A 228080-nucleotide genomic window follows, 5' to 3' on the forward strand; every position below is an offset into this window, starting at 1 on the left:
TGCCTGGCCTTGTCGATCGCCATATATTCGAGCTGGCCGCCGCCGATGGTACCGAAAATCGCCTCCCGTGAGACGAGCATGAAGGCGCCCTTCTCACGCGGCGTCGAGCCTTTGGTGCCGGCGACTTCGACCAGGGCAACCCGGCCGGCGCTGGCAAGAAGGGCTTTCAGGCCTTGCACTTTCGAGTTCATATCTCGTATTCCCTATTGGGAAATATAGGCTTTTTCGGCCTGGATTGCACGTTTTGCGCGTTTCAGGCGCCCTTGACCTCTTTCTTCAGCCGCTCGATCGCCATCAGCACGCGTTCCGGCGTTGCCGGCGCATCGAGACGCGGGCAGATCTTGCGGTCGGCGACGCTGGCCACAGCATCAGACAGCGCATGCAGTACCGACATGCCGTGCGGTAGCGGCGGCTCGCCAACCGCCTTGGAACGATGAATGGTCGGCTCATAGGCCTGCGACCAGTCAGTCAGCGCCACGTTGAAGATTTTTGGGCGGTCTGACGCCAGCGGGATCTTGTAGGTCGACGGCGCATGCGTGCGCAGCCTGCCCTTGTCGTCCCACCACAGTTCCTCCGTCGTCAGCCAGCCCATGCCCTGGATGAAGCCGCCCTCGACCTGGCCGATGTCGATCGCCCGGTTCAGCGAACGGCCGCAATCATGCAGGATGTCGGCGCGCTCGACGACATATTCGCCGGTCAATGTGTCGACGGACACTTCCGAACAGGCCGCGCCATAGGCGTAGTAGTAGAAGGCGTGGCCTTGGCCCTTGCTGCGGTCCCAATGGATTTTCGGCGTCTTGTAGAAGCCGGCGGCCGAGAGCTGGACGCGCGCGATGTAGGCCTGCTTGACCAGATCGTTGAAGCTGACCTCCTGGTTGCCGACGCGGACGCGATTGGGCAGGAACACCACCTGATCGACCGGAACCTGATACTTTTCGGCGGCGAAATCGGTCAGCCGCTTGCGGATCTGGCGCGCGGCGTTCTGCGCCGCCATGCCGTTGAGGTCAGCGCCGGAGGATGCCGCCGTCGGTGCCGTGTTCGGCACCTTGGCGGTGGTGGTGGCGGTGATCTTCACCCGCTCGAGGTCGATCTGGAATTCTTCCGCCACGACCTGCGCCACCTTGAGATGCAGGCCCTGGCCCATTTCAGTGCCGCCATGGTTCATGTGCACCGAACCGTCGGCATAGACATGCACCAGCGCGCCGGCCTGGTTGGACTCGGTCTTGGTAAAGGAGATGCCGAACTTGACCGGCGTCAGCGCCAGGCCGCGCTTGATGAAACGGCTGTTGGCGTTGAAGGCCGATATTTCCCGCCGCCGCCGCGCATAATTGGCGCTTTCCTCGAGCTCGGCGACGATGCGCTGGATGATGTTGTCCTCGACCTTCTGGTGGTAGGGCGTGACGCAGCGCGAGCCGATCGCCTCCATCGGGTCATAAAAATTCAGCTTGCGGATTGCGAGCGGATCCTTGCCGACAGCGAAGGCGACCTCGTCGATGACGCGCTCGGCGCCGATCATGCCTTGCGGGCCGCCGAAGCCGCGGAAGGCGGTGTTGGAGACGGTGTTGGTGTAGAGCGGCGCCGACTTGGCGTGGACATTCGGATAGAAATAGGCGTTGTCGCAATGGAACAGCGCGCGGTCGCCGACCGGACCTGACAGGTCGGCGGAGAAGCCGGCATTCAGTGCGAACATGAAGTCGACGCCGAGGATGTTGCCATCATCGTCGAAGCCGACCTCATAGTCGATGGCGAAGTCGTGCCGCTTGCCGGTGGCGGTCATATCCTCGTCGCGGTCGAGCCTGACCTTCACGGCCCGTTTGTGCTTCTTCGCCGCGATCGCTGCGATTGCCGCGCACTGGTTGGCCTGTGTTTCCTTGCCGCCGAAGCCGCCGCCCATGCGGCGGACTTCAACGGTCACCGCATGGCTGGGCACGCCAAGCACATGGGAGACAAGGTGCTGGGTCTCGCTCGGTCCCTGGGTCGAGCAATAGACCGTGACCTCGTCGTCTTCGCCCGGCACCGCCAACGACACCTGTCCTTCGAGGTAGAAGTGGTCCTGTCCACCAAGCTTCATGCGCCCCTTCACCCGACGGGGCGCCGCGGCGATAGCGGCAGCCGCGTCGCCACGGCGCAAGGTCAACGGGGTGGTAACCAGCCTGTCCTTGATCGGGTCCAGCGGCCAGATGCCGAGGATGGCGGGAATTTCGTCATACTCGATCTTGGCCAGGCGCGCGGCACGGCGCGCCGCGTCCCTTGTTTCGGCGACGACCGCGAAGATCGGCTGGCCGAAGAACTGCACCTTGCCTTCGGCGAACACCGGGTCGTCATGCATATTGCTGGGCGAGACATCGTTTTCGCCCGGCACGTCGGCATAGGTCAGCACATCGACCACGCCGGGTGCTGTCCGCACCGCCGAGAGATCGACGCTCTTCAGCGTACCATGTGCGACTTTGGATAGGCCTAGGCCGACATGCAGCGTGCCGGTCGGTTCCGGCATGTCGTCGATATAGATGGCGGTGCCGCTGACGTGCTTGTGGGCGGAATCATGCCGCTGATCCGTGGCGACACCGCCGGCGATCTTCTCGGCCTTGAGATTTGATGTGGCGTGCTTGTTCATCATGCCGCCTCGTTGCGGGACACCTGGAAGGGTGCCCTGGTGCCGGTGGTTTCGACAAAGAAGCGCAACAACAGGTTTTTCGCCGACAGAGCCCGGTATTCTGCCGACGCCCGCATGTCGGTGAGCGGGGTGAAATCCCTGGCGTATTCGGCCATCGCCGTCTCGACCGTCTCCTCGGTCCAGGGTTTGCCGAGCAGGGCCTTTTCGACAAGAGACGCCCGCTTCGGCGTCGCCGCCATGCCGCCATAGGCGATGCGCACATCGGCGACCGTGCCGTCCTTCGCCAGCGTCAGGAAGAAGGCACCGAGGGCGGCGGTGATGTCCTCGTCGCGGCGCTTGGTGATCTTGTATACCGCAAATTTTTCTCCCTTGGCCGGCATGGGCACATGTACGGCCTCGACGAATTCGCCCGGCTGCAGGTCCTGCTTGCCATAGGCGATGAAGAAGGTTTCCAGCGGGATCGTGCGCCGCTTCTTGCCCCTGCGCAGCGTCAGCCGCGCGCCGAGCGCGATCAGGGGCGGCGGCGTGTCGCCGATCGGCGAGCCGTTGGCGATGTTGCCGCCGATGGTGCCCATGTTGCGCACCTGTTCGCCGCCGATACGGTCGAACAACGGTCCAAGCGCCGGGATGCGTTTCGACAGCGTCGAGAAGGCTTCGGTGTAGGTGACGCCGGCGCCGATCGAGATGACGCCTTTGTCTTCGGCGACGGTGCACAGCCCGCCGAGACTACCGATGAAGATCGCCGGCGTGATGTCGCGCATATGCTTGGTCACCCACAGGCCGACATCGGTCGAGCCGGCAACGATGGTGGCGCCGGGCTCCTTGTCCAGTATGGCGGCGAAATCGTCGACATTGGCCGGCACGATGAGCCGCGCCTTGCCAGCGCCGATCTCGACCCGCGCGCCGTCCCGCATGGCCTCCAGCCTCGCCGTGATCGCCTTGCGCTCCACGGCCAGCGGGTCCTTCGCCGCCTTGCCGTAGCTGGAGATAGCGTGCGCGGCGCGCATGATCGCCTCGTAACCGGTGCAGCGGCAGAGATTGCCTTGCAAGGCCTTTTCGATCGCCGCGTTCGATGGGTCCGGCGACTTCATCCACAGGCCATAGAGCGACATGACGAAGCCCGGCGTGCAGAAGCCGCATTGCGAGCCATGGAAATCGACCATCGCCTGCTGGACGGGATGCAACTGGCCGGGCTGGCCACGCAAATGTTCTACGGTCACGACATGCGTGCCGTCGAGCGAGCCGAGGAAGCGGATGCAGGCATTGACACTGTCATAGACCAGGCCGCCGGCAGAGAGCTTGCCGACCAGCACGGTGCAGGCGCCGCAATCGCCCTCGGCGCAGCCTTCCTTGGTGCCGCGCAGCGAACGGTCGAGCCGCAGCCAGTCGAGCAGGGTCGCGTCTGGGGCCACCGAGGACAGCGCGACATCCCTGCCATTCAGGATGAAGCGGATCTCGTTGCGGATCGTGACCTTTGCCATGCCTCAGCTCCCCCTGTAGGTCGAATAGCCATAGGGCGAGATCAGCAATGGTACATGATAGTGCACCGCCTCGGCCATACCGAAACGGATCGGCACGCTGTCAAGGAAAGCCGGCTCGGGCAGTTTTGTGCCCTGGCCGCGCAGATAGTCGCCGGCCGAGAACACCAGCTCATATTCGCCGGTACGGAATTCGCTACCTGCCAGCAGTGGTGCGTCGCAGCGGCCGTCGGCATTGGTTGCGACCGTCTTCAGAAGCGTGCGTGCGGCGCCGTCGAGATGATAAAGCGCGATCGACAAACCGGCCGCCGGCTTGCCGGTCGCCGTGTCCAGCACGTGGGTCGTCAGGCGCCCGCCATCGGCTTTCGACGTTTCTGCCATTGGCCGCCTCCCATCCAGGTACATCAGAACAATAGTGATGAATTGTGCGCCAATTAAAGGCGATGCATAAGTCCCGGTCGAGCGGAGTGCGACAAAAACACTTTCAAAAATTTTCGGGGAATGCGAGAAGCACCCTTTCGATATCCTGATCATGGTTCGGGCGACGCCCGGCGGGAGAGACGATGCGTTACATCAGAGACATGCGCGGCTATGGAGCCAATCCGCCTGATCCGAAATGGCCTGGCGGTGCGCATGTCGCCGTGCAGTTCGTCGTCAATTACGAAGAGGGCGGCGAGAATTGCGTGCTCCACGGCGACAAGGCTTCTGAAGCCTTCCTGTCGGAGATCGTCGGCGCGGCACCCTGGGTGGGGCAGCGCCACTGGAACATGGAATCGATCTACGAATATGGCGCGCGGGCCGGCTTCTGGCGCTTGCTTCGCCTGTTCAGCGAGTCGCATGTGCCGGTGACCTGCTACGGCGTCGCCACAGCACTCGCCCGTTCACCCGACCAGGTCACGGCCATGCAGGACGCCGGCTGGGAGATCGCCTCGCACGGGTTGCGGTGGATCGACTATCGCGACCACAGCGCCGAGGATGAGCGCAGTGACCTCGAAGCGGCGATCAAACTGCATTACGAGGTGACCGGCCAGCGCCCGACCGGCTGGTATACGGGCCGCACCTCGGTCAACACGGTGCGGCTGGTGGCTGAAGAAGGCGGCTTCGACTACGTCTCCGACACCTATGACGACGAACTGCCCTACTGGTTCGAGCATGCCGGCGGCACGCAGCTCATCATCCCCTATACGCTCGACGCCAACGACATGCGCTTCGCCACGCCGCAGGGCTTCAATTCGGGCGACCAGTTCTTCGCCTATCTGAAAGACAGTTTCGACACGCTCTATGCCGAGGGTCAGGCCGGGCGGCCGCGCATGATGAATATCGGCCTGCATTGCCGCCTCGTCGGGCGGCCAGGCCGGGTGGCGGCGCTGAAGCGCTTCGTCGACTATGTCAAATCGCGCGACAAGGTCTGGCTGGCGCGGCGCATCGACATCGCCAAACACTGGCATGAGAACCATCCCTACAAGCCCGCGGCGCTGCGCCCCTCGAAGATGGAATTCGAAACCTTCGTCCACACGTTCGGCGGCGTGTTCGAGCATTCGCCTTGGATTGCAGAGCGCGCCTACGAACTGGAGCTCGGACCGGCGCACGACACGGCCGGCGGCCTGCACAATGCGCTCTGCCGCATCTTCCGTTCCGCCAGCGAGACCGAGCGGCTCGGCGTGCTCAACGCTCATCCCGACCTTGCCGGCAAGCTGGCCAAGGCCAAGCGGCTGACGGCGGAGTCTACGCGGGAACAAGCCTCGGCCGGCCTCGACGCGCTGACCGACAAGGAGCGCGAACTGTTCTCCAAGCTCAACGCCGCCTACGTCACCGCTTTCGGCTTCCCCTTCATCATCGCGGTGAAGGGCAAGACCAAGGAGGAAATCCTGGCGGAATTCGAGGCGCGCATTGGCAACAGCCGCGGCGTCGAATTCGAAACCGCCTGCAAACAGGTCGAGCGCATCGCGCTGCTCCGCCTCAGAGATATGCTACCGCAATAGGTTTGAACCCATGGATACGATCAGGATGCCAGAGCGCACCTACTACGCACCGCATGGCGGCCATCCCGGCCAATCTGAATTGCTGACAGGCCGTGCCGTCTTCACCGAGGCCTACGCCGTCATCCCCAAAGGCGTGATGCAGGACATCGTCACCAGCGCCTTGCCGTTCTGGGACAAGACCCGCGTCTGGATCCTGTCGCGGCCGCTGTCCGGCTTCGCCGAGACGTTTTCGCAATACATTGTCGAGGTCGCGCCCGGCGGCGGCAGCGACCGGCCGGAACCCGATGCCGGCGCCGAGGGCGCCCTGTTCGTGGTCGAAGGCGAACTGACGATTCTGCTCGCCGGCAAGAAGCATGTTTTGCGGCCGGGAGGCTTTGCCTTCCTGCCGCCGGCCAGCGGCTGGACGGTTCGCAACGAAAGCAAGGCGGCAGTCCGCTTCCATTGGATTCGCAAGGCCTACGAGGTGGTCGACGGTCTCGACACGCCGGAGGCCTTTTTCACCAATGAACAGGATATCGCGCCGACGCCGATGCCCGGCACAGAGGGTCGCTGGGCGACGACACGCTTCGTCGATCCCGCCGATTTGCGCCACGACATGCACATGACCATCGTCACGCTCGAGCCCGGCGCTGTCATTCCCTTCGCCGAGACGCATGTCATGGAACACGGGCTCTACGTGCTGGAAGGCAAGGCGGTGTACCGCCTCAACCAGGACTGGGTCGAGGTCGAAGCCGGGGACTATATGTGGCTGCGCGCCTTCTGCCCGCAGGCCTGCTATGCCGGCGGCCCCGGCAAATTCCGCTACCTGCTCTACAAGGACGTCAACCGGCACGCCAAGCTCGGCGGGGCGGGCATTGGCAGTCGCGCGCGGTGACCCGCATCGTTGCGCGGCCGCTGACCCGCGAGGCCTTTGCCCCCTTCGGCGATGTCATCGACATGGGCGGCGACAACCACTACCCGATCAATGGCGGCAAGGCCGAACGCTACCACGATCTCGCCACCGCCGAGGCGGCGGGACTGAACGCCCGCGTGCTGATCTCGATGGTGCGCGGCACGCCTTATGAGATGCCGTTGAAGCTGATCATGGTCGAGCGTCACCCCCTCGGCAGCCAGGCTTTCATCCCGTTGTCGCCGCGCCCGTTCCTGGTCGTCGTGTGCCATGACGGCAAGGAGGGGCCGGGCGAGCCGCACGCCTTCATCACCGCGCCCGGACAAGGCATCAACTATTCGCGCAATCTCTGGCATGGCGTGCTGACGCCGCTCGGCGAGCCCCAGGATTTCCTGATCGTCGACCGCGGCGGCGACGGCTCGAACCTCGAAGAGTTCCATTTCTCGCACGCCTACGAGATCCACCTTCCCTGAAGGGTTCCCTTTTCCAATGACCGACATTTCGCTGATCGACCGCCTGCTCGACGTCATCGAGCACGACATCGTGCCGAAGACGGCTGACGGCGTTGCCCACGGCAACAAGCTGTTCGGCGCAGCGATCCTGCGCAAGGACGACCGCTCGCTGGTTCTGGCCGAAACCAACAACGAGATCGAAAACCCGCTCTGGCATGGCGAGGTGCATTGCCTGAAGCGGTTTTACGAGATGCCGAAAGCCGAGCGCGTCGACACCAAGGACGCGCTGTTCATAGCCACGCACGAGCCCTGCTCGCTCTGCCTTTCGGCGATCACCTGGACCGGCTTCGACAATTTCTACTACCTCTTCAGCCACGAGGATTCGCGCGACAGTTTTGCCATCCCGCACGACCTGAAAATCCTGAAAGAGGTCTTCACCCTCGACCCCGGCGGCTACAATGCCGAGAACGCCTATTGGAAGAGCTTTTCCATCCGCAGGCTGGTGCGGGCGCTGCCCGAGGCCGAGCGCGAACGGCTGGAGACGCGCATCGGCAAGATCTCGGCACGCTACGATGAACTGTCCGGCGCCTACCAGGCGAGCAAAAGCGAAAACGACATCCCGCTAGACTAGCCTTCAGCCCCTAGGATCAGCCGTCTTGAATTGCCACCTTTATGGTGGCATATTGCAGTCTGGAGAAACGCAGGCCCACCTACGATCTTGACGCGATCAAGACGGCGTTGGGGTCCGTGGACACGCTGGCAATCACAACATCCGCGCTGCGAGACGCTCTCGGTCTTGGTTTCGATCGCGCCGGCATTGTCGAGGTGATCGGCGACATGACACGCAAGATGTTCGTGAAGTCGATGACGACTTTCGCGGATCATCGGGTTTGGCAGGACGTCTACCATGTGCCGGCGCGTGACCTGCTCCTCTATGTGAAATTCCAGGCGGATGTCGTGACCGAGTTCACGGTCATGTCGTTCAAGGAGAAATGACCATGGCGACAAGGGATGAAAGTAGGACGATGATTTCCCCCGAAACCGGAGAAACCCTGACGCGTCAGGTGCGTCCATTCACTGTGACCTATAAGGGCGAGAGCATAATTGTCGACCTTCCGGGTTATTATCCGGCCACCGGGAACGAGGGGGTGCATGTTGGGGACGACATGATTGCTGTCGAAGCGGCTCTTCGCGCCCTCAAGGAAAAGATCGACGGCGTTCCCGCTCCGGCAACCATCCGCCGTATGCGCACAAAGCTCAAACTGTCACAGCGCGAGGCAGGATCCCTGTTCAAAGTCGGCGAAAATGCTTTCGACAAATATGAACGAGGCCTGATCGAGCCAAGCGGCCCGACCATCCAACTGATGACGTTGCTGGAAAAACATCCCGAACTGCTGGACGAATTGCGGTAGCGGCACAGGTCGCATAATTCGCTACGCCAGTCGCGAATGGCGATTGAAAGTTGCGGCGACGCGGGGCGTTATGCGCACCCATGAAAACCATCACTGAATTTCCCCGCAAGGTCGTCGAATTCCCCGATATGGGCATCGTCATGCCGGATGGCTGCCGGCTGTCGGCGCGGGTGTGGATGCCGGAGGATGCCGGCGACGATCCGGTGCCTGTGATCCTCGAGCACTTGCCCTACCGCAAGCGCGACGGCACCATTTTTCGCGATCAGCTGACGCATCCCTATTTTGCCGGGCACGGTTATGCCTCGATCCGCGTCGACATGCGCGGCAATGGCGATTCCGAAGGGCTAATGGACGACGAATATTCCGAGCAGGAATTGCAGGACGCCTGCGACGTCATCGCCTGGGCGGCCAGCCAACCCTGGTGCAATGGCAATGTTGGCATGATGGGCATTTCCTGGGGCGGCTTCAACTGCCTGCAGGTCGCGGCCAAGCAGCCGCCGGCGCTGAAGGCCGTGATCAGCCTGTGCTCGACCGTCGACCGCTACGCCGACGACATCCACTACAAGGGCGGCTGCCTGCTGATCGAGAATTTCGGCTGGGCATCGACGATGCTGTCCTACTCGTCGCGGCCGCCGGACCCGCTGATTGCCGGCGACAACCGCTGGCGCGATCTGTGGCTGACGCGGCTGGAGAACCAGGCTTTCCTGGCGCCGCTGTGGCTGAAGCACCAGCATCGCGACGCCTATTGGAAGCGTGGCTCGATCTGCGAGGATTTTTCCGCCGTCAAGGCGGCCGTGCTGTCGATCGGCGGCTGGCATGACGGCTATCGCAACACGATCTCGCACCTCGTCACCAACATCGAGGCGCCGGTCAAGGGCATCGTCGGCCCCTGGATCCACAAATATCCGCATTATGCCGGACCCCAGCCGGCCATTGGCTTCCTGCAGGAAGCTCTGCGCTGGTGGGACCGCTGGCTGAAGGATGCCAAGACCGGCGTCGAGAACGATCCCGCTTACCGCGCCTATGTGATGGACAGCGTGCGCCCGGCCCGCTGGCATCCGGAGCGACCCGGTCGCTGGGTGGCGGAGCAACAATGGCCGTCGCCCGCCATCAAGACGCAAACGGTCGAACTGATCTCCGCAGGCAGCAGGCCGGCCATTGTCGCCTCGCCCCAGAATTGTGGCCTCGCCGGTGGCGAATATTTCCCGTTCACCTTCGGCCCGGAACTGCCGGGCGACCAGCGTCCCGACGATGCGCTGTCGGTGTGTTTCGACCAGCCGGAACTCGCCGAGGCCATCGACATTGTCGGTGCGCCGGAAGTTCAGGTCACGCTCTCGTCCGATCGCCCGCAGGCCAACATCGCGGTGCGGCTCTGCGACGTGCATCCCGACGGCGCTTCGGAACTGATCTCCTACGGCGTGCTCAACCTGACGCACCGCGACTCGCATGAATTCCCGCAGGCGCTGGTGCCGGGCGAGACCGTGTCGGCGCGCGTCGTGCTCGATCAATGCGCCTACCGCGTGCCGGCCGGCCACCGCCTGCGCGTCGCCGTGTCGAACGCCTATTGGCCAATGATCTGGCCCTCGCCGGAGCCGGTGCGGCTGACCTTGTCGGCTGCGACACTGGCCTTGCCGCTACGGCCGCTTGCAAAAGGCAACGAAGCGACGTTCGCCGAGCCGGAAGGGGCTGCGCCCTGGGCCACCGAGACGGTTCGGCCCGCCAATTCCGAACGCCATGTCGATCGCGATGAAAAGACTGGAATCGTCACGCTTTCCATAGCGGATGATTTTGGCGCGGTGCGCGATCTCGACCACGGCCTGGTCAATGGCAGCATCGCCCGCGAGACCTGGACGATCCACCCTGACAATCCATTGTCAGCCACGGGAAAAACCCATTGGACACAGACACTGTCGCGAAATGGATGGTCGGTGCGTACCGAGACATGGGCCGAGATGCGATCGGACGAACAAAACTTCATCGTCAGCGCCAGAATCGAGGCTTATGAGGGCGAAAAAATTGCCTTCGAACGCAATTTCGAGGAAAAGATTCCGCGCGCGCTTGTTTGAGCCCTGACGCCGTTGGTCCAAATGCGACGTACGATTTACGCCACGGCATGTCGCATTCGGTCTTGCTTACCGCTTTCCCTTACGGTCATTATTCCCCTCACAAGAAGCAAGAAAATCGACCGCAGAGTCGAACCAACAGAGTGAGGAACTCAAAATGTCAAACGAACTGGAATTCCTTAGCCGGCATGTTGCAGCCGGCAAGCTGAGCCGTCGTGATTTTCTCGGTCGGGCGGCAGCGCTCGGCATCGCCGCGCCCTTCGCCAACTCGCTGCTTTCAAGCGCGGCGCGGGCGGCAGGACCGGTCAAGGGCGGCACGCTGAAGGCCGGCCTGGTCGGCGGTGAATCCACCAACAGCCTCGATCCGGCGCTGATGATGACGCAGGTGCCGTTCGCCTTCGGCAAGTGCTGGGGCGAAATGATCGTCGAGCTGTCGCCGGACGGCAAGCTCGAGAACCGTATCGCCGAGGAGATCGGCTCCTCGGACGATGCGAAGACCTGGACCCTGAAAATCCGCGACGGGGTCGAATTCCACAACGGCAAGACCGTGACCGCCGAGGACGTGGCCGCCACGCTGGAGCGTCATTCGGACGAGAAGTCGAAATCCGGCGCGCTCGGCTACATGAAGGGCATCGCGACCATCAAGGCCAGCGGCAAGGAAGTGGTGCTGACGTTGAAGGAGGCCAATGCCGACCTTCCCTACCTGCTCAGCGACTATCACCTGATCGTCCAGCCGAATGGCGGCAAGGACAAGCCCGATGCCGGCATTTCGGCCGGCCCGTACGTGGTCAAGACCAACGAGCCCGGCGTACGCCATGGCGGCGAGCGTTTCGCCAACTACTGGCAGGGCGACAAGATGGGCCATGCCGACCAGATCGAAGTCATCGTCATCAACGACGCCACGGCGCGCACGGCGGCCCTGCAGGGCGGCCAGGTCAACATGATCAACCGCGTCGAGCCAAAGATCGTCGACCTGATCAAGCGCGTGCCGGGCGTCACCATCCGCAACCATGCGGGTCCGGGCCACTATGTCTTCATCATGCATTGCAACACAGCACCCTTCGACAACAACGACCTGCGCATGGCGCTGAAGCTCGCGATCGACCGCGAGGAGATGCTGACCAAGGTGCTGCGCGGCTATGGCTCGCTCGGCAACGACTTCCCGATCAACTCGTCCTATCCGCTGTTCACCGAGATCGAGCAGCGCAAGTACGATCCCGACAAGGCCAAGTTCCACTATAAGAAGTCCGGCCATGACGGCACCGTGCTGCTCAGGACCTCCGACGTCGCCTTCCCCGGCGCGGTCGATGCTTCACAGCTCTTCCAGCAGAGCGCGGCCAAGGCCGGCATCAAGATCGAGCTCAAGCGCGAGCCCGGCGACGGTTACTGGAACGAGGTCTGGAACAAGCAGCCCTTCTGCGCTTCCTATTGGGGCGGACGCTCGACCCAGGACCAGATGTACTCGACCGCCTATCTGTCGACCGCCGACTGGAACGACACGCGTTTCAAGCGCCCGGACTTCGACAAGATGGTGCTGGCGGCGCGCGCCGAACTCGACGAGGCCAAGCGCAAGCAGATGTACCACGACATGGCCGTCATGGTGCGCGACGAAGGCGGCCTGATCCTGCCGATGTTCAACCAGTTCATCGACGCCACCGGCGCCAAGGTCGATGGCTGGGTGGACGATCCGCATCAGGAACTGATGAACGGTTACGCCCTGGCGAAGTGCTGGCTGCAGGCCTGAGTCCGGCTTTGCAGAGATGTCTTCACCCATCTTGAAGCTAATTGCCCAGCGCATTGCGCTGGGCGTCCTCCTTTTGTTGGCCATTTCGGTCCTGATCTTCGCCGGTACGCAAATCCTGCCCGGCGACGTCGCGCAAGCCATTCTGGGACAATCGGCGACGCCGGAGTCGCTCGCCAATCTGCGCGAGCAGCTCGGGCTGAACGACCCGGCCTATGTCAGGTATTTCCACTGGCTCGGCGGCGTGCTGACCGGCAACCTTGGCACGGCCATGTCGAGCGGCCAGGATATCGCCACCTCGATCAAGGGCCGGCTGTGGAACACGCTGTTCCTCGCCTTCTGGGCGGCGATCGTGGCCGTGCCGCTGGCGATCATCCTCGGCCTGATCGCGGTGCGTTACCGCAATGGCTGGGTCGACAAGCTGATCTCTGGACTGGCGCTCGCGTCGACCTCCTTCCCGGAATTCTTCATCGGCTATGTGCTGGTCTACTTCTTCGCCGTGAAGTGGCAGATCTTTCCCGGCATCTCGACCGTCTATGACGGCATGCCGTTCGGTGAGCGGATGCAGGCGATCGCGCTGCCGGCGACGGCGCTGACGCTGGTGGTGCTCGCCCACATGATGCGCATGACGCGCGCGGCGATCCTCAATGTCATGCAGTCGGCCTATGTCGAGACGGCGGAACTGAAAGGCCTGTCGGCCTTCAACGTCATCCGCAAGCACGCCTTCCCGAACGCGATCGCGCCGATCATCAACGTCGTCATGCTCAACCTCGCCTATCTGATCGTCGGCGTCGTCGTGGTCGAGGTGATCTTCGTCTATCCCGGCATGGGACAATATCTCGTCGATCACGTCACCAAGCGTGACGTGCCGGTGGTGCAGGCCGTCGGCCTGATATTCGCCGCCGTCTACATCAGCCTCAACATCATTGCGGACATAGCGGCGATCATCGCCAATCCGCGTCTCCGACATCCGAAATAGGGGGCGGGCATGCTCGATATCAAACGCATCCCCATCCCCGCGCTGATCGGCATAATCCTGACGGCACTGTTCGTGCTGGCGGCGATCTTCGCACCCTGGATCTCACCGCATGACAACGCTGAGATCGTCGGCGATGTCTGGGAGCCTATGTCGGCGGCGCATTGGCTGGGCACCGACAATCTCGGCCGCGATCTGTTGTCGCGGATGATCTACGGCGCCCGCATCACCCTGTTCATCGCGGTGTTAGCCACCGCGCTGTCGTTCTCGCTCGGCGCCATACTGGGCTTCTCGGCGGCGGTGTTCGGCGGCTGGTTCGACACGATCCTGTCGCGCCTCGTCGACCTCCTGATGTCAATCCCGACGCTGATCATGGGCCTGGTCGTGTTGTCGGTGCTTCCGACCAACCTGGTGACGCTGATTATGGTGATGGGCATTCTCGATTCGACACGCGTCTATCGCCTGTCGCGAGCGGTGGCCGTCGACATCAATGTCATGGACTATGTCGAAGCCGCCAAGCTGCGTGGCGAAGGCAGCGCCTGGATCATCTTCCGCGAAATCCTGCCCAATGCGCTGTCGCCGCTGGTTTCGGAACTCGGCCTGCGCTTCATCTATGCGGTGCTGTTTCTGTCGACGCTGTCCTTCCTCGGTCTTGGCGTGCAGCCACCGGATGCCGACTGGGGCGGCATGGTCAAGGAAAACAAGGACGGCATCGTCTTCGGCATCGGGGCGGCACTGATCCCGGCGGCGGCGATCGCCATGCTGGCGATCTCGGTCAACCTCGTCGCCGACTGGGTGCTTAACCGTACGACCAGCCTGAAGGGAGGACGCGGGTGATGGCCGACAGCAAAGCGAAGCCTGGCCTGCTCCTCGACATCCGCAATTTGCGCATCGAGGCCACCGTCTACCCGCCCGGCGAGCCGCCGAAGAACATCGTGCTGGTGCATGACGTCTCGTTGACGCTGGAAAAGGGCAAGGTGCTGGGCCTGATCGGCGAATCCGGCGCCGGCAAGTCGACCATCGGCCTGTCGTCGATGGGCTATGGCCGCGGCGGCGTGCGCATCACCGGTGGTGAGGTGATCCTAAACGGCCGCGATATCCTCAAGGGTGGGAAGGAAGGTTTCCGCAAGCTGCGCGGCCGCGAGGTCTGCTATGTCGCGCAATCGGCGGCGGCGGCCTTCAACCCGGCGCACAAGCTGATGGATCAGGTGGTGGAAGCCACTCTGCTGCACGGCACGGCGACACGCGCCGAGGCCGAGAAGCGCGCCGTTGCGCTGTTCAAGAAGCTCAGCCTGCCAAACCCCGAAACCATCGGCGAGCGCTTTCCGCACCAGGTCTCGGGCGGCCAGCTGCAGCGCGTGATGACGGCAATGGCGCTGTGCTCGGAGCCGGACCTGATCGTCTTCGACGAGCCGACCACGGCGCTCGACGTGACGACGCAGATCGACGTACTGGCGGCGATCAAGGATGCCATCCGCGATACGCATGTGGCGGCGCTGTATATCACCCACGACCTTGCCGTTGTCGCCCAGGTCTCTGACGAGATCATGGTGCTGCGCCATGGCCGGCTGGTCGAATGGGGCGGCACCCGCCAGATCATCAAGGAACCGCGCCAGGAATACACCAATGCGCTGGTCTCGGTGCACGAGATCGAGCACGCCGAACAGAAACCCGGCACCACACCGTTCCTGTCGGTCAAGAATGTCACCGCTGCCTATGGCCGCAGCCACATCAAGGTGCTGAAGAACGTTTCGGTCGACATCTATCCCGGCCAGACGCTGGCCGTGGTGGGTGAGTCCGGCTCCGGAAAGTCGACGCTGGCGCGCGCCATCACTGGTTTGCTGCCGCCAGAGGAAGGCACCGTCACCTTTGACGGACGTCCGCTGGCCAACCGGCTGGCCGACCGGCCGAAAGAAGATCTGCGCCAGTTGCAGATGATCTATCAGATGGCCGACGTGGCGATGAACCCGCGCCAGACGGTCGGCACCATCATCGGCCGGCCGCTCGAATTCTATTTCGGCATACGCGGCAAGGAACGCGACCGGCGCGTCGCGGAGCTGCTCGACAAGATCGAGATGGGCAAAGGCTTTTCCGACCGCTACCCGGCCGAGCTTTCCGGCGGCCAGAAGCAGCGTGTCTGCATTGCCCGTTCGCTCGCCGCCAAGCCCAAGCTGATCATCTGCGACGAGGTGACGTCGGCGCTCGACCCGCTGGTCGCTCACGGCATCCTGGAGCTGCTGCTCGAGTTGCAGAAGGAGGAGAACGTCGCCTATCTGTTCATCACCCACGACCTTGCCACGGTGAAGTCGATCGCCGATTCGATCGCGGTGATGTATCGCGGCGAGGTGGTGCGCTATGGGCCGAAGAGCACGGTACTGACCCCGCCCTTCGATGCCTATACCGATCTTCTGCTTTCCTCGGTTCCCGAGATGGAGATCGGCTGGCTGGAAAAGGCGATCAAGGGGCGGCGCATGGCCAGCGCAGGGAACTGAAGCAATTCCAGGGGAAGTGCGAACCTTCCGGAATTGCGTCAGACAAAGGAATAACCCGAACCGCTGGCCGGGGCGACTGTCGTCATCGGTATGCAACACTAAAGCGCCACACGTCCTTGCGGACGGGCGCTGCTCGTGACGTTGTTTTCAACAAGGGGTAGGACATGAAGACTGAACTCGACCATCTCGCCGATCTCGCCGGCCAGGGCCGGATATCGCGCCGCGACTTCCTTGGCCGCACGGCGGCACTGGGTGTGTCGGCGGCGCTGGCAACGACGCTGGCCGGGAAAGCCTTCGCACAGACGCCGGTCAAGGGCGGCATCCTCAAGGCCGGCCTGCAGGGCGGCGAGTCGACCAACAGCCTCGACCCTGCGCTGAACCTCAGCCAGGTCACTTTCAGTTTCTGCAAGCAGTGGGGCGAATTCCTGGTTCGCCTCAAGCCGGATGGCGGCGTGGAGAACCTCATCGCCGAGGAGATCGGCGCTTCCGCCGACGCCAAGACCTGGACGATCAAGGTGCGCGACGGCATCGAGTTCCACAATGGCAAGACGGTGACCGCCGACGACGTCGCGGCCACGCTCGAAAGACACGCCGACGAGAAGTCGAAGTCGGGCGCGCTGGGCGTGCTGAAGAACATCAAAGGTATCAAGCCGAATGGCAAGGAAGTGGTCGTCACGCTGGGCGACGCCGATGCCGACTTCCCCTATCTGATGGCCGACTACCACCTCGTCATCCAGCCGAATGGCGGCAAGGACAATCCGAACGCCGGCATCAGCGCCGGTCCCTACAAGGTCACCGTCAACCAGCCCGGTGTGCGTCATGGCGGCGAGCGCTTCGCAAATTACTGGCGCGGCGACAAGGCGGGCCATGCCGACCAGATCGAGATCGTCGTCATCAATGACGCGACGGCGCGGCTGGCCGCGCTGCAGGGTGGCCAGGTGCAGATGATCAATCGTGTCGAGCCGAAGGTCGTCGACCTGGTCAAGCGTATTCCCGGTGTCACCATCGAGAACCTCTCGGGCCGTGGCTACTATCCGTTCAACATGTTCTGCGACACGGCACCGTTCGACAACAATGACCTCAGAATGGCGCTGAAGCTCGCCATGGACCGCGACGAGCTGTTGGAAAAGATCCTGCGCGGCTATGGTTCGGTCGGCAACGACTTCCCGATCAACGAAGCTTACCCGCTGTTTTCCACCGATATAGAGCAGCGCAAGTTCGATCCGGAAAAGGCGGCCGCGGCCTACAAGAAGTCGGGCCATAGCGGTTCGATCCTGCTGCGCACCTCCGACGTCGCTTTCCCCGGCGCCGTCGATGCCGCGCAGCTTTACCAGCAGAGCGCCGCCAAGGCCGGCATCAAGATCGAGATCAAGCGCGAGCCCGGCGACGGCTACTGGTCGGAAGTCTGGAACAAGCAGCCCTTCTCGCTCTCCTACTGGGGCGGTCGGCCGACGCAGGACCAGATGTATTCCACCGGCTATGTCTCGACCGCCGACTGGAACGACACCCGCTTCAAGCGGCCGGAATTCGACAAGATGCTGTTCACCGCCCGCGCCGAACTCGACCAGGCCAAGCGCAAGGCGATCTACCATGACATGGCGGTGCTGATGCGCGACGAAGGCGGCCTGATCGTGCCGTTCTTCAACCAGTTCATCGACGCCGCCGCCACCAACAAGATCAGCGGCTACGTCAAGAACCCGAATGGCGAAATGATGGATGGCTATGCGCTCGGCGAGTGCTGGCTCAACGCTTAGCCGAACCCTGCCTGTTTGATTCACGTGCCCGTCTGATTCACGTGTAAGAACGCCGTGTGCCCGAAACGGCATGCGGCGTTCCCGTTTTAACTGCTAGACATCATGGAGCAGCCCATGGCGCTCAAATCCAAGCTTCTGCTGATCATCCTCGATGGCGTGCCCTACCGGAACTGGCGCCGGCTGATGGGCAACCTCGAGGGCTGGGTACAATCGGGCGAAGCGCGGGTCTGGAAGATGCGCTCGGTGCTGCCGTCGACCTCGGCCTGCTGCTACGCCTCGATCCACACCGGCGTGTCGCCGCAGGTGCACGGCATCCTTTCCAACGAGAACCGCTTTCGCGTCGGGCAGCCCGACATCTTCTCGGAAGTCAGCAAGGCCGGCGGCAAGACCGGGGCGGTAACCCATTCCTACTGGTCGGAATTCTTCCGGTCCTACCCGTTCGATCTGGTCGAGGACATGGAATATGACGAGCCCGGCGGGCCGATCACGCATGGCCGGTTCCACACCATGACCGGCTACAACGCCCGCAACCAGATGACGCCGAGCGATGTCGACCTGTTCGCGACACTGACCATGCTGACGAAACGCCACGGCATCGACTACGGCATCCTGCACACCTGCACGCTGGACTCGATGGGCCATCGCTTCGGCCATGACTGCCACGAGATGGACCATGCCGTCTATGCGATGGACGGCATGCTGGCCGCCTTCCTGCCGGGCTGGATCGCGGCCGGCTACGAGGTGATGGTCACCGCCGATCATGGCCAGACCGACCGTGGCCACCACGGCGGCCATGATGACGAGATGCAGGATTTCGCGCTGTATTATTTCGGTCCTGCGAAAGGGCCCGAGGGCGAGGTGCTGCTCGACCAGTTGCAGTTGGCGCCGACGGTGTTGAGCCGGCTGGGTGTGCCGGTGCCGGCGACGATGAAGGCGAAGTCTTTCTTGAGTTGAGCGCGGCTCTTCCTTCTCCCCTTGTGGGAGAAGGTGGATCGGCGCGTAGCGCCGAGACGGTTGAGGGGTGGGTGACGGAGCGCGGCGTGAAAAGATGGAAGGATCTGAAGCGCTTACTTCTGTAAAGCAGAGATCCTTCGCGCACCCCTCATCCGACCTCGCTTCGCGAGGCCACCTTCTCCCACAAGGGGAGAAGGGAAGACCCACCACTGGCAACGTTTCCTTTCTTCGGTTAGCCTCCGCAAATTCCTTGGCGGAGGATGAACCTTTTTGGACCGATCAGCGACAGAGCAGACAGGAGCCAGGCGGCTCGACCGGCCATGACGGCAGCGACGGAGACCGATCGCGCGCTTGTTGACCGGGTCGCGAAGGGCGACCGTGCCGCCGTGCGGCTTCTGTTCATGCGTCACCACGCGCGGGTCTACCGCTTCGTGGCGCGCCAGACGGGATCGGAAATGATGGCTGACGATATCGCGAACGAGGTGTTCCTCGAACTGTGGCGCCAGGCGCCGGGCTTCGAAGGGCGCTCCGAAGTCTCGACATGGCTGCTCGGCATCGCCCGATTCAAGGCGCTGTCCCTGCTGCGCAAGAAGAAGGAAGACTGGATCGACGACGAGGCCGCCGCCGCGGTGCCCGATAGCGCCGATACGCCGGAAGTCGTCACCATGAAGGAGGACAAGGCCGCCGCCTTGCGCCGCTTTATCGACGCCTTGCCCGAAGAACACCGCACGGTGATCGATCTTGCCTATTATCACGGACAATCGGTGACCGAGATCGGCGAGGTGCTCGCCATCCCGGTCGCGACGGTCAAGACCCGGATGTTCTACGCCCGCAAGAAACTCGGCGAGGCCCTCAAGGCCGCCGGTTACGACAGGGGGTGGCCATGAGCGCCGCTGAAAAGATGTCGCGCCGCGACGAAATGGAAACGCTGCTGCCGTTCTACCTGAACGGCTCGCTGGAAGGCTCCGACCTCGAAGCTGTCGAGGAATGGCTGGCGACCGATCCGGCGGCGATGGCAGCCCTTGGCGAGGCCGAGGCCGAGTTCTCCGGCACGTCGGCCGCCAATGAAGCCATCCGCCCGCCGACCGATGCGCTCAGCCGCTTCGCCAAGGCGCTCGATGCCGAGGCCGGGCCTGCACGCAAGCCGGCAGGCCCGTCCTGGCTGGCGCAGGCCTGGGGCCGTTTCATGGCGGTGCCGGTCGGCGTCGCCTGGGCGGCTGCTGCGGTCCTGCTGGCGCTGATTGCGGTGCAGTCCCTGGTTCAGCCCGGCGGCAAGGGCAAGGATTTCGAGATTGCCGGGGCAGAAGACGACTTGGCGAAAATGCCGTTCGCCCTGGTCAAGTTCAAGCCGGATGCAAAGATGTCGGACATTTCGGCATTCCTCGGCAGCAACGGGCTGAAAATCATCGGCGGACCGACCGCCGACGGCGTCTTCCGGCTTGGCATCCCCGCCGCCAACGCAGCCGACTACGCCAGGCAGCTTAGCCTTATTGCTGCCCAGCCTTTCGCGGACACTGTGATCGAGGGAAGGAAACCGGCTGATGGCGGCTGAGGCGGCCCTTCGATTTGCGGCAATCCTTGAGCGGGTCGGCGTTTCACGGAAACACCGGCCCGCTCAATGTTCCTGTTTTGACGCAATTCCCAAGGGAAAGCGCTTTGCGCTTTTCCCGAGAAAACCGCTACGCACTTTTCTTGGAATTGCTTTGGCGGCGGCGATGACAATCGCCGCCGTGCCTGCGTCGGCACAGACCAATGCCGCCACAAGCGACCAGACGAAAATAGACTGCCGCAACGGCACCAATGCGGCCGGCGCCGACTGCGCAAAGGACGGCGGCGGCGCCAACGATAATGCCGGTGGTGCGGGTCCTGCCCAAGCCGGCGCCGTCTTCTTCCCGCTCTGATCGTCGACCTGTTTCCCAATCCGGTCGCGCCTCCGGCACCGGTGCCGGCGCCACGACCAGAACCGGCGCCGCCACCCGGCAACAATCAGGCCGGCCCGCCAGCCGGCGGCCCGATCATCTCACCGACCGATCTCATCGCCGTTCAGCCGCCGCGCGCGGTGGCCGGCGAGTTCGTGCCCGACGAGGTGCTGGTGACCGTCGATGGCGATGCCGGCGCCGTGCAGCAGATCGCCGCCTCCTTCGGCCTCCAAGTGCGCTCGCAGCGCCAGTCCCGCCTGCTCGGCACCACATTGGTGCGCTTCGGTATTCCCGACGGCCGTCCTGTCGGCGTCGTGCTGGCGCAGCTTGCCGCCGATGGCCGCACACAGCGGCGCGAGCCCAACCATATCTATACACTGCAGCAGGCCGCGGGCATTGTGAACTATGCCTTCGGCCGCATCGAACTCGATTCCAAGCAGGCGAGCGGCGAGAACGTCAGGGTTGCCGTCATCGATACCGGCATCGACGACGCCAATCCGGCGCTGGCCGGCGTCATCGCCGCGCAGTTCGACGCCATGCCTGACGTGCCGATCGAAAAGCGCGATCACGGCACTTCGGTCGACGGGCTGATCGCCGGCGTCGGCGCGCTGGAAGGCATGGCGCCCGGCGCCAGGATCTATCACGCCCGCGCCTTCGAAGGCGGCAAGTCGACCATGGACGTCATCCTGTCGGCGCTCGACTGGGCGGCGGAGCAGAATGTCAGCATCATCAATATGAGCTTCGTCGGGCCGAAGAACGATCTGCTCGGCACCGCCTGCCGCAATGCCCGCGCGCTCGGCATGGTGCTGGTCGCCGCCGCCGGCAATAACGGACCGAAGGCGCCCTATGGCTACCCGGCAGCCTTCGACGGCGTCATCGCGGTGACCGCGACAGACGCCAAGGACGGGCTGATGCCGCAAGCCAATCGCGGCGCCTATGTCTTCATCTCGGCCCCCGGCGTCGAAATGGTGGCCCCGAGCGGCGCCGGCTCCGATGTCGTCACCGGCACCTCGTTCGCCGCGGCGATCGTCAGCGGCGCCATCGCCAATCTCCTCCATGCTTCGCCCGACCGCTCGGCCAACGACATCGAGAAAGCGCTGGCGGCAACGGCGAAAGATCTCGGCCCGAAAGGGCGCGACAATGATTTCGGCTATGGGCTGCTGGACCTCAAGGCGGCGGAAGCGGCGAAGTAGTTGTCTGCCGCTATCAGCCTGCCTAGCTACGCTGGCGCGCCGGCGACCGAGCCTCGCACCACCAGGTCGACCGGCCAGACTTCGCCGCGGGCACCTTCTTCCAGTCCCGATATCCGCGCGGCCAGCCGCTCGGCAACGCGGGCGCCGGCGAGACGGATCGATGAGCGCGTCGTCGACAGCGGCACGGAAAAATTTTCCGGCTTCAGCCAGGGGAAGACGTCGTCATGGGCGATCAGCGAGACGTCGCCGGGAATCGTCAGCCCGAGGTCGCGCACCGCGCGCACGACGCCCAGCGCCATGATCAGGCTGGAGCAGGCGATCGCCGTCGGCGCGTCGCCCGCCTCGAGCAGACGCCTGGTGGCGCGATAGCCGTTCTCCTCGGTCATGACCACGGAGCAGACGTGACGTTCGCCCAAGGTCAGCCCGCTTGCGGCAAGCGCCCGGCGCACGCCGCGCTCGCGGTGGATGGCGAAGGTCTCACGGTCGTCGCCGTTGATCAGCGCCAGCCGCCGGTGGCCGAGCTGCACCAGCAGCCGCGCCGCCTCGTGGAAGGCGCCCTCATTGTCGATGTCGAGATAGGGATAGTCGAAATCGAAGCCCTCGCTGCGGCCATGGACGAGGAAGGGAATGCCGAGCGTGCTGACCAGCGCCACCCGACTGTCCTGCGGCCGCGGCGAAGAGATATAGACGGCATCGACCTGCCGGTTGGCGACGATGCGCCGGTAAGTCGTCTCCTGGTCGTCGGCATCGGCCGGCGACAGAACGAGGTCGAGCTCATGCGAGCGGGCATAGTCGCCGAGGCCGGACAGGAATTCAACGAAATGCGGATCGATGTCGACGGCCGCGCCCGTCGGCAGGACATAGCCGATCATGCCGGACTTGCCGGTCGCCAGCCGCCGCGCGCTCGGATCGGGGCGATAACCATGGCGCTTGGCCGCGTCCATGACACGCCTGCGCGTCTCCTCGTTGACCTCCGGGTAGCCGTTCAGTGCCCGGCTTACCGTGGTCTGGGAGAGCGCCAGCATTTGCGCGAGCTGCTTGAGGTTCACAACGGTCTCCATTCCCTCAAAGCGCTTTTAAATTGAATCGACCCAAGCGCCACTAGGGCGCGACGGCACCGGGACGACCATAGTCAGGGTTGGGACCGGTTTGAAACAAAAAATTGCTGTTGCGTTGCCAAAAAAGCATGCTGCGCTGCACTTTTCAGCGTCAGAATCCGCAGAATTAAATCGATTAGCTAAAGCGAGCCTCTTGACTTCCGCTCGATTCAATGGCGTGATCGGAAAAGCCAAAGCGCTTTGGAAGACTCTTCGAAAGGTTGCGGTTTCCTTGCGACTGAGTCACAGTCCTGCCGCGTCGGCGGGCGGAATGGAGGTTCCGTCCGGTGTATATGACCCACTGGGAGGGAATACCGATGAAGAAAATGCTTTTGCTGGGCGCTGCGTTTGCCACGTTCGCCCTGAGCGCGCCCGCGCATGCCGAACTGAAGTTCAAGCCGGGCGAGGACAAGCGCTTCAACTGGGCAAATTACGAAGAGCTCAAGAAAGTCGATCTCAAGGGCGAGACCCTGACCATCTTCGGACCCTGGCGCGGCGAGGACGAGGGTCTGATCCGCACGGTTCTTGAATATTTCCAGGAAGCGACAGGCGCCGAGATCAAATACTCCTCGTCGGAGAATTACGAACAGCAGATCGTCATCGACACCCAGGCCGGCAGCCCGCCCAACATCGCCGTGCTGCCACAGCCTGGCCTGATCCAGGACCTGGCGTCGAAGGGCCTGTTGACGCCGCTCGGCGACGATACCGCCAAATGGGTCAAGGATAATTACGGCGCCGGCCAGTCCTGGGTCGACCTCGGCACCTTCAAGGACAAGGACGGCAAGCCCGGCTTCTTCGCCTTCCCCTACAAGGCCGACGTGAAATCGCTGGTCTGGTACTCGCCGGATAATTTCAAGGAAGCCGGCTACACGGTTCCGAAGACGCAGGAAGAACTCGCCGACCTCGAGAAGAAGATCATCGCCGATGGCGGCACGCCATGGTGCATCGGGCTCGGTTCGGGCGGCGCCACCGGCTGGCCGGCGACCGACTGGGTCGAAGACCTGATGCTGCGCACGCAGCCGCCGGGAAGTCTACGACAAATGGGTGAAGAACGAGATTCCGTTCAACGATCCGGCGGTGGTCAACGCCATCGACATCTTCGGCAAGATCGCGACCAACGACAAGATGGTGGATGGCGGCGCCAAGGCGGTCGCGGCGACCGATTTCCGCGACAGCCCGAAGGGCCTCTTCTCGGTCCCGCCGAAATGCTATCTGCACAAGCAGGCGTCGTTCATCCCGACCTTCTTCCCCGAGGGCACCAAGGTTGGCCAGGACGCGGACTTCTTCTATTTCCCGCCCTATGCCTCCAAGCCCGAACTCGGCACGCCCGTGCTCGGCGCCGGTACGCTGGCCATGATCACCAAGGACTCAAAGGGTGCGCGCGCGTTCATCGAATTCCTGAAGATGCCGCTTGCCCATGAAATCTGGATGGCCCAGGGCGGTTTCGTGACGCCGTTCAAGTCGGTCAACAAGGATGCCTATGCCAGCGACGCGCTGCGCAAACAGGGCGAAATCCTGGCCAACGCCTCGACATTCCGCTTCGACGGCTCCGACTTGATGCCCGGCAAGATCGGCGCCGGTTCGTTCTGGACCGGCATGATCGACCTGGTCGGCGGCAAGTCCGCGCAGGATGTCGCCACTGACATCCAGAAGAGCTGGGACGCCATCAAGTAGGCGGCTGGCCGAATTCGGGAACGAGCACAGTTCTCGCAGTGGATCCGGGCCTTGCCGTCCGGATCCCACAGCGGCCCACGCCGCAGCTTTTCGTCATGAGCGCATCGACATGAAGCGCATTTCCGCACGTGAGTTTTTTGCGGCAGATTGCGCTCCGACAACTGAATCGGCGCCTGATCCCGAGGTTATCAAGCCTCACCGGGTCATGCGTAGGGGAGGAATGCATGGCGTCTCAGATTTTCTCGGCCATATTTGTCATCATCGTCGGCGTCGGCGGCTGCGTCGCCTATTTCTGGGGCGCCAACAAACTGGTCGACCTGATATTCCCGTCGCGCGGCGTTGCCGGCGCCGCGGCCATCGACAATCTGCGCCGGCAAGGACTCGTCCGGCCGTGGCTGTTCGTCGGACCGGCGATGATCATCCTGACCATCTATCTCATCTACCCCGTGGTCGAGACGCTGCGGCTGTCGTTCCTCGATCGCGGTGGCGTCAACTTCGTCGGCCTGGCCAACTATCAATGGGCCTTCGGCGACCGTGAGTTCCGCAACTCGATCCTCAACAACGTGCTGTGGCTGGCTGTCGTGCCCGCCGCCTGCACCTTCCTCGGCCTGATCATTGCCGTGCTCACCGACAAGATCTGGTGGGGCACGATCGCCAAGAGCCTGATCTTCCTGCCGCTGGCCATCTCCTTCGTCGGCGCCAGCGTGATCTGGAAATTCATCTACGAGTATCGCGGCGACGGCCAGACGCAGATCGGCATTCTGAATGCTGTCATCCAGCATTTCGGCGGTCAGCCGCAGGTCTGGATATCGCTGCCGTTCTGGAACAATTTCTTCCTGATGATCATCCTGATCTGGATCCAGACCGGCTTTGCCATGGTCATCCTGTCCTCGGCGCTGCGCGGCATTCCGGAAGAGACGCTGGAAGCCGCCGTCATCGACGGCGCCAATCCGTTCCAGATCTTCTGGAAGATCATGGTGCCGCAGATCTGGGGCACCATCGCCGTGGTCTGGACCACGATCACCATCCTGGTGCTGAAAGTGTTCGACATCGTGCTGACCATGACCAACGGCCAGTGGAACAGCCAGGTGCTGGCCAATCTGATGTTCGACTGGATGTTCCGCGGCGGCGGCGATTTCGGCCGCGGCGCGACAATCGCCATCATCATCATGATCGCGGTCATTCCGATCATGGTCTGGAACATCCGCCAGGCCAACAAAGAAACGGGAGGGCATTGAGATGGCCGTCGCGACCGGAAAGTCCTTCGCCAGCCGCTTCGGCGTCCACATAGCGGTGCTGGTCTTCGTTACGATCTGGACCATCCCAACGCTGGGCATCCTGGTCTCCTCGCTGCGCGTCAAGGACCAGATCATCGCCTCGGGCTGGTGGAACTCCTTCTCCAGTTCCACCCAGACCGAAGCCGGCCGCCTGCCCGCCGCCTCGACGCAAGTCCAGAAGGACGGCAAGTTCGTCCTCGAGGGCAACATCTTCGGCGACGGCGCCAAGCGCAACATCAGCGCCTTCGGCGTCAAGTCGGCTGCACCGACCCAGTATCCCGCCGGCACGTCGGCCGATCTCGGCGACGGCGTGACCTTGCAGCTCAACGCCGACGGCAGCTTCGTCATGGCTTCGCCCAAGGCGTTCGAAGGCGACCGCGGGCAGCGCGTTTACTATGCCTCGTCGGCGCCGCCGAAATTCACCCCCGACAACTACAAGACCGTGCTGTTTTCCGAAGGCATCGGCCGCTCGTTCATGAATTCGCTGACGGTCACCATTCCGGCGACCGTCATTCCGATCCTGATCGCCGCCTTTGCCGCCTACGCACTGGCCTGGATGCGTTTCCCCGGCAGGGCGCTGCTGATCGCGGTGATCATCGGCCTCCTGGTGGTGCCGTTGCAGATGTCGCTGATCCCGCTGTTGAAACTCTACAACGGCGTCGGCACGTTCTTCGGCGTACCGTCGAAAACCTATCTCGGCATCTGGCTGGCGCATACCGGTTTCGGCCTGCCCTTCGCCATCTATCTGCTCAGGAGCTACATCGCCGGCCTGCCGCGCGAAATCATGGAATCGGCGCGCATCGACGGCGCCAGCGATTTCGAGATCTTCGTCAAGATCGTGCTGCCGCTGTCCTTCCCGGTGCTGGCCTCCTTCGCCATCTTCCAGTTCCTGTGGGTATGGAACGATCTCTTGGTGGCGATGGTTTTCCTTGGTACGGAAGCAGACCAGATCGTGCTGACGGCCAAGCTCAACGCACTGCTTGGCTCACGCGGCGGCGATTGGGAGATCCTGACGACCTCGGCCTTCGTGACCATCATCGTGCCGCTGATCGTGTTCTTCTCGCTGCAGCGCTATTTCGTCCGCGGGCTGCTTGCCGGTTCGGTGAAAGGAGGCTGAGACAATGCAATCCGCTTTGAAAGCCAGTTCGAACCCTGACCTCGCCATCGACCGCGACTGGTGGCGAGGCGCGGTGATCTACCAGATCTATCCGCGCAGCTACCAGGATTCGAACGGCGACGGCATCGGCGACCTCAAGGGCATTATCGGCAGGCTGCCCTACATCGCCGCACTCGGCGCGGACGCCATCTGGATCTCGCCCTTCTTCAAGTCGCCTATGAAGGATTTCGGCTACGACGTCTCGGACTATTGCGACGTCGATCCGATGTTCGGCACGCTGGCGGATTTCGATGCGCTGACGGCGGAGGCGCACAGGCTCGGCCTCAAGGTGATGATCGACGAAGTGCTGTCGCATACCGCCGACAGCCATCCCTGGTTCAAGGAAAGCCGGTCAAGCCGCAGCAATCCCAAGGCGGACTGGTATGTCTGGGCAGACGCCAGGCCCGACGGCACGCCGCCCAACAACTGGCTGTCGATCTTCGGCGGCTCGGCCTGGCAGTGGGACACCAGCCGCCAGCAATATTATCTGCATAATTTCCTGGCCGAGCAGCCCGACCTCAACTTCCACAACCGCGAAGTCCAGGACGCGCTGCTCGATGTCACCCGCTTCTGGCTGGAACGCGGCGTCGACGGCTTCCGCCTCGACACGATCAATTTCTATTTCCACAGCCAGTGCCTGGAGAACAATCCGCCGCTGCCGCCGGAAGAGCGCAACGACCAGACCGCGCCGGCGGTCAATCCCTACAATTACCAGGACCATATCTACGACAAGAGCCGACCGGAAAACCTCGGTTTCCTCGAACGCTTCCGCGCCCTGCTTGACGAATATCCGGCGACCGCCGCTGTCGGCGAGGTCGGCGATCCACAGCGCGGGCTGGAAGTCGTGGCGGCCTACACCGCCGGAGGCAAGCGCGTGCATATGTGCTATTCCTTCGATTTCCTGGCGCCGGAAAAGATCAGCGCGGCCAAGGTCCGCTCGGTGCTGGAAGCCTTCGGCAAGGTCGCCAGCGACGGCTGGTCGTGCTGGGCGTTTTCCAACCACGACGTGATGCGCCCGGCCTCGCGCTGGGCGGCCGGCGAAGCCGACCTGATCGCCTATCTCAAGGTCATCTCGGCGCTGCTGATGTCCTTGCGCGGCTCGGTCTGCATCTATCAGGGCGAAGAGCTCGGGCTCGGCGAAGCCGAACTGCGTTTCGAGGATCTGCAGGATCCCTATGGCATCCGCTTCTGGCCGGAATTCAAGGGCCGCGACGGCTGCCGCACGCCGATGGTATGGGATGGCGACGCCAAGAATGGCGGCTTCTCCCAGGCAAAGCCCTGGCTTCCGGTGCCGGCCAAGCATCTGGCGCAGGCGGTCAATGTCCAGCAGGGTGACCAGGCTTCGCTGCTCGAGCACTATCGGCGCTTCCTGACCTTCCGCCGCGCCCATCCGGCTCTGGCCAAGGGCGACATCACCTTCATCGAAAGCGAGGGCGACACCGTCACCTTCACGCGCCGCGCCGGCAATGAGCAGGTCGTCTGTGTCTTCAACCTCGGTGCCAAGCCGGCCAAGGTTGACCTTGGCAACCGATCCCTGCAACCTTTGCCGGGACACGGGTTTTCCGGGCAGGCAAGCACCGGTTCGGTCGAGCTCGGCGGTTACGGCGCCTGGTTCGGACGGATCGACTGAGTTTTTGAGACATCACTGGGAGGAAACCAATGGCCGATGTCAATCTGAGACAAGTGAAGAAATCCTACGGCAACCTGCACATTCTCCACGGCATCGACCTCGATATCAAATCGGGCGAGTTCATCGTCTTCGTCGGCCCGTCGGGCTGCGGCAAGTCGACCTTACTGCGGTCGATCGCCGGGCTCGAGGAAATCACCTCCGGCGAACTCAAGATCGCCGGTGAGGTCGTCAACGACGTGCCGCCGTCCAAGCGCGGCATCGCCATGGTGTTCCAGTCCTATGCGCTCTATCCGCACATGACGGTCTACGACAACATGGCGTTCTCGATGAAGATCGGCAAGGAGAACAAGGCCGAGATCGACCGGCGTGTGCGCCAGGCGGCGGAAATCCTGCAATTGACCAAATATCTCGACCGGCTGCCCAAGGCGATGTCGGGCGGGCAGCGCCAGCGCGTCGCCATCGGCCGCGCCATCGTGCGCAATCCGAAAGTGTTCCTGTTCGACGAGCCGCTGTCGAACCTTGACGCCGCCCTGCGCGTCGCCACCCGCATCGAGATCGCCAAGCTGAAGGAATCGATGCCCGCCACGACCATGATCTACGTCACCCACGACCAGGTCGAGGCGATGACACTGGCCGATCGCATCGTGGTGCTTAAGGATGGCCATATCGAACAGGTCGGCACGCCGATGGACCTCTACAAGAAGCCCGGCAATCTGTTCGTTGCCCAGTTCATCGGCTCGCCGGCCATGAACATCCTGCCGGCGACCATCGACAAGACCGGAAACCCGACTGTCGTCAGCCATGTTGGCGGGCGCAAGGCGACCGTGCCGATCTCGACGCCAGCCTCGGCCAAGGGTGCGGCGGTAAGCTTCGGCGTGCGGCCGGAAGACCTCATGGTCGCCACCGGCGCGGACTATCTGTTCGAGGGAACGGTCGACTATGTCGAGCAGCTCGGCGAGGTCCAGCTGGTCTATGTCGACATCGGCCGTGCCGACCTGCCGCTGGTGACCAAGCTGCCGGGCAATGTCGAGGTCAAGCGCGGTTCGACGCTGCGGCTGAGCGCCAATGCCGAAGACCTGCATATCTTCGATGCGGACGGACATTCCTTCGCGCTGCTAAAGCCGGAAGCAAAAGCGGCCTGAGGCCGCCAGTTCTGCTGGGTCGAGAGTCCTGCTGGGTCGAGGCGACACAAAAAGAGCGGCGGGCCAGGCCCGCCGCTCTTTTTTGGAATGTTGGCTTCGGCTGTTAGAGCGGTTCGCGTTTTGTCTGAATCGGGATTCCCAAGACTGAGCAAATCAGATTCGATGTTCTGACCGTTGGAGGTCGGGACAGATGGCCAAGCCTTATTCGATGGATTTGCGGGAACGGGCGTTGGCTCGCCTTGAAGAAGGCGAGACGAGCCGAGAGGTGGCCGCGGCACTGAAGGTGGCAGTTTCGAGCGTGATCAAGTGGGCGGCGCGCAAGCGTCGGCTGGGCAGTGCGGCACCCGGCAAGATGGGCGGTCATCGACCCTATCTGATTGACGGGGAGCATCGTGCCTTCGTCCTGAGCGAGGTCGAGCGGGATGCCAACATAACGCTTCATGAATTGACGGCCGCACTGGCTGACCGGGGTCTCATCATCCACCCTGCCAGCGTCGGTGGCTTCCTGCATCGCGAGGGCAAGAGTTTTAAAAAAAACCGTTCTGCCGGCTGAGCAACTCAAGCCAAAGCTGATGCGTCGGCGGACGCAATGGATGCGCTATCAGACCCGCATTGACCCAACGCGCCTGGTCTTCCTGGATGAAACGTGGGTCAAGACCAACATGGCGCCGTTGCGCGGCTGGGGTGTGCGCGGCAAGCGGCTGATGGCTCACGCGCCATATGGTCATTGGAAGACGATGACCTTCATCGCCGCACTGCGGCATGATCGGGTAGAGGCGCCTTGGGTCATTGACGGACCCATCAATGCGCAGGCCTTCCGTGTCTATGTCGAAACCGAACTCATCAAGACCCTGAAGCCGGGTGACATCGTCATTCTCGACAATCTCGGATCTCACAAGGGCCAAGCCGTCCGCGACATCGTCAGGGCCGCCGGTGCGCGGCTCTTCTTCCTGCCGCCTTACAGTCCAGATCTCAATCCAATCGAGAAGCTCTTCGCCAAGCTCAAGCACTGCATGCGACGTGCCGCCAAGCGAAGCATCCAGGCCGTACACAGCGCCATCGCCAGCACCCTCGACGTCGTCACCTCAAATGAATGTAACAACTACATCGAAAGCGCCGGATACAAGTCAACCTAAATGCGAACCGCTCTAGTGGTTGCCGAAGAGGTTCCGGTCGCTGCCCTGAGGCGCGGACTTCTGCGCGTCGCCCGACGAATTGAGCAGCTTGTAGACGGGCGAGCCGTTGCCGCGGATCGAAGCCGTACGCGAGTTGTCAACCGAGGTCGCCGCAGGCTGGTTGGCGGCATTGGAGCCATAATTGTCACTGCCGGCGAAGGCACTGCCGGAGATGGCCAGAACGGCGGCGGCGGCAAGGATGATCTTCTTCATTTCAAGTCTCCTGAATTTCTGGATTTCGCCGGGACAGCGGGTGTGCCCGCCGTCCCGCTGCGAACCGGTTGTTAGTTGTTGCCGAAAAGGTTGCGGTCAGCGCCCTGCTGAGCAGTCGCCTGAGTGGCGGGAGCCGACTTCTTGATCGAAGCGGTGTACGGACTGTCGTTCGAAGCAGCGGCAGCCTGGTTGGCGCCGGTGGAGCCATAGTTGTCGCTGCCGGCGAAAGCGCTGCCGGAGATGGCCAGAACGGCGGCGGCAGCAATGATGAACTTGTTCATGTTAGGTCTCCTGAATTTCTTGAGGTCGGCCGGAGCGGCGGGCGAAAAACCCGCCATTGGCCGGGATCGGCTGTTAGTTGTTGCCGAAGAGGTTGCGGTCAGCACCCTGAACAGGCGCCTGAGCAGCCGGTTCCGACTTCTTGGTCGAAGCGGTGTGCTGGCTGTCGACAGCCGCGGCTGCAGCGGCATTCGAACCATAGTGGTCGCTACCAGCGAAGGCGCTGCCGGAAATGGCCAGAAGGGCAGCGGCAGTGAGAACAATCTTTTTCATTTTGGGCACTCCAGTATTTTTCTGTCCGTCTAGCGGCGTGTCTTGGGATTAAAATCGCGTCGTTCGGACAGCCCCGATGTGGGAAAACCAGCCAGCCGTTTCCAATCACGAAGTTGTTCCGTGTGGACCAAGAATCCACCACTTGAAATTGTGCCAAGGCCTTCCTGGCCATATATTTTTGTATTTGATATCAAACTGTTAGGCAAACCAGCGCTGCGATCACCAACTGTATCGGAGCCTCAGCGTTCACACCGTCCTGCACGCACCGTCAACAGAAACGAACCGTTCGGTTCGATTTTAGAATCTGCTAATAGTTACTTTTCGATACCGTTAACCTTTTTAGCGCCCGTTCCGGGTCGATTCTGACAGCAGGTACAGCCGTGACCGCGACGATTTTCGTGACTGCCGCCTTGACCCGATCGTTTCGCATGCGTGTCGCGCCACATGGATGCGATGTCGCTTTCATGCCGATGTCGCAAACGCTGTCGTGATTAGATCAGGCCATCTCAGGTGCCGCTTCGTGACGACGGGGCGGAGAATTGGGAAGCCGGTCAAAGTCCGGCGCTGCCCCCGCAACGGTGGTGGAGTTCAAGTCGCAACGGGAGACCACTGGGCGAAAGCCTGGGAAGGTGTCGCGACCGTCCGCAAGGACACTCCAGAGCCCGGAAACCAGCCCGAGATAGTTGAACTCGACTGATCGCGGTGGGCGGTCAAGAGGCGGATGCTGCATATCCGGCGCGAGCCGGCGTGCGGTCGATCCTTCCTCAATCACCACCATAGTCAGTCCTTGAACGAAGAGGACAGGACATGGATGCGCGCAACGATATGCTGAGGCTCTTGAACAGCCGCAGAGAGGGTTTCTCACTCGAGCAGCCCTTCTACACGGATCCCGATTTCTTCAAGCTCGACATGGAGCTGATCTGGTATCGCGACTGGCTGTTCATCGGCCATGATTGCGAACTGCCGAAGCCCGGCAGTTTCATCACCGTGCAGATCGGCGACTATCCGGTCGTGCTGGTGCGCGATCAGCAGGGCAAGATCAATGCCTTCCACAATTCCTGCCGCCATCGCGGCAGCCGCGTCTGCAACACCGACAAGGGCATGGCCGCCAAACTGGTCTGTCCCTATCACCAGTGGACCTATGAGCTGGACGGAAGGTTGCTGTTTGCCCGCCAGATGGCCGATGGTTTCGACAAGAGCCAGTTCGGCCTGAAGCCGGTCGCCTGCGAAAGCGTGGCCGGCCACATCTTCATCTGCCTGGCCAAGGAGCCGGCGGACTTCGCGCCGATGCGGGCGATGATCGAACCCTATCTCAAGCCGCACCGCTTGAGCGAAGCAAAGATCGCCTTCGAGAGCACGATCGTCGAGAAGGGCAACTGGAAGCTCGTCTGGGAAAACAACCGCGAGTGCTACCATTGCGCGGGCAATCACCCGGAGCTGTGCAAGACCTTCCCGGAGGCCCCGACGGTGACCGGCGTGCAAGGCGCCGACAGCGATCCGGAGATGCTGGCGCACTGGGCCAAATGCGAGGCGGCCGGCCTGCCGAGCAAGTTCCGCATCGACCCGGCCGGGCAATACCGCGCCACAAGGGCGCCGCTATTGCGCGAGGCGGTCAGCTACACGATGAACGGCAAGCGGGCGGTGAAGAAGAACCTCTCCGACAGCGTCTCGGCCGACCGCATCGGCACGTTGATGCACTATCACTACCCGACGACCTGGAACCATATCCTCATCGACCATGCCGTCACCTTCCGCGTGCTGCCGATCAGCGCGACGGAAACGGCGGTGACGACCAAATGGCTGGTGCACAAGGATGCGGTCGAAGGTGTCGACTACGATCTTGCCGAGCTCACCCATGTCTGGACCGAGACCAACGACCAGGATCGCCGCATCGTCGAGGAGAACGCCTTCGGCATCCTGTCGCCGGCCTATGAGCCCGGCCCCTATTCCGAGTTGCACGAGGGCGGCGTGATCCAGTTTGTCGACTGGTATGCGCGCTTCATCGGCCCGCGCCTTGCCGACGACGGCAGGCCGGCGCTGCGCAGCGTTGCTTGAGAGGTTGAGGGATGAATGCGATGACGGATCTTGGCCTCTATCGCCATCTCGACCAGATGGCGCCCTGGAACGACAGGCTGCAGGTGCTGGAAGTGATCGGCGTCAGCGACGAGGCGCCCGACGTCAAGACCTTCACCTTCCGCTCCGACAACCAGACCTGGTTCCGCTACAAGCCGGGCCAGTTCGTGACGCTGGAACTGCCGACGCCGGACGGGCCGCTGATGCGCACCTATACGCTGTCGTCGTCACCGTCGCGGCCGTTCTCGATCGCGGTGACGGTGAAGGCGCAGGCCGGCAGCATCGGCACGCGCTGGATGTTCGATCACCTGGTGCCCGGGTCGCACGTCAAGGCCTACGGGCCGGCGGGCGATTTTTCGCTGCACAGCCACCCGGCGGCCAAATATCTGTTCATCTCGGCCGGTTCCGGCGTGACGCCGATGATGTCGATGCTGCGTTGGCTGAACGACTGCGCGCCATGGACTGACGTCGGCTTCGTCAATTGCGCCCGGCGCGCCGAAGAGATCATCTTCCGCAAGGAGCTCGAGCTGCTCGGCGGCCATATGCCGGGCCTGTCGCTCGGCTTCATGATCGAGGAGCGGTCGAGCCGCGAGGGCTGGTACGGCCATATGGGCCGCATCGACGCCATCCGGCTGCCGCTGCTGGCACCCGATTTCCGCGAACGCGAGATCTTCTGCTGCGGTCCGGATCCCTTCATGCGCGCCGTGCGCGGCATGCTGGACGCCGCCGGCTTCGACATGACGAAATACCACCAGGAGAGCTTTGCCGCACCGATGGTGGAGGAAATCCCGGCGCCGTTCGCTGCGCCGGACAGTGTGGCTGTTCCCGTCGAAGCCGCAACACCGATCCGCTTCGCGCTTTCGGACGTCGACGCGGAATGCGTCGCCGGCCAGACCGTGCTGCAGACGGCGCGCGCCTCGGGCGTGCGGATCCCCGCAGCCTGCGAATTCGGCCTGTGCGGAACCTGCAAGGTGAAGAAAGTCTCCGGCGCTGTCGAGATGAGCCACAATGGCGGCATCCTCGATCACGAGATCGATGACGGCTTCATCCTCGCCTGTTGCTCGAAGCCGCTGTCGGCGCTCGAAATCGAGGCGTGATCGGCTCGCGCTCCCAGCCGGTCCCAGAATGGCCGGCGCCTTGCCGGCACCGCTTGCCTTGCCAACGAAGAACCGAGCGTTTACAGGCGTTGTCAGTGGACGCGATCCTGCGGGTGGGCGGGGATTGCGAAGCGGGGCAACAATGACACGTGATTGCGACGCCTATGCGGTTGCGAGCAGGGACATCGTCTTCGAATCCTTCGATGGCGAGGCCGTGGTGCTCAACCTTGCCAACGGCAAATATTTCGGCTTTTCCGATTCCGGCAGCGGGGTCTGGCAGGCGCTCTCGTCCGGGGTCGATGCACAGGCCCTGATCGGGCTGACCGCCGGCGGTTCGACACTCGGCGCGGCTGAACTCGAACACTTCATATCGCAATTGCTCGAACTGGGTTTGCTGGTGCCTTCGGAAACGGCGGCGCAACCGCTGCCGGGCGAGTTGCCTGCCGAGCTTGCCGCCACGAGCGAGCCGCTCCATGTGAGCATTCACGACGACCTCGCCGATTTGATCATCGTGGACCCCATCCACGAGGTCGAGGAACCCCTCGGCTGGCCGGCGGTCAAGCAGGCATCCTGACGAGCCGGGTGGGTCTGAGATAGAGGGCGCAGGATGCCGCGCGTCACGCTCGAAACCTTGCCGGACTACGCCCGGCATCTCATCACCGCCGCTGAAGATGCCGCTGCATATTATCCGGCCGCGCGGACGATCCGCCTGCCCCGGCTGGAGTTGATCGCGCATGTCGCTCCCGGTGTGCTCGCCGAGGCGCTCGGCCACGCCTTCGTGGAGGCAGAGGACGACCTGGCGGAGCCATCGACATGCCGCATCTTCACCGTTCATCCCGGCATTGGCGGCATCCCTGAGCCGGCGCGATGGGGCGACGCGCATTTCACCGAATACGGCTTTGCCGAACGGCTCGCCGGGGCCGAACTGCGTGGCCACTATTTTCACGATCTGGATTTCTGGCAGGTCTACGATCCGGAGCGCCGCATTGGCGTCCAACTGATGACCTCGCCCGATGCTTTTCCGCCCTGGGAGCCGACAGCACCGCTGCGTGCCTTCCTGCACTGGGAATATGCGGCGCGCGGCATGCGGCTGACCCATGCCGGCACGCTCGGCGCCAATGGCAAGGGCGTGCTGCTCGCCGGCGCGGGCGGCGCCGGCAAATCCGGCACCGTCGCCGCCGGCCTGCTCAACGGGCTCGACAGCGTCGGCGACGACTATGTGCTGATCGATCTCGCCGGCGGCGTGACCGCGCGGCCGCTGTTTTCAACACTAAAGCAGGACCCGCAAGGTTTCGCACGGCTGGGCCTGCAGCAGCGACTGATGATCGAGAGCCCCTTGAACTGGCAGGGCAAGCACACGTTTCACATTGCCGACATCGCGCCCCGGCCGGTGCCTGCAGCGCTGGACATCGTTGCGCTGGTGGTGCCACATATCGGCGGTGGCGAGACGAGTTCGATTGTGCCAGTGTCGCGTCGAGACGCCATGATTGCACTGGCACCGTCGGGCATCATGCAGATGCCGGGGGAGCGCGAAAGCGGCTTCCGTTTCTTCGGCGATCTTACCCGCCAGCTGCCAAGCTACCGTCTGTCCCTGGGAACGCATCCCGAGGAGATCGCCGGCACTCTTGCGGATTTTCTGACGCGAGTTGTTTCGTGAAATTGAGCGTGATCATGCCTGTCTACAACCGCGAACGCTATGTCGTTCCGGCCTTGCGCTCGTTGGTGCGCCAGCGCGATGCCGCCGATCTCGACATCATCGTCATCGACGACGGCTCGACCGACGGTTCGGCGGAGGCCGTGCGTTCGATGATGGTCGAGAACCCCTGCATCCGGCTGTTCCGGCAAGAGAATATGGGTGTCGCCAGGACTCGCAATGCCGGGCTGAGGCAATTGCCTGCGGACGCCGAGTTCGTTTCGTTCCTGGATTCCGACGACATCTCGCTGGCCGGGCGCTTCAAGACCGATCTTGCGCGTTTCGGCGAGAGCCCCGGCTTGGAGTTGACCTATTCGCTGATGACGCTGGCCGACCGGATTGACGACGAGAGGCTGGAGCCTGCGGTCGACAGCCGCACCATGACGATGCGGGGGATTTCGCTGAGCATTGCCCTGTTCCGCAGGAGCCTTGTCGAGCGAACGGGCCAATTCGACGAGGCGTTCGAACAGGCCGAGGACACCGACTATTTGCTGCGGATTTTCGAAACGGGTCCGAACTATGAGTTGCTGGACACCGTCGCGATCTACTACCGGCGCCACGACGGGAATGTCACCAAGGAACATGACAGCCGGGTCCGCAATCATCTGCGTGCAATCCACAAGTCGATGCGACGGCGCAAGGCCGACCCATCGCTGCGCGAGGTTCAGGGTATTTTCGAGCTGAAGAGCCCATCTGCTGATTGGTGGATGATGTGATGCCGTACGTCATCGGATCGAGGCCAGGCTTGGGGCTGATATGAGGCTGAGCGTGATCATGCCGGTCCATAACCGCGAGACCTTTGTGGGCCCGGCGCTACGCTCGCTGCTCAGGCAGCGTGACGCCGCCGATCTCGACATCATCGTCATCGATGACGGCTCGACCGATGGATCGGCCGAAGCCGTGCGCTCGCTGATGGGTGAGAACCCCTGCATCCGCCTGTTTCAACAACCCAATATGGGCGTGACCCGGACGCGCAACACCGGGCTGGGATTGCTCGGGCCGGAGACCGACCTTGTCTCCTTTCTCGATTCGGACGACATTTCGCCGGTCGGACGCTTTGCGGCCGATATCGAACTCTTCCGCAACGATCCGAATCTGGATCTCACCTATTCAAGGATGATGCTGGTCGACAAGATCGACGACGAGCGCCTGGAGCCTGCCGCCAACAGCCGCAGTATCACGGTTCGCGGCATCCATTTGTCGGCGGCGATCTTCACGCGCCGGCTTGTCGAGCGCATCGGTGTCTTCGACGAAGCCTTCCATCAGGCGGAGGACACCGACTATCTGCTGCGCACCTTCGAAAGCGGACCAAGATATGTCACGCCGGAGACCGTGGCCCTCTACTACAGACGCCATCCCGGCAACATGACCCGGCAGACCGATGTCCAGTCCCGTGAATTCATGCGTGCAATCTACAAGTCGATGACCCGCCGCAAGGCAGATCCGACCTTGCGGCGGATCGAAGGCATCTTCGAACTCAAGGATCTCGCTGACTGGCAGTTCATGTGATGAGCGGATACGGCGTCGTCATTCCAGCATTCAACGCACGCGGCACGATTGCCGAGACGCTTCGATCTGTCGCCAACCAGACGGTGCGGCCCGACCTGGTGGTGATCGTCGATGATGGTTCGACCGACGACCTGGCTTCAGCGATCGGCGGAACGGACCTGCCGGTGCAGATGCTGCGCCAGGCAAATGCCGGACCTGGCAGCGCCACGACCAGGGGTATCGCCGCGTTGTCGACGCCGCTCATCGCGACGCTCGATGCGGACGATCTGTGGCTGCCGGGCAAGATCGAGAGACAGCTGGCGCATCTCAAGAGATGTCCCGCGACAGCGGGCGTTTTCTGTCACTGGCGGAATTTCCGCAACGACCAGCCGGACGCGCCCGAGGCCACGGCCGTGCCTGGCTGGTCGCGGACCACCATGATGATCCGCCGCGAGGTCGCCAAGACGGTTGGACCGATCGTCGATCCGCCGGGCGGCCGTGGCGAAATGATCGACTGGATCGCCCGGGCGCGCGAGGCGGGCCTTGCCCTCGACATGCTGGACGAGGCGCTGGCGCTGCGCCGCATACGGCCGGGCAGCCTGTCCTATGGACGCGATGCGGCCCGCGGCCGCGGCTATCTCGAAGTGGCACGGCTCGCCATGCTGCGGCGGGCCCGCAACAAAGCCGGCCCGGGCTGATGGCTGATATCCGCTGTATCGAGCGTCGCTTCCCGGACTATGGCTGGTCATGGCCGACGGGCGGACTAGACCAGTTGCTCAAGGCCGCACTTCTTCCCGACGAGGATGCCGCAGCCGCTTGCGCCGGCCGCTGGCTGGACGAGAACGATATCGATCATGTCTCGTTTCGCGAGCACCGGCTGCTGGCCGCGATCTCCGATAGGTTCGGCAGGAAGCTCGCCGGCCATTCCGCTTATCCGCGCCTTGTCGGCCTGCAGAAGATGCTGTGGACCAAATCGCGTATGGCGATGCGCGAAGCAGAACCGGCGCTGAAGGCGATGACCGATGCGGGATGCAAGGTGATGCTCATCAAGGGCGCCAGCCGCATTGCCTTGAACGCCTCGGCACAGCGCGGCCGGGTGGCGCACGACATCGACATATTGGTGCGGCCGCAGGACATGCAAACGGCCTTCGACGTGCTGCGCGACGGCGACTGGCAGATCGCCACGGGTGTCAGCCCGCAATATCTGCGGACAAGGCTGGCGTCGCTGCGCTCGATGAACTTCTTCAAGGGCAATCTCGGCGACATCGACCTGCACCAGCTCGCCTATGACGGTTCGCAGCGAAGCGAGGAAGACGACCTGGCCATCTGGCAACGGGCCGATAGCGCCGAATTCAGCGGCGTCGGCGTGCTGGTGCCGTCGCCGGCCGACCGCATCGCGCTTGCCATCGCGCATGGCGGGCTCGATGCCCACACGCACAGCGACTGGCTGGTCGATTGCGCGGTGGCCATTCGCGGCGGCGATGTAGACTGGGATGTGTTCCTCGATGTTGTCGCCAGACGCGGCCTTGCCGTTGCCGCTGCTGTAGCGCTCTCCTATTTGGCGCTTGAAACAGGCGTGGGGGTGCCGGACAAGGTGCTGGGGCGCGTGCTTGACATGGCCGACCGCACCGGTCTCTCGCGCTGGTCGGCGGTGCTGCAGGCCAAGCCGCGGACCGATTTCGGCAGGCTGGTCTGGTTGTCGCGTGGCCTTGCCAAGCAGTTGCGGCTGCGACGCAAGAGCGGCCGGCTGCGGCAGGAGCCGCCAGCCAAGGCCTGGCGCGGCAGGCCAGCCCGCAACGAGCCGTCGCAAACGCTGCCGCCATCGGTATTCTCACAGGCCATACCTTGCCCGCCAACGGCAGGCGAGATGATGCTGGACATCACGGTCAGGATCCGTGTGCCACCAGTCCGCCGCCGCATCGAGATGGAGATCAACGTCGATGACGACCATATTGCGCGCCTGCGCGCCATGGCCATCAGCCGGTCCGGCGGGGAACGGGTGCTGCATTTTCGCGGCAAGGTGACGCTTGATGGAGAAAGGCGCGCCGTGACGCTGGAGGCGCGACCCTCCCGGCAATTCCGCCAATGGGACGATGATGCGACAGTCGCAGCCTATGGCGCACTGCCCTTCCATCTGATCTCGGCGATTTTTTCGCCGCTGCGCTAAGACGGAAGCACCCACCAAGCATCGATCGGCCTGTGCAACAGTCTTGCACGGACAACCAAGTTCTCGACGCGATGCCGACGAACATCGCAGACTGTAACGGCGCGATTAACTGCACTTTAGGCAATCCCGGCTAGCTTGCGACGTCAGGCAGGCGCAGCTGTGCACCCGCCCGTGATTTCGTCGTACTGCGTAAAAATGATCTTTGCTGGGGCGGTCCGATGAGCATGGGAAGTGTCCGAAACATCAGTACCGCGACCGGCTTTGCGTCTTCGATTGGAAGCTTGTCGCCGGTCTGGCTTGTCGCGGCCGTGGTGGTGTTCTCTTTTTTCATGCCGTGGACGGCCGGCGACAATACCGACGTCAGCTGGCTCATCGTCATCTGCGAAAAGGTCCTTGATGGCCAGAAGCTCTATGTCGACATTCTGGAAACCAACCCGCCTTTCTCCGTGGCCCTCTATATTGGGCCGGTGTGGCTGTCCCACAGGCTCGGCATCTCGCCGGAATCGGCAATCGAGTGCTTCATCTATCTGGTCTTCTTCGTTTCGATTGCGCTGTCGGCGATGGTCATCGAACGCGGCCGAATCTTTGTCGATCTGAAGACGCAATGGATCTATCCCGCGCTGGCGGGTTTGCTTCTCATCATGCCTGGGAATGTTTTCGGCCAGCGCGAACATATCGGTACGATGTTGTTCATGCCGATGCTGTTCCTGATGATGTGGCGGATTGAAAACCGTGCCCATGCGCCGGTTCCTCTCGGCCTTGCCGTAGCGGTTGGCCTGGCTGGAAGCGTGCTGCTTCTGGTCAAACCGCATTGGGCAACCGGCATCATATTTCCGTACCTCTTTATCGCTTGGCGCAGACGCTCGCTGATGGCGTGCCTGACGGCTGAAAACGTCGTCATCTTCACGGTTTGCGCTGCCTATCTCGTCAGTGTGTATCTATGGTTCCCCGAGTTTCTCGGCGCCTTCCTGCAAGTGCTGATGCGCTACTATGTCAGCCTGCGGGCCAACATAAATATCGTCGCCGCATTGCCGACTTTTGCGATCTTTGTCGTCTTCGCGGTTTTCCAGATGCGCAAATCTGTCTGGCGAGACGACGTCGCGCTGGCGATGGTGAGTGCCGGCGGCCTCTTTGTTTCCATGGTGTATCTTGGAAAATACTGGCCCAATCACCAGTATCCTTTCCAGACTACGCTGGTGTTTGCGATGCTGCTGGCCGTGGCATCACGATGGCAAATGGCGTTTGGCCTGGCAAATGCGGAGGCCGCCTCCGAGGTCGCCAGCGTCAAGCTCCATGCCGCAGCCGCGCTGGCCGTGGTCGCTGCGCTTTCGGTGACGCACCACCAGTTCTATCAACTGCCCGAGAAAAGCCTGGTCGATGCCATCAAGAGCCGTTACGCCTCGCCATCGATCGTTCAGGTCAGCTCCGATCTTTCCGTCGGCAATCCGCTGACAAGGATGAGCAATGGTCGCTGGCTGTCGGCCTATGCTCATGATTGGGTCGGCACCTATGCGCTTTGGGGTCTGATGCGGGGTACGTATCAAGGCGAAGACGAGCGCATCGCACGGCAGGACCTTGATAATTATACGCGCTACGTCAATTCCCTGATCCGCGACAACAAGCCCGATATCATCCTGATGGATCGGATGAACAAGAAAAAGTCAGCGTGGTCGCTCACGGCGGACTTTCCGCCAATCTGGATCGTGTGGATGCGTCAGAACGCGGATTTCCAAACCCTGATGGAAGGCTATGAGGAAATCGCGAGCGGGGACTACATTGAAGTCTACGCACGGCGTTCGGACGCCCATTAGAGCAGTTCACCATTTTACGGAAACGGCGATCTTCCCTAACTCTTTGTTTTGACACAATTCCTGTGGGGAAAGCGCTATGCGCTTTTTCCCGGGAAAGCCGTTTCACACTTTTCCTGGAATTTGTTCTAAAGCGCGTCGCGTTGAACCGGATTCATGCGACGCGCTTTAGATCTTTGTTTTTATGCATGTCGTTCTCCCAAAACCGAGGTCACTTTTGGGCGATATGCATTAGCTCGCTCACTCGGCTTTCGTCACCCGCCGCAGCGTCAGATTGATCCTGCCGCCGTTCTTGAGCAACGCCGAGGTCGATGGGTAAATGCGGTCGACGCCGTGGAAGCAGAGGCGGCCCTCGCCGCCGAGCACGACGACGTCGCCGCTCTTCAGCCTGAACGACTTGGTGGCGCCCTCGCGCGTCGCCTGACCGACCCTGAACAGGCAATCGTCGCCCAGTGAGACGGAGACGACGGGTGCCGAGAAATCGGCCTCGTCGCGATCCTGGTGCAGGCCCATCTTCGCGTCGGCCGTGTAGAAATTGATCAGGCAGGCCTGCGGCGGATTCGGATAGGCCGATACCTGCCGCCAGAGATCGAGCAGGCTCTCCGGGATCGGCGGCCAGGGCTCTCCGGTCAGCGGATGCATGGGCTGGTAGCGATAGCCTCGTTCCTTGTCGGTGACCCACCCGAGCGGACCGCAATTGGTCATGCGCACGCTCATCTCCTTGCCGGTGCGCGGCATGGCCGGCACGAACAGCGGAGCCTGCTGGACGATACCCCTCACCGCCTCGACCAGAGCCTCCTGCACGGTGCGGGAGAGATAGGCCGGCATGTGGCGGACGCCCTTGGGCAGAACAAGCATGGAATAGCGCACCTTGAGATGGTTCGAGCCCGCAAGATGCCACCATCGAAGGAAAACGGCGACCCGAAAGCCGTCGGCGGTCTGATGGCGGCTGTCGACGGAGAGGATGGGCGGTGAATTCGCTGCCCACTTTCGCGAAAGGCGGTTGACGGACAAATATGAATTCCATAGTCAAGTTTTTGAACTTGAGTATTTTAGACAACAATCTGGATGCCGGCGAGAGGGAGAGGTCGCCGACAGCGAATGGCAAAGAGCGAGGCATGTCGACGTGACGTTTCATGAGGGGTCTAACATGGTCAGAGGTGGCAGGATCTGGTGCCGGGGATTGCTCGCCACGCCGTGCCTGGCGGCGCTGCTTTGTGCTCATCAGGCGCTTGCGCAGCAGGCCGCCGCCCAGTCACAAGATGGCACGCTCGAGCCGATCACGGTCAGCGGCAAGGGCGGCCGGGTCAATTCCGGGGATGACGACAAGACGGTGGCCGCCAAGCGCAGCTCCGGCGCGACCAAGACGGATACGCCACTCATCGAAACGCCCCGCTCCGTCTCGGTGGTGACGCGCAAGGAGATCGAGGAGCGCGGCGCGCAGGACATCATCGAGGCGGTGCGCTATTCGGCGGGCGTCAGCACCGGCGCCTATGGCTTCGATCCGCGCTTCGACCAGATTTATATCAGAGGCTACGACGCCACGACGCTGGGCGACTACAAGGACGGGCTGCGCCAGCCCTACATCAATTACGGCACCTTTCGCACCGACCCCTATTCGCTCGAACGCGTCGAGGTGATCAAGGGACCGGTATCGGTGCTTTATGGCGCGGGAACGCCGGCCGGCATCGTCAACAAGGTGCCCAAGCTGCCGACCGAGGACAGGATACGCGAAGTCCAATTGCTCTATGGCACCAAGGACAGGGCACAGGCGGCCTTCGATTTCGGCGGGCCCGTCACCGAAGGCAGCGACGAGTTCCTCTACCGGATCGTCGGCCTGGCGCGAAACGGCGACACCAATTTCGACATTGCTGACGACCGCTATTTCCTGCAGCCGTCGCTGACCTGGAACCCCAACGCCGCGACGTCCTTCACCATCTACGGGCTGGTGCAGGCCGACGAGACCGATACCAATGTCGGCGCAATCACCGACCCGTCGGGAAAGGTTCACGCCCTGCGTGAGAGCGATCCGGACTACGACTATCAGAAGATCCGGCAGCAGCAGATCGGCTACAAGTTCGAGCACGATTTCGGCGATGGCATCACCGTGCGCCAAAATCTTCGATACTCACATCTGGATCTGAGGTCGCGTTACCTCTCCATCTCCAGTTGGACAGGCACTGTCGCGCATCGCTATGCGAGCTCGATTCGCGACGAAATGAACGTGTTCCAGGCCGACAACCAGATCGAAGCTAAGTTTGATACCGGGGCGCTCGCCCATACGGTGCTTCTCGGCCTCGACTACACCAACCTGACCTCGTCCTTCGGCTATGGGGCGGGTCCCGTCAATCCGGCCTACGATTTCGATATCGCCAATCCGAGCTACGGTGTTTCCGGGTCCACGCCGGACTACAATGTCACCACTTCCGATGCGGATCTGCGTCAGACCGGCATTTATGCGCTGGATCAGGTCGAGCTGGACAAATGGCGCTTCACGCTTGGCGGGCGCCAGACATGGGTTGAGCAGACACGTGAGTACGGTAACGGCGGTTCCGACCGCTTGAACAAGAATGCCTTCGGCATGCAGGCCGGCGCCCTCTATCTGTTCGACAATGGCGTTGCGCCTTTCGCGAGCTATGCGACCTCGTTCGAGCCGGTCACGAACCGATCCGAGTCAGGCGACATTCTCCAGCCGACGAAGGGCGAGCAATTCGAGCTGGGGGTCAAATATCAACCGCCGGGAACCGACATCCTGCTGTCGGCGGTCGCCTATCATCTCGTCGAGAAGAACAAGCCGGTCGTCGTCAACGCCAACACGGGCACCTACCGGGCGCTCGGCGAAGTCACCAGCAATGGCTTTGAACTCGAGGCCCGCGCGGCCATTACGGACGGGCTGGATGTGATCGCCGCCTATAATTACAATCACGCCGAGATCACGGACGGTGCCCCCGGCTCGACGGAGATCGGCAAGGTTCCGGCAGTCACGCCCGCGCATGTCGCGAGCCTCTGGGCCAACTACAGATTCGACGAGGGCAGTGCCGCCCCGGGCCTTTCGGTCGGTGCCGGTGTAAGGGTGCAGAGCGCCACCTATACCGACACGTCAAACACCGCCAAGAATGATGCCGCGGTCTATCTCGATGCCTCGGCGTCCTATGATTTCGGCGCCATCGACAAGAAATATGAAGGTGTCAGCGCCGCCTTCGCCGTCCGCAACATCGCTGATCAACGTCCCATCGTGTGCAACAGCGGCTACTGCTATCTGGGTCAGGGCCGCAACATCACGGCTTCGCTGAAGCGCAGCTGGTAGGGCCTGCTGTGTTTGCGCGTGTCCTGGGCGCGCAAATGCCCTCGTCAAACTCAGTCAAGCACGCGCCTGGCGTAGCGCTTAATCGTTCTCCACCCGGCCGCGCAGCTTCTTGATCGTGCCGCGTCCGGCCTTGCTCTTCAGCCGCCGCTCGACCGCGCCTTTCGAGGGGCGCGTCTTCTTGCGCGGCGGCGGTGGCGGTTCGGCGGCCTTGGCGACCAGCGCCGTGAGCCTTGCCCGGGCGTCGGCGCGGTTCTGCTCCTGGGTGCGAAAGCGTCCGGCCTCGATGACGATGACGCCGTCCTTGGTGGCACGCTGGCCGGCAAGCTTGATCGTGCGCGCGCGCACGCGTTCCGACAGGCCTGCCGCGTTGGCGGCGTCGAAGCGTAGTTGCACGGCGGTCGCCACCTTGTTGACGTTCTGGCCGCCGGGACCGGACGAACGGATGAAATCCTCGTGCAGGTCGCCCGGGTGGATCACGGCTTCGCCCGATATGATGATGTCGTCGTCGATCGGCATGCCGCAGTCATGGCGCGGCGGCGTCAAAAGAAAAGGCCCGATCGAAACCGGGCCTTCAATGGTGCTGAGCGGCGTGGCTATTACTCCGCCGCTTCCTGCATGCGCGGCGCCGCACCCATGACGGTTGCATCGACATGCGGCTCGAATTTCTCGAAGTTGACGGCGAACATGCCGACCAGTCTTGCCGCCTGGCGGTCATAGGCAGGCTTGTCGGCCCAGGTCGAGCGCGGATCGAGAATGGCGCCGTCGACGCCAGGCACGGCCACCGGCACCTTGAAGCCGAAATTGGCGTCGGTGCGGAACTCGCCGTTCTTCAGCGAGCCGTCGAGGGCGGCGGCAAGTAAAGCGCGCGTCGCCTTGATCGGCATGCGCTTGCCCGTGCCATAGGCGCCGCCGGTCCAGCCGGTGTTGACCAGCCAGCAATCGGCGCCGTGGCTGGCGATGAGCTCGCGCAGCAGATTGCCGTATTCCGACGGATGGCGCGGCATGAACGGCGCGCCGAAGCAGGTCGAGAACGTCGCCTCGGGCTCGGTCACACCCTTTTCGGTTCCAGCGACCTTGGCCGTGTAGCCGGAGAGGAAATGATACATCGCCTGCGCCGGGGTCAGCCGCGCGATCGGCGGCATCACGCCGAAGGCGTCGGCAGTCAGCATGATGATGTTGTTCGGATGACTGGCGCGCCCGGTCTTGGAGGCATTGGGAATGAAGTCGAGCGGGTAGGCGCAGCGTGTGTTTTCGGTGAGGCGGCCGTCGTTGAAGTCCGGCACGCCGTCGGCGTCGAGCACGACATTTTCCAGCACCGTGCCGAAGCGCTGCGTGGTAGCAAAAATCTCCGGCTCGGCTTCGGCCGACAGCTTAATTGTCTTGGCGTAGCAGCCGCCTTCGAAATTGAAGATGCCGTGCGGGCCCCAGCCATGCTCATCGTCGCCGATCAGCGTGCGCGACGGATCGGCCGACAGCGTCGTCTTGCCGGTTCCCGAAAGCCCGAAGAAGACGGCGGCGTCGCCGGCTGGCCCCTCATTGGCCGAGCAATGCATCGGCATGACGCCCTTTTGCGGCAGGAGATAGTTGAGCATGGTGAACACCGACTTCTTCATCTCGCCGGCATAGGAGGTGCCGCCGATGAGCACGATCTTGCGGGTGAGGTCGACGGCGATCACGGTCTCGGTGCGGCTGCCGTGGCGGGCGGGATCGGCGCGGAAGGACGGCAGGTCGATGATCGTCATCTCAGGCGCGAACTGTTCGAGTTCGGCTTTGTCCGGGCGGATGAGCAGATTGCGGATGAACAGCGAGTGCCAGGCAAATTCGGTGATGACGCGCGTCGGCAGTTTCAGCTCGGCATCGGCGCCGCCGACCAGATCCTGAACATAGAGATCCCTGTCTGCGGCGTGGGCAAGGAAATCGGCGAACAGCGTTTCGAACTGGGCCGGCGAGATTGCCTTGTTGTTGTCCCACCAGACATGTGGCTCGGTGGCGGCGTCGCGGACGACGAACTTATCCTTGGGCGAACGGCCTGTGTGCTGGCCGGTCTCGGCGACCAGGGCGCCATGCGCGGTCAACCGGGCCTCGCCGCGCCGGATCGCCTCCTCATAGAGGGCGGCCGCACCAAAATTGTAGCGCACCATGCCGGTGGTTTTCAGGCCGATACGATCGATCGGGCAAGCAGGATTGCGTTTGCCGACTTCCGACATTGGTGTCCCTTCTACGATTTTCCGCATCTTTGCCGGCGTCTTTCCGGCACGCCCACTACGCAGGCTGAGATGGTCAAAACCAGAAAAGCCAAATGATATCAAATCATTAATCGATTTAAATATTTTGAAAGTTGTTTAAATCGTTTATATATGCGAAAAGTTTCACGGTTGCCCAAAGGATTGGCGCTGTTCGTTCGTCCAATCCATGTCGAGGTAGGATTGTGGCCTGCGGCACCCCGCGCGTGACAGCGGACAAGGCCTATGCCACATTTTGTACCTAATTTGTCCTGCAAAAGCCCCTTCTCTACGAAAGAAGGGACAGCTCATGAGGGAGCCGCTTGAAATGGCAACAATCGCGCTTGTCGATGACGACCGCAACATTCTGACGTCGGTGTCGATCGCCCTCGAATCCGAGGGATATCGCGTCGAGACCTACACGGATGGTGCGTCCGCGCTGGAAGGCCTGGCGGCACGTCCGCCGAATCTTGCCATCCTCGACATCAAGATGCCGCGCATGGACGGCATGGAGCTTTTGCGCCGGATGCGCCAGAAGTCCGACCTGCCGGTCATCTTCCTGACCTCCAAGGACGACGAGATCGATGAATTGTTCGGCCTCAAGATGGGCGCCGACGATTTCATCCGCAAACCGTTCTCGCAGCGCCTGCTGGTCGAGCGGGTGCGCGCCGTGCTGCGCCGTGCCAGCGCCCGCGAGGCTGCGGCAAAGGCGCCCAGCCAGCAGGCCCGCTCGCTCGAGCGCGGCCAGCTCGTCATGGACCAGGAACGCCACACCTGCACCTGGAAGGGCGAACCGGTGACGCTCACCGTCACCGAATTCCTGATCCTGCATTCGCTGGCGCAGCGTCCCGGCGTCGTAAAAAGCCGTGATGCGCTGATGGATTCAGCCTATGATGAGCAGGTCTATGTCGACGACCGCACGATCGACAGCCACATCAAGCGGCTGCGCAAGAAGTTCAAGGCCGTCGACGACGACTTCGAAATGATCGAAACCCTTTACGGAGTCGGATACCGGTTCCGCGAAGCGTAATTTGATGTATGTCGAGCAAAGGCGGTCCCGGACCAGGGGCTGCGGCATGCATCGAACCGAAGACTAAGCAGGGACTGCTATTCGATGGCAGTGGAAGCACAGCGAACAAGACCGACGGGCGCCGCCAGGCGGCCGTCGCGCATCATGCCGTCCTTCGTGTCGAAGATCACAGTGCCGATGCGCCGCTTCCTCGGCCATCACATCTTTTCCAGCCTGACGCGCCGCATCCTGTTCCTCAACCTTGCCGGCCTCGCCGTCCTGGTCACCGGCATCCTCTACCTCAACACCTTCCGCGACGGGCTGATCGATGCCCGCGTCGAAAGCCTGATGACGCAGGGCGAGATCATCGCCGGCGCGATCGCGGCGTCGGCGACGGTCGAGACCGATTCGATCAGCATCGACCCGGAAAAGCTGCTTGAGCTGCAGGCCGGCGAGAGCCTGGGGCCGGGCTCGGACCAGCTCGACAACCTCGATTTCCCGATCAATCCGGAGCGTGTCGCGCCGGTGCTGCGACGGCTGATCTCGCCGACCCGAACGCGCGCCCGCATCTATGACCGCGACGCCAACCTGCTGCTCGATTCGCGCCACCTCTATTCGCGCGGCCAGATCCTGCGCTACGATCTGCCGCCGGTCGAGGAGGAAGAGCCTGATCTCGTCGAGCGCGTCCAGAAATTCATCTTCGACTTCTTCCGCAACACCGATCTGCCTGTCTATCACGAACAGCCCGGCGGCAATGGCGCGGCTTTTCCGGAAGTGGTCAAGGCGCTGACCGGCAGCCCGTCGACCATCGTGCGCGTCTCCGAACAGGGCGAGCAGATCGTTTCGGTGGCGGTGCCGATCCAGCGCTTCCGCGCCGTTCTCGGCGTCTTGATGCTGTCGACCGAAGGCGGCGACATCGACAAGATCGTCGCCGCCGAGCGCAAGGCGATCCTGCGCGTCTTCGGCATCGCGGCACTCGTCACCGCCATCCTGTCGATGCTTTTGGCCTCAACCATCGCCAACCCGCTGCGCCGGCTGTCGGCGGCGGCGGTGCGGGTCAGGCGCGGCGTCAAGAGCCGCGAGGAAATCCCTGATTTTTCCGACCGCCAGGACGAGATCGGCAATCTGTCGATCGCCGTGCGCGACATGACCAACGCGCTCTATGCACGCATCGAGGCGATCGAAAGCTTCGCCGCCGACGTGTCGCATGAGTTGAAGAACCCGCTGACATCGCTGCGCAGCGCGGTGGAAACCCTGCCGCTGGCCAAGAACGACAATTCGCGCAGCCGGCTGATGGATATCATCCAGCATGACGTCCGGCGGCTGGACCGGTTGATCACCGACATTTCCGACGCCTCCCGTCTCGATGCCGAGCTGGCGCGCGAAGATGCCGGCACAGTGGACCTGAAGAAATTCATCACCGACCTCGTCGCCGTGTCGCGCGAGACCACGCGCAACAAGAAAGCGGTCGAGATCGAACTCAAGGTCGCCAAGCTGCCGCAAGGCGTCAAAGGCTATTTTGTCGCCGGCCACGATCTGCGCATCGGCCAGGTCGTCACCAATCTGATCGAGAATGCGCGCTCCTTCGTTCCCGAGGACCATGGCCATATCAGCCTGTCCCTGGCGCGCGCCGGCAAGTTCAACATCCTGACCGTCGACGACAATGGTCCCGGCATCCGCGCCGACAATATCGACCGCATCTTCGAACGCTTCTACACCGACCGGCCTGCCGGCGAGGCGTTCGGCCAGAATTCGGGCCTTGGCCTGTCGATCTCCAGGCAGATCGTCGAGGCCCATGGCGGCACGCTGACCGCCGAGAACATTCCCGGCACCAAGCCGGGCGAGATCAAGGGCGCGCGCTTCGTCGTGACGCTGCCGGCCGAAGCATGATTCCAAATGTTTAGGTGCGGCCGTGCGGCCTGAAAACATTCACGCAACGGCGATCCTAATCGGCGAGCGCGGCCTGCTTTTCAGCGGAGCATCCGGTTCGGGCAAGACGACGCTGGCGCTGACGCTTATCGACCATTGCCGCCAGCGCGGATTGTTTGCGCGGCTGATTGGCGACGATCAGCTTTTCGTCGAGGCGCATGCCGGGCGGCTGGTGTGCCGTGCTCCCGCCACGATAGAAGGTCTCGCCGAAGTGCCGGGGCTCGGGCCACGGAAGCTGCCGTTCGAACCGGCCTGCGTCGTCGACCTGCATATACTCCTGTTGCCGGCCGGCGAAATCGCACGCTTCCTGGAGGACGCCAGCGACGAGATCATCGGCTGCACGGTGCCGCGGATCGAACTGGCCGAACGCAATGTCACGGCTGCCTTGCCCGCCGTGATGGCGCGGCTGTCGATCATGCCTTTTCTATGATCCGGTCAGAGTTTTTTGCTGCAATGCGTCAAAATGGCATGGGCCGGCGCAATTTTGGGCTTGTCAACGGGCCGCGCGTCGACAAGATAGCGCTCCCGCCGCCTGGATTGGCTGGCGAGCATAAAATGCGCCTGTGAAGCGGCGATGACGGGAGCCACCAAAGAATGATCGGACTCGTGCTTGTAACGCACGGTCAACTGGCCACCGAGTTCCGACATGCCGTCGAACATGTCGTCGGGCCACAAGACAATTTCGAAACCGTGGCGATCGGTGCCGACGACGATATGGAACAGCGTCGCCGCGACATCGTCGACGCCGTCGCCCGTGTCGATACCGGAGCGGGCGTCATCGTGCTGACCGACATGTTCGGCGGCACGCCGTCGAACCTCGCCATTTCGGTGATGGAGTCCGGCCGCACCGAGGTGATCGCCGGCATGAACCTGCCGATGCTGATCAAGCTGTCCTCGATCCGCAAGGGCGACAACATGGCGGCCGCGCTCGACGAGGCGCAGGCCGCCGGCCGCAAATACATCAATGTCGCCAGCCAGCTTCTGAGCAGCAAATGAACGCGCTATCCCCGGAAAAGGACCAGATCGCCAAAGATCCGATCACCAGGGAGTTTCCGATCGTCAACCAGCGCGGCCTGCATGCGCGCGCCTCGGCCAAGTTCGTCCAGCTCGCCAGCGGCTTCAACGCCGCGGTCCATGTCGAGAAGGACGGCGTCAAGGTCGGCGGCACCTCGATCATGGGCCTGATGATGCTGGCCGCCAGCCCGGGGTACTCGATCCGCGTCACCGCCAGCGGGCCGGAGGCGCTCGAGGTCATGGACGCGCTGGAGCAGCTTGTCGCCTCCCGTTTCGGCGAGGAATGCTGATCCCGAACGCCGACCAGGCATGTCCGAGAGACATGCAGGGATAAAGATTTCTTTATATCCCATTGTCGTCTCGACAGCGATCTGCTAGTCAGGCCGGCAATTCGCGCCCTTCGACGCGCCGACCGGCGCGGGCGCATCCGCAACCAATTCGCAAGCACATCAAATCGCACGGAGCACTGCCATGACGGGTAGCAAGGATTATGTGGTCGCCGACATCTCGCTTGCCGGCTGGGGCCGCAAGGAACTTGATATCGCCGAAACCGAAATGCCGGGCCTGATGGCCTGCCGCGAGGAATTCGGCGCCAAGAAGCCGCTGAAGGGCGCGCGCATCACCGGCTCGCTGCACATGACCATCCAGACCGCGGTGCTGATCGAGACGCTGAAGGCGCTCGGCGCCGACATCCGCTGGGCCTCCTGCAACATCTTCTCGACCCAGGACCACGCCGCAGCGGCGATCGCCGAGGCCGGCATTCCTGTCTTCGCCGTCAAGGGCGAGAGCCTCGAACAGTATTGGGACTACACCGACCGGATCTTCCAGTGGACCGATGGCGGCCTCTCCAACATGATCCTCGATGATGGCGGCGATGCCACCATGTACATCCTGATTGGCGCCCGCGCCGAGGCCGGCGAGGATGTGCTGTCCAACCCGCAGAGCGAGGAAGAGGAATATTTCTACGCCCAGGTGAAGAAGCGCCTGAAGGCTTCGCCAGGCTTCTTCACCAAGCAGAAGGCGGCGATCCGCGGCGTCACCGAAGAGACGACCACCGGCGTCAACCGGCTCTACCAGTTGCAGAAGAAGGGCCTGCTGCCCTTCCCCGCCATCAACGTCAACGATTCCGTCACCAAGTCGAAGTTCGACAACAAGTATGGCTGCAAGGAATCGCTGGTCGACGGCATCCGTCGCGGCACCGACACGATGATGGCCGGCAAGGTCGCGGTCGTCTGCGGCTATGGCGACGTCGGCAAGGGCTCGTCGGCCTCGCTCAAGGGCGCCGGCGCCCGCGTCAAGGTCACCGAGGTCGACCCGATCTGCGCGCTGCAGGCGGCTATGGACGGCTTTGAAGTCGTCACGCTGGAAGACGCGGCTCCGACCGCCGACATCGTCATCACCACCACCGGCAACAAGGATGTCGTCACCCTCGACCATATGCGGTCGATGAAGGACATGGTGATCGTCGGCAATATCGGCCACTTCGACAATGAGATCCAGGTGGCGTCGCTGCGCAATCTGAAGTGGACCAACGTCAAGCCGCAGGTCGACATGATCACCTTCCCGGACGGCAAGCGGATGATCCTGTTGTCGGAAGGCCGCCTGCTCAATCTCGGCAACGCCACCGGCCATCCGAGCTTCGTCATGTCGGCGTCTTTCACCAACCAGGTGCTGGCGCAGATCGAGCTGTTCAGCAAGGGCGAGCAGTACCAGAACCAGGTCTATGTCCTGCCCAAGCATCTCGACGAGAAGGTCGCGCGCCTGCACCTCGACAAGCTCGGTGCCCGCCTGACCGAATTGTCGGGTGAGCAGGCGGCCTATATCGGCGTCACGCCGCAGGGTCCGTTCAAGCCGGAACACTACCGCTATTAACCAAAGCCAAATTTACTACCAGATATTGAGGCCGGGCGATTGACTTTTCGCCCGGCTTTATTTTGCGCGCGATCAGCCTTCACGGCGATTCGGCGAGGGTTTATTGTCAGGTGATTCGCGACGCTTCCGGCCCGAGAGGGGATCAGAGAGGCGCGTTTCAGGGCGGTCTTGCATTCAGGCGGCGGAGAGGACCAAGACATGCCGGGGCAAAACCCGCACGGAGCGGGATCGGCCGTTTCCGGCGGCCACGACGATTCGGGGCCGATCGGCTCAGCCACCCAGGGCGGGCGCCTTTCATGGCGTGCCCGTGCGGCACTGTTCCTGGCCAGTTCAGCACTTGCCTATCCGCTGGCCAGCGCCGTGGCGCATGCCGAGAACGCCGCCGTGGCGACCGCCGGCCTGTCGATCAGCACAGTCGAGGTCATGCAGCTTGCGGTGTTCGTCGGCGTGACGGGCGCGGCGCTTCTGTCGGCCATCGTTCTCATCCGCGAACGGGCTCGTACCTCGGCGGAAAATGTCGAACTGAGAAGCCGCGTCGCCGACGTCAACGCGGCACTGCGCCGTTCGGAAGCGCTGCTCAATCTGCGCGACCAGCGTGTGGTCGTCTGGGCTTCGGAAAACAAGAAACCCGAACTCATCGGCACATTGCCGGTCGAAAGCGGAGCGCCCGAGGAGCGGGCGGCATTTCTGGCCTTCGGCCGCTGGCTGATGCCGCGCTCGGCGGCGGCGCTCGAGCATGCCATCGCGGGCTTGCGCGAAAAGGCCCGGCCCTTCGACCTGGTCATCGAATCGCAGGCCGGCGCTCCGCTCGAGGTGCATGGCCGCAAGAGCGCCGCGCATATACTGGTGCGGTTTGTCTCGCTTTCCGAGACCCAGCGCAGCCAGGCCAGGCTGAAGATCGACAACCAGCGGCTGGCCGCCGACCATGACATGATGATCGGCCTGCTCGAGGCGCTTAAGATGCCGGCATGGCTGCGCGACGAGCACGGGCGCCTGAAATGGGTCAACCGGGCCTATGCCGACGCGGTCGAAGCCGAAAGCGCGGAAGCCGCGGTCCGCGACGCCAAGGAATTCCTCGGCGGCCAGGCGCGTGAGGCAATCGACACCCAGCACAAATCGCATCCGGTCTTCGAGCAATCGCTCTCCACTGTGATCGAAGGCGACCGCCGCGTCTTCGCGGTGACCGACTTCGCCGGCCCGGACGGTTCGGCCGGGCTTGCCTGCGACACCAGCGCCATCGAGACCATTCGCGGCGAATATGAGCGGACGGTGCGCAGCCATGCCGACACGCTCGACCAGCTCAACACCGCCGTCGCCATCTTCGACACTGACGAGAAGCTGCGCTTCTTCAACCAGGCCTTCCAGAAACTGTGGGGCCTGGACTCTGGCTTCCTGCTCAGCGCGCCCGACAATGCGCTTTTGCTCGACCGGCTGCGCAGCGAAGGCAAGATCGCCGAGCAGCCCGAATGGCGCCGCTGGAAGGAAGGCCTGCTCGGTGCCTACCGCGCGGTGGAATCGCAGGAACATTGGTGGCATCTGCCTGATGGCAAGACCATCCGCGTCGTCGCCAACCCGCAGCCCAAGGGCGGCGTCACCTGGGTGTTCGAGAACCTGACCGAAAAGATGGACCTGGAAAGCCGCTATCGCACCGCGGTGCGGGTCCAGGGCGAGACGCTCGACAATCTCGCCGAAGGCGTGGCGGTGTTCGGCCCCGATGGGCGGCTCCGCCTGTCGAACCCGGCTTTTGCCACGCTGTGGGGCCTGAGCACGGAAGCCGCCAAGCCCAATGTGCACGTCTCGACGATCCGCGATCTCAGCGACAGGCAGGCGGTCGACAGCCCCTGGCCCGGCTTCGTCGCTGCCATTACCGGTTTCGACGACGAACGCCGCGAACGCCACGGCCAGACCGAGCTCAACAATGGCATCGTGCTGCGCTACGCCGTGATTCCGCTGCCCAACGGGCAAGTGATGATGACTTTCGTCGACGTCACAGACAGCGTGAATGTCGAACGCGCGCTGAAGGACAAGAACGAGGCGCTGGAAAAGTCCGACCAGCTCAAGAACGACTTCGTCCAGCACGTGTCCTACGAGCTGCGTTCGCCGCTGACCAACATCATCGGCTTCACCGAACTGCTTTCCGTGCCGACGACCGGACCACTGAATCAAAAGCAGCGCGAATATGTCGAGCATGTCAGCTCATCCTCCTCGGTGCTGCTGACCATCGTCAACGACATACTCGACCTCGCGACCGTCGATGCCGGCATCATGCAGCTCGACATTTCCGAGGTGCATGTCGACCGCACCATCGCGGCGGCAGCGGAACTCGTCGCCGACCGGCTGCAGGAACATTCGATCCGGCTCGAGGTCGATGCCGCCGCTGCGCCGAAGACGTTCCACGGCGACGAGACCCGCATCCGGCAGATCCTCTACAATCTGCTCAGCAACGCCGCCAATTACGCACCGGAAGCCAGCACCATCCGGCTCGCCTGCCGCCATCTGGCGGACGGGGTGGAGTTCTCGGTTCATGACGACGGTCCAGGCATGCCGCCGGATGTGCTCGATTCAGTGTTCCGCCGCTTCGAACCGCGCACCAATGGCGGCCGCCGGCGCGGCGCCGGGCTCGGCCTGTCGATCGTCAAGAGCTTCGTCGAACTGCATGGCGGCCACGTTCGCATCGAAACCGGCAAGGACAAGGGCACCACCGTCATCTGCACCTTCCCCGACATGCCGGGCATTCGCGCCGCGGCCGAGTAGCGCGCTCGATGACGGGACCCGTGCTGGAGCGTTTGCTCGCGGATGAGACACAGACCTCGCGGCTGGGCGAGGATCTGGCGCTGTCCCTGCGTGCCGGCGACGTGCTGGCGCTCAAGGGCGATCTCGGCGCCGGCAAATCGACATTGGCGCGGGCGCTGATCCGAGCGCTGGCGGACGATGCCGGCCTCGACGTGCCGAGCCCGACCTTCACCCTGGTGCAGAGCTACGACACGCGCATTCCGGTGCACCATTTCGACCTCTACCGCCTGGCCTCGGCAGCCGAGCTCGACGAACTCGGCTTCGACGAAGCGCTGACGCAAGGTGCCGCTCTGGTCGAATGGCCTGAGCGGGCCGAAAGCTATCTGCCGAAGACGACGCTTTCGATCGAACTCGTCCAGCATGGCGAGGGCCGGCTGGCCCGGCTGTCGGGACAAGGGCCAGCCTTCGACCGCGCGGCGCGGTCGCTGGCGATGCGCGGTTTCCTCGAGACTGCCGGCTGGGGCGAAGCGAGGCGGCGCCATTTCATCGGCGACGCCTCCGCCCGCTCCTATGAGATCGTGACGCTTGCCGGCCAGGAGCCGCGCGTGCTGATGAACTCGCCGCGGCTAGTGCTCGGCCAGCCCGTGCGCGGCGGCAAACCCTATGCGGTCATCGCCCACACTGCCCAGTCGGTCTCGGCTTTCATCGCGATCGACTGCGCCTTGAAGGCCGGCGGTGTCAGCGTTCCGGAAATCCATGCCGAGGACCAGGACCAAGGCTTCCTGCTCATCGAACATCTCGGCTCCGAAGGGTTTCTCGGCAAGGACGGCGAGCCGGTGGCCGAGCGCTATGCGGCGGCGGCCGAACTGCTAGCCATGATGCATGGTAAGACCTGGCGGCAGCACCTGGAAGCCGGCCCGGGCAGGTTCCACGACGTGCCGCCCTTCGACCGCGATGCGATGATGATCGAAGCCGATCTGCTGGTCGACTGGTATGTGCCGGCGATATCGGGCGGCCCGGCCAGCGACGATCTGCGCATTGGCTACGCCAGGGAATGGAACGCGCTTTTCGACCGGCTGCAAGGCAGCGAATACACGCTGATGCTACGCGACTTCCATTCGCCGAACATCATCTGGCGTGGCGAGCGCGCCGGCCATGACCGGCTGGGCATCGTCGACTTCCAGGACGCTCTGATCGGGCCCTCAGCCTATGACGTCGCTTCGCTCGCCATGGACGCCCGCGTCACCATAGCGCCTGAGATCGAAAAGCAGACGCTGGATGCCTATGTCGCGGCGCGTCATGCAGCCGGCGCTTTCGACGAAGCAAGCTTCGTGGAGGCCTATGCAATCATGGCCGCGCAGCGCAATTCCAAGATCCTCGGCATTTTCGTGCGCCTCGAAAAACGCGACGGTAAACCTTATTATTTGAAGCACCTGCCGCGCATCCGCGACTATCTGCGTCGGGCGCTGTCCCACCCGGCGCTTGCCAGCCTGCGGGATTTCTACAATACGCACGGCTTGCTTGAGGAACGAACGCTGTGACAGCAAGACCGGACACCGCCATCGTGCTCGCCGCCGGGTTCGGCAAGCGCATGCGGCCGATCACCGATACGATCCCCAAGCCGCTGGTCAGGATCGCCGGCAAGACCTTGCTCGACTGGGGCCTCGACAGCCTCGCCGCCGCCGGCGTCGCCAAGGCGGTGGTCAACGTCCATTATCTGCCCGATCAGATCGTCGCCCATGTCGCGGCGCGCCACGAGCCCCGCATCATCATTTCCGATGAGAGCGACCGGCTGCTCGATTCCGCCGGCGGCATCGTCAAGGCGCTGCCGGAATTGGGCCAAAAACCGTTCTACATCCTCAACGCCGACACGTTCTGGATCGACCATGGTCCGCTCAATCTCGGCCGCCTCGCCCTTGCATGGGACGCCGCGAAAATGGATATTCTGCTGATGCTGGCGGATCTCCATCAGGCGACAGGACACTGCGGGTCAACCGACTTCCTGGTTGCGCCGGATGGTGCCTTGCGGCGTTCAAAGGGCGATCCGGCTGGCCTGATCTATGCCGGAGCGGCGATCATCCATCCGCGCCTGTTCAAGGGCGCATCGGTCGAACCGCATTCGCTCAACGCCTATTTCGATAGAGCTATTGCCGCCGGCCGGCTGTTCGGCATGCCGATGCACGGCCACTGGATCACCGTCGGCACGCCCGATGCCATCCCGCAGGCGGAAGCAGCGGTTGCCGGCGCGCTAACCGAGTCGCAATGAGCGGCTCGAGCCGCGTTTTCTCTATCCCCCCCGGAGCGCCGTTTCTGCCGACGCTGGCCGAGGCGCTGCTGGCCGGCCACCTTGTCCCCGGGTTTCGTTTCGATGGCGATCCGCTCAGCTTAGCCGACGTCACCATCTATGTGCCGACGCGCCGCGCCGCGCGCGCCTTGCGCGGTGTCTTCGTCGACAGTTTGACGGCACGCGGCGGCGGCGGTTCGGCGATCCTGCCGGTCATCCGTCCGCTCGGCGAGTTCGACGAGGATGAGGCCGCGTTCGACGCCGAGCCGGCGGCGGCGATCGATCTCGCGCCACCGATTTCCGCAACCGAACGCCTGCTGCTGCTGACGCCACTGGTACGCGCGTGGAAACGCCGGCTGCCGGAGCATGTGGCGAAGCTCTTCGCCGAGGAAATCGTCATCCCCGCCTCCACCGCCGACGCGATCTGGCTGGCGCGCGATCTCGCCGGGCTGATGGATGAGATCGAGACGGAAGGCACCGACTGGGCGAAGCTTGAAGGCCTGGTGACCGGCAACCTGGCCGGCTGGTGGCAGGTGACGCTCGAATTCCTCGGCATCGTCACCGAGGCCTGGCCGAAATTCCTGAGCGAGAGCGACCGCTCCAATCCGGCCGCGCATCGCAGCGCGCTGATCCGCTCCGAGGCGGCACGGCTGCGGCACAATCCGCCGGCCGGACCGGTCATCGCCGCAGGGTCGACCGGCTCCATCCCGGCCACGGCGGAACTGCTTGCCGCCATCGCCCGCTTGCCCGGCGGCGCCATCGTACTGCCCGGGCTCGAGCGGACGCTAGACGAAGGGTCCTTCCAGGCGCTTGTCGCTCCCGGGGCGCGCCCTGCGGTGCTTGGCCACCCGCAATATGGCCTGGCCAAGCTGATCGGCAAGATCGGCGTGCTGCGCGGCGATGTCGAGGAACTCGGCCCGCCCGAGCCGCGGCTGGCGCGACGCGCCGCGCTTGTCGGCGAGGCGCTGAGGCCGGCTGAGACCACCGAATTGTGGGCCGAGACGCGCAGCGGGTTTTCGGCGTCCGATATTGCCAGCGCCTTCGCCGAGGTTACGCTGCTGGAAGCCGCCAGCGAGCGCGATGAAGCGGTTGCCATTGCCGTCGCGCTCAAGCAGGCTGTCGAACAGCCCGGCCAGAGGGCGGCTCTGGTCACCGGCGACCGTGCGCTGGCACGGCGTGTCTCAGTCGAACTCAAGCGCTTTGGCGTCGTCGCCGATGATTCCGGCGGCACGCCGCTCGCCAACAGCCCGGCGGCCAGCCTGCTCCGGCTGGCGCTGGAAGCGGTGTTCCGGCCGGGTGATCCTGTCGGCCTGCTATCGCTGCTCAAGCATCCCCTGCTCGGCCTCGGCCTCGAACGCGCCGCTGTGCGCCACGCTGCGGAACTGGTCGAACTGGTGGCGCTGCGCGGCGGCACCGGCCGTCCAGACATAGTTTCGCTGCCGGAATTGTTCGAGGCTCGACTAACGGGCCTGGGCGACGACAGCCGGCCGCCCTTCTGGTTTTCCCGTCTCACAGTGCGCTCCATCGAAGATGCGCGGAGTTTGCTCGCACGTCTCACCCAAGCGCTGGCGCCGCTTTCGGCGTTTCGCGTCCAGACGGATGCCGACCTTGCCGCGCTGGTCAAAGCCAGCGTCGTGGCCCTGGAAAATCTCGGTCGTTCCGCCGATAGCGGCCTGGGCGAGCTCTATGCCGGCGACGCCGGCGAAAAGCTCGCCGAATTGCTGCGCGGGCTGGTCGCCGCTTCGGCCCCGCTGTCGTTGGCGGCCAGCGAATGGCCCGACGTGATGGACGCGCTGATCGCACCCGAAACGGTCAAGCCGGCGCAAGGCACAGACCGGAACATCGCCATCTGGGGCGCGCTGGAGGCGCGGCTGCAGGATGTCGACACGCTGATCATTGGCGGGCTCAACGAAGGTGTGTGGCCGCGCAAGCCGGAGAGCGACCGCTTCATGTCGCGGCTAATGAAGACCGGCATCGATCTCGAACCGCCGGAGCGGCGCATCGGCCTTGCCGCGCACGATTTCCAGATGGCCATGGGCGCGAGACACGTCGTATTGGCCCGTTCGGCGCGATCCGGCGACGCACCTGCGGTGCCATCGCGCTGGCTTCAGCGCCTCTTGACCTTCATCGGCAGCGATCAGGCGGCAGCGCTGCGAAGGCGCGGCGACGAGCTGCTCGCCTGGGCACGCGCGCTCGACACCGGACCGAAGCAGGATTTCGCGCCGCGGCCGCAGCCGAAGCCGCCATTGGCGGTGCGCCCGACGCATTTCTCGGTCACCGAGATCGAGACGTTGCGCCGCGACCCCTATGCCGTCTATGCAAGGCGGATTCTGGGCCTGATGCCGCTCGATCCGCTGATCCGCGACCCCGGTGCCGCCGAGCGCGGCACGCTGTTCCACGCGATCCTGCACCTGTTCTCGTCGCGCGTTGCCGATCCGCGCGCGCCCGACGCACTGGCCGGCCTCATTGCCGCCGGCCGCGCTTGCTTTGCCGAAGCCGCCCTTCCGGCCGATGTCGAGGCGGTATGGTGGCCGCGCTTCGAAAAACTCGCCGCCAACATCATCGAATGGGAGCGCACGCGTGCCGATGCCGTGGTCCGGCGCCATGCCGAGGAAAGGGCGGGAAAGACGGTTGTCGGCCAGTCCGGCGTAACGCTGTCCGGTTATGCCGACCGCGTCGATCTGCTGGCCGGCGGCATGGCCGATATTTTGGACTACAAAACCGGTTCTTCGCCCTCCAAAGCGCAGGCGCACACGCTGCTGGCGCCACAGCTGGCGCTGGAAGGCGCGCTGCTGAGGCGCGGCGCCTTCAAGGATTTGGGCGCGCGCGAACCGTCGCAACTGGCGTTCGTGCGGCTGAAGCCAAATGGCGAGGTGTTCGAGGAGTCCATCCTTGAACACAACCGCCAACCAAGGACCGCCGCCGATCTTGCCGAAGAGGCCTGGGCGCGGCTGGAAAAGCTTTTGATCCACTATGCCGATCCGGCGACCGGCTATCTCTCTCGCGCGCTGCCGTTTCGCGAAGGCGAGACCGATGGCGACTACGACCATCTCGCCCGGGTGCTCGAATGGTCGGCCGGCGGCGATGCCGGCGACGAGGGAGGGGAGGCATGAAGAAGGCCTATCCCATCCCGAGCGACACCGCCAACAGCCAGGCCCGCGCCGCCGACCCCCAGAATTCGGCCTGGGTGTCGGCCAATGCCGGCTCCGGCAAGACCCATGTGCTGGCCCAGCGCGTCATCCGGCTGCTGCTCAACGGCACAGATCCCTCGAAGATCCTGTGCCTGACCTATACGCGCGCCGCCGCCGCCAACATGTCGAACCGGGTCTTTTCCACGCTGTCGGACTGGACGGTGCTCGGCGATGCCGATCTGGCGGCGAAGATCGAGGCGCTCGAAGGGCGGCGGCCTGACCGTGACACCATGCGCCGGGCGCGGCGCCTGTTCGCCGAGGCGCTGGAAACGCCGGGCGGGCTGAAGATCCAGACCATCCATGCCTTCTGCGAATCCGTGCTCCACCAGTTCCCGCTGGAGGCCAACATCCCGGCCCATTTCGAGATGCTCGACGGCCAGATGGAGGCATCGCTTTTCGCCGCCGCGCGCCGCGAGATGATTTCCGGCACGGCTGCTGGCAACCCAGATCTGGCCGACGGCTTCGCCACCGTGCTGGAGCGCGGCGGCGAAGCCGGCTCGATGCCCTGCTCGGCGAAATCGTGCGCAAGCGCGACGGGTTGCGTCATTTCCTGGACGCGGTCGGGCGCGACGGCTTCCAGCCTTTGTTCGATGAGTTCCATTTCCGCCCTGGCCAGACCGCCGAAGGGATAGCAGCATCGGTTTGGCCGCTGCCTGGCTTCCTGCCCGACTATTTTGCCGGCTTTGCCCAGGCCGCCGAATCCACCGACGCCAGATCGGTGCTGAACAACATCCTGCCTTATGCGCGTCAGGCCTTTGCCGAGAGCGATCCTGTTCGCCGCCTGCAACTGCTCGCCAGAGCCTTCCTCAAGACCGATGGCGATCCTTACGACCCGGCAAAGGCCTTCAAGAAGGCTCTGACCGACCGACTGCCCGATCTGGCCGAGCGCTATGTCTCGGCGGCTAAAGCCATCATTGAAACCGTCGACCGGCTGGCGCTGTTTCGCATGCTGGAAGGTACACGCGCGGCGCTGACCATCGCCGACTGGCTGATCGCCCGCTACGAAGTGCTGAAGCGCGGCCGCGGCTTTCTCGACTTCAACGATTTGATCACCCGCACCGTCAACCTGCTGGCGCGGCCCGATGCCGGCCCCTGGGTGCAATACAAGCTCGACCAGGGCATCGACCACATCCTGCTCGACGAGGCGCAGGACACCAGTCCGGATCAATGGGAAGTGGTGAAGCGGCTGGCGGAGGAATTTTTTGCCGGCTTCGGCGCACGCGACCGGGTCCACCGCACGGTCTTCGCCGTCGGCGACGAGAAGCAGTCGATCTATTCCTTCCAGGGAGCCGCGCCGGACTCCTTCGCCGACAGCCGGCTGCTGTTTGCCGGACGGGTCCGCGATGCCGAGGCGTCCTTCGCCGACCTCAAGCTGACCTGGTCGTTCCGCTCGACCGACGATGTGCTCGCCGCCGTCGACCGCGTCTTTGCCGACCCGATCGTGCGGCGCGGCATCAGCCATGACCCCGATCCACTGAACCATAAGGCGATCCGCACCGATGCGCCGGGCTATGTCGAGGTCTGGCCGTCGATCGGCGCCGATGTGGTCGACGAGCCCGACGACTGGACGCAGGCGATCGACCACGCCCATGCGCCGGCGGTGCGCGTTGCCGAAAATGTGGCGGCCACCATTGCCGGCTGGATCGGCAAGGGCGAAATCATCGAGGGCCGCGGCAAGCGGCTGCGGCCGGGCGACGTGCTGGTGCTGGTGCGCAAACGCGACAGTTTTGTCCACGCGCTGACGCGGGCGCTCAAGCGCCGCGACATTCCGGTCGCCGGCGCCGACCGGCTGAGCCTGCCAGGCCATATCGCCGTCAAGGACCTGATCGCGCTCGGTCATTTGCTGATCCAGCCGCAGGACGATCTGTCGCTCGCCGCCGTGCTGCGCAGCCCGATCTTCGACCTGCCGGAGGAGGCGCTGTTCACCCTCGCCGCGCAGAGGCCGCCCGGCCTGTCGCTGGCCGCGTCGCTGCGCCAGCAGGCCAGCGAAAGCGAAGCCCTCGCTAAGGTCGTCACCCAGCTTGATCTCTGGGCTGATGAGGCCGCTTTCAAGCCGGTGTTCGAGTTCTATGCCGGCCTCTTGGCGCGTGACGGCGTGCGGCGAAAAATGATCGCGCGACTCGGTCCGGAAGCCGGCGATATTCTTGATGAATTCCTGAGTTTCTGCCTGGCCGAGGAACGGACCGGCCTGCCCGGGCTGGAAGCCTTCCTGTCGACGCTGGAAAATGCCGGCCCCGAGATCAAGCGCGAGATGGACCAGACGCGCGACGAGGTCCGCGTCATGACCGTGCACGCCGCCAAGGGCCTGGAGGCGCCGGTGGTGTTCCTGGTCGATGGCGGCTCCGCCCCGTTCAGCGACCAGCATCTGCCGCGGCTGATGCCTTTCAACGGCTCGGGCCGAAACTTTGACGGCAAGGGCTATCTCTGGCGTTCGGCCAGCGATGTCGCCAACGGCTTTTCGAAGGCGGCGGCGGCGCGGGCACGGGAACTTGCCGACGACGAATACCGCCGTCTGCTCTATGTCGGCATGACCCGCGCCGAGGACCGGCTGATCGTCTGCGGCTATCACGGCAAGCGGGCGCCGAACACCGGCACCTGGCATTCGATCGTCAGCCGCGCATTGACCGGCGCGACGGAAAGCGAACAGCGTGCGCATCCCGCCGGCGGCGAGCCGGTGCACCGTTTCCATGTCACCAAACTGCCGCCGGTCGCGCCGAGCGCCGGCGAACAGGCGCGGCAGGCCGATGCTTTCGGTCCGTTGCCGGGAACCCTGTTCCGGCTCTTGCCGCCCTTCGAGGACCTGCCGCGGCCGCTGTCGCCTTCCGGCGCCTCGGCGCTGATCGACGAAGGCAAGGAAGCGGTCGTCGACAAGGCTTCGCCAGTGCTGGACGCCGATGCCGAGCCAGGCTTTGCCGTCTTGCGTGGGCTCGCCCTGCACAAATTGCTGCAGATGTTGCCCGGCATTGCCGAGGATGTTCGCCATGACGCGGCTGAGCGTTACCTGGCGCGGGTCGGTGCAGATTGGCCCGCGTCAGAGCGGGAAAAGGCCCTGGCGTCGGTCACGACCATCCTGGCCGACTCGCGCCTCGGCCAATTGTTCGCGCCGTCCTCGCGTGCCGAGGTGGCGATCATGGGCAGCCTGGAAGTCAGGGGCAAAATGCGCTCGATTTCCGGCAAGATCGACCGGCTGGCGGTGACGGCGGACACGGTTTCGATCGTCGACTACAAGACCAACCGGCCGGCGCCCGCCTCTCTGGCCGAGGTTCCGCCGGCCTATCTGCTGCAGCTGGCGCTCTATCGCGCCCTGCTCAAGCCGCTGTATCCCGGGCGGGATGTCAAGGCGGCCCTCTTGTTCACCGAAGCGCCACGGCTGATCGAACTGCCGGCCCGGGCCATGGATGACGCCCTTGCCCGACTCACAGGAGCGTGACACAAGACCTGCTTGAAGAAGGGCGCGACAGCCACCACATTTGGTGCGACAAAGAACTCTCGAAAGGAATTTTCCGCATGGGTGCTACCGTCAAGGTCGACAAGAACAATTTCCAGGCCGACGTGCTCAACGCCAAAGAGCCGGTCGTGGTGGATTTCTGGGCTGAATGGTGCGGCCCGTGCAAGATGATCGGCCCGTCGCTGGAAGAGATCGCCAACGAGCTCGGCGGCAAGGTTAAGATCGCCAAGCTCAACATCGACGAGAACCCTGAGCTTGCCGCGCAGTTCGGCGTGCGCTCAATCCCGACGCTGATGATCTTCAAGGGCGGCGAAGTGGCAGACATGAAGGTCGGCGCCGCGCCGAAGACCGCGTTGTCGCACTGGATCAATGGCAGCCTTTGATCCAACTGAACTTCCCGATATCAAAAGCCCGGCCATCGCGCCGGGCTTTTTGTTGGCGTCATCGCTAACCCACTCTGGCCCTCACATCGGGGCACGCCATGTCTTCTGCTGGCAGCAGAAACAGGGAGAGCGACATGACCGGATCCGCCAAGGCCACCGTCTTCATCGACAATGAGCGCGTCATCGTCACCGAGTACCGCTTCCAGCCGGGCGACAATACCGGCTGGCATCGCCACGGCCACGACTATGTCGTGGTGCCGCTGATGGACGGCAAGCTGAAGCTGGTTACCAAGGACGGCGAAACCTTTGCCGAGATGAAGAAAGGGGCGCCCTATTTCCGCAAGGAGGGCGTCGAACACGACGTCGTCAGCGCCAATGACGGCGAATACGCGTTCATCGAGATCGAGCTGAAGTAATGCGCCGTTGAACGCTGATGGTGTGCTGGAAACCCATCACGGGGATGGCGCGCCATCATCTGCCATCTTGATGGCAGACACGCATCGGTCTATATCTCTCCAAAAGGGAATTTGAAATGGCCGAACCACAGCTCTCAGTCCGCAGCGCGAAAGCACGTGAACTGGCTCATAGGCTTGCTCGTCGCGAGAACCGCTCGATCGCCGACGTGGTCGAACGCGCGCTTGAATCCTACGAGATCCGGGAAGCTGGCCGCGAACCCGCCTCAACCTTCTATGCCAGCCTGACCGCAAGCAGTGGCGTCGACATCGATCTGGAGAAAGTTATTCGCGGGGGTCGCGAGGTTCATCCAGGAATTGAGCTTTGATTTTCGTCGATACCAACGTGATTTCGGAGTCTCTTAAGAAGGCGCCGGATCCAGCCGTGCTGGCGTGGCTTGTGCGCAATGACGCCGAACTGGCCCTTCCCACAGTGACAATTGCTGAAATCGCCTTCGGTATTCAAAAGATTCGACCCGACGAGCGTGCGGATCGGCTGGAACAGGGACTTTCCCGATGGCGGCATCGATTTGCCGGCCGGATTTTTGGACTGACGGAAGAGGCTGCCTTGGCTTACGGCGAGATCATGGGCGCCGCGACGCGCCAAGGTCGCGGCATGTCGGCTCCCGATGGCATGATCGCGGCGATAGCGCGCGTGAATGGAGGCCGGCTGGCAACGCGCAATCTCAACGACTTCGCTCCGGCCAAGCTTGAGCTGATCTCGCCTTGGGATTTCTAGAGCGGTTCGCATTTAGGTTGACTTGTATCCGGCGCTTTCGATGTAGTTGTTACATTCATTTGAGGTGACGACGTCGAGGGTGCTGGCGATGGCGCTGTGTACGGCCTGGATGCTTCGCTTGGCGGCACGTCGCATGCAGTGCTTGAGCTTGGCGAAGAGCTTCTCGATTGGATTGAGATCTGGACTGTAAGGCGGCAGGAAGAAGAGCCGCGCACCGGCGGCCCTGACGATGTCGCGGACGGCTTGGCCCTTGTGAGATCCGAGATTGTCGAGAATGACGATGTCACCCGGCTTCAGGGTCTTGATGAGTTCGGTTTCGACATAGACACGGAAGGCCTGCGCATTGATGGGTCCGTCAATGACCCAAGGCGCCTCTACCCGATCATGCCGCAGTGCGGCGATGAAGGTCATCGTCTTCCAATGACCATATGGCGCGTGAGCCATCAGCCGCTTGCCGCGCACACCCCAGCCGCGCAACGGCGCCATGTTGGTCTTGACCCACGTTTCATCCAGGAAGACCAGGCGCGTTGGGTCAATGCGGGTCTGATAGCGCATCCATTGCGTCCGCCGACGCATCAGCTTTGGCTTGAGTTGCTCAGCCGGCAGAACGGTTTTTTTTAAAACTCTTGCCCTCGCGATGCAGGAAGCGACCGACGCTGGCAGGGTGGATGATGAGACCCCGGTCAGCCAGTGCGGCCGTCAATTCATGAAGCGTTATGTTGGCATCCCGCTCGACCTCGCTCAGGACGAAGGCACGATGCTCCCCGTCAATCAGATAGGGTCGATGACCGCCCATCTTGCCGGGTGCCGCACTGCCCAGCCGACGCTTGCGCGCCGCCCACTTGATCACGCTCGAAACTGCCACCTTCAGTGCCGCGGCCACCTCTCGGCTCGTCTCGCCTTCTTCAAGGCGAGCCAACGCCCGTTCCCGCAAATCCATCGAATAAGGCTTGGCCATCTGTCCCGACCTCCAACGGTCAGAACATCGAATCTGATTTGCTCAGTCTTGGGAATCCCGATTCAGACAAAACGCGAACCGCTCTAGAGCATGTCGATAGCGTTTCACCGTTTCATGGAAACGGCGAACCGCTCTAACTCTTTGTTTTGACGCAATTCCCAAAGGGAAAGCGCTACGCGCTCTTCCCGGGAAATGGAATGCGCCCTTCGGAGCGGACAGCTTGACTAAGCAGAATTGACTTGGAAGCCGGGCTTTCGAAAGATGGAAGCCATGACTGCACATCGCGCGCACAGCATCGAGTTCAAACGTCAGGTAGTGCAAGAGTTCCTCTCCGGCGAGACGCTTCATGGTCTGGCCAGGCGGCACGAACTAGCGCGTAACCTGATCCGTATCTGGGTCCAGAAATACGAGGCCGGCGCCTTCGACGAGGATGTAGCGGCGGCCGAGACGATGCAGACCTATGAGGCTCGGATCGCCGCGCTGGAGCGGCTGGTAGGCCGGCAAGCCTTGGAAATCGAGTTTCTAAAGGGGGCTCTGAAAAGCGCACCACGTCCCAGAAGCGGGCCTACATCCGTGATCACCGCCCCGCGGTGTCTCCATCGCTGAAGGATGCCGGCTGATGGGGATCGCGCGATCAACCTACTACGATCAGCCCGAAACCGCCGTGGATGACACAGCGCTCGTCGAGACGATGGGTGAGATCTCCGACAGCTTCGAAGCCTACGGCTATCGCCGCATGCAGGCGGCGCTGCGGCAGAGCGGCATTGTCGTGAACCACAAGAAGATCAGACGATTGATGCGCGAGCATGATCTGCAGCCCAGGATCAGGCGACGCTTCATCGCCACCACGGACAGCAATCATGAATTGCCGATCTTCCCGAACCTGGCGAAGGACGTGACACTCGATGGCCCGAACCGGCTTTGGGTAAGCGACATAACCTACGTGGCGATTGCGGCAGGCTTCGTCTACGTCGCGGTCATCTTGGATGCCTGGTCCCGCAAGGTCGTTGGTTACGCCATCGGCCGTTCGATCGACGCGCGCTTGACCGTTGCAGCATTGAAGGCGGCAATCGAACGGCGAAAGCCGCCGCCGGGCTGCGTCCATCACTCGGATCGAGGGGCGCAATATGCCGCGCTCCTCTATCGCAATCTTCTCGCCGAGCACGATCTTATTGGATCGATGGGTCGGCGCGGCAATCCCTACGATAATGCCAAAGCGGAAAGCTTCATGAAGACGATGAAGGTCGAAGCCATCTATCCGATGGCCTATGAAACCTTCACCGACGTCGCTGAGGACCTTCCCCGCTTCATTGATGAGGTCTACAACACCCGCCGATTGCATTCAGCGCTCGGCTATCTCAGCCCGCAACAGTTCGAAGACCAACACGCCCGGAAGATGGTCAAAACTGCCGCTTGATCCTGTCCGCTCCGAGGGGCGCACTCCAAAAACCGCTCACACTTTTCCTGGAATTGCTCTAGTCACCAGTCGGCGATCCGGTCACCGCCGATGAACTGCGCGCTTTTGTCGGTGTACTCGAACAGCTCGATCTTCACGCCGTTGGGCTCGCGGATCCAGGCCTGAAAGGTGTCGTCGCACGCGTGCTTCTTGGCGGTCACGTCGATGCCCTTTGACTTGATATGAGCGATCGCGGCGTCGATGCCTTCGACTTCCAGGCAGAAATGGTTGATCTGGTTGAGCTCGCTGTAGGTGGTGGCATCCTTCTGGAACACCTCGACATGGCTGCGGCCGCCGCAATCGAGGTAGAAGCCAAAAATCCTGCCGTCGCGCAGAAAATTGAACCGCGTGTCCAGCCCGAGCACATCGCGGTAGAAGCTTCGCGTCGCTTCCAGATCATGCGCGAAAATGCAGACATGGGCGAGCTGCTTTACCTTGATCATCACAGGCTCCCTGCGTTGGTCGTCAAGCGTTTAGAGCGTTTCACCGTTTCATGGAAACGGCGAACCGCTCTAACTCTTTGTTTTGACGCAATTCCGGACGGAAAACCGCTCACACTTTTCCTGGAATTGCTCTAGGTCGGCGGCGTGCCGTTCTCGGCCAGCACCGCCCCGGCCAGATAGAGCGACCCGCCGATCAGGATGCGCGGCGCCGGGCCATCCCAGGTGTCTCGCAGTAGCATCAGTGCGTTGGCGACGGAACTCACCGGCTCGGCAGTCAGCCCGGCGTCCGTGGCGCGGATCGCCAGTTCGTCGTTCGGCACGCCGGCATCGCTCAGGCTCACCGGCACGGTGTAGACATGCCGGACGAGGCCCTTGAAGGCGCGGAAATAGCCGCTCTGATCCTTGGTGTTGATCATGCCCGAGATGAGGAAGAGCGGGCGCGGGTTCTTTCCTCCTGCTCGGCCAGCGCTTCGGCGATGACCACGCCGGCGCCCGGATTGTGGCCGCCGTCGAGCCAGATGTCGGCGCCCTTCGGCGCCAGCTCCGCCAGCCGGCCCTGTGCCAGCTTCTGCATGCGGCCAGGCCAGGCGACACTAGTCATCGCCTTCTCGGCGGCGCGATGGCTGATCTCGAAGCCGGCCGCCTTGACCGCGGCGATCGCTGCCGCCGCATTGGCGAACTGATGGCGCCCAGGCAGGCGCGGCGGCGGCAGGTCCATCAGGCCGTCCTCGTCCTGGTAGACCATGCGGCCGTTTTCCTCGAAAGCGAGGAAATCCTGGCCGTAGACGAAGGTCGGGCATTCCAACCGCTCGGCGGTCTCGATCAGCACCTGCAGCGCCGTCTCGCTCTCCTGCGCGCCGATGACCACCGGGCAGCCGCGCTTCATGATGCCGGCTTTTTCGGCCGCGATCAGTTCGACGCGGTCGCCGAGATAGGCTTCGTGGTCCATCGATACCGGCATGATGACGGACACGGCGGGCCTGGCGACAACATTGGTGGCGTCGAAGCGGCCGCCGAGACCGACCTCGATGATGGCGGCTTCGGCCGGATGTTCGGAAAACAGGATGAAGGTGACGGCGGTGAGGATTTCGAAGACGGTGATCTTCTGGCCGTCATTGGCCTTGGCGACACGGGCAATAGCCTCGGCGAAGGTCTCATCGTCGACCAGTTTGCCGCCGCCTTCGGCGGCCAGCCGGTAGCGCTCGGCCCAGTTCACCAGATGCGGCGAGGTGTGGACATGGACAAGGTGGCCAGCGGCTTCAAGCAGCGCGCGGGAAAAGGCGGCGCAGGAGCCCTTGCCGTTGGTGCCGGCAATATGAATGACCGGCGGCAGCAAGTCCTGCGGATTGCCCAGCCGCTCCAAGAGCCGCGTGATGCGGTCGAGCGAAAGGTCAAAACCTTTCGGATGAAGCGCCATGAGGGCTTCGATTTCGCGGTCGGCAGCGAGCGTTGTCATGACAGAATCCTGGCGCACGGCCCGGGGACCAGAATCAATTCCGGAATGGCCATGGCAATCAAAAGGCTACAGCGCGCCATGGACATGACGCAATCACTGTTCGCGGCGGTCAAAGTCGTGTTTTGTGCATGTCGTTTTCCCAAAACCGAGGTCACTTTTGGGCGACATGCACAGTGTCGCGTCAGGCCTGCGGCCTGGCTTCAGCAGGGATCACCGACGGCGGCAGGATTTCCGGCTCCAGCGGTTTTTCCGCCTCCGGCATCTTGAGCAGCATCTTCAGCAGGCGCGCGATCGTGGCCCGCATCTCCAGCCTGGACACCACCATGTCGACCATGCCGTGCTCCATCAGATATTCGGAGCGCTGGAAGCCATCTGGCAGTTTTTCACGGATGGTCTGCTCGATGACGCGCGGGCCGGCAAAGCCGATCAGCGCGCCAGGCTCCGCAATGTGCACGTCGCCCAGCATGGCGTAGGAAGCGGTGACGCCACCGGTGGTCGGATTGGTCAGCACGACGATATAGGGAAGACCGGCTTCCTTCAGCCGGTCGACGCCGACCGTGGTGCGCGGCAGCTGCATGAGGGACAAATACCTTCCTGCATGCGGGCGCCGCCGGAGGCGGCGAACAGGATCAGCGGCCGCTTGCGCTGCAAGGCGACTTCGAAACCATGCACGATGGCGTCGCCCGCCGCCATGCCGAGCGAGCCGCCCATGAAGGCGAAGTCCTGCACTGTTACCACCACCGGCAGGCCCTCGACGGTGCCCAGTGCGTTGATGATCGCGTCTTCGAGGCCGGTCTTGGCCTTGGCATCCTTCAGCCGGTCGACATAGCGCTTCTCGTCACGGAATTTCAGCGGATCCTGCATGACCTTGGGATTGTCCAGGGTCTCGTACTTGCCGTCATCGAAAAAGAATTTCAGCCGCTCCTTGGCCGAGATCTTCATGTGGTGGCCGGACGACGGGATGACGAACTGGTTGGATTCCAAATCCTTGTGGAACACCATTTCGCCGGTCTCCGGATCCTTGATCCAGAGATTCTCGGGCATGTCGGTGCGCCGGCCGAGCATCGAATTGATCTTCGGGCGAACGTAATTGGTGATCCAGTTCATCGCTTCGGCTCCTGTCCTGACGAAGAGTTGGGTAAAGAGGTAGGAAAACTATTCGGCAGCAGCAAGGCGGGCCGAGCGCACGCCTTGCGCCAGGCCGCTGACAAGCGTGGCAACGGCCTCGGCCGGGTCGGCGGTCTTTTCGCCCTTCGGCCCCAGCACATTGGCGACCGCATTGACGATTGCCGTGCCGACGACGACGCCATCGGCATTGGCGCCGATGACACGCGCCTGCTCGGCGGTCTTGACGCCGAAACCGACGCAGACCGGCAGGTCGGTGTGGCCCTTGATACGGTTGACCGCCGCCGCCACCTTGCCGGTGTCGGCCAGCGCCGAGCCGGTGATGCCGGTCATCGACACGTAGTAGACGAAGCCCGACGTGTTCTGCAGCACTTTCGGCAGCCGCTTGTCGTCGGTGGTCGGCGTCGCCAGGCGGATGAAGTTGATGCCGGCTTTCAGAGCCGGAATGCAGAGTTCCTCGTCCATCTCCGGCGGCAGGTCGACGACGATCAGCCCATCGATGCCGCTGGCCAGAGCGTCTTTCAGGAAGCGGTCGACGCCGTAGATGTAGATCGGGTTGTAGTAGCCCATCAGCACGATCGGCGTTTCATTGTCACCGGCGCGGAACTCGGACGCCATCTTCAGCGTCTTGACCAGCGTCTGGCCGCCTTTCAGCGCCCGCAGGCCCGCCGCCTGGATCGCTGGGCCATCTGCCATCGGATCGGAAAACGGCATGCCGAGTTCGATGATGTCGGAGCCGGCGCCGGGAAGCGCCTTCATGATCGACAAAGACGTGTCGTAGTCGGGGTCGCCGCCCATGAAATAGGTGACGAGTGCCGGGCGGCCTTCGGTCTTCAGCTTCGCCATGCGGCGGTCGATGCGGGTCGTCATGTCTGGCCCTTTGGACAAATTTTGCTCATAATCAACTCCCAAGTCGAAACTGTCCAAAGGGCCTAGATCTCCATGCCCAGCATCGAGGCCACTGTGTGCACGTCCTTGTCGCCCCGGCCGGACAGGTTGACGATGACAATCTGGTCCTTGTCCATGGCGGGTACGATCTTCACCGCGTGCGCGATGGCGTGCGCCGATTCGAGCGCCGGAATGATGCCTTCGACGCGCGTCGTCAGCTTGAAGGCTTCCAGTGCCTCGTCGTCGAGGATCGGCACATATTCGACGCGGCCTGAGTCGCGCAGCCAGGAATGTTCCGGGCCGACGCCGGGATAGTCGAGGCCGGCCGAGATCGAATGGCCGTCCATGATCTGGCCGTCGGAGTTCTGCAGGAGATAGGTGCGGTTGCCGTGCAGCACGCCGGGCGAACCGGCATTCATCGAGGCGCAATGCTCGATGCCGTCGAGGCCACGCCCGCCGGCCTCGATGCCGATGATCTTGACCTCCTTGTCATCAAGGAAGGGATGGAACAGGCCGATGGCATTCGAGCCACCGCCGACAGCGGCGATGATGGTGTCGGGCAGCCGGCCTTCCTGTTCGAGGATCTGCGCGCGCGCCTCGGTGCCTATGACCGACTGGAAATCGCGCACCAGCTCCGGATAGGGGTGCGGGCCGGCGGCGGTGCCGATCAGGTAATAGGTGTCCTCGACATTGGTGACCCAGTCGCGCAACGCCTCGTTCATGGCGTCCTTCAGCGTGCCGTGGCCGGCAGTGACCGGCCGCACTTCGGCACCGAGCAGCTTCATGCGGAACACGTTGGGGCTTTGGCGGGCAACGTCGGTGGCGCCCATATAGACGACGCAGGGAAAGCCGAAGCGGGCAGCGACGGTGGCGGACGCCACACCATGCTGGCCGGCGCCGGTCTCGGCGATGATGCGCTTCTTGCCCATGCGCTTGGCCAGCAGGATCTGGCCGAGGCAGTTGTTGATCTTGTGCGAGCCGGTGTGGTTCAGATCCTCGCGCTTGAAATAGACCTTTGCGCCGCCCCCGAGGCCCTTCGCCGAGGAAACCTCACGAAGATGCTTGGTCAGGCCTTCGGCGAAATAGAGCTTGGACGGCCGCCCGGCATAGTGGGTCGAAAGATCGGTCAGCTCAGCCCGGAAATCCGGATCGTTCTTGACCTCGTTCCAGTGCCGCTCCAGGTCGAGGATCAGCGGCATCAGCGTTTCGGCTACGAAACGACCGCCGAAAATGCCGAACATGCCCTGTTCATCGGGTCCGGTGCGGAAGGAATTGGGCGTCGCCGGCTGGTCCATCGCCGATCTCCTAAATCTTATGTTTTGAGCATGTCCTTGTCGGAAAACCGTTCCCATTTTTCCGGGACATGCTGCCTATCTAGTTCTTGAGCATGTCCTTATCGGAAAACCGGATTCCACTTTTCCGGGACATGCTCTGGTTAAGCCCACTCAGGCGGCGCGGTCGTCACGTGCTGCCCGGACGGCCCGGAAAAACTGTTCGATCAGCGCCGGATCCTTGACGCCCGGCGCGCTTTCCACACCGGACGAAATGTCTATTCCGGGCGGGTTCGCAAGCCGAAGGGCATCGCCGATATTGGCGGCGTTGAGCCCACCGGAAAGCATGTAATCGACGCCGGCGTCAAGGCCGGCAAGGATGCGCCAGTCGAAGGCGACGCCATTGCCACCCGGTAACTGTGAGCCCTTCGGTGGCTTGGCATCGAACAGGAACCGGTCGGCAACGCCGATGAGCGGCTTGATCCGGTCGAGGTCGGCAGCCTCGCTGAGCGGCAATGCCTTCATCGCCGGCAAGCCGTAACGGTCCTTTAGTTCGGCCACCCGTTCGGGTGTTTCCGAACCGTGCAACTGCAACATATCGGGTTGCATGGCCGTGACGATCTCGTCCAGGAAGGCGTCGCTGGCGTCGACCGTGACAGCAACCGCCAAGGCCTTGCCCCGCGCCGCTTCACGCAGCCGTCCGGCTTCCGCCGGCTCGACATAACGCGGGCTTTTCGCGAAGAAAATAAAGCCGACATGGCTGGCGCCGCCGGCCAAGGCCGCGGCCATTGCCTGGTCGGTCTTCAAGCCGCAGATTTTGATGTCGAGCGCCATGGCGCGGGAATTGACATGAAATCGCGACAGAGTCGAGAAAAAGCATGCTGTTTGCCGGCAACGCCAAAGGCGCTACCTATTGATGGACGGGATTCGAATGACAGCATGCCGGGCGGGAGAACGATCATGGCCGACAGAACGGTTGCCGAACTCAAGCAGAAGGTCGCGCAGGCGCGCGAGGTCATCGCGCATCTGATGGACAAGGCCGCCTTCAACGGCGCCGAAGCACACCGGGCGCTGGATTATTTCGGCGGCGATGACTTCGACCGGAATTTCTTGCCCTGGCCGCATCATGGCGATGAAGGCTTGCGGCCGGAAGAGCTCAATGCGGCGAATGACGACTGACTACTCAAACACGATCGCCTGCAGCGCGCCGCCATTGCGCTTCAGCCAATCCTTGCAGCGGTCGGTGTCGGGGCAGAGTTTTTCGCACAGTTTCCAGAATTTCGGGCCGTGGTTCATCTCCTTGAGATGCGCCACTTCATGCGCGACGAGGTAGTTGATGACCGGCTGTGGCGCCATCATGATGCGCCAGGAAAAGGACAGATTGCCCTCGGAGGTGCACGAGCCCCAGCGGCTGGACGTGTCCTTGTAGCGGATCGCCTTGGCACGCTTGCCGAGCGCCTCGGTGTGTTTGATCACCAGCTTCTCGATCTCCTTCTTGGCCTCGCGCTTCAAGAAGTCGGCGATGCGGCGCGGCAGGTGTATCCGGTCGCCATGGACGATCAGCAGTGGCCCACGCTCGTCGCGCGACACGGTGACGGTGCCGCGCTTTGACGGCTCATGGACGATGCGGTGCGGCACGCCGCGGATCGGGATCTTGATGCCCGGCCGCACCTGCGGGCGCGTCGGCACCTTGGCCAGGCGCTGCTCCAGCCAGTCCTGATGGCGGTCGAGGAACCTGTCCACCTCGCCGCGGCGCAGGCCGGGTGGCACGGTGATGCGCAGGCCCTGGCCGCCGGAATCGATGCGCAGCGTCAGGCGCCGTGCCCTGGCGCTCTCGACGATCTTGAGCGGCAGGGTGCGGCCGGCGACGCAATATTCGCGCTCCACGACGGGCGTGGCCTTGGGCTTCGTCAGATTGCGAAAGAATCCGATGGTCATGGCGGGACGATACGCGATTCGAGAAAAACGACTAGAACAAAAAGAAACGGCGCCGCTCAAGCGACGCCGTTTTTTTCACGATCGGGCCTGTCGCTCGGCCTCAGTCGTCAAGCAGATTCGAGCCCTTGCCACGCTTGGTGGGGGTCGTGCCGGTGCTCGGATCGGTCTTCGCCGGCGCGGTCGACTTGTTGCGCTTCGCCATGAAGCGGTCGAACTCGTCCTGGTCCTTGGCGCGACGCAGTTCGCGGGCATAGTCGTCGAACTCGGTCAGCATGTCGTCGAGCTTGCGACGTTCCTCGGCGAGGCGCTCAAGCTCCTTTTCGCGCCAGTCGTCGAAAGCGACGTTGCCGGTGCGGGCGGAGCCATTGCCCCAGCGCGCAGCCTTGTCTGAACCGCGGCGGCAGCCGGCGAAGATGCCGTCGGTCGCGCGGTTGACGTCACGCTTGAAGCCGTCGAGCCGGTCGCCCCAGATGATGTAGGCAAGCATGGCGAAGCCGAGCGGCCAGAACACCATGAAGCCGATCACCATCAACGCGATGGTTGCCGGCGTCCAGGCCGGGCGGATCAATGCAGATGTGTTCATTTTCTCCCATTCCTTCGGTTGGAGACAGCCAAGACTGGCTGCGTGGAATCGAAATGGGAAGGCAAAAACGGCGATTCAAGACAAGGTCCGCCAAAACCGGACAAGGGTCTGAAATGATTATCGCTTTTTGAGCCTGTCGAGGAAAAGCATGACCAACCCGGCAATCAGCCCCCAGAATGCGGCACCGACGCCGAACAGGGTCAGCCCCGAAGCGGTGACGACGAAGGTGACGGTGGCGGCCATGCGGTCGGCCTCGTCCTTCAGCGCGATCGCCAGCGCATTGGCGAGCGACGCCATCAGCGCAAGCCCTGCCACCAGCACGATCAGGCTCTGCGGCAGGACGGCGAAGATCGCCACCAGCGAGGCGCCGAAAATCGCGAAGATGAGATAGGCGAGCGCATAGAACGGCCCGGTCTTCCAGCGCTCGGCGGGGTCGGGATGGACGTCCGGCCCGGTGCAGATCGCCGCCGAAATCGCCGCCAGGTTGGTGGTCGAGCCGCCGAACGGCGCCGACAGCAGGGAAAACAGGCCGGTGACGCCGATCAGCGGGCCGGGCTCCGGGTGGTAGCCGGCGGCGCGCAGCACCGCGAGGCCCGACAGGTTTTGCGAGGCCATGGTGACGAGATAGAGCGGCAGCGCCAGGCCGATCAATGCCTTGGCGGTGAAATCAGGCGCGATCAGCGTCAGCGTCGACAATTCCGGCGTCGGCAGGCCACCGACACGGCCGGTGAGAAACGCGGCCAGACCGCCGCCGATCAGCACCGACAGCACCGACAGCGCCGGGTGGAACAGGCGGATCAAGAAGAAGGCCGCGATCAGAGGCAGGATCAGCCAGGGATCGACGGGAATGGTCTTGACCGCATTGAGGGCGAAGGTGACGACAATGCCGGCCAGCATGCCTGAGGCGACCGAGGGCGGTATCCTGGAGATCAATTGCGTCAACGGCCGGAATAGGCCGGTGGCGATCAACAGGATGGCGGTGACGATGAAGGCGGCGACGGCCTCGCCGATCGAAAAGCCGGTCGAGGCTGCCATCAGCGCCAGACCCGGCGTCGACCAGGCGGTGATGACAGGCATTTTCGTGCGCCAGGACAGCCACAGGCTCTCGATCGCCATGGCCAGGCAAATGGTCGTCACCCAACTCGCCGTCTGAATTTGCGTCGCGCCGACCGCGTGGGCGGCGGCAATGACGATGGCCAGCGTACCGCCGAAGCCGACGATGGCCGCGACGAAGGCCGAGATCGGAATGGAAAGGCGCATCGTCACCTGCCCCGCCCGGCCATGTCGCCGACCGCCCGCACCAGCATGTCGAGATCCTGCGGCCGCGACAGGCGGTGATCGCCGTCGGGAATGAGCGACAGCGTGACATCGTCGGCCGGCAGCAGGCTGACCAGTTTCAGAGCGTGGCTCGACGGCACGTCCGGATCGGCCAGGCCCTGCACGATGTGGACCGGGCAATGGGTGTCGATCGGCCCGGTCATCACCCGGTTGGCTCGCCCGTCCTCGATCAGCGCGCGCGTGTAGATGTAAGGTTCCGCGGAATAGTCCGACGGCTCGGCGAAGAACCCCTTTTCGGCGAGGGCGCGCTTCTGCGCGGCGGTCAGCGCCGGTTCGACCAGCTCAGAGGTAAAATCCGGCGCCGGCGCCAGCAGCACCAGGCCGACGACATTGGTGTCGCCCGCCTTGCGCAATTCCTGCACCATGCGCAGCGCGATCCAGGCGCCCATTGAGGAGCCGACCAGGATCTGATGGCCCTTGGCAAACTTCCGGAACACGGCAAGGCTTTGCGAAAGCCATGTCGAAATCGTGCCGTCGGCAAAGGCGCCGCCGGATTCGCCATGGCCGGAATAGTCATGGCGCAGGAAGGCGCGGCCCTCTTTTGCCGCCCAGTCCGACAGCGTCTGCGCTTTCGTGCCCAGCATGTCCGACTTGTAGCCGCCGAGCCAGACAATGCCCGGCGTCAAACCGGCGCTATGGCGCAGCGCGATGCGCGATCCATCGACATTGAGAAAGGTTGGGGGGAGAAGGTCGGGGGCGTGGCGGTCATGGCTTTTTCCTCGGGCCCCTCTTCTGGCACGGCGTTCTTGTGGCACAGCCAGAGGCGTGGCGAAAAGTGCTCGCGCTGCTTCTTTGTTTGGTGCAGGCGGTGATCAGGGTGATTTTCTATCAATGCTGTGCTATTGACTCCGCCCGCGCGCTCACCACATTGGCGCGTCCACGCATCAAGACTGACAAATCCTGAACGAAACGGCCAAGGAGACCACGACCATTCGCAGACCTTTCAAAGCAGCGGCGCCGACCAAGGATGGGCCGCGCTCCAACCGTGACATCCGGGTTCCCCGGGTCCAGCTTATCGACGCCGAAGGCCAGAACCGCGGCGATGTTTCCATCAACGACGCATTGCTGCTCGCCGAAGAGGCGGGGCTCGATCTCGTTGAGATATCGCCCAATGCGGTGCCCCCCGTCGTAAAGATCCTCGATCTCGGCAAGTTGAAATACGCCAACCAGAAGAAGGCGGCCGAGGCGCGCAAGAATCAGAAGGTCATCGAGATCAAGGAGATCAAGATGCGCCCGAACATCGACAGCCATGACTACGAGACCAAGATGAAGGCCGTCAGGCGCTTCTTCGAGGAAGGCGACAAGGTCAAGCTGACGCTGCGCTTCCGTGGCCGCGAGATGGCGCATATGGAACTCGGCATGCAGCTTCTGAACAAGGTGCGCGAAGAAGTGGCGACCATCGCCAAAGTCGAAGCGGAGCCGAAGCTCGAAGGCCGCCAGATGATGATGGTGCTGGCGCCGCGCTAAGCAGACTCCGCTCGCTTCGCCGGGCGTCGTCTGCTCAGCTTCCCGATTGTCGCAGGTTCCCACGGCAGAACCGTGGGACACTTTTTCAGAGCCTGGATCACGTTAAGGTTAGGCGCCGCCGTCGCGCTCCAATTTCGCCTGAATTGTGCTACAGGGCGTCCCGACGATCGGCGGGACGCCTGTTTCTCGGCCACAGCTGCGATCGCCGGCTTTGTTTTTATGCACGTCGTCTTCCCAAAACCGGGGCCACTTTTGGGCGACATGCAATAGGCTCCTCGACGATCGGATTCCCCTTGGACAAAGAACTCAAATACGGGCTGGGCAATTACCAGCAGATGCGTCGGCTGGTGCTTGCCGTGCTCGTGGTGCTGCTGTTTCTGGCGCTGCTGTTCGGCCAATCGACCTTCCCACCCGAAACGCCGGTGCATGAGACGATCGAGATGTTCGGCGTGCTGCTGATCTTCCTCGGCATCGTCGGGCGGCTTTGGGCGACGCTCTATATAGGCGGGCGCAAATCCTCCGAGGTGGTGACGGGCGGACCCTATTCGATCACCCGCAACCCGCTCTATGTGTTCTCGACGGTGGCCGCGGCCGGCGTCGGCGCGCAGATCGGCTCGTTCTCGGGCATCATCCTGTTCGCGCTGCTGTGCGCGGGGGCCTTCCATATTGTCATCCTGCGCGAAGAGAAATTTCTCAAGGAAGCGCTCGGCGCGCCCTATCAGGCCTATTTGGACAAGGTGCCGCGCTTCTTCCCGAAGCTTTCCCTCTACCAGGAGGGCGATACAGGCAGCTTCAAGCCGCGCCTGTTATTGACCACGCTGCTCGACGGGCTGGTGTTCCTGGTCGCGCTGCCGGCCTTCGAACTCATCGACGGTGCGCAGCAGTCGGGCATGCTGCCGGTCTGGTTCACGCTGCCTTAGACGTTGATAGGCAGAACAACCGCAACCCACAGCTTCGACGGCTTAACGGTCTGGCCACAGTGCTAGTGTAGCAATAATCGCGGCGAGCAAGGCCGCGAGGAATGCATGACGTCGAGCAATTGGGTGGTTACTTCCGTATCTGCGGCCAGACCTTCGCTTGTCCTAGCCTTGGTCTCTGCACTGTTCCTCACCTCTTGCGGCCTCTTCGCCGACGTGTGGCAGTGGAACCAGAAGCTGACCGTCGAGGTTCTTGTCGACGGCAAGGTGGTTTCCGGCTCGGCCGTATCTCACATCTGGTGGCAGGAAGCCAATGCGTTTGACGTCTATCCGTCAGGCTACAAAGGAGAGGCGACGGTGGTTGACCTCGGACAAGAGGCAAGCTCTTCGCGCTGATCGGCGAAGAGACCACATACATTGCCCAATACACTCTCGATGACAAACTGGGATACAGCCGCGGCGACTACGAGGGGCTTTTACCCGCTATCATGCGCTTTCGGGGCGCAAAGGACGTGCCTCGCGATCGTTATCCGGTGCTCGTCACCTTCACAGATACCAGCAATCCGAAGACGATACGCAAGGTGGATCCGCACAATCTTTCGGCGACATTTGGTCCTGGCATTTCTCTGGTGCGTGTCGTGCTCGAAATTACCGATGAAAAAACGGCATTCGGGAAAGTTGAACCGATCCTGCCCTGGCTCAGTTGGCCGCGCGAGAGGTTCCTTGCGGCCGGGGGCGGTATAACTCCCTTGAAGATTCCCGGCGAGTCGATAGGCAGAACCAATTTTGTACGGAAAGGGTCATGAGCACCTCAGCGCTTCGCACGACCTTGAGGTGTGTCGGTAGCTAATCAAGTTGTCCGGTTTGGTAGCACATTATTTGTCCGCTTCTGTTTTGCGTCGAAGCGGTTCACGCGGCTTGCCTGATGCGGCAAGTTTCTTCGATTGCGGTGCCGTCCGGCGTGTATCGAGCAATGCGGCGCGGCCCATGGAAGACCGCAAGCGTCCCATCCGGATAGTGCCTGATCTTGACCGTGGCTTTGACGAAGTGATGTCGGATCGGGCTGTGCGGCAGCTGCAATCGCAGTCGCGCGAAGGCGACCGTGTTGTCGCGGGCAACGACGCGCTCCTCCTCGATGCACAGGATCTGGGACAGTTGCTGCGGGTCGACGGCAACAAAGGCGCTGTCTTCAACCGCGGCCGGCCTGGCGAAGCGGGCATTGTGAGCCGGCAGATAGGTCTGTGCGATGAAGCGGTTGGCGGCCTGGATATCCGCAATGCCGGCCAGGGCCAGTTCCTTGGGCAACCGATCCTGCAAGGTCGCGAACATCCGCTCGGAGCGCCCCCTGGCTTCGGGCGAATAGGCCGGGATATGCTCGATGCCCAGATGCCGCAGCGCCCGTCCGACTTGGGTCAGCCGGCTCTTGTCGACCGCCTCGCCGGCCTTGAGCGTGACGAAATAATGGCTGCCACGATCGGTGTAGAGGCTTGACGGCAATCCCTTGGCGACAAAGGTCTCCAGAAGTCCCTGAAAGCTCGACGCCGTGCCTTCCTCCCCAATCAGGAAGGCCGAATAGATCGTGCTCGTCGCGTCGTCCATCGTCACGATCAGGTCGAGCATAGGCTGGCTGTCCAACCAGGCATGCCGGCTGCCATCCTGATGCAGCATCATCCCCTCGCACGGCTTCCTTTCGCGCTTGCGCCGGTGAGCACCGCGCCGCTTGGCCCGTTCAACCAAGCCTGCCGCGTGAAGCTGCGTCTTGATGAAGGTATAGCCCCAGCTGAAGTTGTGATCGCGCAGCAGGTGCTCGTGGAAATGCTTCACATTCCAGCCAAGGTAGCGATGACGATAAAGCTCCAGCATCTCCTCGATCGCTTCCGCAGGCACCCGACGGGTCGAAAGCTTGCCTAACCGTCGATCGAGCAACCCAGCTTCCCCAGCCTCTTCATAGCGGTCGCGGTAACGCCGGAATTGCCGCTCCGACATCCCCAACAACTCACCAGCCTCCAGCATCGAAAGATCGCCGCCATTCCAACGGCTCAAAACGTCCCGAAACTTCTGCATTCTCCGGCCCTGTAGCCATGCCGTCCGTCTCATCCTCAGCCTCCAGCGGGCTGACGATAAAACCGGACAACTCATGTGCTACCTAATCCGGACAACTCATCTGCTTACGACACGCACGACCTTGAGGTGTTGCACAGTCGCCGTCTTTGACGTATAGGACCGCCGTTCAAGAAAACCGCCCGGCAGGGCATGCCGTGGCGGTTTCATTTGCTTTTCGGGCTTTGGTCGGCCCGGAGCGAACAAGAAGCGCGATAGTGCGCCAACTAGACGGAGTAGCAAAATGCCCAAGATGAAGACCAAATCGGCCGCCAAGAAGCGGTTCAAGATCACAGGTACGGGTAAAGTCCTGTCGGCTGCGGCCGGCAAGCGTCACGGCATGATCAAGCGTTCCAACAAGTTCATTCGAAATGCCCGCGGCACGATGGTTCTGGCTGAACCGGATGGCAAGAAGGTCATCAAGAATTTTCTGCCGAACGGCCTCTAAGGCATTCGGTCTGGACACGCAGTAGTTTTACGCAATTCCGAACGGAAAGCCGCAGGCACCTGGAATTGCTTTTAAGGAGATCATGACATGGCACGCGTAAAGAGAGGCGTCACCTCGCACGCCAAGCACAAGAAGGTCCTGAAAGCCGCCAAGGGCTTCTACGGCCGTCGCAAGAACACCATCCGCATCGCCAAGCAGGCGGTGGAAAAGTCGCTGCAGTACGCTTATCGCGACCGCAAGAACCGCAAGCGCTCGTTCCGCGCGCTGTGGATCCAGCGCATCAACGCCGCGACCCACGAGCACGGCCTGACCTATGGCCGCTTCATCGATGGTCTCAACAAGGCCGGCATCGAGATCGATCGCAAGATCCTGTCCGACATGGCCATCCATGAGCCGCAGGCTTTCGCCGCGCTCGTGGCCAAGGCCAAGGTCGCGCTCGAATATCTGAAGAACACCACGCCGAACGCTTTTGAAAGCGCTGTCGCCTAAGACCAGCGCTTCCCAAGCATTCGCAATTCTGATTATGGGGAACCCGCGCTGGCACGGCTGGCGCGGGTTTTTCTTATGCCTGACATCAACTTGAACGTGACTTTCACGTTAGCGCAGATTTCCAACGTAGCGAGTTTGACCGTGAACGACGCAACCACTGGCCTGGATACGCTTGAAAGCTCCCTTCTGGCCGACATCGCATCGGCCGCCGACGAGCCGGCCATCGAGGCCGTGCGCATCGCCGCATTCGGCAAGAAGGGCACCGTGTCCGAGATGCTGAAGACGCTTGGCGCCATGACCGCCGAGGAGCGCCAGCTCAAGGGCCCGGCCATCAACGGCCTCAAGAACCGTGTGACCGAGGCGCTGACGGCCCGTAAGGCCGAACTCAGGGATGTGGCGATCGCCGCGCGGCTGGCCGCGGAAAAAGTCGACGTGACGCTGCCGGTGCGGCAGTCGCCGGCCGAGCGCGGCCGCATCCATCCGATCAGCCAGGTCATTGACGAGATCGCGGCGATCTTCGGCGATCTCGGCTTCGCCATCGCCGAAGGTCCGGACATCGAGACCGACTATTACAATTTCACCGCGCTGAATTTCCCCGAAGGCCATCCGGCGCGCGAGATGCACGACACCTTCTTCTTCCAGCCGGACGAGAAGGGCGAGCGCAAGCTTTTGCGCACCCACACCTCACCGGTGCAGATCCGCACCATGGAGAAGCAGAAGCCGCCGATCCGCATCGTCATTCCGGGCAAGACTTATCGGCAGGATTCGGACGCCACCCACTCGCCGATGTTCCATCAGGTCGAGGGGCTGGTGATCGACAAGACAGCGAACGTCGCCAACATGAAGTGGGTGCTGGAGGAGTTCTGCAAGGCCTTCTTCGAGGTGCCCTCGGTCAAGATGCGCTTCCGTCCGTCCTTCTTCCCGTTCACCGAGCCAAGCCTCGAGGTCGACATCCAATGCGACCGCTCGCGGCCCGGCGAAGTGCGCTTCGGCGAAGGCTCCGACTGGATGGAGATCCTCGGCTGCGGCATGGTGCATCCCAACGTGCTGCGCGCCGGCGGCCTCGATCCCGACGAGTATCAGGGCTTTGCCTGGGGCATGGGCATCGACCGCATCGCCATGCTGAAATACGGCATGCCGGACCTGCGCGCCTTCTTCGACGCGGATGTGCGCTGGCTGTCGCATTACGGTTTCAGGCCACTCGACATGCCGACGTTGTTCGGCGGGTTGAGCGCATGACAGCGCCCCACATTGGCGGCTGCCGCTGCGGCGCCGTGCGGTTCGAAGCTTCGGCTGAGCCGCATCACGTCAGCTATTGCCATTGCGGCGATTGCCGGCGGGCGAGCGGCGCGCCGGTATCGGCCTTTGTCGGCTTTCTGGTCGACCAGGTGGCTTTCACCGGCAAGGCGCTGAAGATGTACGAGAACGGGCCGGTGACGCGCTCCTTCTGCGGCGTCTGCGGCTCGCCCATCGCCTATGTCGACGAGCGGCTGGAGGACGACATCTACTTCATGCTCGGCGCCATGGACATGCCGGCCGATTTCAGGCCGACGCACCATGCCTATGTCAGCGAGCAGCTGCCTTTCCTGCATATCTCCGACGACTTGCCGAGACATCTGAAATCAAGCGTCAAAAGACCAGACGGAACATTCCCATGAAATTCACTCTCTCCTGGCTCAAGGATCATCTCGAGACCGACGCCTCGCTCAACGAGATCGTCGAACGGCTGACGTCGATCGGTCTCGAAGTCGAGCATGTCGACGACAAGTCGAGCCTGAAACCCTTCGTCATCGCCAAGGTGCTGACGGCGGTGCAGCACCCGGATGCCGACCGGCTGCGCGTGCTCACCGTCGATACCGGCGACGGCAAGCCCCCCGTACAGGTCGTCTGCGGTGCGCCGAACGCCCGCGCCGGCCTGATCGGCGCCTTCGCCGCGCCCGGCACCTATGTGCCAGGCATCGACGTGACGCTGACGGTCGGCAAGATCCGTGGTGTCGAGAGCCATGGCATGATGTGTTCCGAGCGCGAACTGGAACTGTCCGACGAGCACAACGGCATCATCGACCTGCCGGCCGACGCGCCGGTCGGCACCAGCTTTGCGTCCTATGCGCATCTCGACGATCCGGTCATCGAGATCAATCTGACGCCGAACCGGCCCGATGCCACGAGCGTCTACGGCATTGCCAGGGATCTCGCCGCGAGCGGGCTCGGACGGCTGGTGGGTGGTGCGATCATGCCACATGTCGGCGAGGGGCTGTGCCCCTTGAAGGTCACGATCGAGGCGCCGGAACTCTGCCCCGGCTTCGCGCTGACGATGGTGAGGGGCGTCAAGAACGGCGCGTCACCAAAATGGTTGCAGCAGCGCTTGATCGCCATTGGTTTGCGCCCGATCAGCGCCCTGGTCGACATCACCAACTATGTCACTTTCGACCGCGGCCGGCCGCTGCATGTGTTCGACGCCGCGAAGGTGGCCGGCAACCTCGTGGTGCGCCGTGCCAGGGACGGCGAAAAAGTGCTGGCGCTGGACGGCCGTGAATACACGCTGACGCCGGAGATGTGCGTGATTGCCGACGACAATGGCGTCGAATCGATCGCCGGCATCATGGGCGGCGAACATTCGGGCTGCGATGAGAGCACCACCGACGTGCTGATCGAATCGGCGCTGTGGGACCCGATCGCAACCGCCCGCACCGGCCGTGCGCTTGGCATCATCACCGACGCCCGCTACCGCTTCGAGCGCGGCGTCGACCCCGAATTCATGGTGCCGGGCGTCGAACTCGCGACCAAATTGGTGCTCGATTTCTGCGGTGGAACGCCGACCGAAATGGAAGTGGCCGGCTATGCCGGGCACAAGCCGAAGATTGTGTCCTTCCCGCTGTCGGAAGTGAAGCGGCTGACGGGCATCGAGGTGCCGAAGGCGGAAAGCCTCGACATCCTCACCCGCCTCGGCTTCGAGCCGCAGGGCTCGGGCGACATCGTCAAGGTGAAGGTGCCTTCCTGGCGACCGGACGTCGACGGCAAGGCCGACCTCGTCGAGGAGGTGATGCGCATCCACGGCGTCGACAATATCGCCCCGCAGCCGCTCGGCGCGCATGACGCGGTCAATTCCAAGATCCTGACCACGCTGCAGGTCCGCACCCGCACGGCCAAGCGGGCGCTTGCCGTACGCGGCATGATGGAGGCCGTTACCTGGTCGTTCATCCCGGCCAAGCACGCCGAACTGTTCGGCGGCGGCCAGACGGCGCTGAAGCTTGCCAACCCGATCGCCGCCGACATGTCCGACATGCGGTCGTCGCTACTGCCGGGGCTGATCGCCGCCGCGCAGCGCAATGCCGACAAGGGCATTGGCGACGTGGCGCTGTTCGAGGTCTCGGGCACCTATGAAGGCGACGGCGCCGACCAGCAGCGGCGCGTCGCCGCCGGCGTGCGCCGCGGCACCGCCAAGCTCGACGGCTCAGGCCGCAACTGGGCCGGCAATTCGGGCCCGGTCGGCGTGTTCGACGCCAAGGCCGACGCGATTGCCGCCCTCGAAGCCTGCGGCGCGCCGGTCGACCGGCTGCAGATCGAGGCTGGCGGCCCGGCCTGGTACCATCCCGGCCGTTCCGGCACGATCAAGCTCGGGCCGAAGACCGTGCTCGGCACGTTCGGCGAATTCCATCCGAAGACGATGGAAGGGCTCGATGTTTCCGGTCCGCTGTGCGGTTTCGAAGTGTTCGTCGATGCCGTGCCCGAGCCGAAGGCCAAGCCGACGAAAACCAAGCCGAAGCTGGAGCTCTCCGCCTTCCAGGCGGTGAAGCGCGACTTCGCCTTCGTCGTCGACAGAGGCGTCGAGGCCGGCACGCTGGTCCGCGCGGCGTTGGCCGCCGACAAGAAGCTGATCACTGCGGTTTCGGTGTTCGACATCTTCGAGGGCACGTCGCTCGGCGCTGACAAGAAATCGATCGCCATCGAAGTGTCGATCCAGCCGGTCGAAAAGACGCTGACCGACGAGGATTTCGAGGCGCTGGCCAAGCGCATCGTCGAGCATGTCGGCAAGCAGACGGGTGGCGTGCTGCGCGGGTAGAACTTTCTGTTTTGACGTAATTCCGGACGGAAAACCGTCTTACACTTTTCCTGGAATTGCTCCGAAACTTGCGGGCAGATGGCGAATCGTCCTCCAAAGGGCGATGGAGCATCTGCGCTATTCCGGGCTGCCGTTCGAAGCACAACGCGCGGCGTTTCTCGACATCGTGTTGATGGACCCGCTGGTGCGCGACGCGCTGGCGCGTGCCCGCACGCTGGCTCTGCCGGACTGGCTGGTGGTTTCCGGCGCGCTTTACAACAGCGTCTGGAACCATCTGACCGGCAAGCCGTCAGGTTACGGCATCAAGGATGTCGACATGTTCTATTTTGACGACAGCGACCTGTCCTATGAGGCCGAGGACGCTGTCATTCGCCGGGCAGCACGGCATTTCGAGGGGCTGGCGCTGCCGGTCGAGGTGCGCAACCAGGCGCGGGTGCATCTGTGGTATCCGCAGAAATTCGGGCAGCCGTGCCCGCGCTATGCGAGTTCCAGCAAATCCGTCAGCCATTTCGCCTCGAAGACGCATGCGGTTGGGGTGCGATACGATGCTGACAGGCAATTGGAGCTGGTGGCGCCGTTCGGTCTCGACGATGTCTTCTCGTTCCGCATCACGCCGAACCGGGTGATGGACAACCAGCGGACCCATGAGGCGAAGGGGAAGCGGGCAAAGGAGAACTGGCCTGAGATTGAGGTGGTGCCGTGGTAGAGAAGTAGGCGCGAGGCGCCCCCCTCTGGCCTGCCGGCCATCTCCCCCACAAGGAGGGAGATTGGCAGCTTGGCCGTGCCGCCCTTCCTTCAAGCGCTGGTGATTGGCGAAAGCCGCGACGACATTCAATCTCCCCCCTTGTGGGGGAGATGTCCGGCAGGGACAGAGGGGGGCGCCTCGCGTTGGCGTCTCAACAAAATGGGGCGCCGAAGCGCCCCATTGCCTACCCATTCACCAGCGCCAGCAACTCCTCCGTATAGCGTTTGCCCATCACCTTATCCGGCGAAAGCGCGTCACCAATCGCCGCCACTTCGGCCGCATTCAGCTCGATCCCGGCCGCCGCCGTGTTCTGCTCGAGATGGCGAATTTTCCGCGCGCCGGGGATTGGCACGATGAAATCGCCTTGGTGCAGCACCCAGGCCAGCGCCAGCTGCGCCGAGGTCACGCCCTTTTCGGCCGCCATCCTTTCCAGCGTGGCGACAACCTTGGCATTGGCTTCCATGGCCTCGGCCTGGAAGCGCGGCAAGGTGCGGCGCCAGTCGCCATCGTCGAGCGTTTCGGGCCTGGCAATCGCCCCCGTCAAAAGGCCTCGGCCGAGCGGGCTGTAGGGCACGAAGCCGATGCCGAGTTCGCGGCAGACGGCGAGCACGTCGTCTTCCGGGTCGCGGCTCCACAGCGAGTATTCGCTCTGCACGGCCGCGATCGGGTGCACGGCATGCGCCCGGCGGATGGTCGCGGCGCTCGCCTCTGACAGGCCGAGCGCGCGCACCTTGCCCTCGCGCACCAACTCGGCCATGGCGCCGACCGTGTCCTCGATCGGCACGTTGGGATCGACCCGGTGCTGGTAGTAGAGGTCGATGACATCGGTGCCCAGCCGCTTCAGCGAGGCTTCGGCCACCGCCTTGACGTGCTCGGGGCGGCTGTCGACGCCAGCCATGCGGTCGAGGCCGGTGCCTTCCTCCAGAATCTTGAAGCCGAATTTGGTGGCGATCGTCACCTTATCACGCACCGACTTCAGTGCCTTGCCGAGCAAGATCTCGTTCTCGTAGGGGCCATAGACTTCCGCCGTGTCGAAGAAGTTGACGCCGATCTCAACGGCGCGGTGCAACGTGGAGATCGCCTCTGCCTCCGGCTGGCCGCCATAGGCGAAACTCATGCCCATGCAGCCGAGGCCGACGGGATAGACGTTCAGTTCAGTTCCTAGCTTGCGGTTTTGCATCACGCGTCTCCTTGTTGTGATGCCGCTGATGTAGTGCCTTGCATTATGCTCGATAATCGGCTCATCTTTGCACGGGTCGTTCTAAGAAATAGATCAATGAACCGAGCGCATCTCTCCCAACTGGCCGTGCTGGCAACCGTCGCCCAATGCGGCAGTTTTCGCGGCGCGGCCAGGGAATTGGCCATCGCGCCATCGGCGGTCAGCCATGCGGTGTCCAGCCTGGAAGCGCGGCTTGGCGTGCGGCTGCTGGCGCGCAGCACCCGCAGCGTCGCGCCGACGGAAGAAGGCGCGCAACTGCTCGAACGGCTACGGCCGGCGCTATCGGAGATCGATCTGGCGCTGGAGACGGCGGTCGAAGCGCGCGACCGGCCGGCCGGGAACCTGCGGCTCAGCGTGCCGCGCACGGCAGCGCATCTGGTGCTGACGCCGCGGCTTGGCGCCTTTGCATCGGCCTATCCCGACATCGTGCTGGAGATCGTCATCGAGGATCGCTTCACCGATGTGGTGGCAGGCGGTTTCGATGCCGGCGTGCGGCTTGGCGAGAGCCTGCAGCGCGACATGATCGCGGTGCGTATCGGGCCGGACATGCGCGGCGCGGTGGTCGGCGCGCCGTCCTATTTCGCGGCCATGCCGAGACCGCATCATCCGCGCGATCTTGCCGATCATCGCTGCATCCGCTTCCGCTTCTCCAGCGGGATCCTCTACCGTTGGGAATTCGAAAAGGATGGCGAGGAAATCGAAATCGCCGCCCAAGGCCCGCTGATCCTCGACGAGGACCATCTGATCGCGCAGGCGGCGGTCGACGGCGCTGGTCTTGCCTTCGTCTTCGAGCCCTATGTCCGCGCGCCGCTGGCCGATGGCAGGCTGATCCGCGTGCTGGAGGACTGGTGCCCGGCCTTCGAGGGCTTCTTCGTCTACTATCCCAGCCGCCGGCAGATGCGCCCGGCGCTGAGGGCGTTCGTGGACTTTTTCAAGGTGAGTGGTTGAAGCGCGACCACCCTCCCCCCTTGTGGGCCTTGGGGAGGGTGGAAGAAAGCGAGGCCCAGCAACGTTTGTCTCCCATGCAGTCAATCACCAACACGCCAACCCGCTACGGCTGGGCGACGATCCTCCTCCACTGGCTGATCGGGATCATCTTCATCGGCCAGTTCGCCCTCGGCTTCATCATGGTGCGGCTGACCAGCCAGCGCACCGCTTTCGAGCTGATCCAGCTGCACAAATCCCTGGGCTTTCTGCTGCTTGGCCTCATCATCCTGCGCATTGCCTGGCGGCTCGGCAATGCGGCGCCGCCCTTGCCGCCTTCGGTCGGCGTTCTGGAGCGGCGTACGGCGCCGCTCGCGCATCTGGCGCTCTATGCCTTCCAGATCGCCTTGCCCTTGTCGGGCTGGGCGCTGGTTTCGGTTTCGACGCTGGAAATCCCGACCATGCCGTTCAACCTGTTCGTGATGCCCAACCTGCCGCTCGCTGAATCCGATGCCGCCGAAAGCTTCTGGGCAGCGGCGCACTGGTATCTTGCCTATGCCGGCATCGCGCTCGTCGCGCTGCATGTGGCAGCCGCGCTGCGCCACCACTTCCTGCTGCGCGACAGCGTGCTCAGGCGTATAATCACACCTTCGTCAGGCGGGGAATAGAGCGGAGGCGCTGCGCGTTTGTGGGGGTGAGGACGCGAACAAGCGTTGCCTCCAGGAAAGGAACAATCCCATGCATGCGCGCATCCTTGGATTCGCGGCTTTTGCCGCATGCCTTGCCGTGCCCGCAGCCGCGGCCGTGGCGTTGAGCGACGCCGCCGGCAGCTACTCGGTCAGCCCGGCAGGCTCCAGCATCCGTTTCACCATAGGCAAGGCCGGCGGTGGCGGCTTCGATGGCGCCTTTGCCCGCTTCAAGGGCACGATCCGCATCGACAATGGTGATGTCGGGCGCTCGAAGGTCGACCTTACCATCTATCCGGAAAGCGTCGGCACCGGCCAGAGCCGCATCGACGCCTTCCTGCGCTCCGACGCGGTGTTCGATGCGGCCAACAGCCCGGAGATCCAGTTCCGCTCGACCAGCGTGACCCGCACCGGCGACACATCAGCTCTCGTCACCGGCAGGCTGACGGCGCGCGGCAAGACGTTTCCGGAAAAATTCACCGCCGAACTCGACGGGTTGAAGGGCGGCACGATCAAATTCCATGTCACCGGCAAGGTGCTGCGGTCACGCTACGGCATGGATGTCGGCACGCCGCTTTATTCCAACGTCGTCGACTTCGACATGACGCTGACGGGCAAGCGGGGCTAGTTGCTACGGCACTCCGCATTGGCTTTTCTATCGATTTCGGGCAAACCTCGTCGCCTGCAATCGTTGATGGAGATACGTAATGTTCCGATGGGGTGTGTTGTCGACGGCCAAGATCGGTCGCGAGCAGTTGTTGCCGGCAATCGTCGAGGCGGAGAACGGCGTGCTGTCGGCGATCGCCAGCCGCGACCTGTCGAAGGCCAAGGCCTTGGCCGACCGTTTCGGCGCCCGCCATGCCTTTGGCTCCTACGAGGAACTGCTCGCTTCCAAAGAAGTCGACGGCGTCTATATCCCGCTGCCGACCTCGCAGCATGTCGAGTGGACGGCGAAAGCCATTGAAGCGGGAAAACATGTGCTGGTCGAGAAGCCTCTCGCGCTCGACGCCAAGGATATTGCCCCCCTGATCAAGCTGCGCGACGCCAGAAAGGTGCTGGTCTGCGAAGCCTTCATGGTCATCTACCACCCGCAATGGATCAAGGTGCGCGACCTCATCGCCAGCGGCGCCATCGGCCGGCTGCGCCATGTGCAGGGCGCGTTCTCCTACTACAATGTCGACCCCAACAATATGCGCAACCAGCTCGACCTCGGCGGCGGCGCGCTGCCCGACATCGGCGTCTATCCGACGGTATCGACGCGATTTTCGACCGGCAAGGAGCCGCTGCGCGTGCAGGCGACGATCGAGCGCGACAAGACATTCGGCACCGACATCTACTCCTCGATCCGCGCCGATTTCGGCGATTTCGAACTGTCCTTCTATTTGTCGACGCAGATGGCGGCGCGCCAGGTGATGGTGTTCCACGGCGAGAAGGGCTTCATCGAGGTCTTTTCCCCGTTCAACGCCGGGCTCTACGATCATCACCGCGTCGAACTGCACAACCAGAACCACACCGAAGCGCAGGTGTTCCGCTTTCCCGGCACGCAGCAGTACCGGCTGGAGGTCGAAACCTTCGCGCGCGCGGCGCAGGGCGGCAAGGAGCGCGTCTTCACGCTGGAGGAATCCGTGCTCAACCAGAAGGTCATCGACGCCATCTTCCGCGCCGGCGGCAAGGACGGCTGGGAGGCCGTCTAAGTCTTTGCATTAATAGCCGGCTAATTCTGGGAGGAAAGATGGCTGACAATGCGGACGTGATCATTGTCGGCGCCGGCCTGGCAGGGCTGGTTGCCGCCGCCGAGCTTGCCGAGGCCGGCAAGAAAATCATCATCGTCGACCAGGAACCGGAACAGTCGCTGGGCGGCCAGGCGTTCTGGTCGTTCGGCGGGCTTTTCCTCGTCGATTCGCCCGAGCAGCGGCGCTTGTGCATCCGCGATTCGCATGATCTGGCGCTCGAGGACTGGATGGGCACCGCCGCTTTCGACCGGCCGGAGGATTTCTGGCCGCGCAAATGGGCTGAGGCCTATGTCGGCTTCGCCGCCGGCGAGAAACGTTCCTGGCTGATCGAGCGCGGCCTGAAATTCTTTCCTGTCGTCGGCTGGGCCGAGCGTGGCGGCGGCAACGCCATCGGCCACGGCAATTCGGTGCCCAGATTCCACATTACCTGGGGTACCGGACCCGGCGTGGTTGAACCTTTTGTCTTGCGCGTGCGCGAGGCGCAAAAGCGCGGACTGATCGACTTCAAGTTCCGCCACAGGGTCAATGAACTGACGCGGACGGGCGCTGTCATAGCCGGCGTGCGCGGCGACATCCTTGAGCCGAGCACGGTCGAACGCGGCCACAAGAGTTCGCGCGACATCTCAGGCGATTTCGAACTGCACGCGCAAGCGGTCATCGTCGCCTCCGGCGGCATTGGCGCCAACCACCAGCTGGTGCGGGAAAACTGGCCCAAGCGGCTGGGTGCCCCGCCGAAGCGCATGATCACCGGCGTGCCCGACCATGTCGACGGTCGCATGCTGGCGATCACCGAGGCCGCCGGTGGTTCGATCATCAACCGCGACCGCATGTGGCACTATGTCGAGGGCATCAAGAACTGGGCGCCGATCTGGACCGACCATGCGATCCGCATCCTGCCCGGCCCGTCCTCACTCTGGCTCGATGCCAGGGGAAAACGCCTGCCGGTGCCGCTCTATCCCGGCTTCGATACGCTGGGCACGCTCAGCCACATCATGAGCACCGGCTTCGACTATTCCTGGTTCATCCTGACCAGGAAAATCATCCAGAAGGAGTTCGCCCTGTCGGGCTCCGAACAGAATCCCGACCTGACGAACAAGAGCTGGTGGCAGGTGCTGGGCCGCGCGACATCAGGCATTCCCGGTCCGGTGAAAGCCTTCATGGAGAAGGGCGAGGATTTCATTGTCGAGGCCGATCTTTCGACCTTGGTGGCCCGCATGAATGCGCTCGCGGGCGGCGAGCCGCTGCTCGATGTCGCTGAGGTCGAGCGAGAAATCCGCGCCCGCGACAGGCAGCTCGACAATCCGTTCTCCAAGGACATGCAGATCACCGCGTTGCGCGGCGCGCGCGCCTATCTCGGTGACAGGCTGATACGCACGGCCAAGCCGCACAAGATGCTCGACCCGGCAAACGGCCCGCTGATCGCCGTGCGCCTCAACATCCTGACGCGCAAAACGCTGGGCGGCCTGGAGACCGATCTCGACAGCCGCGTGCTGGGCGCCTATGGCCAGCCGGTGCCGGGGCTCTATGCCGCCGGCGAAGCGGCCGGATTCGGTGGCGGCGGCGTGCATGGCTATGCGGCGCTGGAAGGCACGTTCCTCGGCGGTTGCATCTTTCAGGCCGCAGCGCGGGTCGAGCGGCGGCACGTTCGGTGGCGTGAAACGGCGTTACCGTGGCCCATAGTGAGACGCGAACCCGCTCACCACCGCCAGGTGCCCTTCCCCAGGGCTCCCACCGCGTCGACGATCCGCGTGAAACTTTCGCGGGCGCGTCCGACCGTGTGCCGGGCCCTGAGATAGCCGTGCACCAGACCCGGTTCCTCGAACCAGGTGGCGCGCCCGCCTGCCGCGATGATCCGGTCGCGATAGGTCTCGCCATCTGAAGACAGCGGGTCGCACTCGGCGGTGATCAGCACCGTCGGCGGCAAATTGGCGAAGTTGGTGTCGGCCAGTGGCGAGAGTGTTACGTCGCCGGTCCGGTCCGCGCCACCGGTGCGGATATGCTTGTAGAATTCGAGATCGCGCATGGTCAGCATCGGCGCTTCGGCATGTCGGACATAGGAGCCCTTTGAGCGGTCGCCGCCGAGGCCGGGATAGATCAGCACCTGGCCGACCGGCCGCTTCGCCTGGCCGCGCGTGGCGTGAGCAATTGCGGCGCAGAGATTGCCGCCGGCGCTGTCGCCGCAGAGCAGGATGGGGCGATCGCGGGTGGACGCAGCCCATGCGAAGGCACTCACCGCGTCGTCGAAGGCGGCGGGATGCAGATGCTCCGGCGCCAGCCGGTAGTCGACCGAGACAACCTCATAGCCGGTGCGGGCGCAGAGCTCGGCGCAGACATCGTCATGGCTGTCCAGCCCGCCAAGGATGAAGCCGCCGCCATGGATGTAGAGCACCGTCGCCGCCGGTTGCGGGGCGCTTCGGTAGATTCGGATCGGGATATCGTGCGTGGGCGTTGCAATGGTTGAGGTTTCGACCGTCACGCCCCCGGGATAGCCGGCAAAGAACTCCCGGCACATGCGGTCATAGATTTCGCGCTGCTGCGCGATCGTGTAGTCGATCGTATCGGGCGGATAGTAGGAATTGGTCCGCTCGATGAAGGCCCAGGTCTCGGCGTCGATGAGCTTTGTGTAGTCGGTCATGGAACTCCTTTACCTTCCCCTTAATGAGGGAGGTCGCCGCGGAGCGGCGGGTGGGGGTGCCGGCGCTTCACCCCACCCGGACCTGCGGTCCGACCCTCCCCATCGAGGGGAGGGTAAAGTGGCTCATTTCCCCTTCCACACCGGGTCGCGCTTTTCGGCGAAGGCGCGGAAACCTTCCATATTGTCTTCCGACCCATACAGCGCATCGACCGTAGCCAGCTGGCGGCGCGTCACCCGGTTCATCGCATCCTGGAAGGTCAGAGCTTCGGCCACCCGCGCGGTCTCCTTGATGGCGGCGAAGACCAGCGGCGGGCCGCTGGCGAGCAGGCGGGCGATCTCCCAGACGCGGTCGTCGAGCTTTTCCTTGGGCAGCACCTCGTTGACCAGGCCCCAGCGATGCGCTTCCGCGACATCCATCCAGCGGCCGGTGAGCAGGAGGTCCATCGCGACATGATAGGGAATGCGCTTCGGCAGCTTGATCGTCGCCGCGTCGGCCAGCGTGCCGGCGCGGATTTCGGGCAGCGCGAAGGAGGAATGATCGGAGGCGTAGATGAGGTCGCAGGACAGCGCCAGCTCGAAGCCGCCGCCGACCGCCATGCCGTTGACGCAGGCGATGACCGGCTTGTTCAAGTCGCGCAGTTCCTGCAAACCGGCAAAGCCGCCGACGCCATAGTCGCCGTCGACTGCGTCTCCGCCGGCCGCCGCCTTCAGGTCCCAGCCAGCGCAGAAGAACTTGTCGCCTGACGTCTTGACGATGGCGACGCGCAATTCCGGATCGTCGCGGAACGCCTTGAAGGTCTCGCCCATCAGCCGCGAGGTCTTGAGGTCAATGGCGTTGGCCTTGGGCCGGTCGAGCGTGACCTCGAGGATCGAGCCTTCGCGGCGGGTCGAAATGACGTCAGACATTCTTGTTCTCTCCCAGCACCAGCAGCGCATCGGCGATCCAGGCACCCTTGCCTTCGACGCAAACGATCAGCGGGTTGATGTCGAGTTCCTCGATCTCGCCGGCATTCTTCTGCACGAAGCCGGCAATGCCCGCGATGGCGTCGATGGCGGCCGCGACGTCGGCTTTCGGCCGGCCGCGATAACCTTCGAGCAGCGGGAACAGCTTCAAACCACGCAAAGCCGCCTCGATGTCGTCGCGGGTCGCCGGCAGCATCAAGGTGACGCTGTCGCGCAGCAATTCGACCAGCACGCCGCCGGTACCGAGCGTCATCACCGCGCCGAACATCGGATCGCGGGTGAAGCCGACGATCAGCTCGGCGACACCATCGCGCACCATGCGCTCGACATAGAGGCCGGTGCCGAGCGGCAGCAGGTCGTGCGCCGCCGTGCTGACGGATTCGGCGTCCTTGAGATTGAGCCTGACGGCGCCGACCTCGGATTTATGGGCGACACCCAGCGCCTTCAGCGCGACAGGAAAGCCGAGCGCCATCGACGAGATCACCGCCTCGACCGCATTGCCGGCACGCTCACCTTTCGGCACTGGCAGCCCGGCCTTGATCAGCCCCGCCTTGGCCTCGGCTTCGTCGGGCGTGATATGATCGCCGCCGGCGGCGCCGGCTGCAGAGGTGTCGACCGGCTGCGCCTGCGGCTCGCGCCAGGCCCAGCCGATGAAGGCTGCCGCGCCTGCGGCATCCATCGCCTCGGAAATGCCGAACAACGGCACCATGCCGCGCGCCATCAGCTCGGCGGTGTATTCCTCCGGCAGGTTTTCCGGCAGCGAGGAGACGATGGCGCCATGCGCCTTGTTGGTCTTCAGCGACGATTCGAAGGCGCGCAGCGTTGCCCACCAGTCGGTGACCGAGCAGCGGTCGGGGCGCGGAAAGTCGAGCACGAGCATATTGAGGTCGAACCCACCCGACACCATGGCGGTGAAGGTGGCGGTCATCGCCGGCTCGTTGTTCCAGATGAAGGTGTGGTAGTCGAGCGGGTTGGCGACCGCGACCAGCGGCCCGAGCGTCGATTTCACGTGTGCGCGATGGGCGTCCGTCAGAACCGGGAAGTTGACCCAACGGCCTTCGGCGCTGTCGGCCATGACGGACGCCTCGCCGCCCGAACAGCTCATCGACGACAGGCGATAACCGGGCAGCGGACCGGTGATATGCAGCAGCTTCAGCGCCTCGATGAAGGCCGGGATGGAATCGACGCGGGCAATGCCGAGCCGCCTGAGGAAGGCGCCAGAGGCCGCATCCGAACCGGCGAGCGAGGCGGTATGCGACACCGTCGCCTGCCGCGCCTGCTCGGAACGCCCTACCTTCATGGCGATGATCGGTTTTTTTAGCTCGCGCGCCCTGGCGGCCAATCGTTCGAAGCCGGCTACGGAGTCGAAAAGCCTCAATGTGCAGGCCGAGCGATGTGACACGATCGTCCTCGATCAGGCCGAGCGCCATTTCGGACAGGCCGGTCTGCGCCTGATTGCCGGCGGTCATCAGGAAGGCGATCGGCAGGCCGCGTTTCTGCATCGTCATGTTGATGGCGATGTTGGACGACTGGGTGATGATGGCGACACCCTTGCCACCTTCGTCAAGCCTGATGCCGCCATGCTGGTCCGGCCACAAAAGCGCGCCGTCGGCATAGTTGATCAAGCCATAGCAGTTCGGCCCGATGATCGGCATCTCGCCGGCAGCCGCGACCAGTTCGGCCTGCAGCCGTTCGCCATCGTCGTCATAAGCCTCGGTCTCGAGGAAGCCGGCGGCGAAGCAGACGGCGCCGCCGGCGCCGCGTTCGGCCAGCGCCTTGACCACCTCGATGGTCAGATGCCGGTTGACGCCGACAAAGGCAGCATCAGGCGCGCCGGGCAGATCGGCGACGGAGCGGTAGGCCTTGCGTCCGGCAACCTCGTCTTTGGTCGGATGTACCGGCCAGATTTCGCCGGCAAAACCCATCTTGATCGATTGCGCGACGACGGCGGCGGCCTGCACGCCACCGAAGACGGCGATCGATTTCGGGCGCAGGAGACGTTCAAGTTTATGCATGGTCATCTTTTCGTTTGAGCGCGATCTCAGGACAAACGATCTCGTTTGTCCGAGAAAACCGAATCCCGGCTTTGGCGCATCATGCTCTAAGCTCCGAACGGACGCAGCAGCGCCCGCGAAATAATATGTCGCTGAATCTCCGACGTGCCTTCCCAGATGCGCTCGACGCGGGCGTCGCGCCAGATGCGCTCCAGCGGCAAGTCGTCCATCAGCCCCATGCCGCCATGGATCTGGATCGCTTCGTCGGCAACGTAAGCCAGCATTTCGGTGGCCTTCAGCTTGGCCATGGCCATGTCCTGATCGGTGACGGTGCCCTGATCGTACTTCCAGCCGGCTTCGAACACCATCAGGTCGGCGGCCTTCAATTCCGTCGCCATGTCGGCGAGCTTGAACGACACGCCCTGGAACTTGCCAATCTGCTGGCCGAACTGCTGGCGCTGCGCGGCGTATTCGACGGCGTGGCCCAGCGCCCGCTCGGCGCGGCCGAGACAGGTGGCGCCGACCTGCAGGCGGGTGGCGCCAAGCCAGGAATTGGCGACGTCGAAGCCCTTATGCACTTCGCCCAGCACCTGGCTCGCCGGCAGCCGGCAATCGTCGAATTCGAGGATGGCATTGGTGTAGCCGCGATGCGAGACATTGCGGTAGCCGTCACGGACGGTAAAGCCTTTGGTGCCCTTGTCGACGAAGAAGGCGGTGATCTTCTTGCGCTTGCCGCGCGGCGAATCCTCTTCGCCCGACGCCATGAAGACGATGGCGAAATCGGCGAGATCGGCGTGGGAGATAAAGTGCTTGGTGCCGTTCAGCACCCAGTCGTCGCCGTCCTGCACGGCTGACGCCTTCATGCCGCGCAGGTCGGAACCTGCGCCCGGCTCGGTCATCGCCAGGCAGTCCCACTTCTCGCCACGGATGCAGGGAAACAGATATTTTTCACGCTGCTCCGGCGTGCCGGCGAGCAGGATGTTGGAGGGACGCGCGACGCAGGTCCAGTGCAGCGCGTAATTGGCGCGGCCGAGTTCTTTTCGTAGAGCAGCCAGGTCACTGTATCCAGGCCCGCACCGCCGACATCGGCCGGCATGTTGGCGGCATAGAGGCCGGCTTCGATCGCCTTGGCCTTGATCTCCTCGATTAGCTCGCGGCGCAGCACGCCGGTGCGCTCGACCTCGCGCTCATGCGGGTAGAGCTCATTCTCGACGAAGGCGCGCGTCGTCCCGACGATGAGTTTTTGTTCCTCCGAAAGACCGAAATCCATGGCTCAGCCTTTCTTGCTCTTCTTCGCTTTGCCGCCCTTTGCCGGCTTTTCCGCCTTCTTCACCGGCTTGGAGGCCTTGGCCTTCTCGGCAGCCTTGGAGGCCGTCGGCTTCTTTGCCGCCAGCTTGGCAAGCTGCTTGGTATAGTCTTTGTGCAGGGCGCCGGCACCCCAGCCCTTGCCCTTGTTCTGCTTCGACAGCGCATCCATGATCGCGACCAGATTGTCGTCGCGGATCTTTTCGAGTTCGCGGATCGACAGGCCATGCGCCTGGTCGTCCGACTGGGTGGCGATCAGGTCGACCAGCTCGTCGTTGAATTCCGGCACGTCCATCAGCTTGGTCCACGGCCATTTCAGGCACGGCCCGAACTGCGCCATGAAGTGGCGCATGCCGGCCTCGCCGCCGGCGACGCGATAGACCTGGAACATGCCCATCTGCGCCCAGCGCAGGCCGAAGCCGTAGCGCATGATGTCGTCGAGCTCCTCGACGGTGCAGATGCCGTCCTTGATCAGCCACAGCGCCTCGCGCCAGGCGGCTTCGAGCAGGCGGTCACCGACGAAGGCTTCGATCTCCTTGCGGATGACGACCGGCTTCATACCGATCGCGGCGTAGATCTCCTTGGCGACCTCGATCGCCTCGGGAAAGGTCTGATCGCCGCCGACGATTTCGACCAGCGGCAAGAGGTAGACCGGGTTGAACGGATGGCCGACGACCAGCCGCTCTGGATGCTTCTTCATCGCCACCTGCATATCCGTCGGCTTGATGCCGGAGGTCGACGAGCCGACAATGGCGTTGGCCGGCGCATGGGCGTCGATCTCGGCCAGCACCTTGTGCTTGAGGTCGAGCCGTTCCGGCACGCTTTCCTGGATGAAGTCCGCGTCCGCAACCGCCTCGGCAATGGTCTTGGCGAAGGTCAGCTTGCCCTCTTTCGGCAGGCCGCCGGGCACCATCTGCTTGTAAGTGCGGCGCGCGCCCTTCATCACTTCCGAGACCTTGCGCGAGGCTTCCGGATCGGGATCGAAGATCGACACGTCGATGCCGTTGAGCAGCAGCCGCGCCACCCAGCCGGCGCCGATGACACCGCCGCCAATGGCGGCCGCCTTGTTGATGATGCTCATGGGGAAGCTCCGGTTCTTGTCTTGGCTGTAGTGGGATCTAGGAGAGGCACGCGCTCGCCGGCGCGGATCACGGCTGGGTCGTAAGCCTTGCGGGCAAAGACCTCGATCACGAAGGGCCGGAAGAACTCGATCGGCAGCGTCTCGTAGTCGGGATCGAAGCTCGACTGGTCCCAGCGTTCGCAAAACTGGTCGCAATCGTCGAAAAAGGCATGGCCTGCGAAGCGGTCGCGGGCATGGCGGTTGCCGCCGAGATGGTGGGCGTAATAGAGGCGCTGGAAGTCACCATGCTTTTCCACCACCCAGGTGCATTGCTCGCGCACGAAGGGTTTCAGGATCGAAGCGGCGTATTCGTCGTGATTGTAGGGCGCGTAGATGTCGCCGATATCGTGCAGCAGCGCGCAGGCGATCCAGTCGGTGTCGGCGCCGTCGCGCCAGGCGCGTGTCGCCGCCTGCAGCGAATGGCCGAGCCGAGTGATCTTGTAGCCCGACAGGCCTTCATCGAGCTGCACCAGCGCGTCGAGCAGCCGCTCGCCGGTTTTGGCGGCATAGTCGATTTCATGGGCGGTCAGGAACTCGTAATCGTCCTTGTCGCCATCCTTCATCGCGGTGAATTTGACGGTAGCCATGGTGCGCTCCCGTTTTACGCCGCGGCTGCGATCGGCGCCCGCTTGGTCAAATTGAGCTTCTTCCGCACTTCCTCCGGCCCCAGGATCCTGGCGCCGAGATTGGTGACAATGCTGGCGGCGCGCTCGACCAGTTGCGCGTTGGTGGCCAGCACGCCCTTGTCGAGCCACAGATTGTCTTCCAACCCAACGCGGACATTGCCGCCGGCGAGCACCGCCGCCGCCGCATAGGCCATCTGGTTGCGGCCGATGGCGAAGGCAGACCAGTTCCAGGTCGACGGCACATTGTTGACCATGGCCATGAAGGTGTTGAGATCGTCAGGCGCGCCCCACGGCACGCCCATGCAGAGCTGCACCAGCGCATCGGGGTTGAGCACCTTCTCCTCGACCAATTGCTTGGCGAACCAGAGATGGCCGGTGTCGAAGGCCTCGATCTCCGGCTTGACGCCGAGCGCCGTCATCATGCCGCCCATGGCACGCAGCATGCCGGGCGTGTTGGTCATGACATAGTCGGCTTCGGCGAAGTTCATGGTGCCGCAATCGAGCGTGCAGATTTCCGGCAGGCACTGGCGCACATGTTCCATGCGGTTGGTGGCGCCGCCCATGTCGGTGCCCTTTTCGTTGAGCGGCAGCGGCGCTTCCGGCGAGCCGAACACCATGTCGCCGCCCATGCCAGCGGTGAGGTTCAGGATGACGTCGACGTTCGCGTCACGGATGCGCTCGGTGACTTCGCGGTAGAGATGCACGTCGCGGCGGGGCTTGCCGGTCTCGGGATCGCGGACATGGCAGTGAACGATCGCCGCACCGGCCTTGGCCGCGTCGATGGCCGAATCGGCGATCTGCTTGGGCGAGCGCGGTACATGCGGGCTGCGATCCTGCGAACCGCCGGATCCGGTCACAGCACAGGTAATGAAGACCTCACGGTTCATCGCAAGCGGCATGGAATTCTCCTCCCAATCGAAACAGAGGCACAACATTGCGCGACTTGCGAGGAACTGTTTTACGTTTTACGAAGGCGGTATGATTAAAAACGAAAAGATGACAATCTTTCGCTCTGAGCAGTCGCCGCTCAAGGTGACGCTCTTGGTGTTTTCCGGGGCATCCATTATGTGCGTGGCGTGCACCGTCGATCCGCTGCGTGCCGCCAACCGCATCGCCGGCGAAACGCTGTTCGACTTCAAACTGGTTTCGGTGACGGGGGAGGCGCCGGTCACGACATGCGGCCTGCCCATAGCGGTGAGCGGCCGGTTCGATGCGACGGAACCGACCGACGTCCTGGTCGTGGTCGCGGGTTTCGGGACGCAGAACTACGCCACGTCGGCCTTGCTCGCCGGCCTGCGCCGGGCGGCGCGGTCGGCCCGCGCCTGCGGCGGCGTCGAGGCGGGCACATGGCTGGTGGCGCGCGCCGGTTTGCTTGAAGGCCGCAGTGCCACCACCCATTGGGAAGACATGGAGGATTTTTCGTCGACCTTTCCCGGTGTCGACGTGCGCCCCGATCGCTACATCATCGATGGGCCGGTCTTCACCACGGGCGGAGCGTCGCCGACCCTGGACCTGATGCTCCACCTGATTCGCACCCGGCTCGGCATGGCCGTGGCGCTCGATGTGGCAAGCGCGTTCATCTACGATCAGGCGCGCGTGGCGACTGATGCGCAGCCGCTGGTCTCACTTGGCCGGCTCGACGGCTACGATCCACGCCTGGCGCAGGCCATCCGGCTGATGGAAGCGCATGTCGACCAACCGCTGACCATAGAAGCCATCGCCAAGCGTGCCGGCGTGACGGCGCGGACACTGGAAAGCATCTTTCGCAAGTCGATCGGCGAGACGCCGGGCGCCTATTATCTCAGGCTGCGGCTGGGGGCCGCGCGCCGCCTGGTGGTCGACACGCGCGTGGCCATGGCGGATATTGCCGGGCGGACAGGCTTCTCGTCCGCCGCGGCATTTTCCAGAGCGTTTTCAAGAGCGTTCGGCGAAGCCCCGGTCAGGCTTCGTCGGGGTTAGGTCGATCTTTTGTATTGTCGCAATTTCCAGACGGAAAACCGCTTCACACTTTTCCTGGAATTGCTTCAGCGCTCACGCCGCGTTCTGGCGATCGCTGCCAGCGTCGATCTGTGAGCGCATCTGTCTCACCAGCCGGACTTCAAAGCGGTTGCTGACGGCGCGATCCCATTCGTTTTTCACGTCGTCGGTCGGCCGCGGCAGCGCCATCAGCCGGTCGATGATCGATCCGGTCTCGCCAGATGAGAGTAGGGCGTCGATTTCGCGTTCGTGCTGCATATCGGTTCGCCTCCTTCCTTTTCACCCGCCACAGGTCTCTCTTATACGAGATACGTGACGGCAGTTTGAAGGCAAGAGCGAGGTGATTGAGGGGCGTGAAGGGGCAAAACCTTGTCGCCGGATGCGCCCCTTGGCGCAAGGCCGTTCCAAGGCGGCAGGAGTGTTATCCCGCCGCCCCTCGAGCAATACGAATCGGCTTCCGCCCTCAGACGTAACGGTTGACGATGTTTTCCAGCAATTCCTGGCGGCCGGAGCGCGGCTGCGGCTCGATCTTCTTCTTCACCACGCGCTCGGCGATGTCCTCCAGCGAGCGCTTGCCCGACAGCATCGCCTTGGCCTCAGTGCTGTTCCAGCCGGCATAGCGCTCAGCCAGCGGCGCCGACAGCGCCTTGTCCTCGACCATGCGGGCCGCGGCCTTGAGACCGCGTGCACAGGAATCCATGCCGCCGATATGGCCGATCAGCAGGTCCTGCGGGTCGAGCGACTGGCGACGCAGCTTGGCGTCGAAATTGGTGCCACCGGTCTTGAAGCCACCGGCCTGCAGGACCTGGTAGTAGGCCAGCGCCATTTCCGGCACGTTGTTGGGGAACTGGTCGGTGTCCCAGCCCGACTGGTAGTCGTTGCGGTTCATGTCGATCGAACCGAAGACGCCGAGCGCATTGGCCAGCGCCAGTTCGTGCTCGAAGGAATGGCCGGCCAGGATGGCATGGCCCTGCTCAATGTTGAGTTTTACTTCATTCTCCAGGCCGAAGCGCTTGAGGAAGCCATAAACCGTGGCGACGTCGTAATCGTACTGATGCTTTGTCGGCTCCTGCGGCTTCGGCTCGATCAGGATCGTGCCCTTGAAGCCGATCTTGTGCTTGTAGTCGACGACGAGGCTGAGGAAGCGGCCGGCCTGTTCCTGCTCGCGGGCAAGGTCGGTGTTGAGCAGCGTCTCATAGCCCTCGCGTCCGCCCCACAGCACATAATTCTCGCCCTTCAGCCGCTTGGTGACGTCGATACAGCTCTTCACTGTCGCCGCCGCATAGGCAAAGACATCCGGATCGGGATTGGTGGCGGCGCCTGACATGAAGCGGCGATTGGAGAACAGGTTCGCCGTACCCCACAACAGCTTGACGCCGGTCTGCTTCATCTTGCCGGCGAAGTAATCCGCGATCTCGTCGAGGCGGGCAGCACTTTCGGAAAAGTCCTTACCCTCGGGCCGCACATCGGCGTCGTGGAAGCAGAAATAGGGTGCGCCGAGCAGCGAGAACATCTCGAACGCAACGTCGGCCTTGAGCTTCGCCAGTTCCATCGTGTCGATGCCGCCGGCCTTGGGGAACCAGGGGCGGTCGAAGGTCTGGCCGCCGAAGGGGTCGCCACCCGGCCAGGCGAAGGAATGCCAGTAGGCGACGGCGAAGCGCAGATGGTCTTCCAGCCGCTTGCCGGCCACCACCTCATCCGGATTGTAGAAGCGGTAGGCCAGCGGATTGGTCGAATCCGGCCCCTCATATTTGATCTTCTGGATGTCGCCGAAAAATCCGCTGCTCATGATTTCTGTCCTCTCTCGAATAGTTCGCCCTGATTACCTCAGGCGTAATTGGTTTCGCTCTTGGGCTGGTCGAAAAGGCTGATGTCAACAAACAAAGGAGACAGACCATGACCGACCTCAACGCAATCGCCGAGGGCTACATCACCGCCTGGAACGAAAGCGACGCCAGCCGCCGCGCCGACTTGCTGAAGGCCACCTTCACCGAAGATGTCAGCTATCGCGATCCGCTGATGCAGGGCGACGGCCATGACGGCGTCGCGGCGCTGATCGACGGTGTGCAGCAACGCTTTGCCGGCTTCCGGTTCTCGCTGAAGGGCACGCCGGACGGGTTCGCCGACAAGATCCGCTTCTCCTGGAATCTCGGTCCGGAGGGCGTCCCTTCGGTCATCGAAGGCACCGATATCGGCATCATCGAGAACGGTCGCCTGAAGAACGTCACCGGGTTTCTCGACAAGGTGCCGGCGCAGTGAGTTGCCGTGCCGCGGCGTGGGCGAGAACCCGCTCACGCCGTGGCGCCCCGGATCGCCGGATACAGCGCCCGGTAGCGGTGATAGGCGTCCGCATAGGCGCCACCGAGCCCGGCATCCGGTTCAATCGTCGCATCCGTTCTCGGCGCCATGCACACGGCGAGCGGATCAGCACTCGTCGCCGCGATCAGGCCGAGCCTGGCCGCGCCGAAGGCGGCGCCGAAATCGCCATCGGCGGGAATATCCACAGGCACTTGAAGCGCGGTGGCGATCGATTTCAGCCAATAGCGCGAGCGCGAACCGCCGCCAATTGCCGTAACGCGGGTCAATGTGGTGCCGGCTGTCTTCAGGGCTTCGAGACTGTCGCGGAAGGCGAAGGCGACGCCTTCAAGCACAGCCTGCGTCAGCACCGCGCGGCTCGACTCATGCGCCAGCCCGGTGAAGGAACCGCGAATGGCGGAATCATTGTGCGGCGTGCGCTCGCCCGAGAGATAGGGCAAGAAGGACACGCCGGTCGGCGCCTTCAGCGTGTCGCCGAGTTCCGATGTCAGGTCGCCTGCGCCTTTGCCCGTGATCTCCGACAGCCAGTTGAGCGAATCGGTCGCCGACAGGATGACGCCCATCTGGTGCCACGTATTGGGCAGCGCATGACAGAAAGTGTGGACCGCACTTGCCGGGTTGGGCAGGTAGGACGCGTTGGCGGCAAACAGCACGCCCGAGGTGCCCAGCGAGACAAAGGCATGGCCGGCGCCGACCGTGCCCATGCCGCAGGCGGAAGCCGCATTGTCGCCGGCGCCACCGGCAACCGGTATGCCGGCCTCGACGCCCCATTTCGACGCCAGCTCGGCACGCAGCCCGCCGGCCTTCTCAGTGCCCTCGACCAGCGACGGCATTTGGCTCTCGTCGAGCGAGGTGGCGGCGAGCAGGTCCGGCGACCAGCGGCGCTTGCCGACATCGAGCCAGGAGGTGCCGGCCGAGTCGGACATTTCCGAAATGTGTTCGCCGGTCAGCCAAAGCCGCAGGAAATCCTTGGGCAGCAGGACTTTCGCCACCTTGGTGAAGACAGCGGGCTCGTTGTCTTCACCCAAGCGAGCTTTGGCGCGGTGAAGCCGGGAAAGACGATGTTGCCGGTCAGCGCGCGAAAGCGCGGATCGGCGTCGAGTGCGGCCGCCTCGACATGGCTGCGCGTGTCGTTCCACAGGATGCATGGGCGCAGCACCTTGTCAGCCGCATCGAGCAAGGTCGCGCCGTGCATCTGGCCCGACAGGCCGATGCCTTTCACCGCCGCGAACTGCGCGGGGTGGGAAGCCCTGAGTTCGGCGATCGCATCTTCGCAGGCGCGTATCCAGTGCGACGGATCCTGCTCGGACCAGCCGGGATGTGGCCGCGAAACATCAAGTGTGCCATGGCCGGAGCCGACTACAGTCTGTCCGGCATCGATCAGCAGCGCCTTGACGCCCGACGTGCCCAGGTCGAGGCCGAGATACATGTTTTCCTCCCACGTCCTTATTTTTTCGGATCCCGAAAAAATCTGGCCGAGCCAGTTTTTAAGGCAAGATCCGCTCCGGGTCAATTCTCTGACAAATCGGCCGCGCGTCGCGCAAAGAGCGCCGACAGCGGACTGTCCGGCCGCGCCATCGAACGCTCGGCCGTGAGCGCCCTGGCGAGCGCACCGTCACCGGCCCGCAAGGCAGTTTCCATCAGCGTCAGGTCGATGACATCGCGCTGTGCGTGGCTGCCACCGAAGCGGTGCGCGATCCCCCGGATCGGTCGGATCAGATGCACGGCCTCGGTGTAGTTGCCCTCGCCGAATGCCTTGATGGCGAGCGTTAAGGGATGGCCGACATCCCGGGTAAAGGCAGCGTTGTCGTCGTCGCCACGCATCGCCTCGCGCTGCGCCTCGAGCAAGGTGCGGGCCGGAGCGTCAAGGCCGGCGCCGACGAAGGCCATCATCGCGTGCGCATCGTTGAAGGCGTAGTCGCCGGCGCCGGCCTTGGGCCACTTGGCGGCGAGCGCGGTCCAGCGGTCACCGACATCGACGCCGCCGAGATGCAGCCGCCACAGGATTGCCGACGCATCGACCATGTTGAGCGCCATCGTCGATGGCGTGCCGTAGATCGGTCCGTCATAGAGCGCCAGCACCTGGTCGGTCTCGCCGAGATCGTAGTGGAACAGCGCCAGATGCCACCAATTATGCACCTGCAGGAAGCTTTCCTTCGTCCAGGCTTCGGGATTGGCGCGCATCCAGGCGATGCCATCCCTTTGCCGGCTTTGCATTTCCATGACATGCGCCACGGCATGCTGCGCCCAGCCGTCGCGCGGTTCGATCTCGACGGCCATGCGGCCAAGCTTTTCAGCCCTGTTATAGTCGCCCATTTCCTCCAGCCCGAAGGCCTGCATGCCGAGGATGGCGTGGTAGCCGGGCATCCCGTTCTGCCATGACGGCAAGGCGCGGGCGATGCGGTCGCGCAACATGCGGGCATTGCCGGTGAAGAAGTCGATCTGGTGTCCGACCTGCAGCGCCACCGCGTCGAGCGGGTTCTCGATCGCGATATCCTCAAGAATCCTAGCAGCGTCATGCCAGCGCCCGTTGGCGAGGTGGCCGAGGGCTAAGACATGCGCCGCTTCGCGCGTCGTCGCGGCAAGCGGCAATGCCGCCTCATGGCAGGCCCTGGCCAACGCCGTCGCCTCCCGCTCGGTGGCAAGGCCAAAGAGATAGCCCTTGAAGACATGCGCCATGACGAAACCGGGATTTTCCGCGATGGCACGGTCGACGGAGGCTACGGGATCGCCGATGAAGCACTGCAATTGGCGGACCGCCTCGCTGTAGGGCGTGAACCCCGCTTCCGTCGCACCCGAAAATGCCAGGCCGAATGTGTCCTTGATTGGCATGCAATGTCCCTTGACCAGCGCGTTGCGGGCACGATGCCCTCGGTCCAAGGCGATCTTAAAGCATGGGCCACAGACACGCCAACCATGCACTACGCGTGTCTATTTCAGTAGATTTCTCAGTTCATCAACCATGACGGACAGATTAGGCTTTGTAAAATCGAACGAATTGTGGCTTCATTGCGGCGCGGCGAAGGGCTTGTAATCGCGATCTGAGAGGGGACGCGATGCGGCATTTTGAAATACAGCGTCCGAACGGCTGTTCGGAATACGTTGGTGAGTCGATTTCTTTGTTGCGACGAAAACCGCGGCAAATCCATCCATGGTTTATTAGCTTACTTGCAACTACAGCGCTGGCGTTGCTGCCGAATTCCGCAGCCCTGGCGGCCTGCGTGCTGGTTCCGTCGGCGGGGAATACCACCTTCACCTGCGATGGCGGCGATTCGGGCGGCAGCCTTACCGACACCAGCGGCGACAACACGCTGACCTTTCCCGCCGGCGGCACCGGCCAGGTGAGCGGCAACGTCACCTTTGGCGTCGGCACGGACCGCATCAACATGCAGTCCGGCACCATCACCGGCACCGTCGACCAGGGTGGCGGCACGGATTTCTTCACCATCGGTGGCGGCACTGTCGCCGGCAATGTCCAGCAGGGCGCCGGCATCGACGACTTCAACATGAGCGGCGGCCAGGTCGGATCGCTCAACCAGGGCGACGGGCTGGACACGTTCACCATGACGGGCGGGCGCATCGTCGATTTCTTCGACGATGGCGATAACGCCGTGATGACCGGCGGTCGCATCGGCCGGGTCAACATGAAGCTCGACAAGAACTATTTCAACATGTCCGGCGGCACCATCGACCGCAACCTCGTCACCGGCTTCGACCAGGACACCATCATCCTGTCGGGCGGCACGATCGGCGGCAACATCAGCGTCAGCGGCGGCAATGACAGCGTGACGATATCAGGCGGCACGATCGGCGGCGATGTGCTGATGAGCTTTGGTTCCGACAGTTTCGTCTGGAATGGCGGCGGCATCATCTATGGCGCGGTCGATCTCGGCGCCGACAACGACACCGCCAAACTCAGCAACCTCACCAACGCCAATCTCGGCGGCACGGATGCCCTGAATGGCGGTCTCGGTGCCGATGCGCTGACCTTCGACAACGTCAAGCTGGACGGAATCAGCCGGGTGCAGAACTGGGAGACGATCGACGCCACCAACGATACAGAACTAATGCTCGACGGCATTCTCAAGCTCGGCGACAGCGGCACCGGCACGGGCTCGCTCAGCGTCGATGCATCCAGCACGCTCTTTGGTGGGGGCTTCAACGCCACGATCCAGGCCTTCACGGCAGGCCAACTGGCGCAGGTCACCAATGCCGGGCGGATCGACCTGACCAACGGCAGCACGGGCGCGACCGACAGGCTGACGATCTCGGGCAATTATGTCGGCGCCGGCGGCCTGCTGCTTGTCCAGACCGTGCTCGGTGACGATTCCTCCGCCTCGGACCGGCTGGTGCTGTCGGGCGGGACGGCGTCCGGCTCGACCGGCATTTCCGTGGTCAATGTCGGCGGCGCGGGTGCCTCGACCACGCAGGACGGCATCATGGTCGTCCAGGCGGTCAACGGCGCCACTTCAGGCGCCACCACCTTCGCACTCGACGCCCCGGTCGCCGCCGGCGCCTTCGAATATTATCTGTTCAAGGGCGGCGTCAGCGCCGGCAGCGACGAGAACTGGTACCTGCGCTCGACGCTGACCACACCGGCGACACCCGCACCAGCCCCGCCGGCGCTCGAACCCACGCCACCGCCGGAACCTGAGCCGCCGGCGGCCGAGCCGCCGCCACCGCCGCCCTCCGAACTGCCGCCGACACCGCCGCCGACCGAGGGCGACATCAACACCCCGCCGGTCGATCCGACACCACCGGTGCAGGCCAGCGACCCGGAACCCGAGCCGCCACCGCCACCACCACCGGCGCCACCCGCAGATCCGCCGCCACCTCCGCCGGTGGTGCCGACCGCAGCGCCGGTATTGCCGGTGCCGACGCTGCCGGGCCCGCCACCGGTCCAGCCGACGCCGCCGACGCCCGGAGCGACCGCGGTGCAGGCAGCCGTGATCCCGCTCTACCGCATCGAGGTGCCGGTCTATTCGGCCTTGCCGCCTGTGGCCGAGCATCTGGCGATGACGACGCTCGGCACCTTCCACGAACGGCGTGGCGAGCAGAGCCTGCTGTCCGACCCGGAACTGTCGCCGGTCTGGGGCCGCATTTATGGCCAGGACGCCAAAATGGGCTGGTCGGGAACGGTGTCGCCCTCCTTCGACGGCACGCTGTTCGGCCTCCAGGCGGGCTTCGACGTGTTCGGACGCGAGACCGCCTCAGGCGGAATCGATCGCGCCGGCCTGTTCATCGCCTATGCCAGCATGAAGGGCGATGTGCGCGGCCAGGCGCTGGGATGGAACGATCTGTCAGTCGGCAGCCTCGACGTCAGCGGCGCCAGCATCGGCGGTTACTGGACGCGGATCGGCCAGGGCGGCTGGTACCTTGACGGTGTGCTGATGGCCACCTTCTTCGGCGGCGACGCGACATCGTCGCGCGACATCGGCATCGATGTCGGTGGAACCGGCGTCACCGCATCGCTGGAAGGCGGCTATCCCCTAGCGCTGGCGCAGGGCTGGACGCTCGAACCGCAGGCGCAACTGGTCTGGCAGCATCTGTCGCTCAACGACACCAACGACCGCTTCTCGTCCGTTTCCTTCGGCACCGACGACAGCGTCAGCGGCCGGCTGGGTGCGCGGCTGCAAGGCGAGACCACTTTCAACGGCATCACGCTGCAGCCCTACCTGAAGGCCAACATCTGGCATGATTTCGGCGGCACCGACCGTGTCAGCTTCGACACCACCGACATCTCGACCGAGGGCCGATCGACCTCGTTCGAGTTTGGCGGTGGCCTCGTCGCTGAGGTGACCGACAAGGTCAGCATCTTCGCCACCGGCGACTACACCACCAATCTCGGCGGCGACAAACGCCGCATCCTGGAGGGCAATCTGGGTATCAGCGTGAAGTGGTGAACCACCATCCGAAACCGGAAACCGGTTTCTGATGGAAGACAGGCCGGCTAATTACCCGAACGCATCGCCACCGTCGCGATGCCGGCGCCGACCAGCAGCGTGCCGCCGGTGCGGTTGAAGATGCGGATCGCCTTGGGATTGCGCACGACATTGCGGGCGCGCGCCGCGATCAGCGCATAGCCGAAGGCATTGGCAAAGGCGAGCGCCAGGAAAGTTGTCTCGAAGATGAGCATCTGCGTCCAGAAATCGGCATGCCGGTCGAGGAACTGCGGCAGGAAGGCGACGAAGAAGGTGATGCTTTTGGGATTGAGCGCGGTGACCAGCCAGGCATGCGCCATCATCTTGGCGGAAGACACCGCATCGGTGCGGGGTTCTGCCTTCAGCGCGCCGCCGGCGCGGAACAGCTTTACGCCGAGATAGATCAGATAGCCGGCGCCAATCAGCTTCAGGACGGTGAAAACGGTCGCCGAAGCGGCGAGCAGCGCGCCGATGCCGAGCATCGACAAGGTCATGGCGGTGAAGTCGCCAAGCGCCACGCCAACCGCCATCGGCAAAGCGGTGCGCCAGCCCTGGCCAAGCGCATAGGACACGACCAGCAGGATGGTCGGCCCCGGAATGATGAGGAGGATGGTCGACGCGGCGGCGAAAGCGGCCCAGTTTTCGAAGGACATGTCTGTCTCCCTTGGGTTAAGGAAAAGGATAAATCCTGAGCCCTGGGAGAATGTAAAGGGGCGTGATTTTAGTTTTTACGCAATTTCGGACGGAAACCGCCGCGCACTTTTTCCTGAATTGCCGCGCTATCAGTTGCGCCAACGGCCGGTCGGCGTCAGTTCGCGCCGCCCAGCGTGCTCATGATATCGGCGAGGCTGACATCGGCACCGAGAACCAAGGCGGCCGCGACAATGGCAGCGGCAAAAAGCGTGATGTCGGTTTTTAACGTCTTGCACATGCAGGCCCCTCGCTGATCGCCCGATGGGTAGGAGAGGCCGGTGCCGGGATTATGACCCGAGCTGGGTCTTTTTGTGCAGGAGCGCTCGGTTGGCGATCGCCAGCACGGCCTGATGCCGCCAGGCAGCATGCAAATGCAGGCGGCGCAAGGCGTTCACGCTTTATCAACCATGAATGATGAAAATGCCCGCTATCCGGCCGGACCGTGCTTCCCGCCGACAGCGTAGGGTTTGGGTATATGCGTGAGTTGCCGCAAGGTCTGACGCCGCCACGAAACGGCGACGCAATCGATACCGATCATCATGTTTCCCGCCGCGCCGTCCTGTCCGGGGCAGGCGCGCTGGCGCTGCTCAGCGCCGCCGGCTGCTCGACCTCGGGTGATGGCGGCATGCCGGCGCTGGAGCTCGACAATACGGTCACCGGCTCCGTGCCGCCGATGCGGCCGGCGATCAGCGTCGACAAGAACATCACCGGCGCCGATGTGATGTATGCCGCTTTGACCGACAACGGCTTCAACGTGCCTGAGGTGCCATACCTCAAGGTCAAGCCGGAATTCCGCCGCCAGATCGTCGTCGACACGACCGGCGAGGCGCCCGGCACCATCGTCGTCCATCTCAAGGAGCGCATGCTCTATCTCGTCCAGCCGGGCGGCGACGCCATCCGCTACGGCGTCGGTATCGGCAAGGACGGCTTCCGCTGGTCCGGCCGCGCCAACATCCAGTATGGACGGGAATGGCCGACCTGGACGCCGCCGCCGGAGATGATCCAGCGCAAGCCCGAACTGGTGAAGTGGCAGGGCGGCCAGCCAGGCGGCCTCACCAACCCGCTCGGGGCGCGTGCGCTCTACATCTACCAGGACGGCAAGGACACCGGCTACCGCATCCATGGCTCGCCCGAATGGTGGAGCATCGGACAGGCGATGTCGTCGGGCTGCGTGCGCCTGATCAACCAGGACATCATCGACCTCTACAGCCGCGTTTCGAAGAAAAACCCGGTCGTCGTCATGTGATGGCGGCCGCAGTTCGCGGCCGCCAGACTCTCCCGTTGCGCGATAGCGAAAGACAGGCCAAGGTGCCTTGAAAACCATCGCTCGGGAGACGTCAGGAATGGCCGGAACTTTTGTTATCGCGCAAGGTGGCGGCCCGACCGCCGTCATCAACCAGACTGTGGTCGGCGCCACGCTGGAGATCCGCAAACGGCATCCCGGCGCCAAGGTGCTAGGCTCCATCCATGGCGTGCGCGGTGTCCGTGACGGCAACTATGTCGACCTCTCCGCCATTCCGGAAGACCGGCTGCGGCTGATTGCCGGAACGCCGAGTGCAGCACTCGGCTCGACGCGCGACAAACCGGATGCCGCCTATTGCGACGTGATCCTCAACGGGCTGAAGAAGGCCGGCGCCGACGCCTTCATCTATATCGGCGGCAACGACACGTCGGGCACGCAGCAGATCCTGACCGATGCCGCCGGCGGCTCCATCGCTTTCGTCCATGCGCCGAAGACGATCGACAATGATCTTGAGGAAAACGACCACACGCCGGGCTTCATCTCGGCGGCCGAGTTCGTCGCCGGCGCCTTCCTCTCCGTCGACCTCGATTTCCGCGCTTTGCCCGGCATCTATGTCGGCATCGTCATGGGCCGGCATGCCGGTTTTCTCACGGCGGCGGCGGCCGCCTGGCAGCTCGACCCCGACAGCGGCCCGCATCTTGTCTACGTGCCGGAGCGGCCGTTCTCCGCCGCCGGCTTCATCGACGACGTGCGCGCCACGCTCGACCGCCACAAGCGCTGCATCGTCGCCGTGTCGGAAGGGGTGAGCACCGCCGACGGCAAGGCGCTGGTCGAAAGCCTGGTGCCGCCGGAAAAGCTCGAGCGCGACGCGCATGGCAACGTCAAGCTGTCGGGCAGCGACCTGCCGGCCGCACTCGAACGCGCGCTGGCCGAAGGCCTGCCGGGCAAGCGGGCCCGCGTCGACGCGCTCGGCTACATGCCGCGCGGCTATGTCGGCGCCATCAACGCCGTCGACGCGCAGGAGGCCTTCGATGCCGGCGCCTTCGCGGTCTCTGTCGCCGAACAGGGCGGCGGCTCGGTTGCGCTGCAATATGATGGCACAAAGACCGTGCTGAAGAAGGTGCCGCTGAAAAATGTGGCCGGCAAGACCCGCCACATGCCTGACGATTTCATGAAGCCCGACGTCAACCAGCTGTCGGAAGCCGGCATGGCCTATCTCAAGCGGCTGGTGCCGGAAAAGTACAAGGTCGGGAAGCCTTTCGTCTAATGTCAGGCTCACACCTGATGCCGGAATGGTTCAGCAAGAGCATCGTCGACGACTGGACGACGATGCTGACCGAGCCGTTCGTGCATGAGTATGTGCGCGCCAACATCTGGCATCTGCGCGGCCGCGACGCGGACCTCCTGGTCGACACCGGCATGGGGATCTGTCCGCTGGCGCCGGAGATCGAGACGCCGCAGGGCAAGCCGCTGCTGGTCGTCGCCACCCACATCCATCTCGACCATGTCGGCTCGCTGCACGAATTTCCGTGGCGGGCGGGCCCAAAGATGAGCGCCGCGCAGTTCGAAAGCATGGATAAGGCGGCGACCTACGCCTACATGTTCCATGATCTCGAAGGCGCCGTTTCGAAACTGCCGGTGCCGGGCTGGAAGGCAGCCGACTACAAGATCCCATCGGCACCGCTGACACGGGCGCTTGACGAGGGCGACGTGATCGATCTCGGCGACCGGCAATTCCGCGTCCTGCATCTGCCCGGGCATTCGCCGGATTCGATCGCATTGTTCGACGAGGCCGACGGGCTGTTTTTCAGCGGCGACGCCATCTACGACGACACGCTGATCGACTCGCTGCCGGATTCCGACCGTGCCGCCTATGTCAGCACCATGCGACGCCTGCTCGACCTGCCGATCCGCATCGGCCATGGCGGTCACGGACCGAGCTTCGACGGCAAGCGTATGCGTGAGATTGCAAAGGCTTACATCGACCAGACCGGCAGCATCTGAGCTTAGCGGGGCCTTCACGCTGCCGGAAGCGGTCACGCGAATGTGGGACGTCCATCCGCTCAAAAAGAATTAAATCTTTGTAATATAATCGAAAAAACCTAATTTGCCCGCATCCGCGTCCTAGATTCCGGTTTCATCGACCCGAACGGCCGCCGCATGAAGCGAGACAGGCGGCCGCGACGGCCGGTACGCCGAATGGGCCGCTCCCAGACAGGCCACGGCGCCGAACCTAATGTCTCGCACGGACAACGACCATGTCATCCCCAAACATTCTTCGCAGACATCGCGTCGCCGCATTGCTGGGCGCCGCCCTCATCATCTCCCCCTTCGTCGTTTCATTTGCTCAAAGTGCCGGCAACACAGGCGTGAGCAACGTTGTCGCGACGACCCAGACCCCTGTCGCCGGTATCACCGCCCCCAACGGCTCCTTTGCGCCGATCGTAGCGGCCGACAAGCCGGCGGTGGTGACGGTCACAACGATCATGAAAGCGCAGCCGGCAAATGACGACGACGGAGCGCCTCTCGGCAACTCGCCGTTCGACCAGTATTTCCGTCAATTCTTCGGTGACCAGGGCATGCCCGCTCCGCAGACACCGCCACAGCAGGCGCAACGAGCCGAAGCGCTCGGTTCGGGCTTCATCATTGGTGCCGACGGCACCATCGTCACCAACAATCACGTCGTCGACGGCGCCTCCTCGATCAAGGTGACGCTCGATGACGGCACCGAACTTCCCGCCAAGCTCGTCGGCCGCGACGCCAAGAACGATCTCGCCGTGCTCAAGATCAAGACCGACAAGCCCTTGCCGACGGTCAAATGGGGCGATTCCGACCGGCTGATGACCGGCGACCAGGTGCTGGCGATCGGCAATCCGTTCGGCATCGGCACCACTGTGACGGCAGGCATCGTGTCTGCACGCGGCCGCGACCTGCATAGCGGGCCGTTCGACGATTTCATCCAGATCGACGCGCCGATCAACCATGGCAATTCCGGCGGCCCGCTGGTGGATGTGAACGGCAATGTCGTCGGCATCAACACGGCGATCTATTCGCCCAATGGCGGCAGTGTCGGCGTCGGCTTCGCCATCCCGTCGGACCAGGCGCAGAAGGTCGTCGCCAAGCTGATGAAGGACGGTTCCATCCAGTACGGCTATCTCGGCGTCGAGATCCAGCTGGTGACGCCTGACGTGGCAAGCGCCATCGGGCTCGATCATGCCGGCGGCGCGCTGGTTTCCAAGGTCAATGACAGTTCGCCCGCGGCGAGTGCCGGCGTCGAAACTGGCGATGTCATCACCGGCTTCGCCGGACAGGACGTGAAGGATCCCAAGGATCTGTCGCGCGCCGTCGCCGATGTCGCGCCCGGCGCCAAGGAGACGCTGGATGTCTGGCGCAAGGGCAAGGCCATGCAGATTTCCGTCGATGTCGGGCAAAACAGCGACGATGTGAAGACGGCATCGACTGATAGTTCCGATACGCCGAGCACCGAACAGGGCTCCCGCGCGCCGGCGATCGGCCTTGGCCTGATGGACCTCACATCAGACATTCGCCAGCAGATGAACCTCGCCGACAACGAGCGTGGCGCGGTGGTTGCGCGCGTCAATCCCGACAAGGCGGCGGCCGCTGCCGGCATCCAGCCCGGCGATATCATCGTTGCCGTCAACCAGGCCCCAGTGAAGAGCGCCAAGCAGGTCACGCAGGCGATCGCGCAGGCCAGCAGATCCGGCCGCAAGTCGGTGCTGCTGCTGGTCGAACGCGACGGTGGCCAGATCTATGTCGCCGTGCCGTTCGCCAATGGCTGAGGCGCTCTGCCGGATTTGACGGTGGCAGGCTCGTCGCGACGAGCCCGCCACTCAGTGCCATCTAGAGCTTGCGCAGCGCTACTTCCTCGATCAGGTGGTCGGCGCCCTTTCGCAGAATGAGATCGGCGCGGGCCCGCGTCGGCAGGATGTTTTCGCGCAAATTCTTCAGATTGATGTTGGTCCACAGGCCTTCGGCGATGGCGCGCGCCGAATCCTCCGAAAGCTGCGAATAGCGGTGGAAGAAGGAGTCCGGATTGCGGAAAGCGGTCTCGCGCAACCGCATGAAGCGCGAGATGTACCATTCGTGGATCAGCTTCTCGTCGGCATCGATATAGATGGCGAAGTCGAAAAAGTCGGACAGGAAGGGCACGATCTTGCCGTCCTGTGGCAGCTTGCCCGGCTGCAGGACATTAATGCCTTCGAAGATCAGAATATCAGGCCGGTCGATGGTGACGAACTCGCCGGGAATGACGTCATAGGTGAGATGCGAATAGACCGGCGCGCGGACATCGGGCAGCGCCGACTTGATGCCCGAAAGGAAGCGCAGCAGCGCCCCGACATCATAGCTGTCAGGAAAACCCTTGCGTTCCATCAGGTTTTCGCGGCGCAGAACCTCATTGGGCAGCAGAAAACCGTCGGTGGTGATTAGATCGACCTTGGGGCTCGATGGCCAGCGCGCCAGAAGCTCCTTCAGCACGCGTGCGGTGGTCGATTTGCCGACCGCGACGGAGCCGGCAATGCCGATGATGAACGGCGTCTTGACGATGTCGACGGCGTTGAAGAAGGCCTGGCGCTGCCGGAACAGAAGCTGGCTCGCCTCGACATGGGCGGACAAGAGCCGCGACAGCGACAGATAGATGCGCTTGACCTCCTCGAGGTCGACCGGATCGTTGAGCGATCGCAGGCGGCGGAATTCGTCCTCGCTTAGCGTCAGCGGCGTGTCGGCGCGGAATCGCGACCATTGCTCGGCCGAAAAGAAACGAAAGGGGGAATATTTCTCGGTTGGCGCGAGCTGATCCATCGAGATACCTGCCCTCCCTCGCGGTCAGCCCTTGGGCCGTGACGCCTTCTCGGCGATGCCCGAACGGCCGGTGCGGCCTTCGAGTTCCTTGAGCACGTCGCTCAACGGAACACCCGAGAGGCCGAGAACGACGAGCCAATGATATATAAGATCGGCACTTTCGGAAACGAGGCCCTGTTTGTCGCCCTTGACGGCGGCAATCACGGTCTCGATCGCCTCCTCGCCGAGCTTCTGGGCCGCCTTGTCGATGCCGCGGGCGAACAGTTTCGCTGTCCAAGAGTCCGGATCGCCGGATTGGGCACGGTCCCTGATGATTGTCTCCAGGTCGGAGAACGAAAATTCAGCCATGGCGCCTAGGGCCCTTTTCTTAGCCGGACAGGCTCTAGGGCCGAACGCCCGAGGAGTCCAGCCGCATCGGCAGCCCGGCCTCGGCCATATGCGCCTTGGCCTGTGCTATGGTGTAGGTGCCGAAATGGAAGATCGAGGCCGCCAGCACCGCGCCGGCATGGCCGTCGCGAATGCCTTCGACCAGGTGATCCAGCGTGCCGACGCCGCCCGACGCGATGACCGGCGCACGCACCGCATCGGCGATCGCACGTGTCAGCGCGATGTCGTAGCCGGCCTTGGTGCCGTCGCGGTCCATCGAGGTCAACAGGATCTCGCCGGCGCCGCGATCGACCATTTTGCGGGCGAATTCGACCGCGTCTATGCCGGTCTTCTCGCGCCCGCCATGGGTGAAGATCTCCCAGCGGTCGGCCTCGCCGGCGCCGGAGACCTTCTTGGCGTCGATGGCGACGACGATGCACTGGTTGCCGAACTTGTCGGCGGCTTCGGCGACGAAATCCGGGTTCTTCACCGCAGCCGTGTTGATCGACACCTTGTCGGCGCCGGCCAAAAGTAGCTTCCTGATGTCGGCGACCTGGCGCACGCCGCCGCCGACAGTCAGCGGCATGAAGCACTGTTCGGCGGTGCGGGCGATGACATCGAAGATGGTTTCACGGTTGTCCGATGAAGCCGTTATGTCGAGGAAGCAAAGCTCGTCGGCACCTGCGGCGTCATAGGCCTTGGCCGCCTCGACCGGGTCGCCGGCGTCGATGAGGTCGACGAAGTTGACGCCCTTGACGACACGGCCGTCCTTGACGTCGAGGCACGGGATGACGCGGGCTTTCAGCATCAGCGGCCCTCTATCGTGGCGATGAGATCGTTGAGCAGCTTGCCAACCAGCGGCGGCACGTCAGCCTGGGCATCGAAAGCCGGATCGTAGGCGGAAACGGTGATGCCGACGACCGGCACCGCCAGTGCCATGGCGCAGGCCGCGTCGCGCAACTGTTCCGGGTTCGGCCCGCCTGACGTGACATAGCGGTTGGCCTGCAGATCCTTGGGGTCGTGCACGTCGAGATCGAGGTGCATGTGCACGCTTTTGGCGCCTGCGGCCTGCAGCTTTTGCGTCGCTTGCACGACCCCGGTACATTCGGTGCGGATCACGGGCAAGGTCTTGAGGAGCTGCTCCTCGGCCGGATCGAGATCACGGGCGTTGACGAGCACGCAGCGTGACGGATCGATCGGCTTGAAGCCGGGAACGGCCCCTGCCATCGGGCGCCAGCACAGGCCAAGCACCGTCGCCAGCGCCATGCCGTCGAGAAAGCCGTATGTGGAGGTCTCGGGCGTGTTGAGGTCACCGTGCTGATCGGCCCAGATGATCGCATCGGCGCCCTCGCCGGCGACCGCGCCGGCTGATGTCAGGCAGTTTCCGGCCAGCACGATGGGGAACCGCCCCCTGTCGATGGCAATGCGGACCTCGCCGGAGACCGCGTTGCAGACGGCAAAGCCGGTGGCGATCTCGCGCTCCTGCTCGGCACCGACCCTGCCGATATCCTCAACCGCGACATCGTGGCCGGCCATGGTCAGGGCATCGACGAGGCCGCCTGCGATCAGCGCATCCGGGCCCTGGCCCATGCCGCCATGATAGTGGCCGCTGTCATAGGAGGCGAGGATGAGGGTGATTTTCACGATTTCGCCTCCGCCACCGGCCGGCCCCGCAGGATCGCCAATGCCTCGGCCGGGTCGATGCGGCCGTCATAGAGCGCGCGGCCCGAGATGGCGCCTTCGAGCTTCTGCGCGTCGGGCATGGTCATGCGCACGATGTCGGCGATCGAGGCAAGGCCGCCCGACGCGATGACCGGGATCGATACGGCCTCGGCGAGGTCAATGGTTGAGTCCCAGTTGATGCCGGTCAGCACGCCGTCGCGATCGATGTCGGTGTAGATGATGGCGGCGACGCCGGCGCCCTCGAATTTCCTCGCCAGTTCGATGACGCCGAGGCTCGACGCCTCGGCCCAGCCCTCGACCGCCACCTTGCCGCCCTTGGCGTCGATGCCGACGGCCACCTTGCCTGGGAAAGCCTTGCAGGCCTGCCTGACCAGCTCGGGATCGCGCACCGCCACCGTGCCGAGGATGACGCGGGCCAGCCCTCGGTCGAGCCAGTCCTCGATCTGTTCCAGCGTGCGGATGCCACCGCCGAGCTGCACCGGGTTCTTCGTCGCCTTGAGGATGGCGCCAACCGCCGCGCTGTTGACGCTCTGGCCCTTGAAGGCGCCGTTGAGGTCCACGACATGCAGCCATTCGAAGCCTTGGTCCTCGAAGGCTTTTGCCTGCGCGGCGGGATCATCGTTGTAGATGGTCGCGGTTGCCATGTCGCCGTGCTTCAGGCGCACGCATTTGCCGTCCTTCAGGTCGATGGCGGGAAACAGGATCACGATTCAGGCGCCCTTCTTGCTCATGCTCTAGGGCCTCCAACGGAGGAAATTGGTGATGAGCGCCAGGCCCAGCGCCTGGCTCTTCTCCGGATGGAACTGCGTGCCGACGAGATTGTCGCGGGCGACTGTCGCCGTCACCGGGCCGCCATAGTCGGCTTCAGCCAGAATCTCGTCCGGCTTCCTTGCGTCGAGATGGTAGGAATGGACGAAATAGGCGTGCAGCCCCGCTGCGCCGGTCGGAATGCCGGCAAACAGCGGGTGCTGGCGCCTGAGCTCGATCGTGTTCCAGCCGATCTGCGGAATTTTCAGCGCCGGATCGGCGGGCGTGATCTCCTTGACGTCGCCCGATATCCAGCCAAAGCCATGGGTGATGGTCTTTTCCAGGCCGCGCTCGGACATCAGCTGCATGCCGACGCAGATGCCGAGGAAAGGCCGGCCCCTAGCAATAGCGACCTCCTCGACCGCTTCCCACATGCCGTCGACGGCGCGCAAGCCTGCCGCGCAGTCGGCATAGGCGCCGACGCCGGGCAGGACGATACGGTCGGCCGTGCGCACCCGGTCGGCATCCGCCGTCAGGTCGATCTCGGCCGCTATGCCGGCTTCGCGCGCGGCGCGCTCGAAGGCCTTGGTGGCCGAGCGCAGATTGCCCGAGCCGTAGTCGATAATTGCTACCCGCATGTCAGGGTCTTCCCGGGATGTGGGTCAAGCCCAGCGCGATGCCGGGCTGCGCCGGGCGGGCCAGGGCGGCATCGGGGACGATGCGCGGCGCGGGCGTGGTTTCTTCCGCCTGCTCCTCGACCTCCAGCGCATAGCGTATGTCGGCGTCGTCGAGCCGGCCGGCCTGAACCACGCCCCATTCATGCCAGCCGCGCCGGCGAAGCGCCGCGATGCGCAACCCCTGCCCTTCCAGGCCGACATAGAACGAAACGAGCAGCGACAGCAATGAACTGGCCAAGCCGAGGCCGAGCGTTTCGCCAAGCGTCGAAAGCAGGGCCATGACGACGAAGGCAAGTCCTGCTTCGATCCATAGCCGATGCCAAGCAAGCCATAGCGGCGGCACCAGCAGACCGATCCAGGTGAAGCCGTCGCGGACAAAGGTCGTTGTGTCGACCTTTTCGCTGCGGCCGGGCGGTTCCATCACGACATAGGCGGCCATGGCGCTATCCCTTCAACGATCCCTTGGTGGAAGGAACCGCGTCCGGCTGGCGCGGGTCGTGCTCAAGTGCGGCGCGCAGCGCGCGAGCCACCGCCTTGAAGCAGGTTTCGGCGATGTGGTGGTTGTTGGCGCCATAATGGTTGGTGACATGCAGCGTGATGCCGGCATTCTGCGCCAGCGCCTGGAAGAATTCCCGCACCAGTTCGGTGTCGAAGGTGCCGATCTTGGGCGACGAGAAGGATACGTTCCAGACAAGGAACGGCCGGCCAGACACGTCGATCGCCGCGCGTGTCAGCGTCTCGTCCATGGCAAGGTCGATCGAGGCATAGCGCATGATGCCGCGCCGCTCACCCAGCGCCTTGGTCAGCGCCTGGCCAAGCGCGATGCCGGTGTCCTCGACCGTGTGGTGATCGTCTATGTGCAGGTCGCCCTTGGCCCTGACCGTCATGTCGATCAGCGAATGGCGCGAAAGCTGGTCCAGCATATGGTCGAAGAAGCCAACGCCCGTGGCGATATCGGATTTGCCCGAGCCGTCGACATGGATCGACACCGAGATGTCGGTTTCCTTGGTCTTGCGGCTGGCTTCGGCGGAACGGGGCGCCATCACTCTATCCTTGTCCCAGCGGTTCACATGGTGACCGGTTCACAGGCTTCAAGCGCTCGCGGGCTTGAAAACGAATGCCTTCTATCAGCATGATCCGGCGATTGCCAGTTGCCTCGCACAGAGGTATCGGCCTTGCCGGAAAGGCGGTTTGCAATCATGGGTCCCATGCATACATATGGCCGATAAATCACTCGTACCGCGCCAATCGCCTTTTGGGATCGCGCGAATCGGAGCCAATAAATGTCTGATAATCTGACCATGCACGCCACGACCATCGTGACGGTGCGCAAGGGCAACAAGGTGGTGATCGCCGGCGACGGCCAGGTCAGCCTTGGCCAGACCATCATGAAGGGCAATGCCCGCAAAGTCCGCCGCATCGGCAAGGGCGGCAATGTGATCGCCGGTTTCGCCGGCGCCACCGCAGATGCCTTCACGCTGCTGGAACGGCTGGAAGCCAAGCTTGAACAATATCCCGACCAGCTGACGCGCGCCTGCGTCGAGCTCGCCAAGGACTGGCGCACCGACCGCTATCTGCGTCGGCTGGAGGCGATGATGCTGGTGGCCGACAAGTCGGTCTCGCTGGCGCTGACAGGCACCGGCGACGTGCTCGAACCCGAACATGGCGTCATGGCCATTGGTTCGGGCGGCAATTTCGCGCTGGCCGCGGCGCGGGCGCTGATGGACACCGACAAGGACGCCGAGGAGATCGCCCGCAAGGCGATGCAGATCGCCTCCGACATCTGCGTCTACACCAACAACAATTTTATTGTCGAAACGCTCGATGCCGCCTGAGAAGGTGGCGCTCTATGATTTTCGGCCGGTCACAGAAAAGACCTGCCGATGATCGCCGGCTGGCTCGCCGAGCCGCATGTCGCCGAGTGGTGGAACGATCCGGAGACGGAAATCGCCGAGATTCGCGATCATATCGACTCGATTTCGGTCGAGCCGCTGATCGTCGAACTCGACGGCAAGCCGATTGCCTATCTGCAGAGCTACGACCCGCATTTGGAAGACGACCATCCCTATGCCGACCAGCCGTTCGGCACACTCGGCATCGATCTCACGATCGGCCGGCCGGAGCTGGTCGGCATCGGCCATGGCTCGGCGATTGTGCGCCAGTTCGTCGACGATCTGTTCGAGGAAGGTGTGCCCCGCGTCATCATCGACCCCGATCCGGCCAATCTCAGGGCCATCCGCGCCTATGAAAAAGCCGGATTCCAGGCCATAGACCGCAGGCAATCGGTCTATGGCGACGTCGTGCTGATGGCGATCGATGCCGATGATGATGACGAGGGGGAATAACCAGATGAGCAAACCAGGGGCGGACGATGGCTATTCGGCCTATGAAGACAGCTGGCGCATGGGTCTTCTGCTCGTCCTTGGCCTGCTCATCTTCCAGGCCGGGGCGCTCTATGGCATGGGCCGGACACCGATCTGCACCTGCGGCTACGTCAAACTCTGGCATGGCGTGGTGAACAGTTCGGAGAATTCCCAGCACATTGCCGACTGGTACACCTTCTCGCACATCATCCACGGCTTCCTGTTCTATGCCTTGGCACGGTTCCTGTTTCCGCGTTCGCCGATCGGCTTGCGGCTGGCATTCGCGGTCCTGATCGAGGGCGGCTGGGAGCTGCTGGAGAACAGCCCGTTCATCATCGAGCGTTACCGCGCCGGCACCATTTCGCTCGACTATTACGGCGACAGCATCATCAATTCGGTGTCCGACACACTGGCCATGGTGCTGGGATTTGTGATGGCGCGAAGGCTACCTATATGGGTGATCGTTAGCCTCGCCATCCTTTTCGAACTGGGTACCGGCTATCTCATCCGGGACAATCTGACACTCAACGTGATCATGCTGCTGCATCCGTTCGAGGCCATCAAGCAGTGGCAAAGTGGAATTTAGCTATGACGACATTTTCTCCCCGCGAAATCGTTTCGGAACTCGACCGCTTCATCATCGGCCAGAAGGACGCCAAGCGCGCCGTGGCCATCGCCTTGCGCAACCGCTGGCGCCGCCAACAGCTGGTAGGCCAGATGCGCGAAGAGGTGATGCCGAAGAACATCCTGATGATCGGCCCGACCGGCGTCGGCAAAACCGAGATCTCACGCCGCCTGGCGCGGCTCGCCGGTGCGCCTTTCGTCAAGGTCGAGGCGACCAAGTTCACCGAAGTCGGCTATGTCGGCCGCGATGTCGAGCAGATCATCCGCGACCTCGTCGAGATCGCCATCGGCCTGGTGCGCGAAAAGATGCGCGAAGACGTCAAGGCGCGTGCCCACATCAATGCCGAGGAACGCGTGCTGGAAGCGCTGGTCGGCAAGACCGCCAGCCCGGCGACGCGCGACAGCTTCCGCAAGAAGCTGCGCGACGGCGAACTCGACGACAAGGAAATCGAGATCGAAGTGGCCGACACCGGCAATGGCGGTATGCCCGGCTTCGAGATTCCCGGCATGCCGGGCGCCAATATCGGCGTGCTCAACATCAACGACATGCTGTCGAAGGCGATGGGCGGCAAGAAGACCAAGTCGCGCAAGACCACGGTGAAAGAGTCCTACGACCTGCTGGTCAGCGACGAGTCCGACAAGCTGCTCGACCAGGACGAGGTGGTGCGCCGGGCGCTCGACGCGACGGAAAATGACGGCATCGTCTTCCTCGACGAGATCGACAAGATCGCCGCGAGATCCGACATTTCCGGCGGGCCTTCGCGCGAAGGCGTGCAGCGCGACCTGCTGCCACTGGTCGAAGGCACGACGGTGGCGACCAAATACGGACCGTTGAAGACGGATCACATATTGTTCATCGCTTCGGGCGCGTTCCACGTCTCGAAGCCGTCCGACCTTTTGCCCGAATTGCAGGGCCGCCTGCCGATCCGCGTCGAGTTGCGCGCGCTGGAAAAGGACGATTTCGTCCGCATCCTGACCGAGACGGAAGCCAGCCTCATCAAGCAGTATATCGCGCTGATGAAAACCGAGGGCGTCGACCTGACCTTCACCGACGACGCCATCGATTCGCTGGCCGGCATAGCCGTCGATCTCAATGCCAGCGTCGAGAATATCGGCGCCAGACGGCTGCAGACGGTGATGGAACGCGTGCTGGACGAGATTTCGTATGATGCGCCCGACCGCAACGGCACATCAGTCACCATCGACGCCGCCTATGTGGAAAAGCATGTCGGCGATCTCTCGCGAAACACAGATTTGTCGCGTTTCATCCTTTAAACGACGGTAGCGGGTCATTCCGGCGCCGGCCTAGGCAATATTCCGGCGAATAGAACCATGTGTGGCCAGATGGTACCATCTGGCCACCTTTCGTCTTGCCGGGTGAAGGGGCGCTCTCGACTCAACCCAGAGCACTACCGTAGTTTGCCCGCAAGATTTGCAGGCGGCGGCGCATGAAAAAACTGATCCCAGTCCTTCTCGGCTTGACGCTGGCGGCGACGCTGTTCGCGGCTGAGGCGGCGACATTGGTGCCGGCGGGAAACCGCAATGCCGAGCAGCCCGATATTCCCGGCGCCTCGAGCCGGCGCACGCAGGCGACCAACACCACCTTCCAGGCAAAATACCGCAAGGTCTATGCCTTGCTGCAGAACGACCCCGATCTGCGCGGCAAGATCAAGAAGGCCGCTTCCGCCTATGGCATCGATCCGATGCATATCGTCGGCGCCATTGTCGGCGAGCACACCTACAATGTCGACGCCTATGACCGGCTGCAGACCTATTACGTAAAGGCGATCTCCTACCTCTCCAGCAAGCTGTCCTTCGCCTATGATGGCGAGGACATCACCGATTTCGTGCAGCGGCCGGAGTTCAAGAAATGCGCTATGTCCGACAGCTATGATCTGTGGGAATGCCGCGAGCAGGTGTGGAACCATTCATTTCGCGGCAAGAATGTTGGCGGCGAGGACTTTCCCGACGACCGTTTCGGCGCCACCTTCTTCCAACCCTACTATGCCGGCCAGACTTTTGGGCTCGGCCAGCTCAACCCTTTGACGGCACTGCAGATGAGCGATCTCGTGCACAAGGTGTCGGGCCTGCCGAAGCTCGACGTCGGCGACCCCAATTCGGTTTACAAGACCATCATGGATCCGGATCTGACCTTGCCTTATGTCGCGGCGACGATCAGGAAATCGATCGATGCCTATAAGAGCATTGCCGGTTTCGACATTTCGGGCAATCCGGGGCTGACCGCCACGCTCTACAATGTCGGCAATCCGGAGCAGCGCGCCTATGCGCTGAAGGCGGAAAACGACAAGCGCCGCGCCGCCGGCGAGCCGGAAAAATTGCCGGAAGAGAATTATTACGGCTGGCTGGTCAACGACAAGCTGCCGGAGCTGAAGGCGCTGTTCTAGGGCGCCTCAGGCCGCCAGCAACGACTTCAGCTTGACGGCCTGCGATCCCAGCGCTTCTGCCGCCGGCCTGGCCTGCTTGCCGATCAGCATTTCGGCCAGCCGGATGTCGCGGGCGACCGCATTGCCGGGACCTATGCCGCTCGCTGCGACCAGCCTGCCATCCCCGGCCAGATGGAAGAGGATGAAGGCGCCGTCGCCGAGATCTCGGCGCACCGTGCTTTTGCCTTCGTCCGAAAGGCCTGCGATCTGCAGCGACAAGCCATACTGATCCGACCAGAACCACGGCACCGCCGCATGCGCCTCGCCGGCACCAAGCATGTTTTTAGCCGCGAGCGCGCCCTGTTCCTGGGCATTGCGCCAGGCCTCCAGCCGCACACGGCGGCCGCCATAGACGGCAAGCGGGAATGAGCAACAGTCGCCGGCGGCAAAGATGTCGGGATCGCTGCTGCGCAGCTCGGCATCGACCGCAATGCCGTTGTCGATAGCCAGGCCGGCTTCGGCCGCGAGCCCGGTCACCGGCACGGCGCCGATGCCGATGATGGCTAGATCGGCTGTGATTTCGCGCCCGCCGGCAAGCGTCACGCGTACCTCGTTGCCATCGTCAGCGATGGACGCGATGCCGTCGCCGCACAGGATGTCGACGCCTTCGGCGACATGCGCCTCATGGATGATCTCGGCGATCTCTGCCGGGACACCGCGCATCAGGATGCGCGGCTGTGCTTCGATGACGGTGACCGCGGCGCCGAGCTTGCGGGCAGAGGCTGCGAGTTCGAGGCCAATGAAGCCGCCGCCGATGACGGCAATGCGGTTGCCGGCGCTGAGATGGGCGCGAATGGCCAGCGCATCAGCGAAAGTCCTGAGATAGACGCAGCGCGCGCCAAGGCCAGGCATCGGCAGTTTGCGCGGGGTCGAGCCGGTCGCCAGCAGGAGCTTGTCGTAGGGCAGCATCGAACCGTCCGACAGGCGCACCGTATGCGCCGCACGATCGATCGCAACGGCCTGGAGGGAATGGATATGCCGGATCGATTTCTCCACCAGGACCGCGTCGCTGGTGATCGCCTTGATTTCCGGCGCGTCGCTGGCCATCGCCTCCTTGGACAGAGGCGGCCGTTCGTAGGGCAGATGCGGCTCGTCGCCGATCAGGGTCACCGGCCCGTCATAGCCAAGATCGCGCAGCGTGAGCGCTGCCCTCCCGCCGCACTCGCCGGCCCCAATGATGACCATTCCGCGCGCCATATCCATCACCCGATCTGAACGAGGACTTTGCCGGCGTCGACCTTGACCGGATAGGTTTTCAGGTTGACGCAGACCGGCGCGCCCCGGGCCGCGCCCGTCTTGTAGTTGAAGCGGCCATTGTGCTTGGGGCATTCGATGATGTCGTCCATCACCAGCCCGTCGGCGAGATGCACCTTCTCATGCGTGCAAAGCCCGTCCGTGGCGAAATATTCGTCGTCGGGGCTGCGATAGATCGCGAAGGTGCGCCCGCCATGATCGAAGCGCATCACATCCTCTTCATCGATGTCGTCGGCAGCACAGGCCTCGACCCAGTCGCTCATTCGGTCCTCCCAAAGCAATTTCAGGAAAAGTACGCAGCGGTTTTCCGTCCGGAATTGCGTTAAAATCAAGAGCCTAAAATGGACTCGCCGCGATCATTCCGCTGCGGCGGCGACGGCATCGCTGTGGAATTCTTCGCGATACGGCCTGGCGGTCGGCGGCAGTTCGCGCCTGAGGAAATAGTCCTCGTTGCGCAGCTGGCGCAGGAAGACCGGGATCATCTCGCGGTAGCCGGCCAGGATCGACGGCGTCGGCGCCGGCAAATCGTGCTTGATCAGCGCATGTAGCTTCGGCAGCGCATGGTAGGGCACCATCGGGAACATGTGATGCTCGACGTGATAGTTCATGTTCCAGTAGATGAAGCGGCTGATCGGGTTCATGTAGACGGTGCGGCTGTTCAGCCGGTGGTCGATGACATTGTCGGCAAGGCCGCCATGCTGCAGCAGGCCAACCATGACGTGATGCCAGGCGCCGTAGAGCCTGGGCAGGCCGACCAGCATCAAGGGCAGCAACGAGCCGGAATACAGCGCAAGCGCGATGGTTGCGGCATAGATCGCGGTCCAGATGCGGGCGATGCGGATCGCCTTGCCCTGCTCCTGCTCGGGAATGAAGGTCTTTTCAGCCGCGCTGATGTTGCCGGCGGCGTTGCGCAGCATGTCCGACATCGCGTGCCAGGCATCGAGGATGCCGACAAAGCCAAGCAGCGCGCGCACCAGATCCGGCGGCCGCATGACCGAGATTTCCGGGTCGCGGCCGACGATGATGGTGTCGGTGTGATGGCGCGTATGGCTCCAGCGCCAGGTCACTGGATTGCGCATGATCATGAAGCAGGCGATCTGATAGACCGCATCATTCATCCACTGCGTCCGGAAAGCCGTGCCGTGGCCGCATTCGTGCCAGCGTGAATCCGTCGATGAGCCGTAGAGCACGCCGTAGACGAAGAAGAACGGCACGCACCACCAGCTGCCCCAGAACCAGGCGCCGCCGGCACCGCTGACGATGAGGGCGGCGAGCCAGATCGCGGTGTCGCGGATCGCCGGCCCGTCGGAGCGCTGCATCAGCTCCTTCATCTGCTTGCGGGGAATATCGGTGTGATACCACTCGGCCGCCGACAGGCCGTTTTCCACGGCGAGCTTGGCGTCGCGGCCGATCAGGCTGTAGTCACGCCGGGACGGCGCAGCGGTCATGATTGCCTCCTCGGCGGGGCATTCGCCCAAGCGAATGCCGGTTACCCAGCCTGAAAGTACTGCTTGCTCATGATAGACTCAACATCATAAAGATAGTTTCTATCATTTCCTATCAGAACGATGTATCCTGTGTCCAGCAATCGAACGAGGGCGATCATGGCGAAACGGCCGACCATATCCGATCTGGCGCGCATCTCCGGCGTCAGCGTTGCGACGGTGGACCGCGTGCTCAACAATCGCCTGCCCGTGCGCGAGGACACCGCGCGGCGCGTCTACGAGACCGCGACCGAGATCGGCTATCACGCGGCCGGCCTGATCAAGCAGCGGATGCGCCATGAACTGCCGGAGTACCGGCTCGGCTTCCTGCTTTTGCGAGGCAACGATGTCTTCTACGGCGATTTCGCAGCGGAGCTCGAACTGGCGGTCTCGCAATCGCAGCGGTTTCGTGGCGCCGCAACCATCGACTTCGCCAGCTCCCTTGTCCCAGACGAGATCGCCGCCCAGATGCGCAGGCTGGCAGCAAAATCGAGGGCCATTGCCGTTGTCGGTCCGGATCATCCGACCCTGACGGCGGCGGTCGAAGCGTTGAAGGCGAGAGGGCAACCGGTCTTCTCGCTGCTGTCCGATTTTGCCGCCGGCATCCGCGAGGGCTATGTCGGCCTCGATAACCGCAAGGTCGGCCGTACCGCGGCCTGGATGATCGCCAGGGCGGCCCGGCAGCCCGGCAAAGTCGCCTCTTCGTCGGCAGCCATCGCTTTCACGGCCACGAGTTGCGCGAGATCGGCTTCCGCTCTTTCTTTCGCGAGCATGCACCCGACTTCAGCGTGCTGGAAACGCTGGTCAATCTGGAGGCAAACCAGGTGACCCATGATGCGATGATCGATCTTCTGGCGCGCTATCCGGATCTTGCCGGCTGCTACGTCGCGGGCGGCGGCATGGAAGGCGCGGTCTCGGCGCTGCGGGCGGCAAAGCCCGTGAATATGCCGGTGGTCGTCTGCAACGAGATCAACGCCGAGTCGCGCGCCGCACTCGCCGACAACATCCTCACCATGGTGATCTCCACGCCGCTGGCCGCGCTCTGCCGCGAACTGGTCGACCGGATGGTGCATGCCATCGAAGCCGGCGCGGCCAACGCGCCTGGCCAGACCTTCCTGCCCTTCGACATCTACCTGCCGGAAAATATCTAGCCTTTCCCGCGCGAGAGCAGCGGCCGGAATGATAGAATCCATCAGACCGATCCGAAAATCCGGCGGCAGGCTGCGGAATCGCCCTTGACGTTCCGCCGGAATGGAATAAATATTTCACCAACTGTACATTTTGGTTCTTTCGTTCCGTAACATCTGTTTCAAACGGAGGGTTCGGCATTCCAGCCCAAGCGGGGATGCCACACGGAGCGAAGCGATATCAGGGAGAGATTCCCCGGGGAGATCGGGGATTCCGGATAGATCGGTGCAACCGGACACCAAAAGTGGAGGAGAGATACAATGAAGAAACTGCTTTTGGGCGTCGCCTTCGCGGCGCTGATGAGTTCATCGGCAATGGCCGCCAAGATCGGCGTATCGATGGCCAAGTTCGACGACAACTTCCTCACCGTGCTGCGCAACGGCATGATCGCGCAGGCCAAGGGCATGAGCGGCGTCGAACTGCAGGTCGAAGACGCACAGAACGACGTTGCCAAGCAACTCGACCAGATCAAGAACTTCGCCGCTTCGGGCGTCGACGCGATCATCGTCAACCCGGTCGACACCTCGGCGACGCAGGCGATGTCCGATGCCGCCGCCGCGGCGAAAATCCCGCTCGTCTATGTCAACCGCGAGCCGGTCAATGTGAACACGCTGCCCGACAACCAGGCCTTCGTCGCCTCGAACGAGGCCGATTCCGGCACGCTCGAGACCAAGGAAGTCTGCCGCCTGTTCAAGGAAGCCGGCAAGAAGGAAGCCAATGTCTATGTGATCATGGGCGAGCTCTCCAACCAGGCCGCCGTGCAGCGAACCAAGGACATCGACAACGTGATCGCCACGCCGGATTGCAGCTTCATCAAGATCATCGATAAGCAGACCTCGAACTGGAACCGCGATGAAGCCCAGAACCTGATGACAAACTGGCTGTCGACCGGCAAGAAGTTCGATGGCGTGATCGCCAACAACGACGAAAGCGCCATCGGCGCCATCCAGGCGATGAAGGCCGCCAACATCGACATGAAGACCGTTGTCGTCGGTGGTGTGGACGCCACCCAGGACGCGCTTGTGGCGATGAAGGCGGGCGACCTTGATGCGACCGTGTTCCAGGATGCGGCTGGCCAGGGCGCAGGCGCGCTGGATGCGGCGCTGAAGCTGGCCAAGGGCGAGAAGGTCGAACACAAGGTCTATATCCCGTTCCAGCTTGTCACGCCGGCGAACATTGACAAGTTCATGAAGAAGAACTGAGCCACGGACATACGGAGCGGCGCGCAAAAGACAGCGCCGCTCCCCTTTCCCTCAGCGCCTGAACGCGCGAGGAACGACCGCGGCTGACGGAGGATGGAAGATTGGCACAGACATCTCATGGCGTCGGAGGGCTCACCTACGATGCGAAAAAGCGCGCATGGCCAGCCGAATTCAACGTTTTCCTGGCGCTCGTCATTCTCGTCGTCATCTTCGAAGCGATCGGCCGCATCTTTCTCGGCGACAGTTTCCTGTTCAACACCCGCAGCGACGTCTCGGGGATCTTCAATGAGGCCCGCCTGCAGATTATCATCCTGCAGGTGTCGATCGTCGGCATCATCGCCATCGGCGTGACGCAAGTCATCATTTGCGGCGGCATCGACCTGTCTTCCGGTTCGATCGTCGGCGCGACCGCCATGATCGCCATGAGTTTCGCCCAGGTGGCAACCGTCAACGGCAATCCCAACCCGAAGGCGATGTTCCTGGCGCAAGGCTGGACCGACCTGCCCGTCATCGTGCCGTTGCTGGTGGCGATCGGCTGTGGGCTGCTCGCCGGCCTCGTCAATGGCTCATTGATCGCCTACACGCGCATTCCACCCTTTATCGCCACGCTCGGCATGATGGTCACCGCGCGCGGCATCGCCAAATGGTGGTCCAAGGGGCAGCCGATCTCGTTTCCAACCGACAGTTTCGCGGCGATCGGCAAGGGCCTGATGCCCGTCATCATCTTCCTGTCGCTGGCCGTGCTGTTCCAGCTCATCATGAGCTACACTCGCTACGGCAAGCATTGTTATGCGATCGGCTCCAACGAGGACGCCGCGCGCATGTCCGGCATCAAGATCGCCAACCACAAGATCCTGGTCTACGTCATCGCCGGGATTCTCGCCTCGCTCGCCGCGGTGGTGCTCTCGTCCAAGAACCTCACCGCCCAGGCCGGCATGGGCGTTATGTACGAACTCGACGCCATCGCCATGGCGGTCATCGGCGGCGTCTCGCTGTCGGGCGGCCGCGGCTCGATCATCGGCACGGTGATCGGCTCGCTGATCTTCGGCGTCATCATTTCCGGCTTCACCTTCCTGCGCCTCGACGCCTACTACCAGGAGATGGTCAAGGGCGTGATCATCGTCGGCGCGGTCGTTCTCGACCAGTGGCGCCAACGCCTGCGGGCATTGAGGGCTTGACCATGTCAGACATCGTCCTGAAGACCGAAAACCTGACCAAGCGCTATGGCGGCGTGCATGCGCTGGAAGGCGCCAACTTCGAGCTGCGCAAGGGCGAGCATGTCGCCATCATGGGCGACAACGGCGCCGGCAAGTCGACCTTCGTGCGCCAGATCACCGCTGTCGAGCAGCGCACCAGCGGCCAGATCTGGTTCGACGGCAAGGAAGTGAATTTTGCCGGACCGATCGAGGCCCGCACCGCGGGCATCGAGACCGTGTTCCAGAACCTGGCACTGGCCGACGACCTCGACGTGCCGTCGAACCTGTTCCTCGGCCGCGAAAAGGTGCTGTTCAATCTGGGACCCTTCTCGATCCTCGACCGCAAATACATGCGCAAGGCGACCGAAGCAGCACTGGTGCGCACGGCGGTCAAAATCCCCAATCTGTCGAACACCATCCGCCACATGTCGGGCGGCCAGCGGCAGTGCGTGGCGATCGCCAGGACGGCGACCTTCGCTTCCAAGCTGATCATCATGGACGAACCGACGGCCGCACTCGGTGTGCAGGAGACGGCGCAGGTCGAAAACATCATCCGCACGCTGAAGGACAATGGCGAGCCGCTGATCCTGATCAGCCACAATATGCGCCAGGTGTTCGACCTTTGCGATCGCATCGTCGTGTTCCGGCGCGGCCGCATCGTCGCCAATCTGCGCAAGGAGAACACCGACGGCCAGGACATCGTCTCCTACATCACCGGCGCCAAGACCGGAGAGGCGGAACTCGCGGCTTGAGGCGCGTGGTTGCCCGGTTCCGGGACGATCTGCCGCGCCAAGAAAATACCCCAGCCACCTTTCCCTGACAGGAAGGTGCGGACACAACGCTCTCGAACCCATCCCTAGAGGAAATATCCATGACTGTTCGCTTCGCCCTCCTCGGTGCCGGCCGTATTGGCAAGGTCCACGCCCGCGCCGTCGGCTCCAACCCGCAGGCCAAACTGGTTGCCGTAGCCGATGCCTTCGAGAAGGCGGCAAAGGAACTGGCGACAGCCTATGGTGCTGAGGTGCGCACCATCGACGCCATCGAAAAATCCAAAGACATCGACGCCGTCGTCATCTGCACGCCGACCGACACCCATGCCGATCTGATCGAGCGTTTCGCCAAGGCAGGCAAGGCGATCTTCTGCGAGAAGCCGATCGACCTGAACGTCAAGCGGGTGGAGAAGTGCCTGGCCGTGGTCGAGAAGGCCAAGGCGACGCTGATGGTCGGCTTCAACAGACGCTTCGACCCCCACTTCGCCGCGGTGCGCAAGGCGATCGACGATGGCGCCATCGGCACGGTCGAGATGGTCACCATCACCTCGCGCGATCCCGGCGCGCCACCGATCGACTACATCAAGCGCTCGGGCGGCATTTTCCGCGACATGACCATCCATGATTTCGATATGGCGCGCTTCCTGCTCGGCGAGGAGCCTGTTGCCGTGAGCGCCCACGCCTCGGTGCTTGTGGACAAAAAAATCGGCGAGGCCGGCGATTTCGACTCGGTCAGCGTCATCCTGGAAACTGCTTCCGGCAAGCAGGCCGTCATCTCCAACTCGCGCCGCGCCACCTATGGCTACGACCAGCGCATCGAGGTGCACGGCTCGAAAGGCATGGTCGCTGCCGAAAACCAGCGGCCGGTGTCGATCGAAGTGGCAAACGACAAGGGCTACACGCGCCCGCCGCTGCACGATTTCTTCATGACGCGCTATCTCGACGCCTATGCCATCGAGATCGCCTCGTTCATCGCCGCCGCGACGTCCGGAAAGAAAGCGGCGCCGAGCGGCGCCGACGGCCTCGTGGCGCTGAAGCTGGCGGATGCGGCGCTGAAGTCGGCGACGACAGGCAAGACCGTCCGTCTCGACAAGTAAGAAGCGGAATCCGGACCCAAGCCACAGGAGCAAAGCGATGAGTGCATCAGCCGATCGCAATTCGACAACACGCGCCATCGTCACCGGCGGCGCGCAAGGCATCGGCTTTGCCGTCGCCGAGGCGCTGGCCGACGAGGGCTGCCGGGCGCTGGCGCTTATCGGCCGCTCGCAGGAAAAGGGCGACAAGGCCGTCGCTCACTTCAAGGAGTCCGGCGTCGACGCGATCTTCATCAGCGCCGACGTCGCCAAGGTGGCCGATTGCAAGCGCGCGGTGGCGACCGCACTCGCGCATTTCGGCACCCTCAACGCGCTGGTCAACGCCGCCGCCACCTCGGCACGCGGCTCACTGGTCGAAACCTCGGAAGAGCTTTTCGACCAGATCTTCGACACCAATGTGCGCGGCCCCTTTTCTTGATGCAGGGGCTGGTCGCGCATCTCCTGGAGCGCAAGGCGCCGGGCTCGATCGTCAACGTGCTGTCGATGTCGGCGCATGCCGGCCAGTCTTTCCTGACGCCCTATTCGACCAGCAAGGGCGCGCTGATGACGCTGACCAAGAACGTCGCGAGCTCCTATCGAAAGAACCGCATCCGCTGCAACGCCGTGCTGCCCGGCTGGATGGACACGGAGGGCGAGGCGATCGTGCAGAAGAAGTGGCACGACGCGCCGGACGACTGGCTGGAAAAGGCCGAAGCCGCGCAACCGATGGGCCAGCTGGTGAAGCCGGCACAGCTCGCGCGGCTGATCACCTACATGATCAGCCCGCAGGCCGGCGTCATGACCGGGTCGCTGGTCGACTACGACCAGAACATTGCCGGAGTGATTGGCGAGTAGAATCTCGGTTCGATGCACCCATACTGGATCACGCTGAGCGGCCATCTTGGCGTCGGCGTCACCGCTCGGTCGGAAGCCGACGCCCTGCAACTCTTCGAACTTGCCTTCGGGTCCGTCGAGAAAATCATTAGCATCGAGATCATCAAGGACATGAACGATCTCGACCAGAATCACGTCTTGCCCAATATGGGCGGAGCCAACTTCCTTCGGCGCGGCATCTGGTTTCCGCAGGGCCAGGAGCACATCGCAGACTGGGACAATGCGTAGCCTCATCAGGCACGTGACAAACGCCTCGGCTTCGACTATATGAGCCGCATGATCCACCTGTCCGCCACCTATTGGTACTTTAGCAGCTCGCTGGCGGCGGGAGGATTGCGCTCGATCTGAAGATTGCAGCAACAAGATCCGAACAGCCGCCAGACCTGGCGGCTTTTTTGTTTCAGCCGGCAGGTCTCCTAAACCAGGAGCAGAAAGCCGTGTTGACCACCACAGACGACCTTCGGGTCAAGGAAATCCGAGAACTGAGCACGCCGGACCAGGTGATGCGGGAGATCCCGCGCACGCTGACGGCGACGCGCACCGTGAGCGCCTCACGCAATGCGATCCACGCCATTTTGAACGGTACCGACGACCGGTTGCTTGTCGTCGTCGGCCCCTGTTCGATCCACGATCCGGTCGCGGCCGTTGACTATGCCAGCCGTCTGGCGGCGCTGCGCGAGACCCTGTCCGACCGGCTCGAGATCGTGATGCGCGTTTATTTCGAGAAGCCGCGCACGACGGTCGGCTGGAAAGGCCTGATCAACGATCCCGACCTCGACGGCAGCTTCAACATCGACAAGGGGCTCAGGATGGCGCGCAACGTGCTGTCGGCCGTCAACAATCTCGGCCTGCCGGCGGCGACCGAATTTCTTGACATGACCACGCCGCAATACATTGCCGACCTCGTCGCCTGGGGCGCCATCGGCGCGCGCACGACCGAGAGCCAGATCCATCGCGAACTGGCCTCGGGCCTGTCCTGCCCGGTCGGCTTCAAGAACGGCACCGACGGCAATCTCAGGATCGCCGGCGAGGCGGTGAAATCGGCCGCCCAGCCGCACCATTTCATGGCGGTGACCAAGGGCGGACGCAGCGGCATCGCCACCACCACGGGCAATGAGGACTGCCACGTCATCCTGCGCGGCGGCGTTCAGCCCAATTATGACGCGGCGAGCGTCGAGGCCGCGAGCGCCGAACTCGCCCGCATCGGTGTCGCGCCCCGGCTGATGATCGATGTCAGCCACGCCAACTCGAGCAAGAAGCCGGAGAACCAGCCCAAGGTGGCGGCCGATGTGGCGGGTCAGGTGGCGGCGGGCGACGAGCGCATCATCGGCCTGATGATCGAGAGCAATCTTGTCGCCGGCCGGCAGGACGTGGTGCCCGGCAAGCCGCTCGTCTACGGCCAGAGCATCACCGATGGCTGCATCGACTGGGCGACCACCGAGACCGTGCTGCACGGCCTTGCCGGTGCCGTCGAGTGGCGCCGGTCGGCACGCCGCGCCATGCTGGAAAACCGGCAGGGCGCTGCCTGATTGGATGGCTATGTGGGAGGGGCGGCGCCAAGGAGAATTACGCCGGCCTCAGCCCTTCCCAGGCGGTGAACACCGAGACCGCAAAAAGCAGGAGCCCGGCCGCCCGGCCAGCAAGGATGGTCGCCCGCGGATTGGCGATCAGAAGGTTGCGGCTGCGGCCGGCTGATATCGCCAACCCGCCATAGATCGCGGCCTGCGTGATGACCGTCATTAGGCCCATGACGGTCGCTTGCATCCAGATCGGGCCGTAGTCCGGTTTCAGGAACTGCGGATAGACGGCGAGCACGAACAGATAAGCCTTCGGATTGATCAGGCAGGTCACCAGCCCCTGGCGAAACGCCTTCCATGCGGAACGGCTGCCGACAGGCCCGTCATGACCGACGGTGATGGAGCTGCGCATCAGCGTGATGCCGATGAAGGCCATGTAGGCGGCGCCGGCCAGCAGCAGCGGCGTGAACAGGATCGGCACGAAATGCATGAGCAGGCCGACGCCGATGGCGCCGTTCAGCGTGTGCACCATGCCGCCAACCATGATGCCACCGGTCGCGGCCAGGCCCCTGTCGCGGCCGCCGGTCAGCGCATTGGCCAGCACGAACAGCATGTCCATACCCGGAACGGCGATGATGCCGAACAGCAGGATAAAGAAAAGCCAGAGATTTTCCGCATAACCCATGTCAGTTGCCCATCGCCTCGTTCCACCAAGCCGCAGCGGAACCTGTTGATTTTCAATTCGATAGGCAGTCCTATAGGTCGACCCAACTGACAATGATGTGTCAGTTGCGATGAGAGCCGGGTGAGGAAATGCGCAAGGCGTCACGCCTGTTCGAGATCATCCAGATCCTGCGGCTGGCGCGGCAGCCGGTGACGGCGGCCATGATTGCCGAGCAGCTGGAGGTGACAATCCGCTCGATCTATCGCGACATCGCAGCGCTGCAGGCGATGCGCGTGCCGATAGAGGGCGGGCGCGGCATCGGCTACATCCTGCGCCCCGGTTTCGACCTGCCGCCACTGATGTTTTCGATCGAGGAGATGGAGGCGATTGTGCTGTCGCTGGCGCTGCTGGAGCGCACGGGGGACGACGAGCTCAAGCAGGCGGCCAAGCGCGTCAGCAGCAAGATCGCCGGCGCCGTGCCGCCGCCGCTGCGCCAGACATTCGAAGCCAATGCGCTGCATGCCTGGGGCTTCGCCGCACCCTCGGCCGGCACGATCGACCTGGCGCTGGTGCGCCGCGCCATCCGCGACGAGGAGAAGCTCGATCTTTCCTATCGCGACGAAATGGGCCGCGCCTCCGAGCGGCTCATCCGCCCGATCGCGCTCATCTACTATGCCGAAACCGCCAACATCGTCGCCTGGTGCGAGCTGCGCCAGGCGATCCGCAATTTCCGCAGCGACCGCACAGAGGATTGCCAGCCGACGGGACTACGGTTCAAGGGCGAAGGCGACCGTTTGCGGCAAATCTGGGTCGACGGCTGGGAGACCCCGGCCGTCGGTGGCTGAGGGATATTACCGCACATCGACCCAGCGCTTTTCCTGGAAGGAGCGTGCCATTGCGTGCACGGTGCGCTCGATCTCTAGACCTTGCGCGAATTCGATCAGCCGTGCCGGTCTGCCGGCGAGCCGCGTCAGCAATTCGTGGCACTCGATGATCTTGAGGTCGTTGAAGCCGAGATTGTGGCCGGGCGCCGGCAGGAAGGCGTCGTAAGGCTTGTGATGCGGCGCGATCAGGATGGTGCGGTAGCCCTGCTCGGTCGGGCGATCGGATGTGAGATAAAGTTGCAACTCGTTCATCCGCTCCTGGTCGAACAGGATCGACCCTTTCGAGCCGAAGATCTGGATGGCGATGCGGCCCTTGCGGCCCCAGGCCGAGCGGTTGACCTGAAGCGTGCCGGCAATGCCGTTTTCCAGATGCATCAAGACGCTGGCGATATCATAGGTCTCGACCGCGCGGCGTCCGCCTGTTGCCAGCTTACGGTCGGCATAGGGCTTGGCCATGTCGCAGATGACGCTGGCGACACGGCCGAACAGCGCCGAGACCAGCGACAGCGGATGCACGGCGAAATCGTCGAGCGCGCCATAGCCGGAGGCGGCCTCGTGCTTCCAGAAGAACAGCGCCTCGGGATCGGCCATGAAATCCTCGTCCATCTCGATGCGCAGATGGTTGACCTCGCCGATGATCTTCTCATCAAGCAGCGCGCCGATGTGACGGATGGCCGGGCTCTGGATGTAGTTGTAGCCCAGCGCCGCGATCTTGCCCGATTTCTTGGCCGCTTCCGCCATGGCCTCGGCCTCGGCGAGGCTCGGCGCCATCGGCTTTTCGCACCACAGATGTTTGCCGGCCTCGAGAACCGCGATGGCCATTTCCGGATGGAACTGGTTGGGCGTGGTCAGCGAGACGATGTCGACCTCGGGATCATTGACCACGGCGCGCCAGTCGCCGGACGCCTTGGCGAAGCCGAACTCGCTCGCCTTGCGCCGGGCAAGCTCCTCATTGACCTCGCCGAGATGGACAAGCCTTGGCTTGGCGACATCGGGAAAGACGGCGCCGACGGCACTCCACGCGATGGCGTGACATTTGCCCATGAAACCCGTGCCGATAAGACCGACGCCGACCATTTTCCGTTTCTCCACCACATGAAGCGCTGCGTGGATGAATTAGTCCATTTCTTCCTGAAATGGAATGTCTGCCTCATTTTTTATGGCGTTCTTGCGCAGGCTCGCTATGATGGGGCAGAGAGGGCGTTTCACGGATGAGCTTGGACGGGCCGACGATGGACGAACGGGTACCTCGCGACTTCGAGACGCTGCGCGCCACCATCCTGGACCGGCGCGAAAGCCTGCCGAAGCGCATCGCCCAGATCGCCGCCTACGCGCTGGACAATCCCGACGACATCGCCTTCGGCACCGCCGCCAGCATCGCCGCTTCGGCCGGCGTGCAGCCCTCCACCTTGATCCGCTTTGCCCAGCAGCTCGGTTTCGACGGCTTCACCAGCCTGCAGCAGGTGTTTCGCGAGCGGCTGCGCGAGCGCAACTCGTCCTATGACGAGCGGCTGCAGGCGCTGCGCGTCAAAGCCGAGGGCGGCGCCGGCCACCGCGCCATCTTCGACGGCTTCGTCGCCGCCGCCAGCACCTCGCTCAACGACATTTCCCGCACGCTGGACGATGCGCATCTGGAAGATGCGATTTCGCTGCTCGCGAAGGCGCAGACCATCTATGTCTTAGCCAAGCGCCGCTCCTACCCGGTGGCCACCTATATCGCCTATGCGCTGGGCAAGCTGAAGATCCGCAACCAGCTGATCGAATCGGCCGCCGGCCTCAACGCCGAGATGATCGCCTTCGCCACGCCGGCGGATGCCGTCATCGCCATCTCCTTCTCGCCTTATGCGCCGGCCACCATCGAGGAAGCCCGCAACATCTCCGAGCAGGGCGTGCCGATCGTTGCCATCACCGACAGCTCGTTTTCGCCGCTTGCGCAATTCGCCAGGGTCTGGTTCGAGGTTGCCGAAGCGGACTTCGCCGGCTTCCGTTCGCTGTCGGCGACGATGGCGCTGGCCATGGCGCTGACCGTCGGTGTCGGCGAGAAGCGGCGCGATACGGGCCGCAAGCGCAAAGCCTGATCGGCAATCCCAAAGGCAATTTTAGACCGGGGAATGCTCATTCCATATTGACTATGGATTGGAATTATTATTTCATATTCCCGGCACCACGCTGCCGCTCGCGCGTGTTACCCAAACAATGTTGTTCCTGACAACAAGACTGACGGGAGGTTCCAATGAGCGAAGCCGTGGACGCCAAACAGGCGCCGCTCGACGTCATCACCATCGGTCGCGCTTCGGTCGACCTCTATGGCCAGCAGATCGGCTCGCGGCTGGAAGATATCACCTCCTTCGCCAAGTCGGTTGGCGGCTGCCCGGCCAACATTTCGGTTGGCACGGCGAGGCTCGGCCTGCGTTCGGCGCTGCTGACACGCGTCGGCGACGAGCAGATGGGCCGCTTCATCCGCGAACAGCTGAAGCGCGAAGGCGTCAACACAGACGGGCTGAAGACCGACAAGGAGCGGCTGACGGCGCTGGTGCTGCTTTCGGTGGAGAGCGAAGGCGTTTCACCGATGATCTTCTACCGCTCGGACTGCGCCGACATGGCGCTGGCGCCGGAAGACATCGATGAGGCATTTATCGCTTCGGCGCGTTCGATCGTCGTCACCGGCACGCATTTTTCCCGCCCCAACAGCGACGCCGCCCAGCGCAAGGCGATCCGCATCATGAAAGCCAAGGGCGGCAAGGTTGTCTTCGATATCGACTATCGGCCCAATCTGTGGGGCCTCGCCGGCCACGCCGAGGGCTTCGAGCGCTATGTCAAATCGGACCGGGTGTCGGCGCAGCTGAAGACGGTCCTGCCCGATTGCGACCTCATCGTCGGTACCGAGGAAGAGATCATGATCGCCTCGGGCGCCGACGACTGCCTGAGCGCGCTGAAGACGATCCGCGCGCTGTCGTCGGCCACCATCGTGCTCAAGCGCGGCGCCATGGGCTGCATCGTCTATGACGGACCGATCAGCGACGATCTGGAAGACGGTGTCGTCGGCAAGGGTTTCCCGATCGAGATCTACAATGTGCTGGGCGCCGGCGACGCCTTCATGTCCGGCTTCCTGCGCGGCTGGCTGGGTGGCGAAGACCATGCGACGGCGGCGACCTGGGCCAATGCCTGCGGCGCCTTCGCCGTGTCGCGGCTGCTCTGCGCGCCGGAATATCCAACCTTCGAGGAGCTGCAGTTCTTCCTCAAGAACGGCAGCAAATATAGGGCGCTGCGCAAGGACGAGGCGATCAACCACATCCATTGGGCGACAACCCGGCGGCGCGACATCCCCTCGCTGATGGCGCTCGCCTGCGACCACCGTGTGCAGCTCGAGGACGTGGCGGTGAAAGCCGGCGCCGATCCGGCGCGCATCCGCGATTTCAAGGTGCTGGCGGTCAAGGCGGCGGCAAAGGTCGCCGCCGGCCGTGACGGCTATGGCATGCTGATCGACGAGAAACATGGCCGCGAGGCGATGTTCGAATTCGCCAGGCATTCCTTCGCCTGGCTCGGACGGCCGGTGGAACTGCCGGGCTCGCGGCCGCTGCGCTTCGAATTCTCGCAGGATATCGGCTCGCAACTCACCGAATGGCCTGTCGATCACTGCATCAAATGCCTGTGCTTCTACCATCCCGACGACCCGGCGGCGCTCAAGGAAGAACAGCAGCAGAAATTGCGCGCGCTGTTTGAGGCGGCACGGAAAGTCGGCCGGGAACTTCTCGTCGAGATCATCGCCGGCAAGCACGGCAAGCTCGACGACACGACCATTCCGCGGGCGCTGGAAGAGCTTTATGCGCTCGGCATTAAGCCGGACTGGTGGAAACTCGAGCCACAGGCGTCAGCCGGCGCCTGGACCAAGATCGAAGCGGTGATCCTGAAGCACGATCCCTGGTGCCGTGGCATCGTGCTGCTCGGGCTGGAAGCGCCGCAGGACGAACTTGAAGCGGCGTTTGCCGCTACCGCCAAGGCACCGATCGTCAAAGGCTTTGCCGTCGGCCGTACCATCTTCGTCCACGCGGCCGAACAGTGGCTGGCAGGCAAGATGTCGGATGACGAGGCTGTCGCCGACATGGCCTCGCGCTTCGAACAGCTGACCGAGGCGTGGCTTGCCGCGCGTGGCCGTAAAGCAGCATAAAGGCGCGGCACAGGACTGCGGAGGAAAACACCATGAGCAAGACAATCCGCCTGACGATGGCGCAGGCGCTGACCCGCTTCCTCAGCCGCCAGATGACCGAGATCGACGGCAAAAAAATGCCGATCTTCGGTGGCGTCTGGGCGATCTTCGGCCACGGCAATGTCGCTGGCATCGGCGAGGCGCTCTACCAGGTGCGCGACGAGCTGCCGACCTTCCGCGCTCACAATGAGCAGGCGATGGCGCATGCAGCGATCGCCTACGCCAAGGCCAATTTCCGCCGCCGCTTCATGGCCGCGACCTCGTCGATCGGCCCCGGCGCGCTCAACATGGTGACGGCAGCCGCCCTTGCACATGTAAACCGGCTGCCGGTGCTGTTTTTGCCGGGCGACGTCTTCGCCAACCGCATCCCTGATCCGGTGCTGCAGCAGGCCGAGGATTTTTCCGACGGCACGGCGACTGTCAATGACTGCTTCCGTCCGGTGTCGCGCTATTTCGACCGCATCACGCGCCCGGAACAAATCATCCCGGCGCTCAACCGCGCCATGGCTGTGTTGACCGATCCGGCCGAGTGCGGCCCGGTGACGCTGTCGCTCTGCCAGGATGTGCAGGCGGAGGCCTATGATTATCCCGAGAGCTTTTTCGCCGAAAGGATCTGGCATCAGCGCCGGCCACGCCCTGACCGTGGCGAACTGGCAGCGGCGGTTGCGGCGCTCAAGGGCGCGAAGAAGCCGCTGGTGATCGCCGGCGGCGGCGTTCTCTATTCGCAGGCCTCCGATGCGCTGGCCAAATTCGTCGAGAGCGCGGGCATTCCGGTCTGCGAGACGCAAGGCGGCAAATCCTCGCTGCCGGACGATCATCCACTCAACATGGCGGCGGTCGGCGTCACCGGCACGTCGGCAGCCAACCGGCTCGCCGAAGAAGCCGATGTGGTGCTCGCCATCGGCACGCGCCTGCAGGATTTCACCACCGGCTCATGGGCGCTGTTCAAGAATTCCGGCAAGACCATCATCGGGCTCAACGTGCAGCCTTTCGATGCCGGCAAGCACCGGGCACTGCCGCTGGTCGCGGACGCGGTCGAAGGGCTTGCCGAACTTGGCGCGGCGTTGGGGAGCTGGAAAGCGCCTGCCGCCTGGACCGACAATGCGGCCAAGGGCAAGAAGGCCTGGCAGGCCGACGCGGCCAAGGTGACGGCGTCGACCAATGCCGCCTTCCCGTCGGACGCGCAGGTGATCGGCGCCGTGCAGCGCGCCATGGGATCGGGCGTGACCTTGCTGCATGCCGCCGGCGGCCTGCCGGGCGAGCTGCACAAGCTTTGGCAGGCCGGCGCGCCCGGCTCCTACCATGCCGAATACGGCTTCTCGACGATGGGCTACGAGATTGCCGGCGGACTCGGCACCAAGATGGCCAAGCCCGGCGAAGAGGTCGTCGTCATGATCGGCGACGGTTCCTATCTGATGCTCAATTCCGAGATCGCCACTTCGGTGATGCTCGGTTTGAAGCTCACCATCGTGCTGCTCGACAACCGTGGCTATGGCTGCATCAACCGGCTGCAGATGGCGACCGGCGGCGCCAACTTCAACAATCTGCTGAAGGATTCACGCCACGAGACCCTGCCCGATATCGACTTTGCCGCCCATGCGGCGAGCATGGGCGCGATATCAGAGAAAGTGCCGTCGATCGCCGGGCTGGAAAACGCCCTGCAGCAGGCCAAAAGAACGACCGCACCACCGTGCTGGTCATCGACACCGATCCGCTGGTCTCCACCGATGCCGGTGGCCATTGGTGGGATGTGGCGGTGCCGGAAGTGTCGGCACGGCCGCAGGTCAACGCGGCGCGCAAAGCCTATGACGAGAAGCGGCAGATGCAGACCATCGGCGATTGATGCTAAGTCAGCGCCGACCCCTACCTCCCCCTTGTGGGGAGGTCGGACCGAAGGTCCGGGTGGGGGTCTGGCGCCGCACCCCCTCCCCGCTGCTTCGCAGCGACCCTCCCCACAAGGGGGAGGGTGAACAAGAAACCGGAGTGACGACTTGAAAGCCAAACTGGGCATGTCCCCCATAGCGTGGTGGAACGACGATCTTGCCGAACTCAGCGATGACGTGTCGCTGGAAGAGTGCCTGCGCCAGTCGCGTTCGGCCGGTTTCACCGGCATGGAGATGGGCCGGCGTTTTCCCAACGATCCCGCCGTCATGCTGCCGATCCTGAAGGCAGCCGACGTCACACTATGCGGCGGCTGGTTTTCCGGCACGCTGGTCGATGAGGAGATGGGCAAGAACAAGGATCGCATCCAGCCGATGATCGACCTGTTCAAGGCGGTCAATGCGCCTTGCATCGTCTATGGCGAGGTCGGCCGTTCGATCCAGGGCGACCGCTCAAAACCGCTCGCCACCAAGCCGAAACTGTCGGGCGACGAGATGAAGGCCTATGCAAGGCGCCTGACCGAATTCGGCGAATGGTGCGCCGAACAGGGCATGCCGCTGTCCTATCACCATCACATGGCGGCCGTGGTCGAGACCGAGCCGGAGCTCGATGCCTTCATACGCCATTCCGGCGAAGGCATTCCGCTGCTGCTCGACGCCGGACACCTGGCCTTTGCCGGCGGCGATGTGCTGCGCGCCGTCGACAACCACCACAAGCGCATCAGCCATGTCCATGTGAAGGATGTGCGCATGGGCGTGATCGACAAGCTCGACCGCACGAAACAGTCCTTCCTCGACGCCGTGGCGCTCGGCGCCTTCACCGTGCCGGGCGACGGTTCGCTGGATTTCGGCGCCATCGTGCAACGCTTCGCCGACCATGGCTATGAGGGCTGGTTCGTGGTCGAGGCCGAGCAAGACCCAAAGAAGAACCCGCCGCTCAAGATGGCGCAAGTCGGCCACAAGGAGCTGATGCGGGTGATGACAGCTGCCGGCTATACGGTGGAGACCCAGGGCTTCCCGAATGCCTGAGGCGATGGGTTCACGGCGAGGCAGGTTGCTGTAGATTGGGCCGATGAAAGATTCCGAGCACCCGTTCTTCCGCCCGCTTTGGCGCCGTGTCGCCGTGGTCGCGGTCTGCGTCATCTGGTCGATCATCGAGTTCGCCACCGGTACGCCATTCTGGGGCGTCATCGCGCTCGGCTTTGCCGGTTATGGCGTCTGGCAGTTCTTCTACCTCTACAAGCCGGCCGATGAGAACAAGGCCGAGGCCGAACCGAAGGAGTAACCCGATGTCGAAACTGCTCGTCAAAGCCGACAAGGGCCATGGCCGCGTTGCACATGTGACGCCGAAGAGCGCCGGCTGGACCTATGTCGGTTTCGACCTGCACCGGCTGAAGCCCGGCGAGACCGCCTCGGGAAAGACGGAGGATCGCGAAGTCTGCCTGGTCTTCGTCACCGGCAAAGGCACGGCGAAGGCAGGCGGCAAGGATCTTGGCCTGCTCGGCGGACGCATGTCACCCTTCGAAGGCAAGCCGTGGTCGGTCTATGTGCCCGCCGGATCGGACTGGTCGGTAACGGCTGATACCGAATTGGAGCTCGCGGTCTGCTCGGCGCCGGGATTGGGCGGTGGTTTGCCGGTTCGGGTGATCGGGCCGGACGATCTCGGCCAGGAAGTGCGCGGCAAGGGCACCAACACGCGCTACGTCACCAACATCCTGCCGGAAGGCAAGCCGGCAGACTCGCTGCTGGTGGTCGAGGTCATCACGCCGGGCGGCCACACGTCGAGCTATCCGCCGCACAAGCATGACCAGGACAATCTGCCGGCTGAGTCCTACCTCGAGGAAACCTACTACCATCGCCTCAACCCGCCGCAGGGCTTTGCCTTCCAGCGCGTCTATACCGACGCCGACACGAATGGCCATCGGGCGCTCGACGAAGCGATGGCGATCGAGGATGGCGATGTCGTGCTGGTGCCCAAGGGGTATCACCCCTGCGCCGCCTGCCATGGCTACGACCTCTATTATCTCAATGTCATGGCCGGGCCGAAGCGGACGTGGAAATTCCACAATGCACCCGAGCACGAATGGTTGATGAAGGCCTGAGCGCCCATGTCTTTCGAGTGAAGCCGTTGGTCCAGTTGGGAAAAATCGTCGGCTAAGGACTTCTCAGGTCGATTTGCCATCGAAAACCCGTCAAAGCTTCGTCAATCCGTCCTGGAAATCACCTATGGCAGCGAGACTGACGAGGACTTCCCATGCGTTACGCCATCTATTTCACCCCCCGGCAGGACGAAGCGCTGGCGCGGATCGCCGCCAACTGGCTGGGTCGCGACCCGTTCGGCGCCGCGACAAGGCCGGTCGAGGCCGTGGCCGACCTCTCGGCGGCGGAAGTTGCCTTCCACACCGCTTCGGCGCGCCGCTACGGCTTCCACGCCACGCTGAAAGCCCCCTTCCGGCTGGCTGCCAACGAGACCGAGACCTCGCTGCGCGCTGGGCTCGACCATTTTGCCGAAGCGACGCCTGTTGTCACGATCCCGCGCCTCGTCGTCAGCCAGATCGACAGCTTCTTCGCGCTGGTGCCCGAGGGACCGTTGCCGCCGCTCAACCGTTTCGCCGACGATGTGGTGCGCGATTTCGACCGGTTTCGCGCGCCGCTAACCGAGGCCGAGATCGAGCGGCGCAGCCCGGATTCGCTGAAGCCGGCCGAGTTCCGCAATCTCTGCCAATGGGGCTACCCCTATGTCTTCGAGACCTTCCGCTTCCACATGACGCTGTCGGGCCGGGCCGGGCCACAGGAAAGCCCACGTTTGCGCGCAGCAATCGACAGCCTGTTCGCCGATGTGCTGCGGCAGCCGGCGCTGGTGGACGCGCTGACGCTGTTTGTCGAACCCGAACCCGGCGCGCCGTTCATGGTGCTTTCCCAGCATGCGCTGGGACGCCGCCCGGCCAGAAAAATCGCCTGAACAAAGCCTGCCCGAAGAATCAAGGCCAGATAATCGAGGACTGCCTGAAATGACCGCCGAGACCGTTCTTTCCAACGCCCGCATCGTGCTTGCCGACGAGATTGTCGAGGGGTCGCTGGTGCTGCGTGACGGCTTTATCGCCGGCATCGATGCAGGTTCTGGCCGGACCGGCGAGGATATGGGCGGCGACTATGTCATTCCGGGGCTGGTCGAGCTGCACACCGACCATCTGGAGGGTCATTACGCGCCGCGGCCGAAGGTGCGCTGGAACCCGATAGCCGCCGTGCTTGCCCATGACGCGCAAGTGGCCACCGCCGGCATCACCACCGTGCTCGATGCCTTGCGCGTCGGCATGGACGAGGACGCCGACCTGACATCGACCGATATCCGCAAGCTGGCCGATGCAATCGAGGACAGCGTCGCGCAGGATCGTCTGCGGGCCGATCACTTCCTGCATCTTCGCTGCGAGGTTTCGGCGCCGGATTGCCTGCAGGCCTTCGCCAATTTCGACGAGGACGACCGGGTCAAGCTGGCCTCGCTGATGGATCATGCGCCCGGCCAGCGCCAATTCGTCAATCTCGAAACCTATGCCTATTACTACCAGCGCAAGCTGAAGCTGACCGACCGCGACTTCAAACTGTTCTGCGAGAAGCGGATGGCGGAATCGGCACGCAATTCGGCACCGAACCGCGCGGTGATCGCCGCGGCCTGCCATGAGCGCGGCATCGTGCTGGCCAGCCATGACGACGCCACATCGGGCCATGTCGACGAGGCGATCGAGCAAGGCGTGCGCGTCGCCGAATTCCCGACCACCGAGGAAGCGGCGCGCGCTTCGAAGGCCGCCGGCCTCGGCGTGCTTATGGGCGCACCCAACGTCATGCGCGGCGCGTCTCATTCGGGCAATGTCTCGGCCCGCACGCTGGCCAGCGATGGCCTGCTCGACATCTTGTCTTCGGACTATATCCCCTTCAGCCTGATCCAGTCGGCCTTCTTCCTCGGCGACATGGTCGAAGGGATTTCGCTGCCACAGGCGGTCGCCATGGTTTCGAAGAACCCGGCCGAAGCCGTTGGCCTGACCGACCGCGGCATCATCGAGCAGGGCCGCCGGGCCGATCTGGTGCGCGTGCGCGTCGACGACCATGTTCCGGTCGTGCGCACCGTCTGGCGTCAGGGGCGCCGGGTCGCATGATGGTGTCGGCCTTGATCGAGCGTGAACTGTCGGCTGAAACGTTCCCGATCCGCCATGGCGTGTTTGTCGCCGTCGTGGGGCCCAGCGGTGCCGGCAAGGACACGGTGATCGGCTACGCCCGCACACTCTTCGCTGATGAGACCCGGCTGGAATTCGTGCGCCGCGTCATCACCAGGCCGAGCGATGCGGCAAGCGAGGATCACGACACGCTGGCCGACGCCGCTTTCGTCGAGGCCGAGGCCGACGGCGCCTTCGCCATCTCCTGGGAGGCGCATGGCCTGCGCTACGGCCTGCCTGCCGATGTCGACTGGTCGGTCGCCAATGGCCATGTCGCAGTGGCGAACGTGTCCCGCGCGATCATCCCCACCTTGCGCGAGCGCTACGCCAATCTGGCCATTGTCGAGATCACCGCTTCGCCCGATGTGCTGGCCGAGCGGCTGGCGATGCGCGGCCGCGAGTCGCGCGGCGAAGTGCTGGCGCGGCTGGCGCGCAGCGCCAACGTGACCCTGACCGGCCCTGGTGTGACCTCGATCGACAATAGCGGCCCGCGCGAAGCGGCCGGCGAACGCTTTGCCGAGCTGCTGCGCAAGGCGATGGCCTTCTCCGACATGTCGGGGCTGATCTGATCTAAGCGTGGATCCACAGGCCTCGGCTTTGTACGCCCGAAGCGCCGCCCATTGGCGCTTGCTTTCCCGCTGCCTCCGGAGCGCTATGTGGTGCTGACCACACATGTGATTCCGGGCCCCCGGGAAAGCCGTCCGGAAGATCCGGGGCGAACGAAACAAGACTGGAAGCCTTGATGCAGACGCTGACGCCCATCCTCTCGACGGTCACGGCGGCATTTCTCGCCTCTTTCGTCGAGGTCGTCGAAGCCTTCACCATCGTGCTAGCGGTCGGGGTGACGCGCAGCTGGCGCCCGGCGCTGACGGGCGCCGCGTTGGCGCTTGCGTTGCTGGCGGCGCTGGTGCTGGCGTTCGGCCCGTTGCTGGCGCTGGTGCCGATCACCACGCTGCAATTCGTCGTCGGGGTGCTGCTGATCCTGTTCGGCATGCGCTGGCTGCGAAAAGCCATCCTGCGCAGTGTCGGCGTCATCGCGCTGCATGACGAGGAGGCAGCCTTCTCCAAGGAGACCGCCGCCCTCAACCAGCAGGCCAATGACCGCCGCGCCGACTACCTCGCCGGGCTGGCCTCGTTCAAGGCGGTGCTGCTCGAAGGTGTCGAGGTGGTGTTCATCGTCATTGCCGTCGGCGCGGCGCACGGGCAGACGCTCTACGCCAGCCTGGGCGCGCTGGCAGCGTTTATCCTGGTGATGCTGATTGGGCTGGCTGTCCACCGGCCGCTGGCGCGTGTGCCGGAGAATGCGCTGAAATTCGTGGTCGGGCTGATGCTGACCAGCTTCGGCATCTTCTGGACCGGCGAAGGCATCGGTGCCGACTGGCCGGGCGCCGATCTCGCTCTGCTCGCCATCTTCGCCGTCGTCGCGCTGGCGTCCTTTGCCATGGTGCGCTGGCTGCGCAGCACCTATCCCGTATCCGTTGGAGGGCTCGCCCGATGAACGCCATCCGTCTCGTTGCCAGGGAATTCTTCGGCATGTTCGTCGACGACGGCAATCTGGCGCTGCTGGCGCTGGTGCTGGTGGCCGCCGTCGCGGCGGCGGTGAAGCTGCTGGCCCTGCCGCCGCTGCTCGGCGGCGCGCTGCTGCTGGTCGGCTGTCTCGCCATCCTGCTGCAAAGCGTTCGCCGCGCCGCACGCGGGACCAATCGGTAAAGACGGCTCGCATACTTGCTACCTTGGGCGGCATCGTTTCGTCACCGGAACGACGCCCAAGGCCGAGATGCGACCCGCCATGCCGGTGGCCTGAGCGACGCTGTCAGCCCTTGAACGCCGGCATGGTCAGGCCCTTGACGCCGACATCGAGCGCGAACAATCCGCCTGGATTCTTCTGGCGGACGAAGTGGCTGGCCGGACGCTTGAGCACGGCGGAGGTGACATAGAGGATATCGAGATCCTTGCCGCCGAATTCGCAGCAGGTCGGCAGGTCGGTCGGCAGAACCACGGTCTGCATCAATTCGCCATCAGGGTCATAGCGGCAGACCTTGCTGGTCACCGGGATGGTGACCCAGTAGCAGCCCTCGGCGTCCACCGTGGCGCCATCGGCAACGCCGCCGGTCGCCGTCATGTCGATAAAGGTGCGGCGGTTCTCGATGTCGCCAATGGCGGGGTCGAAATCATAGGCCCACACCGCGCCGGCATGACTGTCGGAGAAATACATGGTTTTCGAATCCGGACTCCAGGCGAGCCCATTGGAACAGCCGATACCGTCGATCATCTTGTGCACCGACAGATCGGGGTCGAGCCTATAAAGCGCGCCGATGAATTCGATCGGCTCGCCCGGCACCTCGAACATCGTGCCGGACCAGAAGCGACCCTGGCGGTCCGGCTTGCCGTCGTTGAAGCGGGTTTTCGGCATATGGGATTCCGGGTCGACAATCGCCTCGAACCTGCCGGTCGCGGGGTCGAAGAAATGGAAGCCGTTGGTCATGGTCAGCACCAGGCCGCCTTTCTCGCGCAGGCCGAGGCAGCCGAGATATTCCGGTGTTTCGAAGGTCTCGTCCTTGCCGGTCGCTGGATCGTAGCGGTGGATCAGCTTCTTCCAGATGTCGATCCACCACAGCACACCGGCCTTCGGGTCCCAAAGAGTGCCTTCGCCGAGTTCGGCCCTGGCATCGACGACGCAAGTGATTTCGACCATGGTCAGCTCTCCTTCCTGCGCAGCCTGCCACCGAGACCCGCGAAGGTCTCACTGCCGATCGACACGGTGACCAATATCACCGCGCCGTAGACGATGAGCAGCGCGCCGCTCGACAGGTTCAGCGCCGGCAAAAGACCGGTGAGGATGGTGAGCACCATGGCGCCGGCGACGGTGCCGAGATAGTGGCCGCTGCCGCCGAGGATCGAGGCGCCGCCGATCGCCACCGCGGCGATCGAGGTGAACAGATAGGCATCGCCCATGCCGAGATAGGCCTGGCCGGAATAGCCGGTCAAAAGCATGCCGGCGAAGGCGGCGGTCAGGCCTGAGATGACATAGGTGAGGATGGTGGTGCGCGCCGTCGGCACGCCGGAGAATTCGGCGACCGTGGCGCTGGTGCCGAGCGCATAGAGATGGCGGCCGAACGCCGCCTTGGAGAGCAGCAGCGTTGCCACCAGGGTCAGCGCCAGCCAGATCAGCGCAATTACCGGAAAACCGCCGATGCGACCAACCGACAGGAACTGGATCAGGGCTGGCGCCGATGGGGTCGGCGAGCCGCCGGTCAGCACCAGGATCAGTCCCTGCAGGATGACGTTGGTGGCCAGCGTCATGATGATCGGCGGCACGCCGAACTGGGCGACGCCGACGCCGTTGATCAGCCCGATGAAGGCACCGCCGGCGAGCAGCAGCGGCATCACCCAGACCAGCGGCAAATCCTGGCCGCCGCACAACAGCGCCATGATGATGGCCGCCGAATTCAGCACCCAGGGCACCGACAGATCGATGCCGCCGCCGATGATGACGAAGGTCTGGCCGAGCGCGACAATGCCGACGAAGGCGGCGAGCACGACGGTCGAGCGCATGTTGGAAACCGAGAGGAAGCCCGGCGAGAACAGTGCAGTGACCAGGAGCAGTACCACCATGCCGGCATAGGCAAGCACGATGAGGCGATTGCGGGCGAGGAAGGCGCTCATTGGACGCGGTTCCTTGCGGCTTTCTCGGCAACGGAACTGGCCAGCACCGAGAGCAGCAGGATGACGCCGGACGCGACCGGCTGCCAGTAGCTCGACACGTGCAGGACGAAGACCAGATTGCCGATCAGGGTCAGCACGAAGGCGCCGATCAGCGTGCCGGCGAGATGGCCGCGGCCGCCGAACAGGCTGACGCCGCCGATGACCGCCGCCGCCACCGAGGGCAGGATGTAATCCTTGCCGATGGTGGGCGAGCCGGCGCCGGTCTGCGTCACCAGGAACAGCGCCGCACCCGCCGCGAACAGGCCGGACAGGCCATAGGTGACGAGGTTGACCCTCGTGATCGAGACACCGGACAGGAAGGCTGACTTCTCGTTGGAGCCGGTCGCCTGGATGGCGATGCCGACACGCGTCGCGCGGAACCACCACCAGAACAACAGCAGCGTCAGCAGCATCCAGACCGGGCTGGTCGAACCGAAGAGCTGCGCGGAGGCGAAGCCGACCCACCAGCCGGGAACGCTGCCGCCGTCGGTCGGCAGGGTGATCATGGCAATGCCGTTGAGGATCGACCAGCTGGCGAGCGTGACCAGGAAGGGCTGCAGCTTCAGCAGCGAGATCAGCAGGCCGTTGAGCGCGCCGATGAGGAAGCCGAGCGCCAGGATGATCAGCGCCCAAAGTGCCGTGGTCGACGGATCATCGGTGAAGCGCGTTGCCGCGATCACCGTGCCGAGGCTGATCATGCCGCCGATCGACAGATCAATGCCGCCACGCACCAGAACGATAGTCTGCCCGGTCGCCGCCAGCATCAGCGTCATCGCCGCCGCCGTGTCGAGGTTGAGCTCGTCCAGCGAGAAGACGCCGGATTGCAGACCGCCATAGATACCGACAATCAAGGCCAGCATCAGGCAGGCGACCAGGAACGGCGCCCGGTCGAGCAAGCGGCCGCGCCAGTCGATGGCCGGCTTGGTGAGCTTCGTTTCGGCCGGCCCCTGCGCCATCTCCACAGTCTGCTCCACGGACATCACCATGCCTCAGGCCGCCCTGGTTTCAAGCATGGCGGCGCGCAGGATTTCCTCCTCCGAAATGTGATCTCCCTCCAGCGTCGCGGCAATGCGACCGTTGCGCATGACCAGCACGCGGTCGGCGACATGGACGAGCTCCGGCATGTCGCTGGAATGGAACAGGATGGCATAGCCCTTGGCGGCGAGGTCGCGCATCAGCTGGAAGATTTCGCCCTTGGTGCCGACATCGACGCCGCGCGTCGGATCGTAGAGCAACAGCACACGCGCTTCGGTCAGAAGCATCTTGCCGAAGATCACCTTCTGCTGGTTGCCGCCGGACAAAGTGCCCGCCAGCTGTTCCGGCGTGCCGGCCTTGATGCGCAGGAAATCGACCATCTCCTTGACCAGCGCGGCCTCCTTTTGCCGGCTCAGCAAGCCGTTTTCGGTAAAGCGCTTGATGACCGACAGCGTCAAATTCTCGCGCACGCTCTTGGTCAGCAGCAGGCCCTGCCCGCGCCGGTCCTCTGGCACCAAGGCGATACCGTCCTTGCCGGTCAGCGCCTGGCGCGGATTGTTGATCGAGACCGGCCTGCCCCACAATTCGATCGTGCCGCTCGCCCTGGTGGCGCCGAACAGTGCCTGGAACAGTTCGCGCTGGCCATGACCCTGCAGGCCGCCGACGCCGAGCACTTCGCCTTCGCGCAAGGCAAAATCGACTCCGGAGAGCCGGCTGCCGCTGGAAAACCCTTTTACCCCCAGAGCGATGCGGTCGGTCGCTGTCGGCACGCGCTCGGGATAGAGCCGGTCGAGATGCCGGCCGATCATCTGGGTGACGATCTCATTGTCGGAGACGGCATCGGCCTCATGCGCGGCGACGGTACTGCCATTGCGAAAAATGGTCAGCCGGTCGGCGATGGCGCGCACCTCGGCCATGCGGTGCGAGATGAAGACGACCAGCCGGCCTTCGGCGGCGAGCTGCCGGGTGAGCTTGAGCAGCCACTCGGCTTCCCGCGCCGGCAGCGACGAGGTCGCTTCGTCGAGGATGAGGATGCGCGGGTCCTTGGCCAGGCCCTTGGCGATCTCGACGATCTGCCGTTCGGCCAATGTCAGCCGCCGCAGTTCCTGGTCGGGGCGCAGTGCCGGGAAATTGTACTTTTCCAGCAGCGCCAGTGTCTTGCGCCGCATTTCGCCGCGATTTACCGTGCGCAACAGCGTGCGCGGCTCATGGCGGAACCAGATGTTCTGTTCGACGCTGAGATCGGGGATCAGCGACAATTCCTGGAAGACGGCGGCGATGCCAAGCGCCTGCGCCGCATCCGGATTGGCCGGGCGATACTCCTGGCCATCGACCAGGATCGAGCCGCCATCGTGCTGTACGGCGCCCGACAGTATCTGGATGAAGGTGCTCTTGCCCGCGCCATTCTCGCCGAGCAGCGCGTGCACCTCGCCGGCGCGGGCGCTGAATGTCGCCTCGCTCAGCGCGACGATGCCGCCATAGCGTTTGGACAGGCCTTTGACGGTGACGAGGTCCATGCTTGCGCCTTCGAAAAGCTCTCCCGACATCTCGCGATGCCGGGAGACAGGGTCGTGGTACCGGATGTTACTTGGTACCGGCGGCTTCCGCAGCGGTGATCTCGACCCAGTCGGGCGTGATCGGCAGCGTCAGGCCGGGCGCCTGATCGGGGAAGGCATTTTCGCCGATCGCGATCTTGATCATCTTGGTGCCCGGATAAAGCTTGGACTCGAAGGGGTCGGTGGTGACGAAATCGCCCTTGACCGAGACGGAACGCTCGGCTGGCTTCTTGCCGGTGTCGAGAATGTCGACCGCCAGCTTGATCGCTTCCGAGGAGAGATAGGCCGGGTTGGAGCCAAGGATGCACTTGGCGCCTTGCGTCTGCGCGCAGGTCACGGCGGCGACATTGTAGGAGAAGCCGACGACCGGGACGATCGGCCGGCCGGCATCCTTCAGCGCCTGGATGGCGCCCGAACCATAGCCTTGCGTCATGATGCCGTCGATCTTCGGATTGGCCGCCAACAGTGCCGCCACGCCGGACTGCTCCGGCCCGAGCGCATAGTTGCCGTTGTAGTAGCCGACGACCTTGATGTCGGGATATTTGGCCAGAACCTTCTCATAGCCCCCTTGCAGCTGCGCCGAGATCGGCGCACCGGCGAGGCCGCGGTCGAGGATGATGTTGCCCTTGCCGCCAAGCTGCGTGGCCATCCACTCGGCCATGACGGAAGGGATGCGGTCCCAGTCGGAAGCGACGGCATAGGCGCAGGGTTCGGTCACCACCTGGTCGAAGCTGATGACGACGATGCCGGCGTCGCAGGCCTTCTTGATGGTCGGGTTCAAGGCCGAGTCCGAGCCGGCATCGACGAGGATGGCATCCGGCTTCTGGCGGATGATGTTGTTCAGCGAGTTGATCTGCGCCTGGACGGTGTTCTCGACATTCTCGATCTTGAGGTCGACGCGGCCCTTCAGCGGCCCTTTGTTGACCGAGACGGTGGCGACACGCTCCATCTGCTGGCGCCAGTCGTTGCCGACGAAATTGTTCGAGAGATAGATGGTGTAGGGCTTCTTGTCCTCGGCGCGGCTCGGCGCTGTGCCGACGGCGATTGCGGAGATGGCAAGCGCTGCCAATCCGGCGCAAACTGTCTTCAGTTTCATGATCTCTCCTCCTTGGTGTTTCCTGCATCGGCCGGTGACGGACTTCGCCATCTTGGTGGGCGTTGCGTGTGAATGATACCGGTACCAATAAGCCTTGTCAATTTGAGCCGAGGCGCATTGGAAAGGCCTGGAGCGACCCTTTCGCCGCCGCCGGCAGACATCGTCATTTCGAGCCGGCGGCCTCGGCCGGGGTGATTTCGACCCAATCCGGGCTAACCGGAAGAAACAGGCCCGGTGCCATCTCCGGAAAGGCATTCTTGCCGACCTCGATCTTCTGCATGGTCGCATCGGGATACAATTCCGACGGGACCGGATCGGTGGTGAGGAAGGCATTGCGCAGCAATATCTTCTTCTCCGCCGGCTTCTTTCCGTCGAGGATCTCCACCGCGAGTTTCAAGGCCTCGGCCGATAGATAGGCAGGGTTGGGTGCAAGGATGCACTGGGCGCCCTGGGTCTGAACGCAGCTCGTTGTCGTCAGGTTGAAAGGACTGCCGGTGATGGGAACGATCGGACGCCCGGCGTCCTGCAGCGCCTTGATCGCTCCAGCGCCGTAGCCCTGGACGAAGATGGCGTCGACTTGCGGGTGCGCCGCCAGCAGGCTGGCGACGCCGGCCTGTTCCGGCCCCAGCGCATAGTCGCCGTTGAAATAGCCGACCACTTCAATGCCGGGATATTTCTTGATGACTTCCTCGAAAACCACCCTGCAGCTGGGAGGAGATCGGCGCGCCGGCAAGCCCGCGGTCGACGAGGATCTTGCCCTTGCCGCCGAGCTTCTTGACCAGCCACTCGGCCTCGACGCGGGGCGCCCGGCCCCAGTCGGACTCCATCGTGTAGGCGCAGGGCGCGCTGACGATCTGATCGAAGGCGATGATCAAGATGCCGGCATCGCAAGCCTTCTGAATCGTCGGGTTGAGGGCTTCGCCGGAGCCCGCGTCGATGACGATGGCGTCGGGCCTGTTGCGAATGATGTTGTTGAGGGAATTGATCTGCGCCTGGACCGTGGTCTCGACCACCTCGACCTTGAGGTCGACGCGACCGGCAAGCGGCGGCTTCTTGACCGCGATGTCGGCGCTGCGCAGCATCTGCTGGCGCCAATCATTGCCGACGAAATTGTTTGAGAGATAGATGGTATAGGGCTTCTTGTCCCGTGCGTTGGCCGGCACGGCATCGATCGACAGCCAAGCCGCCGCGACCACCGCAAGCCCGGCGAAAAATGCGCCTGCTCTCATGATTTCCTCCTCCCGTGTTTGGTGTCGGCCGCGCGAACGCCGCCGCCCTTCAGGTGCCTTCCAGGCACACCCCCTATCGACAGACCTTGTTCCCGTGCATGCCCCGGAGCCGCAGCGCATCCTGGGTGACATGCACCAGGCAAATGCTCAGCGTCGGATCAGGCTTCGCATCCACGTTGGATCGTGGTCCTCCGCGCAGCCTTCATCCTAGCTATGATGCTATTATAATTTTATAAGGCTGTCCATGGCCGAGACCCGGAAATCGGCGGACGCCAACGCCGACGACCGGGTTCAGGCCAAGTCGTTCGGCGCGTCGTAGCTGATGCTGAAGAGGTCGGCCGGATGACGCGCGATGGTGAACTCGATGCTCTGCTGGTCGGCCGACTGATAGAGCATCTCCACACTCAGGACCGCACTGCCAAGCGCGATGCCGAGGTCTTCGGCGATGGCCTCGTCGGCGATCTCGGCACGCACCGTGATATGCGCCACGTCGAGCCGCAGGCCGAGATGCCGTTGCACCGAACGAAAGATCAGCACGTCGGAAAAGTCGTCTCGCTTCAGCCTGGCTCCGACAGAAGGCGGGAAGTAGCTTGTGATCTGAGCCTTCTTCTGCTCGCCCACCGACAGGATACCGCGCAGGCAATAGCCCGCCTCGTCCTTGCCCATGCCGAAATGGCGCTGGAGCACGGGCGAAACCTCCTTGCGGTAGGATTTGACCGTCAGCTCAGCGTCCTTGGTGAAGGCCGCCATGTCGGCGAAGTTCTTGAACTTCCAGCTCAGATTGACCGAGGGGCTGCGCGCCGCGACCACGGCCGGCTTGGCCGAACGTTTGCGGATCAGGCCGTCGGCCTCAAGATCACGCAGCGCCTGGCGCACGGTGATCAGGCTGACGCCGAAATGCTCGGCGATGGTCGCTTCCTTCGGCAGTTCGCCGCCGACAGGGAAGGTGCCATTGCCAATCGGCTCGCGCAGAATGTCGGCGAGCTGGCGGTAAAGCGGGCCGTTGGCGCGGCCAAGTGTACGCTTGGGAAGACTGTCTATGGTGGGATGGTCCATGGGCCTCGTCACGCCTGTGTCGAAGCTTTTATAATAGCTTACTGCGCAAGAGGCTAGGCAAGGGTGTAGACGATCAACCGTCTCAGACGAAGAGCCGAAGCGGCTGTTCGATCGCCGATTTCAGGGTCGCCAGCCACCCGGCAGCGGCGGCCTCATCAACGCTTGCCGCATCCACCGTCAGCAGGCATTCGGCATGGTCGCCTGGCGTGTCGAGCGAAACGGAAAGGCGCATGGCACGGCACGGCAAGAGAGGCATCGTGACCGGCCGGATGTCGCTCGCCGGCAGAAGCCGCAGGGACAGCGCCGCCGGCTTGTCCGCCTCGTCGCGATTGTCGGCCAATGCCGCAAGCCGCATTGCGCGCAGCGACGTCAAGGGCATCTCAGGGCTTGTCGCGAATACAATTTGCCGGCCCGCCAGCTCCAGCGCCACGGAAGTGCCACCGAACCTGGCTGCCTCCGGCATCTCGGCAAATGCTCGACCGGCAGCGCGCAGCAGCACGTCGTCGATAGCGAACACATGTCCCGAACTCTCGAGCGCCGCCAGCAGGTCTTGCAGCGCACCGAGGGCGACAGACGTGGCAAAGGCGGCGATCCGGGGCGCGGCCGGGGAAAGCGTGGCTACGAGGGCGACTGCATCAGGCGAAACAATCGGCGCGGCAGCCGGAACGAAGGCCTGTACATCGGCAGCCAGGATACGCCCGCCAGGGCCGCTGCCGCGAAGTGCCTCGAGCGGCAGGCTCCGCTCGCGCGCCAGGCGACGCGCATAGGGCGAAACTGCGAGCCGCGGTGTCTGCGCCATGTTCATTTTAGGAACTCGGAATTGACGCAGTTGGTCAGCCGTCCCTCGACGAGATAGGCATGCACCACCTCGATTGATTTCAGCCTGAGGTCGCGCATCGATGCCGGGCTGTAGAAGGCGGCGTGCGGGGTGACGATCAGGCGATTGGCGATCCACGACTCGTGGCGGCGCCATGCCGCCAGCAGCGCATGATCGAGATCGTCGGGTTCGTTCGGCAGCACGTCCAATCCGGCGCCGGCGACCGTGCCTTCGCGCATCGCCACTTCGAGCGCATCGAGGTCGACGATCGGGCCGCGCGCGGTGTTGATCAGGACAAGGCCTGGCTTGGCGGCAGCGAAGGCGGCGGCGCCGAGCAGCTTGCGGGTTTCCTCGCTCAGCGGTGTGTGGACGCTGACGACATCCGCCCGCCCCATCAATTCATCCAGCGAATGGACACGCTCATAGCCGGTCGATAGATCAACGCCGGACAGAAGATGCGGATCATAGAACACCACCTTCATGTCGAAGGCAGCGGCTCGGCGCGCGGTGGCCAGCCCGATGCGGCCGAGCCCGACAATCCCGAAAATGGCGCCCTTGTGCCTGCGCACCAACGGCGCTTTCGAAAAATGCCAGCCTTCGGCGCCATGGCCCGAAAGCTCCGCGCCATAGGCCGAGGTGCCGCGCGTCAATGCCAGCATCAGGCCGATGGCATGATCGGCGACCTCGGTGGTGCCATAGTCGGGCACGTTGCAGGCCGGTATCTTGCGCGCGCCCCAGCCTGCCGTATCGATGTTGTCGAAGCCGACGCCGGAGCGCACCGCGATCCGCGCCTTGGGGAACGCAGTCGGAGCGGCCGCGACATTGTGGGTGGGCGAATAGTTGATGACGGCATCGACGGTCTCGCAGATGGCCGGATCGAGTGCCGCGGCCCTGTCGTTGGTCGAGCGGGCGAGGATGAATTCGATGTCGGGATAATGCTGTCGCTCGAGTTCGGCCTCGTCGGCGGCTTGCCAGTTGGCGCACAGGATCTTCATGCCAGTCCTTTGGATTTCACGTGTAACGGTCTTATTGGTTGACCATGATCTCGTCCGAAAACCGGATTCCATTTTTCGGGATCATGGTCTATTTCTTGATGCCGCCGATGCGGCCGCCCATCGGCACCACAGCGCCGACCGGCTGATCGATGGCGCTGAGTGTCCCGCTGACCGGCGCCTCGATCTCGACCACGGCCTTGTCGGTCTCGATCTCGGCGATCAGCTCGCCCTGCTTGACCGGATCGCCGATCGCCTTCAGCCATTTGACGACCGTGCCTTCGCTGACGGTGAGATCGCCGAAGGGCATCGTGATCGGCTCGTCGTCGCCGGCAGGGGGCGCCTGGGTCGGTGCGGCCGGCACCGCTTTGGCTGGAACAGGCGCAGCTTTAGCCGGCGCAGCACTCTTCAGACCAACCGTATACCAATGGTCCGGCACCGGCGGCTGGCCTGCGATGACGTCGCGCACGCCTTGGGCGATGCGCGCGCTGTCGACCAGCATGGCGCGCTCCAGCACTGGCGCGAAGGGATGCGAGGTCGGCGCGGTGTGCAGTCGTCCGGGCGGCGCATCGAGTTCGTCGAAGGCGAGTTCGTTGATGGCCTGGGCGATCTCGCCACCCAGACCGCACATTGCCCAGGCTTCGTCGACGATGAGCAAGCGATGGGTTTTCCTGACGCTGGCGACGATGGTGTCGATGTCGAGCGGCATGATGGTACGCGGATCGATCACTTCCGCCTCGATGCCTTCGGCGGCGAGCGCTTCCGCAGCCTCCAGCGCACGCTGCACCATCTGACCGGCGGCAACGATGGTGATGGCGGTGCCGGCTCGCGCAATGCGCGCCACGCCGAACGGGACGAAATGCTCGCCGACCGGCACTTCGCCCTTGGACGCGAACAGTGCCTTTGGTTCCAGCATGATGACGGGGTCGCCGGCCCTGAGCGCGGTCTTCATCAGGCCCTTGGCGTCGGCCGGGGTCGACGGCACGCAGACGATGAGGCCCGGCATATGGGCAAAGACCGGATGATAGATGCCGCTGTGATGCGGGCCGGAGCTGCGCAACGCGCCGGCGCCGACACGCACCACCATCGGCGCGCTCATCAGGCCGCTGGTCATGTAGCGCAGCTTGGCTGCCTGCAGAAAAATCTGGCCGGCGGTCTCGAAGGCGAAGTCGGCAAACATCAGGTCGGAAACCGTGCGCGCGCCGGTGGCCGAGGCGCCAACGGCGGCGGCGGTGAAACCCTGTTCGGAGATCGGCGTGTCGACCATGCGTTCGGCGCCGAATTCCTGCCAGAGATTCTTGGTGTGGGCGAAACTGCCGCCACGTTCGCCGGTGCCCTCGCCGAAATAGAGGATCGCCGGATTGGCACGCATTTCCTCGGCGATACCGTCGCGCACCGCTTCGAGCCAGCCTTGCGTGCGCGTCTCGCCGATGGCGCGCGGCTGTAGCGCGGCGGGCGGATTGATCGGATCGGCAAAGACATGCAGGCGCACCGTCGCCGGATCGGGCTCGGGCGAGTTGCGGGCGAAGCTCAGCGCCTCTTCGACCACCTTCTCGATCCGTGCCTCGATGGCCGCGAGCGCTTCGGCATCGGCGATGCCGTAATCCTCGATCAGTTTCTTGCGGAACATGTCGATCGGATCGCGCTTGATCCAGGCGTCGAGTTCTTCCTGCGTCCGATAGGTGCCGATGACCGGATCGCCCTCATGGTGGCCGACGGTGCGGTAGGTCTTGGCCTCGATTAGCGTCGGACCCTTGCCGGAACGGGCACGTTCGGTGGCTTCCTTCATCGCCAGCCAGACGGCGAAGACATCGTTGCCGTCCACCGCGACCCCGGGCATGCCGTAGGACGCAGCCTTGGTGGCGATCTCCGGGTTCAGCGTGATGGACTTGAGCGGCGTAGCGGTGGCGTAGAGGTTGTTCTCGCAGATGAACACCGCCGGCGCCCGCTGCACGGCGGCGAAGTTGAGCGCCTCATGGAAGCCGCCATGGTTGGCGGCGCCATCGCCGAAGAAGGCGACGCCGATGTCGTCACGCCCCTGCTGGCGGGCGCTCATGCCGATGCCGACGGCATGGCCGATGCCGGCGGCGACGATGCCGTTGGTGCCGAACAGACCGACCGAGCGGTCGTAGAGATGCATGGTCCCGCCACGGCCGCCGCAAATGCCGTCAACCTTGCCGAACAGTTCGGCCATCACCCGGCCGGGATTGGCACCCTTGGCCAAAGCATGGCCGTGGCCGCGATGGGTCGAGGTGACCCAGTCGGTTGGCCTGAGATGCGCGCAGACGCCGACGCCCGTCGCCTCCTCGCCGATATAGAGATGCAGGAAGCCTGGTGTTTCGCCCTTGCGGCAGGCGATCTGGGCGATGCTTTCGAAGCGGCGCAACAGCACCATGCGCTCGAACAGGTCGAGCAGAACCTGCTTGTCGGGCAGGTTTGGAGCGCCCTTGAAATCGTCGCGTGCGCGCGCCGCAGACATTGCCACCAAAGCCTCCCTGAATGCGTCCGACACCGGGCGGCAAAGCGCCGGCGGCGAGCTTGTTGGCCGCTCGCTTCGGCGTATCATAGATTATAATAGCATAATGTCTATCGGCTCCGAACGGAGCCGCGCGCGAGGCTAGATTTTAGTGATCCGCACGGTCGCGTCGGGCCGCTGGAACAGCTCCGGCCGCAGGCTGAGACCCAATCCTGGACCTTCGAGCGGTGCGACATGGCCATCCTTGACCGGCGGAATGTCGGCGACGATCTCGGTGTACCAGCCGGTGAAATAGGCGCGCACCGCTTCCTGGTAGTTGACGTTCGGCAAGGTGGTCGACAGCGCGCAGCTGGCGGCATAGACGATCGGCCCGGTGCAGTCATGCAGAGTGACCGGCAGTTCACTGGCCTCGGCCATGTTGGCGATCTTGCGCGCCTCGGAGAGGCCGCCGCACCAGGCGAGGTCGATCATGATCACGCTGGCCGCGCGCTTGTCGATCAACTGCTTGAACATCTGCCGCGAGGCGAGCCGCTCGCTGGCCGCGATCGGGATCGAGGTGTGGCGGGCCAGCTCGGCCATGGCGTCGAGCTCATTGTAGCGGATCGGCTCCTCCAGCCAGGCGACGTCGTAGGCTTTCAACGCATCGGCGATGCGCAGCGCCGGTGGCAAGGTCCACAGCCCGTGCAGCTCGACCATGATTTCCATGTCGCGGCCGACGGCCTCGCGGATTTTCTGGAAGGGCTCCAATGCCTTGTCGAGCTCGGTGAGCGAAATGCGCGTGCCGTTCGATGCCTCGGCGGCGATGTCGAACGGCCAGATCTTCATCGCGCCGATGCCTTCCGATTTCAGGCTTCTGGCAAGGTCACCGGCATTGTAGCGCCAGGCGAGCAGGTCCTCGTAGGGGCCTTCGTTGGAATCGCCTGCTTTTAGCGACCAGTCCTCGCCGCGCTCGAACAGGGCGTTCTTCTTGTCGCGCGGACATGTTTGTAGCCGGCGCAGGTGTTGTAGATCGGCACGGTTTTGTGGGTGCGCCCGCCAAGCAGCCGCCAGACCGGCTCGCCAAGCGCCTGGCCATAGATATCCACAACGCGATGTTGACGGCGGAATTGCCGCGCAGCTCGGCACCGGAATCGCGGGCGCCGACATAGACACTGCCCAGCGTGCGATCATGCAACTCGATGTCGCGCGGATCCTTGCCCAGGAGATAGGCGGCGACATTGTCGTGGATGTAGGCGGCAACCGGCCCCGGCGCCCAGAACGTTTCGCCGGTGCCGATGAGGCCGGCATCGGTGTGGACGCGCAGCCAGAACAGGAAGGGGAATTCCGCCAGCTGCAGCGTTTCGAGCGCGACGACTTTCATCTTTTTCTCCCCATTGCAGCGGACCGTGCGGTCGACAGGACAATAGCACATCGGCGTTGACAGCCATTTATGGTACCGGTATCAATCCCGTCAAGATGGCCACCGGGAGGGTGCTCGCTTGCCTGCCGAAAATCAAAATACGACGCCAAGGCGAGCCCTGGTCACCGGTGCCGCCGGCGGCCTCGGCCGCGAGGTGGCGATCCAGCTGGCCCGGCGCGGCTGTGCCGTCGCGATCACCGACATCAATGGCGAGGGGCTGGCCGACACTGCCCGACAGATCAAGGAAACCGGTGCGGAAACCGAAATCATAACAGGCGATTTCACGCTGGAGGGCGCGCCGGAGGCGGCGGTGGAAAGCGTGATCACGCGATGGGGCGGCATCGACATCCTCGTCAACAATGCCGGCTATGGCGTGATCGAGCCGTTCCTCGACGCCACCTACAAGGCCTGGACGCGCACGCTGGCGCTCAATGTCACCGCGCTTGCCATGGCCTGCAAGGCGGCGGGCCGGGTGATGCGCGAGCAGCGTTCGGGACGCATCATCAACATCACCTCGCCGGGCTCGCGCATGGCGCTGCCCGACTACACCGCCTACACGGCGAGCAAGGCCGGCGTCGATTCCATCACCCGCGCCGCGGCGGTTGCGCTGGCGCCCTATGGCGTGCTGGTCAACAGCCTGGCGCCCGGCATGATGGACACCGAAATGCAGCGTTCGACCGAGGTCGATCTCGCCCGCGCCAATGGCCGCAACGATCTGCAGGCCTTCCTCGACGAGCGCACCCGCCGCATCCCGCTTGGCCGCCGCGCCGAAATTTCCGAGGTCGCCGAAGCCGTCATCTGGCTCTGCCTCGATTCGCCGAAATATATGACCGCCGAGCGGCTCAACATGTCGGGCGGGCTCGACAAGGACTGATCTGATGCTGCGAAACTCCCCTCCCGGCACAGCCGATATCGGCGCGCTCGAACGCAAGGCAACGCAATTGCGCCGGCACATGCTGACCATGGCGCGCGGCCAGGGCCAGGGCTATATTGGCCAGGGCCTCGGCATCGCCGATACGCTGGCCGCGCTCTACTTCCACGAACTGCGTTACGATCCGCACAATCTCACCTGGCCCGACCGCGACCGCTTCCTGCTCTCGACCGGGCACTATTCGATCGCGCTCTGGGCAGCACTGGCGGAAGCCGGCATCATCCCGGTCGAGGAACTTGCCACCTACGGCGCGGATAACAGCCGGCTGGAAATGTCGACGCTCGACACCACGCCCGGCGTCGAGGTCATCGGCGGTTCGCTGGGCCATGGCCTGGGGCAAGGCGTCGGCCAGGCGCTGGGCCTGCGTATCGACAAATCCGATGCGCGCGTTTTCGTCGAACTGTCCGATGGCGAAATGCAGGAAGGCTCTACCTGGGAGGCGGCGATGTCGGCCAGTCATTTCAGGCTCGACGGGCTGGTGGCGCTGATCGACTGCAACGGCATCCAGGCCGATGGGCCCATGGTGCTCGACATGGAGCCGGTGGCCGACAAGTGGCGCGCCTTCGGCTGGCAAACATCGGAGATCGACGGCAATGACATGAAGGCGGTGGTCGGTGCGCTGGCCGATGCGCGCGAAGGCAACGGCAAGCCGAAAGCGATCGTGCTGCGCACACTGCCCGGCAAAGGCGTGCCGCGCATCGAAACCTCTGAGAAATCGCACTTCTTCCGCATCGACGTGGCGCAATGGGACGGCATCATCGCCGAGTTCGAAAAGACCCTGGGAGCAGTCCAATGAGCGGCGCGGCGACGGAGGCCGGACGCACGCTGGCCATGGGCCAGGACGAAGCGGTTGGCGGTGGCCGGCAAAGCGTGGAAGCACCGTTCGGCAAGGCTTTGGCACGGCTCGGCCAGAGCCGTCCCGACATTGTCGGGCTGACCGCCGATCTCGGCAAATACACCGACATCTTGCCGTTCGGCGACGCTTTCCCGGACCGCTTCTTCAATGTCGGCATGGCCGAGCAAAATCTGGTCGCCGTCGCCGCCGGGCTGGCGCGCACCGGCAAGGTGCCGTTCGCCACCACCTATGGCGTGTTCGCGACGCGGCGGGCCTATGATTTCGTCGCCATCGCGCTCGCCCACTCCAACCTCAACGTCAGGATCGTCGCCGGCCTGCCGGGATTGACCACCGGCTATGGCGGCACCCACCAGGCGATCGAGGACCTGGCACTGATGCGCATGATCCCCGGCCTGACCATCATCGACCCCTGCGATGCGACCGAGATCGAAGCAGCGACCGCAGCGATCGCCGAACATCGGGGGCCGGTCTACATGCGGCTGCTGCGCGGCAGCGTGCCTGTCGTGTTCGAGCCGGGTTACCGCTTCGAAATCGGCAATGCGCGACGCCTTAGAGATGGCAGCGATGTCGGTATCATCTCGACCGGTTTCATGACCGAAAGGGCGTTGGACGCGGCGGACGCGTTGCACAAACAAGGCATCTCTGCCGGCGTGCTGCATGTGCCGACGATAAAGCCGTTCGACGCCGGGGCGGTGGCCGACTTTGCCGCTGGCTTCAACCATATCGTCACGGCCGAGAACCATGTCGTGGTTGGCGGCTTGGCGAGCCTGGTCGTCGAGACCTTGTTCGATGCCGGCATTGCGAAGAAGGTAACGCGCATCGGCCTGCCCGACCGCTACATCGAATGCGGTGCGGTGCCGACCTTGCAAGCGAAGTATGGCCTGACCACCGAGGCCGTCATCGCGACGATCGCCGCACTGAGTTAGGGTTCCGCATGAAGATCATCGAAATCGAGACCTTCGCCGTCGGCGCCGGCTGGAAGAACTGGCTGTTCGTCAAAGTCCATACCGACAAGGGCATCCACGGCATCGGCGAAGGCACGCTGAACGGCTTCATCAAGACCACGGAAGCCGGTGTGCATGAGCTCAAGCATCTCGCCATCGGCCAGGATCCGCGCCGCATCAACGCGCTGGCCAAGCGCATGCTGGACAGCGTTTCGCTCGATGGTGGCCATATCCACCGCACGGTGATCGCGGCGGTCGAGGTCGCCTGCTGGGACATTCTGGGCAAGAGCCTCGGCGTGCCGATCCACCAGTTGCTCGGCGGCCAGGTACGCGACAGCGTGCTCGGCTACGCCAATGGATGGTACCGTACCGAACGCACGCCGGAAGCTTTCCTCGAAGCCGCCAAGGCGGTGCTGGCGAAAGGCTTCAAGGCGTTCAAGCTCGACCCGTTCGGCACCGCGCAAGGTTTTATCTCGCGCGAAGAGCTGGAGCTTTCCTACGCGATCTGCCGGACATTGCGCGATGAACTGCCCAAGGACACGCGGATCCTGATCGACGTGCATGCCCGCTTCACCGAGATCGCGGCACTGCAGGCGGCCCAAAAGTTCGCCGATCTCGATATCTACTGGTGGGAGGAGCCAACCTCGCGCGACCGGCAGGAGACGGTGCATGAAGTGGCGCATCGCTCGCCGATCCCGGTGGCGACCGGCGAGATGTACGACACGGTCGGCCAGTTCTATACGCTGGCCGCGGGCGGCGGCGTCAACATCTTCCAGCCCGAGCCGATGTCGCTCGGCGGCATCGCGCCGTCCATGCAGGTGGCCAATCTGGCGCTCGCGCATGGCAGCCACATCGCGCCACACCAGAGCGGCGGACCGGTGGCGACGGCGGTGTGCCTGCAACTGGCTGCGGCGGTGCCGAATTTTCTCATCCAGGAGCATTTCGACGCCTTCAACGACCCGTGGACGCGCGAGCTGGTGACCTGGCATCCAACCGTCAATGCCGACAATGGCCATCTGTCGCTGCCGGACGCGCCCGGGCTCGGCATCGATCTCAACATCGAGGCGCTCAAGGACCACCCTTACGATCCCAACGCCTATCTCAACGTCCATGCGGAAGGTTGGGAGAAGCGGCTGGGTCGACGAGAAGAAGCAGGGAAGAAGACGTCCTGATCACGCGCTTTCGCGGTCGACGATCTCGAAGCCGAGGCTGGTGATGGTCGGCACCTTGGTGTCGCCGCCGAGCCTAGCCAGCAATTGCCGCACCGCACGGCGACCCATCTCGTAGCGGTTGACCTTAACCGTGGTCAGCGGCGGATAGAGTTGGGCTGCCAGATCCATATCGCCATAGCCAGCGATGGCGATCCTGCCCGGCACCGCCCAGCGCCGGCGGTGGCACTCCTGCACGGCACCGACGGCCAGCGTGTCGCTGGAAAAGAAGATGGCGTCGATATCCCTGTGGCGGGAGGTCAGCGTCACCAGTGCCTCGGCGCCGCCTTGCGCGGTGATCGGCACTTCGACCTCCATGTCGGCATGGTTCTTGATGCCGAGTTCGGTGAGTGCCGCGTGATAGCCGGTGCGCCGCTGTTGCAAGCGGTCATTGCCGTGGATCGGCGTCGAGACGAAGCCGATGCGCTTGTAGCCCTTGGCCGCCAGATGCATGGTCATGGCGTAGGCGGTCTCGAAATTGGAGACGCCGACCACCATGTCGATCGGCTTGCGGCCCTTGATTTCCGATATTTCGACCACCGGCGCGCCGCTGCTCTTCAGCAGCGCCCGTGCCGTCTCACTTTGCACGAAGCTCTGCAGGATCATGCCGACCGGGCGCCAGCCGAGCAGGTTGCGGATCGATTTCTCCTCGGCCTCCTGCGTGAACTCGCCTTGCACCAGAAGCATCGAATAGCCGCTCTCGTGGCATTCGTCGGACATGCCTTGCACCTGTTCGGCAATGCCCGAATTGATCAGCGGCGGCACCACCGTGCCGATCATGCGGCCGTTGCCGCGCATGCTGGAGGCCAGCCGGTTGGGTACGAAGCCGGCCTGCTCGATGGCCTCGAGCACCTTGGCGCGCGTCTCCGGCGAGACCATGTCGGGATTGGACAGCGCGCGCGACACCGTCATCGGCGCCACGCCGACGCGCTTGGCGATCTCGCGGACGCCAAGGCGCTGCCGCTTCTTCTCGCCCGCCGGCGGTCTGTCGGTCATCACCATGCTCCAAGAAAGCGCGATCCAGCAAGGCAATGTCGAGCGGATCACACCGTAAACGTCCATTCATAGCTGTTGTGGCGGACGGTTTCCAGCGACGGGCCCGGCGGGGATACCGAGCATCAACGGTTCAGAAATTGCGCCCATAGCCAGCCGTCCAGCCACCGTCGACGCCCAGCATCTGGCCGGTCGTGTAGGTGTTGAGCGGATCGCAGAAGAACAGCACGGCCGCAACCGCTTCCTCGATGCTGCCGGAGCGGCCGACCGGTGTGTGGCTGAGCATCGCCTTGTCGCCTGACACCATGGTTTCATCCTCGACCGCGCCGAAGCCGACGGCATTGACCAGCACCTTCGGGCCGAACTCCATGGCCAGGGTGCGCATGCCAGCCAGGATCGCGGCATTCTCCATGGAAAAGCGGGGATGGCGGCGCATCGGCATGCCGGCGGTGGCCGAGATCAGGAAGAGGATGCGTCCACCGCCGCGCTCGGCCATGGCCAGGGCCGCCCTGCGCGCATCGGAATACTCGTGGCGGGGATCCTGCACCGTCGTTCCTGGCCGCAGCGGATTGGACATCAGCAGGATATCGGCGGTATCAGCTGCTTCGACAAACGTGCCGCCATTGGCACGCAGCGCGGCGAGAACCGCGTCGACAATCGGGTTGGTCTCGCCATCGAGAGCCACAGTGGCGCCGTTGAGATCGATTTCCATCGCGTCGCTCACATCATGTATCCCGCCGTCCAGCCGCCATCGACGGCCAGCACCTGGCCGTTGACGTAGCTGGCGGCCGGCGAGGCCAGGAACAGCACCGCCTCGGCGATCTCTTGCGGCTCTGCCGGCCGGCCGAGCGGCACATGGGCCAGGAATTCCTGCGTGCGGCCGGCGAACTTGCCGTCGTCGCCGTAAAACAGCTTGGCGGTCAGCGCCGTCATCACCGAACCCGGGGCGACGGCGTTGGTCAGGATGCCCTTGGCGCCAAGTTCAATCGCCATCGACCGCGTCAGATGGATGATGCCGGCCTTGGCGGCGACGAACGGGCTTTGCAGGCGCATGGCGGCAAGGCCGACGACCGAGGCGATGTTGACGATGCGCCCGCCTTTGCCGGCGGCAAGCATGCGCTTCAGTGCCGCCCGGCTCATAATGTAGAGGCCGTCGAGATCGATGCCGGTGATGCGGTCCCATTCCTCGGGCGGGAATTCGTCCAGGGTGACGCGGTGCGCCAGCGTGTTGACACCGGCATTGTTGATAAGGATGTCGAGGCGGCCGTAGCGCTGCATGATCGCGGCGATGGCGCTGTCGACCGAGGCGGCATCACGGATGTCGGTGGCGCAGGCCATGGCATCGGTCAACCCGGCGGCGACCTCGCTTGCGCCCTCGCCATTGATGTCGGCGACGACGACCGCGGCACCATTGTCGGAGAGGCGCCTGGCGATGGAACTGCCGATGGCGCCGGCTGCTCCCGTGACCAGCGCTACCTTGCCTCGCAAATCGCAGCGCATGTCCACCCCCGAGCAATACCGGGTTATGCTATTATAATATCCCTAGGAGTCGGGCAAGCGGCCGCGTCGCCCCGCGCGATCATTCCGCCGGCGCTCCAGCCACGTTCTTGCGGGCCGCATCGATCATCAGCCGCCGGGCGCGGAACACACCCCATTGCTGGTCGACCAGCACGCCGATGAGGATGACGCCGCCCATCACCGCGAAGTTGAGGGAGGACGGGATGCCGAGCAGATTGACGAGGTTCTGCAACTCCTGCAGCAGCACGGTGCCGAGGATGACGCCGATCAGCGAGCCCTCGCCGCCGCGCAGCGAGAAGCCGCCGAGCACCGCCGCGGCAATGGCGTAGAGTTCATAGAACTGGCCGTGGCTGGCCGGTGAGATCGAGCGCGTGTACATGGCGAAATAGATCGCCGACAGCGCTGTCAGCACGCCGCAGATGACATAAGCGGCCATGACGATACGGCCGGTGCGGATGCCCGAATATTTCGCCGCCTCCTCATTCTTGCCGATGGCGTAGAGATAGCGTCCGAATACCGAACGGTGCAGCACAACCCACATGACGATGGCGATGACGATCAGCGCGATGAAGCTATTTGGCACGCCATAGGAACGGCCCGCGGTGAGGAATTCGAGCTCGGGAAAATTCTGGCCGAAGGCGAAGCCGGCGGTGCCGTCGGCGGTGTAGAAGCGGGCGACGCCGCGATAGATCAGGAGGCCGCAGAGCGTCACCACGAAGGGCTGCAATTTCAACCTTGTGATCAGCCAGCCATGCACCAGGCCAATGATGGCGCCGAGCGCGATGATCAGCACGAAGGCCAGCGGCCAGTCGAGCTCGCGCACGGCGATGAAGTCGATGAACAGCGTGCCCAGCAGCGCCACCACCGAGCCGACCGACAGTTCGATGCCGCCGGTGATGATGACGAAGGCCTGGCCGATCGACAGGATGCCGAACAGGCCGATCAGGTTCGAGGTGTTGGCGAGGTTGATCGGCAGCAGGAAGCGCGGATTGATGATCGCAACGATGGCCCCGACCACCAGGATCAGGATCAACAGGCCGAGATCTTTCTTGCTCATCGTCTTCTCCCCAATGCCTGCCTGAGCAGGTTGCGCGGTCTCGCGACCCCGGCGCAAAAACTATTTCGGCTGCTTGCCCACCGCCAGCAGCAGCACGTTTTCCTGGCTGAACTTGTCCTTGTCGAGAATGCCCGAGATCTGGCCCTCATGCATGACGGCGATGCGGTCGGACACGCCGATCACCTCCTCCATGTCGCTGGAAATCATCAGCACGGCGACGCCGGCATCGGCCAGCGCCCGCATCAGCCCATAGATTTCCGCCTTGGCGCCGATGTCGATGCCGCGCGTCGGCTCGTCGAGGATCATCACCTTGGGGTTCATGGCCAGCCACTTGCCGAGCACGACCTTCTGCTGGTTGCCGCCCGACAGCGTGCCGGTGCGCGTCTGCACCGATGGCGCCTTGATGCCGAGATCTTTCTTCTGTTTCTCGGCGGTTGCCGCTTCGGCGCTTGTCGAGACCAGCGAGCGCCTGGCATGCGCCGGCAGATTGGGCAGCGAAATGTTCTGGGCGATCGACAGGTCGAGCAGGATGCCGGTCAGCTTGCGGTCTTCCGGCACCAGGAAAATGCCACGCGCGACGGCGTCGGCCGCGCAGCTGAGCGCAAGCGGCTTGCCGTCGAGCTCGAGCGTGCCGCCGAGGCTGCCGTCAATGCCGAAGAAGACGCGTGCCAGTTCGGTGCGGCCGGAACCGACCAGACCGGCAAGGCCGAGGATTTCGCCGCGCCTGACGTCGAGATCGACCGGCCGGCTGGGATAGGTGGGGGTGCGGACGGCTTTGGCGGCAAGTGCCGTGGCGCCGGGCGCGCGCGCGGACTCGGAGGCTTTTTCGCGCTCCTTCAGCATGCGGCCGATCATCAGCTTGACCATCTGGTCGTGGTGGATGTCGCGCTTGGCCAACGTGCCGGCCAGCATGCCATCGCGCAGCACGACGACGCGGTCGGCGACGCGCTCGACCTCGTGCAAGCGGTGCGAAATGAAGATGACGCTGATGCCGTCAGCCTTCAGCGCCTTGATGACGTCGAGCAATTTGTCGGTCTCGGCGATCGGCAGGCTCGATGTCGGTTCGTCGAGGATGACCAGCCTTGCCTTGATCGACAGCGCCTTGGCGATCTCGACCATCTGCTGCTGGGCGAGCGACAGGGCGGCGACCTGCGTGTCGGCGGAGAAATTGGCGCCGACGCGCTTCAAGAGCGGCGCCACCATTTCCCGCAACTTGGTGCGGTCGACGAGCTTGAGCGGCCCGGCGCGCAGCGGCTCGCGGCCGAAGAAGATGTTGGCGGCGACGTCGAGATTTTCGAACAGGTTGAGTTCCTGGTGGACGAAGGCGATGCCCGAGCCCAGGCTGCCTTCGACGCTCAGCCCCTTATGGGCGGTACCGTCGACCGTGATCGTGCCGGTGTCCGGCGTGGTGACGCCGCCAAGGATCTTCATCAGGGTCGACTTGCCGGCGCCATTCTCGCCGACGAGGCCGATGACCTCGCCCGGTCTCACCTCCATGGAGAAACCATCCAGCGCGACGACGCCCGGATAGGTCTTGCGCACGTTCTCGAGGCTGAGGAACGGTGTGGTCGCTGCGATGGATGTATCGGAATAGTTCATCATGCCTGACAGCAGTTAGCGGGCCAATCCCAAGGCATGATCTTTTCCGAAAACCGGTTCCCACTTTTCGGGATCATGCTTACGGCTTCCGGCAGACTGACGGTCCCCGAAGGGTTCGTCAATGCGCGCAGCCGGCTCAAGCGGAGTTGAGCCGGCTGAACTGCCTGTGGTCTTACTTTCCGGCCATCGCCTTCAGATTGGCGGCATAGGCGTCGACGTCGTCCTTGCCGATGATCTTGGTCGGGATGATGATGAGGTTGCCGGCCGGGATGCCCGACTTGTCGCCCTTGAGATAGGCGGCCATCAGCTTCATGCCCTGATAGGCCCATTCGAAGGGCTGCTGCACGACGGTGGCGGCAATGGTGCCTTCCTTGACGCCGCCCAGCGTGATCGGATCGTCATCGAAACCGACAACCGTGATCGAGCCGAGCTTGCCGGCATCGCGCAGCGCTTCATAGATGCGCGGCGTGTTGTAGGAATAGAAGCCGACCATGCAGGTGACGTCGGGGCTGGCGACCAGCGCGTCCTCGACATTCTTCTTGGCGCGCGCCTGGTCGATATCGTCGCCGCGCACGTCGACCAGTTCGATCTTGGTGCCGGCCAGGCCATCCTTCATGCCCTGGATGCGCTCCTTGGCATTGTCGGCGCCGAGCAGGCCGACGAAGCCGAGGCATTTTCCGCCATTAGGCATCGCCTTCTTGGCGATTTCGGCCGCCTGCTTGCCGGCATCGACGTTGGACGAGCCGATATAGGCGACACGCTTGGTCTGCGGCGCGTCACTGTCGGTGGTGAACAACGCGGTTTCCGAGGCGATCTTGTTCAGGCCATCGGTCGAGGTCTTCGGGTCAACGGCGGACACCATGATGCCCTTGACGCCGGCCGTCACCAGATCGTCCATCAGCCGCTGCTGGATGGCAACCGAGGATTGTTCCGGATATTTGAGCTCCAGCGTGTAGCCGGGCAGTTCAGTCTGTGCCTTCTTGACGCCGGCTTCGGCCGCTTTCCAGAAATCGGAAGCGCCGTTAACGACGAAGGCCAGCGTGGGCTTGTCGTCGGCGCGCGCGATGGCCGTCGCCGTCAGGCCGACAACCAGGGCCGTCGGCGGCCACGGATGCACTACGTATCAAGGATTTCATGTTCAACCTCCCTTTTTTGGTTCAGCCGTCGGGCTGACCCGTCTTGCTCACTAAAATTGCCTGCTCACCTGAATTTGCCGTTTGCGGCTTGGATACCCCCTCCTCCTCAGGGTTTCCCGGCACTGAAGAATGGCGTCGTTCCAGCCACGGTCACGGACTTTAGAGACTCATCTCTCGTTCGTAAATAGTCCGATTTGTCTGACATATCACATATCTGCTATAAGGCTCGCGGAGGCAATATCCGCTCACCATCGGACCATTCACGATCACTCCCGCCGCCCCGGAACCCCAATGGCCGGACACGACGGATTGACGTTACAGCGCATCTTTGTATTAGTAAACAGTATTAGTTCCAAGCCGATATCCGAGCACATCGTGGCGACTCCGCTGCCGATGTGCCGACGCGCCTATGTCTTGGCTGCACGGCGACCAAAGCCTTGGCATCCCTGCTTTCCCTGGACATCCGGAGCTTGATGATCGATGGACCACGCGGCGACTAATATATATAAACGATGCGACAGTTTCTATAAATCAACGCCACCGCGCCATCTTGTCGAGCCGGCAGGCTGCCGCTAGACAGGCTGGGGACTGGGGACACGAATGCCATGAGCGAGACGACGGATCCGGCCAGCGAGACGGCGAGGCGCCGCAAGGCACCGGCCAAGCCCAAGGGGCGGGTCACCATGACCGATATCGCCCGGGCCGCCGGCTGTTCGCAGGCGACCGTGTCCTTCGTGCTCAACAATTCGCCAGGGATAAAGCTGTCGCAGCAGACCCGCGAGCGGGTGATCGAGGCCGCACGGGCGCTGGGCTACAGCGCGCCCGCCTTCTCGGCGCTGCGCAAGCCGGTTGCCGCCTTCGACGGACTGGACGGGGTGATCGGCTTTGCCGTCGACCAGCTGGCGACCAGCCCGGAGGCGGTGGTGGCCATCGAAGGCGCGCGCCAGGCCTCGTGGAATGCCGGCAACGTGCTTCTGGTGGCGCAGACCATGGGCGACGCCGTGATGGAGCCGCGCGCCATACAGGCGCTGACAAGGCGGGGCATTTCGGCGCTGATCTACATGACCATCTTCACCCGCGAGATCACCGCGCCCGATTTCCTCTACAGCCTCGACATTCCGGTGATCCTGCTCAATTGCTACACGGCCGACTACGCCTTCCCCGCCGTGGTGCCCTCCGAGATCGCCGGCGGCCAGAGCTCGACAAGGCACCTGATCAGCCACGGCCACCGCCGCATCGCCACCATCACCGGCGAGCCGTGGATGCAGGCGGCGCAGGACCGGCTGAAAGGCTACCGCCGCGCACTCGCCACCGCCGACATCCCCTTCGACGCGGAGCTGGTCGTCGAGGGCGACTGGTCGGCCAGTGCCGGCTATGCCGCGACCGTCAAGCTGCTGGCGCTAAAGGACCGGCCGACCGCCATCTTCTGCCAGAACGACCGCACCGCGATCGGCTGCTACGAGGCGCTGAAGGAAGCCGGCCTGCACATCCCGCAGGACATTTCGGTCGTCGGCTACGACGACGAGGAAATCGCCCGGCATTTGTTCCCGCCGCTGACCACCTCGATCCTGCCGCATATGGCGATGGGCCAATGGGCGATCGAACAGCTCGAGGCGCCGACGGCGCCCGGGCAGGGACGCTACCCCATCACCAAGCTGGAATGCCCGCTGGTGGAGCGGGACAGTGTGCGCGCGGTGGCGGGCGGTTGAGGCAAGGCGGCTGAGCCATCCCGTCGCGCGGGAGCGGCGGCTTTCTTTCGACGGCCGCCAAAGTCATCGTCATTCCAGCATATCGCCGGCCAGTATGCGGCCGGGCAATTGTCGTTCATACTCGGACCATGACGCGTCCGGGCTTGCGCTGTGTGCAGGTATGTGCGGCTTTGCTGGCCGCGAGCTGCCCGCGCGCCGAAGCTGGCGGGATCTTCGAAGCCGGCGCCTACTCCTTCTCCGACGAACGCGGCGGCTTCCAGATTCTGTCGGCCACGGGCACTGGCACCCGCGCCGACCCGATCGTGGTCACCGAAGAACTGGACACCGCCGACCCGGTGACGCTGACCATCCGTGCGGCGCGGCCGATCCAGCCCTTCGGATCGTCGGGCAACTACGCGACCGGCTTTCTGCCGCTGAAGATCGTCGCCCGCAACAACAGCGGCGACGCCTGGATCGAATTCGGCTTCGAACTGCAATCGATCCTGAACGTGCCGAGCGACTATGGCGACGGGCTGTCCTTCGACCAGGCACAGCGCGTGGACAACATGATCAAGTCCGACAGCTTCGCCGAATTCAAACGCGACTTCGAACCCTATGACCGGCTGCTGTTCAGCAAAGGCAAGGTCGACCCGCTGGAAAGTGCGTCGTTTTCGTTCCTGGTGACTGACTTTTCGCCGAAGGACCGGTTTTACCTGGTGGAGGAGCCGAGGGTGCCTTCGACGTAGGGGGGGGTGATACCGCCGCAGGACCGCCAGCTCGCCATCTTCTGCCAGAACGACCGCACCGCGATCGGCTGCTAGGAGGCGCTCAAGGAAGCCGGCCTGCACATTCCGCAGGACATTTCGGTCGTCGGCTACAACGACGAGGAAATCGCCCGCCACCTCTTCCCGCCGCTGACCACCTCGATTCTGCCGCATATGGTGATGGGCCAATGGGCGATCGAACAGCTCGAAGCGCCGACGGCGCCCGGGCGCGGGCGCGGGCGCTATCCGATCACGAAGCTCGAGTGCCCGCTGGTGGGGCGCGGGTCGGTAAGGGCGGTGGCAGTGTGACCGGACACACGGCGGGCACATCGACGCACGCGAGGCTGTCTGTTTCGGCGCAGAATCAGAACTGCGACTGAGTAACTTGGGATAGCTCGACCCTAGCCGACAGCCAGCATTCGCCCCGATTGAGTTCAGATTGATTCCGGGAACACTGCCACTTTAGCGTGTTCGACAAGTTCAAGGGCCTGGCGTCTTCTTGACAACGTTTCATGGTACTCCTGAGCCTCGATATCCTTGAAGAATGCGGCATTGGGAGCCAGGCGCTTCACGGCCGCCTCCACCTCATCAAGGGACGCTCTAAAGAACTCCTTCCGATAGTTCTGCGCATTTACACGTGTAGGCTCGAACTCTCCATGAAGTGCGCGCTCCAAGGTCGGCGCATCGTCCCTATAGATAATCGCGTGGGTATCGAAAACAAATGGCACGCTTGCGTCGCCTAACTCGCGGACGCGATCCAACGGATCTAATCTCCGTGTGAGGCCGATCTTCACAATGTCACCGCCGAAGGAGCCGATGTTGGAGATTATGTAGACGTAACCTGATCGCGTTTTCTCAGCCATTGCTTTGGCTCTTTCAACCTTGGCATGCGCTGCTGCAAGATCTCGTTCGAGCAGCTTGATTTGATCGGCAAAGGCGTCGAGCTTTGGTCCTACGATGCTCGCCGCCTCAGTCTTAGCTTTGTCGAGCAGGCTCTGGTAACGCTGCTCTTCTTCCTGGGCTTGCTCCATGTCACGTATTAGTCGCTGCTCCTCCCGCGCGAGACGCGCAGCTTCCGCCCTCTCTTCCTTTTCAGCCCTCAGCTTCTCTCTGTGCTCGTGGCTGAGGTAGAGCTCCTTTAGCTTTAACCGAACGAAGTCGTTGGTCACGAAAATTGAATTCGACGCGTTGTGTTTGTCGATTTGAGCTTGAGCATTCAAAATGCGCTTCTCCATTGCATTCACGTTGTTCCAGCGAGTGTTTGCAATCGCTGCATCGCATTCATTGTTAAACGCCCTCAGCGTGAGGCGGATGTTGCGACGGGTCATCGTTTGACCTTTCGCTGCGCTTCCATCGACAGACCACTTGGTGGTACAAATCACGGCGCCTTCAGCAGATATCATAGCCTTCTGCTGTTCTCGTGCCGTCACGATCGCAGATTTGTATTCCTCACTGTCTGTGAAATCGAAATGCGGCTCATAGACGCCCATCTCGGCAAACGCCAACTTGTTGTCGAAGACAGCAACCTCTTTCAGCAGTCGATCATAGATCCACTTTCTGTCCAAGTAATCGGAACGCAAATTTGCTATCCGATTTTCTTGAAACTGGACATCTCCCGTCAGGCGTTTTACCTCGGCTTCCATGTCGAGTATCGGCTTATATCTTGTTTCGAGCCTGTGAGCGTGCTCCGCAAGCAAAGTTGCGTTTTCAAGTGCGCTCCTGCGTTCAATTTTGGCTCGAAATATTAGCCAAATGACAATAGCTATTAGGCCTGGGGAGATGGCGGCTGCGGTCAGTATGACGTATATGAGCATCTTGATAACATTCCCCTCGGTTACGTGGATCTGTTTTCCGGAGTCTAAAATATGCCTCGGTTCAGCACCCAGTTTGGTTTATCCAATCAGCAGGCATCTCTCGACTTCGTAGACATTGAACTGTCTTTGGACACCCGCCTGTATTTGGATCCTTATGCGATCGAAATCCGCGACGATCAGTGGTCTACGTCGTGTGGGGACCATATACGCTCGTTTTTCAATGAGGTACTTGCCGCGCTGCGCGCGGACAATAATGGCCGAGCTATGCACCTGCTTGGCAATCTTCATGAGCCGAACGAGACACGGCTTGGCCAGTCGCGGGGCAGACCACAGGGGCGAGGTGTAGGCGACCACAAAGCACGTGAGTTGCTCGCGCTCTGGCGAGAAGCCGCGCATTCACGTCAGGCGTTCTGTCCGACATTGCGGAAGCGGAGTTATTTATCGAAGGCGTGGGGCCAGACACAATTTCAGACCTCACAACAAACATCCTCAGAGGTGTTCTGGCCGAATATACCGCCGATCAATGCGCGCTACATTCGGTCCCAACTAGTGGAGTCAATAGCATCGGCCCAGCTTGGAACATTCAGAGGTCCCGATGGGAATCACAGACTTTTCAGCTTCCTGTGTTTCAAGGGCGCCCTATATTGCTGGTCCCCAAATTCAGCGTTAGGCACGGAATGTCCCTCGACAGCCAAGAATTCTACAATCATCACATGATAGAGTTTCTCCGGGCCGAGAATCTTCAAAGAGGCACGGGCCTTGTCCACACGTTCAAGAACGGCCGTAAGGAAGTCTTTAAAAGTTCCGTGAAGGAAATTCACCCGTTCATTAAAGATGACCTTGCAACCTTTGTTAGAAATCACCCCGAGATATTGGATTCTTACAAGGAATTGAAGGGCGCACAAGGTGCACCAGAGATCGGTGACATTGAGAAGTTCTTTGATGAACAGGCTTTCGCACAGGTCCTGATAGATCGCCTTGCCAAGATTGCCCCGGGAAATTCCACCGCCGGCGAGTACCATTCGATCGCCCTTGGTATCTGTACGTTCCTATTCCACCCTGGCCTCATTTATCCGGTCAAAGAACAAGAACTTCATAGTGGACGAAAGCGCATCGATATTAAGTTTACTAATGCTGGCGAGAGGGGATTTTTCCAAAGGATACTCGAATCACCACAGACTCGGGCTATAAGCGTGGCTGTCGAATGTAAGAATTACACTAAAGAGATGAATAATCCTGAGCTTGATCAGATTGCCGGCAGGTTCGGCCATCAGCGGGGCTTCTTAGGATTTTTGCTTTGCCGGTCGATGGACGATCGGGGGCGTATCATTGCTAGGTGCCGAGACACCGCCAATGACGGTCGCGGGTACATCATCGTATTCGACGACAGCGATCTTATTCACATGCTTCAAAGCGTTGCAGCAAATCGAAGAAGCACGATTGATCGATACTTGAATGACCGGTTTGGCGAGATCACGCATTAGTCGCACTTAGGGAGCGCTGGCGCACCCGACAGGATTCGACCCTGTGACCTCTACCTTCGGAGGGCAGCGCTTTGTCCAGCTGAGGGCGCTTCCCGGCGATGCGTAGCATACAACATTGAGCCGGCATCAAGGCAACAAGCTGGCGCGTTTCATAGCCGCAGACGATCGCATAAGCGACATGGCGAGCATATTATAGCCGGGACAGGGTTGCCGACCCTATCAAGATCTCCGGCAAGAGGCTGTCTAATTGATCTTAACGTAGTAAAATACGGCCACGTTGACCGGGCGGGTTTCTTTGTCACCCCCGCCGTTGACTACAACTTGGTGGAAATGGGCTGGCACTTGCTGCGGTTTGCCAGCGGTAATAACCGGATAATCGCGGCCACCGGCACTGTACCTGTCGACCCCGCTAGGATTTGCAGCACTCGGAAGTGTTAGCGGTAGATCCGCCGAGGTAAGGCCGGTAAAGGGAATTTCGGGAAGAGCAGTACTGTACTCCTCCACATCTCCAGGCTCGCGCGGACCTGTGGTCGGTATCCCACGAAGAAACATACGCAATAAGTTCGGCACCGGCTTTCCGCCGGTTAGCACTGCGAATCTCGTGCCGGTAACCTCTCGTCCATCGGACAATATCCACGTTCGTTTGGTTAGCGCGTCACCTTCGACCTCGCCCATTGCCTCTGCAAATTGCGCGGGACGAAGGTATGAGGCCACAATTGTACCTACCGGCAGTTCGCTGCTTTGTCGTTTAGCATCCTTCAACGCCGCTTCCAGGGCGTCGGTACGCTTAGCCATTTCGGCAAAACAGTCTGTCAGAGCCTTCGCAAATGGCCCATTACCGCTAAGGTCCGGCGGACAGGAAGATGTTTGCGCCCAAACAGAACGTTCGGACACCAAGACAAACAACATCACGAGAAGTGGCAGTGTTCGAGGTTTCATTTGCAACCTTTCGCGATCGCTACGTCTAACGTGCAAGCAGTTGAGCACAATGAAAAGTTGATCTTGTCACAGACAGCATCTCTAAGCCCGCCTGCATTGCCAGCAACGGCACCAATGGCAGCCAAGAGCGCGCCGATAGCTACAATGAGTCTAGTCCATCTCTGAACGAACTTCGTAGCGTACTCAATTATCGATTTGGGGCCTTGGCCTTGATCTCTCTCACGCTGGCCATCGGCGGCTTGGCCTTGATCCGTCGCCCCGCTCGTTTTCTCACCTGCTCCAGCCCGTGCCAGGGGCCGCTCCGAAATCCTACCTGCGCCAATTCGCGATCCGAGCAGGGCATCGTGGAAATCCTGCCTTTCCGATCCGGTGATGTTCGGTGCGGCTCTGCCCTGATATTTCTGGATTAGCGCTTCTGCTCGTTCGACAATCACGTCGCCAATAAGCCTCCCATCAGGAGTCCGCGCGTCAGGGCGAGACAGCACAAACTGGCAAAGCGAATCAACTCGTACCCTAAGACTGCCTAATCGGCCAGTGCTCGGATTCGGTAAGCCAAGCGCGAGAATGAAATCGTCGAGCCCTTGTGCCTTTAGGGCCTTTAAGATCGGTGCCGCCGCGATCAATACCTCCCGACTGTTCGGCACAAATCCCCCCTACCTCCAGCCAGCCCAAGCTTATTAGTAGAGAGCAATATATCACAGCATCACAGAAGCAGGCAAAGATCCAGTGCGAGCCGTCCTACTCGCTATTCATTTGTCCACTTCTCGACGGAGCGAGGCCACTCACACGGCTTCTTGAAAACCTGTGGTTACTGGCGCACCCGACAGGATTCGAACCTGTGACCTCTGCCTTCGGAGGGCAGCGCTCTATCCAGCTGAGCTACGGGTGCTTCCCGGGGAAACCGGAAAACGAACCAGCCGGTGAACCGGCAAGTCACGGCTTCTTAGCGGAAGCCGGCGCGGGCATCAACGGGCAATTGGCGATTGTGCGGCGTCCGGTGGGGTCGCTGGTCCTCTGAGGGTGCGCTTGTTGGATATGGCGCTCCCCCTCTCCGTCTCGGCTTCGCCGAGCCACCTCTCCCCCACTCCCGTGGGGGCGAGGAACCCAAGCGTCACTCCCCCACCTCATTCTTCACCGTCCGCCGCCCGCGCACGGCCCGCTTCACCTTCTTCGTACCCGCCAGCTCGTTCATCGCATCGAGCTGCATCTGCTGCATCTCGGCCAGGCGCGTCCATTGGCGGGAGATGAGGTAGTCGAGTTTTTCGTGCAGATGGCGCACTTCGAGCTCGGCCTTGAGGTTGACGCGGTATTCGTTGAAGGAGCGCAGGCGGTCTTTCACCTCCTGGCGCTTCTGGCTCATCATGATGACCGGCGCCTGGATGGCGGCGATGCAGGAAAGCAGGAGGTTGAGCAGGATGAAGGGGTAGGGGTCGAAGGCGCCGCCCATGCCCTCGAACAGGTTGATGCCGATCCAGACCAGGAGCACGGTGGCAAACGAAATCAGGAACCACCAGCTGCCGCCGAAGGCGGCCATGTTGTCGGAGACGCGGTCGGGGAAGGTGCGGTGCTCCTCGAATTCTTCTTCCGAATTTTCGGAAATCGTGTCCTGCCTGGCGATCGATTCCACCACCTGGCGGTCGAGTTCGGAGAATTCGCCGTGCTCCTGCTGCAGCAACTCCTCCATGTAGCGCATGCGGTAGCGGCCGAGCTCCTCGCGGCTGATGCGGGCGCCCCTGGGCAGGTCCGGATGGTCGGAGCGGATGCGGTCGGCAAGGCTCGGGCGCAGCGTGTCGATGCGCACCAGGTCGCGCTTGTGGAATTTGCGGCCGGAGATCGCCGACGGTTTTTTCTTCGGCTTTATGCGCGAAGCGCCGGGGCCGGAGGGTTCGGAGTCAGGCACTTCGGGCGTGTCGAAATGCTCGTCGGAAACCTCGTGCAAATCCTCCGGCGTGATCGGCGCCTCGAAATATTCGCTGCCGCTGTCGTGCTCATTGTCCGCCGCCTGCTGATCGGATGCCTTGGGGACGGTGCTCATGGTGCGGGCTCCTGCTGTGGCGCTGCTGTATCTGAGGATACGCCAAGGCGACGGGGCATATCCACTGTCGGATTGCGCTGCCTATGCCATGGCTTCCCAACGATTGCGTGACAGTCGGATAACAATAGCCGGCTGTGTGGTTTTGGCGGTGGTTCGCGGGTTGGCCGAGGCCTTCCCAGCTTCGTCATCCCTGGGCGGAGCAGCCGCGAAGCGGCGTCGCGGAGACCCTGGGATCCATGCCGGGACGTTGACCGTCGGGTGCAGCGGAGCGGAATATGCGCCGTGGCAACGCTTTGAGGTCGCGGCATGGATCCTCGGGTCTGCGCGCGTCGCTGCGCTCCTTGCTCCGCCCGTGGATGACGAAGTCGAGGGAGACTCCGCTAAGCCGCTCTTGCTATTGCTGTTCGGCGAACATCAGGCGCGTCTTCGTGCCGTCCATGGTCGGCGACAGGCTGCGCTGGATCAGCGCTTCGACATGGTCGTTGCGCTGGCGGGCTGAGTCGGCGCCCATCACCACCACGATCAGCTGGCGGCCATCGGCATTGTAGGAGGTGACGATGTTGAAGCCAGAAGCCCTGATGTAGCCGGTCTTGATGCCGTCGACGCCGCGCACGCGGCCGAGCATGTCGTTGTGGCCGCGCACCAGCCTGCCCGCGGAACATGAAATCGCTCTCGGAGAAATAGTGGAAATGCTGGGGAAAGCGCTGGCGCAGCGCCATGCCGAGCACCGCCATGTCGCGCGCCGTCGTCATCTGGCTGTCGTCGGGTAGGCCCGACGCGTTGCGGAAGGTGGTGCTGGTCATGCCGAGCGCGCGCGCCTTGGATGTCATCATGGCGGCGAACTGGTCCTCCGAGCCGCCGAGATACTCGCCGACCGCCACCGCGACGTCATTGGCGGATTTGACGACGATGGCGCGGATGGCGGAATCGACATCGATCGTTTCGCCGCGCCGGAAGCGCATCTTGGTCGGCGGCTGCGAGGCGGCATGGTCGGAGACCGGGATCTGCGTTTCCTTGGTGACGCGGCCGGACTCCATCGCTTCGAACAGCAGATAGAGCGTCATCATCTTGGTCAGCGAGGCCGGGTAGCGCTGCGCCGTCGAGTTAACCTCGAACATCTGCTTGCCGGTCTTCACGTCGACGACGATGGCCGCATATTTCTGCGGCGGCGCGGGGACAGTCAGCACCTGGTCCGGCGGGGTCACGGTCGAGCAGCCGGCGACCAGCAGCAACAGGCCAAGGGCGACGAAAACTCTCTGAAGGAGCGGAAAGGGACGCAATTTGGACAAGGGCGGGACTGTTCTGGCGATGCTGTTGCTGAGATGAGGCGAAGCTAACGTAACGCGCTGGATGCGTCCATTTGGTTAATGGCTGTTAGCCCCAGGATTGTCGAGCCTTCGCAGGACTTGGGTTCCTCGCCCCACATTCGTCTACGGCATGCACACATTTCCAAGCAGTTGGTCTTTGGCGATAGCGTGTATGGCAGCTTGGCGCATGCATTGTCTTATGCTGCGCTGGTCGACCCCCACTCCGTCTCGGCTTCGCCGAGCCACCTCTCCCCCGATCGACGGGGTAGAGGAAAGGCGCCAGGCTCTTTGCGGTCAACGCTCGTCCAGCGACGCTCCCTTCCTTTCCCTCCGGAGGGGGGAAAGGTGGCGCTGCGAAGCAGCGACGGATTGGGGGAACCACCTGGCAATCAAGCCTCCGACCGACCAGTCACGCCAATCACAGAGGATGCCGGCATAGCGTAGCACATTCGCAGATGCGAGGAACTTGAGCCCTTTATCCGCCCCGAAAACGCCTGTTTCTGTGTCTTTCCTTGCCAGAACCGCGTTTCCTGTGGGAAGGGGCGTGGCATTGGCTGGCTTGGGGGGTGGCATGACTGACATCGGGGCCGGGGGCGCAGCGCCCTCGCTTATCAAGGCATCGCTCAGCCGCACCGGAAAATGGGCCGGCAGCGTCGCTTTCATCAGCGGCGCCGTGGGCGACGTGCTCAATCCGCTGGCGCCGTTCGCCGCCTATATCGCGCTGGTCGCGGCGGTAGCGGCGGCCATCATCGCCATCGCAATTGTGCTCAGGCTGGTGCTGGCGGCCAAGGCGCTGCCGGCGCTGTTGTTCGCCACCAGTGCTGCGGCCGTCGCCGGCGGCGTCTATGCCGTACAGCAGGAGACCAATTCGCAGAACGGCGTCATCGCCAGCCTGGTGCCGGCGATCGCGCAGCTGCAGCAGTCGATGGGCATCGTCTCCGAAAAGGTGGCGAAGATCGAGCAGACGGTGACGCAGACGCAAAAGACCGTCGAAGAGGTCAAGAAAACGACCGACACGGTGGCGCAAAAGGCCGACCAGATCGCGTCCGCCCAGCAGCAGCAGACGCAACAGGGCGCTGAGACGCAAAAGACCGTCGAGGCGGTCAAACAGACGACCGAGACGCTCGCCGCCGGCCAGCAACAACAGCAGGTCCAGGCCGAAAAGCTGCAGGCGACGACCGAGCAGATCGCCGCCTCGATCGACACCATCGCCAAGGGGTTTGCCCAGCTGGCGGCCCAGGGCGGGGCGATCGCCGAGCCGAAGCGGCCGGACGAGTTCTACCACAATGCCCGCGTCTACGAATTGTCGGGCGACATGCTCAATGCAAGGCGCTCCTACCTCGCCTTTGCCAGCTTCGATGTCGATGCCATCGACCCCTATACGCGCTTTGCCACGCTGCTTCGGGTCCAGGACGGCAAGGCGGGCGCGCGCGAAGTGTTCGGGCAGCTGGCCGACAAGGGCAAGGCGCTGTCGATCAAGCTGGTGCATATCCTGCAGTTCGAGGACGCGCAGCGGCTCGACAAGCTCAACGCCTTCATCACCGCCAATCCCGACTATGCGCCGGCCTATTTCCTCAAGGCGCAGGAGTTTTCGGAAGACCGCCTCGGCAGCCAGACGCTGGCCGACAAGCGCAACGAGGCCCAGGCGCTGACTAAGTTCGCCTCCTACGAAAAGGATGGCGGGCTGCTCAAATATTTCGTCGACCAGACCCAGCTCGCCGACTGGCTGGACCGCAGCCGCAGCCGGCTGGCCGCACTTGGCGACGTGCTCGACCCAGCCCGCTTTGCGCCTTCGCTGACGCCGATGCGCTCCAACCAGGGCTGGTCGATGACCATTTCGCTGCCCGAGCCGGCGACCGCGATCTCCTGGCGTCTGGGCACCAGCGGTCCCTTCACCGACACCGGCTTCCTGGCGATGAAGGACCAGACCACCGGCAAGCCGATGGCCAATCCGAGCTTCGAATTGCCCGACAGCACGGCGGCGACCACGATTGCGATAAAATATCTCGACATCAGGGGCCGCGAGACCGGCCCGTTCGACATAAGCTTCGACCCGGATGCCGCGCTGCAGCAAGGTGACAAGCAGATCCTCGACCAGTTCTGGACGTCATGGATCGCCTTCGACTCCGGCGGCAATCACGGCCTGGTCTATTTCACGCAGATGCTGTCCTACCGCTGCGCCATCAAGGAGGTGCATTACAGCCTGAACGGTGCCGCGCTCGACAAGTCGCTCGAGATCCCGCCTTGCGACAAGAAGGACCCCTACGCCATCCCCTACGACGCCAAGGGCTATTTCAAGGTCGCCGACAGCGTGAAATCGATGTCGGTGCAGGTCACCTACACGGACGGGACGAAATCGCCGGTGCGGGAATACAAGCGGCAGTAGCTGATGCGAAATGCCGGCCGCGGCGCTTGCGCAATCCGCGGCGAAAGGGTTCTGCTTGCGCCTTCAAGAATCGGTTAGAGCGCTATGGATACCTGCACGATCAAGGCCAGAGGCATTTCGGTTTCGCTCGACCTCACCGTCGGCCATATCGCCGACATGGTCGTCGAGAGCGGCGGACGCCAATTGAAGCCGTTGCACCGCGCGCCCTGGGTCGACGCCGGTGAGGCGCTGCCGAAGGACCTGCCGCAAGGCACGGTCCGGCTGTCCGGCGATTTCCTCTGCGCGCCGTTTTCGCGCAGCGATGTCGAAGAAGCGCCATTGCATGGCTGGACCGCCAACAGCGCCTGGGATGTCACCGAGAGCAGTGCCACGGATGGTGGCTGGCGGGCTGTCTTCCGGCTGCGCCACAAGGTGATGGGCGCCAGCGTCGATAAAATCTTCACGCTGATCGACGGCCATCCTTTCCTCTACCAGGAACATGTGTTTTCCGGCGGCTCCGGCGCGATTTCCGTCGCCCATCACCCGATGACGGTGATGAAAGGCGGCGGCAGGTTGGCTTTTTCGCCGAAAAGCTTTGCCGCGACGCTGGACGATCCGCTGGAGCCCGATCCCGCGCGCGGCCGCTTCATGCTGGCCTATCCGTCGCGCTCGGCCGACCTCGGCCAGTTTCCCGCCGCCGGCGGCGGCACGGCCGACCTGACGCAATACCGCATGGAGGACCGGCGCGAGGATTTCATCACTTTGGTCGAAGCCGAGCATGGCGGGCCGGGCTGGACGGCGCTGGCGCGCCAGGCCGAGGACGATCTGGTGCTGGTGCTGAAGAACCCGGCCGAGCTGCCGATCACCATGCTGTGGCTGAGCAATGGCGGGCGCGACTATGCGCCATGGAGCGGCCGGCATCTCGGCGTGCTCGGCATCGAGGACGGCCGCGCCGCGGTCGGCCATGCCGCCTCGATCGGCGACAACTGGCTGAAGCGCGAGGGCGTGGCGACCGCCTTTGCACTCAGCGAAGGCCACAGCTTTTCGTTCCGCCATGTTATCGGCGCGCTGCCGGCATCAGGCGGCGAACCCCCACAGGAGATCACAACGGCCGATGGCCAGATGCGGCTCTCGGCCGGCGGTTCCACCTGGGACGTGCCGTTCGACAGCGCGTTCCTGCGCATTGGCCAACCTGTTGCAGCCTGAGCCGGGATTGCGGAGCGCAGGGTTTGAAATTTCGACCGACTGCCGCCAAGATGCGGCGAGAATATCATGCCAATCATCCAGGCAAGTGAGGCCCCCATGTCCGAAATCGCCCACCTCGCCGCCACCATCTTCAAGCGCGCCGGCAAGGCAAAGCGCTTCATCGTCGCCATCGCCGGGCCGCCAGGCGCCGGCAAGTCGACATTGTCGGCCGGCCTGCACGACCTTTTGCCGGAAGGGGCAGTGGAAGTCGTGCCGATGGACGGCTTCCATTATGATGACATCGTACTCAACGCGCGCGGCCTGCGGGCGCGCAAGGGCGCGCCGGAAACCTTCGACTTTGCCGGCTTCGAAACCCTGATGAAGCGCATCCGGGCCGGCGAACCCGACATCGCGATTCCCGTCTTCGACCGCAGCATGGAACTGTCGCGCGCCGCCGCGGCGATCATCGGCACCGAGACCAAGTTCATCCTGGTCGAAGGCAATTACCTGCTGCTCGACGAAGAACCGTGGTCACGACTGGCGCCGCTGTTCGATTTCTCGATCTTCGTCGACGTGCCGCGCAACGAGCTCGAGCGCCGCTTGATGGAGCGCTGGCACGGCCATGGCCGTTCCGATGAGGATGCGCGCGCCTGGATCGTCTCCAATGACATGCCCAACATCGAACGCGTGCTGGCCCGACGCAGGGCAGCCGACCTGGTCATTGGTTAACACGCTTAATTTTCGGTATTTTTGAACGGGAACCTTAAGAGTTTCACGCCGTTATGCCTGACAGACCGTTTGTCCGGTGTAAGGAATTTTCCAATGGCAACCAAGGCAAAAAAACCCGCAAAGACGAGGCCTGCCAAGGCAACTCAGGCGAAAGCCGGTGCTGGCCCAGCGATTGCCGAACGCTCGAAAGACGCCAAGAGCTCTTTTGGCAAGGCCGCACCCAGAAAAGTCGTTCCGGCCGCGAAGACCACAAGCCCGCGCAAGCCGGCGCCGGCCAAAACCGGCGCCGTCCGGACGGCAGCGAATGTCGCCGCCGGCGCGATGGTCGCTACCGCACGTGGTGCCGTCTCGCTGGCCGCCTCGGTGATCGGCAGGGGCGGCTCGAAGGCCAAGGCGAAGTAGCAGGCTGCTTCGCCCGGCCGCGTATCTTTGGCCAAGGCCGTCGCCCTGTGGCGACAGGCCTCTTCAGTTCTTTGCCGGAATGGTCAGGCCCTTTTGTACCGCCGGCCGCGCCAGGCCGCGCTCCAGCCACGCGGCCACATTGGCGAAATCATCGAAGCCGACGAGGTCGCGCGCTTCATAGAAGCCGATCAAATTGCGCACCCAGCCGAGCAGCGAGATGTCGGCGATGGTGTAGTCATTGCCCATGATCCACTTGCGGCCCTTCAGCCTGCCGTCGAGCACGCCGATCAGCCGCCGCGATTCGTCGCGGTAGCGCTCCAGCGGGCGCTTGTCGGCGATCTCGCGGCCAGCGAATTTGTGGAAGAACCCGACCTGGCCGAACATCGGCCCGACAGAGGCCATCTGGAAGAAGACCCACTGGATCGTCTCGTAGCGCCGCGCTGCGTCGGCCGGAACGAGCAGGCCGGTCTTGTCCGCGAGATACAGCAGGATGGCGCCGGATTCGAACAGGCCGATCGGCTTGCCGTCCGGGCCGTTGGGATCGATGATCGCCGGGATCTTGCCGTTGGGATTGAGTGACAGGAACTCCGGCGTCCAGCTTTCGTCCTTGCCGATGTTGATCAGATGCGGCTCGTAGGGCAGGCCGATCTCTTCCAGGGCGATCGAGACCTTCACCCCGTTCGGCGTCGTTGCCGAATAGAGCTGGATCTGGTCGGGATGCTTGGCCGGCCAACGGGTGGTGATCGGAAAGGCGGACAGGTCGGCCATCGAGAAACTCCTGAGCGGGGATTTGCGCCAAGGGGCGCGATGTTGGCGGGTGGCCAAGAATTAGGCGCACGGCCAGGCAGGATCAATATGACGACGACAGTTTCGCCATCCACGGACAGTCAACCGAATCAGACGCGGCGAATCTCCAAACGCACGCAAGATCACCTGGGACAGCAGCGGCCGGGATCAGATCGCCTTGAATGCCAGCACCGCGTTGGTGCCGCCGAAGGCAAAACCGTTGCTGATCGCGGCGCGCACCTTGCGCTCGCGTGCGACATTGGGCGTCACGTCGAGATCGCAATCGGGATCGGGTTCGCGGTAATTCGCGGTCGGCGGCACGACGCCTTCACGGATCGCCATGACGCAGGCGATCATCTCCAGCCCACCCGACGCACCCAGGCAATGAGCGTGCATCGACTTGGTCGAAGAGATCGACAGCGCCCGCGCATGCTCGCCAAAGACGCGCTTGATCGCGTTGGTCTCGATCTGGTCGTTGGCCTTGGTGCCGGTGCCATGCGCGTTGAGATAGTCGATGTCCTCGGGATTGAGCCCGGCATCGGCCAGGCAGAAGCGCATCGCCGCTTCCGGTCCCTCGACGGTCGGGGCGACGATGTCGGAGGCATCGGCCGAAAGGCCGGCGCCGGCGATTTCGGCGAGGATGGTGGCGCCACGCGCCATGGCGTGATCGTAGCTTTCCAGAACCGCCATGCCCGCACCTTCGCCGAGCACCAGGCCCTGGCGGTCGGCCGAGAATGGCCGGCAGGTGTCGGGCGACAGAACGCGCAACGCTTCCCAGCCCTTGAGCACGCCCCAGACCAGCGGCGCATCGGTGCCGCCGGCGACCATCACGTCGGCACGGCCGAGCCTGATCTGGTCGACCGCCGAGGCGATGGCGTGGTTGGCCGACGAGCAGGCCGAGGTGACGCCGAAGACCGGTCCGCGCAGGCCAAGATGCATGCTGACCTGGCCAGCGGCGGCGCCCGGCATGACCCTGGGCACGGTGAAGATGCCGGCGCGATTCTTGCCCTCGACCAGGATGGCGCGATAATTCTCCTCGACGGTCTCGAAGCCGCAGACGCCAACGCCGACAATGGTTCCCATGCGATAGGTGTTGTCGGCATGCGGGGCCAGGCCGGACTGCTGCATGGCCTCCTTCGCAGCGATCACCGCCAGCAGGCTGAAGCGGTCCATCGACACCAGCTGCTTGCGCTCGATGCCGTGATCGGGCAGCGCCTTGATCTCGCAGCCGGTCTTGACCTTCAGGTCATGCAGGAAGGGATTGTCGATCGGGCCGATGGCCGAACGGCCGGCCCGCATTTCGGTCCAGATCGACTGCGCATCGACGCCAAGTCCGCACAGCCCGCCAATGCCGGTAATGACGACGCGTTTCAGCATTCGGTCAGGCTTTTTTCGCGATCAACGCGCGAACGGCCTCGACCATGTCGCCAACATTCTTCAGATTGCTCCAGGCATCGACGGTGTTCATCTCGATCTCGATGCCATACTGCTCCTCGAGGTCGAAAATGATCTCCGTCAACTCCAGCGAATGGATGCCCAGCGACGTCAATTCGGTGCTGGTGGTGATTTCTTCACCGCCCGGCTCGGCATGGGCCTTGATCTTTTCGATGATATCCGTTGCCAGTTGGTCAGCCATTCGGTCTCTTCCCCACTTTTTCGTTTCCCGACGCCAACTGAACAGCGCCTTCTTGTCCTCGATATCAGGCCGCGATCATCGCCTTCTACCCCCGCCAAGCATCGCCTGACCGTACCGAGGTGGCTCCCTCTATAGAAACGGAAACGCCATCAAGCAACAAGCTATATATCGACAAAACCGCCGCAGTGCTTAACCTGACGGCGTGGATACGATCGAATATACCAAGTTTTCGGCCCCTTTGGCCCAGCGCGCCGCGGGTCTGGCGCAGCTGGGCTGCGCCAGCGCGGACGGCCGCACGCGGCTGCGGCGCCTCTATCAGGACGGCTCCGCCAAGATAAGGCTGCCGGCCGTTTGCGCCGATCCGCTGGAGGCGGTGCTGATCAACACCGCCGGTGGATTGACTGGCGGCGACCGCCTCGGCTGGGATGTGGATGTCGGCGCGAACGCCTCGGCGTCGATAACCACCCAGGCTTGCGAAAAAGTCTATCGCGCCGCGTCCGACCATGCTGAGGTGCGGGTCAGGCTGACCGTCGGCGAGAACGGCCGGATCGCCTGGCTGCCGCAGGAAACCATCGTTTTCGACCGGGCGGCCTTTGCCCGTACACTGGATGTCGAGCTTGCCGCCGGGGCCGAGGCGCTGGTGCTGGAGGCCACCGTCTTCGGCCGCCTGGCCATGGGCGAACGCGCCGCGCAAGGTGCTTTTCGTGACCGCTGGCGTGTTCGCCAGGATGGTTTCCTCATCCATGCCGAGGACTTCCGCATCGGACCGGATATCGCGGCAGCGCTCGCCCGTCAGGCGGCCGGTGGCGGCGCAATCGCGGTGGCAACGCTGCTGCTGGTGTCGCCGCAGGCCGAGGCTCTGCTCGACCAGGTCCGGGAGATCGTCGGCGACCAGGGCGGCGCCAGCGTCTGGAGCGTGAAGGCATCTGGCAAGCTTCTTGCCAGGCTTTATGCGGAGGACGGCTACCAACTGCGCCAGCGGCTGGTTCCGCTCGTCGGATTGCTCAACGGAAAGGCGGAGCTGCCCAAATTATGGTCACTGTGATCCTGTCTGCCTCATCTTTGGAAACCGCATGAACCTGACGCCGAGGGAAAAAGACAAGCTGCTGATCGCCATGGCGGCGATCGTGGCACGCAAGCGGCTGGAGCGCGGCGTCAAGCTCAACCATCCGGAAGCGATCGCGCTGATCACCGACTTCGTCGTCGAGGGCGCCCGCGATGGCCGGCCGGTGGCCGAGCTTATGGAGGCCGGCGCCCATGTCGTCAGCCGCGCGCAGGTGATGCAAGGCATCGCCGAGATGATCCATGACGTGCAGGTGGAGGCGACCTTCCCCGACGGCACCAAGCTGGTGACCGTGCACGAACCCATCCGGTGAGGAAACAGAGATGCTCGAGCTGCGCCCAAACTGTGAGTGCTGCGACAAGGACCTGCCGCCCGAGTCGACGGATGCGCTGATCTGCACCTTCGAATGCACCTTCTGCGCCGATTGCGTGGAACACGTGCTGGACGGCGTCTGCCCCAATTGCGGCGGCAATTTTTCGGCCCGGCCGATCCGTCCTGCCGCGATGCTGAAGAAATATCCGGCTTCGACCAAGCGCGTCCTCAAGGCCGAGGGCTGTGGCCCGCGCAAGGCCGCGTGACCCCTGCGACACCGCAACTGAAAGGCAAGTAGAATGATCCCTGCCAAACGCCTGTGCCTCGCGGCGATCCTGCTGATGGCCGCCGCCATGCCGGCCTATGCCCATGTCGGCATCGGCACCACCTCCTCCTTCACGGCCGGCTTCATGCATCCCTTGTCCGGCCTTGATCACATGACGGTGATGATCGCGGTTGGCCTGTGGGCGGCACTCAAGGGCGGCAGGGCGATCTGGGCGTGGCCGGCGGCCTTTGTCGGCGTGATGCTCGGTGGTGCTGCCCTTGGCATGGCCCATGTGCCGGTGCCCTTCGTCGAGCCCGGCATACTGGCCTCCGTCGTGGCGCTCGGGCTGCTGGTGGCGCTGGCGGTCGATCTGCCGGTCTCGGCCGGCGTCGCCATTATTGGACTGTTCGCGCTGTTCCACGGCCACGCCCACGGCACCGAAGTGCCGGAAAATGCCGGCGGGCTCGAGTACATGGCCGGCTTTGCCGTCGCGACCGTGCTGCTGCATGCCGTCGGCATAGCCGCCGGGCTTGGTCTTGGCATGAGGTTCCGCGGTCTGGCGCGTGTCGCCGGTGCTGCCTGCGCGGCGATCGGCGTCGGCCTCGCCTTCGGCGTCGTGTGATCCCAGATGATCCCCGGCGAAATCATCCCCGTCCAAGGCGACATCGAGCTCAACAAGGGCCTGCCGACCGTGACCCTGAAAGTCGCCAACAGCGGCGACCGGCCGGTCCAGGTCGGCAGCCACTACCATTTCTTCGAAACCAATGAGGGGCTGAAGTTCGATCGCGAACAGGCGCGCGGCATGCGTCTCGATATTGCCGCCGGCACCGCCATGCGCTTCGAGCCGGGCCAGGAACGCGACGTCACGCTGGTGCCGCTTGGCGGCAAGCGCGAGGTCTATGGGTTCCAGCAGAAGGTGATGGGCAAGCTGTGAGACCGGTGGCGTCGAGCGCTCGCGGACGCACGATGCGGCCGGCGGACCGGATGCCGGCCCGCCGCGCCGGCTTATCAGCTGGCCTTTTTGGTGATCAAGGTCAGCGCGCCATTGGGCTGCATGCTGGCCGCGACCACCTGCGCCGAGGTCATTCCCTTGGCCTCGAGGGCGGACTTGACCTTGGGGGTGGCGTCGATCGAGCTGCGCAGTTTCTGCAGTCCGGCGTCACCACGCTGGGCGATCACCTGATTGACCTGCGTCTGGGTGTCCTTCGGCAGCTCGGTGATGTCGACGATGTTGACGCTCTGGATCGCCGGCGCGGCCTGCTGACCGCCAGGGGCGGGCGTCGTTTCCTTGGGGGCAGGCGCGGCCGGAGCGGGCTGTTGCGCGGGTTGTTGCTGGGCACTGGCTGCACCGGCCAGCATCAGGCTGGCAGCGGCTGCAAGAATTATCGTTTTGCGCATGGATTTTCCTTCCATCGATTTGGCAAACGGTCGTTTTGGGGTGACCTGCCAACCTCAACCGCCAAATGGGATCAGAAGGTGTCGCCCAGCGGGTCATTGCGTGACCATTGGATGGCGGCAATGTGCAGCCCAGCCTCAACCACACCGCATTTTCGGAGCAATCGCTGATGGCCAGAATCTCGCGTGCCGCCTACGCCCAGATGTATGGCCCGACTGTCGGCGACAAGGTCAGGCTGGCCGATACCGAACTCTTCATCGAGGTTGAAAGGGACCTCACCGTCCACGGTGAAGAGGTAAAATTCGGCGGCGGCAAAGTCATTCGCGATGGCATGGGACAGAGCCAGGTGTCCCGCGCCCAAGGCGCGGTCGACACCGTCATCACCAACGCTTTGGTGATCGACGCCAGCGCTGGCATCTTCAAGGCCGATATCGGCCTCAAGGATGGCCGCATCGCGGCCATCGGCAAGGCCGGCAACCCGGACACGCAGGACGGTGTCACCATCATCATCGGTCCCGGCACGGAAATCATCGCCGGCGAGGGCAAGATCCTGACCGCCGGCGGCTTTGACGCGCATATCCACTTCATCTGCCCGCAGCAGATCGAGGAAGCGCTGATGAGCGGCATCACCACTATGCTCGGCGGCGGCACCGGCCCGGCGCATGGCACGCTGGCCACCACCTGCACGCCGGGACCATGGCACATGGCGCGCATGATCCAGTCCTTCGATGCCTTTCCGATGAATATCGGCCTGTCGGGCAAGGGCAATGCCTCGCTGCCAGCGGCGCTGGAAGAAATGGTGCTGGGCGGCGCCTGTTCGCTGAAATTGCATGAGGATTGGGGCACGACGCCGGCGGCCATCGACTGCTGCCTGTCGGTGGCCGACGATTACGACGTGCAGGTGATGATCCACACCGACACATTGAACGAGTCAGGGTTTGTCGAAAACACCGTAGCGGCGATCAAGGGCCGCACCATCCACGCCTTCCACACCGAGGGTGCCGGCGGCGGCCATGCGCCTGATATCATCAAGGTCTGCGGCCTGCCCAACGTCATCCCGTCCTCGACCAATCCGACTCGGCCCTACACGGTCAACACGCTGGCCGAGCATCTCGACATGCTGATGGTCTGCCATCATCTGTCGCCGTCGATCCCCGAGGACATCGCCTTCGCCGAAAGCCGCATCCGCAAGGAGACGATCGCGGCGGAAGACATCCTGCACGATATCGGCGCCTTCTCGATCATCTCGTCGGACAGCCAGGCGATGGGCCGTGTCGGCGAGGTGGCGATCCGCACCTGGCAGACCGCCGACAAGATGAAGCGCCAGCGCGGCGCGCTGCCGCAGGAAACCGGCGACAACGACAATTTCCGCGTCCGCCGCTACATCGCCAAATACACGATCAATCCGGCCATCGCGCATGGCCTGTCGAAAGACATCGGCTCGATCGCCGTGGGAAAACGCGCCGATCTGGTGCTGTGGAACCCGGCCTTCTTCGGTGTGAAACCGGACATGGTGCTGATCGGCGGCATGATCGCCGCCGCCCCGATGGGCGATCCCAACGCCTCGATCCCGACCCCGCAGCCGATGCACTACCGGCCGATGTTCGGCGCTTATGGCAAGGCCAGGACCAACTCTTCGGTGACCTTCGTTTCGAAGGCCGCACTCGAGTCGGGCCTGCATGGCCGGCTTGGCGTCGACAAGCAGTTCGTCGCCGTCGAAAACACCCGCGGCGGCATCGGCAAGCATTCGATGGTGCTCAACGACGCCACGCCGCATGTCGAGGTCGATCCCGAAACCTACGAGGTGCGCGCCGACGGTGAATTGCTGACCTGCGAGCCGGCAACGGTGCTGCCGATGGCGCAGCGGTATTTTCTGTTTTAAGGCCGCTTCCAGGTTAAGGTTCATGAATTCGGTCAACTGCCTCCGACCGAAAACTGCGCGCATTTCGTCAACTGTTGGCGCAAAACCGTATGCGGCTTGTCAACTTCGGCACCGACACTGTTCCGCTGGATCGCCTGATCGACTACGTCGTTTGCTTCCAACTTGGAAATCCGGGGCCTTTGGAGCAATATAGACTTCATGAATAAGATTTTTCGCAAACAGCAATTGACGCCCTATGAGGCCGACTATGCTCAGTGGTGTGCCGAGCAAGGCGCGCTGTTGCGCGAAGGTCGTCTATCCGACCTCGACCGCGAGAATCTTGCCGAGGAGATTGAGAGCTTGGGGCGGAGCGACAAAAGGGAAATTGCAAGCAGGCTTGGTACCTTGGTCCTTCACTTGCTCAAATGGGAGTTTCAGCCCGAGCAACGCAAAACTGGATGGCTGCTGACAATCCGTGAACAGCGGCACCGAATTGATGATCTGCTCGATGAAAGCCCGAGCCTGAAAGCATATCCGGCGCAGAGGCTCGCTCGAGAGTTCAAGATAGCAAGATTGAAGGCGCTGGACGAAACCGGCATGAGAGATCGTGATTTCCCAGTTGATTGCCCGTATGCGATCAGGGAAATTCTGGACCATGACTATTTTCCAGGTACGCCGTGGTCTTCCGACAAACTTATTCGCGAGTAGCAGAGAATTGGTCCGTCGCAGATATTTCTTGACGTCGTGACCCATGGCCACCGAACTCGTCTCTGCCCACGATATCTTCCCCCATATCCGCATCGTCATGGGCATGGTGATCGGGCTCGGCGTCGCCCGGCTGCTGTCTGGGGTGGCGCGCATCGTCCAGCATCCCGGCCAATACCGGCTCTATCCCGTGCATCTGGCCTGGGTCGCCTCGGTGCTTCTGATGCTGGTGCATTTCTGGTGGTGGGAGTTCGGCCTCTACGCCATCGAGACCTGGACCTTCGGCAAATACCTTTTCATCATCTTCTACGCGATCACGCTGTTCCTGCTCTGCGCGCTGCTATTTCCCGACTCCATGCTGGACTACACCAGCTACGAGGATTTCTTCTATTCGCGCCGCGCCTGGTTCTTCGGCCTGCTCGCGGCGACCTATCTGCTCGATGTGGTCGATACGTTGCTGAAAGGGCCGGAGCATTTTGCCCGCTTCGGTAACGAATATCTGTTCCGCACGCCGGTCTTCGTAGTGCTGTGCATCGCCGCGATCGTGGTGCGCGACCGCCGCTTCCACACCGCCTTTGTCGCGGCGGCGCTGATCTATCAGATATCGTTCATCCTGCGGCTCTTCGACACGATCGTATGACGATAGTGGATGGTCTAGAGTCGAGGGAAAGGCGGGATTTTACCATGTACAAGGCCATCGGATCGCGCGGATCCCGGGTCAGCCGCGTTCTCTGGATGCTCGAGGAGCTCGGGCAGCCCTATGAATTCGTCGAGGTCAAACTCCGCTCGCCGGAAGCCTATGCGCTCAACCCGTCGGGCAAGGTGCCGATCCTCATCGACGGCGAGCTGACGGTGACGGATTCGGCGGCGATCTGCGTCTACCTCGCCGACAAACACGCCGACAAGGGCATGGGTGCCAATCCGGGCGTTGCCGGCCGTGCCGAGATGGATTCCTGGATGCATTTTGCCCAGAGCGAGTTCGAGGCGCCGCTGTGGAACAAATTGCGCCACCGCTTCCTGCTGCCGAAGGAGGTTCGGGTCGATGTCGGCCCCGCGGCGGCCTACGATTTCGCCTCGGAGGCCAAGGCGCTGGACCGCCGGCTTGGCGACAAGCCGTTTGCGCTCGGCGACCGGTTTTCCGCCGTCGACGTGCTGCTGGGCGACATGGGCGGCTGGGCCCGCGCCGGAAAATTCCCGATCGAATCCGAGCGCGTCAACGCCTATTTCGACCGGGTGCTTTCGCGCCCTGCCCGGGCGCGGGCGCAAGCCAACGGAGGCTCCCTCAAATGAAACTCAACCTCAACACCGACTTCACCAAATTCCCACGCGCCGTTTCGATGCTACCTGCCGGCGAGGCCGGAACCATCGTGCCGTCCGGGCGCGCCGTTCTGCCTCATGACGAGCGGCATCTGCGCCGCAGGGCCATCGAACTGTCCGACGGCAGCAAGGTGCTGGTCGACCTGCCCGAACCCGTCGCCCTGAACGATGGCGACCGGCTGGTGCTGGAGGATGGCCGCCATGTCGAGATCCTTGCCGCGCCGGAAGAGGTCTATGACATCCGCGCCCGTGACGGCGTGCATCTGACCGAGCTTGCCTGGCATATCGGCAACCGTCATCTCGCCGCAGGTATCGAGGCGGACCGTATCGTCATCCTGCGCGACCACGTCATCAAGGCGATGCTGGAGGGGCTTGGGGCCACGGTGCGCGAGGTTTCCGAGCCGTTCAAACCGGTGCGCGGCGCCTATTCCAGCGGGCATGATCACGGCCATGCACATGCACATGGCCATGCCGAAGCGCATTCTCACGCGCACAGCGAATCGCATTCCCATTCGCACAGCCATGCCGGCCACCACCACGATCATGACTGACCAGCCTTCGAACATCGCCCTGCTGCGGCTGATGGCGTGGCTGTCGCCGGCCTTTCCGGTCGGCGGTTTTGCCTACAGTCATGGTCTCGAGCGCGCGGTGCATGACGGGCTGGTTGCCGATGCCGAGAGCCTGGCCAGCTGGCTGGAAACGCTGGTCGAGATGGGCTCGGGCTGGAACGATGCCGTGCTGTTTTCCGAGAGCTGGCGCCGCGCCCGCAACGCCGACAATCTCAATGAAGTGACCGCACTGGCCGAGGCGCTCGCCGGCTCGCGGGAACGCCACACCGAGACCATGCTGCAAGGTATCGCCTTTCTCAAGGCGGCGGCCGCCTGGCCCAATCCGGTGCTCGACCGCTTGCCGGCCGAATGCGCCTATTGCGTCGCTGTCGGCGCCATTGCCGGTGGCAATGGCATTGCGCTGCAGGATGCGCTGTCCGCCTTCCTGCAAGCCTTCTTCTCCAACCTCGTTCAGGCGGCGATCAGGCTCGGTGTCGTCGGCCAGAAAGAGGCCACCACGCTGCTGGCTGGCTTCGAACCGTTCGCGCTCTCGACCGCCGCCCGCGCGGCCCGTTCGACATTGGATGATCTCGGCGGCTGCGCTTTTGTGTCCGACGTCGTGGCGATGAAGCACGAAACCCAGTATTCGCGGCTGTTCCGCTCATGATCGTCCTCGCTTTTGTCCTCTCCTTCGTCCTGCTGCTGATCACGGCGCTGCATGTCTATCTGGGGCATTGGCGGCATCTGGCCGGGCAGGGACGCAGCCTCCTGCGCCCGCGCCGTCGTCGGCTTTCGCGGCGTTGACGAAATGCCGACGCCCTTCGCCAGTTTCGCCGTTGCCGCCTGCCTCGGCCTGGCGACGCTCTGGCCGCTGGCGCTCATCGGCTTCTTTGCCTCGCCCTTCCCCAAGCAGGGCCTTGCCGCCACTTCGCTGCTCATTGGTCTGGTGTTCCTGGGGCGCGGCATCGCCGGCTTCACGCCATGGTGGCGGCGGCTGGCGCCCGAGCAGCCTTTCGCGCGGCTCGATACCAGCTATTATTCGCCGCTCTGCCTGTTGATCGGGCTCGGCTTCGCCACCCTTGCCATCATGGAGTTCCCGACATGACCCAACCCAACGGTCCCCTTCGCATCGGTATTGGCGGCCCTGTGGGCTCCGGCAAGACGACGCTCACCGAGAAACTCTGCAAGGCGCTGCGCGACGAGTTTTCCATCGCCGTCGTCACCAACGATATCTACACCAGGGAAGACGCCATGATGCTGGCCCGGCTGCAGGCGTTGCCGGAGGATCGCATCGTCGGCGTCGAGACCGGTGGCTGCCCGCATACCGCCATCCGCGAGGACGCCTCGATCAATTTGCAGGCGATCGCCGAACTCAACCGGAAATTCCCCGATCTCGACATCATCTTCATCGAATCCGGCGGCGACAACCTTGCCGCCACCTTCTCGCCGGACCTTGCGGATCTGACGCTCTATGTCATCTCGGTCTGCCAGGGCGAGGAGATCCCTAGGAAGGGCGGACCGGCGATCACCCGCTCCGATTTCCTGATCATCAACAAGAGCGATCTGGCGCCCTATGTGAACGTCAACCTCGACGTGATGGAGAGCGACGCCGGCCGCATGCGCGGCAAGCGGCCGTTCGGCTTCACCGATCTGTCCCGCGGCAAGGGGCTGCGGGAGGTCATCGACTTCATCGTCGAGCATGGTGGGCTGAGGGCCGGCACCGCCACCAGCACGGCGGCCTGACAACTCGCCCTGCACCAACCAAAATCCGTTGCGGGCAGCCGTCGGTCGCGGCATTCTGGCCAAAACCGGAGGATTTTCGATGAGCATCGCCCGCCTGCAGAAGGAAACGCTGACCAACCTGCCCTTCTACGAAGAGCGCGTCGATCTCGCCTGTGCCTTCCGCTGGACGGCGCGGCTCAACATGCATGAGGCGGTGGCCAATCATTTCTCGCTGGCGGTCAACCGGGACGGCACGCAATTCCTGATGAACCCCAACCAGGTGCATTTCTCGCGCATCAAGGCGAGCGACCTGTTGATGATCGACGCCAACGATCCCGACACGCTGTCAGGCCCCAACGCACCCGACCCGACGGCGTGGGGCCTGCACGGCGCCATCCATCGCAACGTGCCGCACGCGCGCTGCGTCATGCATGTGCATTCGATCCATGCCACGGTGCTGGCCTCGCTGGCCGATTCGACATTGCCGCCGATCGACCAGAATTCGGCGATGTTCTTCAACCGCCATGTCGTCGACGCGCATTATGGCGGGCTGGCCTTCGAGGAAGAGGGCGAGCGCTGCTCGCAGCTTCTCACCGATCCCAAGGTCAAGGTGATGGTGATGGGCAATCACGGCGTGCTGGTGATCGGCGACACGGTCGCCGATGCCTTCAACCGCATGTTCTATTTCGAGCGCGCCGCCGAGACCTACATCAAGGCGCTGTGGACCGGCCGGCCGCTGCGCACGCTGTCCGACGCCATCGCCGAGAAGGCGGCCAGCGAAATGGATGACTATCCCGGCCAGGCCGAGCGTCATCTCGCCGAATTGAAGGCGATCCTCGACGAGCAGGAACCCGTCTACCGGAATTAAAGGCCGACTTCTCGGCGTAATTCCTCGGCGCTGTTGATGACGATGGCGCCGGGCGGTCCTTCCATCGGCTTTTCCGGCCAGAAGATCGTCTTCATGCCCGCCGCCAGTCCCGCCATGGCGCCCGGCCAGCTGTCGTCGACCGCCACCGCGTGCGCGGGTTCGACACCGGCCAGATAGGCAGCGCGCAGGAAGGGTTCGGCGTGCGGCTTGCCTTCGCGCACATCGTTGCGGCTGATGGTCTTCATGCCGGGATAGACAAGGCCGACCATGCGCAGATTGGCGTCGACGATCATCCGGTCCGAATTGGAAACCACCGCCTGCTGCACGCCAAGCGCTCGTAATTCGTTGAAGACCTCGATGGCGCCCGGGCGCGGCTTCAAGCCCTCGACCAGCGGCAGATAGTGCTCGTATTTGCGCATGATCCAATCGTCGAAGGGAAGATCGAGGCCGAATTCGTCGCGCATCATCTCGTAGACCGGCCAGGCGGCGACGCCGAGCACGCGCTCATGCAGGTCGGCGGGCGGCTTGAGGCCGACATTGCGCATTGCCGCCACCAGGGCTGCCTCGTGCAGCGGCTCGCTGTCGACCAGCGTGCCGTCCATGTCCCAGAAAACCGCCTTCGGTGTCATGCAGCGCTCCTTTTGCGATCCCCTTAAAGGGTTTGCGCCGGGAGATAAACCGTCGGGATCACAGAAGGTGGCCGTGACTGGAACCGAAGCCGGCTTGCTCTGTGCGGTCAGAGATTGTCGGCGGGACAATCCCAGTCTCGCAGTTGCGAACAATTGCCCTTGATATTGACAATTGCGCAGGAAGCCGTTCCCTGCGAAACTAAGATTGGACCGCCTTGATGACCGGCGGCCTTGGGAGGCAGGACGTGAATACCCGGCAGGATGGCGGCAGCAACAGGCTGGACGACGCGGCGCGCGCTGGCTGGCTCTATTACGTTGCCGGCAACACACAGGACCAGATCGCCGCCACGCTCGGCATTTCGCGGCAGACGGCGCAGCGGCTGGTGTCGCTAGCGGTGTCGGAAGGCTTGATCAAGGTTCGTGTCGACCATCCGATCGCCAACTGCCTTGACCTGGCGGCCCGGCTGAGATCGCGCTTCGCGCTCGACCTGGTCGAGGTGGTGCCGAGCGATCCGAATTCATCCTCCACCACGATCGGCATCGCCGAGGCGGCGGCCGCCGAGATCGAGCGGCGGCTGCGCTCGCCGACGCCGATCGTCATGGGCATCGGCACCGGGCGCACGCTGAAGGCGGCAATCGAACAATTGCCGCCAATGGAATGTCCGCAGCACAAGGTGGTGTCCTTGACGGGAAACATTTCGCCTGATGGTTCGGCCGCCTTCTACAACGTCATCTTCACCATGGCCGACAGGGTCAAGGCGCGCTCCTTCCCGATGCCGCTGCCGGTCATCGCCTCCTCGCCGCAGGAGCGCGAGATGCTGCTCAACCAGCCGATGATCCAGCCGACTCTGGCCCTAGCCGCCGAGGCAGACGTCACCTTCATCGGCATCGGCGACCTCGGTCCGAAGGCGCCGCTCTATGAGGACGGTTTCATTTCCGAAAGCGAGCTGAAAGCCTTGCAGAAGGCTGGCGGCATCGCCGAGATCGTCGGCTGGGTGTTTGATAGGGAAGGACGCATGATCGAAGGCATCACCAATGACCGGGTGTCGTCGGCATCGCTGCCGTCACGCGAAAAATCGCTGGTCATCGCGCTGGCCATGGGCGAGCGCAAGCTGCCGGGGATCCTGGCGGCCGTGAACCGCCGGCTGGTCAATGGGCTGATCACCGATGAGCGGACGGCGACTGCCCTGCTGGCCAGCATCTGATCCGAAATCGCGGCCGCTCGCCAGGGGCGGCCGCTGCTTTGCGATAAAGCCAACAAGTCTATCTGTGCCTGCCAAAGGGGTCGTTGCCATCAAGGAAGCCGACGTCGCGCTGCAGATGCGGCGACAGGTCCCTGATGTCGAGATGCGCCCTTTTTCTGATCGCGAACCAGCCGAATCCGTCCGTGAGCCACGAAATCCAGCGGTGATCCGGAGCGGGAGTGCATTTTTGCTGCGCCATGGTCATGATCGTCAACCTTCGCTATCCTGAACCCGAATGACGGGTTGACAGGAATGTCGGTCTTGCCGGCCGGCTTTGCCAATCGAACGTCGATAAGGACCCATAAGGAGCCTTTATGCCTGACCTCAGCTCACCGCAGGTTTCGCAACTCCCGCCGCTGCAGGCGATCCGGGTGTTCGAGGCGGTGGCGCGGCATCTTTCCTTCACCAAGGCGGCAGTGGAACTCGCCATGACACAGGCCGCCGTCAGCTATCAGATCAAGGTGCTGGAAGAGCGCGTCGGTGCACCGCTGTTCCTGCGCCGGCCGAGGCAGATCGAGCTGACCGAATCTGGCCAACGGCTGGCGCCGGCGGTCAGCGAGGCCTTTGCCATTCTCAGCCAGGCCTATGCCGCGGCGCGTGGCGGCGCGGACGGTCTGTTGTGCGTCACCACGGTGCTTACCTTTGCCTCGAACTGGCTGGCGCATCATCTGGGCTCGTTCCAGATGGCCCATCCCGCGCTTGCCGTGCGGCTCGAAACGTCGAGCCGGCTGACGGATTTCGCTCGCGAGGATGTCGACCTCGCCATCCGCTCGGGCGGCGGCAAATGGCCGGGATTGGAAGCCCACAAGCTGCTCGATGCCGATTTCACGCCGATGCTGAGCCCCAAGCTTGCGGCCAGCATTGGCGGCATCAACGAGCCGGCCGACCTGTTGCGGCTGCCGATCCTCGATCCCGGCGACATCTGGTGGACGCAATGGTTCGAGACCGCCGGCGTGCATGCGCACGACCTTGCCAAACGGCCCGGCAGCAGCATGGGCGCGCAGGCCTATGAGGCCAACGCCGCCATAGCAGGCCATGGCGTGGCGATCCTGACCCGGGCGCTGTTCAAGGCCGAACTCGCCGATGGCCGCCTGATCCAGCCCTTCGACCTGGTCGGCGACGATGGCCATGCCTACTGGCTGGTCTATCCCGAAGCGCGCCGCAACGTGCCGAAGATCCGTGCCTTCCGCGACTGGCTGCTGGCCGAGATCGCCTGCTGACAGGCCTTTAGAGCCGCTCCAATCCTCCAGGCCTTCCTGTCCCGTCGGCTGATATCCGCCACGGGCGCGGCTTGCCGCCCCAAATTTCCATGCGCCTGTCCTGCGCCGGGACGGCCGAGTGCTGCGCTGCAGCATCGAATCCGGCTTGACATAATTCATCTCAAGTGAGTAATTGCTCAAAGCCAAGGCAAATGCTCATCTTGGTTCATGGGAGGAATTTGATGAAACTGCGCACGCTCACCCTGGGCTTGTTGTCGGCCAGCGCTCTCGCTTTTGCCGCACATGCCGAATCCATCACCATCGCCACCGTCAACAATGGCGACATGGTCCGCATGCAGAAGCTGACCGAAGACTTCACCAAGGCGAACCCCGACATCCAGCTCAACTGGGTGACGCTCGAAGAAAACGTGCTGCGCGAGCGCGTCACCACCGACATCGCCACCAAGGGTGGCCAGTATGACGTGATGACCATCGGCACCTACGAGGTGCCGATCTGGGCCAAGCAGAGCTGGCTCTTGCCGCTCGACAAGCTCGGCGACGACTATGACGCCAAGGACATCATCCCCGCCATTGCCGGCGGCCTTTCGGTCGACGGCAAGCTCTATGCCGCGCCCTTCTACGGCGAAAGCTCCTTCGTCATGTACCGCAAGGATTTGATGGAAAAAGCAGGGCTGAAGATGCCCGACGCTCCGACCTGGGACTTCATCAAGCAGGCCGCCGACAAGATGACCGACCGCGCCAATGGCGTGAATGGCGTCTGCCTGCGCGGCAAGGCCGGCTGGGGCGAGAACATGGCCTTCCTGACCGCCATGTCGAACTCCTTCGGCGCCCGCTGGTTCGACGAGAACTGGAAGCCGCAGTTCGACCAGCCCGAATGGAAGAACACGCTGCAGTTCTATGTCGACCTGATGAAGGCCGACGGTCCGGAAGGTGCGTCCTCCAACGGCTTCAACGAAAACCTGGCGCTGTTCCAGCAGGGCAAGTGCGGCATGTGGATCGACGCCACCGTCGCGGCATCCTTCGTTTCGGATCCGAAGAACTCGACCGTCGCCGACAAGGTCGGCTATGCGCTGGCGCCCGACAATGGTCTGGGCAAGCGCGGCAACTGGCTGTGGGCATGGTCGCTGGCCATTCCGGCCGGCACCAAGAAGGCTGACGCCGCCGAGAAGTTCGTCTCCTGGGCGACCAGCAAGCATTACGCCGAGCTCGTCGCGGCTAAGGAAGGCTGGGCCAACGTTCCTCCGGGCACGCGCTCCTCGCTCTACGCCAATGCCGAGTACCAGAAGGCGGCTCCGTTCGCCAAGATGACGCTGGACTCAATCAACGCCGCCGACCCGACGCATCCGACCGTCAAGCCGGTGCCCTATGTCGGCGTCCAGTTCGTTGCCATCCCTGAGTTCCAGGGCCTTGGCACCACTGTCGGCCAGCTCTTCTCGGCGGCTCTTGCCGGCCAGTCGAGCGTCGACGATGCGCTGAAGCAGGCCCAGGACGCTGCCACCGCGGCAATGACCGAAGGCGGGTATATCAAGTAAGGCTCCTCCCGGTGCCGAATGCCGGTCGCGCACCATGACCGGCAGTGGCCGCCCGAGTCCCAGTTCGGGCGGCCATCTTCACAATCCTGGAATTTCTGGCACAACTCTAAAATCTAGCTGACCTTTGGAGGGTGACCGTCATGGCTACTCAGCAGACCCGTTCGCTTGCCCGTTTCATGATGGCGCCATCTGTCGTGCTGCTGTTCGTCTGGATGATCGTGCCGCTGGTCATCACCCTCTGGTTCTCCTTCCAGCAGTACAATCCGCTCAACCCGATCCGCGACGGCTTCGTTGGTTTCTCCAACTATGCGCTGTTCTATTCCAACCCCGCCTTCCTGCAATCGATCCTCAACACCTTGATCCTGGTGATCAGCGTTCTGTTGATCACGGTGATCGGCGGCATCCTGCTGGCGCTTTTGATCGATCAGCCGATGTGGGGACAGGGGATCGTGCGCATCCTCGTCATTTCACCGTTCTTCGTCATGCCGCCAGTGGCCGCACTGGTCTGGAAGAACATGATCATGCACCCGCAATACGGAGTGTTCGCCGACATAGCGCGCTTCTTCGGGGCGCAACCGATCGACTGGTTCGGGCAACATCCGATGACGGCGATCATCATCATCGTCGCCTGGCAGTGGCTGCCTTTCGCGACATTGATCCTTTTGACCGCGCTGCAATCGCTCGACGGCGAGCAGAAGGAAGCCGCCGAAATGGACGGCGCCGGCTTTATCAGCCGCTTCATCTATCTGACGCTGCCGCACATGTCGCGCGCCATCACCGTGGTCATCCTGATCCAGACCATCTTCCTGCTCTCGGTCTATGCCGAGATCCTGGTCACTACCAATGGCGGCCCCGGCTACGCCTCCACCAACCTGCCCTTCCTCGTCTACCAGAAGGCGTTGCTGGAGTTCAAAATCGGCCAGGCATCCGCGGGCGGCGTGATCGCCGTCATTCTCGCCAATATCGTCGCCTTCTTCGCCATGCGCGCGGTCGGCAAGAACCTCGACAAGTAAGGGAGGACAAGATGGCCCGTGCAGTCACCACCCGGCACAAGACGATCGCGACGGCTGCGGCCTGGATCGTCGCGCTGCTGATCTTCTTCCCGATCCTCTACACGATCATAACCTCGTTCAAGTCGGAACAGGAGGCGATCCAGGGTTTCGCCCTGATCCCGTCCGGAACGTTCGAGAGTTATACCGAGGTTCAGGCGCAGAGCGGCTACTTCAAGTTCTTCTTCAATTCGGTGCTGCTCTCGGTCGGCTCAACCATCCTGGCCTTGCTGGTCGCCATTCCGGCGGCATGGTCGATGGCGTTCTCGCCGACCAAGCGGACCAAGGACATTCTGATGTGGATGCTGTCCACCAAGATGATGCCGGCTGTCGCGGTGCTGTTCCCGATCTACCTGATCTTCCGCGACACCGGCCTGCTCGACAGCCGCATCGGCCTGATGGTCATGCTGATGCTGATCAACCTGCCGATCGTGGTGTGGATGCTCTACACCTACTTCCGCGAGATCCCTGGCGAAATCCTGGAAGCGGCGCGCATGGACGGCGCCTCGCTGTGGAACGAGATCATCTATGTGCTGACCCCGATGGCGGTGCCCGGCATTGCCTCGACCATGCTCTTGAACATCATCCTGGCCTGGAACGAGGCGTTCTGGACGATCCGCCTGACCACCACGGATGCTGCTCCGCTCACCGCCTTCATCAGTTCCTTCTCCAGCCCGCAAGGCCTGTTCTGGGCCAAGCTTTCGGCCGCCTCGACGCTGGCGATCGCGCCGATCCTGATCATGGGCTGGTTCAGCCAGAAGCAGCTGGTGCGCGGCCTGACCTTTGGCGCCGTGAAATAATACCGCCGCACGCAACCGACGACGGACAATAACCCCTCGGGGAGGAAACCATGGGAAACATCACGCTCAAGAACGTCTCCAAGTCCTTCGGGGCGACGTCAATCATCCCCGGCCTCGACCTGGTGATCGAGAATGGCGAGTTCGTCGTCTTCGTCGGCCCGTCGGGTTGCGGCAAGTCCACGCTGCTGCGACTGATCGCCGGGCTGGAGGACACCAGCGGCGGCACCATCAACATCGATGGCCGTGACGTCACCGGCGAGGCGCCGGCCAAGCGCAAGCTTGCCATGGTGTTCCAGTCCTACGCGCTCTATCCGCATATGACGGTGGCCAAGAACATCGCCTTCCCGCTGAAGATGGCGGGCGAGGACCAGGCGACCATCGACAAGAAGGTAAAGGACGCGGCACGCGTCTTGAACCTCACCAACTATCTCGAACGGCGGCCCGGCCAGCTCTCAGGCGGCCAGCGCCAGCGCGTCGCCATCGGCCGCGCCATCGTGCGCCAGCCCTCGGCCTTCCTGTTCGACGAACCGCTCTCCAACCTCGATGCGGCCCTTCGCGGCACGATGCGGCTGGAGATCAGCGAGTTGCACCACCAGCTCAAGACCACCATGATCTACGTCACCCACGACCAGGTCGAAGCCATGACCATGGCCGACAAGATCGTCGTGCTGAATGCCGGCAATATCGAGCAGGTCGGCTCGCCGATGGAGCTCTACAAGACGCCGCGCAACCTGTTCGTCGCCGGCTTCATCGGCTCGCCGAAGATGAACCTGATCGAGGGCGCGCCAGCCGCCAAACATGGCGCCAAGACCATCGGTATCCGCCCCGAACATATGGATATCTCAACCACGGCGGGCGAATGGAAAGCCACCGTCGGCGTTGCCGAACATCTGGGCTCCGACACCTTCCTGCATGTCCAGACCGATGGCGTCGGGCCGCTGACGGTGCGCGCCGACGGCGAGTTGGCCGTCCATCACGGTGACACCATCTATCTGACGCCCGACAAGGCCAAGCTGCATCGCTTCGGTGCCGACGGAAAGGCAATGTGAGCATGCGCCTGGCCGGCAAATCGGCGCTGATCACGGGTTCGGCGCGTGGCATCGGCAAGGCTTTTGCCGAAGCCTATGTGCGCGAAGGCGCCACGGTGGCGATTGCCGACATCAACCTTGAGGCCGCGCAAAAGACGGCCGCCGAGATCGGCGCCAATGCCTATGCCGTCAAACTCGATGTCACGGATCAGGCCTCCATCGACGCCGCGGTGAAGGCGGTGGAAAGCAAGGCCGGCGGCCTCGACATATTGATCAACAACGCGGCCTTGTTCGATCTGGCGCCGATCGTCGAGATCTCCCGGGCAAGCTACGAGAAATTGTTTTCCGTCAATGTCGCCGGCACGCTGTTCATGCTGCAGGCGGCTGCCCGCTCGATGATCGCGCGGGGCAAGGGCGGCAAAATCATCAACATGGCAAGCCAGGCCGGGCGGCGTGGCGAGGCGCTGGTCGGCGTCTATTGCGCCACCAAGGCCGCCGTCATCTCGCTGACCCAGTCGGCGGGCCTCGACCTGATCAAGCACCGCATCAACGTCAACGGCATCGCGCCTGGGGTCGTGGACAGCGACATGTGGGATCAAGTCGATGCCCTGTTCGCCAAATATGAGAACCGGCCGAAGGGCGAGAAGAAGAGGCTTGTCGGCGAAGGGGTGCCTTACGGCCGCATGGGCAAGCCGGAGGATCTCGCCGGCATGGCGGTCTTCCTGGCCAGCGCTGAGGCCGAATACATCGTCGCCCAGACCTACAATGTCGACGGCGGCCAGTGGATGAGTTGAGGGGGGACGGCCTCTGTTCCTCGTCCCTCCGCGAGGAGCAGAGGCCAACATCAGAGGCCGCATCGGCCTCATAAGGCATGTGCCGTCCCTTACCCTCTCCCGAGAGGACGGGGAGAGGCGGAGTAACGAGGCCGAAGCCCGGCCAAAGGGTAAAACAGATGACCGTGAAACTCTCTTCCGCCAATCTCGCGAACCTGCCCGCCAAGGTTGCGGGTCCGAAATACGACCGCTCGAAGCTCAAGGCCGGCATCGTGCATTTCGGCGTCGGCAATTTCCATCGCTCGCACCAGGCGGTCTATCTCGACGACCTCTTCAATTCAGGTGTCGGCCATGACTGGGCGCTGGTCGGGGCCGGCGTATTCGAGGGCGAGAAGATCGGGCGCGGCAAGCTGGAAGCGCAGGACTGGCTGACCACGGTGGTCGAGCAGGATGACGGCCATATGAGCGCCCGTGTGACCGGCGCGATGATCGACTTCCTGATGCCGGGCGATGCCGCCGGCATCGTCGATCGCCTGGCCGATCCGGCGATCAAGATCGTTTCGCTGACCATCACCGAAGGCGGCTATTTCATCGACCCGGCGTCGGGCAAATTCAACCCGGCCCATCCGGATATCGTTGCTGACGCGCAGCCCGGCGCTACGCCGAAGACGGTGTTCGGCCTCATCCTGGCCGGGCTGGTGCGCCGGCGCGACGAAGGCACCGTGCCGTTCACCGTCATGTCCTGCGACAACATCCCTCACAATGGCCATGTCACCTCGGATGGCGTCATCGGACTGGCGCGGCTGATCGACGAGGACCTGGCCAACTGGGTGAGCGGCCACGTCGCTTTTCCAAACGGCATGGTGGACCGCATTACGCCGGCCACGACTGACCGCGAGCGCGGCATCCTGGCCAAGGATTTCGGGCTGGAGGACAACTGGCCGGTGTTCTGCGAACCGTTCCGGCAATGGGTGCTGGAGGATCGCTTCACCGATGGCCGTCCGCCGCTGGAAAAGGTCGGCGTGCAGTTCGTCAAAGACGTCGCGCCCTACGAGTTGATGAAGATCCGCATCCTCAATGGCGGCCATGCCACCATTGCCTATCCGGCTGGGCTGATGGACATCCATTTCGTGCATGAAGCGATGCAGGAGCCGCTGGTGCGCGGCTTTCTCGACAAGCTCGAGCATGACGAGATCATCCCGACGGTGCCGCCGGTGCCGGACACGGTGCTGGAGGACTATTACCAGCTCATCGAGAAGCGCTTCTCCAATCCCAAGATCGGCGACACCATCCGCCGGCTCTGCCTCGATGGCTCCAACCGTCAGCCGAAATTCATCATCCCGACCATCGCCGACCGGCTGAAGGCAGGGAAAGGTGTCGCCGGCCTGGCGCTGGAGTCCGCACTTTGGTGCCGATACTGCTTCGGCACGACGGACAGCGGCGCCGTCATCGAACCCAACGATCCGAGCTGGGACCGGCTGCAGGCAACGGCAAAGGCGGCAAAGGATGCGCCCGCCGCCTGGCTCGCCATGGAGGACATCTATGGCGATGTCGGCCGCGCCACGGCGTTTGTCGAGGCCTTCAGCCATGCGCTCAACGTGCTGTGGGCCAACGGCGCCCGCGCCACGCTGACGCGCTACATCGCCGGCAAGCTCTGAGAGCTATCAGCCATCATGACGCCTGAACTGGTCATCTTCGACTGCGACGGCGTGCTGGTCGACAGCGAAGCGCTCTCCGTCTCGGCGCTGCTCGGCATGATCGAACTTGCCGGCGGCAGCGTCAGCGAGGACGCCGCCTACGAGCATTTCCTCGGCAAGAGCATGAAAAGCGTGCGCGAGATCCTTGGACGCGACTTCGGCCTGGAGATCAGCGATGAGCATCTGACCGCCATGCGTGTCGACCTGATGCGCAAGTTCCACGAGGAGCTGAAGCCGATTCCCGGCATCAAGGAGATGTTGCCGAAGCTCGGCCTGCCGTTCTGCGTCGCCTCGTCGGGGACGCTGGAACGCATCCGCTATGCGCTCGAGGTCACCGGTCTGCTCGGGCTGATGGAGCCGCATCTGTTCAGCGCCGCCATGGTCGCCAAGGGAAAGCCGGCGCCCGACCTGTTCCTGCACGCCGCCGCCAGCATGCGGGCGCATCCGCGCAAATGCCTCGTCATCGAGGACAGTCCGGCCGGTGTCGCGGCGGCGCGCGCGGCGGGCATGCGCGTCTTTGCCTTCACCGGCGGCTCGCATGCCGGCAACCCCACCTTGAAAGCGCGGCTTGCGTCGAGTGAACCGGACTTTATATTCGCTGACATGCTGCAATTGCCCGATCTGATTGCAGGCCTGGGAGCGAGAGTTAGAGCATCTTGACGAAACAGTTTGTTTGCGCGGTCGATGTCGGCACCGGGAGCGCTCGCGCGGGCATTCTCGACGCCAGTGGTACCTTGCTCGGCCGTGCCGATCGGCCGATCGCCATGAACCAGCCAAAGCCCGATCACGCCGAGCATGATTCGCGCGATATCTGGTCGGCCGTCTGCGCGGCAGTGCGTGCCGCTCGCGAAAAAGCCGGCGTCGCTGCGCAGGATGTTGTCGGCATCTCGTTTGATGCCACTTGTTCACTGGTGGTGCGCGACCGGCAAGGCGAACAGCTCAGCGTTTCGACCACCGGCGACAAGCGTTGGGACACCATCGTCTGGCTCGATCACCGCGCCATTGCCGAAGCCGACGAATGCACGGCGAGCAGCCACGAGGTGCTCAACTACATTGGCGGCGTCATGTCGCCGGAGATGGCAACGCCGAAGCTGATGTGGTTGAAGCGCAACCTGCCCAAGACCTGGAATGACGCCGGCTACCTATTCGATCTTGCCGATTTCCTGACCTGGCAGGCGACCGGCTCTCTCGCCCGTTCGCAATGCACGCTGACCGCCAAATGGACTTACCTCGCGCATGAAGACACCGCATGGCAGCGCGATTTCTTCGAAATCGTCGGCCTCGACGACCTTTTCGAGCATGGCAATCTGCCGGAGAGGGCCAGTCCGGTCGGTGCCGACATTGGTCCGCTGACGGCGCAAGCAGCGGCGGAGCTCGGCCTGACGGAAAACTGCCGGGTCGGTGCCGGAGTCATCGATGCCTATGCCGGCGCGCTTGGCGTGCTCGGCGGCTTTGCAGGCGATGAGCAGGATATCGGCCGGCATCTGGCGCTGATCGCCGGCACATCAAGCTGCGTCATGGCGATGTCGCCCGATCCGCAGCCTTTTGCCGGCGTCTGGGGCCCTTATTATGGCGCGGCGCTGCCCAAGCTGTGGCTGTCGGAAGGCGGCCAGTCGGCCACCGGCGCGCTGCTCGACCACATCATCCGCTGGCACGGCGCCGGCGGCGAGCCGGACGCCGCCATGCATGCCAAAATCGCCAGGCGTGTCGCCGAACTGCGCGCCGCCGAGGGTGAGAACCTCGCCGCGCGCCTGCATGTGCTGCCGGATTTCCACGGCAACCGCTCGCCGCTCGCCGATCCTCATGCCGTCGGCGTCGTCAGCGGGCTGACGCTGGATTCCTCCTTCGACAGTCTGTGCAAGCTCTACTGGCGCACCGCCGTCGGCATCGCGCTCGGCGTGCGACATGTGCTGGAGGCGCTGAACGAGAACGGCTATCTCATCGACACGCTGCATGTCACCGGCGGCCACACCAAGAACCCGCTGTTGATGGAGCTCTACGCCGACGCCACCGGCTGTACGGTGGTCGAGCCGCTGGCCGACGAAGCGGTGCTGCTCGGCACCGGCATGGTTGCCGCAACCGCCGCCGGGCTTTTCCCCGACCTCAACGCCGCATGCCTTGCCATGCAGCAGGGCGGCAAGCGGCGTGCCGCCAATCCGGCCGCCGGTGCCCGCTTCGATCGCGACTACCGGATTTTCCTGGAAATGCACCGCCAGCGCCAGGCGCTCGACGCGATTCGGTAGGCCCTTTGCCTACTGCTTGCGCAGCGACGCGCCCGACGTCGCGTCGAACAAATGGATGCTTTCTTCCTCGAATGTGTAGCGCACAGGGGCATTCAGCACCGGGCATTCGCGTGCCGGAACCAGTGCGCTGATCTCCTTGCCGCCTGAGCCGAACGTCACCAGCGCATCATTGCCGTGGAATTCGATGAGGTCGGCCGTGCCTTGCAATATACAGGCGATCTCGGCATTGGCCGTCTTCAGGTCCGGCGGCCGGATGCCGAGCACGGCGCGGTCGCCATGCTGCAGATGGAAACCCCGACCTTCGATCGAAAGCACCGTTCCGGCACCGGTCAGCGTCCAGCCATCCGCCTTACGGCCAACCGTCACCTCGACGAAATTCATGTTCGGCGTGCCGATGAAGCCGGCGACGAACATATTGCCGGGCCGCAGGTAGATTTCTGCCGGCGTGCCGATCTGCTCGATGACACCCTCCTTGAGCAGCACGATGCGGTCGGCGAGCGTCATCGCCTCCAACTGGTCATGGGTGACATAGACGGTGGTGGTCTTCAGCGATTGGTGCAAGCGCGCGATCTCGACGCGCATATGGTTGCGCAGCTTGGCGTCGAGATTGGAAAGCGGCTCGTCGAACAGGAACACTTTGGGCGTCTTGATCATCGCACGGGCAATGGCGACGCGCTGCTGCTGGCCGCCGGAAAGTTCGGCCGGCTTGCGGCCGAGATAGGGTTCCAGTCCGAGCGTCCTCGACACCGCTTCGACCCGCTTCTGGATCTCGGCCGCAGGCACCTTCTGGCGCCGCAGCCCGAAGGCGATGTTGTCGAAGATCGTCATATGCGGATAGAGCGCGTAGTTCTGGAACACCATGGCGATGCCGCGGTCGCCCGGATCGAGATCGTTGACCACCTTGCCGCCGATCGAGACCTCGCCGCCGCTGATGTCCTCCAGCCCCGCCAGCATGCGCAGCAAGGTCGACTTGCCGCAGCCGGACGGGCCGAGAAAGACGACGAATTCGTGCTCTTCAATGCTGAGGTTCAGGTCGCGGATGACCGTGGTGGCGCCATAAGCCTTGTCGACATGGGAGCAAACGATCGCGGACATGATCATCCTTTCTCGCCGCTGAGCAGGATCTGCAGCTTGACGTCTTCCGGATTGCCTTGGGCAGCCCGCTCGAAGGCCTTGATGCTGTCGGCGAAGTCATAGGTGCCGGTGATCAGCGGCTTGAGGTCGACCTTGCCGGAGGCGATGAGCTGCAAGGCGCGGTCGAAGATGTTGGCATAGCGGAACACCGTCTCGATGCGAACCTCCTTCGAGATCGCCGCCGGCACGTTGAGAGCCACCGGCTCCACCGGCAGCCCGACCAGCACCACCGCGCCGCCCGGCCGCACGACATCGAACAGGTTGGCGAAGGCCTTCGGGCTGCCGCTCGCCTCGAAGACGATATCGGCGCCCCAATTGTCGGTCGCGGCGGCCACCGCATCGACCAGCGACTGCTCGCCTATATTGACCGGCACGATGCCGGCATATTGCGCGGCGATCTTCAGCTTGGGCGCGGAAAAATCGGAGATCAGCACTTTCGAGCAGCCGCCGGCAAGCGCGGCGAGCGCGATCATGATGCCGATCGGGCCGCAACCGACGACGACGGCGACATCGCCCGGAACGATGCGTGCACGGCTTGCCGCCTGCATGCCGATGGCGAAGGGCTCGACCATGGCGCCCTCGGCGAAGGAGACATTGTCGGGCAGTTTGTAGGTGAAGGCGGCGGGGTGCACGGCGTAGGGCGCGAGCACACCGTGCACCGGCGGCGTCGCCCAGAAACGGACGTCAGGGTCGACATTGTAGATGCCGAGTTTGGTCGCGCGCGAGGACAGGTTCGGCACGCCCGGCTCCATGCAGACGCGGTCGCCGACCTTGAAGGTCTCGACATTGGCGCCGGTCTCGACAACCGTCCCCGCGGCTTCGTGGCCGAGCACCATGGGCGCGCGCACGACATAGCTGCCGATGGCGCCATGCGTGTAATAGTGCACGTCGCTGCCGCAGACGCCGACCGTGTGGATGGCTATCTTGACATCGTCCGGCCCGACATCGAGCGGCAGCGCGATCTCGCGCAGCGACAGTTCGCCTTTTTTCTCAAGCACCAGTGCCCGCATCGGGAAATCCTCACATCAAGTCTTTTTTTGCCGGAAAACGGAATTCAGGAAGCCGCTGAGCACGCCGAGGAACAGCAGGGGCGGCAGCGACAGGAGCACGACCGAAGCGTTGAGAATGCCCCATGGCACATTCATGCCTTGCTGGGAGAGTTCCGAGGCAACGATCGGCAAGGTCTTGGCGTTGGAGCTCGACAGCATCAGCGCGATCAGGAACTCGTTCCAGACCAGCACGAAGCTGAAGGCGACGGCGCCAGCCAGGGAGCGCGCCGCGACAGGCAGCGCAATCCGCCAGAACACCGAATAGGCGCCGTAGCCGTCGACGAAGGCGGCTTCCTCGATCTCCTTCGGTACGCTTTGGAAGGCGGGGATGGCGAGCCACATGATCACCGAGATGGTGAGCAGTGAGTAGGTGATGATCAGCGCCGGCAAAGTATCGTAGAGGCCGACCTGCAGCCAGATCACCATCAGCGGGATGGCGACCGCTACCGGCGGCAGGAAGCGCAACGACAGCACGAAGAACTGGATGTCGCCGGCCCAGCGGTTGGGATAGCGCGCCACCGCGTAAGCCGCCGGCAGGCCGAGCACGACACCGATCAGCACGGCCGAGCCGCAAGCGACGACCGAGTTGTAGAGCCCGGTGAGCACGCTATCGCGGCCGAGGATATAGCCGATGTTGGCCCATGTCGGCGTGAACACTAGGCGCGGCACGCGGGTGATGATGTCGACATTGTTCTTCAGCGCATTGAGCGCCGTCCACAGCAGCGGAAACACGGCCAGGAAGCCGGCAAATGCCAGCACGATCCTGCCGATCAGGCGACCCGGTCTCATGCCTGCACCCGCTTCCACAGCATGGTGAAGGTGATGACGGTGGCGATCATCATCAGCACGGCCATGGCCGAGGCGTAGGAGACCTTGCCGGATTCGATGAAGCCTTGCGAGAAAGCGTACATGTCGAGCGTTTCGGTGGCCACGCCCGGTCCGCCGCGGGTCATCACATAGATCAGGTCGAAGGAGCGCAGCGATTCGATCATCTTGACGAACATCAGGCTGATCAAGGGCGCCTTCAGCATCGGCAAGGTGACATAGGCGTGGATCTGCCATCGCCGGGCATGGTCGAGCCGCGCCGCCTCGATCGGCTGCGGCGGCAGGGTCTCCAGAAGCTTCAGCACGATGACGGCGAAGAACAGCCCCCACTGCCAGACATCGACCGACGCAACGGCGAACAAGGCCGTCCCCGGCTTGGACAGCGGGTCGAAGATCAGCCCGCCGGTCAGTAGCCTATAGGGATACGTGGCTATGCCGTAGAGCGGGTGATAGGCGAACTTCCAGACGAAGGCGGCCGAGACGCGCGGCAACAACACCGGGATGATGAACAGCAGGCAGTAGACATTGCGCAGGCGTGGGCTGGCGACCTCGAACAACAGCACACCGAGCCCGATCGCCACCACCATGGTCGCGACAACGGTGACGATCTCCCATTTCACCGACACCCAGACCGCGTTGAGGAAGCGGCGGTCGAGGAACAGATCGACGAAGTTCGACAGCCAGACCCAGGAATAATCGGGCGTGCTCAACTCGCGATTCTGCAAGGCGATGACGATGGCGTAGAGCGTCGGCACCATCGATAAGACCAGAAGGATGGCGATGGTCGGAACGACGAAGGTGACAGGGAGCGACGTGCGTCGGGCCATTGGCATCTATCCTCGCTTGCGTCTCGATCGTGTCGGCATGATTTCTCCCTTGGGAGCAAAGGTTCCGTGGCGCACAGGTCCCGGCATTGCGGACAATGCCGCGGACCGCGCGCCACGGGCGGGAGGATGGCTCTATTTCTTCTTCGCCAGCTCGGTGGCATAGGCCTCGAGCTCGTTGAGGCCGCCCTTGATGTCGGTGCGGGTGCCGGTCACGAGTTCCTCGAGGATGATGCCCCAGCGGTCGCCGAGATCGGGCCAGCGCGGATCCTGCCAGAAGTTGACCGCGGTGACCTTGCCAGTCGCCGCCAGCGCCTGGCCGAGATCGGCGCCGTAGATATCAGCGAACTCCTTGCTGGACAGGATGCTGGTGCGGTTCAGCTCGCCGAACTGATGTGCGTCGAGCCGGCGCTTCTCGTTTTCCTTCGACGTCGCCCAGGCGATGAACAGGCCGGCGCATTTCTTCGAAGCGTCGTCGGCATTGGCCTTTGCCGCGATGGCGAGGCCATGGCCGTAACCGCCGCCGGGCAGCGGCGACGGCGGCGGCAGGAAGCCGATCTTGCCGACCACCTGCGAAGTCTTCGGATCGACCGCCATGCCCGACAGCGGCGTCGATTCGACGAGGATCGCGACCTGGCCCGACAGGAAGGCGCCGGTCGATTCATCCCAGCTGCCGGTCTGCGTGCCAGGAGCCGAATCCTTGAACAGCTTCAGATAGGTTTCGGTCGCCTTGACGGCGGCATCCGAATTGAAGACCGGCTTGTCGCCATCGAACCACTGGCCGCCATAGGCCTTGAAGAAAGGCATCCAGCGCCAGACATTGGCGCCCGAACCGCGAGCACCACGCAGCGCGATGCCGTACATGCCCTTGTCCGGATTGGTCAGCTTCGGCACGTCGGCGATCAGCTCGTCCAGCGTCTTGGGCGGCTGGATGCCGGCGGCTTCGAGCACGTCCTTGCGGTAGACCATCAGGTCGCCGCCGCCGGTCAGCGGCGCGAACCAGACCTTGCCGTCATAGGTGGCGACCTTCTGCCGGCCGGGATCGAAGTCGGCATAGTCATAGTCAGCCGGATAATAATCGGTCAGCGGCACGATCCATTTCGACGAGGCAAACAGCGCGACATTGGCTTCGTCGACATAGTAGACGTTGTAATTGCCGACGGTGGACGCATCGGCGCGCGATTTCGCCCGGCGGTCGTTCTCGTTGAGATAGTCGATCTGGAAGCCGGCGCCGGCAAGCTTCTCGAACTCGGCCTTGGAGTCCTCCAGAAGCGTCAGGCCGTCGCGCGGCTGCGCCAGCACCTTGACCGGCGCCGAGCAGACCGGTGCCTGCGCCAGCGCGATGGTTGATACGGTAGCGGAAAGCATGAAAGCTGCGCCCAAGCCCGCAGCGAGCCGAATTGGTTTCATTGATTTTTCTCCTCCAGGAACACTCGCAGGAAGCGGAAGTCCTCGGGTTCTGCGATCCTCACCATCGCCCGAGCGACATGCCACCCATCGCCAAAATGCGGAGTTCAATCGGGGCAAGCTAGAAGCCCCGTTGCAGCAAACCTGTACTTTTATGCATTGTGCAGCGCAAAATACGGTAGCCATCCACGGCTTCCGTCACATGAGTATCGATTTTGTCCAAGCCGTTGATTCAGGGCGTGCTTATGCGCGCATCGTCAGCCGCTGCCGCGACAGTTTGCGATAGGAGGACGGCGTCATCTTGTGCTTGCGCAGGAAGGCGCGGTTGAAGTTGGAAATGTTCATGTAGCCGACCTGGAAACAGATATCGGTGATCGCGACATCGGTGTCGGCCAGGAGCTTGCAGGCCTGCCAGAGCCGGAGCTTGGCGAGATGGTCGCTGAAGGAGTTGCCGGTGTTCTTCTGGAAGAAGCGCGAGAATGTGCTCTCGCTCATTCCGGCGCGTTCGGCCACGTCGGGCAGCTTCAGATCCTCGGCGAAATGCTGGAACAGATAGGTCAGCGTGCGCTGGATGATGTCGAGCGAGGCGGCGTCGAGAGCCGGCGAGAAATCCGGCGACGACAAGAGCTCGTATTCGTCGGTCCTGGCCAGGAGGTCGACCAGTTCGAGGAACAGGCAGAGGCGGGCGAGTCCATGCACGGTTCCCATCCGCTCCATCAGTCCGGCGCCTTCCAGCGCCGTGCGGCCGTGAAAAACCATGCCACGCAGCGACCGTTCCAGGAACGGCTCGAGCTCGCGCAGTTCGGGCAACAGGCCCGCCGAGCCACGCAGCCTCTGCGCATCGAACTGCAGGACGATGTCGCGGCCTTCGATCAGCTCGCCCGGCTGCACCGCGGTCACCCAGTCATGCGGCAGGCCGCCGCCGACGATGGTCAGATAGCCCGGCCCGAACTCGCCGATGTGATCGCCGACCAGGACCACGCCGGAGGATTTCCGCAGCAGATGGATCTCGTACTCCGGGTGGAAATTCCAGACATTGCGTTCCCAGGGATAGTCGTCGAGCCGCCACAGGAAACTGTCGCTCGCCTCGGTGACGATATGTTCGAAGGCCGGCGCTGTGCGCGGGATCGCGGCCGGGTTTTTTCGCTGTCTGAACGCCATCCATTCCTCCCGGCGGGCTCGCGGGCTGCCGATCTCCAAGGCAATCCGTAACAGCCCACGGCCGGCAAGGGAACGAGGCAACGGCACCCCTGGAAGGGCGCTGGCTCAATCGCTCACTGTCCCTCCTCCCTTGCCTTCATGTCGCGTTTCGTCCAAAAGCTGACGCAAACGCCGCGAAACCGAAGGTTTTGCCGTTTGACATGCGGCTTCCGGCGCTTTGCCGACGTGCCGTATCTGGAAAGAGCGGAACAATGTCTGCGATCGAAGCCGGCGCTCGCGCGCCGGAAAATCTTTGGCGCCAGGAAATCAGGGCGACGCTGGCGCTGGCCTGGCCGATGGTGCTGACCAATCTCGGCCAGACCGCGATGACGGCCACCGACGTCATGATGATGGGACGTCTTGGAGCGGATACGCTGGCCAGCGGCGCGCTTGGCGCGAACCTCTATTTCATGCCGCTGATCTTCGGCCTTGGGCTGATGCTGGCGACGTCGCCGATGATCGCCACAGAGCTTGGCCGTCGCCGCTATTCGGTGCGCGATTTGCGCCGCACCGTGCGCCAGGGCCTGTGGCTGGCGATCCTGATCTCGATCCCGATCTGGCTCGTGCTCTGGCACGGCGAGGACGATTCTGCTGGCCATGGGCCAGGAACCCGCGCTGGCGCATCAGGCCGGCATCTACCTGCGCTGGCTGGAATGGGCAGTGCTGCCTTTCTACGGCTATATCGTGCTGCGCTCGTTCATCTCGGCGCTGGAGCGGCCGGGCTGGGCGCTGATCATCGTTTTCGTCGCTGTCGCCTGCAACGCCGTCTTCAACTGGGTGTTCATGTTCGGCAATCTCGGCTTTCCGGCCATGGGCATTGCCGGCTCGGGCCTCGCCACATCGATGTCCAGCACACTGATGTTCGCCGGCATGGCTGTCGTGGTGATGCTGGAGAAGAAGTTCCGGCGCTACCACCTGTTCGGCCGCTTCTGGCGGTCCGACTGGCCGCGCTTCAAGGGCTTGCTGCGGCTCGGCCTGCCGATTGCCGGTATCCTCGCCTTCGAGGTGACGATCTTCAACGCGGCGGCACTGCTGATGGGCCTGATCGACGCGGATTCGCTGGCCGCGCATGCGATCGCCATCCAGATCGCCTCGATCTCCTTCATGGTCCCGCTCGGCCTCAACCAGGCGGTGACGGTGCGTGTCGGCCTTGCGCATGGCGCCGGCAATCCGGAAGGCGTGTCGCGCGCCGGCTGGACCGCCTTTGTCCTCGGCGTCTCGTTCATGGCGCTGATGGGGCTGGTGATGGTCCTGTGGCCGCATCTGCTGATCAGCGCCTTCATCGATCTCGCCAACCCGGCCAACGCCCGTGTGATCGCGCTCGCCGTATCGTTCCTGGTGTTTGCAGCACTTTTCCAGGTCTTCGACGGCGCCCAGGCGGTGGCCGCCGGCATGCTGCGTGGCCTGCACGACACCAAGGTGCCGATGATTTACGCCGCGATCGGCTATTGGGGCGTCGGCCTGCCGCTCGGCGTGCTGCTCGCCTTCCATTTCGGCTTCCACGGCGTCGGCATCTGGATGGGCCTGTCGACAGGGCTGGCCGTGGTGGCGGCCCTGCTTCTGACGCGCTGGCTGCGGCGGGACCGGATCGCACCGCAGTTGGCGTTCGGGCATTGAACCTGACGGTCGCCGGATTGGCGGCCGTCATGTCCTAACATTGCGGCTCATTGAATGGAGCCTTCATGTCGGCCCACGAAACATCTGCTTTGCGCCTCATGTCGGACGTTGAGGTAAGCTCTGCCGTTGTCTGAAAGCAGACACCGCTGGCGGTAGCGCACGCAAAGCCCCGATCCCATCATCGATCCAGACGCCCTGCTCCAGAGTGTACGAAGCGGCCGGCGGCCACTCCAGCATCTCCGCGGCCCGCCAACCCTGCGGCGGCTCCCGCGATTGACCAATGAACCTTAAAAATACTGCTCGGATATTTGCCAAATCTTAGAGGGGCAATGGCATTGCTAGATTTCGTGCTGTCCACCAACAGCAGTCACGGGAGAAGCGGGCATGGATATGCGGATACATATGCGCTGGCACCTGCCTTTAGGGTCGACCGCAACTCTCCTTCTATGCGTCGTGATGGTGTTTCTATCCCTTCCCCCAGCTGTCGCTCGGGGGCAAACACCGGCCGCTGCCGACACCCAGACACCAAACCTCGCAGCTAAGTCTCGCAAGGATAAATTGCCGTCGGAACTCGCTCGCTCCGTACGGGACGCCATTGTCGACGGTCGTTATGAGGCCGCCAGCCAGGTTGGCGAAGCTGTGCTTGCAAAGAGCCGCATTACGGCTTGGCGCTACTATCCCTTTACCAATTTTATCGCCGCAATTTCGAATGACAACGACGTTCGGTTCGAGGCCCGTCTCAGCCAGTGGGTTTCTGCAGATCCGCAGGCGGCTCTGCCGACCCTTGTTCGCGCTCAGTATTACTACGACACTGCCTGGTTCAGACGAGGCCATCGTTTCGACAATGACACGCTGCCTGCCGACCTTGCTGCCTTTCACGACAACCTGCGGCGGGCGCGGACCGATGTCGAAAGTGCGATCGAATTGGACGGCGCAAACCCATATGCCTATTACCTCAAGCTCATCATCTTGCGCGGCCTTGGAGACTTTTCGGGGGAGCAGCGCTTTCTCGAGCAGGCGATTGCAAAGTTTCCCGCCTACTACCCGCTCTATGATGAAGGTCTTGCGATGCGCGAACCGCGCTGGGGCGGAACAGTTCAGGCGATGCGTCAGTTCGTGGATCGATATGCAGGGCAGACAGAACCCTACTCTCCACTCAAGGTTCTCTACGTCAGCCTCTACCGAAGAATCCTAATCGCCAATTCGATCGAATGCAGCGTATTCTTTAGTGATCGGAGCAATGCTACAGACTGCGTCCGGACGCTGATGAAACAGCAGGCAGGGCCGGACCTGGAGCACGAGGTCGTTGCCGCCCTGCAAATCTACGATCATGCCGACCACTATGAATTCGGATTGGTCGTAAAGGACATCCTCCTCGATATGCTGCAAGCGAGCGGCGGCGAAACTTATGCGGGCGCCGCACTGCAACTTGCCGCAAGCGCGATGCACAGCGACACACAGTTGGTCGAGAACGATCCCGGCCACAATGATTACATCATAGACGCTGTCGTCGCCCAGTCCTGGTCTTGGAAAGGCTTCTATGACAACGCAATTTCGAAGAATCGGGAGGCACTTCGAGACATAGACAAGAGCGAATTTCCCGATGAGGCAGCGAGGGATTTGGCAACATCAACGATCTATCTTCAGATGCTCGACCCTCTTTCCTATCAGTCCCGGTTTGACGACGTTGTCGCGTATAGCCGCGCCGCTCTCGATCTCGGCAACCAGGTCGATTGGGAGCACTACATCTGCTACGCGTATTACGAAAGAGAGAATATAAGGCTGCGCTAGCCGACTGCACGAAGGCGGTCGACGACGATTCCGGGAACATGTTAGCCAGATACTGGCGCGGGCTCGTTTATCAAGAACTCGGAAACATGGACGCCGCGTTGAATGATTTCACTGCGGTGGCTGATTCGGAAAATAGCTACCGAGCGAGCGCGGCAATAACCGTCAGCTGGATATACGATACGAAAAAGGAGTTTACAGAGGCGATCGATAGCTTGAATAAATATACGTATCTATATGACGAGAAGTCCGTCAGGAAGGATGATGTGGCGGTGGCCTACAATAATCGATGTTACGCTTATATGCAGATAGGGGAACTTCAGAAAGCACTCGACGATTGTACACAATCATTGAAGTACGGAAGTATACCAGATGCCTTTGAGAAACAGCAGGAGTTGGTCAAACGTCTTGGCCTTAGCAGAGGGTAACTCCTGACCATACTCTCCACTCAATGGGCGGCGCGCCGTTCGAGCGAACGGGCGTATTGCGTCAGCGGGAAGCACATCACGAAGAAAATCAGCGCCACCAGCCCGTAGACCTTGAACGGTTCGAAGGTCGCGTTGTTGATGGCGTTGGAGGTCCCGCACCAGCTCCTCGAAGCCGATGATCAAAGTCAGCGCGGTCGATTTGATGAACTGCACCAGGAAGTCGACTGTCGGCGCCCGCATGATCGAGAACGCTTGCGGCAGGATGATCAGCCTGAGCTCCTCAGCTAGTGCAGCCCGAGGCTGGCGCCGCCATTGGCATCTCAGCATTGAAGCCGACAGCCCCGTTGCCCGGCGACAGTCAGGTTGGTCTGATGTCCTCCTACTGCTTCAGCGCGGCGAGGAATTCGGGCACGTCCTTGAGTGCTGCCGCACGGGCCGCTGGATTCAGTCCTGTATGCGCCACACCGTCGCCATTGGCCGTGTAGGCCAACCCATGCAGTTCGTGCAGTGGCTGCGCCTCATTGTCGAAATCATGGTAGGCGCCGGGATAGAGGATGAGCTTCACGCTGTCGGGGTTGGCGTCCGCCAGCACCTTGCACGGCTTGGCCGGGGTCCAGTCGTCGGCATCGCCCATCACAATGAGAAGCGGCACGCGGGTCGCCCAATCGCCTTTCTCAGCCGGAGCCGAGCAGCCCGGATAGAAGGCGACCGCCGCGCGGAAGTCCGGCGAACCCCGCTTCGGTTTGTCCTTCGGCCGGACCGTGTAAAGGACGGTCGAGCCGCCATTCGACCAGCCAAGCAAGGCGGTGGCGTCGGGCTTCACATAGGGCAGCGTCTGCAAATAGCGGCGGGCGGCGTTCGCATCCTCCACCCGCTCGCGATAGGGTTCGACCTCCCGGTCGCCGTTCTTGCATTGCGGGCCCAGTCCGCGCGAGCCGAAACTGTCCGGAAAGATCACGACGTAGCCGAGAGCGGCCAGGCGCTGGCCCCAATCGGCATGGCGCGGGCTGAGTTCCGTCTTGTTCTTGCTGCTCCACAGGCCGCTGCAGCCATGCATGGCCACGACAGCCGGAAACGGCCCCTGCCCCTGCGGCTTGAACAGCATCGCGTCCAGCGTCGCAGGCTCGTTCTCGCCGTCGGCCGGAATGCTGACGTGATTGGGTGCCTTGTCGGCTGCCGCAGCCGGCTGCGCCATCCAAAAGGCGAACAGGCCTGCGAGCACGACACGATACTTCGCCTGCATCGCCAAAGCGCCCTCCCTGCAGAAAAGCCGTGACGTTCACAGTGCGGCGCAGGCCGGCTTATCGCAAATCACAGTTGCGTGGCGAAGGGAGGGAAGGCTCTTTGTTTGACGCAATTCCGGACGGAAAACCGTTTGACACTTTTCCTGGAATTGCTTCAGCGGGTCGCCGCGCGCCGTTCCAGCGAACGGGCATATTGCGTCAGCGGGAAGCACATGAGGAAGAAGATCAGCGCCACCAACCCGTAGACCTTGAACGGTTCGAAGGTGGCGTTGTTGATGGCGTTGGAGGTCCGCACCAGTTCCTCGAAACCGATGATCGAGGTCAGCGCCGTCGATTTGATCAGCTGCACCAGGAAGCCGACCGTCGGCGCGCGGGTGATCGAGAATGCCTGCGGCAGAATGATCAGCCTGAGCTCCTGCAGATAATGCAGGCCGAGGCTGGCGCCGGCGTCCCACTGGCCGCGCGGCAAGGCATCGACGCCGGAGCGCCATATCTCGGCGAGATAGGCACTGGCGAAGAAGGTGAGGCCGAGCACCGCGGCGGTCCACGGCTCGATGCGCAGGCCGAGCATCGGCAGGCCGAAGAACATCAGGAAGAGCTGCATCAGCAGCGGCGTTCCCTGGAACAGGGCAATGTAGCCGGAGGCAAAGCGCCGGCTCCATTTGTTCTTGGAGATCCGGAAGAACAGCACGACCATCCCAACCACCGCGCCACCGACGAAGGCAGCCAGCGACAGCAGCACCGTCCAGCGGGCGGCAAGCAGAAGGTTGCGCACGATGTCCCAGAAGGTGAATTCGATCATGACACGCCGGCTCCAAGCGCGCGGCGCCCGCCGGTGACCAGCAAGCGGCGCAAAGCCATCGACATTGCGAGGTAGACCAGCGTCACGACGAAATAGGTCTCGAAGGAACGGAAGGTGCGTGCCTGTAGCATGTCGGCCTCATAGGTCAGCTCGCGCACCGCGATCTGCGACACGACGGCCGATTCCAGCATCATGATGACGATCTGACTGGTCAGCGCCGGATAGATGATCTTGAGCGCCTGCGGCAGCACGATCTTGATGAACACCTGGCGGGGCCTCAAGCCTAGCGCCAGGGCGGCTTCCGTTTGCCCGCCCGGTACGGCATCCAGTCCGGCGCCGACGATTTCGATCGTATAGGCCGCCATGTTGAGCGTCATCGCCAGCATGGCGGCCAGGATCGGGTCGAGCCTGATGCCGAGGCTCGGCAGGCCGAAGAAGATGAAGAACAACTGCACCAGGAATGGTGTGTTGCGCATCACCTCGACATACCAGGCGATGGCCCGACGCAGCAGCACGGGGCCGTTTCGCCGTCCGGCGGCGCCGAGGATGCTGAGCAGCGTCCCGGCCAGCGTGGTCACGGCGATCAGCAGGATCGTCGTGGCCGCGCCGTGCGCGATGTCGCCCAAGGCACCTGGAAGCCAGGCAAAGGCCACGGGAACTCAATCCTTGAGATTGTCGGGATTGAGCGGCGTCTTCAGCCAAGCCTTCGAGCTTTCGTCCAGCTTGCCGTCGGCCAGCATCTTGGCGATGGCGTCGTTGACCGCCTTCTTCAGGCCGTCTTCGTTCTTGTTGAGACCGATATGCGAGGGCGAGGTCAGCAGCTGGAATTTCTGCTCCGGCTTCAGCGCATCCTGCTTGGCCAGCACCTGGGCGCCGACATCGT

The 228080-nt window shown here is 63.3% G+C and carries 208 protein-coding genes, 1 tRNA gene, 19 pseudogenes and 1 riboswitch (2 of these 229 running past the window's edge); of the genes and pseudogenes, 136 read left to right on the plus strand and 92 right to left on the minus strand.

Annotated elements, in window-relative coordinates:
• The 4 genes from xdhC to uraH all read right to left on the minus strand — a co-directional run.
• A protein-coding gene (xdhC, locus tag AC0V8S_RS01880; protein WP_475436647.1) for a xanthine dehydrogenase accessory protein XdhC crosses the window boundary here: on the minus strand, positions 1–191 show its start. Its footprint begins 718 nt before the window's first position; only the first 191 of its 909 coding nucleotides appear in the window; it begins with the start codon at positions 189–191; its stop codon lies off the left edge, out of view.
• A 62-nt stretch (positions 192–253) separates the two neighbouring features.
• A complete protein-coding gene (gene xdhB / locus AC0V8S_RS01885) occupies positions 254–2614 on the minus strand; it encodes a xanthine dehydrogenase molybdopterin binding subunit (protein WP_475438559.1) in 2361 nt (786 codons plus the stop codon).
• Entirely contained in the window at positions 2614–4095 is a 1482-nt protein-coding gene (gene xdhA / locus AC0V8S_RS01890; protein ID WP_475436648.1) for a xanthine dehydrogenase small subunit, read from the minus strand. Before xdhA ends, xdhB begins: the two co-directional genes overlap by 1 nt.
• Before the next feature lie 3 nt (positions 4096–4098).
• Positions 4099–4473, minus strand: a complete 375-nt coding sequence (gene uraH / locus AC0V8S_RS01895) for a hydroxyisourate hydrolase (RefSeq protein WP_183464902.1) — start codon at positions 4471–4473, stop codon at positions 4099–4101.
• A 182-nt stretch (positions 4474–4655) separates the two neighbouring features.
• Here uraH and puuE point away from each other — a divergent pair, with 182 nt between their 5' ends.
• The 16 genes and pseudogenes from puuE to AC0V8S_RS01975 all read left to right on the plus strand — a co-directional run bounded on the left by puuE (position 4656) and on the right by AC0V8S_RS01975 (position 21919).
• Positions 4656–6074, plus strand: coding sequence for an allantoinase PuuE (gene puuE / locus AC0V8S_RS01900; protein WP_475436649.1), 1419 nt, complete (start codon positions 4656–4658; stop codon positions 6072–6074).
• Between the two features lie 10 nt (positions 6075–6084).
• Entirely contained in the window at positions 6085–6948 is an 864-nt protein-coding gene (locus AC0V8S_RS01905) for a bifunctional allantoicase/(S)-ureidoglycine aminohydrolase (protein ID WP_183464900.1), read from the plus strand.
• On the plus strand, positions 6945–7436 hold the full coding sequence (locus AC0V8S_RS01910) for an ureidoglycolate lyase (protein WP_475436650.1): 492 nt from the start codon (positions 6945–6947) through the stop codon (positions 7434–7436). Before AC0V8S_RS01905 ends, AC0V8S_RS01910 begins: the two co-directional genes overlap by 4 nt.
• Positions 7437–7452: 16 nt before the next feature.
• Positions 7453–8046: a nucleoside deaminase gene (locus AC0V8S_RS01915; RefSeq protein WP_183464898.1), complete on the plus strand. Its 594-nt coding sequence runs from the start codon at positions 7453–7455 to the stop codon at positions 8044–8046.
• Between the two features lie 116 nt (positions 8047–8162).
• Complete coding sequence (locus AC0V8S_RS01920; RefSeq protein WP_244661941.1) at positions 8163–8411, plus strand: type II toxin-antitoxin system MqsR family toxin; 249 nt, start codon at positions 8163–8165, stop codon at positions 8409–8411.
• Positions 8412–8413: 2 nt separating this feature from the next.
• Positions 8414–8827: a type II toxin-antitoxin system MqsA family antitoxin gene (locus AC0V8S_RS01925; protein WP_183464897.1), complete on the plus strand. Its 414-nt coding sequence runs from the start codon at positions 8414–8416 to the stop codon at positions 8825–8827.
• An 80-nt stretch (positions 8828–8907) separates the two neighbouring features.
• Positions 8908–10893: a CocE/NonD family hydrolase gene (locus AC0V8S_RS01930; protein WP_475436651.1), complete on the plus strand. Its 1986-nt coding sequence runs from the start codon at positions 8908–8910 to the stop codon at positions 10891–10893.
• A gap of 154 nt (positions 10894–11047) precedes the next feature.
• A complete protein-coding gene (locus AC0V8S_RS01935; RefSeq protein ID WP_183464895.1) occupies positions 11048–12634 on the plus strand; it encodes an ABC transporter substrate-binding protein in 1587 nt (528 codons plus the stop codon).
• Positions 12635–12650: 16 nt separating this feature from the next.
• Complete coding sequence (locus AC0V8S_RS01940) at positions 12651–13610, plus strand: ABC transporter permease (protein WP_183464894.1); 960 nt, start codon at positions 12651–12653, stop codon at positions 13608–13610.
• A gap of 9 nt (positions 13611–13619) precedes the next feature.
• Positions 13620–14444: an ABC transporter permease gene (locus AC0V8S_RS01945; protein ID WP_096452845.1), complete on the plus strand. Its 825-nt coding sequence runs from the start codon at positions 13620–13622 to the stop codon at positions 14442–14444.
• Positions 14444–16099, plus strand: a complete 1656-nt coding sequence (locus AC0V8S_RS01950; protein WP_475436652.1) for an ABC transporter ATP-binding protein — start codon at positions 14444–14446, stop codon at positions 16097–16099. The genes AC0V8S_RS01945 and AC0V8S_RS01950 overlap by 1 nt, the downstream gene beginning before the upstream one ends.
• Positions 16100–16263: 164 nt before the next feature.
• Entirely contained in the window at positions 16264–17853 is a 1590-nt protein-coding gene (locus AC0V8S_RS01955) for an ABC transporter substrate-binding protein (protein WP_475436653.1), read from the plus strand.
• Positions 17854–17967: 114 nt separating this feature from the next.
• Positions 17968–18807, plus strand: coding sequence for an alkaline phosphatase family protein (locus AC0V8S_RS01960; RefSeq protein ID WP_475436654.1), 840 nt, complete (start codon positions 17968–17970; stop codon positions 18805–18807).
• Positions 18808–19127: 320 nt separating this feature from the next.
• A complete protein-coding gene (locus AC0V8S_RS01965; RefSeq protein ID WP_038651547.1) occupies positions 19128–19694 on the plus strand; it encodes a sigma-70 family RNA polymerase sigma factor in 567 nt (188 codons plus the stop codon).
• Positions 19691–20359, plus strand: coding sequence for an anti-sigma factor (locus AC0V8S_RS01970; protein ID WP_475436655.1), 669 nt, complete (start codon positions 19691–19693; stop codon positions 20357–20359). The genes AC0V8S_RS01965 and AC0V8S_RS01970 overlap by 4 nt, the downstream gene beginning before the upstream one ends.
• Positions 20360–20522: 163 nt before the next feature.
• Positions 20523–21919: pseudogene (locus AC0V8S_RS01975) on the plus strand (S8 family serine peptidase).
• 26 nt (positions 21920–21945) lie between these two features.
• On the opposite strand, the gene AC0V8S_RS01980 reads toward AC0V8S_RS01975, so the two are convergent.
• Positions 21946–22968, minus strand: coding sequence for a substrate-binding domain-containing protein (locus AC0V8S_RS01980; protein ID WP_475436656.1), 1023 nt, complete (start codon positions 22966–22968; stop codon positions 21946–21948).
• 365 nt (positions 22969–23333) lie between these two features.
• Here AC0V8S_RS01980 and AC0V8S_RS01985 point away from each other — a divergent pair.
• The 6 genes and pseudogenes from AC0V8S_RS01985 (at position 23334) to AC0V8S_RS02010 (ending at position 31031) form a co-directional block, all read left to right on the plus strand.
• Positions 23334–24690, plus strand: a pseudogene (locus AC0V8S_RS01985) (ABC transporter substrate-binding protein).
• 224 nt (positions 24691–24914) lie between these two features.
• Positions 24915–25928: a carbohydrate ABC transporter permease gene (locus AC0V8S_RS01990; protein WP_475436657.1), complete on the plus strand. Its 1014-nt coding sequence runs from the start codon at positions 24915–24917 to the stop codon at positions 25926–25928.
• Position 25929: 1 nt separating this feature from the next.
• Complete coding sequence (locus tag AC0V8S_RS01995; RefSeq protein ID WP_183464885.1) at positions 25930–27084, plus strand: carbohydrate ABC transporter permease; 1155 nt, start codon at positions 25930–25932, stop codon at positions 27082–27084.
• Between the two features lie 4 nt (positions 27085–27088).
• Positions 27089–28753: a beta-galactosidase BglA gene (bglA, locus tag AC0V8S_RS02000; RefSeq protein WP_475436658.1), complete on the plus strand. Its 1665-nt coding sequence runs from the start codon at positions 27089–27091 to the stop codon at positions 28751–28753.
• Between the two features lie 29 nt (positions 28754–28782).
• Positions 28783–29895, plus strand: coding sequence for an ABC transporter ATP-binding protein (locus AC0V8S_RS02005; RefSeq protein WP_475436659.1), 1113 nt, complete (start codon positions 28783–28785; stop codon positions 29893–29895).
• A gap of 190 nt (positions 29896–30085) precedes the next feature.
• A protein-coding gene (locus AC0V8S_RS02010) for an IS630 family transposase (RefSeq protein WP_475436660.1) occupies positions 30086–31031 on the plus strand; the annotation gives its coding sequence in 2 pieces (ribosomal slippage) (positions 30086–30424 and positions 30426–31031; 945 coding nt in all).
• Positions 31032–31043: 12 nt separating this feature from the next.
• Here the strand turns inward: AC0V8S_RS02010 and AC0V8S_RS02015 are convergent.
• From AC0V8S_RS02015 to AC0V8S_RS02025, 3 genes are all read right to left on the minus strand, one after another.
• On the minus strand, positions 31044–31283 hold the full coding sequence (locus AC0V8S_RS02015) for a DUF680 domain-containing protein (protein WP_183464882.1): 240 nt from the start codon (positions 31281–31283) through the stop codon (positions 31044–31046).
• A gap of 71 nt (positions 31284–31354) precedes the next feature.
• A complete protein-coding gene (locus AC0V8S_RS02020; RefSeq protein ID WP_475436661.1) occupies positions 31355–31564 on the minus strand; it encodes a DUF680 domain-containing protein in 210 nt (69 codons plus the stop codon).
• 73 nt (positions 31565–31637) lie between these two features.
• On the minus strand, positions 31638–31835 hold the full coding sequence (locus tag AC0V8S_RS02025; protein ID WP_183464880.1) for a DUF680 domain-containing protein: 198 nt from the start codon (positions 31833–31835) through the stop codon (positions 31638–31640).
• A 491-nt stretch (positions 31836–32326) separates the two neighbouring features.
• A riboswitch (cobalamin riboswitch) is annotated at positions 32327–32527 on the plus strand.
• A gap of 115 nt (positions 32528–32642) precedes the next feature.
• Here AC0V8S_RS02025 and AC0V8S_RS02030 point away from each other — a divergent pair.
• The 8 genes from AC0V8S_RS02030 to AC0V8S_RS02065 all read left to right on the plus strand — a co-directional run bounded on the left by AC0V8S_RS02030 (position 32643) and on the right by AC0V8S_RS02065 (position 40353).
• The gene (locus AC0V8S_RS02030) at positions 32643–33890 is read left to right on the plus strand and encodes an aromatic ring-hydroxylating oxygenase subunit alpha (protein ID WP_475436662.1); all 1248 of its coding nucleotides are present in this window, start codon (positions 32643–32645) and stop codon (positions 33888–33890) included.
• A 20-nt stretch (positions 33891–33910) separates the two neighbouring features.
• A complete protein-coding gene (locus AC0V8S_RS02035; RefSeq protein ID WP_475436663.1) occupies positions 33911–35005 on the plus strand; it encodes an FAD-binding oxidoreductase in 1095 nt (364 codons plus the stop codon).
• Positions 35006–35147: 142 nt separating this feature from the next.
• On the plus strand, positions 35148–35579 hold the full coding sequence (locus tag AC0V8S_RS02040) for a PqqD family protein (protein WP_475436664.1): 432 nt from the start codon (positions 35148–35150) through the stop codon (positions 35577–35579).
• Between the two features lie 33 nt (positions 35580–35612).
• Positions 35613–36662, plus strand: a complete 1050-nt coding sequence (locus tag AC0V8S_RS02045) for a serine kinase (RefSeq protein ID WP_475436665.1) — start codon at positions 35613–35615, stop codon at positions 36660–36662.
• Positions 36663–36676: 14 nt separating this feature from the next.
• Positions 36677–37414 carry a glycosyltransferase family 2 protein gene (locus AC0V8S_RS02050; RefSeq protein WP_475436666.1) on the plus strand — a complete coding sequence of 246 codons (738 nt, stop codon included), beginning with the start codon at positions 36677–36679 and terminating at the stop codon, positions 37412–37414.
• Positions 37415–37454: 40 nt separating this feature from the next.
• Positions 37455–38207, plus strand: coding sequence for a glycosyltransferase family 2 protein (locus tag AC0V8S_RS02055; protein WP_475436667.1), 753 nt, complete (start codon positions 37455–37457; stop codon positions 38205–38207).
• Positions 38207–38884: a glycosyltransferase family 2 protein gene (locus tag AC0V8S_RS02060; RefSeq protein WP_475436668.1), complete on the plus strand. Its 678-nt coding sequence runs from the start codon at positions 38207–38209 to the stop codon at positions 38882–38884. The genes AC0V8S_RS02055 and AC0V8S_RS02060 overlap by 1 nt, the downstream gene beginning before the upstream one ends.
• Positions 38884–40353, plus strand: a complete 1470-nt coding sequence (locus AC0V8S_RS02065; protein WP_475436669.1) for a nucleotidyltransferase family protein — start codon at positions 38884–38886, stop codon at positions 40351–40353. The genes AC0V8S_RS02060 and AC0V8S_RS02065 overlap by 1 nt, the downstream gene beginning before the upstream one ends.
• 130 nt (positions 40354–40483) lie before the next feature.
• Here the strand turns inward: AC0V8S_RS02065 and AC0V8S_RS02070 are convergent, their stop codons facing one another.
• Complete coding sequence (locus AC0V8S_RS02070) at positions 40484–40726, minus strand: hypothetical protein (RefSeq protein WP_475436670.1); 243 nt, start codon at positions 40724–40726, stop codon at positions 40484–40486.
• A 187-nt stretch (positions 40727–40913) separates the two neighbouring features.
• Here AC0V8S_RS02070 and AC0V8S_RS02075 point away from each other — a divergent pair, with 187 nt between their 5' ends.
• Positions 40914–42164 carry a hypothetical protein gene (locus AC0V8S_RS02075; RefSeq protein ID WP_475436671.1) on the plus strand — a complete coding sequence of 417 codons (1251 nt, stop codon included), beginning with the start codon at positions 40914–40916 and terminating at the stop codon, positions 42162–42164.
• 237 nt (positions 42165–42401) lie between these two features.
• Here the strand turns inward: AC0V8S_RS02075 and AC0V8S_RS02080 are convergent, their stop codons facing one another.
• Complete coding sequence (locus AC0V8S_RS02080) at positions 42402–43019, minus strand: alpha-ketoglutarate-dependent dioxygenase AlkB family protein (RefSeq protein WP_183464870.1); 618 nt, start codon at positions 43017–43019, stop codon at positions 42402–42404.
• 292 nt (positions 43020–43311) lie between these two features.
• On the opposite strand from AC0V8S_RS02080, the gene AC0V8S_RS02085 reads away from it, so the two are divergent.
• The gene (locus AC0V8S_RS02085) at positions 43312–45468 is read left to right on the plus strand and encodes a TonB-dependent siderophore receptor (RefSeq protein ID WP_475436672.1); all 2157 of its coding nucleotides are present in this window, start codon (positions 43312–43314) and stop codon (positions 45466–45468) included.
• A gap of 78 nt (positions 45469–45546) precedes the next feature.
• On the opposite strand, the gene arfB is transcribed toward AC0V8S_RS02085, so the two are convergent.
• Positions 45547–45984: an alternative ribosome rescue aminoacyl-tRNA hydrolase ArfB gene (gene arfB / locus AC0V8S_RS02090; RefSeq protein ID WP_475436673.1), complete on the minus strand. Its 438-nt coding sequence runs from the start codon at positions 45982–45984 to the stop codon at positions 45547–45549.
• An 80-nt stretch (positions 45985–46064) separates the two neighbouring features.
• The gene (locus AC0V8S_RS02095; RefSeq protein ID WP_475436674.1) at positions 46065–47675 is read right to left on the minus strand and encodes a phosphoenolpyruvate carboxykinase; all 1611 of its coding nucleotides are present in this window, start codon (positions 47673–47675) and stop codon (positions 46065–46067) included.
• A gap of 343 nt (positions 47676–48018) precedes the next feature.
• On the opposite strand from AC0V8S_RS02095, the gene AC0V8S_RS02100 reads away from it, so the two are divergent.
• The 15 genes and pseudogenes from AC0V8S_RS02100 (at position 48019) to AC0V8S_RS02170 (ending at position 66744) form a co-directional block, all read left to right on the plus strand.
• Entirely contained in the window at positions 48019–48720 is a 702-nt protein-coding gene (locus tag AC0V8S_RS02100; RefSeq protein WP_010912942.1) for a response regulator transcription factor, read from the plus strand.
• 84 nt (positions 48721–48804) lie between these two features.
• Entirely contained in the window at positions 48805–50589 is a 1785-nt protein-coding gene (locus AC0V8S_RS02105) for a stimulus-sensing domain-containing protein (RefSeq protein ID WP_475436675.1), read from the plus strand.
• A 22-nt stretch (positions 50590–50611) separates the two neighbouring features.
• The gene (locus tag AC0V8S_RS02110; protein ID WP_475436676.1) at positions 50612–51058 is read left to right on the plus strand and encodes an HPr kinase/phosphorylase; all 447 of its coding nucleotides are present in this window, start codon (positions 50612–50614) and stop codon (positions 51056–51058) included.
• A gap of 164 nt (positions 51059–51222) precedes the next feature.
• A complete protein-coding gene (locus tag AC0V8S_RS02115) occupies positions 51223–51624 on the plus strand; it encodes a PTS sugar transporter subunit IIA (protein WP_010912939.1) in 402 nt (133 codons plus the stop codon).
• A complete protein-coding gene (locus AC0V8S_RS02120; protein ID WP_475436677.1) occupies positions 51621–51932 on the plus strand; it encodes an HPr family phosphocarrier protein in 312 nt (103 codons plus the stop codon). The genes AC0V8S_RS02115 and AC0V8S_RS02120 overlap by 4 nt, the downstream gene beginning before the upstream one ends.
• 181 nt (positions 51933–52113) lie before the next feature.
• Entirely contained in the window at positions 52114–53514 is a 1401-nt protein-coding gene (gene ahcY / locus AC0V8S_RS02125; protein ID WP_027040652.1) for an adenosylhomocysteinase, read from the plus strand.
• Positions 53515–53712: 198 nt separating this feature from the next.
• Entirely contained in the window at positions 53713–56268 is a 2556-nt protein-coding gene (locus AC0V8S_RS02130; protein ID WP_475436678.1) for a sensor histidine kinase, read from the plus strand.
• 8 nt (positions 56269–56276) lie between these two features.
• A complete protein-coding gene (tsaE, locus tag AC0V8S_RS02135) occupies positions 56277–57788 on the plus strand; it encodes a tRNA (adenosine(37)-N6)-threonylcarbamoyltransferase complex ATPase subunit type 1 TsaE (protein WP_475436679.1) in 1512 nt (503 codons plus the stop codon).
• On the plus strand, positions 57785–58513 hold the full coding sequence (locus AC0V8S_RS02140; protein WP_475436680.1) for a nucleotidyltransferase family protein: 729 nt from the start codon (positions 57785–57787) through the stop codon (positions 58511–58513). Before tsaE ends, AC0V8S_RS02140 begins: the two co-directional genes overlap by 4 nt.
• Complete coding sequence (gene addB / locus AC0V8S_RS02145) at positions 58510–61644, plus strand: double-strand break repair protein AddB (protein WP_475436681.1); 3135 nt, start codon at positions 58510–58512, stop codon at positions 61642–61644. The genes AC0V8S_RS02140 and addB overlap by 4 nt, the downstream gene beginning before the upstream one ends.
• Positions 61641–65152, plus strand: a pseudogene (gene addA / locus AC0V8S_RS02150) (double-strand break repair helicase AddA). The gene addB and the pseudogene addA overlap by 4 nt, the downstream one beginning before the upstream one ends.
• A 77-nt stretch (positions 65153–65229) precedes the next feature.
• The gene (gene trxA / locus AC0V8S_RS02155; protein WP_096452785.1) at positions 65230–65553 is read left to right on the plus strand and encodes a thioredoxin; all 324 of its coding nucleotides are present in this window, start codon (positions 65230–65232) and stop codon (positions 65551–65553) included.
• A gap of 134 nt (positions 65554–65687) precedes the next feature.
• Positions 65688–65969 carry a cupin domain-containing protein gene (locus AC0V8S_RS02160; RefSeq protein WP_292867255.1) on the plus strand — a complete coding sequence of 94 codons (282 nt, stop codon included), beginning with the start codon at positions 65688–65690 and terminating at the stop codon, positions 65967–65969.
• A gap of 116 nt (positions 65970–66085) precedes the next feature.
• Complete coding sequence (locus AC0V8S_RS02165; RefSeq protein ID WP_475436682.1) at positions 66086–66334, plus strand: type II toxin-antitoxin system VapB family antitoxin; 249 nt, start codon at positions 66086–66088, stop codon at positions 66332–66334.
• Positions 66331–66744 carry a PIN domain-containing protein gene (locus tag AC0V8S_RS02170; RefSeq protein ID WP_475436683.1) on the plus strand — a complete coding sequence of 138 codons (414 nt, stop codon included), beginning with the start codon at positions 66331–66333 and terminating at the stop codon, positions 66742–66744. Before AC0V8S_RS02165 ends, AC0V8S_RS02170 begins: the two co-directional genes overlap by 4 nt.
• Positions 66745–66756: 12 nt before the next feature.
• Here AC0V8S_RS02170 and AC0V8S_RS02175 read toward each other — a convergent pair.
• Positions 66757–67702 (minus strand): IS630 family transposase gene (locus AC0V8S_RS02175; protein ID WP_183458765.1). Its coding sequence is split into 2 segments (ribosomal slippage): positions 66757–67362 and positions 67364–67702, totalling 945 coding nucleotides; the frame shifts between segments, so codons are not numbered across the junction.
• A 270-nt stretch (positions 67703–67972) separates the two neighbouring features.
• On the opposite strand from AC0V8S_RS02175, the gene AC0V8S_RS02180 reads away from it, so the two are divergent.
• Complete coding sequence (locus tag AC0V8S_RS02180) at positions 67973–68308, plus strand: transposase (RefSeq protein WP_475436684.1); 336 nt, start codon at positions 67973–67975, stop codon at positions 68306–68308.
• 13 nt (positions 68309–68321) lie between these two features.
• Complete coding sequence (locus tag AC0V8S_RS02185; protein WP_142878503.1) at positions 68322–69119, plus strand: IS3 family transposase; 798 nt, start codon at positions 68322–68324, stop codon at positions 69117–69119.
• Positions 69120–69181: 62 nt separating this feature from the next.
• On the opposite strand, the gene AC0V8S_RS02190 is transcribed toward AC0V8S_RS02185, so the two are convergent.
• The 6 genes and pseudogenes from AC0V8S_RS02190 to AC0V8S_RS02215 all read right to left on the minus strand — a co-directional run bounded on the left by AC0V8S_RS02190 (position 69182) and on the right by AC0V8S_RS02215 (position 75175).
• A complete protein-coding gene (locus tag AC0V8S_RS02190; RefSeq protein WP_475436685.1) occupies positions 69182–69601 on the minus strand; it encodes a VOC family protein in 420 nt (139 codons plus the stop codon).
• Between the two features lie 131 nt (positions 69602–69732).
• A pseudogene (locus AC0V8S_RS02195) lies at positions 69733–71057 on the minus strand (bifunctional folylpolyglutamate synthase/dihydrofolate synthase).
• Positions 71058–71238: 181 nt separating this feature from the next.
• A pseudogene (accD, locus tag AC0V8S_RS02200) lies at positions 71239–72164 on the minus strand (acetyl-CoA carboxylase, carboxyltransferase subunit beta).
• 48 nt (positions 72165–72212) lie between these two features.
• A complete protein-coding gene (gene trpA, locus AC0V8S_RS02205; protein ID WP_010912924.1) occupies positions 72213–73052 on the minus strand; it encodes a tryptophan synthase subunit alpha in 840 nt (279 codons plus the stop codon).
• A gap of 62 nt (positions 73053–73114) precedes the next feature.
• Positions 73115–74365, minus strand: a complete 1251-nt coding sequence (gene trpB, locus AC0V8S_RS02210) for a tryptophan synthase subunit beta (RefSeq protein WP_183464856.1) — start codon at positions 74363–74365, stop codon at positions 73115–73117.
• Between the two features lie 150 nt (positions 74366–74515).
• On the minus strand, positions 74516–75175 hold the full coding sequence (locus AC0V8S_RS02215; protein ID WP_475436686.1) for a phosphoribosylanthranilate isomerase: 660 nt from the start codon (positions 75173–75175) through the stop codon (positions 74516–74518).
• Between the two features lie 126 nt (positions 75176–75301).
• Between AC0V8S_RS02215 and AC0V8S_RS02220 the strand changes: the two genes are divergently transcribed.
• On the plus strand, positions 75302–75520 hold the full coding sequence (locus tag AC0V8S_RS02220) for a hypothetical protein (RefSeq protein WP_095200738.1): 219 nt from the start codon (positions 75302–75304) through the stop codon (positions 75518–75520).
• Here the strand turns inward: AC0V8S_RS02220 and AC0V8S_RS02225 are convergent, their stop codons facing one another.
• From AC0V8S_RS02225 to AC0V8S_RS02240, 4 genes are all read right to left on the minus strand, one after another.
• Entirely contained in the window at positions 75521–76279 is a 759-nt protein-coding gene (locus tag AC0V8S_RS02225; RefSeq protein ID WP_183464854.1) for a M48 family metallopeptidase, read from the minus strand. It abuts the gene before it with no gap.
• Between the two features lie 100 nt (positions 76280–76379).
• The gene (locus tag AC0V8S_RS02230; RefSeq protein WP_027047647.1) at positions 76380–76862 is read right to left on the minus strand and encodes a DUF2852 domain-containing protein; all 483 of its coding nucleotides are present in this window, start codon (positions 76860–76862) and stop codon (positions 76380–76382) included.
• A 117-nt stretch (positions 76863–76979) separates the two neighbouring features.
• Positions 76980–78122: a benzoate/H(+) symporter BenE family transporter gene (locus tag AC0V8S_RS02235; RefSeq protein WP_183464853.1), complete on the minus strand. Its 1143-nt coding sequence runs from the start codon at positions 78120–78122 to the stop codon at positions 76980–76982.
• Between the two features lie 2 nt (positions 78123–78124).
• Complete coding sequence (locus AC0V8S_RS02240) at positions 78125–78826, minus strand: alpha/beta hydrolase (RefSeq protein WP_244661940.1); 702 nt, start codon at positions 78824–78826, stop codon at positions 78125–78127.
• Positions 78827–79130: 304 nt separating this feature from the next.
• On the opposite strand from AC0V8S_RS02240, the gene infC reads away from it, so the two are divergent.
• The 4 genes from infC (at position 79131) to AC0V8S_RS02260 (ending at position 81390) form a co-directional block, all read left to right on the plus strand.
• Positions 79131–79667 carry a translation initiation factor IF-3 gene (gene infC, locus AC0V8S_RS02245; protein ID WP_010912915.1) on the plus strand — a complete coding sequence of 179 codons (537 nt, stop codon included), beginning with the start codon at positions 79131–79133 and terminating at the stop codon, positions 79665–79667.
• Between the two features lie 293 nt (positions 79668–79960).
• Positions 79961–80587 (plus strand): methyltransferase family protein, encoded by a 627-nt coding sequence (locus AC0V8S_RS02250; RefSeq protein WP_183464852.1) that lies wholly within the window; start codon positions 79961–79963, stop codon positions 80585–80587.
• 105 nt (positions 80588–80692) lie between these two features.
• Positions 80693–80980: a hypothetical protein gene (locus tag AC0V8S_RS02255; protein ID WP_475436687.1), complete on the plus strand. Its 288-nt coding sequence runs from the start codon at positions 80693–80695 to the stop codon at positions 80978–80980.
• 92 nt (positions 80981–81072) lie between these two features.
• A complete protein-coding gene (locus tag AC0V8S_RS02260) occupies positions 81073–81390 on the plus strand; it encodes a hypothetical protein (protein ID WP_475436688.1) in 318 nt (105 codons plus the stop codon).
• A 103-nt stretch (positions 81391–81493) separates the two neighbouring features.
• On the opposite strand, the gene AC0V8S_RS02265 is transcribed toward AC0V8S_RS02260, so the two are convergent.
• A complete protein-coding gene (locus tag AC0V8S_RS02265; protein ID WP_475434737.1) occupies positions 81494–82648 on the minus strand; it encodes an ISNCY family transposase in 1155 nt (384 codons plus the stop codon).
• Between the two features lie 280 nt (positions 82649–82928).
• Here AC0V8S_RS02265 and rpmI point away from each other — a divergent pair, with 280 nt between their 5' ends.
• From rpmI to AC0V8S_RS02295, 6 genes are all read left to right on the plus strand, one after another.
• Positions 82929–83132, plus strand: coding sequence for a 50S ribosomal protein L35 (rpmI, locus tag AC0V8S_RS02270; RefSeq protein WP_006201248.1), 204 nt, complete (start codon positions 82929–82931; stop codon positions 83130–83132).
• Positions 83133–83219: 87 nt separating this feature from the next.
• Positions 83220–83621 (plus strand): 50S ribosomal protein L20, encoded by a 402-nt coding sequence (rplT, locus tag AC0V8S_RS02275; RefSeq protein WP_006201247.1) that lies wholly within the window; start codon positions 83220–83222, stop codon positions 83619–83621.
• A 141-nt stretch (positions 83622–83762) separates the two neighbouring features.
• Complete coding sequence (gene pheS / locus AC0V8S_RS02280) at positions 83763–84860, plus strand: phenylalanine--tRNA ligase subunit alpha (protein ID WP_183464849.1); 1098 nt, start codon at positions 83763–83765, stop codon at positions 84858–84860.
• Positions 84857–85279 (plus strand): GFA family protein, encoded by a 423-nt coding sequence (locus tag AC0V8S_RS02285; protein ID WP_475436689.1) that lies wholly within the window; start codon positions 84857–84859, stop codon positions 85277–85279. Before pheS ends, AC0V8S_RS02285 begins: the two co-directional genes overlap by 4 nt.
• Positions 85276–87684, plus strand: a complete 2409-nt coding sequence (pheT, locus tag AC0V8S_RS02290; RefSeq protein ID WP_475436690.1) for a phenylalanine--tRNA ligase subunit beta — start codon at positions 85276–85278, stop codon at positions 87682–87684. Before AC0V8S_RS02285 ends, pheT begins: the two co-directional genes overlap by 4 nt.
• Before the next feature lie 103 nt (positions 87685–87787).
• Complete coding sequence (locus tag AC0V8S_RS02295) at positions 87788–88390, plus strand: nucleotidyltransferase family protein (RefSeq protein WP_475436691.1); 603 nt, start codon at positions 87788–87790, stop codon at positions 88388–88390.
• A 223-nt stretch (positions 88391–88613) separates the two neighbouring features.
• Here AC0V8S_RS02295 and AC0V8S_RS02300 read toward each other — a convergent pair whose 3' ends face one another.
• Entirely contained in the window at positions 88614–89609 is a 996-nt protein-coding gene (locus tag AC0V8S_RS02300) for an aldo/keto reductase (RefSeq protein ID WP_475436692.1), read from the minus strand.
• A gap of 96 nt (positions 89610–89705) precedes the next feature.
• Here AC0V8S_RS02300 and AC0V8S_RS02305 point away from each other — a divergent pair, with 96 nt between their 5' ends.
• The 5 genes and pseudogenes from AC0V8S_RS02305 to AC0V8S_RS02325 all read left to right on the plus strand — a co-directional run bounded on the left by AC0V8S_RS02305 (position 89706) and on the right by AC0V8S_RS02325 (position 94648).
• A complete protein-coding gene (locus tag AC0V8S_RS02305; protein WP_475436693.1) occupies positions 89706–90596 on the plus strand; it encodes a LysR family transcriptional regulator in 891 nt (296 codons plus the stop codon).
• A 74-nt stretch (positions 90597–90670) separates the two neighbouring features.
• The gene (locus AC0V8S_RS02310) at positions 90671–91240 is read left to right on the plus strand and encodes a cytochrome b (protein WP_183464843.1); all 570 of its coding nucleotides are present in this window, start codon (positions 90671–90673) and stop codon (positions 91238–91240) included.
• A gap of 70 nt (positions 91241–91310) precedes the next feature.
• Positions 91311–91886 carry a YceI family protein gene (locus AC0V8S_RS02315; RefSeq protein WP_475436694.1) on the plus strand — a complete coding sequence of 192 codons (576 nt, stop codon included), beginning with the start codon at positions 91311–91313 and terminating at the stop codon, positions 91884–91886.
• A 79-nt stretch (positions 91887–91965) separates the two neighbouring features.
• Positions 91966–92952 (plus strand): Gfo/Idh/MocA family protein, encoded by a 987-nt coding sequence (locus AC0V8S_RS02320; RefSeq protein WP_475436695.1) that lies wholly within the window; start codon positions 91966–91968, stop codon positions 92950–92952.
• A 38-nt stretch (positions 92953–92990) separates the two neighbouring features.
• Positions 92991–94648: pseudogene (locus AC0V8S_RS02325) on the plus strand (FAD-binding dehydrogenase).
• Between the two features lie 39 nt (positions 94649–94687).
• Here AC0V8S_RS02325 and AC0V8S_RS02330 read toward each other — a convergent pair.
• From AC0V8S_RS02330 to bcoG, 7 genes and pseudogenes are all read right to left on the minus strand, one after another.
• Positions 94688–95626 (minus strand): alpha/beta hydrolase, encoded by a 939-nt coding sequence (locus AC0V8S_RS02330; RefSeq protein ID WP_475436696.1) that lies wholly within the window; start codon positions 95624–95626, stop codon positions 94688–94690.
• A 123-nt stretch (positions 95627–95749) separates the two neighbouring features.
• Positions 95750–96532: a carnitinyl-CoA dehydratase gene (locus AC0V8S_RS02335; RefSeq protein ID WP_475436697.1), complete on the minus strand. Its 783-nt coding sequence runs from the start codon at positions 96530–96532 to the stop codon at positions 95750–95752.
• A pseudogene (locus tag AC0V8S_RS02340) lies at positions 96525–98610 on the minus strand (acetate--CoA ligase family protein). Before AC0V8S_RS02340 ends, AC0V8S_RS02335 begins: the two are co-directional and overlap by 8 nt.
• 80 nt (positions 98611–98690) lie before the next feature.
• A pseudogene (locus AC0V8S_RS02345) lies at positions 98691–99853 on the minus strand (acyl-CoA dehydrogenase family protein).
• Between the two features lie 3 nt (positions 99854–99856).
• Entirely contained in the window at positions 99857–100969 is a 1113-nt protein-coding gene (locus tag AC0V8S_RS02350; protein WP_475436698.1) for a carnitine 3-dehydrogenase, read from the minus strand.
• Complete coding sequence (locus AC0V8S_RS02355) at positions 100966–101595, minus strand: HD domain-containing protein (RefSeq protein WP_475436699.1); 630 nt, start codon at positions 101593–101595, stop codon at positions 100966–100968. Before AC0V8S_RS02355 ends, AC0V8S_RS02350 begins: the two co-directional genes overlap by 4 nt.
• Positions 101596–101609: 14 nt before the next feature.
• Complete coding sequence (gene bcoG, locus AC0V8S_RS02360) at positions 101610–102533, minus strand: 3-dehydrocarnitine:acetyl-CoA trimethylamine transferase BcoG (RefSeq protein WP_475436700.1); 924 nt, start codon at positions 102531–102533, stop codon at positions 101610–101612.
• Positions 102534–102612: 79 nt separating this feature from the next.
• Here bcoG and AC0V8S_RS02365 point away from each other — a divergent pair, with 79 nt between their 5' ends.
• A complete protein-coding gene (locus AC0V8S_RS02365) occupies positions 102613–103593 on the plus strand; it encodes a GlxA family transcriptional regulator (protein WP_475436701.1) in 981 nt (326 codons plus the stop codon).
• Between the two features lie 72 nt (positions 103594–103665).
• On the opposite strand, the gene AC0V8S_RS02370 is transcribed toward AC0V8S_RS02365, so the two are convergent.
• On the minus strand, positions 103666–103869 hold the full coding sequence (locus AC0V8S_RS02370; protein WP_095203128.1) for a hypothetical protein: 204 nt from the start codon (positions 103867–103869) through the stop codon (positions 103666–103668).
• Between the two features lie 205 nt (positions 103870–104074).
• On the minus strand, positions 104075–105400 hold the full coding sequence (gene xylA / locus AC0V8S_RS02375) for a xylose isomerase (protein WP_475436702.1): 1326 nt from the start codon (positions 105398–105400) through the stop codon (positions 104075–104077).
• Positions 105401–105507: 107 nt separating this feature from the next.
• On the opposite strand from xylA, the gene AC0V8S_RS02380 reads away from it, so the two are divergent.
• The gene (locus tag AC0V8S_RS02380) at positions 105508–105870 is read left to right on the plus strand and encodes a nuclear transport factor 2 family protein (protein WP_475436703.1); all 363 of its coding nucleotides are present in this window, start codon (positions 105508–105510) and stop codon (positions 105868–105870) included.
• Positions 105871–105902: 32 nt separating this feature from the next.
• On the opposite strand, the pseudogene xylB reads toward AC0V8S_RS02380, so the two are convergent.
• Positions 105903–107356: pseudogene (gene xylB / locus AC0V8S_RS02385) on the minus strand (xylulokinase).
• An 80-nt stretch (positions 107357–107436) separates the two neighbouring features.
• A complete protein-coding gene (locus AC0V8S_RS02390; protein WP_475436704.1) occupies positions 107437–108759 on the minus strand; it encodes a tetratricopeptide repeat protein in 1323 nt (440 codons plus the stop codon).
• Between the two features lie 224 nt (positions 108760–108983).
• Between AC0V8S_RS02390 and AC0V8S_RS02395 the strand changes: the two genes are divergently transcribed.
• Positions 108984–111830: an autotransporter family protein gene (locus AC0V8S_RS02395; RefSeq protein ID WP_475436705.1), complete on the plus strand. Its 2847-nt coding sequence runs from the start codon at positions 108984–108986 to the stop codon at positions 111828–111830.
• 47 nt (positions 111831–111877) lie between these two features.
• On the opposite strand, the gene AC0V8S_RS02400 is transcribed toward AC0V8S_RS02395, so the two are convergent.
• Together AC0V8S_RS02400 and AC0V8S_RS02405 are read right to left on the minus strand one after the other, a co-directional pair.
• A complete protein-coding gene (locus AC0V8S_RS02400) occupies positions 111878–112501 on the minus strand; it encodes a LysE family translocator (RefSeq protein ID WP_183464827.1) in 624 nt (207 codons plus the stop codon).
• 155 nt (positions 112502–112656) lie between these two features.
• A complete protein-coding gene (locus AC0V8S_RS02405) occupies positions 112657–112779 on the minus strand; it encodes a hypothetical protein (protein ID WP_095203121.1) in 123 nt (40 codons plus the stop codon).
• Between the two features lie 237 nt (positions 112780–113016).
• Here AC0V8S_RS02405 and AC0V8S_RS02410 point away from each other — a divergent pair, with 237 nt between their 5' ends.
• The 4 genes from AC0V8S_RS02410 to AC0V8S_RS02425 all read left to right on the plus strand — a co-directional run bounded on the left by AC0V8S_RS02410 (position 113017) and on the right by AC0V8S_RS02425 (position 117584).
• Positions 113017–113787 carry a L,D-transpeptidase gene (locus AC0V8S_RS02410; RefSeq protein WP_244661939.1) on the plus strand — a complete coding sequence of 257 codons (771 nt, stop codon included), beginning with the start codon at positions 113017–113019 and terminating at the stop codon, positions 113785–113787.
• Positions 113788–113884: 97 nt separating this feature from the next.
• Positions 113885–115051, plus strand: a complete 1167-nt coding sequence (locus AC0V8S_RS02415) for a diphosphate--fructose-6-phosphate 1-phosphotransferase (RefSeq protein WP_475436706.1) — start codon at positions 113885–113887, stop codon at positions 115049–115051.
• A gap of 17 nt (positions 115052–115068) precedes the next feature.
• Positions 115069–115788: an MBL fold metallo-hydrolase gene (locus AC0V8S_RS02420; protein WP_183465120.1), complete on the plus strand. Its 720-nt coding sequence runs from the start codon at positions 115069–115071 to the stop codon at positions 115786–115788.
• A gap of 254 nt (positions 115789–116042) precedes the next feature.
• The gene (locus AC0V8S_RS02425) at positions 116043–117584 is read left to right on the plus strand and encodes a DegQ family serine endoprotease (RefSeq protein ID WP_475436707.1); all 1542 of its coding nucleotides are present in this window, start codon (positions 116043–116045) and stop codon (positions 117582–117584) included.
• Positions 117585–117645: 61 nt separating this feature from the next.
• Here the strand turns inward: AC0V8S_RS02425 and coaA are convergent, their stop codons facing one another.
• The 8 genes from coaA to hisB are packed head-to-tail and all read right to left on the minus strand — an operon-like array spanning position 117646 to position 123121.
• Positions 117646–118605 carry a type I pantothenate kinase gene (gene coaA, locus AC0V8S_RS02430; protein ID WP_183464824.1) on the minus strand — a complete coding sequence of 320 codons (960 nt, stop codon included), beginning with the start codon at positions 118603–118605 and terminating at the stop codon, positions 117646–117648.
• A 24-nt stretch (positions 118606–118629) separates the two neighbouring features.
• Positions 118630–118953 carry a phosphoribosyl-ATP diphosphatase gene (locus AC0V8S_RS02435; RefSeq protein ID WP_475436708.1) on the minus strand — a complete coding sequence of 108 codons (324 nt, stop codon included), beginning with the start codon at positions 118951–118953 and terminating at the stop codon, positions 118630–118632.
• A gap of 34 nt (positions 118954–118987) precedes the next feature.
• Positions 118988–119782, minus strand: a complete 795-nt coding sequence (gene hisF / locus AC0V8S_RS02440) for an imidazole glycerol phosphate synthase subunit HisF (protein ID WP_183465119.1) — start codon at positions 119780–119782, stop codon at positions 118988–118990.
• Complete coding sequence (locus tag AC0V8S_RS02445) at positions 119779–120615, minus strand: arginase family protein (protein WP_475436709.1); 837 nt, start codon at positions 120613–120615, stop codon at positions 119779–119781. The genes hisF and AC0V8S_RS02445 overlap by 4 nt, the downstream gene beginning before the upstream one ends.
• Complete coding sequence (gene hisA, locus AC0V8S_RS02450; protein ID WP_475436710.1) at positions 120612–121361, minus strand: 1-(5-phosphoribosyl)-5-[(5-phosphoribosylamino)methylideneamino]imidazole-4-carboxamide isomerase; 750 nt, start codon at positions 121359–121361, stop codon at positions 120612–120614. The genes AC0V8S_RS02445 and hisA overlap by 4 nt, the downstream gene beginning before the upstream one ends.
• A gap of 27 nt (positions 121362–121388) precedes the next feature.
• Positions 121389–122039, minus strand: coding sequence for an imidazole glycerol phosphate synthase subunit HisH (gene hisH / locus AC0V8S_RS02455; RefSeq protein WP_475436711.1), 651 nt, complete (start codon positions 122037–122039; stop codon positions 121389–121391).
• Position 122040: 1 nt separating this feature from the next.
• Positions 122041–122517 (minus strand): DUF2628 domain-containing protein, encoded by a 477-nt coding sequence (locus AC0V8S_RS02460; protein WP_475436712.1) that lies wholly within the window; start codon positions 122515–122517, stop codon positions 122041–122043.
• Between the two features lie 4 nt (positions 122518–122521).
• Complete coding sequence (gene hisB, locus AC0V8S_RS02465; protein ID WP_172220942.1) at positions 122522–123121, minus strand: imidazoleglycerol-phosphate dehydratase HisB; 600 nt, start codon at positions 123119–123121, stop codon at positions 122522–122524.
• A 240-nt stretch (positions 123122–123361) separates the two neighbouring features.
• Between hisB and hslV the strand changes: the two genes are divergently transcribed.
• The 5 genes and pseudogenes from hslV (at position 123362) to AC0V8S_RS02490 (ending at position 127470) form a co-directional block, all read left to right on the plus strand.
• A complete protein-coding gene (gene hslV, locus AC0V8S_RS02470; protein WP_095203108.1) occupies positions 123362–123913 on the plus strand; it encodes an ATP-dependent protease subunit HslV in 552 nt (183 codons plus the stop codon).
• Positions 123903–124423, plus strand: a pseudogene (locus tag AC0V8S_RS02475) (GNAT family N-acetyltransferase). The gene hslV and the pseudogene AC0V8S_RS02475 overlap by 11 nt, the downstream one beginning before the upstream one ends.
• Positions 124424–124427: 4 nt before the next feature.
• Positions 124428–125027, plus strand: a complete 600-nt coding sequence (locus AC0V8S_RS02480; protein WP_095203106.1) for a DUF2585 domain-containing protein — start codon at positions 124428–124430, stop codon at positions 125025–125027.
• A gap of 2 nt (positions 125028–125029) precedes the next feature.
• On the plus strand, positions 125030–126340 hold the full coding sequence (gene hslU, locus AC0V8S_RS02485; RefSeq protein ID WP_183464816.1) for an ATP-dependent protease ATPase subunit HslU: 1311 nt from the start codon (positions 125030–125032) through the stop codon (positions 126338–126340).
• A gap of 173 nt (positions 126341–126513) precedes the next feature.
• Entirely contained in the window at positions 126514–127470 is a 957-nt protein-coding gene (locus AC0V8S_RS02490) for a DUF1402 family protein (protein WP_475436713.1), read from the plus strand.
• Positions 127471–127476: 6 nt separating this feature from the next.
• Here the strand turns inward: AC0V8S_RS02490 and AC0V8S_RS02495 are convergent, their stop codons facing one another.
• The 3 genes from AC0V8S_RS02495 to AC0V8S_RS02505 all read right to left on the minus strand — a co-directional run bounded on the left by AC0V8S_RS02495 (position 127477) and on the right by AC0V8S_RS02505 (position 130211).
• Entirely contained in the window at positions 127477–128712 is a 1236-nt protein-coding gene (locus tag AC0V8S_RS02495; RefSeq protein WP_475436714.1) for an NAD(P)/FAD-dependent oxidoreductase, read from the minus strand.
• On the minus strand, positions 128712–129026 hold the full coding sequence (locus AC0V8S_RS02500; protein ID WP_096452689.1) for a Rieske (2Fe-2S) protein: 315 nt from the start codon (positions 129024–129026) through the stop codon (positions 128712–128714). The genes AC0V8S_RS02495 and AC0V8S_RS02500 overlap by 1 nt, the downstream gene beginning before the upstream one ends.
• A 93-nt stretch (positions 129027–129119) precedes the next feature.
• Positions 129120–130211, minus strand: a complete 1092-nt coding sequence (locus AC0V8S_RS02505) for a fatty acid desaturase family protein (protein WP_475436715.1) — start codon at positions 130209–130211, stop codon at positions 129120–129122.
• Positions 130212–130367: 156 nt separating this feature from the next.
• Between AC0V8S_RS02505 and AC0V8S_RS02510 the strand changes: the two are divergent.
• From AC0V8S_RS02510 to AC0V8S_RS02545, 8 genes and pseudogenes are all read left to right on the plus strand, one after another.
• Positions 130368–131398, plus strand: a pseudogene (locus AC0V8S_RS02510) (LacI family DNA-binding transcriptional regulator).
• A gap of 297 nt (positions 131399–131695) precedes the next feature.
• Positions 131696–132637 (plus strand): sugar ABC transporter substrate-binding protein, encoded by a 942-nt coding sequence (locus tag AC0V8S_RS02515; protein WP_095203101.1) that lies wholly within the window; start codon positions 131696–131698, stop codon positions 132635–132637.
• Between the two features lie 101 nt (positions 132638–132738).
• Positions 132739–133815, plus strand: a complete 1077-nt coding sequence (locus AC0V8S_RS02520) for an ABC transporter permease (protein WP_183464811.1) — start codon at positions 132739–132741, stop codon at positions 133813–133815.
• A gap of 2 nt (positions 133816–133817) precedes the next feature.
• Positions 133818–134585 (plus strand): ATP-binding cassette domain-containing protein, encoded by a 768-nt coding sequence (locus AC0V8S_RS02525; RefSeq protein ID WP_010912863.1) that lies wholly within the window; start codon positions 133818–133820, stop codon positions 134583–134585.
• 119 nt (positions 134586–134704) lie between these two features.
• Entirely contained in the window at positions 134705–135700 is a 996-nt protein-coding gene (iolG, locus tag AC0V8S_RS02530) for an inositol 2-dehydrogenase (protein ID WP_475436716.1), read from the plus strand.
• A gap of 37 nt (positions 135701–135737) precedes the next feature.
• Positions 135738–136531, plus strand: a pseudogene (locus AC0V8S_RS02535) (SDR family oxidoreductase).
• Between the two features lie 12 nt (positions 136532–136543).
• Entirely contained in the window at positions 136544–136798 is a 255-nt protein-coding gene (locus AC0V8S_RS02540; protein WP_475436717.1) for a hypothetical protein, read from the plus strand.
• 209 nt (positions 136799–137007) lie between these two features.
• Positions 137008–138099 carry a 3-deoxy-7-phosphoheptulonate synthase gene (locus AC0V8S_RS02545; protein WP_475436718.1) on the plus strand — a complete coding sequence of 364 codons (1092 nt, stop codon included), beginning with the start codon at positions 137008–137010 and terminating at the stop codon, positions 138097–138099.
• A 37-nt stretch (positions 138100–138136) separates the two neighbouring features.
• Here the strand turns inward: AC0V8S_RS02545 and AC0V8S_RS02550 are convergent, their stop codons facing one another.
• The gene (locus AC0V8S_RS02550; protein ID WP_475436719.1) at positions 138137–138772 is read right to left on the minus strand and encodes a LysE family translocator; all 636 of its coding nucleotides are present in this window, start codon (positions 138770–138772) and stop codon (positions 138137–138139) included.
• Positions 138773–138900: 128 nt separating this feature from the next.
• Between AC0V8S_RS02550 and AC0V8S_RS02555 the strand changes: the two genes are divergently transcribed.
• Positions 138901–139596, plus strand: coding sequence for a helix-turn-helix transcriptional regulator (locus tag AC0V8S_RS02555; protein WP_183464805.1), 696 nt, complete (start codon positions 138901–138903; stop codon positions 139594–139596).
• 6 nt (positions 139597–139602) lie between these two features.
• Here the strand turns inward: AC0V8S_RS02555 and AC0V8S_RS02560 are convergent, their stop codons facing one another.
• Complete coding sequence (locus AC0V8S_RS02560; protein WP_475436720.1) at positions 139603–140712, minus strand: Gfo/Idh/MocA family protein; 1110 nt, start codon at positions 140710–140712, stop codon at positions 139603–139605.
• A gap of 155 nt (positions 140713–140867) precedes the next feature.
• On the opposite strand from AC0V8S_RS02560, the gene AC0V8S_RS02565 reads away from it, so the two are divergent.
• The 11 genes and pseudogenes from AC0V8S_RS02565 to AC0V8S_RS02615 all read left to right on the plus strand — a co-directional run bounded on the left by AC0V8S_RS02565 (position 140868) and on the right by AC0V8S_RS02615 (position 151640).
• A complete protein-coding gene (locus tag AC0V8S_RS02565; protein ID WP_475436721.1) occupies positions 140868–141713 on the plus strand; it encodes a MurR/RpiR family transcriptional regulator in 846 nt (281 codons plus the stop codon).
• A gap of 155 nt (positions 141714–141868) precedes the next feature.
• Positions 141869–143803 (plus strand): bifunctional 5-dehydro-2-deoxygluconokinase/5-dehydro-2-deoxyphosphogluconate aldolase, encoded by a 1935-nt coding sequence (locus AC0V8S_RS02570; protein WP_475436722.1) that lies wholly within the window; start codon positions 141869–141871, stop codon positions 143801–143803.
• Positions 143804–143835: 32 nt separating this feature from the next.
• Positions 143836–145685 (plus strand): annotated as a pseudogene (iolD, locus tag AC0V8S_RS02575) (3D-(3,5/4)-trihydroxycyclohexane-1,2-dione acylhydrolase (decyclizing)).
• A gap of 148 nt (positions 145686–145833) precedes the next feature.
• The gene (gene iolE / locus AC0V8S_RS02580; protein ID WP_183464802.1) at positions 145834–146751 is read left to right on the plus strand and encodes a myo-inosose-2 dehydratase; all 918 of its coding nucleotides are present in this window, start codon (positions 145834–145836) and stop codon (positions 146749–146751) included.
• Positions 146752–146794: 43 nt separating this feature from the next.
• Positions 146795–147007: a DUF3329 domain-containing protein gene (locus AC0V8S_RS02585; RefSeq protein WP_475436723.1), complete on the plus strand. Its 213-nt coding sequence runs from the start codon at positions 146795–146797 to the stop codon at positions 147005–147007.
• Positions 147008–147011: 4 nt separating this feature from the next.
• Complete coding sequence (gene iolB, locus AC0V8S_RS02590; protein WP_183464800.1) at positions 147012–147824, plus strand: 5-deoxy-glucuronate isomerase; 813 nt, start codon at positions 147012–147014, stop codon at positions 147822–147824.
• 152 nt (positions 147825–147976) lie between these two features.
• Positions 147977–148684 carry a DUF1045 domain-containing protein gene (locus AC0V8S_RS02595; protein WP_475436724.1) on the plus strand — a complete coding sequence of 236 codons (708 nt, stop codon included), beginning with the start codon at positions 147977–147979 and terminating at the stop codon, positions 148682–148684.
• Between the two features lie 49 nt (positions 148685–148733).
• The gene (locus AC0V8S_RS02600) at positions 148734–149873 is read left to right on the plus strand and encodes an alpha-D-ribose 1-methylphosphonate 5-triphosphate diphosphatase (RefSeq protein ID WP_475436725.1); all 1140 of its coding nucleotides are present in this window, start codon (positions 148734–148736) and stop codon (positions 149871–149873) included.
• On the plus strand, positions 149870–150499 hold the full coding sequence (gene phnN / locus AC0V8S_RS02605; protein ID WP_475436726.1) for a phosphonate metabolism protein/1,5-bisphosphokinase (PRPP-forming) PhnN: 630 nt from the start codon (positions 149870–149872) through the stop codon (positions 150497–150499). The genes AC0V8S_RS02600 and phnN overlap by 4 nt, the downstream gene beginning before the upstream one ends.
• A 173-nt stretch (positions 150500–150672) precedes the next feature.
• A complete protein-coding gene (locus AC0V8S_RS02610; RefSeq protein ID WP_475436727.1) occupies positions 150673–151428 on the plus strand; it encodes a COG4280 domain-containing protein in 756 nt (251 codons plus the stop codon).
• On the plus strand, positions 151425–151640 hold the full coding sequence (locus AC0V8S_RS02615) for a hypothetical protein (RefSeq protein WP_475436728.1): 216 nt from the start codon (positions 151425–151427) through the stop codon (positions 151638–151640). The genes AC0V8S_RS02610 and AC0V8S_RS02615 overlap by 4 nt, the downstream gene beginning before the upstream one ends.
• Before the next feature lie 103 nt (positions 151641–151743).
• Here the strand turns inward: AC0V8S_RS02615 and AC0V8S_RS02620 are convergent, their stop codons facing one another.
• The 13 genes from AC0V8S_RS02620 to AC0V8S_RS02680 all read right to left on the minus strand — a co-directional run bounded on the left by AC0V8S_RS02620 (position 151744) and on the right by AC0V8S_RS02680 (position 165243).
• Complete coding sequence (locus tag AC0V8S_RS02620) at positions 151744–152625, minus strand: SMP-30/gluconolactonase/LRE family protein (protein ID WP_475436729.1); 882 nt, start codon at positions 152623–152625, stop codon at positions 151744–151746.
• Between the two features lie 2 nt (positions 152626–152627).
• Positions 152628–153596: an ABC transporter permease gene (locus AC0V8S_RS02625; RefSeq protein WP_183464794.1), complete on the minus strand. Its 969-nt coding sequence runs from the start codon at positions 153594–153596 to the stop codon at positions 152628–152630.
• Positions 153593–154621, minus strand: coding sequence for an ABC transporter permease (locus tag AC0V8S_RS02630; RefSeq protein WP_475436730.1), 1029 nt, complete (start codon positions 154619–154621; stop codon positions 153593–153595). The genes AC0V8S_RS02625 and AC0V8S_RS02630 overlap by 4 nt, the downstream gene beginning before the upstream one ends.
• 3 nt (positions 154622–154624) lie before the next feature.
• Positions 154625–156127 carry a sugar ABC transporter ATP-binding protein gene (locus AC0V8S_RS02635; RefSeq protein ID WP_475436731.1) on the minus strand — a complete coding sequence of 501 codons (1503 nt, stop codon included), beginning with the start codon at positions 156125–156127 and terminating at the stop codon, positions 154625–154627.
• Positions 156128–156194: 67 nt separating this feature from the next.
• Entirely contained in the window at positions 156195–157262 is a 1068-nt protein-coding gene (locus tag AC0V8S_RS02640) for a substrate-binding domain-containing protein (RefSeq protein ID WP_095203077.1), read from the minus strand.
• 163 nt (positions 157263–157425) lie between these two features.
• The gene (locus tag AC0V8S_RS02645; RefSeq protein WP_475436732.1) at positions 157426–157962 is read right to left on the minus strand and encodes a substrate-binding domain-containing protein; all 537 of its coding nucleotides are present in this window, start codon (positions 157960–157962) and stop codon (positions 157426–157428) included.
• Positions 157922–158491 (minus strand): substrate-binding domain-containing protein, encoded by a 570-nt coding sequence (locus AC0V8S_RS02650; RefSeq protein ID WP_475436733.1) that lies wholly within the window; start codon positions 158489–158491, stop codon positions 157922–157924. Before AC0V8S_RS02650 ends, AC0V8S_RS02645 begins: the two co-directional genes overlap by 41 nt.
• Before the next feature lie 291 nt (positions 158492–158782).
• Positions 158783–159547: a GntR family transcriptional regulator gene (locus AC0V8S_RS02655; RefSeq protein ID WP_183464790.1), complete on the minus strand. Its 765-nt coding sequence runs from the start codon at positions 159545–159547 to the stop codon at positions 158783–158785.
• Between the two features lie 82 nt (positions 159548–159629).
• Entirely contained in the window at positions 159630–160352 is a 723-nt protein-coding gene (locus AC0V8S_RS02660; RefSeq protein ID WP_475436734.1) for an E3 binding domain-containing protein, read from the minus strand.
• Complete coding sequence (locus AC0V8S_RS02665; RefSeq protein ID WP_475436735.1) at positions 160349–161359, minus strand: C-terminal binding protein; 1011 nt, start codon at positions 161357–161359, stop codon at positions 160349–160351. The genes AC0V8S_RS02660 and AC0V8S_RS02665 overlap by 4 nt, the downstream gene beginning before the upstream one ends.
• Before the next feature lie 88 nt (positions 161360–161447).
• A complete protein-coding gene (locus AC0V8S_RS02670) occupies positions 161448–163835 on the minus strand; it encodes a thiamine pyrophosphate-dependent enzyme (RefSeq protein WP_475436736.1) in 2388 nt (795 codons plus the stop codon).
• A gap of 138 nt (positions 163836–163973) precedes the next feature.
• Entirely contained in the window at positions 163974–164657 is a 684-nt protein-coding gene (locus AC0V8S_RS02675) for a mandelate racemase/muconate lactonizing enzyme family protein (protein WP_475436737.1), read from the minus strand.
• Between the two features lie 37 nt (positions 164658–164694).
• On the minus strand, positions 164695–165243 hold the full coding sequence (locus tag AC0V8S_RS02680) for a hypothetical protein (protein WP_475436738.1): 549 nt from the start codon (positions 165241–165243) through the stop codon (positions 164695–164697).
• A gap of 67 nt (positions 165244–165310) precedes the next feature.
• Between AC0V8S_RS02680 and AC0V8S_RS02685 the strand changes: the two genes are divergently transcribed.
• The 4 genes from AC0V8S_RS02685 to AC0V8S_RS02700 are packed head-to-tail and all read left to right on the plus strand — an operon-like array spanning position 165311 to position 169134.
• Positions 165311–166105 (plus strand): SDR family NAD(P)-dependent oxidoreductase, encoded by a 795-nt coding sequence (locus tag AC0V8S_RS02685; RefSeq protein WP_475436739.1) that lies wholly within the window; start codon positions 165311–165313, stop codon positions 166103–166105.
• A 4-nt stretch (positions 166106–166109) separates the two neighbouring features.
• Positions 166110–166958: a transketolase gene (locus AC0V8S_RS02690; RefSeq protein WP_475436740.1), complete on the plus strand. Its 849-nt coding sequence runs from the start codon at positions 166110–166112 to the stop codon at positions 166956–166958.
• Positions 166955–167944 (plus strand): transketolase family protein, encoded by a 990-nt coding sequence (locus AC0V8S_RS02695; RefSeq protein ID WP_475436741.1) that lies wholly within the window; start codon positions 166955–166957, stop codon positions 167942–167944. The genes AC0V8S_RS02690 and AC0V8S_RS02695 overlap by 4 nt, the downstream gene beginning before the upstream one ends.
• An 8-nt stretch (positions 167945–167952) precedes the next feature.
• Entirely contained in the window at positions 167953–169134 is a 1182-nt protein-coding gene (locus AC0V8S_RS02700) for a mandelate racemase/muconate lactonizing enzyme family protein (protein WP_475436742.1), read from the plus strand.
• Here the strand turns inward: AC0V8S_RS02700 and AC0V8S_RS02705 are convergent, their stop codons facing one another.
• The 6 genes and pseudogenes from AC0V8S_RS02705 to AC0V8S_RS02730 form a co-directional block, all read right to left on the minus strand.
• On the minus strand, positions 169135–170166 hold the full coding sequence (locus tag AC0V8S_RS02705) for a LacI family DNA-binding transcriptional regulator (protein WP_475436743.1): 1032 nt from the start codon (positions 170164–170166) through the stop codon (positions 169135–169137).
• A gap of 130 nt (positions 170167–170296) precedes the next feature.
• On the minus strand, positions 170297–170887 hold the full coding sequence (locus tag AC0V8S_RS02710; protein ID WP_475436744.1) for an SDR family NAD(P)-dependent oxidoreductase: 591 nt from the start codon (positions 170885–170887) through the stop codon (positions 170297–170299).
• On the minus strand, positions 170884–171663 hold the full coding sequence (locus tag AC0V8S_RS02715; protein WP_475436745.1) for an SDR family NAD(P)-dependent oxidoreductase: 780 nt from the start codon (positions 171661–171663) through the stop codon (positions 170884–170886). The genes AC0V8S_RS02710 and AC0V8S_RS02715 overlap by 4 nt, the downstream gene beginning before the upstream one ends.
• A 79-nt stretch (positions 171664–171742) precedes the next feature.
• Complete coding sequence (locus tag AC0V8S_RS02720; protein ID WP_095203065.1) at positions 171743–172738, minus strand: ABC transporter permease; 996 nt, start codon at positions 172736–172738, stop codon at positions 171743–171745.
• Between the two features lie 60 nt (positions 172739–172798).
• Complete coding sequence (locus AC0V8S_RS02725; RefSeq protein WP_475438560.1) at positions 172799–174337, minus strand: sugar ABC transporter ATP-binding protein; 1539 nt, start codon at positions 174335–174337, stop codon at positions 172799–172801.
• Positions 174338–174509: 172 nt separating this feature from the next.
• Positions 174510–175473: pseudogene (locus AC0V8S_RS02730) on the minus strand (sugar-binding protein).
• A 605-nt stretch (positions 175474–176078) separates the two neighbouring features.
• Here AC0V8S_RS02730 and AC0V8S_RS02735 point away from each other — a divergent pair.
• From AC0V8S_RS02735 to AC0V8S_RS02745, 3 genes and pseudogenes are all read left to right on the plus strand, one after another.
• Positions 176079–177182, plus strand: coding sequence for a LacI family DNA-binding transcriptional regulator (locus AC0V8S_RS02735; protein WP_475436746.1), 1104 nt, complete (start codon positions 176079–176081; stop codon positions 177180–177182).
• A gap of 128 nt (positions 177183–177310) precedes the next feature.
• On the plus strand, positions 177311–177907 hold the full coding sequence (locus AC0V8S_RS02740; RefSeq protein WP_475436747.1) for a hypothetical protein: 597 nt from the start codon (positions 177311–177313) through the stop codon (positions 177905–177907).
• 18 nt (positions 177908–177925) lie between these two features.
• Positions 177926–178234 (plus strand): annotated as a pseudogene (locus AC0V8S_RS02745) (substrate-binding domain-containing protein); the annotation flags it as partial.
• Between the two features lie 125 nt (positions 178235–178359).
• On the opposite strand, the gene AC0V8S_RS02750 reads toward AC0V8S_RS02745, so the two are convergent.
• Positions 178360–179739, minus strand: coding sequence for an SNIPE associated domain-containing protein (locus AC0V8S_RS02750; protein WP_475436748.1), 1380 nt, complete (start codon positions 179737–179739; stop codon positions 178360–178362).
• 677 nt (positions 179740–180416) lie between these two features.
• On the opposite strand from AC0V8S_RS02750, the gene AC0V8S_RS02755 reads away from it, so the two are divergent.
• Entirely contained in the window at positions 180417–181223 is an 807-nt protein-coding gene (locus AC0V8S_RS02755; protein WP_475436749.1) for a hypothetical protein, read from the plus strand.
• 243 nt (positions 181224–181466) lie between these two features.
• Here AC0V8S_RS02755 and AC0V8S_RS02760 read toward each other — a convergent pair whose 3' ends face one another.
• The 4 genes and pseudogenes from AC0V8S_RS02760 to AC0V8S_RS02775 all read right to left on the minus strand — a co-directional run bounded on the left by AC0V8S_RS02760 (position 181467) and on the right by AC0V8S_RS02775 (position 185486).
• A complete protein-coding gene (locus AC0V8S_RS02760; protein ID WP_475436750.1) occupies positions 181467–182162 on the minus strand; it encodes a hypothetical protein in 696 nt (231 codons plus the stop codon).
• 812 nt (positions 182163–182974) lie between these two features.
• Positions 182975–183051 (minus strand) — tRNA-Arg (locus tag AC0V8S_RS02765).
• Between the two features lie 222 nt (positions 183052–183273).
• Complete coding sequence (locus AC0V8S_RS02770; RefSeq protein WP_475436751.1) at positions 183274–184197, minus strand: DUF1003 domain-containing protein; 924 nt, start codon at positions 184195–184197, stop codon at positions 183274–183276.
• 394 nt (positions 184198–184591) lie between these two features.
• Positions 184592–185486, minus strand: a pseudogene (locus tag AC0V8S_RS02775) (D-alanyl-D-alanine carboxypeptidase family protein).
• A 589-nt stretch (positions 185487–186075) separates the two neighbouring features.
• On the opposite strand from AC0V8S_RS02775, the gene AC0V8S_RS02780 reads away from it, so the two are divergent.
• From AC0V8S_RS02780 to AC0V8S_RS02795, 4 genes are all read left to right on the plus strand, one after another.
• On the plus strand, positions 186076–187890 hold the full coding sequence (locus AC0V8S_RS02780) for a methyl-accepting chemotaxis protein (protein ID WP_475436752.1): 1815 nt from the start codon (positions 186076–186078) through the stop codon (positions 187888–187890).
• Positions 187891–187974: 84 nt separating this feature from the next.
• The gene (locus AC0V8S_RS02785) at positions 187975–189075 is read left to right on the plus strand and encodes a hypothetical protein (RefSeq protein WP_183464752.1); all 1101 of its coding nucleotides are present in this window, start codon (positions 187975–187977) and stop codon (positions 189073–189075) included.
• Between the two features lie 96 nt (positions 189076–189171).
• Positions 189172–189783 (plus strand): nucleoside triphosphate hydrolase, encoded by a 612-nt coding sequence (locus tag AC0V8S_RS02790; protein WP_475436753.1) that lies wholly within the window; start codon positions 189172–189174, stop codon positions 189781–189783.
• 93 nt (positions 189784–189876) lie between these two features.
• Complete coding sequence (locus tag AC0V8S_RS02795) at positions 189877–190185, plus strand: hypothetical protein (RefSeq protein WP_183464750.1); 309 nt, start codon at positions 189877–189879, stop codon at positions 190183–190185.
• Between the two features lie 63 nt (positions 190186–190248).
• Here the strand turns inward: AC0V8S_RS02795 and AC0V8S_RS02800 are convergent, their stop codons facing one another.
• The 3 genes from AC0V8S_RS02800 to AC0V8S_RS02810 all read right to left on the minus strand — a co-directional run bounded on the left by AC0V8S_RS02800 (position 190249) and on the right by AC0V8S_RS02810 (position 192607).
• Positions 190249–190953 carry a glutathione S-transferase family protein gene (locus AC0V8S_RS02800; protein WP_475436754.1) on the minus strand — a complete coding sequence of 235 codons (705 nt, stop codon included), beginning with the start codon at positions 190951–190953 and terminating at the stop codon, positions 190249–190251.
• A 186-nt stretch (positions 190954–191139) separates the two neighbouring features.
• Positions 191140–192348, minus strand: coding sequence for a beta-ketoacyl-[acyl-carrier-protein] synthase family protein (locus tag AC0V8S_RS02805; RefSeq protein WP_183465110.1), 1209 nt, complete (start codon positions 192346–192348; stop codon positions 191140–191142).
• A gap of 4 nt (positions 192349–192352) precedes the next feature.
• Entirely contained in the window at positions 192353–192607 is a 255-nt protein-coding gene (locus tag AC0V8S_RS02810) for an acyl carrier protein (RefSeq protein WP_010912831.1), read from the minus strand.
• Between the two features lie 202 nt (positions 192608–192809).
• Here AC0V8S_RS02810 and AC0V8S_RS02815 point away from each other — a divergent pair, with 202 nt between their 5' ends.
• The 5 genes from AC0V8S_RS02815 to AC0V8S_RS02835 are packed head-to-tail and all read left to right on the plus strand — an operon-like array spanning position 192810 to position 195181.
• Positions 192810–193652 (plus strand): urease accessory protein UreD, encoded by an 843-nt coding sequence (locus AC0V8S_RS02815; protein ID WP_475436755.1) that lies wholly within the window; start codon positions 192810–192812, stop codon positions 193650–193652.
• Between the two features lie 28 nt (positions 193653–193680).
• A complete protein-coding gene (locus AC0V8S_RS02820; protein ID WP_127275256.1) occupies positions 193681–193983 on the plus strand; it encodes an urease subunit gamma in 303 nt (100 codons plus the stop codon).
• Between the two features lie 10 nt (positions 193984–193993).
• Positions 193994–194248, plus strand: a complete 255-nt coding sequence (locus AC0V8S_RS02825; protein ID WP_475436756.1) for a DUF1272 domain-containing protein — start codon at positions 193994–193996, stop codon at positions 194246–194248.
• 33 nt (positions 194249–194281) lie between these two features.
• Positions 194282–194869, plus strand: a complete 588-nt coding sequence (locus tag AC0V8S_RS02830; RefSeq protein WP_475436757.1) for a HupE/UreJ family protein — start codon at positions 194282–194284, stop codon at positions 194867–194869.
• A gap of 6 nt (positions 194870–194875) precedes the next feature.
• Entirely contained in the window at positions 194876–195181 is a 306-nt protein-coding gene (locus tag AC0V8S_RS02835) for an urease subunit beta (RefSeq protein ID WP_183464746.1), read from the plus strand.
• Between the two features lie 74 nt (positions 195182–195255).
• On the opposite strand, the gene AC0V8S_RS02840 is transcribed toward AC0V8S_RS02835, so the two are convergent.
• The gene (locus AC0V8S_RS02840) at positions 195256–195645 is read right to left on the minus strand and encodes a hypothetical protein (protein WP_183464745.1); all 390 of its coding nucleotides are present in this window, start codon (positions 195643–195645) and stop codon (positions 195256–195258) included.
• 167 nt (positions 195646–195812) lie between these two features.
• Between AC0V8S_RS02840 and ureC the strand changes: the two genes are divergently transcribed.
• The 9 genes and pseudogenes from ureC (at position 195813) to AC0V8S_RS02885 (ending at position 202664) form a co-directional block, all read left to right on the plus strand.
• Positions 195813–197525, plus strand: a complete 1713-nt coding sequence (ureC, locus tag AC0V8S_RS02845) for an urease subunit alpha (protein WP_475436758.1) — start codon at positions 195813–195815, stop codon at positions 197523–197525.
• A gap of 198 nt (positions 197526–197723) precedes the next feature.
• On the plus strand, positions 197724–198212 hold the full coding sequence (locus tag AC0V8S_RS02850) for a DUF29 domain-containing protein (protein ID WP_475436759.1): 489 nt from the start codon (positions 197724–197726) through the stop codon (positions 198210–198212).
• Positions 198213–198255: 43 nt separating this feature from the next.
• Positions 198256–198849, plus strand: coding sequence for a hypothetical protein (locus tag AC0V8S_RS02855; protein ID WP_475436760.1), 594 nt, complete (start codon positions 198256–198258; stop codon positions 198847–198849).
• 44 nt (positions 198850–198893) lie between these two features.
• Positions 198894–199499 carry a glutathione S-transferase family protein gene (locus AC0V8S_RS02860; protein ID WP_475436761.1) on the plus strand — a complete coding sequence of 202 codons (606 nt, stop codon included), beginning with the start codon at positions 198894–198896 and terminating at the stop codon, positions 199497–199499.
• On the plus strand, positions 199496–200077 hold the full coding sequence (ureE, locus tag AC0V8S_RS02865; RefSeq protein ID WP_475436762.1) for an urease accessory protein UreE: 582 nt from the start codon (positions 199496–199498) through the stop codon (positions 200075–200077). The genes AC0V8S_RS02860 and ureE overlap by 4 nt, the downstream gene beginning before the upstream one ends.
• Positions 200070–200741, plus strand: coding sequence for an urease accessory protein UreF (locus AC0V8S_RS02870; RefSeq protein ID WP_475436763.1), 672 nt, complete (start codon positions 200070–200072; stop codon positions 200739–200741). Before ureE ends, AC0V8S_RS02870 begins: the two co-directional genes overlap by 8 nt.
• Positions 200738–201179: pseudogene (locus AC0V8S_RS02875) on the plus strand (DUF3995 domain-containing protein). Before AC0V8S_RS02870 ends, AC0V8S_RS02875 begins: the two are co-directional and overlap by 4 nt.
• Positions 201176–201817, plus strand: a complete 642-nt coding sequence (ureG, locus tag AC0V8S_RS02880) for an urease accessory protein UreG (RefSeq protein ID WP_475436764.1) — start codon at positions 201176–201178, stop codon at positions 201815–201817. Before AC0V8S_RS02875 ends, ureG begins: the two are co-directional and overlap by 4 nt.
• A 79-nt stretch (positions 201818–201896) precedes the next feature.
• A complete protein-coding gene (locus AC0V8S_RS02885; protein WP_475436765.1) occupies positions 201897–202664 on the plus strand; it encodes a class II aldolase and adducin N-terminal domain-containing protein in 768 nt (255 codons plus the stop codon).
• Here the strand turns inward: AC0V8S_RS02885 and AC0V8S_RS02890 are convergent.
• Positions 202661–203293 carry an HAD family hydrolase gene (locus AC0V8S_RS02890; RefSeq protein WP_475436766.1) on the minus strand — a complete coding sequence of 211 codons (633 nt, stop codon included), beginning with the start codon at positions 203291–203293 and terminating at the stop codon, positions 202661–202663. The two genes, AC0V8S_RS02885 and AC0V8S_RS02890, sit on opposite strands and share 4 nt — an antisense overlap.
• Positions 203294–203538: 245 nt before the next feature.
• Here AC0V8S_RS02890 and AC0V8S_RS02895 point away from each other — a divergent pair, with 245 nt between their 5' ends.
• Positions 203539–204498: a sugar-binding transcriptional regulator gene (locus AC0V8S_RS02895; RefSeq protein WP_475436767.1), complete on the plus strand. Its 960-nt coding sequence runs from the start codon at positions 203539–203541 to the stop codon at positions 204496–204498.
• Positions 204499–204556: 58 nt separating this feature from the next.
• Here the strand turns inward: AC0V8S_RS02895 and AC0V8S_RS02900 are convergent, their stop codons facing one another.
• A complete protein-coding gene (locus tag AC0V8S_RS02900; RefSeq protein WP_095203037.1) occupies positions 204557–204742 on the minus strand; it encodes a hypothetical protein in 186 nt (61 codons plus the stop codon).
• 109 nt (positions 204743–204851) lie between these two features.
• On the opposite strand from AC0V8S_RS02900, the gene gcvA reads away from it, so the two are divergent.
• The 9 genes from gcvA (at position 204852) to AC0V8S_RS02945 (ending at position 214879) form a co-directional block, all read left to right on the plus strand.
• Positions 204852–205757: a transcriptional regulator GcvA gene (gene gcvA, locus AC0V8S_RS02905; RefSeq protein WP_475436768.1), complete on the plus strand. Its 906-nt coding sequence runs from the start codon at positions 204852–204854 to the stop codon at positions 205755–205757.
• 221 nt (positions 205758–205978) lie between these two features.
• Positions 205979–207289: an ABC transporter substrate-binding protein gene (locus AC0V8S_RS02910; RefSeq protein WP_183464733.1), complete on the plus strand. Its 1311-nt coding sequence runs from the start codon at positions 205979–205981 to the stop codon at positions 207287–207289.
• 140 nt (positions 207290–207429) lie between these two features.
• Positions 207430–208302: a carbohydrate ABC transporter permease gene (locus AC0V8S_RS02915; RefSeq protein WP_183464732.1), complete on the plus strand. Its 873-nt coding sequence runs from the start codon at positions 207430–207432 to the stop codon at positions 208300–208302.
• An 11-nt stretch (positions 208303–208313) separates the two neighbouring features.
• A complete protein-coding gene (locus tag AC0V8S_RS02920; protein WP_183464731.1) occupies positions 208314–209138 on the plus strand; it encodes a carbohydrate ABC transporter permease in 825 nt (274 codons plus the stop codon).
• A 50-nt stretch (positions 209139–209188) separates the two neighbouring features.
• A complete protein-coding gene (locus tag AC0V8S_RS02925) occupies positions 209189–210187 on the plus strand; it encodes an ABC transporter ATP-binding protein (protein ID WP_183464730.1) in 999 nt (332 codons plus the stop codon).
• A 2-nt stretch (positions 210188–210189) separates the two neighbouring features.
• Positions 210190–210960 (plus strand): L-iditol 2-dehydrogenase, encoded by a 771-nt coding sequence (locus tag AC0V8S_RS02930; protein WP_475438561.1) that lies wholly within the window; start codon positions 210190–210192, stop codon positions 210958–210960.
• Positions 210961–211118: 158 nt separating this feature from the next.
• Positions 211119–212597: a mannitol dehydrogenase family protein gene (locus tag AC0V8S_RS02935; protein WP_475436769.1), complete on the plus strand. Its 1479-nt coding sequence runs from the start codon at positions 211119–211121 to the stop codon at positions 212595–212597.
• A 15-nt stretch (positions 212598–212612) separates the two neighbouring features.
• Positions 212613–213296: an HAD family hydrolase gene (locus tag AC0V8S_RS02940; protein WP_475436770.1), complete on the plus strand. Its 684-nt coding sequence runs from the start codon at positions 212613–212615 to the stop codon at positions 213294–213296.
• Entirely contained in the window at positions 213293–214879 is a 1587-nt protein-coding gene (locus tag AC0V8S_RS02945) for an FGGY-family carbohydrate kinase (protein WP_475436771.1), read from the plus strand. Before AC0V8S_RS02940 ends, AC0V8S_RS02945 begins: the two co-directional genes overlap by 4 nt.
• Positions 214880–214888: 9 nt before the next feature.
• On the opposite strand, the gene AC0V8S_RS02950 is transcribed toward AC0V8S_RS02945, so the two are convergent.
• From AC0V8S_RS02950 to AC0V8S_RS02975, 6 genes are all read right to left on the minus strand, one after another.
• On the minus strand, positions 214889–215974 hold the full coding sequence (locus tag AC0V8S_RS02950) for an ABC transporter ATP-binding protein (protein ID WP_475436772.1): 1086 nt from the start codon (positions 215972–215974) through the stop codon (positions 214889–214891).
• Positions 215975–215976: 2 nt separating this feature from the next.
• On the minus strand, positions 215977–217023 hold the full coding sequence (locus AC0V8S_RS02955; RefSeq protein WP_475436773.1) for an NAD(P)-dependent alcohol dehydrogenase: 1047 nt from the start codon (positions 217021–217023) through the stop codon (positions 215977–215979).
• 15 nt (positions 217024–217038) lie between these two features.
• Complete coding sequence (locus AC0V8S_RS02960; protein WP_475436774.1) at positions 217039–217851, minus strand: carbohydrate ABC transporter permease; 813 nt, start codon at positions 217849–217851, stop codon at positions 217039–217041.
• The gene (locus tag AC0V8S_RS02965; protein ID WP_475436775.1) at positions 217848–218714 is read right to left on the minus strand and encodes a carbohydrate ABC transporter permease; all 867 of its coding nucleotides are present in this window, start codon (positions 218712–218714) and stop codon (positions 217848–217850) included. Before AC0V8S_RS02965 ends, AC0V8S_RS02960 begins: the two co-directional genes overlap by 4 nt.
• A gap of 132 nt (positions 218715–218846) precedes the next feature.
• Positions 218847–220121: an ABC transporter substrate-binding protein gene (locus AC0V8S_RS02970; RefSeq protein ID WP_475436776.1), complete on the minus strand. Its 1275-nt coding sequence runs from the start codon at positions 220119–220121 to the stop codon at positions 218847–218849.
• Positions 220122–220361: 240 nt separating this feature from the next.
• Positions 220362–221279, minus strand: a complete 918-nt coding sequence (locus AC0V8S_RS02975; protein ID WP_183464722.1) for an AraC family transcriptional regulator — start codon at positions 221277–221279, stop codon at positions 220362–220364.
• Positions 221280–221530: 251 nt separating this feature from the next.
• Here AC0V8S_RS02975 and AC0V8S_RS02980 point away from each other — a divergent pair.
• The 3 genes and pseudogenes from AC0V8S_RS02980 (at position 221531) to AC0V8S_RS02990 (ending at position 225151) form a co-directional block, all read left to right on the plus strand.
• Positions 221531–222935 (plus strand): annotated as a pseudogene (locus tag AC0V8S_RS02980) (MATE family efflux transporter).
• A 384-nt stretch (positions 222936–223319) separates the two neighbouring features.
• Positions 223320–224726, plus strand: coding sequence for a tetratricopeptide repeat protein (locus tag AC0V8S_RS02985; protein ID WP_475436777.1), 1407 nt, complete (start codon positions 223320–223322; stop codon positions 224724–224726).
• 38 nt (positions 224727–224764) lie between these two features.
• Positions 224765–225151: a hypothetical protein gene (locus AC0V8S_RS02990; protein ID WP_475436778.1), complete on the plus strand. Its 387-nt coding sequence runs from the start codon at positions 224765–224767 to the stop codon at positions 225149–225151.
• Positions 225152–225171: 20 nt separating this feature from the next.
• On the opposite strand, the pseudogene AC0V8S_RS02995 reads toward AC0V8S_RS02990, so the two are convergent.
• From AC0V8S_RS02995 to AC0V8S_RS03015, 5 genes and pseudogenes are all read right to left on the minus strand, one after another.
• Positions 225172–225465: pseudogene (locus AC0V8S_RS02995) on the minus strand (amino acid ABC transporter permease); the annotation flags it as partial.
• A gap of 65 nt (positions 225466–225530) precedes the next feature.
• A complete protein-coding gene (locus tag AC0V8S_RS03000; protein WP_475436779.1) occupies positions 225531–226394 on the minus strand; it encodes a dienelactone hydrolase family protein in 864 nt (287 codons plus the stop codon).
• Positions 226395–226549: 155 nt separating this feature from the next.
• Entirely contained in the window at positions 226550–227197 is a 648-nt protein-coding gene (locus AC0V8S_RS03005) for an amino acid ABC transporter permease (RefSeq protein WP_475436780.1), read from the minus strand.
• A complete protein-coding gene (locus AC0V8S_RS03010; protein WP_475436781.1) occupies positions 227194–227850 on the minus strand; it encodes an amino acid ABC transporter permease in 657 nt (218 codons plus the stop codon). The genes AC0V8S_RS03005 and AC0V8S_RS03010 overlap by 4 nt, the downstream gene beginning before the upstream one ends.
• A 6-nt stretch (positions 227851–227856) precedes the next feature.
• Positions 227857–228080: the 3' portion of a transporter substrate-binding domain-containing protein gene (locus AC0V8S_RS03015; protein WP_475436782.1), read on the minus strand. The gene runs 586 nt beyond the window's last position; only the last 224 of its 810 coding nucleotides appear in the window; its start codon lies beyond the right edge, outside the window; it ends in the stop codon at positions 227857–227859.

The organism is Mesorhizobium oxytropidicola, from assembly GCF_056174625.1.

Coding starts and splice junctions, on each gene's coding strand:
- AC0V8S_RS02355 (WP_475436699.1), bottom strand. CDS start 101,595: ATGGCTACCGTCAAATTCACCGCGATGAAGGATGGCGACAAGGACGAT.
- AC0V8S_RS02640 (WP_095203077.1), bottom strand. CDS start 157,262: ATGAAACTGAAGACAGTTTGCGCCGGATTGGCAGCGCTTGCCATCTCC.
- AC0V8S_RS02780 (WP_475436752.1), top strand. CDS start 186,076: ATGACTGACATCGGGGCCGGGGGCGCAGCGCCCTCGCTTATCAAGGCA.
- iolG (WP_475436716.1), top strand. CDS start 134,705: ATGACTGTTCGCTTCGCCCTCCTCGGTGCCGGCCGTATTGGCAAGGTC.
- AC0V8S_RS02120 (WP_475436677.1), top strand. CDS start 51,621: ATGAACGCGCTATCCCCGGAAAAGGACCAGATCGCCAAAGATCCGATC.
- AC0V8S_RS02965 (WP_475436775.1), bottom strand. CDS start 218,714: ATGGCCCGACGCACGTCGCTCCCTGTCACCTTCGTCGTTCCGACCATC.
- AC0V8S_RS02760 (WP_475436750.1), bottom strand. CDS start 182,162: ATGAAACCTCGAACACTGCCACTTCTCGTGATGTTGTTTGTCTTGGTG.
- AC0V8S_RS02015 (WP_183464882.1), bottom strand. CDS start 31,283: ATGAAGAAGATCATCCTTGCCGCCGCCGCCGTTCTGGCCATCTCCGGC.
- AC0V8S_RS02105 (WP_475436675.1), top strand. CDS start 48,805: ATGGCAGTGGAAGCACAGCGAACAAGACCGACGGGCGCCGCCAGGCGG.
- AC0V8S_RS02915 (WP_183464732.1), top strand. CDS start 207,430: ATGGCTACTCAGCAGACCCGTTCGCTTGCCCGTTTCATGATGGCGCCA.
- AC0V8S_RS02785 (WP_183464752.1), top strand. CDS start 187,975: ATGGATACCTGCACGATCAAGGCCAGAGGCATTTCGGTTTCGCTCGAC.
- AC0V8S_RS02070 (WP_475436670.1), bottom strand. CDS start 40,726: ATGAGCCAGCTGACGTCGGTATTGTCGCCGGCCGTCCACGGCATGAAA.
- AC0V8S_RS02180 (WP_475436684.1), top strand. CDS start 67,973: ATGACTGCACATCGCGCGCACAGCATCGAGTTCAAACGTCAGGTAGTG.
- AC0V8S_RS02215 (WP_475436686.1), bottom strand. CDS start 75,175: ATGGCGCTCGACATCAAAATCTGCGGCTTGAAGACCGACCAGGCAATG.
- AC0V8S_RS02635 (WP_475436731.1), bottom strand. CDS start 156,127: ATGGACCTCGTCACCGTCAAAGGCCTGTCCAAACGCTATGGCGGCATC.
- AC0V8S_RS02795 (WP_183464750.1), top strand. CDS start 189,877: ATGGCAACCAAGGCAAAAAAACCCGCAAAGACGAGGCCTGCCAAGGCA.
- AC0V8S_RS02660 (WP_475436734.1), bottom strand. CDS start 160,352: ATGAACATGGCGCAGACACCGCGGCTCGCAGTTTCGCCCTATGCGCGT.
- AC0V8S_RS02540 (WP_475436717.1), top strand. CDS start 136,544: ATGCACCCATACTGGATCACGCTGAGCGGCCATCTTGGCGTCGGCGTC.
- AC0V8S_RS02400 (WP_183464827.1), bottom strand. CDS start 112,501: ATGTCCTTCGAAAACTGGGCCGCTTTCGCCGCCGCGTCGACCATCCTC.
- AC0V8S_RS02625 (WP_183464794.1), bottom strand. CDS start 153,596: ATGAGCGCCTTCCTCGCCCGCAATCGCCTCATCGTGCTTGCCTATGCC.
- AC0V8S_RS02225 (WP_183464854.1), bottom strand. CDS start 76,279: ATGACCATCGGATTCTTTCGCAATCTGACGAAGCCCAAGGCCACGCCC.
- AC0V8S_RS02715 (WP_475436745.1), bottom strand. CDS start 171,663: ATGCGCTGCGATTTGCGAGGCAAGGTAGCGCTGGTCACGGGAGCAGCC.
- AC0V8S_RS02810 (WP_010912831.1), bottom strand. CDS start 192,607: ATGGCTGACCAACTGGCAACGGATATCATCGAAAAGATCAAGGCCCAT.
- AC0V8S_RS02790 (WP_475436753.1), top strand. CDS start 189,172: ATGTCCGAAATCGCCCACCTCGCCGCCACCATCTTCAAGCGCGCCGGC.
- AC0V8S_RS02900 (WP_095203037.1), bottom strand. CDS start 204,742: ATGACCATGGCGCAGCAAAAATGCACTCCCGCTCCGGATCACCGCTGG.
- AC0V8S_RS02050 (WP_475436666.1), top strand. CDS start 36,677: ATGCCTGTCTACAACCGCGAACGCTATGTCGTTCCGGCCTTGCGCTCG.
- AC0V8S_RS02705 (WP_475436743.1), bottom strand. CDS start 170,166: ATGACCGACAGACCGCCGGCGGGCGAGAAGAAGCGGCAGCGCCTTGGC.
- AC0V8S_RS02990 (WP_475436778.1), top strand. CDS start 224,765: ATGTTAGCCAGATACTGGCGCGGGCTCGTTTATCAAGAACTCGGAAAC.
- hisH (WP_475436711.1), bottom strand. CDS start 122,039: ATGCGGGTAGCAATTATCGACTACGGCTCGGGCAATCTGCGCTCGGCC.
- AC0V8S_RS02320 (WP_475436695.1), top strand. CDS start 91,966: ATGTTCCGATGGGGTGTGTTGTCGACGGCCAAGATCGGTCGCGAGCAG.
- AC0V8S_RS02740 (WP_475436747.1), top strand. CDS start 177,311: ATGACGCGTCCGGGCTTGCGCTGTGTGCAGGTATGTGCGGCTTTGCTG.
- AC0V8S_RS02560 (WP_475436720.1), bottom strand. CDS start 140,712: ATGGTCGGCGTCGGTCTTATCGGCACGGGTTTCATGGGCAAATGTCAC.
- addB (WP_475436681.1), top strand. CDS start 58,510: ATGAGCGGCTCGAGCCGCGTTTTCTCTATCCCCCCCGGAGCGCCGTTT.
- bglA (WP_475436658.1), top strand. CDS start 27,089: ATGCAATCCGCTTTGAAAGCCAGTTCGAACCCTGACCTCGCCATCGAC.
- AC0V8S_RS02490 (WP_475436713.1), top strand. CDS start 126,514: ATGAAAAAACTGATCCCAGTCCTTCTCGGCTTGACGCTGGCGGCGACG.
- AC0V8S_RS02165 (WP_475436682.1), top strand. CDS start 66,086: ATGGCCGAACCACAGCTCTCAGTCCGCAGCGCGAAAGCACGTGAACTG.
- AC0V8S_RS02100 (WP_010912942.1), top strand. CDS start 48,019: ATGGCAACAATCGCGCTTGTCGATGACGACCGCAACATTCTGACGTCG.
- AC0V8S_RS01915 (WP_183464898.1), top strand. CDS start 7,453: ATGACCGACATTTCGCTGATCGACCGCCTGCTCGACGTCATCGAGCAC.
- coaA (WP_183464824.1), bottom strand. CDS start 118,605: ATGGATCAGCTCGCGCCAACCGAGAAATATTCCCCCTTTCGTTTCTTT.
- trpB (WP_183464856.1), bottom strand. CDS start 74,365: ATGGACCAGCCGGCGACGCCCAATTCCTTCCGCACCGGACCCGATGAA.
- hslV (WP_095203108.1), top strand. CDS start 123,362: ATGTCTGATAATCTGACCATGCACGCCACGACCATCGTGACGGTGCGC.
- hisB (WP_172220942.1), bottom strand. CDS start 123,121: ATGGCGCCCCGTTCCGCCGAAGCCAGCCGCAAGACCAAGGAAACCGAC.
- AC0V8S_RS02300 (WP_475436692.1), bottom strand. CDS start 89,609: ATGCAAAACCGCAAGCTAGGAACTGAACTGAACGTCTATCCCGTCGGC.
- AC0V8S_RS02005 (WP_475436659.1), top strand. CDS start 28,783: ATGGCCGATGTCAATCTGAGACAAGTGAAGAAATCCTACGGCAACCTG.
- AC0V8S_RS02690 (WP_475436740.1), top strand. CDS start 166,110: ATGCTGCGAAACTCCCCTCCCGGCACAGCCGATATCGGCGCGCTCGAA.
- AC0V8S_RS02675 (WP_475436737.1), bottom strand. CDS start 164,657: ATGAAGATCTGGCCGTTCGACATCGCCGCCGAGGCATCGAACGGCACG.
- AC0V8S_RS02065 (WP_475436669.1), top strand. CDS start 38,884: ATGGCTGATATCCGCTGTATCGAGCGTCGCTTCCCGGACTATGGCTGG.
- AC0V8S_RS02525 (WP_010912863.1), top strand. CDS start 133,818: ATGTCAGACATCGTCCTGAAGACCGAAAACCTGACCAAGCGCTATGGC.
- AC0V8S_RS02220 (WP_095200738.1), top strand. CDS start 75,302: ATGGCCGACAGAACGGTTGCCGAACTCAAGCAGAAGGTCGCGCAGGCG.
- AC0V8S_RS02405 (WP_095203121.1), bottom strand. CDS start 112,779: ATGTGCAAGACGTTAAAAACCGACATCACGCTTTTTGCCGCTGCCATT.
- puuE (WP_475436649.1), top strand. CDS start 4,656: ATGCGTTACATCAGAGACATGCGCGGCTATGGAGCCAATCCGCCTGAT.
- AC0V8S_RS02130 (WP_475436678.1), top strand. CDS start 53,713: ATGCCGGGGCAAAACCCGCACGGAGCGGGATCGGCCGTTTCCGGCGGC.
- AC0V8S_RS02750 (WP_475436748.1), bottom strand. CDS start 179,739: ATGCTCATATACGTCATACTGACCGCAGCCGCCATCTCCCCAGGCCTA.
- AC0V8S_RS02555 (WP_183464805.1), top strand. CDS start 138,901: ATGCGCAAGGCGTCACGCCTGTTCGAGATCATCCAGATCCTGCGGCTG.
- AC0V8S_RS01940 (WP_183464894.1), top strand. CDS start 12,651: ATGTCTTCACCCATCTTGAAGCTAATTGCCCAGCGCATTGCGCTGGGC.
- phnN (WP_475436726.1), top strand. CDS start 149,870: ATGATGGTGTCGGCCTTGATCGAGCGTGAACTGTCGGCTGAAACGTTC.
- AC0V8S_RS02315 (WP_475436694.1), top strand. CDS start 91,311: ATGCATGCGCGCATCCTTGGATTCGCGGCTTTTGCCGCATGCCTTGCC.
- AC0V8S_RS02970 (WP_475436776.1), bottom strand. CDS start 220,121: ATGAAACCAATTCGGCTCGCTGCGGGCTTGGGCGCAGCTTTCATGCTT.
- AC0V8S_RS03005 (WP_475436780.1), bottom strand. CDS start 227,197: ATGATCGAATTCACCTTCTGGGACATCGTGCGCAACCTTCTGCTTGCC.
- rpmI (WP_006201248.1), top strand. CDS start 82,929: ATGCCCAAGATGAAGACCAAATCGGCCGCCAAGAAGCGGTTCAAGATC.
- AC0V8S_RS02495 (WP_475436714.1), bottom strand. CDS start 128,712: ATGGATATGGCGCGCGGAATGGTCATCATTGGGGCCGGCGAGTGCGGC.
- ureC (WP_475436758.1), top strand. CDS start 195,813: ATGGCCAGAATCTCGCGTGCCGCCTACGCCCAGATGTATGGCCCGACT.
- AC0V8S_RS02370 (WP_095203128.1), bottom strand. CDS start 103,869: ATGCAGCACGAACGCGAAATCGACGCCCTACTCTCATCTGGCGAGACC.
- AC0V8S_RS02955 (WP_475436773.1), bottom strand. CDS start 217,023: ATGCGGGCACTGGTGCTTGAGAAAAAAGGCGAACTGTCGCTGCGCGAG.
- ureE (WP_475436762.1), top strand. CDS start 199,496: ATGAAACTCAACCTCAACACCGACTTCACCAAATTCCCACGCGCCGTT.
- AC0V8S_RS02435 (WP_475436708.1), bottom strand. CDS start 118,953: ATGGCTGAATTTTCGTTCTCCGACCTGGAGACAATCATCAGGGACCGT.
- AC0V8S_RS02595 (WP_475436724.1), top strand. CDS start 147,977: ATGCGTTACGCCATCTATTTCACCCCCCGGCAGGACGAAGCGCTGGCG.
- AC0V8S_RS02505 (WP_475436715.1), bottom strand. CDS start 130,211: ATGACCGCTGCGCCGTCCCGGCGTGACTACAGCCTGATCGGCCGCGAC.
- AC0V8S_RS02425 (WP_475436707.1), top strand. CDS start 116,043: ATGTCATCCCCAAACATTCTTCGCAGACATCGCGTCGCCGCATTGCTG.
- AC0V8S_RS03000 (WP_475436779.1), bottom strand. CDS start 226,394: ATGCAGGCGAAGTATCGTGTCGTGCTCGCAGGCCTGTTCGCCTTTTGG.
- AC0V8S_RS02045 (WP_475436665.1), top strand. CDS start 35,613: ATGCCGCGCGTCACGCTCGAAACCTTGCCGGACTACGCCCGGCATCTC.
- AC0V8S_RS01905 (WP_183464900.1), top strand. CDS start 6,085: ATGGATACGATCAGGATGCCAGAGCGCACCTACTACGCACCGCATGGC.
- trxA (WP_096452785.1), top strand. CDS start 65,230: ATGGGTGCTACCGTCAAGGTCGACAAGAACAATTTCCAGGCCGACGTG.
- AC0V8S_RS02695 (WP_475436741.1), top strand. CDS start 166,955: ATGAGCGGCGCGGCGACGGAGGCCGGACGCACGCTGGCCATGGGCCAG.
- AC0V8S_RS02350 (WP_475436698.1), bottom strand. CDS start 100,969: ATGAGCATCATCAACAAGGCGGCCGCCATTGGCGGCGGTGTCATCGGC.
- hslU (WP_183464816.1), top strand. CDS start 125,030: ATGACGACATTTTCTCCCCGCGAAATCGTTTCGGAACTCGACCGCTTC.
- AC0V8S_RS02910 (WP_183464733.1), top strand. CDS start 205,979: ATGAAACTGCGCACGCTCACCCTGGGCTTGTTGTCGGCCAGCGCTCTC.
- AC0V8S_RS02395 (WP_475436705.1), top strand. CDS start 108,984: ATGCGGCATTTTGAAATACAGCGTCCGAACGGCTGTTCGGAATACGTT.
- AC0V8S_RS02610 (WP_475436727.1), top strand. CDS start 150,673: ATGCAGACGCTGACGCCCATCCTCTCGACGGTCACGGCGGCATTTCTC.
- AC0V8S_RS02770 (WP_475436751.1), bottom strand. CDS start 184,197: ATGAGCACCGTCCCCAAGGCATCCGATCAGCAGGCGGCGGACAATGAG.
- AC0V8S_RS02950 (WP_475436772.1), bottom strand. CDS start 215,974: ATGTCCGCGATCGTTTGCTCCCATGTCGACAAGGCTTATGGCGCCACC.
- AC0V8S_RS02860 (WP_475436761.1), top strand. CDS start 198,894: ATGTACAAGGCCATCGGATCGCGCGGATCCCGGGTCAGCCGCGTTCTC.
- AC0V8S_RS02035 (WP_475436663.1), top strand. CDS start 33,911: ATGACGGATCTTGGCCTCTATCGCCATCTCGACCAGATGGCGCCCTGG.
- ahcY (WP_027040652.1), top strand. CDS start 52,114: ATGACGGGTAGCAAGGATTATGTGGTCGCCGACATCTCGCTTGCCGGC.
- AC0V8S_RS02390 (WP_475436704.1), bottom strand. CDS start 108,759: ATGCCAATCAAGGACACATTCGGCCTGGCATTTTCGGGTGCGACGGAA.
- AC0V8S_RS02870 (WP_475436763.1), top strand. CDS start 200,070: ATGACTGACCAGCCTTCGAACATCGCCCTGCTGCGGCTGATGGCGTGG.
- AC0V8S_RS02620 (WP_475436729.1), bottom strand. CDS start 152,625: ATGGTCGAAATCACTTGCGTCGTCGATGCCAGGGCCGAACTCGGCGAA.
- AC0V8S_RS01990 (WP_475436657.1), top strand. CDS start 24,915: ATGGCGTCTCAGATTTTCTCGGCCATATTTGTCATCATCGTCGGCGTC.
- AC0V8S_RS01970 (WP_475436655.1), top strand. CDS start 19,691: ATGAGCGCCGCTGAAAAGATGTCGCGCCGCGACGAAATGGAAACGCTG.
- AC0V8S_RS02885 (WP_475436765.1), top strand. CDS start 201,897: ATGAGCATCGCCCGCCTGCAGAAGGAAACGCTGACCAACCTGCCCTTC.
- AC0V8S_RS02565 (WP_475436721.1), top strand. CDS start 140,868: ATGGACGAACGGGTACCTCGCGACTTCGAGACGCTGCGCGCCACCATC.
- AC0V8S_RS02820 (WP_127275256.1), top strand. CDS start 193,681: ATGAACCTGACGCCGAGGGAAAAAGACAAGCTGCTGATCGCCATGGCG.
- trpA (WP_010912924.1), bottom strand. CDS start 73,052: ATGACGACCCGCATCGACCGCCGCATGGCGAAGCTGAAGACCGAAGGC.
- AC0V8S_RS02665 (WP_475436735.1), bottom strand. CDS start 161,359: ATGAAGATCCTGTGCGCCAACTGGCAAGCCGCCGACGAGGCCGAACTC.
- AC0V8S_RS02060 (WP_475436668.1), top strand. CDS start 38,207: ATGAGCGGATACGGCGTCGTCATTCCAGCATTCAACGCACGCGGCACG.
- AC0V8S_RS02805 (WP_183465110.1), bottom strand. CDS start 192,348: ATGCTGAAACGCGTCGTCATTACCGGCATTGGCGGGCTGTGCGGACTT.
- AC0V8S_RS01965 (WP_038651547.1), top strand. CDS start 19,128: ATGACGGCAGCGACGGAGACCGATCGCGCGCTTGTTGACCGGGTCGCG.
- AC0V8S_RS01960 (WP_475436654.1), top strand. CDS start 17,968: ATGGCGCTCAAATCCAAGCTTCTGCTGATCATCCTCGATGGCGTGCCC.
- xdhA (WP_475436648.1), bottom strand. CDS start 4,095: ATGGCAAAGGTCACGATCCGCAACGAGATCCGCTTCATCCTGAATGGC.
- xylA (WP_475436702.1), bottom strand. CDS start 105,400: ATGAGCAGCGGATTTTTCGGCGACATCCAGAAGATCAAATATGAGGGG.
- AC0V8S_RS02255 (WP_475436687.1), top strand. CDS start 80,693: ATGACGTCGAGCAATTGGGTGGTTACTTCCGTATCTGCGGCCAGACCT.
- rplT (WP_006201247.1), top strand. CDS start 83,220: ATGGCACGCGTAAAGAGAGGCGTCACCTCGCACGCCAAGCACAAGAAG.
- AC0V8S_RS02855 (WP_475436760.1), top strand. CDS start 198,256: ATGGCCACCGAACTCGTCTCTGCCCACGATATCTTCCCCCATATCCGC.
- AC0V8S_RS02460 (WP_475436712.1), bottom strand. CDS start 122,517: ATGGCCGCCTATGTCGTGATGGAACCGCCCGGCCGCAGCGAAAAGGTC.
- AC0V8S_RS02265 (WP_475434737.1), bottom strand. CDS start 82,648: ATGCAGAAGTTTCGGGACGTTTTGAGCCGTTGGAATGGCGGCGATCTT.
- AC0V8S_RS02630 (WP_475436730.1), bottom strand. CDS start 154,621: ATGGTGATGTCCGTGGAGCAGACTGTGGAGATGGCGCAGGGGCCGGCC.
- AC0V8S_RS02600 (WP_475436725.1), top strand. CDS start 148,734: ATGACCGCCGAGACCGTTCTTTCCAACGCCCGCATCGTGCTTGCCGAC.
- AC0V8S_RS02305 (WP_475436693.1), top strand. CDS start 89,706: ATGAACCGAGCGCATCTCTCCCAACTGGCCGTGCTGGCAACCGTCGCC.
- bcoG (WP_475436700.1), bottom strand. CDS start 102,533: ATGCCGCTTGCGATGAACCGTGAGGTCTTCATTACCTGTGCTGTGACC.
- AC0V8S_RS02080 (WP_183464870.1), bottom strand. CDS start 43,019: ATGCTTGTTCTGCCCAAGGGCGTCCGCCACATGCCGGCCTATCTCTCC.
- AC0V8S_RS02735 (WP_475436746.1), top strand. CDS start 176,079: ATGAGCGAGACGACGGATCCGGCCAGCGAGACGGCGAGGCGCCGCAAG.
- gcvA (WP_475436768.1), top strand. CDS start 204,852: ATGCCTGACCTCAGCTCACCGCAGGTTTCGCAACTCCCGCCGCTGCAG.
- AC0V8S_RS02285 (WP_475436689.1), top strand. CDS start 84,857: ATGACAGCGCCCCACATTGGCGGCTGCCGCTGCGGCGCCGTGCGGTTC.
- AC0V8S_RS02830 (WP_475436757.1), top strand. CDS start 194,282: ATGATCCCTGCCAAACGCCTGTGCCTCGCGGCGATCCTGCTGATGGCC.
- AC0V8S_RS02935 (WP_475436769.1), top strand. CDS start 211,119: ATGACCGTGAAACTCTCTTCCGCCAATCTCGCGAACCTGCCCGCCAAG.
- AC0V8S_RS02025 (WP_183464880.1), bottom strand. CDS start 31,835: ATGAAAAAGATTGTTCTCACTGCCGCTGCCCTTCTGGCCATTTCCGGC.
- AC0V8S_RS02335 (WP_475436697.1), bottom strand. CDS start 96,532: ATGTCTGACGTCATTTCGACCCGCCGCGAAGGCTCGATCCTCGAGGTC.
- AC0V8S_RS02185 (WP_142878503.1), top strand. CDS start 68,322: ATGGGGATCGCGCGATCAACCTACTACGATCAGCCCGAAACCGCCGTG.
- AC0V8S_RS02020 (WP_475436661.1), bottom strand. CDS start 31,564: ATGAACAAGTTCATCATTGCTGCCGCCGCCGTTCTGGCCATCTCCGGC.
- AC0V8S_RS02295 (WP_475436691.1), top strand. CDS start 87,788: ATGGAGCATCTGCGCTATTCCGGGCTGCCGTTCGAAGCACAACGCGCG.
- AC0V8S_RS02235 (WP_183464853.1), bottom strand. CDS start 78,122: ATGCGCCTTTCCATTCCGATCTCGGCCTTCGTCGCGGCCATCGTCGGC.
- AC0V8S_RS02800 (WP_475436754.1), bottom strand. CDS start 190,953: ATGGCCGACCTGTCCGCCTTTCCGATCACCACCCGTTGGCCGGCCAAG.
- AC0V8S_RS02700 (WP_475436742.1), top strand. CDS start 167,953: ATGAAGATCATCGAAATCGAGACCTTCGCCGTCGGCGCCGGCTGGAAG.
- AC0V8S_RS02075 (WP_475436671.1), top strand. CDS start 40,914: ATGGTCATCGAACGCGGCCGAATCTTTGTCGATCTGAAGACGCAATGG.
- xdhB (WP_475438559.1), bottom strand. CDS start 2,614: ATGAACAAGCACGCCACATCAAATCTCAAGGCCGAGAAGATCGCCGGC.
- AC0V8S_RS01955 (WP_475436653.1), top strand. CDS start 16,264: ATGAAGACTGAACTCGACCATCTCGCCGATCTCGCCGGCCAGGGCCGG.
- AC0V8S_RS02160 (WP_292867255.1), top strand. CDS start 65,688: ATGACCGGATCCGCCAAGGCCACCGTCTTCATCGACAATGAGCGCGTC.
- AC0V8S_RS02040 (WP_475436664.1), top strand. CDS start 35,148: ATGACACGTGATTGCGACGCCTATGCGGTTGCGAGCAGGGACATCGTC.
- AC0V8S_RS02920 (WP_183464731.1), top strand. CDS start 208,314: ATGGCCCGTGCAGTCACCACCCGGCACAAGACGATCGCGACGGCTGCG.
- AC0V8S_RS02960 (WP_475436774.1), bottom strand. CDS start 217,851: ATGAGACCGGGTCGCCTGATCGGCAGGATCGTGCTGGCATTTGCCGGC.
- AC0V8S_RS02835 (WP_183464746.1), top strand. CDS start 194,876: ATGATCCCCGGCGAAATCATCCCCGTCCAAGGCGACATCGAGCTCAAC.
- AC0V8S_RS02230 (WP_027047647.1), bottom strand. CDS start 76,862: ATGAACACATCTGCATTGATCCGCCCGGCCTGGACGCCGGCAACCATC.
- AC0V8S_RS02415 (WP_475436706.1), top strand. CDS start 113,885: ATGGCCGGAACTTTTGTTATCGCGCAAGGTGGCGGCCCGACCGCCGTC.
- AC0V8S_RS02550 (WP_475436719.1), bottom strand. CDS start 138,772: ATGGGTTATGCGGAAAATCTCTGGCTTTTCTTTATCCTGCTGTTCGGC.
- AC0V8S_RS02585 (WP_475436723.1), top strand. CDS start 146,795: ATGAAAGATTCCGAGCACCCGTTCTTCCGCCCGCTTTGGCGCCGTGTC.
- ureG (WP_475436764.1), top strand. CDS start 201,176: ATGACCCAACCCAACGGTCCCCTTCGCATCGGTATTGGCGGCCCTGTG.
- AC0V8S_RS02380 (WP_475436703.1), top strand. CDS start 105,508: ATGACCGACCTCAACGCAATCGCCGAGGGCTACATCACCGCCTGGAAC.
- arfB (WP_475436673.1), bottom strand. CDS start 45,984: ATGCCGATCGACGACGACATCATCATATCGGGCGAAGCCGTGATCCAC.
- AC0V8S_RS02755 (WP_475436749.1), top strand. CDS start 180,417: ATGTCCCTCGACAGCCAAGAATTCTACAATCATCACATGATAGAGTTT.
- AC0V8S_RS01925 (WP_183464897.1), top strand. CDS start 8,414: ATGGCGACAAGGGATGAAAGTAGGACGATGATTTCCCCCGAAACCGGA.
- AC0V8S_RS02925 (WP_183464730.1), top strand. CDS start 209,189: ATGGGAAACATCACGCTCAAGAACGTCTCCAAGTCCTTCGGGGCGACG.
- AC0V8S_RS02365 (WP_475436701.1), top strand. CDS start 102,613: ATGATTAAAAACGAAAAGATGACAATCTTTCGCTCTGAGCAGTCGCCG.
- AC0V8S_RS02500 (WP_096452689.1), bottom strand. CDS start 129,026: ATGAGCGACTGGGTCGAGGCCTGTGCTGCCGACGACATCGATGAAGAG.
- AC0V8S_RS02825 (WP_475436756.1), top strand. CDS start 193,994: ATGCTCGAGCTGCGCCCAAACTGTGAGTGCTGCGACAAGGACCTGCCG.
- AC0V8S_RS02840 (WP_183464745.1), bottom strand. CDS start 195,645: ATGCGCAAAACGATAATTCTTGCAGCCGCTGCCAGCCTGATGCTGGCC.
- AC0V8S_RS02655 (WP_183464790.1), bottom strand. CDS start 159,547: ATGGACCATCCCACCATAGACAGTCTTCCCAAGCGTACACTTGGCCGC.
- AC0V8S_RS01995 (WP_183464885.1), top strand. CDS start 25,930: ATGGCCGTCGCGACCGGAAAGTCCTTCGCCAGCCGCTTCGGCGTCCAC.
- AC0V8S_RS02985 (WP_475436777.1), top strand. CDS start 223,320: ATGGATATGCGGATACATATGCGCTGGCACCTGCCTTTAGGGTCGACC.
- AC0V8S_RS02975 (WP_183464722.1), bottom strand. CDS start 221,279: ATGGCGTTCAGACAGCGAAAAAACCCGGCCGCGATCCCGCGCACAGCG.
- AC0V8S_RS02310 (WP_183464843.1), top strand. CDS start 90,671: ATGCAGTCAATCACCAACACGCCAACCCGCTACGGCTGGGCGACGATC.
- AC0V8S_RS02890 (WP_475436766.1), bottom strand. CDS start 203,293: ATGACACCGAAGGCGGTTTTCTGGGACATGGACGGCACGCTGGTCGAC.
- AC0V8S_RS02940 (WP_475436770.1), top strand. CDS start 212,613: ATGACGCCTGAACTGGTCATCTTCGACTGCGACGGCGTGCTGGTCGAC.
- pheT (WP_475436690.1), top strand. CDS start 85,276: ATGAAATTCACTCTCTCCTGGCTCAAGGATCATCTCGAGACCGACGCC.
- AC0V8S_RS02680 (WP_475436738.1), bottom strand. CDS start 165,243: ATGTGCTATTGTCCTGTCGACCGCACGGTCCGCTGCAATGGGGAGAAA.
- AC0V8S_RS02570 (WP_475436722.1), top strand. CDS start 141,869: ATGAGCGAAGCCGTGGACGCCAAACAGGCGCCGCTCGACGTCATCACC.
- AC0V8S_RS02055 (WP_475436667.1), top strand. CDS start 37,455: ATGAGGCTGAGCGTGATCATGCCGGTCCATAACCGCGAGACCTTTGTG.
- AC0V8S_RS02850 (WP_475436759.1), top strand. CDS start 197,724: ATGAATAAGATTTTTCGCAAACAGCAATTGACGCCCTATGAGGCCGAC.
- AC0V8S_RS02085 (WP_475436672.1), top strand. CDS start 43,312: ATGGTCAGAGGTGGCAGGATCTGGTGCCGGGGATTGCTCGCCACGCCG.
- AC0V8S_RS02190 (WP_475436685.1), bottom strand. CDS start 69,601: ATGATCAAGGTAAAGCAGCTCGCCCATGTCTGCATTTTCGCGCATGAT.
- AC0V8S_RS02420 (WP_183465120.1), top strand. CDS start 115,069: ATGCCGGAATGGTTCAGCAAGAGCATCGTCGACGACTGGACGACGATG.
- AC0V8S_RS01950 (WP_475436652.1), top strand. CDS start 14,444: ATGGCCGACAGCAAAGCGAAGCCTGGCCTGCTCCTCGACATCCGCAAT.
- AC0V8S_RS02115 (WP_010912939.1), top strand. CDS start 51,223: ATGATCGGACTCGTGCTTGTAACGCACGGTCAACTGGCCACCGAGTTC.
- AC0V8S_RS02030 (WP_475436662.1), top strand. CDS start 32,643: ATGGATGCGCGCAACGATATGCTGAGGCTCTTGAACAGCCGCAGAGAG.
- tsaE (WP_475436679.1), top strand. CDS start 56,277: ATGACGGGACCCGTGCTGGAGCGTTTGCTCGCGGATGAGACACAGACC.
- AC0V8S_RS02930 (WP_475438561.1), top strand. CDS start 210,190: ATGCGCCTGGCCGGCAAATCGGCGCTGATCACGGGTTCGGCGCGTGGC.
- AC0V8S_RS02410 (WP_244661939.1), top strand. CDS start 113,017: ATGCGTGAGTTGCCGCAAGGTCTGACGCCGCCACGAAACGGCGACGCA.
- AC0V8S_RS02515 (WP_095203101.1), top strand. CDS start 131,696: ATGAAGAAACTGCTTTTGGGCGTCGCCTTCGCGGCGCTGATGAGTTCA.
- AC0V8S_RS02095 (WP_475436674.1), bottom strand. CDS start 47,675: ATGTCGGAAGTCGGCAAACGCAATCCTGCTTGCCCGATCGATCGTATC.
- iolB (WP_183464800.1), top strand. CDS start 147,012: ATGTCGAAACTGCTCGTCAAAGCCGACAAGGGCCATGGCCGCGTTGCA.
- AC0V8S_RS02720 (WP_095203065.1), bottom strand. CDS start 172,738: ATGAGCAAGAAAGATCTCGGCCTGTTGATCCTGATCCTGGTGGTCGGG.
- AC0V8S_RS01935 (WP_183464895.1), top strand. CDS start 11,048: ATGTCAAACGAACTGGAATTCCTTAGCCGGCATGTTGCAGCCGGCAAG.
- AC0V8S_RS02650 (WP_475436733.1), bottom strand. CDS start 158,491: ATGAGAGCAGGCGCATTTTTCGCCGGGCTTGCGGTGGTCGCGGCGGCT.
- AC0V8S_RS02725 (WP_475438560.1), bottom strand. CDS start 174,337: ATGAACTATTCCGATACATCCATCGCAGCGACCACACCGTTCCTCAGC.
- AC0V8S_RS02330 (WP_475436696.1), bottom strand. CDS start 95,626: ATGACCGACTACACAAAGCTCATCGACGCCGAGACCTGGGCCTTCATC.
- AC0V8S_RS02670 (WP_475436736.1), bottom strand. CDS start 163,835: ATGTCTGCGGCGCGCGCACGCGACGATTTCAAGGGCGCTCCAAACCTG.
- uraH (WP_183464902.1), bottom strand. CDS start 4,473: ATGGCAGAAACGTCGAAAGCCGATGGCGGGCGCCTGACGACCCACGTG.
- AC0V8S_RS02480 (WP_095203106.1), top strand. CDS start 124,428: ATGAGCAAACCAGGGGCGGACGATGGCTATTCGGCCTATGAAGACAGC.
- AC0V8S_RS01930 (WP_475436651.1), top strand. CDS start 8,908: ATGAAAACCATCACTGAATTTCCCCGCAAGGTCGTCGAATTCCCCGAT.
- AC0V8S_RS02615 (WP_475436728.1), top strand. CDS start 151,425: ATGAACGCCATCCGTCTCGTTGCCAGGGAATTCTTCGGCATGTTCGTC.
- AC0V8S_RS02260 (WP_475436688.1), top strand. CDS start 81,073: ATGCGCTTTCGGGGCGCAAAGGACGTGCCTCGCGATCGTTATCCGGTG.
- AC0V8S_RS01945 (WP_096452845.1), top strand. CDS start 13,620: ATGCTCGATATCAAACGCATCCCCATCCCCGCGCTGATCGGCATAATC.